This window comes from Methanogenium sp. S4BF, assembly GCF_029633965.1.
Taxonomy (GTDB): Archaea; Halobacteriota; Methanomicrobia; order Methanomicrobiales; family Methanomicrobiaceae; genus Methanogenium.
The window spans coordinates 2012547-2243232 of the sequence record NZ_CP091277.1 but is presented as its reverse complement, the minus strand read 5'-3'; the positions used below and the strand labels follow the sequence as shown (position 1 = coordinate 2243232).

The 230686-nt window shown below is 53.5% G+C and carries 210 protein-coding genes, 4 tRNA genes, 6 rRNA genes, 1 other RNA gene and 1 pseudogene (1 of these 222 running past the window's edge); 90 read left to right on the top strand and 132 right to left on the bottom strand.

The annotated features are described in order from the left end of the window. A protein-coding gene (locus tag L1S32_RS10785) for an AI-2E family transporter (RefSeq protein WP_278155102.1) crosses the window boundary here: on the bottom strand, nt 1-487 show its beginning. Its footprint begins 548 nt before the window's first position; 487 of the gene's 1035 nt are visible here — the first part of the coding sequence; it begins with the start codon at nt 485-487; its stop codon lies off the left edge, out of view. A gap of 604 nt (nt 488-1091) precedes the next feature. On the opposite strand from L1S32_RS10785, the gene L1S32_RS10780 reads away from it, so the two are divergent. Further along, entirely contained in the window at nt 1092-1289 is a 198-nt protein-coding gene (locus tag L1S32_RS10780) for a hypothetical protein (protein ID WP_278155101.1), read from the top strand. A gap of 32 nt (nt 1290-1321) precedes the next feature. Here the strand turns inward: L1S32_RS10780 and L1S32_RS10775 are convergent, their stop codons facing one another. Beyond that, nucleotides 1322-1996 carry a hypothetical protein gene (locus L1S32_RS10775; RefSeq protein ID WP_278155100.1) on the bottom strand — a complete coding sequence of 225 codons (675 nt, stop codon included), beginning with the start codon at nt 1994-1996 and terminating at the stop codon, nt 1322-1324. A gap of 22 nt (nt 1997-2018) precedes the next feature. Here L1S32_RS10775 and L1S32_RS10770 point away from each other — a divergent pair, with 22 nt between their 5' ends. Further along, nucleotides 2019-2543 (top strand): DUF2124 family protein, encoded by a 525-nt coding sequence (locus tag L1S32_RS10770; protein WP_347403350.1) that lies wholly within the window; start codon nt 2019-2021, stop codon nt 2541-2543. A gap of 19 nt (nt 2544-2562) precedes the next feature. Here L1S32_RS10770 and L1S32_RS10765 read toward each other — a convergent pair whose 3' ends face one another. Next, nucleotides 2563-3615, bottom strand: a complete 1053-nt coding sequence (locus tag L1S32_RS10765) for a zinc ribbon domain-containing protein (RefSeq protein ID WP_278155098.1) — start codon at nt 3613-3615, stop codon at nt 2563-2565. Nucleotides 3616-4002: 387 nt separating this feature from the next. On the opposite strand from L1S32_RS10765, the gene L1S32_RS10760 reads away from it, so the two are divergent. After that, complete coding sequence (locus L1S32_RS10760) at nt 4003-4278, top strand: hypothetical protein (RefSeq protein ID WP_278155097.1); 276 nt, start codon at nt 4003-4005, stop codon at nt 4276-4278. Between the two features lie 220 nt (nt 4279-4498). Here the strand turns inward: L1S32_RS10760 and frhB are convergent, their stop codons facing one another. From frhB to mptA, 5 genes are all read right to left on the bottom strand, one after another. After that, complete coding sequence (gene frhB, locus L1S32_RS10755) at nt 4499-5362, bottom strand: coenzyme F420 hydrogenase subunit beta (RefSeq protein ID WP_278157086.1); 864 nt, start codon at nt 5360-5362, stop codon at nt 4499-4501. A 1-nt stretch (nt 5363) separates the two neighbouring features. Next, nucleotides 5364-6350 carry a coenzyme F420 hydrogenase subunit gamma gene (frhG, locus tag L1S32_RS10750; protein ID WP_347403349.1) on the bottom strand — a complete coding sequence of 329 codons (987 nt, stop codon included), beginning with the start codon at nt 6348-6350 and terminating at the stop codon, nt 5364-5366. Further along, nucleotides 6292-6855: a coenzyme F420-reducing hydrogenase, FrhD protein gene (gene frhD, locus L1S32_RS10745; RefSeq protein WP_278155096.1), complete on the bottom strand. Its 564-nt coding sequence runs from the start codon at nt 6853-6855 to the stop codon at nt 6292-6294. The genes frhG and frhD overlap by 59 nt, the downstream gene beginning before the upstream one ends. 9 nt (nt 6856-6864) lie before the next feature. Next, the gene (gene frhA, locus L1S32_RS10740; protein ID WP_278155095.1) at nt 6865-8235 is read right to left on the bottom strand and encodes a coenzyme F420 hydrogenase subunit alpha; all 1371 of its coding nucleotides are present in this window, start codon (nt 8233-8235) and stop codon (nt 6865-6867) included. 273 nt (nt 8236-8508) lie between these two features. Next, a complete protein-coding gene (gene mptA, locus L1S32_RS10735) occupies nt 8509-9444 on the bottom strand; it encodes a GTP cyclohydrolase MptA (protein ID WP_278155094.1) in 936 nt (311 codons plus the stop codon). A gap of 127 nt (nt 9445-9571) precedes the next feature. Here mptA and ilvC point away from each other — a divergent pair, with 127 nt between their 5' ends. Continuing rightward, complete coding sequence (ilvC, locus tag L1S32_RS10730) at nt 9572-10570, top strand: ketol-acid reductoisomerase (protein WP_278155093.1); 999 nt, start codon at nt 9572-9574, stop codon at nt 10568-10570. A gap of 211 nt (nt 10571-10781) precedes the next feature. Here ilvC and L1S32_RS10725 read toward each other — a convergent pair whose 3' ends face one another. Next, nucleotides 10782-12089, bottom strand: a complete 1308-nt coding sequence (locus L1S32_RS10725; protein ID WP_278155092.1) for a PAS domain S-box protein — start codon at nt 12087-12089, stop codon at nt 10782-10784. Between the two features lie 55 nt (nt 12090-12144). After that, on the bottom strand, nt 12145-14256 hold the full coding sequence (gene purL, locus L1S32_RS10720) for a phosphoribosylformylglycinamidine synthase subunit PurL (protein ID WP_347403348.1): 2112 nt from the start codon (nt 14254-14256) through the stop codon (nt 12145-12147). A gap of 108 nt (nt 14257-14364) precedes the next feature. Between purL and L1S32_RS10715 the strand changes: the two genes are divergently transcribed. After that, entirely contained in the window at nt 14365-14976 is a 612-nt protein-coding gene (locus L1S32_RS10715; RefSeq protein WP_278155091.1) for a translation initiation factor IF-2 subunit beta, read from the top strand. Between the two features lie 168 nt (nt 14977-15144). Here L1S32_RS10715 and L1S32_RS10710 read toward each other — a convergent pair whose 3' ends face one another. The 5 genes from L1S32_RS10710 to L1S32_RS10690 form a co-directional block, all read right to left on the bottom strand. Then, nucleotides 15145-15414, bottom strand: coding sequence for a DNA-directed RNA polymerase subunit L (locus tag L1S32_RS10710; protein ID WP_278155090.1), 270 nt, complete (start codon nt 15412-15414; stop codon nt 15145-15147). A 104-nt stretch (nt 15415-15518) separates the two neighbouring features. Beyond that, nucleotides 15519-16244, bottom strand: coding sequence for an MBL fold metallo-hydrolase (locus tag L1S32_RS10705; RefSeq protein WP_278155089.1), 726 nt, complete (start codon nt 16242-16244; stop codon nt 15519-15521). A 19-nt stretch (nt 16245-16263) separates the two neighbouring features. After that, entirely contained in the window at nt 16264-17541 is a 1278-nt protein-coding gene (locus L1S32_RS10700; protein ID WP_278155088.1) for an ATP-binding protein, read from the bottom strand. A gap of 42 nt (nt 17542-17583) precedes the next feature. Next, complete coding sequence (gene map / locus L1S32_RS10695; RefSeq protein ID WP_278155087.1) at nt 17584-18459, bottom strand: type II methionyl aminopeptidase; 876 nt, start codon at nt 18457-18459, stop codon at nt 17584-17586. Continuing rightward, nucleotides 18456-19586: a Xaa-Pro peptidase family protein gene (locus tag L1S32_RS10690; RefSeq protein WP_278155086.1), complete on the bottom strand. Its 1131-nt coding sequence runs from the start codon at nt 19584-19586 to the stop codon at nt 18456-18458. Before L1S32_RS10690 ends, map begins: the two co-directional genes overlap by 4 nt. 60 nt (nt 19587-19646) lie before the next feature. Here L1S32_RS10690 and L1S32_RS10685 point away from each other — a divergent pair, with 60 nt between their 5' ends. From L1S32_RS10685 to fhcD, 5 genes are all read left to right on the top strand, one after another. Further along, nucleotides 19647-19952, top strand: coding sequence for a hypothetical protein (locus L1S32_RS10685; protein ID WP_278155085.1), 306 nt, complete (start codon nt 19647-19649; stop codon nt 19950-19952). Continuing rightward, nucleotides 19930-20244 (top strand): hypothetical protein, encoded by a 315-nt coding sequence (locus tag L1S32_RS10680; protein ID WP_347403347.1) that lies wholly within the window; start codon nt 19930-19932, stop codon nt 20242-20244. Before L1S32_RS10685 ends, L1S32_RS10680 begins: the two co-directional genes overlap by 23 nt. A gap of 48 nt (nt 20245-20292) precedes the next feature. After that, nucleotides 20293-20365, top strand: a tRNA-Asn gene (locus tag L1S32_RS10675). A 395-nt stretch (nt 20366-20760) separates the two neighbouring features. Beyond that, entirely contained in the window at nt 20761-21354 is a 594-nt protein-coding gene (locus tag L1S32_RS10670) for a 5-formyltetrahydrofolate cyclo-ligase (RefSeq protein ID WP_278155084.1), read from the top strand. A 4-nt stretch (nt 21355-21358) separates the two neighbouring features. Beyond that, the gene (fhcD, locus tag L1S32_RS10665) at nt 21359-22258 is read left to right on the top strand and encodes a formylmethanofuran--tetrahydromethanopterin N-formyltransferase (protein ID WP_278155083.1); all 900 of its coding nucleotides are present in this window, start codon (nt 21359-21361) and stop codon (nt 22256-22258) included. Nucleotides 22259-23104: 846 nt separating this feature from the next. On the opposite strand, the gene L1S32_RS10660 is transcribed toward fhcD, so the two are convergent. Beyond that, on the bottom strand, nt 23105-23332 hold the full coding sequence (locus tag L1S32_RS10660) for a dodecin family protein (RefSeq protein WP_278155082.1): 228 nt from the start codon (nt 23330-23332) through the stop codon (nt 23105-23107). A gap of 169 nt (nt 23333-23501) precedes the next feature. On the opposite strand from L1S32_RS10660, the gene L1S32_RS10655 reads away from it, so the two are divergent. Continuing rightward, nucleotides 23502-24578 (top strand): TIM barrel protein, encoded by a 1077-nt coding sequence (locus L1S32_RS10655; protein ID WP_278155081.1) that lies wholly within the window; start codon nt 23502-23504, stop codon nt 24576-24578. Between the two features lie 42 nt (nt 24579-24620). On the opposite strand, the gene L1S32_RS10650 is transcribed toward L1S32_RS10655, so the two are convergent. Then, nucleotides 24621-25046: a hypothetical protein gene (locus L1S32_RS10650; protein ID WP_278155080.1), complete on the bottom strand. Its 426-nt coding sequence runs from the start codon at nt 25044-25046 to the stop codon at nt 24621-24623. Between the two features lie 277 nt (nt 25047-25323). Here L1S32_RS10650 and L1S32_RS10645 point away from each other — a divergent pair, with 277 nt between their 5' ends. Continuing rightward, a complete protein-coding gene (locus tag L1S32_RS10645) occupies nt 25324-26205 on the top strand; it encodes an Mrp/NBP35 family ATP-binding protein (protein WP_278155079.1) in 882 nt (293 codons plus the stop codon). 320 nt (nt 26206-26525) lie between these two features. Here the strand turns inward: L1S32_RS10645 and L1S32_RS10640 are convergent, their stop codons facing one another. From L1S32_RS10640 to L1S32_RS10625, 4 genes are all read right to left on the bottom strand, one after another. After that, nucleotides 26526-27356 (bottom strand): hypothetical protein, encoded by an 831-nt coding sequence (locus L1S32_RS10640; protein ID WP_278155078.1) that lies wholly within the window; start codon nt 27354-27356, stop codon nt 26526-26528. Nucleotides 27357-27468: 112 nt separating this feature from the next. Beyond that, a complete protein-coding gene (locus tag L1S32_RS10635) occupies nt 27469-28851 on the bottom strand; it encodes a serine/threonine-protein kinase (protein ID WP_278155077.1) in 1383 nt (460 codons plus the stop codon). Nucleotides 28852-28857: 6 nt separating this feature from the next. Continuing rightward, nucleotides 28858-29631 (bottom strand): FHA domain-containing protein, encoded by a 774-nt coding sequence (locus L1S32_RS10630; RefSeq protein ID WP_278155076.1) that lies wholly within the window; start codon nt 29629-29631, stop codon nt 28858-28860. 34 nt (nt 29632-29665) lie between these two features. Continuing rightward, nucleotides 29666-29968: a hypothetical protein gene (locus tag L1S32_RS10625; protein WP_278155075.1), complete on the bottom strand. Its 303-nt coding sequence runs from the start codon at nt 29966-29968 to the stop codon at nt 29666-29668. Between the two features lie 142 nt (nt 29969-30110). On the opposite strand from L1S32_RS10625, the gene L1S32_RS10620 reads away from it, so the two are divergent. The 4 genes from L1S32_RS10620 to L1S32_RS10605 all read left to right on the top strand — a co-directional run bounded on the left by L1S32_RS10620 (nt 30111) and on the right by L1S32_RS10605 (nt 33160). Then, nucleotides 30111-30308 (top strand): hypothetical protein, encoded by a 198-nt coding sequence (locus L1S32_RS10620; protein ID WP_278155074.1) that lies wholly within the window; start codon nt 30111-30113, stop codon nt 30306-30308. A gap of 211 nt (nt 30309-30519) precedes the next feature. Next, nucleotides 30520-31335: a transcriptional regulator FilR1 domain-containing protein gene (locus tag L1S32_RS10615; RefSeq protein WP_278155073.1), complete on the top strand. Its 816-nt coding sequence runs from the start codon at nt 30520-30522 to the stop codon at nt 31333-31335. A gap of 118 nt (nt 31336-31453) precedes the next feature. Continuing rightward, on the top strand, nt 31454-32353 hold the full coding sequence (locus tag L1S32_RS10610; RefSeq protein ID WP_278155072.1) for a UbiA family prenyltransferase: 900 nt from the start codon (nt 31454-31456) through the stop codon (nt 32351-32353). A 219-nt stretch (nt 32354-32572) separates the two neighbouring features. Beyond that, nucleotides 32573-33160, top strand: a complete 588-nt coding sequence (locus tag L1S32_RS10605) for a hypothetical protein (protein WP_278155071.1) — start codon at nt 32573-32575, stop codon at nt 33158-33160. Nucleotides 33161-33349: 189 nt separating this feature from the next. Here the strand turns inward: L1S32_RS10605 and L1S32_RS10600 are convergent, their stop codons facing one another. The 7 genes from L1S32_RS10600 to L1S32_RS10570 all read right to left on the bottom strand — a co-directional run bounded on the left by L1S32_RS10600 (nt 33350) and on the right by L1S32_RS10570 (nt 37467). Then, the gene (locus L1S32_RS10600) at nt 33350-33517 is read right to left on the bottom strand and encodes a hypothetical protein (RefSeq protein ID WP_278155070.1); all 168 of its coding nucleotides are present in this window, start codon (nt 33515-33517) and stop codon (nt 33350-33352) included. An 87-nt stretch (nt 33518-33604) separates the two neighbouring features. Then, the gene (locus tag L1S32_RS10595; RefSeq protein WP_278155069.1) at nt 33605-33946 is read right to left on the bottom strand and encodes a DUF1673 family protein; all 342 of its coding nucleotides are present in this window, start codon (nt 33944-33946) and stop codon (nt 33605-33607) included. After that, nucleotides 33943-34416, bottom strand: a complete 474-nt coding sequence (locus L1S32_RS10590; protein ID WP_278155068.1) for a hypothetical protein — start codon at nt 34414-34416, stop codon at nt 33943-33945. The genes L1S32_RS10595 and L1S32_RS10590 overlap by 4 nt, the downstream gene beginning before the upstream one ends. A 28-nt stretch (nt 34417-34444) precedes the next feature. Next, entirely contained in the window at nt 34445-35044 is a 600-nt protein-coding gene (locus tag L1S32_RS10585) for a DUF1673 family protein (protein ID WP_278155067.1), read from the bottom strand. A gap of 2 nt (nt 35045-35046) precedes the next feature. Next, a complete protein-coding gene (locus L1S32_RS10580; protein ID WP_278155066.1) occupies nt 35047-35493 on the bottom strand; it encodes a hypothetical protein in 447 nt (148 codons plus the stop codon). Nucleotides 35494-35592: 99 nt separating this feature from the next. After that, nucleotides 35593-36450: a class I SAM-dependent methyltransferase gene (locus tag L1S32_RS10575; protein ID WP_278155065.1), complete on the bottom strand. Its 858-nt coding sequence runs from the start codon at nt 36448-36450 to the stop codon at nt 35593-35595. 36 nt (nt 36451-36486) lie between these two features. After that, nucleotides 36487-37467, bottom strand: a complete 981-nt coding sequence (locus tag L1S32_RS10570; RefSeq protein ID WP_278155064.1) for a hypothetical protein — start codon at nt 37465-37467, stop codon at nt 36487-36489. 331 nt (nt 37468-37798) lie between these two features. Here L1S32_RS10570 and L1S32_RS10565 point away from each other — a divergent pair, with 331 nt between their 5' ends. The 5 genes from L1S32_RS10565 (at nt 37799) to L1S32_RS10545 (ending at nt 42069) form a co-directional block, all read left to right on the top strand. Further along, a complete protein-coding gene (locus L1S32_RS10565) occupies nt 37799-38530 on the top strand; it encodes an SIMPL domain-containing protein (RefSeq protein WP_278155063.1) in 732 nt (243 codons plus the stop codon). A 213-nt stretch (nt 38531-38743) separates the two neighbouring features. After that, nucleotides 38744-39547, top strand: a complete 804-nt coding sequence (locus L1S32_RS10560; protein ID WP_278155062.1) for a hypothetical protein — start codon at nt 38744-38746, stop codon at nt 39545-39547. 193 nt (nt 39548-39740) lie between these two features. Continuing rightward, on the top strand, nt 39741-40247 hold the full coding sequence (locus L1S32_RS10555) for a hypothetical protein (protein WP_278155061.1): 507 nt from the start codon (nt 39741-39743) through the stop codon (nt 40245-40247). After that, a complete protein-coding gene (locus L1S32_RS10550) occupies nt 40237-41112 on the top strand; it encodes a type II CAAX endopeptidase family protein (RefSeq protein WP_278155060.1) in 876 nt (291 codons plus the stop codon). Before L1S32_RS10555 ends, L1S32_RS10550 begins: the two co-directional genes overlap by 11 nt. 318 nt (nt 41113-41430) lie before the next feature. Further along, the gene (locus L1S32_RS10545; protein WP_278155059.1) at nt 41431-42069 is read left to right on the top strand and encodes a TRIC cation channel family protein; all 639 of its coding nucleotides are present in this window, start codon (nt 41431-41433) and stop codon (nt 42067-42069) included. A 192-nt stretch (nt 42070-42261) separates the two neighbouring features. Here the strand turns inward: L1S32_RS10545 and L1S32_RS10540 are convergent, their stop codons facing one another. After that, nucleotides 42262-42627 carry a putative zinc-binding protein gene (locus L1S32_RS10540; RefSeq protein ID WP_278155058.1) on the bottom strand — a complete coding sequence of 122 codons (366 nt, stop codon included), beginning with the start codon at nt 42625-42627 and terminating at the stop codon, nt 42262-42264. After that, complete coding sequence (locus L1S32_RS10535) at nt 42624-43016, bottom strand: metalloregulator ArsR/SmtB family transcription factor (protein ID WP_278155057.1); 393 nt, start codon at nt 43014-43016, stop codon at nt 42624-42626. The genes L1S32_RS10540 and L1S32_RS10535 overlap by 4 nt, the downstream gene beginning before the upstream one ends. Before the next feature lie 160 nt (nt 43017-43176). On the opposite strand from L1S32_RS10535, the gene L1S32_RS10530 reads away from it, so the two are divergent. The 4 genes from L1S32_RS10530 to L1S32_RS10515 are packed head-to-tail and all read left to right on the top strand — an operon-like array spanning nt 43177 to nt 45188. Continuing rightward, entirely contained in the window at nt 43177-44250 is a 1074-nt protein-coding gene (locus L1S32_RS10530; protein WP_278155056.1) for a permease, read from the top strand. Between the two features lie 16 nt (nt 44251-44266). Further along, nucleotides 44267-44524, top strand: a complete 258-nt coding sequence (locus tag L1S32_RS10525) for a hypothetical protein (RefSeq protein ID WP_278155055.1) — start codon at nt 44267-44269, stop codon at nt 44522-44524. After that, nucleotides 44524-44760: a thioredoxin family protein gene (locus tag L1S32_RS10520; protein WP_278155054.1), complete on the top strand. Its 237-nt coding sequence runs from the start codon at nt 44524-44526 to the stop codon at nt 44758-44760. Before L1S32_RS10525 ends, L1S32_RS10520 begins: the two co-directional genes overlap by 1 nt. Before the next feature lie 8 nt (nt 44761-44768). Then, a complete protein-coding gene (locus L1S32_RS10515) occupies nt 44769-45188 on the top strand; it encodes a putative zinc-binding protein (protein ID WP_278155053.1) in 420 nt (139 codons plus the stop codon). Between the two features lie 195 nt (nt 45189-45383). Here L1S32_RS10515 and L1S32_RS10510 read toward each other — a convergent pair whose 3' ends face one another. The 3 genes from L1S32_RS10510 to wtpA (L1S32_RS10500) are packed head-to-tail and all read right to left on the bottom strand — an operon-like array spanning nt 45384 to nt 48372. Then, a complete protein-coding gene (locus L1S32_RS10510; RefSeq protein ID WP_278155052.1) occupies nt 45384-46472 on the bottom strand; it encodes an ATP-binding cassette domain-containing protein in 1089 nt (362 codons plus the stop codon). Beyond that, nucleotides 46459-47271: an ABC transporter permease gene (locus tag L1S32_RS10505; protein WP_278155051.1), complete on the bottom strand. Its 813-nt coding sequence runs from the start codon at nt 47269-47271 to the stop codon at nt 46459-46461. The genes L1S32_RS10510 and L1S32_RS10505 overlap by 14 nt, the downstream gene beginning before the upstream one ends. A 33-nt stretch (nt 47272-47304) precedes the next feature. After that, nucleotides 47305-48372, bottom strand: a complete 1068-nt coding sequence (wtpA, locus tag L1S32_RS10500; protein WP_278155050.1) for a tungstate ABC transporter substrate-binding protein WtpA — start codon at nt 48370-48372, stop codon at nt 47305-47307. A 291-nt stretch (nt 48373-48663) separates the two neighbouring features. On the opposite strand from wtpA (L1S32_RS10500), the gene larE reads away from it, so the two are divergent. Next, the gene (gene larE, locus L1S32_RS10495) at nt 48664-49458 is read left to right on the top strand and encodes an ATP-dependent sacrificial sulfur transferase LarE (RefSeq protein ID WP_278155049.1); all 795 of its coding nucleotides are present in this window, start codon (nt 48664-48666) and stop codon (nt 49456-49458) included. Between the two features lie 713 nt (nt 49459-50171). Here the strand turns inward: larE and L1S32_RS10490 are convergent. Beyond that, nucleotides 50172-50771: a TetR/AcrR family transcriptional regulator gene (locus L1S32_RS10490; RefSeq protein WP_278155048.1), complete on the bottom strand. Its 600-nt coding sequence runs from the start codon at nt 50769-50771 to the stop codon at nt 50172-50174. 86 nt (nt 50772-50857) lie between these two features. On the opposite strand from L1S32_RS10490, the gene L1S32_RS10485 reads away from it, so the two are divergent. Next, nucleotides 50858-51163 carry a hypothetical protein gene (locus L1S32_RS10485; protein ID WP_278155047.1) on the top strand — a complete coding sequence of 102 codons (306 nt, stop codon included), beginning with the start codon at nt 50858-50860 and terminating at the stop codon, nt 51161-51163. Nucleotides 51164-51285: 122 nt separating this feature from the next. On the opposite strand, the gene L1S32_RS10480 is transcribed toward L1S32_RS10485, so the two are convergent. Together L1S32_RS10480 and L1S32_RS10475 are read right to left on the bottom strand one after the other, a co-directional pair. Beyond that, a complete protein-coding gene (locus L1S32_RS10480; RefSeq protein ID WP_278155046.1) occupies nt 51286-51690 on the bottom strand; it encodes a pyridoxamine 5'-phosphate oxidase family protein in 405 nt (134 codons plus the stop codon). 134 nt (nt 51691-51824) lie between these two features. Continuing rightward, nucleotides 51825-57014, bottom strand: a complete 5190-nt coding sequence (locus L1S32_RS10475) for a PAS domain S-box protein (RefSeq protein WP_278155045.1) — start codon at nt 57012-57014, stop codon at nt 51825-51827. On the opposite strand from L1S32_RS10475, the gene L1S32_RS10470 reads away from it, so the two are divergent. Beyond that, nucleotides 57013-57402, top strand: coding sequence for a hypothetical protein (locus L1S32_RS10470; RefSeq protein WP_278155044.1), 390 nt, complete (start codon nt 57013-57015; stop codon nt 57400-57402). The two genes, L1S32_RS10475 and L1S32_RS10470, sit on opposite strands and share 2 nt — an antisense overlap. A gap of 240 nt (nt 57403-57642) precedes the next feature. After that, nucleotides 57643-59733, top strand: a complete 2091-nt coding sequence (locus L1S32_RS10465) for a CHASE4 domain-containing protein (RefSeq protein WP_278155043.1) — start codon at nt 57643-57645, stop codon at nt 59731-59733. A gap of 10 nt (nt 59734-59743) precedes the next feature. On the opposite strand, the gene L1S32_RS10460 is transcribed toward L1S32_RS10465, so the two are convergent. The 6 genes from L1S32_RS10460 to L1S32_RS10435 all read right to left on the bottom strand — a co-directional run bounded on the left by L1S32_RS10460 (nt 59744) and on the right by L1S32_RS10435 (nt 68106). Beyond that, on the bottom strand, nt 59744-60484 hold the full coding sequence (locus L1S32_RS10460) for a hypothetical protein (protein ID WP_278155042.1): 741 nt from the start codon (nt 60482-60484) through the stop codon (nt 59744-59746). Nucleotides 60485-60590: 106 nt separating this feature from the next. Beyond that, nucleotides 60591-63494, bottom strand: a complete 2904-nt coding sequence (locus L1S32_RS10455; protein WP_278155041.1) for a PAS domain-containing sensor histidine kinase — start codon at nt 63492-63494, stop codon at nt 60591-60593. A 344-nt stretch (nt 63495-63838) separates the two neighbouring features. Continuing rightward, a complete protein-coding gene (gene phoU / locus L1S32_RS10450) occupies nt 63839-64492 on the bottom strand; it encodes a phosphate signaling complex protein PhoU (protein WP_278155040.1) in 654 nt (217 codons plus the stop codon). Between the two features lies 1 nt (nt 64493). Further along, complete coding sequence (gene pstB / locus L1S32_RS10445) at nt 64494-65255, bottom strand: phosphate ABC transporter ATP-binding protein PstB (protein WP_278155039.1); 762 nt, start codon at nt 65253-65255, stop codon at nt 64494-64496. Nucleotides 65256-65257: 2 nt separating this feature from the next. After that, nucleotides 65258-67219, bottom strand: coding sequence for a phosphate ABC transporter permease PstA (pstA, locus tag L1S32_RS10440; protein WP_278155038.1), 1962 nt, complete (start codon nt 67217-67219; stop codon nt 65258-65260). A 35-nt stretch (nt 67220-67254) separates the two neighbouring features. Beyond that, nucleotides 67255-68106 (bottom strand): phosphate ABC transporter substrate-binding protein PstS family protein, encoded by an 852-nt coding sequence (locus L1S32_RS10435; RefSeq protein ID WP_278155037.1) that lies wholly within the window; start codon nt 68104-68106, stop codon nt 67255-67257. Between the two features lie 159 nt (nt 68107-68265). On the opposite strand from L1S32_RS10435, the gene L1S32_RS10430 reads away from it, so the two are divergent. Further along, entirely contained in the window at nt 68266-69282 is a 1017-nt protein-coding gene (locus L1S32_RS10430; protein WP_278155036.1) for a phosphate uptake regulator PhoU, read from the top strand. Between the two features lie 195 nt (nt 69283-69477). Beyond that, nucleotides 69478-69549: transfer RNA gene (locus L1S32_RS10425), tRNA-Ile, on the top strand. A 251-nt stretch (nt 69550-69800) separates the two neighbouring features. On the opposite strand, the gene L1S32_RS10420 is transcribed toward L1S32_RS10425, so the two are convergent. Beyond that, complete coding sequence (locus L1S32_RS10420) at nt 69801-70448, bottom strand: hypothetical protein (protein WP_278155035.1); 648 nt, start codon at nt 70446-70448, stop codon at nt 69801-69803. A gap of 144 nt (nt 70449-70592) precedes the next feature. On the opposite strand from L1S32_RS10420, the gene L1S32_RS10415 reads away from it, so the two are divergent. The 3 genes from L1S32_RS10415 (at nt 70593) to L1S32_RS10405 (ending at nt 73949) form a co-directional block, all read left to right on the top strand. Next, nucleotides 70593-71525 carry a bile acid:sodium symporter gene (locus tag L1S32_RS10415; RefSeq protein WP_278155034.1) on the top strand — a complete coding sequence of 311 codons (933 nt, stop codon included), beginning with the start codon at nt 70593-70595 and terminating at the stop codon, nt 71523-71525. Between the two features lie 156 nt (nt 71526-71681). Then, nucleotides 71682-72272 (top strand): GNAT family protein, encoded by a 591-nt coding sequence (locus tag L1S32_RS10410; RefSeq protein ID WP_278155033.1) that lies wholly within the window; start codon nt 71682-71684, stop codon nt 72270-72272. 114 nt (nt 72273-72386) lie between these two features. Beyond that, a complete protein-coding gene (locus tag L1S32_RS10405; protein WP_278155032.1) occupies nt 72387-73949 on the top strand; it encodes an MFS transporter in 1563 nt (520 codons plus the stop codon). Nucleotides 73950-74171: 222 nt separating this feature from the next. Here the strand turns inward: L1S32_RS10405 and L1S32_RS10400 are convergent, their stop codons facing one another. Next, nucleotides 74172-74813, bottom strand: a complete 642-nt coding sequence (locus L1S32_RS10400; protein WP_278155031.1) for an NAD(P)H-dependent oxidoreductase — start codon at nt 74811-74813, stop codon at nt 74172-74174. 118 nt (nt 74814-74931) lie between these two features. Here L1S32_RS10400 and L1S32_RS10395 point away from each other — a divergent pair, with 118 nt between their 5' ends. Continuing rightward, entirely contained in the window at nt 74932-75501 is a 570-nt protein-coding gene (locus L1S32_RS10395; protein WP_278155030.1) for a YIP1 family protein, read from the top strand. A gap of 76 nt (nt 75502-75577) precedes the next feature. On the opposite strand, the gene recQ (L1S32_RS10390) is transcribed toward L1S32_RS10395, so the two are convergent. Further along, the gene (recQ, locus tag L1S32_RS10390) at nt 75578-77413 is read right to left on the bottom strand and encodes a DNA helicase RecQ (protein WP_278155029.1); all 1836 of its coding nucleotides are present in this window, start codon (nt 77411-77413) and stop codon (nt 75578-75580) included. 340 nt (nt 77414-77753) lie between these two features. Between recQ (L1S32_RS10390) and L1S32_RS10385 the strand changes: the two genes are divergently transcribed. Further along, the gene (locus L1S32_RS10385) at nt 77754-78359 is read left to right on the top strand and encodes a YIP1 family protein (RefSeq protein ID WP_278155028.1); all 606 of its coding nucleotides are present in this window, start codon (nt 77754-77756) and stop codon (nt 78357-78359) included. Nucleotides 78360-78487: 128 nt separating this feature from the next. Here L1S32_RS10385 and L1S32_RS10380 read toward each other — a convergent pair whose 3' ends face one another. Further along, nucleotides 78488-78748 carry a hypothetical protein gene (locus L1S32_RS10380; protein WP_278155027.1) on the bottom strand — a complete coding sequence of 87 codons (261 nt, stop codon included), beginning with the start codon at nt 78746-78748 and terminating at the stop codon, nt 78488-78490. Between the two features lie 99 nt (nt 78749-78847). Here L1S32_RS10380 and L1S32_RS10375 point away from each other — a divergent pair, with 99 nt between their 5' ends. Next, on the top strand, nt 78848-79465 hold the full coding sequence (locus L1S32_RS10375) for a TetR/AcrR family transcriptional regulator (protein WP_278155026.1): 618 nt from the start codon (nt 78848-78850) through the stop codon (nt 79463-79465). A gap of 55 nt (nt 79466-79520) precedes the next feature. On the opposite strand, the gene L1S32_RS10370 is transcribed toward L1S32_RS10375, so the two are convergent. Then, nucleotides 79521-79925 (bottom strand): hypothetical protein, encoded by a 405-nt coding sequence (locus L1S32_RS10370; RefSeq protein WP_278155025.1) that lies wholly within the window; start codon nt 79923-79925, stop codon nt 79521-79523. Nucleotides 79926-79970: 45 nt separating this feature from the next. Further along, nucleotides 79971-80192, bottom strand: coding sequence for a class I SAM-dependent methyltransferase (locus L1S32_RS10365; protein ID WP_278155024.1), 222 nt, complete (start codon nt 80190-80192; stop codon nt 79971-79973). A 307-nt stretch (nt 80193-80499) separates the two neighbouring features. Here L1S32_RS10365 and cooS point away from each other — a divergent pair, with 307 nt between their 5' ends. The 5 genes from cooS (at nt 80500) to L1S32_RS10340 (ending at nt 85989) form a co-directional block, all read left to right on the top strand. Next, nucleotides 80500-82401 (top strand): anaerobic carbon-monoxide dehydrogenase catalytic subunit, encoded by a 1902-nt coding sequence (gene cooS, locus L1S32_RS10360; RefSeq protein ID WP_278155023.1) that lies wholly within the window; start codon nt 80500-80502, stop codon nt 82399-82401. Nucleotides 82402-82497: 96 nt separating this feature from the next. Then, on the top strand, nt 82498-83427 hold the full coding sequence (locus L1S32_RS10355; RefSeq protein WP_278155022.1) for a hypothetical protein: 930 nt from the start codon (nt 82498-82500) through the stop codon (nt 83425-83427). Between the two features lie 73 nt (nt 83428-83500). Continuing rightward, on the top strand, nt 83501-84973 hold the full coding sequence (locus L1S32_RS10350) for an ATP-binding protein (protein WP_278155021.1): 1473 nt from the start codon (nt 83501-83503) through the stop codon (nt 84971-84973). Continuing rightward, on the top strand, nt 84970-85275 hold the full coding sequence (locus L1S32_RS10345; RefSeq protein WP_278155020.1) for a hypothetical protein: 306 nt from the start codon (nt 84970-84972) through the stop codon (nt 85273-85275). Before L1S32_RS10350 ends, L1S32_RS10345 begins: the two co-directional genes overlap by 4 nt. Before the next feature lie 201 nt (nt 85276-85476). Further along, a complete protein-coding gene (locus tag L1S32_RS10340) occupies nt 85477-85989 on the top strand; it encodes a hypothetical protein (RefSeq protein ID WP_278155019.1) in 513 nt (170 codons plus the stop codon). A gap of 803 nt (nt 85990-86792) precedes the next feature. On the opposite strand, the gene L1S32_RS10335 is transcribed toward L1S32_RS10340, so the two are convergent. Next, nucleotides 86793-87722, bottom strand: coding sequence for a metallophosphoesterase (locus tag L1S32_RS10335; RefSeq protein ID WP_278155018.1), 930 nt, complete (start codon nt 87720-87722; stop codon nt 86793-86795). Between the two features lie 105 nt (nt 87723-87827). On the opposite strand from L1S32_RS10335, the gene L1S32_RS10330 reads away from it, so the two are divergent. The 9 genes and pseudogenes from L1S32_RS10330 to L1S32_RS10290 all read left to right on the top strand — a co-directional run bounded on the left by L1S32_RS10330 (nt 87828) and on the right by L1S32_RS10290 (nt 96116). Then, nucleotides 87828-88862 carry a hypothetical protein gene (locus L1S32_RS10330; protein ID WP_278155017.1) on the top strand — a complete coding sequence of 345 codons (1035 nt, stop codon included), beginning with the start codon at nt 87828-87830 and terminating at the stop codon, nt 88860-88862. 12 nt (nt 88863-88874) lie between these two features. Further along, nucleotides 88875-89188, top strand: an RNA gene (gene ffs / locus L1S32_RS10325) — signal recognition particle sRNA. A 13-nt stretch (nt 89189-89201) separates the two neighbouring features. Next, the gene (locus tag L1S32_RS10320; protein ID WP_278155016.1) at nt 89202-90155 is read left to right on the top strand and encodes a malate dehydrogenase; all 954 of its coding nucleotides are present in this window, start codon (nt 89202-89204) and stop codon (nt 90153-90155) included. A 290-nt stretch (nt 90156-90445) separates the two neighbouring features. Further along, nucleotides 90446-91224: pseudogene (locus tag L1S32_RS10315) on the top strand (ATP-binding cassette domain-containing protein). Then, nucleotides 91221-91928 carry a GTP-binding protein gene (locus L1S32_RS10310; protein ID WP_278155015.1) on the top strand — a complete coding sequence of 236 codons (708 nt, stop codon included), beginning with the start codon at nt 91221-91223 and terminating at the stop codon, nt 91926-91928. The pseudogene L1S32_RS10315 and the gene L1S32_RS10310 overlap by 4 nt, the downstream one beginning before the upstream one ends. A 3-nt stretch (nt 91929-91931) precedes the next feature. Then, complete coding sequence (locus L1S32_RS10305; RefSeq protein WP_278155014.1) at nt 91932-92549, top strand: (Fe-S)-binding protein; 618 nt, start codon at nt 91932-91934, stop codon at nt 92547-92549. A gap of 137 nt (nt 92550-92686) precedes the next feature. Beyond that, on the top strand, nt 92687-93976 hold the full coding sequence (locus L1S32_RS10300) for a cysteate synthase (RefSeq protein WP_278155013.1): 1290 nt from the start codon (nt 92687-92689) through the stop codon (nt 93974-93976). Then, complete coding sequence (gene comE / locus L1S32_RS10295; protein WP_347403346.1) at nt 93969-95135, top strand: sulfopyruvate decarboxylase subunit beta; 1167 nt, start codon at nt 93969-93971, stop codon at nt 95133-95135. Before L1S32_RS10300 ends, comE begins: the two co-directional genes overlap by 8 nt. 198 nt (nt 95136-95333) lie before the next feature. Continuing rightward, nucleotides 95334-96116 (top strand): TIGR01458 family HAD-type hydrolase, encoded by a 783-nt coding sequence (locus tag L1S32_RS10290; RefSeq protein WP_278155012.1) that lies wholly within the window; start codon nt 95334-95336, stop codon nt 96114-96116. 169 nt (nt 96117-96285) lie between these two features. On the opposite strand, the gene L1S32_RS10285 is transcribed toward L1S32_RS10290, so the two are convergent. Then, entirely contained in the window at nt 96286-96702 is a 417-nt protein-coding gene (locus L1S32_RS10285) for a hypothetical protein (protein WP_278155011.1), read from the bottom strand. A 262-nt stretch (nt 96703-96964) separates the two neighbouring features. Between L1S32_RS10285 and L1S32_RS10280 the strand changes: the two genes are divergently transcribed. Further along, entirely contained in the window at nt 96965-97585 is a 621-nt protein-coding gene (locus tag L1S32_RS10280) for a VOC family protein (protein ID WP_278155010.1), read from the top strand. A gap of 171 nt (nt 97586-97756) precedes the next feature. Here the strand turns inward: L1S32_RS10280 and L1S32_RS10275 are convergent, their stop codons facing one another. From L1S32_RS10275 to L1S32_RS10265, 3 genes are read right to left on the bottom strand one after another with little or no spacing between them, the layout of a single operon-like run. Beyond that, the gene (locus L1S32_RS10275; protein WP_278155009.1) at nt 97757-98014 is read right to left on the bottom strand and encodes an elongation factor 1-beta; all 258 of its coding nucleotides are present in this window, start codon (nt 98012-98014) and stop codon (nt 97757-97759) included. Between the two features lie 3 nt (nt 98015-98017). Then, nucleotides 98018-98179 (bottom strand): zinc finger domain-containing protein, encoded by a 162-nt coding sequence (locus L1S32_RS10270; protein ID WP_278155008.1) that lies wholly within the window; start codon nt 98177-98179, stop codon nt 98018-98020. A 30-nt stretch (nt 98180-98209) separates the two neighbouring features. Continuing rightward, the gene (locus L1S32_RS10265; protein ID WP_278155007.1) at nt 98210-98839 is read right to left on the bottom strand and encodes a uridylate kinase; all 630 of its coding nucleotides are present in this window, start codon (nt 98837-98839) and stop codon (nt 98210-98212) included. Nucleotides 98840-98948: 109 nt separating this feature from the next. On the opposite strand from L1S32_RS10265, the gene L1S32_RS10260 reads away from it, so the two are divergent. Continuing rightward, on the top strand, nt 98949-100634 hold the full coding sequence (locus L1S32_RS10260) for a phospholipase D-like domain-containing protein (protein WP_278155006.1): 1686 nt from the start codon (nt 98949-98951) through the stop codon (nt 100632-100634). A 36-nt stretch (nt 100635-100670) separates the two neighbouring features. After that, nucleotides 100671-101300: a hypothetical protein gene (locus L1S32_RS10255; protein ID WP_278155005.1), complete on the top strand. Its 630-nt coding sequence runs from the start codon at nt 100671-100673 to the stop codon at nt 101298-101300. A 320-nt stretch (nt 101301-101620) separates the two neighbouring features. On the opposite strand, the gene wtpA (L1S32_RS10250) is transcribed toward L1S32_RS10255, so the two are convergent. The 4 genes from wtpA (L1S32_RS10250) to L1S32_RS10235 are packed head-to-tail and all read right to left on the bottom strand — an operon-like array spanning nt 101621 to nt 107141. Next, entirely contained in the window at nt 101621-102655 is a 1035-nt protein-coding gene (wtpA, locus tag L1S32_RS10250) for a tungstate ABC transporter substrate-binding protein WtpA (RefSeq protein ID WP_278155004.1), read from the bottom strand. Further along, nucleotides 102642-103205 carry a molybdopterin-dependent oxidoreductase gene (locus L1S32_RS10245; protein ID WP_278155003.1) on the bottom strand — a complete coding sequence of 188 codons (564 nt, stop codon included), beginning with the start codon at nt 103203-103205 and terminating at the stop codon, nt 102642-102644. Before L1S32_RS10245 ends, wtpA (L1S32_RS10250) begins: the two co-directional genes overlap by 14 nt. After that, the gene (locus L1S32_RS10240) at nt 103205-104083 is read right to left on the bottom strand and encodes an argininosuccinate synthase (RefSeq protein ID WP_278155002.1); all 879 of its coding nucleotides are present in this window, start codon (nt 104081-104083) and stop codon (nt 103205-103207) included. Before L1S32_RS10240 ends, L1S32_RS10245 begins: the two co-directional genes overlap by 1 nt. A 34-nt stretch (nt 104084-104117) precedes the next feature. Beyond that, complete coding sequence (locus tag L1S32_RS10235; protein WP_278155001.1) at nt 104118-107141, bottom strand: PEGA domain-containing protein; 3024 nt, start codon at nt 107139-107141, stop codon at nt 104118-104120. A 114-nt stretch (nt 107142-107255) separates the two neighbouring features. Here L1S32_RS10235 and L1S32_RS10230 point away from each other — a divergent pair, with 114 nt between their 5' ends. Continuing rightward, nucleotides 107256-107669, top strand: a complete 414-nt coding sequence (locus L1S32_RS10230; protein WP_278155000.1) for a hypothetical protein — start codon at nt 107256-107258, stop codon at nt 107667-107669. A gap of 11 nt (nt 107670-107680) precedes the next feature. Here L1S32_RS10230 and L1S32_RS10225 read toward each other — a convergent pair whose 3' ends face one another. After that, nucleotides 107681-107908, bottom strand: coding sequence for a hypothetical protein (locus L1S32_RS10225; RefSeq protein WP_278154999.1), 228 nt, complete (start codon nt 107906-107908; stop codon nt 107681-107683). Between the two features lie 156 nt (nt 107909-108064). Continuing rightward, a complete protein-coding gene (locus L1S32_RS10220) occupies nt 108065-109585 on the bottom strand; it encodes an SLC13 family permease (protein ID WP_278154998.1) in 1521 nt (506 codons plus the stop codon). Between the two features lie 280 nt (nt 109586-109865). Here L1S32_RS10220 and L1S32_RS10215 point away from each other — a divergent pair, with 280 nt between their 5' ends. From L1S32_RS10215 to L1S32_RS10200, 4 genes are all read left to right on the top strand, one after another. After that, nucleotides 109866-110441: a hypothetical protein gene (locus L1S32_RS10215; RefSeq protein ID WP_278154997.1), complete on the top strand. Its 576-nt coding sequence runs from the start codon at nt 109866-109868 to the stop codon at nt 110439-110441. Nucleotides 110442-110516: 75 nt separating this feature from the next. Then, the gene (locus L1S32_RS10210) at nt 110517-111248 is read left to right on the top strand and encodes a class I SAM-dependent methyltransferase (protein WP_278154996.1); all 732 of its coding nucleotides are present in this window, start codon (nt 110517-110519) and stop codon (nt 111246-111248) included. A gap of 35 nt (nt 111249-111283) precedes the next feature. Then, entirely contained in the window at nt 111284-112816 is a 1533-nt protein-coding gene (locus L1S32_RS10205; RefSeq protein WP_278154995.1) for an MBL fold metallo-hydrolase, read from the top strand. Then, nucleotides 112816-113418, top strand: coding sequence for a DUF2115 domain-containing protein (locus tag L1S32_RS10200; RefSeq protein ID WP_278154994.1), 603 nt, complete (start codon nt 112816-112818; stop codon nt 113416-113418). The genes L1S32_RS10205 and L1S32_RS10200 overlap by 1 nt, the downstream gene beginning before the upstream one ends. 65 nt (nt 113419-113483) lie before the next feature. Here L1S32_RS10200 and L1S32_RS10195 read toward each other — a convergent pair whose 3' ends face one another. Then, a complete protein-coding gene (locus L1S32_RS10195; protein WP_278157081.1) occupies nt 113484-114158 on the bottom strand; it encodes a MarC family protein in 675 nt (224 codons plus the stop codon). Nucleotides 114159-114306: 148 nt separating this feature from the next. On the opposite strand from L1S32_RS10195, the gene L1S32_RS10190 reads away from it, so the two are divergent. From L1S32_RS10190 to L1S32_RS10180, 3 genes are read left to right on the top strand one after another with little or no spacing between them, the layout of a single operon-like run. Continuing rightward, entirely contained in the window at nt 114307-114762 is a 456-nt protein-coding gene (locus tag L1S32_RS10190) for a spore germination protein GerW family protein (RefSeq protein ID WP_278154993.1), read from the top strand. A 25-nt stretch (nt 114763-114787) separates the two neighbouring features. Further along, nucleotides 114788-115450, top strand: coding sequence for a DUF2953 domain-containing protein (locus tag L1S32_RS10185; protein ID WP_278154992.1), 663 nt, complete (start codon nt 114788-114790; stop codon nt 115448-115450). Then, nucleotides 115447-115701, top strand: coding sequence for a hypothetical protein (locus tag L1S32_RS10180; RefSeq protein ID WP_278154991.1), 255 nt, complete (start codon nt 115447-115449; stop codon nt 115699-115701). Before L1S32_RS10185 ends, L1S32_RS10180 begins: the two co-directional genes overlap by 4 nt. 28 nt (nt 115702-115729) lie before the next feature. Here the strand turns inward: L1S32_RS10180 and L1S32_RS10175 are convergent, their stop codons facing one another. Genes L1S32_RS10175 through L1S32_RS10160 form a run of 4 tightly spaced genes read right to left on the bottom strand, consistent with a single transcriptional unit; the run spans nt 115730 to nt 119395 of the window. Next, entirely contained in the window at nt 115730-116884 is a 1155-nt protein-coding gene (locus L1S32_RS10175; RefSeq protein WP_278154990.1) for an ABC transporter permease, read from the bottom strand. Next, nucleotides 116881-117585, bottom strand: coding sequence for an ABC transporter ATP-binding protein (locus tag L1S32_RS10170; RefSeq protein ID WP_278154989.1), 705 nt, complete (start codon nt 117583-117585; stop codon nt 116881-116883). Before L1S32_RS10170 ends, L1S32_RS10175 begins: the two co-directional genes overlap by 4 nt. Further along, nucleotides 117582-118742, bottom strand: coding sequence for a hypothetical protein (locus L1S32_RS10165; RefSeq protein WP_278154988.1), 1161 nt, complete (start codon nt 118740-118742; stop codon nt 117582-117584). Before L1S32_RS10165 ends, L1S32_RS10170 begins: the two co-directional genes overlap by 4 nt. Nucleotides 118743-118747: 5 nt before the next feature. Continuing rightward, nucleotides 118748-119395, bottom strand: coding sequence for a YIP1 family protein (locus L1S32_RS10160; protein ID WP_278154987.1), 648 nt, complete (start codon nt 119393-119395; stop codon nt 118748-118750). 45 nt (nt 119396-119440) lie between these two features. Here L1S32_RS10160 and L1S32_RS10155 point away from each other — a divergent pair, with 45 nt between their 5' ends. Then, nucleotides 119441-119653: a hypothetical protein gene (locus tag L1S32_RS10155; protein WP_278154986.1), complete on the top strand. Its 213-nt coding sequence runs from the start codon at nt 119441-119443 to the stop codon at nt 119651-119653. A 13-nt stretch (nt 119654-119666) separates the two neighbouring features. Here the strand turns inward: L1S32_RS10155 and L1S32_RS10150 are convergent, their stop codons facing one another. The 11 genes from L1S32_RS10150 to L1S32_RS10100 all read right to left on the bottom strand — a co-directional run bounded on the left by L1S32_RS10150 (nt 119667) and on the right by L1S32_RS10100 (nt 129822). After that, nucleotides 119667-119870 (bottom strand): helix-turn-helix transcriptional regulator, encoded by a 204-nt coding sequence (locus tag L1S32_RS10150; protein ID WP_278154985.1) that lies wholly within the window; start codon nt 119868-119870, stop codon nt 119667-119669. A 22-nt stretch (nt 119871-119892) separates the two neighbouring features. Continuing rightward, a complete protein-coding gene (locus L1S32_RS10145) occupies nt 119893-120474 on the bottom strand; it encodes a hypothetical protein (RefSeq protein WP_278154984.1) in 582 nt (193 codons plus the stop codon). Nucleotides 120475-120854: 380 nt separating this feature from the next. Beyond that, nucleotides 120855-121607 carry a hypothetical protein gene (locus tag L1S32_RS10140; protein WP_278154983.1) on the bottom strand — a complete coding sequence of 251 codons (753 nt, stop codon included), beginning with the start codon at nt 121605-121607 and terminating at the stop codon, nt 120855-120857. Continuing rightward, nucleotides 121604-122539, bottom strand: coding sequence for a cation diffusion facilitator family transporter (locus L1S32_RS10135; RefSeq protein WP_278154982.1), 936 nt, complete (start codon nt 122537-122539; stop codon nt 121604-121606). The genes L1S32_RS10140 and L1S32_RS10135 overlap by 4 nt, the downstream gene beginning before the upstream one ends. 97 nt (nt 122540-122636) lie before the next feature. Further along, nucleotides 122637-123551: a cation diffusion facilitator family transporter gene (locus tag L1S32_RS10130; protein ID WP_278154981.1), complete on the bottom strand. Its 915-nt coding sequence runs from the start codon at nt 123549-123551 to the stop codon at nt 122637-122639. Between the two features lie 16 nt (nt 123552-123567). Further along, nucleotides 123568-125919: a PAS domain S-box protein gene (locus L1S32_RS10125; RefSeq protein WP_278154980.1), complete on the bottom strand. Its 2352-nt coding sequence runs from the start codon at nt 125917-125919 to the stop codon at nt 123568-123570. Between the two features lie 64 nt (nt 125920-125983). Continuing rightward, the gene (locus L1S32_RS10120; protein ID WP_278154979.1) at nt 125984-126430 is read right to left on the bottom strand and encodes an arsenate reductase ArsC; all 447 of its coding nucleotides are present in this window, start codon (nt 126428-126430) and stop codon (nt 125984-125986) included. Nucleotides 126431-126452: 22 nt separating this feature from the next. Next, a complete protein-coding gene (locus tag L1S32_RS10115; protein WP_278154978.1) occupies nt 126453-127589 on the bottom strand; it encodes a pyridoxal phosphate-dependent aminotransferase in 1137 nt (378 codons plus the stop codon). Continuing rightward, the gene (gene ribH / locus L1S32_RS10110; protein ID WP_278154977.1) at nt 127586-127993 is read right to left on the bottom strand and encodes a 6,7-dimethyl-8-ribityllumazine synthase; all 408 of its coding nucleotides are present in this window, start codon (nt 127991-127993) and stop codon (nt 127586-127588) included. Before ribH ends, L1S32_RS10115 begins: the two co-directional genes overlap by 4 nt. Before the next feature lie 243 nt (nt 127994-128236). Then, nucleotides 128237-128698, bottom strand: a complete 462-nt coding sequence (gene ribC, locus L1S32_RS10105; RefSeq protein ID WP_278154976.1) for a riboflavin synthase — start codon at nt 128696-128698, stop codon at nt 128237-128239. Next, the gene (locus tag L1S32_RS10100) at nt 128695-129822 is read right to left on the bottom strand and encodes an alanine--glyoxylate aminotransferase family protein (protein WP_278154975.1); all 1128 of its coding nucleotides are present in this window, start codon (nt 129820-129822) and stop codon (nt 128695-128697) included. Before L1S32_RS10100 ends, ribC begins: the two co-directional genes overlap by 4 nt. A 552-nt stretch (nt 129823-130374) precedes the next feature. On the opposite strand from L1S32_RS10100, the gene L1S32_RS10095 reads away from it, so the two are divergent. The 3 genes from L1S32_RS10095 (at nt 130375) to L1S32_RS10085 (ending at nt 133425) form a co-directional block, all read left to right on the top strand. Beyond that, nucleotides 130375-130761, top strand: a complete 387-nt coding sequence (locus tag L1S32_RS10095) for an AIR carboxylase family protein (RefSeq protein WP_278154974.1) — start codon at nt 130375-130377, stop codon at nt 130759-130761. A gap of 90 nt (nt 130762-130851) precedes the next feature. Then, nucleotides 130852-133014, top strand: a complete 2163-nt coding sequence (locus L1S32_RS10090) for a histidine kinase dimerization/phosphoacceptor domain -containing protein (protein ID WP_278154973.1) — start codon at nt 130852-130854, stop codon at nt 133012-133014. A gap of 33 nt (nt 133015-133047) precedes the next feature. Continuing rightward, the gene (locus L1S32_RS10085; RefSeq protein ID WP_278154972.1) at nt 133048-133425 is read left to right on the top strand and encodes a response regulator; all 378 of its coding nucleotides are present in this window, start codon (nt 133048-133050) and stop codon (nt 133423-133425) included. A gap of 109 nt (nt 133426-133534) precedes the next feature. Here the strand turns inward: L1S32_RS10085 and L1S32_RS10080 are convergent, their stop codons facing one another. From L1S32_RS10080 to thiC, 6 genes are all read right to left on the bottom strand, one after another. Further along, a complete protein-coding gene (locus L1S32_RS10080; protein ID WP_278154971.1) occupies nt 133535-133717 on the bottom strand; it encodes a hypothetical protein in 183 nt (60 codons plus the stop codon). A gap of 235 nt (nt 133718-133952) precedes the next feature. Further along, complete coding sequence (locus L1S32_RS10075) at nt 133953-134792, bottom strand: MBL fold metallo-hydrolase (RefSeq protein ID WP_278154970.1); 840 nt, start codon at nt 134790-134792, stop codon at nt 133953-133955. 209 nt (nt 134793-135001) lie between these two features. Continuing rightward, on the bottom strand, nt 135002-135424 hold the full coding sequence (locus L1S32_RS10070) for a DUF5683 domain-containing protein (protein WP_278154969.1): 423 nt from the start codon (nt 135422-135424) through the stop codon (nt 135002-135004). A gap of 83 nt (nt 135425-135507) precedes the next feature. Further along, nucleotides 135508-137331, bottom strand: coding sequence for a CBS domain-containing protein (locus tag L1S32_RS10065; RefSeq protein ID WP_278154968.1), 1824 nt, complete (start codon nt 137329-137331; stop codon nt 135508-135510). A 103-nt stretch (nt 137332-137434) separates the two neighbouring features. Then, the gene (locus tag L1S32_RS10060) at nt 137435-138862 is read right to left on the bottom strand and encodes a glutamate synthase-related protein (RefSeq protein ID WP_278154967.1); all 1428 of its coding nucleotides are present in this window, start codon (nt 138860-138862) and stop codon (nt 137435-137437) included. Between the two features lie 243 nt (nt 138863-139105). After that, nucleotides 139106-140392, bottom strand: coding sequence for a phosphomethylpyrimidine synthase ThiC (gene thiC, locus L1S32_RS10055; protein ID WP_278154966.1), 1287 nt, complete (start codon nt 140390-140392; stop codon nt 139106-139108). Between the two features lie 26 nt (nt 140393-140418). Between thiC and L1S32_RS10050 the strand changes: the two genes are divergently transcribed. From L1S32_RS10050 to L1S32_RS09990, 13 genes are all read left to right on the top strand, one after another. Further along, nucleotides 140419-141021, top strand: coding sequence for an MBL fold metallo-hydrolase (locus L1S32_RS10050; protein WP_278154965.1), 603 nt, complete (start codon nt 140419-140421; stop codon nt 141019-141021). 56 nt (nt 141022-141077) lie between these two features. Continuing rightward, a complete protein-coding gene (locus L1S32_RS10045; protein ID WP_278154964.1) occupies nt 141078-141545 on the top strand; it encodes a GIY-YIG nuclease family protein in 468 nt (155 codons plus the stop codon). Between the two features lie 31 nt (nt 141546-141576). Next, complete coding sequence (locus L1S32_RS10040; protein ID WP_278154963.1) at nt 141577-142122, top strand: flavodoxin family protein; 546 nt, start codon at nt 141577-141579, stop codon at nt 142120-142122. A gap of 103 nt (nt 142123-142225) precedes the next feature. Then, entirely contained in the window at nt 142226-145318 is a 3093-nt protein-coding gene (locus tag L1S32_RS10035; protein WP_278154962.1) for a PD-(D/E)XK nuclease family protein, read from the top strand. Continuing rightward, nucleotides 145319-148693, top strand: a complete 3375-nt coding sequence (locus tag L1S32_RS10030; RefSeq protein WP_278154961.1) for a UvrD-helicase domain-containing protein — start codon at nt 145319-145321, stop codon at nt 148691-148693. Between the two features lie 312 nt (nt 148694-149005). Next, the gene (locus L1S32_RS10025) at nt 149006-149170 is read left to right on the top strand and encodes a hypothetical protein (protein WP_278154960.1); all 165 of its coding nucleotides are present in this window, start codon (nt 149006-149008) and stop codon (nt 149168-149170) included. A gap of 143 nt (nt 149171-149313) precedes the next feature. Then, nucleotides 149314-150045, top strand: a complete 732-nt coding sequence (locus tag L1S32_RS10020) for a protein phosphatase 2C domain-containing protein (protein ID WP_278154959.1) — start codon at nt 149314-149316, stop codon at nt 150043-150045. An 85-nt stretch (nt 150046-150130) separates the two neighbouring features. Then, nucleotides 150131-150928: an EFR1 family ferrodoxin gene (locus L1S32_RS10015; RefSeq protein WP_278154958.1), complete on the top strand. Its 798-nt coding sequence runs from the start codon at nt 150131-150133 to the stop codon at nt 150926-150928. Nucleotides 150929-150997: 69 nt separating this feature from the next. Next, on the top strand, nt 150998-151390 hold the full coding sequence (locus L1S32_RS10010; protein ID WP_278154957.1) for a thioredoxin family protein: 393 nt from the start codon (nt 150998-151000) through the stop codon (nt 151388-151390). Between the two features lie 67 nt (nt 151391-151457). Then, a complete protein-coding gene (locus tag L1S32_RS10005; protein ID WP_278154956.1) occupies nt 151458-151727 on the top strand; it encodes a hypothetical protein in 270 nt (89 codons plus the stop codon). Nucleotides 151728-151811: 84 nt separating this feature from the next. Then, entirely contained in the window at nt 151812-152192 is a 381-nt protein-coding gene (locus L1S32_RS10000; RefSeq protein WP_278154955.1) for a NifB/NifX family molybdenum-iron cluster-binding protein, read from the top strand. 144 nt (nt 152193-152336) lie between these two features. Beyond that, the gene (recQ, locus tag L1S32_RS09995) at nt 152337-154424 is read left to right on the top strand and encodes a DNA helicase RecQ (RefSeq protein ID WP_278154954.1); all 2088 of its coding nucleotides are present in this window, start codon (nt 152337-152339) and stop codon (nt 154422-154424) included. Nucleotides 154425-154533: 109 nt separating this feature from the next. Then, nucleotides 154534-154839: a YunC family protein gene (locus L1S32_RS09990; protein ID WP_278154953.1), complete on the top strand. Its 306-nt coding sequence runs from the start codon at nt 154534-154536 to the stop codon at nt 154837-154839. A gap of 50 nt (nt 154840-154889) precedes the next feature. Here L1S32_RS09990 and L1S32_RS09985 read toward each other — a convergent pair whose 3' ends face one another. The 4 genes from L1S32_RS09985 to L1S32_RS09970 form a co-directional block, all read right to left on the bottom strand. Continuing rightward, nucleotides 154890-156524 carry a PocR ligand-binding domain-containing protein gene (locus L1S32_RS09985; RefSeq protein WP_278154952.1) on the bottom strand — a complete coding sequence of 545 codons (1635 nt, stop codon included), beginning with the start codon at nt 156522-156524 and terminating at the stop codon, nt 154890-154892. Nucleotides 156525-156666: 142 nt separating this feature from the next. Then, nucleotides 156667-158274: a PocR ligand-binding domain-containing protein gene (locus L1S32_RS09980; protein ID WP_278154951.1), complete on the bottom strand. Its 1608-nt coding sequence runs from the start codon at nt 158272-158274 to the stop codon at nt 156667-156669. Nucleotides 158275-158904: 630 nt separating this feature from the next. After that, the gene (locus L1S32_RS09975) at nt 158905-159138 is read right to left on the bottom strand and encodes a hypothetical protein (RefSeq protein ID WP_278154950.1); all 234 of its coding nucleotides are present in this window, start codon (nt 159136-159138) and stop codon (nt 158905-158907) included. 88 nt (nt 159139-159226) lie between these two features. After that, on the bottom strand, nt 159227-160459 hold the full coding sequence (locus L1S32_RS09970; protein WP_278154949.1) for a TM1812 family CRISPR-associated protein: 1233 nt from the start codon (nt 160457-160459) through the stop codon (nt 159227-159229). Between the two features lie 243 nt (nt 160460-160702). Between L1S32_RS09970 and L1S32_RS09965 the strand changes: the two genes are divergently transcribed. Further along, a complete protein-coding gene (locus tag L1S32_RS09965; RefSeq protein ID WP_278154948.1) occupies nt 160703-161551 on the top strand; it encodes a hypothetical protein in 849 nt (282 codons plus the stop codon). Between the two features lie 428 nt (nt 161552-161979). On the opposite strand, the gene rrf (L1S32_RS09960) is transcribed toward L1S32_RS09965, so the two are convergent. The 8 genes from rrf (L1S32_RS09960) to L1S32_RS09925 form a co-directional block, all read right to left on the bottom strand. Beyond that, nucleotides 161980-162101: ribosomal RNA gene (rrf, locus tag L1S32_RS09960) — 5S ribosomal RNA — on the bottom strand. 65 nt (nt 162102-162166) lie between these two features. Continuing rightward, a 23S ribosomal RNA gene (locus L1S32_RS09955) occupies nt 162167-165086 on the bottom strand. Nucleotides 165087-165259: 173 nt separating this feature from the next. Next, a tRNA-Ala gene (locus L1S32_RS09950) sits at nt 165260-165332 on the bottom strand. Nucleotides 165333-165391: 59 nt separating this feature from the next. Beyond that, nucleotides 165392-166859, bottom strand: a 16S ribosomal RNA gene (locus L1S32_RS09945). The 16S, 23S and 5S rRNA genes sit together here with 1 tRNA gene alongside, the layout of an rRNA operon. A 2541-nt stretch (nt 166860-169400) precedes the next feature. Further along, nucleotides 169401-169522 (bottom strand): 5S ribosomal RNA (gene rrf / locus L1S32_RS09940). 65 nt (nt 169523-169587) lie between these two features. After that, nucleotides 169588-172507 (bottom strand): 23S ribosomal RNA (locus L1S32_RS09935). A gap of 173 nt (nt 172508-172680) precedes the next feature. Then, nucleotides 172681-172753: transfer RNA gene (locus tag L1S32_RS09930), tRNA-Ala, on the bottom strand. Nucleotides 172754-172812: 59 nt separating this feature from the next. After that, nucleotides 172813-174280 (bottom strand): 16S ribosomal RNA (locus tag L1S32_RS09925). 1046 nt (nt 174281-175326) lie between these two features. Here L1S32_RS09925 and L1S32_RS09920 point away from each other — a divergent pair. After that, nucleotides 175327-175989 carry a tetratricopeptide repeat protein gene (locus tag L1S32_RS09920; RefSeq protein ID WP_278154947.1) on the top strand — a complete coding sequence of 221 codons (663 nt, stop codon included), beginning with the start codon at nt 175327-175329 and terminating at the stop codon, nt 175987-175989. A 140-nt stretch (nt 175990-176129) separates the two neighbouring features. On the opposite strand, the gene thiE is transcribed toward L1S32_RS09920, so the two are convergent. Together thiE and thiM are read right to left on the bottom strand one after the other, a co-directional pair. Then, the gene (gene thiE, locus L1S32_RS09915; protein ID WP_278154946.1) at nt 176130-176843 is read right to left on the bottom strand and encodes a thiamine phosphate synthase; all 714 of its coding nucleotides are present in this window, start codon (nt 176841-176843) and stop codon (nt 176130-176132) included. An 86-nt stretch (nt 176844-176929) separates the two neighbouring features. Beyond that, nucleotides 176930-177745 carry a hydroxyethylthiazole kinase gene (gene thiM, locus L1S32_RS09910; RefSeq protein ID WP_278154945.1) on the bottom strand — a complete coding sequence of 272 codons (816 nt, stop codon included), beginning with the start codon at nt 177743-177745 and terminating at the stop codon, nt 176930-176932. 287 nt (nt 177746-178032) lie between these two features. Between thiM and L1S32_RS09905 the strand changes: the two genes are divergently transcribed. Beyond that, nucleotides 178033-178638 (top strand): hypothetical protein, encoded by a 606-nt coding sequence (locus tag L1S32_RS09905; RefSeq protein ID WP_278154944.1) that lies wholly within the window; start codon nt 178033-178035, stop codon nt 178636-178638. Between the two features lie 51 nt (nt 178639-178689). Here L1S32_RS09905 and nifU read toward each other — a convergent pair whose 3' ends face one another. From nifU to L1S32_RS09880, 5 genes are all read right to left on the bottom strand, one after another. Next, nucleotides 178690-179106 (bottom strand): Fe-S cluster assembly scaffold protein NifU, encoded by a 417-nt coding sequence (gene nifU, locus L1S32_RS09900; RefSeq protein ID WP_278154943.1) that lies wholly within the window; start codon nt 179104-179106, stop codon nt 178690-178692. Between the two features lie 13 nt (nt 179107-179119). Then, the gene (gene nifS / locus L1S32_RS09895) at nt 179120-180307 is read right to left on the bottom strand and encodes a cysteine desulfurase NifS (RefSeq protein ID WP_278154942.1); all 1188 of its coding nucleotides are present in this window, start codon (nt 180305-180307) and stop codon (nt 179120-179122) included. Nucleotides 180308-180412: 105 nt separating this feature from the next. Next, entirely contained in the window at nt 180413-181492 is a 1080-nt protein-coding gene (gene cofH, locus L1S32_RS09890) for a 5-amino-6-(D-ribitylamino)uracil--L-tyrosine 4-hydroxyphenyl transferase CofH (protein WP_278154941.1), read from the bottom strand. An 87-nt stretch (nt 181493-181579) separates the two neighbouring features. Next, nucleotides 181580-182332: a S26 family signal peptidase gene (locus tag L1S32_RS09885; protein WP_278154940.1), complete on the bottom strand. Its 753-nt coding sequence runs from the start codon at nt 182330-182332 to the stop codon at nt 181580-181582. A gap of 51 nt (nt 182333-182383) precedes the next feature. Then, on the bottom strand, nt 182384-182977 hold the full coding sequence (locus L1S32_RS09880) for a S26 family signal peptidase (RefSeq protein ID WP_278154939.1): 594 nt from the start codon (nt 182975-182977) through the stop codon (nt 182384-182386). A gap of 91 nt (nt 182978-183068) precedes the next feature. Between L1S32_RS09880 and L1S32_RS09875 the strand changes: the two genes are divergently transcribed. Continuing rightward, nucleotides 183069-184481: a DNA-directed DNA polymerase II small subunit gene (locus L1S32_RS09875; protein ID WP_278154938.1), complete on the top strand. Its 1413-nt coding sequence runs from the start codon at nt 183069-183071 to the stop codon at nt 184479-184481. 13 nt (nt 184482-184494) lie between these two features. On the opposite strand, the gene L1S32_RS09870 is transcribed toward L1S32_RS09875, so the two are convergent. Next, nucleotides 184495-185865 carry a PAS domain S-box protein gene (locus L1S32_RS09870; protein ID WP_278154937.1) on the bottom strand — a complete coding sequence of 457 codons (1371 nt, stop codon included), beginning with the start codon at nt 185863-185865 and terminating at the stop codon, nt 184495-184497. Between the two features lie 148 nt (nt 185866-186013). Here L1S32_RS09870 and L1S32_RS09865 point away from each other — a divergent pair, with 148 nt between their 5' ends. Next, nucleotides 186014-186328, top strand: a complete 315-nt coding sequence (locus tag L1S32_RS09865; RefSeq protein WP_278154936.1) for a hypothetical protein — start codon at nt 186014-186016, stop codon at nt 186326-186328. Here L1S32_RS09865 and L1S32_RS09860 read toward each other — a convergent pair. The 6 genes from L1S32_RS09860 to L1S32_RS09835 form a co-directional block, all read right to left on the bottom strand. Next, the gene (locus L1S32_RS09860) at nt 186319-186963 is read right to left on the bottom strand and encodes a hypothetical protein (protein WP_278154935.1); all 645 of its coding nucleotides are present in this window, start codon (nt 186961-186963) and stop codon (nt 186319-186321) included. The two genes, L1S32_RS09865 and L1S32_RS09860, sit on opposite strands and share 10 nt — an antisense overlap. Beyond that, a complete protein-coding gene (locus L1S32_RS09855; protein WP_278154934.1) occupies nt 186960-187469 on the bottom strand; it encodes a hypothetical protein in 510 nt (169 codons plus the stop codon). Before L1S32_RS09855 ends, L1S32_RS09860 begins: the two co-directional genes overlap by 4 nt. A gap of 169 nt (nt 187470-187638) precedes the next feature. Further along, complete coding sequence (locus L1S32_RS09850) at nt 187639-188730, bottom strand: ATP-NAD kinase family protein (protein ID WP_278154933.1); 1092 nt, start codon at nt 188728-188730, stop codon at nt 187639-187641. Next, entirely contained in the window at nt 188730-190091 is a 1362-nt protein-coding gene (locus tag L1S32_RS09845; RefSeq protein WP_278154932.1) for a TrpB-like pyridoxal phosphate-dependent enzyme, read from the bottom strand. The genes L1S32_RS09850 and L1S32_RS09845 overlap by 1 nt, the downstream gene beginning before the upstream one ends. A gap of 79 nt (nt 190092-190170) precedes the next feature. Continuing rightward, the gene (locus tag L1S32_RS09840) at nt 190171-190806 is read right to left on the bottom strand and encodes a hypothetical protein (RefSeq protein ID WP_278154931.1); all 636 of its coding nucleotides are present in this window, start codon (nt 190804-190806) and stop codon (nt 190171-190173) included. Continuing rightward, nucleotides 190782-191357 (bottom strand): hypothetical protein, encoded by a 576-nt coding sequence (locus L1S32_RS09835; protein ID WP_278154930.1) that lies wholly within the window; start codon nt 191355-191357, stop codon nt 190782-190784. The genes L1S32_RS09840 and L1S32_RS09835 overlap by 25 nt, the downstream gene beginning before the upstream one ends. 228 nt (nt 191358-191585) lie before the next feature. Between L1S32_RS09835 and L1S32_RS09830 the strand changes: the two genes are divergently transcribed. After that, a complete protein-coding gene (locus tag L1S32_RS09830) occupies nt 191586-192458 on the top strand; it encodes a PHP domain-containing protein (RefSeq protein ID WP_278154929.1) in 873 nt (290 codons plus the stop codon). Between the two features lie 70 nt (nt 192459-192528). Here L1S32_RS09830 and cls read toward each other — a convergent pair whose 3' ends face one another. From cls to L1S32_RS09800, 6 genes are all read right to left on the bottom strand, one after another. Further along, nucleotides 192529-193992: a cardiolipin synthase gene (gene cls, locus L1S32_RS09825; protein WP_278154928.1), complete on the bottom strand. Its 1464-nt coding sequence runs from the start codon at nt 193990-193992 to the stop codon at nt 192529-192531. A gap of 109 nt (nt 193993-194101) precedes the next feature. Continuing rightward, nucleotides 194102-194710 carry a hypothetical protein gene (locus L1S32_RS09820; protein WP_278154927.1) on the bottom strand — a complete coding sequence of 203 codons (609 nt, stop codon included), beginning with the start codon at nt 194708-194710 and terminating at the stop codon, nt 194102-194104. 71 nt (nt 194711-194781) lie between these two features. Then, nucleotides 194782-196482: a PAS domain S-box protein gene (locus L1S32_RS09815; RefSeq protein ID WP_278154926.1), complete on the bottom strand. Its 1701-nt coding sequence runs from the start codon at nt 196480-196482 to the stop codon at nt 194782-194784. 748 nt (nt 196483-197230) lie between these two features. Further along, the gene (locus tag L1S32_RS09810; RefSeq protein ID WP_278154925.1) at nt 197231-197572 is read right to left on the bottom strand and encodes a hypothetical protein; all 342 of its coding nucleotides are present in this window, start codon (nt 197570-197572) and stop codon (nt 197231-197233) included. 186 nt (nt 197573-197758) lie between these two features. Further along, complete coding sequence (locus L1S32_RS09805) at nt 197759-199135, bottom strand: response regulator (protein ID WP_278154924.1); 1377 nt, start codon at nt 199133-199135, stop codon at nt 197759-197761. Nucleotides 199136-199195: 60 nt separating this feature from the next. After that, nucleotides 199196-200083 (bottom strand): nucleoside 2-deoxyribosyltransferase, encoded by an 888-nt coding sequence (locus L1S32_RS09800; RefSeq protein ID WP_278154923.1) that lies wholly within the window; start codon nt 200081-200083, stop codon nt 199196-199198. A gap of 36 nt (nt 200084-200119) precedes the next feature. Here L1S32_RS09800 and L1S32_RS09795 point away from each other — a divergent pair, with 36 nt between their 5' ends. Further along, complete coding sequence (locus L1S32_RS09795) at nt 200120-200611, top strand: DUF367 family protein (RefSeq protein ID WP_278154922.1); 492 nt, start codon at nt 200120-200122, stop codon at nt 200609-200611. On the opposite strand, the gene L1S32_RS09790 is transcribed toward L1S32_RS09795, so the two are convergent. Continuing rightward, nucleotides 200602-200874 (bottom strand): 2TM domain-containing protein, encoded by a 273-nt coding sequence (locus L1S32_RS09790; RefSeq protein ID WP_278154921.1) that lies wholly within the window; start codon nt 200872-200874, stop codon nt 200602-200604. The genes L1S32_RS09795 and L1S32_RS09790 overlap by 10 nt on opposite strands. A 184-nt stretch (nt 200875-201058) precedes the next feature. Between L1S32_RS09790 and L1S32_RS09785 the strand changes: the two genes are divergently transcribed. Then, nucleotides 201059-201670 (top strand): class I SAM-dependent methyltransferase, encoded by a 612-nt coding sequence (locus L1S32_RS09785; RefSeq protein ID WP_278154920.1) that lies wholly within the window; start codon nt 201059-201061, stop codon nt 201668-201670. Between the two features lie 16 nt (nt 201671-201686). Here the strand turns inward: L1S32_RS09785 and L1S32_RS09780 are convergent, their stop codons facing one another. The 10 genes from L1S32_RS09780 to L1S32_RS09735 all read right to left on the bottom strand — a co-directional run bounded on the left by L1S32_RS09780 (nt 201687) and on the right by L1S32_RS09735 (nt 215431). Further along, nucleotides 201687-203594: an Nramp family divalent metal transporter gene (locus L1S32_RS09780; RefSeq protein ID WP_278154919.1), complete on the bottom strand. Its 1908-nt coding sequence runs from the start codon at nt 203592-203594 to the stop codon at nt 201687-201689. 59 nt (nt 203595-203653) lie between these two features. Further along, the gene (locus L1S32_RS09775) at nt 203654-204736 is read right to left on the bottom strand and encodes a histidine kinase dimerization/phosphoacceptor domain -containing protein (RefSeq protein ID WP_278154918.1); all 1083 of its coding nucleotides are present in this window, start codon (nt 204734-204736) and stop codon (nt 203654-203656) included. Nucleotides 204737-204911: 175 nt separating this feature from the next. After that, nucleotides 204912-205421: a peptide-methionine (S)-S-oxide reductase MsrA gene (gene msrA, locus L1S32_RS09770; RefSeq protein ID WP_278154917.1), complete on the bottom strand. Its 510-nt coding sequence runs from the start codon at nt 205419-205421 to the stop codon at nt 204912-204914. A 66-nt stretch (nt 205422-205487) separates the two neighbouring features. Beyond that, complete coding sequence (locus tag L1S32_RS09765; protein ID WP_278154916.1) at nt 205488-208394, bottom strand: PAS domain S-box protein; 2907 nt, start codon at nt 208392-208394, stop codon at nt 205488-205490. Nucleotides 208395-208499: 105 nt separating this feature from the next. Beyond that, entirely contained in the window at nt 208500-208961 is a 462-nt protein-coding gene (locus tag L1S32_RS09760) for a chemotaxis protein CheW (protein WP_278154915.1), read from the bottom strand. A 13-nt stretch (nt 208962-208974) separates the two neighbouring features. Further along, nucleotides 208975-211980 carry a methyl-accepting chemotaxis protein gene (locus L1S32_RS09755; protein WP_278154914.1) on the bottom strand — a complete coding sequence of 1002 codons (3006 nt, stop codon included), beginning with the start codon at nt 211978-211980 and terminating at the stop codon, nt 208975-208977. 282 nt (nt 211981-212262) lie between these two features. Continuing rightward, nucleotides 212263-213405, bottom strand: coding sequence for a PQQ-binding-like beta-propeller repeat protein (locus tag L1S32_RS09750; RefSeq protein ID WP_278154913.1), 1143 nt, complete (start codon nt 213403-213405; stop codon nt 212263-212265). A gap of 232 nt (nt 213406-213637) precedes the next feature. Then, complete coding sequence (locus tag L1S32_RS09745) at nt 213638-214267, bottom strand: PH domain-containing protein (protein WP_278154912.1); 630 nt, start codon at nt 214265-214267, stop codon at nt 213638-213640. A gap of 181 nt (nt 214268-214448) precedes the next feature. Beyond that, a complete protein-coding gene (locus tag L1S32_RS09740; RefSeq protein WP_278154911.1) occupies nt 214449-214964 on the bottom strand; it encodes a hypothetical protein in 516 nt (171 codons plus the stop codon). Between the two features lie 35 nt (nt 214965-214999). After that, nucleotides 215000-215431 carry a hypothetical protein gene (locus tag L1S32_RS09735; RefSeq protein ID WP_278154910.1) on the bottom strand — a complete coding sequence of 144 codons (432 nt, stop codon included), beginning with the start codon at nt 215429-215431 and terminating at the stop codon, nt 215000-215002. Between the two features lie 258 nt (nt 215432-215689). On the opposite strand from L1S32_RS09735, the gene L1S32_RS09730 reads away from it, so the two are divergent. Next, a complete protein-coding gene (locus L1S32_RS09730; RefSeq protein WP_278154909.1) occupies nt 215690-216712 on the top strand; it encodes a type II glyceraldehyde-3-phosphate dehydrogenase in 1023 nt (340 codons plus the stop codon). A gap of 163 nt (nt 216713-216875) precedes the next feature. Here the strand turns inward: L1S32_RS09730 and L1S32_RS09725 are convergent, their stop codons facing one another. From L1S32_RS09725 to L1S32_RS09695, 7 genes are all read right to left on the bottom strand, one after another. After that, nucleotides 216876-217373: a VOC family protein gene (locus L1S32_RS09725; protein ID WP_278154908.1), complete on the bottom strand. Its 498-nt coding sequence runs from the start codon at nt 217371-217373 to the stop codon at nt 216876-216878. Nucleotides 217374-217533: 160 nt separating this feature from the next. Beyond that, nucleotides 217534-219162, bottom strand: a complete 1629-nt coding sequence (locus L1S32_RS09720; protein ID WP_278154907.1) for a PEGA domain-containing protein — start codon at nt 219160-219162, stop codon at nt 217534-217536. Nucleotides 219163-219204: 42 nt separating this feature from the next. Then, a complete protein-coding gene (locus L1S32_RS09715; RefSeq protein WP_278154906.1) occupies nt 219205-220641 on the bottom strand; it encodes a hypothetical protein in 1437 nt (478 codons plus the stop codon). A 27-nt stretch (nt 220642-220668) separates the two neighbouring features. After that, nucleotides 220669-222183 (bottom strand): hypothetical protein, encoded by a 1515-nt coding sequence (locus L1S32_RS09710; RefSeq protein WP_278154905.1) that lies wholly within the window; start codon nt 222181-222183, stop codon nt 220669-220671. A 47-nt stretch (nt 222184-222230) separates the two neighbouring features. Next, nucleotides 222231-225491 (bottom strand): tubulin-like doman-containing protein, encoded by a 3261-nt coding sequence (locus L1S32_RS09705; protein ID WP_278154904.1) that lies wholly within the window; start codon nt 225489-225491, stop codon nt 222231-222233. Between the two features lie 6 nt (nt 225492-225497). Then, entirely contained in the window at nt 225498-226283 is a 786-nt protein-coding gene (locus L1S32_RS09700; RefSeq protein WP_278154903.1) for a hypothetical protein, read from the bottom strand. A 262-nt stretch (nt 226284-226545) separates the two neighbouring features. Further along, entirely contained in the window at nt 226546-227805 is a 1260-nt protein-coding gene (locus L1S32_RS09695; protein WP_278154902.1) for a hypothetical protein, read from the bottom strand. 174 nt (nt 227806-227979) lie between these two features. Here L1S32_RS09695 and L1S32_RS09690 point away from each other — a divergent pair, with 174 nt between their 5' ends. Both L1S32_RS09690 and L1S32_RS09685 read left to right on the top strand, forming a co-directional pair. Beyond that, nucleotides 227980-228927, top strand: a complete 948-nt coding sequence (locus tag L1S32_RS09690; protein ID WP_278157080.1) for a tyrosine--tRNA ligase — start codon at nt 227980-227982, stop codon at nt 228925-228927. A 41-nt stretch (nt 228928-228968) separates the two neighbouring features. After that, nucleotides 228969-229751: a serine protein kinase RIO gene (locus tag L1S32_RS09685; RefSeq protein WP_278154901.1), complete on the top strand. Its 783-nt coding sequence runs from the start codon at nt 228969-228971 to the stop codon at nt 229749-229751. A 116-nt stretch (nt 229752-229867) separates the two neighbouring features. On the opposite strand, the gene L1S32_RS09680 is transcribed toward L1S32_RS09685, so the two are convergent. After that, nucleotides 229868-230671: a tetratricopeptide repeat protein gene (locus L1S32_RS09680; RefSeq protein WP_278154900.1), complete on the bottom strand. Its 804-nt coding sequence runs from the start codon at nt 230669-230671 to the stop codon at nt 229868-229870. Nucleotides 230672-230686 lie beyond the last annotated feature (15 nt).

The window sequence follows — 230686 nt, the reverse complement described above, 5'->3', positions numbered from 1 at the left end:
CCCCGTACAGAATAAAAAGATACAGGGTGAGGAACAGAATCATGAAAATAATCGAGTAATAGGCAGTTGCACCGAGTATTTCACCGATTGAACCTGTCACTGCTGCAATGATGCCATTGACAATGGACTGAATGTCAAAGACAACCGGATTGAGATCCATGCCAAAAATTCCTCCCCCTAAAGAAAGCCAGGCAAAGATACTGTTAACGACTTCCTGAATATACTCACCGTTTGCAACGATGACAACGAAAGAGACCATCAGCATGACAACAATAAATATCACCACAGCAGTTGTGATGAGAATGGATGAAAGGGACGGGCGGATGTGTTTCTTCAAACCGTTATGAAAAGGTATGAGAACCGCTGCAAGTGCTCCTGCAATGAGAACCGGATTTATAAGCTCGCGAAACATCATCGTGATCAGGAGAACCAGAAACAACGATATGCCAATGATAAACCAGTCTCGTTTCTTTCCGTGGGGATACATCGCGGAACTATACCATATACTCCGATATAAAGCAACCGTAACCGTGATTCGGGTGCGCAGACGGGTAAAACGCTATCGGAGTAAATGTCCGGAATCAGGATGAGCGGGACCATTATCTGAGAAAAATAATGTACGCCAGATGGGCCGGAACGAATTTTTACGAAGTGATGATTCAACATGGCAACCAGCGTATATCCCTGCACTCTGTAGTAATTACACAGACACGGATGTCCGTATGAACACGTCCGTACCTGCATTGCAGGAAAGGCGAACCGGATTTTCCTGCCAACAATGTCCCTTCCGTCTCTTCGACATCCACCATTTCAGCATAGAGAAAGGATGGACAAACCTCTGCCAGACATACCGGTATGCCTTGTTCTCTTCTGTAGTCATATCCCCTGATTTTTTGATATTCATCACGGATATTTTCGAAAAATAACAAACAGAAGGCCTATTTCAGTCCCAATATGACTGAATACAAAAAATCAGGCATTTTTTCATAGTGAAAAGGATTTAGTCAGCGGAAAGACGAAAAATTCAGGTCTGACCTGCCATATCTTTATTGCCCGAACCGGCTATTGGATGCTACAAGCAGGACAGACATATGAAAGACGGATGGATGATCACACTGAGCGTCCAGATGCGGGTTCGGGGGGCCGGGTCCAGACGTGAGGCCGTCTGGAGCGCGACAGAACATCTTGAACAAGCAATCCGAAACCGTGTTGATGTTACATACTCCGCAGACGCTAAACGGATCAGCCGGTTCGACGAAGAACCGATATTCGGAAAACAATGGGAATAACGACAGTATAGAACCGTCCGGAAAATTGAGCGTTATACGAGAATGGTAACGTCGCTCACCTTTCCGGGGACTGTTCGGATGACGGTGACGGCTGTACCGGAAGGGGGAATCAAGGTGACACTGATTCGTTCTCCGGGGGATGCTGCATCCGATTCAGGCACACGGATCATGATCGTCACCTGTTCATTAAACTGAATGATTGATCCATCCCCAAAGGGAGATACATCATATATCGTCCATCTGCCAGGCAGAGGCGGCATGCCTGAGATCAGCGTGCTGTTTGGCTGGAGGGAAAGAATGCGATCAGATGTCACATAGGTCACCGTACTGCCGCTGAGATCTACGGCCCTCCCTCCTCCGGCAGACGTCTTGACCGTGAACCGCAGCATGTCCACACCATCACGGCCGGATGCACGGTAGCCATATACATCACCAATGAGCATGAGCGATGAAGCTGACTGGTCTACGCCGGTATAGACGACTTCCTTCGCCCTATCCGTTGCAAAAAATCCGGTACCCAGTATCGTGAAGGAAAAGGCTGAGGCCACCATTACAAACGCAATCAGGATTATGGCACCCTCAAGCCCGGTAAGCCCGGCATCATTATCCCTGCCCCCCTGCATCCCTGCCTGTTTTTCGCCTTTCACCAGCAGAATCCCTCTCTCACCCGTATCTACCAGAGAGTGGGTATTGCCTCCGTATAGCATATTGCATAACCGCCACCCTGAAATGAGAAGCAAGGTTTTTCTCGTCCGCACGCAAGAGGAAAGCATGGAATTACAGGAATCAGGATCAGGAATTGCAGGAATCCTTCGTCCATTTAAGAAATATATGGTAGAATCCGGTATTATGGACACAGACCAGGTAGTGTTTTACGGCTGCCCCGGAACATGCACACCATTTGTTGAACTTCTCACCTATGCCATCCGTGACCTCCCATTTGAGTATGTCTTTGTGCCCAGACTGGACGAGTCGTCAGCAAAAGTTCTCAAACCGGTTCCTCATGTAGGCATGCAGGTTACCTCCCACGCACCGGAGTCCTTTGATCCAAAGGTCGTTGTGATCATGGGAGGCCTTGCGATGCCGAATGAACCGGTAACAGCTGAAATGGTGCAGGAGACGATTGCAGGATACGATGCAAGGGTAGTGGGCATCTGCTTTATGGATATGTTCAGACGTGCAGGATGGCTGGACAAATTATCCTTTGAAATGGTCATCAATGCCCAGATGGACCCGGTTGAAATCTGGAAATAAATTTTATCCTGGTTACTCCTCAGAGATCACCGGAGAATACCACCTCTTTTTTTCCATCGGTAAACGTCGCAGTGGCAGTTACATGTTCGGTTGCTGACGCCGTGCCATTATACGCATCTCTTGCCATGAAGAATGATTCCCGGCGTGAAGGATAGACCCATTCCATGGTATGAAGACCACCACTGTCTTCAACGGTCAACGCAATCTTTGCCACCTCATTTGCTTTGATGCCACCATCGATCTCAACCTTATACCCCCCACCATATGCAGATACCGAGAGAACCAGATTGTCTGAAGGAGTCCATGGGGGCGCAGTCTCAGTAACAGGCACAGGAGTTTCGTCTGAAAGGGGAGTCGGCAGGGGTGTCGGAACCGGCAGCCCTCCGTTTGCGGACCCCTGTCCCGGCAGGCCGTATACAAGGAGGGAAAGGGCCAGCACCACGAGAATAATCACAGCCAGCCCGGCAACTAAAGGACGTTTCCGAGACTTTGAAGGTTTTTCTGCCCAGGGATAGGATTCAGCAGAACGGGGTTTCTGTCCTGCGCCATCAGATGTTTTGGTACCCGGCAGATCCGTTGACGGTCCTGAGAGAGGAATATCACTATCTGAGGATGTACTGTACCGTGGAGCCTGTCCCCTGCCATTTTCAGAATATTTAGCATCCGGAGAAAGGCCAGCATCACCACCTCCATCCCCTCCCGGACTCCCCGTCCTTCTGTCAGACCCTGAGACACCCTCCGAGATATTCCTGCCTGCCGAATCAGTGGAAGACAGGGTGGGAAAACGGTCCATCACTTTCTTTTGCAGGTTATCTTCCACTGGCAGTTCATCAAATTCCGGTATTTCATCTTCTTCTGCCTCAATGATCGCATCCCGATTCGTATTCTCTGCATCCCCCGACACCGATAGGGACGGACCGGCTGGTGCGTGCATTTCACCTTCATCCTCTGCCACGATGAACGGCTCATTCCCCCCACCCCCGTGGCTTCGTCTCGCTGAGATATCAGTACCACATTCCGGACAGATATCAAACCCACCCGGGACATTTGCACCGCAGTTCGGACAGAACATATATTTCTCCAAATTTAATATAATCACTCCAATGATAATATCTTTTGTTCCTGCTGCCACAGGGCATCTGACACAATGGAAAACGGAAAAGAAAACCCTGCCAGGTCTGGATCTCTCATCCACCGTGAAGATGAGATTTAATAAACTGCTCAAAATGCAGATATGGAAAAAAGCCATTCGTATTTGCAGAAAAAAACAACAGGTATATCAGAACTCTCCTGGGGGATATGACCGTCGAGGCAGTTGCTATGAATGCAGAAGGAATGGCAGGCATCCTCCGGCATATGATCTCAACCTCAGTATGGTTGCACTGGCAGTCAATGACAGTCAGCCGTTTTCGTGGATCTTTCCAATGATGACCGCCACTGTGGGATCGGTTATCGGAAGTTGCGGAGTACCTTTGATTACCGGAACAAAACGTGGAAACGGGCCCGCCGGTATGGCAGAGTAGGACTTACCATCGGAATATGTGCAGGGATTATCCCGGAAGTCATAATACTTGCATACGCATCACTTGCACCCCCGGAAGCCTTTGCAGGGACTGCCGGATCACAGTATGTAGTTTTTATCGGGCTTCCCTACATGATTCAGCCGGTAATTGGCAGGTTTTTCGGCGGGCAAATTCAGGGAAGTATACGCGGATACATAGCCCGGACTACCTGAAATAATCCCGGGCACGTCAATTAACCCAATGATTCAGCGCAGCCAAACCATCAGGATAACCTGTACGAACCTTTCCATCCGTTCAAAATTATCAGAGAGACAGAATCACCTTTTCTTCTTTTTCATCCAGGCAATATATACATCCCCACAGACCGGCTTCCGAAGTCCGGACTGAATATCTCGCTTTTCAAACCAGAATAGGACGCAAAAAAAGATAAGTTTAGATGTATGGGTTGCGCAGGCCTTTGTCAACGCCAAAGGTTGCACGCCCTTCAAGGGTCTTCTGGTTCTTTGTGATCTTCTCGGTAGCGAGTTTGGTCACAAGGTCCAGGCCCGGCTTGACATCTGCAATTGGCTTGGTCTCGAAGTATCCTGCTTCGATGGCCTTACCCCAGATGGTCTCACCAGCTTTTGTGCGGGTAAAGACGGTCGACCAGCCGTCGGGGCTTCCGACAGATCCGGTTGAGACGTCAGCGAGGTTTGCAACGTAGTCCAGACAGACATGGCAGCCACCCTGTTCGAACTTGTGGGTGAGCTTGAGCGGAATCTGTGAGACTGCACCGCGCTCGGTGTAGACAGAGAATTTACCCTTGCCGATGTCCATCTTGACAGCGTTCTCCATCTTCACATTACAGAGGTCTTCCACCATGGTCTCAAGACCCTGGTAGGGGAAGTTCTCCATACAGAAGATACCGATTGCAAGTGCAATCTTGTCAGGGACAGACCGCATGCCCATTGGATAGAGCTGGGCCTTCCTGACAGCCTGAATCTGGCACGGTGTGCCGACGATTCCGACCTTGTCAAGACCGTATGAACGGGTTGCCTCTTTGATCATAGAGACGTTGGGGCAGATGGTGTAGCGGGTACCGCGTGCTTCCATCAGTTCTGCAACAGTGGTAGCAACGACGGGCTCTGGCTTGAATGGTTCATCGCCCTGTCCTGCAACGATTGCACCATCAATGATGCCCTCTTCAAGTGCAAATGCAAAGAGCTGGGTGACAATTCCGCCGTCCTGGGATGCGGTAAGAATTGCCGGGTCAGCTGCACGTGCTGATACACAGTTCTTGTAGTTTCCGAGAACCATTTTACTCATCTCCCTTGCCCATAGCAGCATTAATTGCTTCGCCGATTGCCTCAAACTGGTTCATCACATCAAAGTTGAAGAAGCTGCGTGGACACTGTGCGTAGCACACACCACATTTGATGCACATATCGCGCTCAATATTCGGTTTGCCGTATTCCATTGTGATTGCACGAACCGGACAGGCTGCGACACAGGTGCCGCATCCCATACAGAGGCTCTGGTTGATGACATCGACCATCAGGTCGCATCCACAGGCCTCTACACCACGCTGTGCGAGGTCCATGAGAGGCTTCAGGTATGCTGCTGCCAGTTCCTTCTGTTCGTCGCTTCCTCTCAGGAGCAGGTATGCCATAACAGCGACATTCCTGATTGCTTCCTTTGATGGCGGGCATCCGGGAAGGTAGACGTCAACGTTAATCAGGTCACCAATGGGCACGTATGACTCATGCTGGGGCTGGTTCCACTGGCCACCACGGCAGAACCGTGTGATGTTGCCATATGCCGCACAGCCACCGAGTGCAACAACAACCGTTGCGTTCTCACGTGCTTTCTTGATATCCTCCACAGAGTGGTGGTCGTTTAAACAGACTGAACCCTCGACAAGTGCGACATCCATCTTCGGAATGTCACGCACATCGGCGAGAGTCAGACAGTAGTTGAGATCTGCATAGTTGTCAAGCAACGTAAACAGACCTTCGTAGTTGTCTGCGAGAGACACGAGACATCCGGTACATCCGGACATGTGCACGTGTCCAATCGTAATTTTTTCAGCCACAGGCTTTTCCTCCGTTTCTTCTATTTCAGGCTTTTTTTCAACCTTCACGTCGCCGGGTTTCACAGCTGGTTTTGCTTCAGGTCGTGCATCCGGAACAGTCACCGGTTCAGGAGCCTTTGCAGGTTCGGGAACCGTGGTTGGTCCGGGCGCCGCCTCAGGTTCTTCCGGCTTGTTCCCCGTGAAGATTTCCTTCAGACGTGATAGTAGTCCCATATTCCACTCCTACTTCAGCAAGTGCCATCTGCACTGCTTTCGGAATGGCCATTTGAACCTGTTCAGTGAGCCAGTATTCGACATCCTCAGATTCATTATCGATATCGGATATCGCGATGCTCTCAGGCTGGCACCCAAGGATTATCACTTCAGTCCGTTTGGAGAGCTCAGTCAGCGGGTCCTTAAAACCGCCCCATGAGTGCGGGTCAAGATATCTGCCCGTCGTATCACTGGCAAGGAAGTCCGGGGACACTTTTGTGATCTGACCAGGGCTGCCACCGAAATCGAGGATGTCAACGATGACCATCTTCTCGACCGGCTGCTCAGCCTCCGAGATCAGCGTGAACAGGAAATGCGGCCCTGCAAGGCCCGCATCCAGGACTTTCAGACCATCCGGCAGGGACAGCTTCTTGAGTTCTGAGATCACTGCGGGTCCGAATCCGTCATCTGTATAGAGCGGATTGCCGACACCCACAATCATCTGTCTTGCGTACCAGTCTAGCATCTGACGATCTCACTGGAACAGTTTCTGGGCCACTACCTTCTTCGAGTCGTCGACCACCATCATGTGGGTTGCACAGGACACACATGGGTCGTAGGCACGCATGATGACTTCAGTGAGCTGCCACGGTGCACCCTCGAGTGCCCGGCTGACAGTCGGGAAGTTCCAGGTGGTCGGGACAAGGAGCGAGTACCACTGTACTTTGCCGTTCAGAACCTTTGCAAGGTGAACGTCAGCGCCACGTGGTGCCTCATTTGCTGCCCAGCCGAGTGAACCGTCACCCTGTGGGATCTCGTCTGCCACAACCTTTCCATTGGTGTCGAGTGCTTCAACTGCATCCATCATGCTGTACAGACAGTCCATATATTCCATCTGCCGTGCAATCTGGAGGCCCATTGCGCCCTTGCGGTCATAGTTCCTGAACATTGCAAGACGTGCACGGGGACCGACTTCAACGGGGGCTCCGTCGTAGAGTGGTACACCGGTGCATGCCTCCATTGCAGGCCAGACCTTGGTGCCGACTGCAGTGGTGCCGCCGATTGGGTAGTCAGGGTCTTCGAGGGATACTTCGAGTTCTCCCTGGTACCAGTCCCACGGGCGGACCTCTGTCCAACGCTCAGGGAACCACTTTGGATCGACATCAAGTGATGAGGAACCATAGAGGGGGTCTACTGCCATGTAGCCCTGGTCGTGGAAACCGAACTTCTCGGTCTTCTCGACTTCCTTGCCGCCGGCAACTGATGCCATGGGGCGTGCATCCCAGTCCTTGAAGACGGTGATCATGAACTCCATCTGGTCACGGACAAGGGGCATTGCCTCTTTTGCAAGGTCATAGATCTTTGTTCTTGCACGTGGGGAGATGTTCTTGTACATACCACCGATACGGGGGTTGGACGGGTGAATGGGTTCTCCACCGACGATCTCTCCGACAGTCTGACCGACTTCACGGATCTTCTGGAGTCTGAGTGCCACACTGCGGACAGGCTCTTCGGGAGTGAACGGGTTGATATGGGTGTCCGTTCCCGGGATGTACATGTCAGGCAGTGACAGGATGTTATGCAGTGCATGGCTGTGCAGACGGTTTGCACACTGAAGGATGACCCTCAGAAGGTATGCATCGTCCGGAATGAAACAGCCGATTGAGGCCTCCATTGCTTCAATACCGGCAATGGTGTGGGCAATCGGACAGATACCACAGACACGGGAAGAAATCTTCGGTGCCTGGTGCATGCTCTTTCCGATGGCGAGTTTCTCAATACCCCGTACTGGTGTAAGACTGAGCCAGTCACCACGGGTAACGACACCATTGTCGTCAACCTGCATGGTAAGCTTGGTGTGGCCCTCATGTCTTGTGGTTGGGGAAATCTCTACAACTTTCGACATAAATTATCGCCTAATTATTAAATTCTGTTCTTCTGGCTATCCAAACACACGCGTATGCATAAAATCACGTACGATGTGTAGCAACACACGTACCCGCTAAGAAGTACGTATGAGATATGTGAATAAGCAGTTAAAAATAAGTTTCGTTACTATCACGCATCCGGTCAAAAAGGTTATGTTGATCAATTACTCTTTTCGGAAAGAATTCTCTGCTATTCAGGACATCATTTCCGAAAAAAGCACAATTTCAGGTAAAAAATGAGAATGGACGAATTAATTCGCCCTGATTTCAGCTTTAAGCTCTGCAATGGTTGCCTTGCGCTCCGCATAGGCATCATGCTGATGGATACTTTCCTCATTTGTCTGCTTAATCGTGATGACAGAATCACCCGGCAGATACGAGAATTTGGCAACCACATGTTTGGCCATTTCACGGACACAGTCTTCCACAAACCGGGCATTGCTGTGTGCCGAGAAGACCACATGACTCTCATCACCGCGTTTCAGGAGTTCAAAGATCCGGGCGCTCATGGAGTCTTTCAGGATGGTGATAATGGTATCAAGTTCAACACGCTGGTCATCATCAGTCTCAATCAAAAGGAATCCTTTCCCACGCTGGTTATGAGTGGCCATCGGGATCTCGTTCAGGAATTCCTGAATTTTATCCTCAGTGATCTCAAGGTTGCGCAGTTTTGCCGAGGCAAGCTCCTTCATGATATTCTGGGCACAGGGGCAGGCAGTGATACCGGTTACTTCCGCACCGATCATCTTCCGGACGATGGGTGTACCATTGTTTCTGTCAGCAACCGCACTGGCATGCACCTCAACGACCTCGTGGCACTCCGTCTTGGAGACCGGCGTTTCACGCTTCACCATGTAGAGACTCTTCATCTTGACTTCTGTACGGTCTGCATACTCATGGTGGTCAAGGAGTTTGCGGGCAACAGCATTGCATACTTCTTCAATACCGTTTACTTCACCCTCAATGGCCTGCTGAAGCACCTCATCAATCACCTCAAAGTTTCTGGAGAGATTCGCACCCTTCAGGCTGCTGGGGAGATCCACATATACATTGAATGTTGATATGAAAATTACCGGGCGCTTTCCCGGACGGGCAACTTCAACAAGTTTCTTGACATTTTTGACACCGACCCGGGTAAGGTTTATTCTGACTTCAGGTTGGGTTGATTGTGTATCAGGCAGTTCCATGTTAACCTCGAATGAAAAAAGCAGATTTCAGGTACGAATTCTGCAGATATTATATTCCTGATGTTAGGTTTTTTATCCTATGCTATAATAGTTATGAAGGAAACCAGCAACCGTTGGGGACGAAAAAATGATAGAGAAATACTACGAATCCGATGCAAAGCTCGGAGATCTGGGGAATTCCCGGATCGCCGTCATCGGGTATGGGTCTCAGGGACGGGGCCAGGCACTCAATCTGCGCGATTCCGGACTGGATGTCATCATCGGTCTGCGCCCCGGGAAAAGTTGGGAGAAAGCATCTGAAGACGGCTTTGAGGTCTTCGATGTAGCTACCGCTGCTGGTATGGCAGATGTCATTATGATTCTTCTTCCGGATGAACTTCAGGGCAGTGTTTACCGTGCCCAGATTATGCCAAACCTCAAGGAAGGGGACTGTGTAATGTTCTCCCACGGATTCAACATCCACTACGGACAGATTGTCCCGCCACCCACGGTTGATGTCATTATGGTTGCACCAAAAGGACCGGGCCACATGGTCCGGCGGGTGTACACCGAAGGAGGCGGCGTCCCTGCACTCATTGCCATCCATCAGGATGCAACCGGCAATGCGCGAAAGATCGCCCTTGCATATGCAAAGGGTATCGGCGCCACACGGGCAGTTGTCCTTGAGACAACATTCCAGGAAGAGACCGAGACTGACCTCTTCGGTGAGCAGGCAGTTCTTTGTGGTGGAATGACCTCACTTATCCTGGCAGGATTTGAGACGCTTGTGGATGCAGGATATGCACCTGAGATGGCATACCTCGAGGTGCTGCACGAGTGCAAACTCATCATTGACCTCATCTATGAGGGCGGATTCACCAAGATGCGTGACTCCATCTCAAACACTGCTGAGTATGGCGACCTCACCCGCGGTCCCCGGGTTATCGGCCCCGAGGCATACGCCGCAATGGAAGAGATACTCACTGAAATCCAGAACGGCGAATTCACCCGTGAATGGATGCTTGAAAACCAGGTCAACCGGCCGGTCTTCACCTCACTGAAACGGCAGGGTGAAGAGCACCTGATTGAGTCGGTTGGCCGTGAGGTTCGTGGCCTTATGCCGCAGTTCAGAGATCTCTCGGACTAATTTTTTTACTACCCACCGCTTTTTTTCTCTGACGGTATCAGTATTTATCACCGGATCCTGTTGACATTTCGAATCGGGCAACCATCATGAGAGTTTTTTCTCAAAAGGTCCTTTCGTGATTCCAATAGAACACAGTGCCTGAACCATTCGTTCCATGCACCGCTAAAAAAAAAGTGACCGGATTCGCCTCTCCGGCGTCATGCCCACCCGGTTATTCAGCAGATGTTGACGGGAAAAATCCCGATCCGACCTCTGCTTTTGCAAGCATCTCTTCTACCCATATACGGGCGATAGCATTGCCTACCTGATAGGCGATGACTTCCAGGGACATCAGACTTGAATCCGGAATAATTTCAGTATAATTCGAACCCAGCAGAATGAAACCGACAGAGGCATTGTTATAGATGATCGGAATGATCAGAATGACCTGTATCCGCTCCTTTCCGGGCGTAAAACCGAGCATATCAGGAAGATCAGAAAAGTGCCCATAGATATAGTCACCAGCTAACACCTGACGGGCCAGAGGAGTATCTTTTCCTATCACCTCCATCGAGGAGAGGAATGCATCCGAAAACCCGGTGGCGCACGACAGGGTAAAACTCTCCGTATGTGCATCCTCCAGATAGAGTGCCCCAAATCCCATCTCTGCCACCCGTGATGCGGTATCCAGGCAGAGAGATACCGCTTCGTCCAGGGAACGGGCAGCTGCAAGGGAGAGACCCAGATCACGCTGGGCGATGAGTTGCTCCTCCATCTGTTTCCGATCGGTGATATCATAGAGAGTGCCGTGCACCGAGGCAATCTTACCGCTCTTTTTACGGACATAATTGCATGACTCCTGCACCCACCGGACATCCCCTTCCCGGGTTATGATACGATATTCACTCACGCTGACAACCGAGGGATCGGCCCGTGCATCCTCTATTGTGCGGGAGAGAATCGACAGATCATCCGGATGGACGATTGTATCCCATCCAAAGTCACCGGACATGAGCATCTCAGCCGGATATCCGGTGATACTCTCCACCGCACCGTTTGCATAAATAACGCGGTTATCCGCACGGCGCTGGAGGATGATGCCGGTGAAGTTCTCGATGATAAGCCGGTAACGCTCCTCACTCTCATTGAGATCCCGTTCAAGGTTTTTGTTCTTCACCATCCGCCTGACCTGCAGGGCCAGTTCGGCAAACTCAGCCTTCGGATCCTCGCCTTTGGGCAGATAATAATCACACCCGTTTCTCAGGGCTGAGATCACTACATCCTCCTGCCCTTTGCCGGTATACATCATAAAGGGCATATCAGGATACCGGATACGCACCTTCTGCAGAAACGCAATACCGTCCATTCCCGGCATCTGATAGTCTGAAATAATACCATCGATCTTTGTGGTCCTGAGGATCTCCATAGCTTCCTCTGCACCCAGTGCGGTGATCACCTTCAGATCGCCTGTACGCTCGAGAAAGACCTTGCCCAGTTCAAGAAGACTGGGCTCATCATCTGCGAGAAGAATTGTCATCATATTCCGGTTTCCCCCCGTTGTTACGGATAAATATTGTGTGGGATTCTGCCCCTACTTACTCAGCATACATCACTGATGTCAGGGCTCCCAGTGCTGCTTCAGTCTCCTGAGGAGTGAACCTAATAATATTTCCACTTACAGATATGATAAGTTCATCGCCGCCGACGGTGCCAATTTCAACTGCGTCAAGCCCCTCTGCAATCGATTTATCCGTGTATGCTATCAGGAACCGACCCGGTGATTCGTCAAAGAGAGCAGGTATTGCCTCGCCTGCAAGGGTGACAGCGGCAGCAGGTGTACACTCCGCCAGGGCCGCGATTAACCCACCTGCAGAGATATCAGCAGCAAAACCACCGTTTTGTACGAAGGAACGGATCTTTTCCAGAATGGAGGGGTCAGCCTTATCCGGAGCCGGACCACCGCATCCGGTCACTGCATCCAGCACGGAGCCTCCGAGCGCAGAGACAGAACTGCCGGCGATGGCAAGCGTGGCCCCCTCTGCAGGAAGGGTGTACCGGAGCACCGGCCCCTTCCCTGCCATCCCGATAGACGGAGTGGGAAGAATACGTGTTCCAAACTCATCACTCTCATTGTAGAGCGAGACATTGCCGCCCACCACCGGAGCACCGACGGCCGTTGCCATGTCCCCCATGCCGCGGACTGCCTCACCCAGCTGCCAGTAGATATCCGGGTGTACCGGGCTTGCGAAGTTCAGGCAGTTTACCACACAGAGAGGCATACTGCCTACACAGGCAAGGTTGGCGGCATTTTCATAGACAGTGTTTGCTGTGCCTTCATACGGTTTGAGTTCAATCTGCCGCGGGGAGCAGCCGCAGGAGAGGGACAGGGCAGCATCCCCCAGCCGGAGAAGGCCGGCCCCGCCTGCAATCGAGACGGTCCGAAGCTGCACATCGTGGTCATACTGGCGGGAGATCCAGTCCTTTCGGGCCACATCAGGATGGGAGAGCACCGCAAGACAGAGCTCTTTGATATCCCCTTCCGGAGCCTGATAGGGACGTTCGCGCGAATAGGAAAGAGAAGCCCATGCCTCACCGGGCGCCCCTTCCACAAGCAGATCAATCGGCAGATCACAGACGACATTCCCTTCAAAGGTGACAATGTAGCGCCTCTCTTCGATTACTTCACCAATATCGCGCCACTGAAGACTGTACTTCTCCATAATGGCCGCAAGTGCCGGAATGTCGCTTTCTGCGACCTCCATGAGCATCCGCTCCTGCGACTCGGCAAGCATAATCTCCACCTCATTCATGCCGGTCTCCCGCAGGTGAACAGCGTCCGCCTCAATCCGGGCACCGTAACTGGAGGACATCTCAGACGATGCGCCCGCGAGTCCTGCCGCACCCAGGTCACGGCATGACACAATCTTTCCGGTGGCTGCCATCTCCATTGTTGCGTCAATGAGCAGTTTCTCAGTATACGGGTCGCCGACCTGGACACAGGGCCGGTCTTCAGCCTCCGCATCCTCCGAGAGGTCGCGGGAGGCAAACGATGCCCCGCCAAGGCCGTCTCTCCCGGTGGATGCACCATAGAGCACCAGCCGGTTGCCGGGCTTCTTTACCCGGGCGGTGAGATATTTTTCCGGATCTACAATTCCCACAGAGACAACATTGACGAGAGGATTGCCGGAGTACCCCTCGTCGAATGCCACTTCTCCCCGCACGACCGGAACACCGATACAGTTGCCGTAGTCACCAATTCCCTGCACCACATGTTCAAGGAGATAGCGGTTCTTCTCTTCCGTTATTGGCCCAAAGTAGAGGAGGTCCATAAGCGCAATCGGTTTGGCGCCCATCGAGATGATGTCCCGCACAATGCCGCCGACTCCGGTCGCAGCCCCGTCGAAGGGGTCCACATAACTCGGATGGTTATGGGATTCCATGCCGATTGCAAGCGCAATATCATCTGAATATTTCACAATGGCCGCATCATCACCAGGCCCCAAAAGGACATTCTCACCCGTAGTCGGGAGTGTCCTCAGGAATGCCTTTGTTGAACGATAGCTACAGTGTTCACTCCAGAGATTTTCGAAGCAGGCGTATTCAAGCGGAGTTATGGGCCGCTTTAGTTGTTCTTCCAGATAAGCAAGGTCTCCGGCAGATACCATGATGCAGAAGGGTTGGACACCTGCGCTATTAATGGTGCGCATATAGCATCCTGCATGCACCTGCAGGCACAAGGGACAAAGGAATCGGCCCTGAGTACCCCGGAGGCGCAAAAAGCACTATTAAGTCAGTAGAATACTAAAGGTACCTGCATGACCGACCCATATGAAGCGCTGCTTGACCATGCCTATGAGAATATCACCGAGACCTCAGGTGATGAGGGACGGTTTGCTGTACCTCCGGCAAAGGTGTTTATTGAGGGGAAGACGACTGTCCTTGAAAACTTTGGAGAGATTGCATCAATTCTCCGCCGTGAACCTGACCACCTGATGAAGTTTCTGCTGGGTGAACTGGGAACATCCGGGAAGTTAGACGGAAACCGGGCGGTCTTTAACGGTAAGTTTGAAATTGACCTGATCAAGAGCCTTGTGAACAAATATACAGAAGATTATGTCATGTGTTCTGAATGCGGCAAGCCCGACACCCGCCTCGTAAAAGACGGGCGCATCACTCTCCTCCGGTGTGATGCCTGCGGTAGTCACAGGCCGGTCAGAAAACGCCGTGCCCGCCCTGAATCAGTGGCGAATCAGGTGGAAGAAGGCAAAGAGATGACAGTGGAAATCCAGTCCATATCAAAACGTGGCGATGGTGTGGTCAGAATCGGCAAATACACAATGTATGTAAGCGGTGGAAAACCCGGCCAGAAACTGCAGGTACGTGTCACCCGTGTAGCGGGCTCAATTGTCTTCACCGAACGGCTATAATAATCCCAAACCCGTTTTTTTCCCGCCATTGTGAGGTATTATCCTCCGGCGGCAGATCCAATGCACCGACCAGCGAAGCTTTCGTTTCTGCCCGGCCGGATTTCAGAATCAGCTGGCACTGCAGGGATGCCGATCACAAAAAGAGGTCTGAAAAAAGATATATGGTATCTAGGATTGCTGAATTGCGTCCAGCAGTTCAGCGCAGTCTGCACTGATCTTGCGGGCTGCATCGATGATGACCACAATGGGGTCTGCACCGTCTTTGGTTGAGACATACAACTCCGGGTCAGTAAAATCAAACCTTGGGTTATAGGATGACACGTCCACACGGGGATCTGTGAGGATCTGCTGATTCAGGGCGTTCATATATGTGTGGCTCTCACCGACAAAGAGGATCTTTACACTGGCGGGATTGAGCTCAAGAATTTTGATCTCCATACGTACCGTATATGTCTGTGAACGACCGGGTAAATATATATGGGTTGCCCCCTCCTGAGGAGAGGAGAACTGCATTTCAGGAATAACTAAATGACCACCCGGTCTCAGAGCACAAACACATCCCCGTCATATCCGATATGTGGGGCCTCCAAACCGATTTTATGGGAGAGGTGGACGAGACGGAAATCCTTTGCGTGCAGTTCACGTGCGAGGGATACTGCTTCTGAATAATTCATATGTTTTGGATGCTCAATCCCGTTCGGGAAAAGCGCATCAGCAAAGAAAAGATCACACCCGTCCAGAAGCTCTTTCGTCCGCTGCGGGATGTCAGGGTTGGTGTCTGCCGTATACCCGATACGGGTATTCCCGTCTTCTATGAGAAGGCCATACGTCGGCGCAGGCGGGTGGTTCACCTCCCCGAGGGTGATCTGCAGGCCGCCCAGGGTGAAAGGCACATAGGGCTCCTGCGGGTGGGCAGCAAAGTGAATGAAATGGAACTGCTCCTGCATATATGCCACCACCTCCGGGGCGCCATACCCGGGAGGATATTTCTGCACGCGGTAAAAATCATTAAATCCCGCAAAATGGTCATAGTGCCCGTGGGTCCAGAGTACAGCATCGATATGGGGTGACCCCACGCGCAGCAGCTGCTGACGGAGGTCAGGTGAGGTGTCAATGAGGAGGGCGAACCCCTCATGCTCCACCAGAAGAGAGGTCCGGAGGCGTTCCCTTCCGGATGCAGCGGCTTCGGTACAGTTCGGACAGGTGCATCCGACAAGAGGGGTGCCGGTGGTGTCACCGGTTCCAAGCAGTGTGATTGTAACAGTCATCCAAAAAGGCACCTGGTCGTCAGATATTGCTCCGGATGACGTGACGGTTCTTGAGGTTCTGCATGCCGATTTCAATATCTTCAGCCGTTACTTTGTGGCGGTTATCCATAAGGGCCGCAATTATCGCTTCTTTGATCATCATCCGCAGGTCTGCACCGGAGAACCCTTCCGTCTGTTCAGCAACGGAATCAAAGTCGCATTCACACTCAATCAGGGAGGTGACCGCACGCAGGATGTCCCGCCGCATTGTGCGATCCGGCATCGGGAACTCAACAACATCATCAAAGCGCCGCCATGCCGCTTCATCCAGCAGAGCAGGATGGTTGGTTGCCCCGATGAGGAGGACACCGTTTTTGACAAAACTGACCATATCGATGTTTTTGAGGAGCATGTTTACCGCACGCTTCATCGCCGCGTTGTCATCGGTGAGACGGGACTTTGCTACAAAGTCAAACTCGTCAATGAAGAGTATACAGGGGGAGAGACGCCGCGCCAGTTCAAATATGCGGTCAATATTCTTGGATGTCTCACCCAGGTACTGGGAGGTGATCATCGCAAGACGGACTTCAAGGAGGGGCATATGGAGTTCGCGGGACATCGCAAGCGCAAGAGATGTCTTTCCGGTTCCGGGAGGACCCACAAAGAGCAGTTTTCCAAACTCATATATCCGGTGATCACGCAGGAAATCCCGGTTTTTCAGCGCCACATCGATCTTTTTAATCGCATCCAGCTGCCCTTCCGTGCAGACAAGATCATCCATACTGAACTCCATCTCATCCGGCGCGTAGATGATTATCAGGTCACGGGCATTGCGCATCTCCTCGGACTCGGCTACGATGGGGGCAAGCTTTGCCTCAATAAACTCAACCGAGTCCTCAAACCGCCCGTTCTTCTTCAGTGCGTCCTGATAGGAGAAGGTACCGATCTTATTTTTCTCCGCATAGAGTGCAAGTGCAGGATTCTGTTCTATCCACCGTTTTCCCCCCTTCTTCACAAACCACTGCACCGCAGGTCCAAGCGCGGTGATAGAGAGGCGCTGCCCGAACTCGTCATAGTCAACGAAAGGATTTGCGCGCAGGTGCTCATACGCCCCTTTCACCCCTATCTCACGGTCGAGAACCCCTTCGCTGATCACCAGCGGCCGTTTAAATTCTGACGCTGCTCCGGACATTCCGGTTATTTTCCGTAATTTCTGCGGCAGATCATTCTTCGTGATCCCGGGGATTTCATTTGCGACTGCGGCCGTCAGAAGAATCTCCATGAGATCAAGAACCATTGAATCAGCATCATCAGACATGCGTAACAGGAGATGTACTACGCAGAGAACAAAAAAGGTTGGCTAAAGGGTGGTTGCCACACAGCCATCTTCCGTGACAATGAGGGTATGTTCTGCCTGGGAGACGAGTGACCCGGAAATGTCATGAAGGACCGGATAGCCCCGCACCACCCCGTTCTTCTTCAGCGTGGAGAGTGCCAGATCAATCTTATCACCCGTCAGCCAGCGTTTGGAGAACGGCAGGGAGCGCCGATCACGGATCTGGTCCATTACCCGTTTTGCGGAGGCAAGCCTGACACCCCGGTTTGCTATCTGGCTGTAGATCACGGTACGGTTACTATCGGAGACCATACCTGTGCCGCTTGATGCGAAAGGCTCCACCGCAAAGACCATGCCCTCTTCGAGGACGGCACCGCCGGTCATGGCGACGTTGGGGATCATCGGCTCTCCGTGGAGTGAATACTGTGAAAGCCCGTGTCCGGTGAGATTTACAACCGGGCGGAAGCCCCGTGACTCGATCTCATGCTGGATAACAGTGCCCATTTCACCCGTGGTAACCCCCGGGCGGACCAGTGCAATGGCCGCATTCAGGGCCGCGCGTGACGCTTCGACCAGGAGAGCGTTGTCGCCGATATCCACGGTTGTTGCGGTGTCTGCGACATATCCGTCGATATGGACACCAAGATCAACTTTTACCACATCCCCTTCTGAAAAGAGGCGTTCATCCCCCGGCCCCGCAGTATCATGGGCCGCATCCTCGTTTATCGAGATATTGAGGGGGAAGGCAATCCCGACACCTTCATCGCGGATTGCCTGCTCGATGGTGTCGACAAGCTCCAGGATTGACGCGCCCGGAAGCACCATGGCGGCTGCTTCTTCACGGAACCGCTTCGCAAGCGCCCCGGCTTCCATATATTTAGTAAAAATATCGTCGTTCATACGATCAGTCTTCTCTCATATTTCGTGTAACAGACGAAACCATCTTTGGTGATAACACCGAGGTCCTCCAGCCGGACACCCCCTGTCTTCCGGTAATAGAGGCCGGGTTCAACGGTGACCACATGCCCTGCCTCAAGCGGGGTGTCACCCCGCGGGGAAAGAGAGGGGCCTTCATGAATCTGCAGACCAACCCCGTGGCCGAGGCTGTGGATGAACCCTTCATCCCCGGTGGCATAGCCACGTTCGGTAAAAAGGTCAAGGACGGCATTGTGCACCTCTGCACCGGTGATGCCCGGCCGGAGCATCTCTTCTGCGAGTGTCTGCCCGTCACGGACGGTTTCATAGATCTCCTGTATCTCAGGGGACGGTTCCCCTTTGACAAACGTCCGGGTCATATCGGCATAGTATCCTGTCCTCTCGTCCTGCGGGAAGACATCAATGAGAATGGGTTCATCTGCAAGCAGGGTGCCTGAGCCGGTGTTGTGAGGCTGGGCTGTTTCTCTCCCGCATGAGACAATCGTGTCACGTGCCGTATAGCCGTGCCGGAGAAGCCAGCAGTGCATCTCCCGCCGGAGGATGTCTGAGGTGAGGGGAGCCCCCTCATACCAGAGCTCTCCGCCCTGCACGATGGCATGCCGGATGATATCTTCAGCAAACGACATCACCTCGTTGGTGCGTTCCTGCGCTGCGCGGATTGCGTCACGCTCGCGGCGGCTCTTCACCGCCCGCATGCCCTCAACCGTGTCCGTGTCAACGGTGACCCGGCAGAATGACCGAAGATCTTCAGCCATGCCAAGCGGGAATGAACCCGGCACTATGATCTCCCCGCCTGCATATTCGTATACCATACGGGCAGCGGCCCGGCGGGGACTGACCTCCTCTTCGAGGAATTCAAAAAATCTTGCGTCACCCCGGGAAATTACTCCACAGGCCGCTTCATCCTGCGCCCGGTCAAGTTCCATCTGCGGGACGATGAGGATTCCTTCTTCCCCCCGTTTTTGGACATAAAAAAGGGGGTCAGATGTGACAAACTGCGTCAGGTACCGCATGTCAGGGTCCTGGGAGGAGGCATAGATGACATAGGCTGCCGCCCCAGCCTTCTCCATGGCCTCATCGAGCGTCTCCATGCCTGAATATTGCCGAGCAAAGCACAAGTACTTTTATCCTGACGGGTTGATGTATGGATAATGGACGAGTCAGCGAAGCAGATATTCAAGATGAAATTTGCAAAGCTCACCATGGTTCTGAATGCAATTTTCCTTCTCGCAGCACTGTCAATCCTTGCTGCATTCAGGGTAATCCCTGTCTACAGCTACCAGATCGCAGCCATCTGCGGTGTGGGGGCAATTGTGCTGGCACTGTATTTCAGGAATGCCTATAAGAGCGACAGGGAATGGCTGATGGCCCAGGACGATACATCCGGGAAACCGGCAGCAAATCAGGCGGAACCATCCGCCCCTGCCGGAGAACATGCAGGCGACACCGATGCTTGAGAAGATCCTTTCTGAAGTGGAACTGGTGGGACGACACCTCAGGGTGGTGCGCATCGTAGCAGAGAATCAGCCGATTGGAATAATGAAACTGGCTGAACTCACCGGGCTGCCTGCCCATCGTGTGCGCTACTCCCTGAAGGTGCTTGAAGGTCAGGGGTATATTCAGGCATCCCCCGCAGGCGCTATGGTGACCGAAGCGGCAAAAGAACGGATGAAAACGCTTGATTCAGAGATTGATGCAATCATCGCTCTTCTCGAAACAATGCGCGAAGAGAACGGAACAAATCAATAATATTTATTATCCCTCACTGCGACCTTGTATGGCACACAGGTTGTGCATGCCTCCATAACTCAGTTGGTAGAGTGTCTGGCTGTTAACCAGAATGTCACAGGTTCGAGTCCTGTTGGGGGCGTAATTTTTGTACGCTTTCGTTCTTCACGGTTTCAAGTGATTCTATTGATTTCAAAAATTTATGTTTACCACATAAGTGGACATTTATTACTGTTTTTTCTATTAATTGCAAAAGATATGACGGCATTCTGTTGACATTACATTTAAACAGTGCATCATACCACAACGCCTGAGAAAGGGCAATACAGCAGTTCTGTGAAGGTTTTTTTCAAAAAGGGCTTTGGTATATACTTTGGTTTATAGATTATCGATACAATGGATAAGATTTTCCTACTAAACCGCCTTCCACCCACCCAAAAAAATCGGAGAATTTCCATAAACCTCCCCAAACCACAAGTACTTTTTTAGTCGGATCCTTCACCAATTCATAAATACCTTAACCAGAAAGTAATGCCTATGTCTCGCGAATATTCCAATTTACGTGAAGAGAAGAACAAAATCCGCGATATTATGAGAAAAAGGCGTGATTCGCTAACTCCTGAGGAGAAAAAAACAAAAGGCGAAGCCATCTGCAGACACTTTTTCACACTTATTAGCCCCGGCCAGACAGTTATGGGTTTTTCATCAAAGGATATTGAAGTTAATACAGCTCCTATCCTGCAGAGACTTCTTGATGAGAAATATGATCTGGTTGTTCCTATCATTGTAAAGGAGGATTATAGCCTCAGACTTTCATATTTAAGGGATCTTTCGCATCTTGTTCCCAGCACATTTAATGTCCCTGAACCTATTGGAAACGAGATCCCCGTTCCTGAAGGTGCAGTGGATGTTGTAATGCTGCCAATGCTTGGTTTTGACAGGCGTGGCGGAAGAATCGGATATGGATCGGGCTACTATGACAGGTTCCTTGAGAAAAATCCTGATGTAATTAAAATTGCACTTGCATTTGCCTGCCAGGAGACAGATGAACTGCCGCTTGAGGAGAATGATGTCTTAATGGATTATGTTGTAACTGAAGACGGTGTAATCAAAACCGGAAAACAGAGGTGAACCAATGCAGATAAACGGCACTGAAATTGTCGATACATATGCAGAGGCATTTCCGATCTGGCTCTCAAGAGTAATAATAACAGCCGATACATATGAACTTGCAATGATTGCAGCGACGGAGGCCACCGGCTTTGCAACCTCAACTATTATGTGCCCGTGCGAAGCGGGAATTGAGAGATATTACTCCCCGGAAGAGACACCGGACAAACGTCCCGGAGTATCAATATTTGTCTGTACTGCCAGAAAGAGTATGAAGGAAAATGTCTCTGCAAGAATCTCCCAGTGTGTTCTTACAGCTGCAACCGCATCAGCATTTGACGGATTTCCGGATGCGAGAACAAGGTTCCATATCAGGATGCACTATTTCGGTGACTCATACGAGAGCCGCTGCACTGTCGGGGGCAGAAAATGCTGGAAGATTCCTGTGATGGAAGGGGATTATATCGGAGAAGAGTCCTTTGGTGCAGTCAAAGGAATTGCAGGCGGAAATTTTCTTATCATGGGTAAGGATAAGCAGTCTGCACTCTCAGCTGCACAGGCGGCAATTGAGGCAATCAGGAACCGGGAGGGAATTATAACAGGATTTCCGGGTGGGATTGTTGCAAGCGGGTCAAAGGTTGCAAGTAAGAATTACCGGTTCCCTATGTCTGCAAGCACAAACCACAGGTTCTGCCCGACACTAAAGGATAAGATCGAAGATTCCCTCGTCCCTGATGGCGTGAATTCAATCTATGAGATTGTGATAAACGGAACCGATACAGGAGTTATTGAAGCTGCCATGAGAGACGGAATACTTGCCGCGACAGAAAAAGATGGTATCCTGTACATCGATGCCGGAAATTACGATGGGAAACTCGGCACAAATAATTTTTATCTTCATGAAATCCTTAAAAATTCAGTATAATTATTGTCCGGATGTATCTCTGAAATTCTAATAATCTCCGGATACAATTTTTATCAGGTTATTCCAGCTCTGTAGAAAACGTATCTCTTTTTTAGAGAGTCATGTTATGAAGAACAATTCTGATTTTGATCTCATTCGAAGAATGTATACTTCAACTGCGGCAGTTCTTGCATCTGTCATATTATTAACCTCTTTTTTTATTTTAACGGACATGCGCCCGTATCGATGCCCTCATCGGAAAGGTGGAAACCTCCATTTGGATGCTTCGGGAATACCGGACGGCGCTCATCTCTCCGCCGTGACGGGGAAGATTGATGTGAGTGACAGCATATAGTCTCATTTTTCCATCTTTCGAAGACAAACCCTGTCTTTTGTCTGATACTTATTTCCGACAGCCTCGTCACAAGCCGGTTCGTTCCGATGATTATATGCACCCCTGCCACAGGTGTGTCTCCGGCAGTTCCTCCGACCCGTATGATAGCCACCCCCCAATCACGTTCCCCGTTGAACACCGGCGCAACACTCCGCGGACAGGAAAGATACCCGACAACCATGCAGGTGACAGGATGGACGACCTCGGAACCGTTGTTCTTCATCACCCGAGGCCCGAGAAAATTATTGATCTGCGAGTGATTCCCAAAGACCCGTCAGAGGAAGATTACCTGCGGGATAACCCATATTGAAGAGAAACGGAGAGAAGATACGGATCTGATGGCGGGGGGTGACAAGTCCGGATACCCCAGTATATGTGACGAGTAGTAACCCACCATCCCCAGGGCCGATACCTCCGGTAAAGAAGAAATTACCTCACGACTGATGGTCTCCCGGGGGGGTCATGTGGACGGGTCAGCTCTCCCTTTCCACGACGAACGAGACCTTAACCACGGCGCGATACTCGACGATTTTGTTCCCGTCCACCTTTGCGGTGCACTCCTTCAGGTAGACACCTTTTATGTCGTGGACGGATTTTGCTGCCTCCCTCACAGCATTCCCAACGGCATCCTCCCATCCGTTCGGGGAACTGCCAATGAGCTCAAGAACCTTTGCCACATGGGGCACATCTGCTTCATACATGTTTCCTTCCTCCAAGCACTCCCTTAGGGTTTCCCTCCCACATGAAAGTTGCGGAGACCGTACACCCGGATTACGGGGTACGGCGTTCCCGCCGCCCCAACACCGGATCTCTATTCCACGCTTTTTTTCTTATCGGACGGCCAATCTTCCTGACAGAGGAGAATACCCCATGCAGCTACGCCGGAAAGAACTTATCAGCCTCCCCGTCTACCCGTGGGGCCGCAGCCTCTTCGGGGGTGAATGGGCAGATGTGGCCGCATTTTGCCTGAGAGAGGGGCTGGACGGTGTGGAGCTCTATACCGGCTATGAGGATGTTGATCCCTCAGAAATCCCCCCGGACCTGGTGCGGGGCGTCCACCTCCCGTTCCATTCCGGGTGGCTGGAGATGATGGAGGAAGAGCATAAAGAATGGAAAAACAGGGAAAAAGGCGTGGACCCTGAGCGACCAGGAAATGGCAAAATCCCCGAAAGTGAAGGGGCAGTCCGGTTTGAACCGCCATTCTTTGCCTGCAGCACGCACCAGGATTTCGTTGCCGCCCTGCGCCTCCAGCTCGAGCGGGCCGCCCGGCTTCAGGCAGGCTATGCAGTCTACCACCTCGGCTACTACCACACGGCAGAGATGTTCACCCTCACCTATGCACGGGATGACCGTGAGGTGCTCGAACGGGCGGCAGTCTTTCTCAATGAGCTGGTGGCTGACTTCCCCGACGGGGAACCTCCCGTTCGCCTCCAGTTTGAGAATCTCTGGTATCCGGGCCTCACCTACACAGACCCGGATGCCTGTCTCGCCTTCATGGACATGCTGGAGTTCTCAGACTACGGGTTCCTCCTCGACACGGGACACCTCATGAACCGCATCACCTCCTCTGATCCAGAAAAGGACTGCATTAGCGCCGTTTGCAGCTTTATCGAAACCCTGCCGCCGGAAATACTCAACCGGATTGATGTCGTCCACCTCCACTGGAGCGGCTCACACTCCCTCCGGCAGGAACGCATCCGGAGGGGAATCCCGAACGGATTTACCACGATGCAGCGCCATGATCAGGAGGCGCTTGCATTCCAGCATGCCGTCCTCACCGACCAGCACCGGCCGCTCTCTCTTCCGGAGGCACGGGAGATGGTGGATATGATCGCCCCCTCAATGGTCGTCCATGAGTGCATCCCGAAGACGCTGGATGATCTGACCGCGTTTCTGGCGATGCAGCGTGGGGCGCTGGAGCGGGACCCGGAGAAGGCAGAACAATGAGCGCCTTTACTGAGAAAAAGAGAAAAAGAGGGAAATTAGGATTTACGCAGGGCAGGCGTTTTCATTATAGACATACCAGATATCTGCATAGGATGCCAGTTCCGGATCATACATCGAGGCATTTGCAAAGCACGGAAGTGACTCGCAATGCCGGTTCATGTTCATCAGGACAATTCCCTTCACGAGCCAGGCCAGGCCATAATCCGGGTTCAGTTCCAGCGCCTTTTCACAGCTCTCCATGGCTGCCGCGTATTGACCGCAATTATTGGAGCTCATGGCCCGATAGCACCATGCCCCGGGGTTCTCCGGATCGGTTGCGACCAGTGCATCATAATATTCCTGACTTTCATTCACTTTTCCCATAAACTCCTGCGTCGGCATTCCATCCGGGTTTTTCGTATCCGCGATACAGCCGACAGAGAGACAAAACAGGAATATCAGTGAAAAAACTCCCGCCATTTTCAGCATTCAGATACCCCGGACAGCATAGCAGTATGTGTAAGAGAGATGCTATATACCAATTTTCCTCTGGTATGTCCGGCCGAACGGAAATCGTCAGGGTTATACAATCTGCCCCGGAAATTCGCCATAGATCTTCATCTCCGGTATGCATCCAAAACCGGCGGAGAACACACACGTACTGTTCGCACAGCAGGTCAGGAAAAAAGGGACGCAGAATCCCAGCCGGCATCGAATGGAAATCCCACACAAACCTTTATCGACTGCCCCCCTGAGTAAGGGGCATATGCCAGAAGATACATCATCACGTCCCCCGCCGACAACACCGAAAAAAGCAGATATCTCCGTCCGCCATGTCGTGCTGGTCCTCTCAGGCAAAGGGGGCGTGGGAAAGACTACCGTTGCCGCGAACCTAGCCGTTGCCTTTGCCAACCACGGCTTTAAAACAGGACTTCTGGACCTCGACATACACGGCCCCGATATTCCCAAGATGCTGGGGGTTGAAGAGCGCCGAATGACATCATACGATCAGAAACATATGGAACCGGTACCCGTGACAGGCAATCTGGGAGTGGTTTCGATGGCATTTCTGCTCCCGGAAGCAAGTTCTCCGGTCATCTGGAGGGGGCCGATGAAGGCTGGCGTCATCCGGCAGTTCCTTGAAAATGTCCACTGGGGCGAACTCGACTATCTTGTCGTCGATCTCCCGCCGGGGACCGGAGACGAAGCCCTGACGATCGCCCAGCTGGCCCCGAACATCGCAGGGGCGGTTATTGTCACCACCCCGCAGGATGTCGCAATCCTTGATATCAGAAAGGCCGTGAATTTCGTCAGGACCATCGGGCTGCCGGTGATCGGCATCATCGAGAACATGAGCGGCATGGTATGTCCCCACTGCGGAAAAGCGATCGACCTTTTCGGGAAAGGCGGCGGGAAACGTGCCGCAAAGGAGATGGACGTCCCGTTCCTCGGCGCCATCCCGCTGGACCCTGCGATGCGCAAGGCGGCCGATCAAGGAAGGCCGTTTCTCATCCGCAGCCCCGGAATGGCACCGGACAATCCGACATGGAAACAGGTTGACGCCATGATGGAGAACCTTGTCCGGATTGTCGAAGAAGGTAAGATGGCAGGCATCCCTGCGGAAAAAATGATTCTCACCCCTGTGTGAAAGGGGATGGGACCGGAACATCCGTGCCCGTCCGGGCGTACAGAAATTCACAGATCAACCTGCCATCCTGATACTAACGGAAATACTACCGGCCATTCTTATCAGCTGACCCCCTCATCCGACTGTTGGACTCCGGTGAAGATATCGGATTACAGGGTAACAGGAGATTTTCATGGATAAATGACGGTGTTCTCCAGACGCATGAGGGAGGAAAAAAATATTGAAAAGGGTTATAGTATTTCTATGAAGGACAGACTGCCTCTGTCCGATGCGGATTGATGTGTATCAGGATTTGTTATTAGGTGCGTTTTTTGGAATGGTCAGGCTCCTTCGCCGGTTCCGGGATCATCGGACGGGGCGGATGCGTCTTCAGGTGCCGCTTCACCAAAGAAGAGGTAACGGATCTGCTCCCAGAGAGAACGTTTGCCGGTGTTCCAGGCTTTTTTGTTCTCGTTCAAAACGGTGTTGACGGCCGGACGGTCACCATCTTCTGTGGCATTCATGAATGTCCGGTTATTCGCCCCGATGATCCCGAGCTGTTCTCCTGCGGTTGTTGTGTCATACCCTGACGCATTGAAGGTATCAATGATCTCCTGTCCGTACATCAGACGTTCATTGTACCGCAGTTCAAGGTATTGCGCATCGACGGCGGTGCAGTTCTCACGGAGCTGGTTCATCTCCATGGTTCCGTTTTCGGTGCCGTTAATCCGGACGCAATTGTTCAGTGACATACGGAGCTGTTTTGTCAGCGCATCGTTTTTGGCCATCACCGAAGAAATCTGCCCCTGATTGCAGGATTCAAGCGCCCCCCTGAGGCTGTCCTCCTGTCCAATCAGCTGGGCAAGGACTGCTTCTGCCTTTGCAGTGTCATATCCTGAAGAACTGACCGTTGCAATCATCTCCTCCCCCCAGGAGACGCTGTCGTTGAACTGCTGCATCCTGAATGCATTCGTCGCTGCACAGGTGCTATTGATCAGCTGCTCGTCAGCATTTTTGAGCGCCCCCTTCCCGGACACCCCCGTGTCCAGCTTGTGGTCGGAAAGCTTGTCTGCCTGAGGACTGATGACGTTCTTTGCCATGGCAGGCGTCACTGCAAACGCACAGAGGCAGAGGCAGATCACACATCCGATGACCAGTGTTGTTCGTTGCATTACTGATATGCTCCCGGGAACGACATCTCCGTTCCTCGCATTCCTGTTGGTCCGGTTCGAATATATATTAAGGAAATACCCCGGTTCCCGGTATGGAACTCCCAGGTTCTCCTTATCCGTTTTCGTGAGGTCTGACATCCCCGGATGCATCCCGCAGGGCTTCGCAGAACCTTTCTGCCGAAGAGAACCGCTTCTCCTTCTCTTTTTCAAGGCACCTGAGGATGACGGCATCATAGGCACCGGTCGGGGCCCCGGACTCTGAAGGAAGGGGTGCAGGCTCGTTGAGAACGGCGAGTGTCACCTCACCAATCCCGGCACCCCAAAAGGGTGTGGTGCCTGTCAGCAGTTCAAAGAAGAGTACGCCCAGCTGGTACAGGTCGGTGCGGACGTCTTCTCCTCCGTACACGGACGGCCTCAGCTGTTCCGGGGCCGCATATCCGGGTGAGAACCCGCCGACCTGCGTCCGGTGTCCCCCGTCGGTCACCGATCCCAGTCCCCAGTCGGTAATCTTCGGGATCCGGCCCTCTGCACAGAGGATGTTTTCGGGTTTGATATCCCGGTGAATCACTCCGTTTTCATGGGCGAATGAGAGGCCGGCGGCGATGCCCCGGATCACGCGAACGGCCGCTTCCGGCGAAAGGGGCAGCGGGCAGTCCTTCAGGGAATGATGGGCATACTCCATCTCCACATAGGGGACAGGGAGGATGTTTGCCGCATAAATCGCAAGGATATTCGGGTGGTGCAGACGTTCCCAGAACCGGATCTCCCGCATGAAATGGGTGCCCGTCTGCTCATCGGGAACGATAGGGATCTTTACCGCAACCGCCCCGCCATCGGAGATCCTTTCCGCCCTGTATACACAGGCAATCCCTCCCTGACCAAGATATTCAATATTCCGGTATTTTGATGCGAGCTGTTCGGGAAACCCGGAATATGATGGTTGGACACGGGGGGAGGAAATATTCCCGGCCCCCTTCACCACAGTCCTGATCGAGACAGGAATGTCTGCTTCGCCTCCCGCCGGAGGTTCAGGCATGCCATCACCTGCCGTTCCCCGCCCCCGGGTTGCGATGATCACACCGGCGGCAACAACGGCCGCAGTCGGGATGAGAAGAAAGAGCAGGCCGTTTCCATCTTCCCCGTCAGCAGAAGGGGCCTCGCCTGCATCCACGCCATCCGCTGCTTCGGCCGTTTCGTTCTGAAGGTCTTGCGCATATGGTTCCACAGGATTTTCCGTGGATGTTGCTGCGGGAGTTGGTTCGGGAGTTGCTCCCGGAGTGTTCACGGGCGTTTGTTCCGTGAACGGTTCTGTGGTAGGTACCGGCGTGTTGATCTTTGCCGGGCCGACACCCTGTCCGGGCCAGATCTTCCCGGATTTGGTATCATTTGTCTTTGCCATGGCCGGGGCGGCCGCCAGAAAGAGCAGGACAAGGGTGATACAGAGTACACGGCAGAACGGACTCTGGAGGCCGGGCACCCGGCGGGTATCATTCATCGTTCCTCATCCCTCATCACTATCAGGGCCAATCACGACAAACCGGGCACTTCCGACCCCGTTTGCGAGATCGATTATGTCGCCCCCGATGACCGGCCTCTTCTCGCCTCTCCCCAGGGGGACACCGTTCACCATGGTCTGGCCGGTACTTCCGCAGTCTTCCAGCCGCCATTGTTCTCCCGTACGGCTCAGCCGTGCATGGGGCCGGGACACCCGGGAAACGGCGGCATACGAAGCGGGAAGGATAATGTCTGTTGCCGGGGTATACCTGGCCTCATTCGGCAGGTCTTCCCTGCCAAGGGCAATGGTGTCGGAATTCAGGGGGAATACCCTCCCGTCCTCCTCCCCCAGTGTCAGGAGGAGCATGGGCAGGGCCTCACCCCCGGTCAGGATCGATTTGACGGTCCTGACGCGGGATGCAACATCCCCAAACCCGGCCGGAACCGCACCGGAGGAGAACACCCCCAGACTCGTGATGACCGATTCAAGCCCTCCCGGCTGCAGCGAAAACTTCCAGACCGGGTGAACCCCTTTGGCCGTCTCACGTCCGAGACCTGCCTCCTTTTTGATGATGCCCGTTGCGGTAAGTTTGTTCAGGTGCTTTTTTGTATTCTCGTAGCTGGTTTCAATCTCTGATGCGATTTCACGGATCTCCATCGGACGGCGCTCGATAGCCCGGAGGATCTTCAGGCGTGTCGGACTGGAAAGAACCTCAAGGTACTCGGAGAGTTCAGCGAGAAATTCCGGGTCTTCCGAGAGTACAACTGTTCGGGTCATCATACCATCTCATGCGATCGTGCACCCGGGAACGGGTTCACACGAGTATTCCTTTCAATTGCATCGGCATCATCAAAAAAATGGTGGTAGTGCTCTTTGCGGGAACTATTTCACCGGAAACCCATCTGAAACCCTTGTATTTCATTTTTGCGAAGGCATTTTTCGGAGGAGACGGGCAGAAGAAAACCTTAGCAATCCCTTCCCCCGTGCCATACAGCTCATCTCTGTAATGTAGCTCATCTCTGTAATGTATGGCGGCCACTGGTGGACGCTGTTTTGTATCCGCAGTCCCGCACCTGATATTTGCTGCGTTGAGGATGCAAAATAGATCGTCCATCATGCAGAGGGAAACAAGTGGCGGAATAAAAGCGCAGATTCCCCCTGAAATTCACATTCCAGAGCAAATTCAACAGATAACAAAACCACGAGGCTTATTACCATGCGCACATATCCCTCATCAGGGACTTTCAAAGGAGTTTTTTATGAAAGAAGTTGCGTATCAGTGCCCAAAATGCGGAAAAGACGAACTGCATGCAGAACAGCCTGATGAATACGAGATCTGGCTCAAATGCCGCTCATGCAATTTTTTTATGGGCATGAGCAAAGACGACTGGCACCGGATGGAAAACAGCCCCAACGTCAATCAGAAGATCAAAAAGGCGGCTGAAGAGTACATCTGAACCCGGCATGTAAGAGAGATCTTGCGGAAATCAGGCAGGCGCACATTAACAGCCATCCTGATATTCAAGGATGATTCACGAGATGTGACGGACAGATTGAGACCCATTTTATGGATTTTCCATACTAAATGACAGACAAACAGGTTTCAGCACATTATAAAAATAAACGAGTATATATGGGTTAAAATAACGAGTACTATTGGAGGACAGCATGGAGACCCTTGAGATTTTCAATACCTATCAGGATGGTATCCAGAAGCTGTTTCGGTCACGGCTGCTGCTGCAGATCATGATCTCACTGGGCGAAGGGGAAAAAACCCTTGGGGAGCTCCGTGAGGTGACCAGCACTACTTCACAGACACTCCTCCCGAAGATCCGGTTTCTGGAGGAAGTGCATTATATCCACCACCATGACGACGCCTATCATCTGACCCCCCAGGGAAATGTCATTTCATCACAAGTGCAGGGTCATATCAGAACGGGATACCTTTTCAGCAAAAATCCGTCATTCTGGTCGTCACACTATCTGGAAGCACTTCCGGCTCCTTTCCTGCGTGATATCGGAGACCTCTGCAATGCCACGGTGGTTGAAACCAGCAATACGGATATTTTCTCTGTTCTCGAGTGTTTTTTTGAGATGATTGAAAACGCCGAACGGATATGTGTCGTCTCCTCTTTCATGAGCCACGCCCATGCCGATGCTCTCATTGCAAAGGTGAAGGAAGGCGTGCCTGTGGAGATGGTGGTGAACACTGAGATCGCTGAAGAGCTCAGGAAGGAACCGTTCCTGAGTAAAATCAAACAGATTGAAAAGTATAATCACTTCAGGGTATATGTGGCACCCACACCCCTTTATATCGGGTTGACGGTGACCAATGCAACCCTCTCTTTCGGCCTGTGCAGGAATGACGATCTCAAATACGACATATCAAGCGACCTCATTGGCACCGACAGTCTGGCCCTTGCCTGGGGTGAGCGCCTCTTTTCGTATTACCGGGAAATATCAGAAGAATTTACCCTCATATGAACCCGTCCCCTGCCTGGACCGACATTTCCTGAACCTTCTGAGAGTTGCTTTATATTCATCAGATAACTGAATATTCGGCGAACGAACTAATGTCAAATACCAATATCCACGGTATTGTATGTTCAAATATGAGCATACCCCCGGAAACATTGACCTGAAACTTCGGGTAGTGTTTGACAACTTTTTGTACAGCTCGTTGTATCTCTGCATTGCCGCCGTGTCAATGGTATATCTGTCATCTGTATTTCAGGACATACCGCTGTCATTGCCGGCATGCCTCATCATATTCCTCGTGACCTTTTCGGTGTACAACCTGAACCGGAAAACAGACGAAGATGAAGATGCAATCAACCATTCCAGACGCTATGCATTCACGAAAAAATATGCAAAGATTCTCATGGATTTATCCATTGCGACATACGTTGTTGCATTTCTGATTGCGGGAATATACGGAATTGCAGCGGTGGCGATCACAGCCATACCCCTCATAAACGGAGTTCTGTACAGCATTCCGTTTCTGCCCCATGGATTCAGGTATCGTCGCCTGAAGGACATCCCTTTTGTGAAAAACTTCATTGTGGGACTTGCATGGGCTCTTCCGATTGCACTTCTGCCGGTTGCCTGCAGCGGATGTCCCCCTGGCGAGATGACAATTGCGGTTGGGTTCTTGTTCTTTCTCCTTTCATTTATCGATTCGACGGTTTTTGACATACGGGATGTAAAGGGGGATGCCGAAACAGGTGTTCAGACCATCCCCGTTATCCTTGGGATACAGAGAACCAGAATCCTCCTGTCGGTGATGAACGGCATGGGTATCGGGATTATTCTCGTCCTTTGCAGCGGCTGGCTAACACCAGTTGAAACGGCAATCCTCGCCGGTATCGCGATTTATATCCAGGGATACATTCTTTTCTTTAACGGAGCCGATCTCAGCAGGATACTCTATGATCTCATTGCAGACGGCCAGTATCTGCTCCTTGGAGGACTGATGTACATCTCTACAGTATGTATTGCATAAGAAACAGGGTTTAACCCGTTTCTTATTTCACAAGATTACGCTTTTTGTTCTGAAAATAATACGGTGAGCGACAACAGAGCGCGGCCCTTCATGTCAGTATACCTTCATCGGCACACGCCATGTTCATCTGATCACTGAATATTCGGCGAACGTACTAACGTATACCAGAAGAGACGAACGTTTTGTATCTGCCGGAAAAAACAGGACGGGGATACCAGGATGGAAATAAAACGGGTTTTAAAAAATATTGATGTTTTCCTGAAATATGTCCTCATCGCCATCCTTCTCCTGTCTTTTCTGATGTATATGGTTGTCTTTCTGATCAACTGGGAAGGATTTATTTTCGGAGTGAGACTCGCCGGGACGTCAGCAGGGATTTACTTATTTTTAAAAGCAATCGGTGCCGGTCTGCTTGCATTTCTTTTGATAAGATACCGTCAGTACACGCTTGCGGTTGCCGCTCTCGCCGCTCTCTATTTCGGATACACGTTTGCTGATTCGGCGGTAACAATCCAGACCCTAACGGATAAGCTCTACTCTCCATTCCTGTTGGTGTTGTTCGTCATATCACTTGTTTTTTTGATGTTCCATGTCCTGGCAGGCAAATACAACAAAGGTGATGACCGGCCCACGATGATTGAATCGGCAATTCATTCGGTTTTCACCATCATTGAGAAACAGGAAACAGATGGGGATAAGATATTACTTGGATCTCTGCTGGTACTTGCGGCATTTATTGCGGTAATATTCATTTTTCCCCTTACCGTGGCGTTCCTGCATTGGCTTATTGAGATATTGTCAGGATAGAGCTGCAACTTTTCACAAATCCTGCTGATCTGATGTATCCGGGATCATTCCGCCATTTTGATATGTGTACCATAATTCACGGGTTTGTCCGTTCATCGGCTAAGGATATTATGGGATTATTCTTGTGCCGATTAGTGAGAAACAGACAGCCCCGCTACAATCACGGATGAAAAAGCACAACCAGCGTGCTCAATCCCTGTCAATGGCGTACATTGACCGATTCTCTGCGATGACCACCTTGTGACGTCGCCTCTCCCAGACAAACACAGTGAAGTACACAACCCAGATGACGATACAGAGACCTGCCTCTGCCGCAAGAATCAGATGAGTGGCCCCATTGAACATCTGGAGTACCATCCAGACAATAACCGCGACGGAAAGAATAAGTATTCCACCATAGCGAATCATCCGCTGGTGTGTCGTTTCATGAACGGCAATGAATTCTCAGGCATCAATTCTGTCATACCGATTCCAGGAATGCCATAAGGTCACAATACCCGCCGAGATTCCAATGATACTACCAAGGACAATCCCTTTCCAGGTATTACCCGATGCATCACCGAACAGAAGGGACAGGGCAATGGTTGCAGCCGTCAGACTGACAGCCATCACCAGCACCCGGTTGCGGTATTGGTTCCACCAGCTGAGAGCCGTGCTCCGCAATCCACCACGAGCGGACGGCACTGTGTCTGCGTATCTCTCCGGGGTTATCCCGGCACTCGCCACACCCTGGCATTCGTTCGGACACCAGCCGGCACGTTTCTCAAGCCATGATCTGATATTCATGAAGACGCCTTTTCCGTGTTCGCGGTGTAGATCTCTTTCCGGTGGAAGAGATAGATGGCCATGATGATGATTCCGCCGACAAACGTGGCCGCCCCCCACGTCAGCGGACGCCATGCGACGATATCGCCAAAGAGCGTCTCCTTCTCGAACTTCTCCCCCGCATGAATGTTCTGGGCGTCGCAGTACACGGCAACAGCACTGATGACCATGAAAAGAAACAGGAACTCCTGCTGGTAGACGACAGGAAAGAGCCAGCCCACCGCGATGAGAATCAGGAGGATGTTTTCCCGGTATCCATGAGGGGTCGCTGCAGGCGTATCCGATTCCGGGGACGGCCCCGGGTCAGGCCCACCCCGCTTCCATGCATGCTCACAATCCTGCTCCTTCCCGCTGTATCGGGACCCGCCGAAGGCATCCGCATTGGGACACCAGCCCAGACGTTTCCGCACAATATCAGTATATTTCGTCATATTTTCCCCTTTATTATCTCTCAATCAGTTATCCATCATCAGTTGCCGCCGAATTCACGGCATCCCACGATCCCCACTCCTTAATCAGGACTGCCCCGTGCCGCCGTTCCCAGCGAATCGTAATCGCAAGAGAAGACCAGTAGATGAGAGCAGAGCCAACAGCAACCATCCCAAGGGTGTCAAACATCCCCTCGTGGATAAACCATCCCAGACAGATGAGAGAAATCACGATGAGAGCGAGCATCACCATACTCCAGAAGAGGCGCTTTTTCGCGGGCACTTTTCCCCGCCGCCATTTTCCTGCGGCAATCTCTCCATACCGCTTTGAATGATTCAGCGAGAGGCCAATCGTGGCACCTGCTGCGATGGCAAGTGCCGTCCATACGGAACCCGGAGGACTTCCCACCAGAGAGACGAGGAGCATTGCAACAGCCGAAGCGAGGAGCGCTGCAACGAGGAGCTGGTTGTGATAGCGATGCCACCAGCAATATTCAGCGGGAACCTTCCGGTTTCCTCCACCGTCGGCATCACCGATCCCGGTGACCGGCATCTTCAGCATCTTTCCGGGCATCTGCTGCTCGCACGGGCACCATCCCATGCATTCCTGCTGCGTATCTTTACAGGACATCGTCAGACCATCTCCCTGAGTTTAGTAAACAACTCATCCGCAAGCCGTGTCGGGTCATCCGTCTTTGAAAGAGAGAGATGCAGTTCATCCGCAAAATCCCAGAGCAGCTCGACACACTCCCGGTAGCGGGGACAGGAACCGCACTCACCCTCGTGCTCATACCATACCTGCACGCCGTGTTTTGCCGATATGAATACAATGGCTCCCGCATTGAACGGGACAGACCGCCCGAAAAGGACACCCTTCTCTGCGTTATACCGCTCCGCCTCAATCCGGTTTGCGCGGGCCATCTCCAGAAGCGTCGTCTCCACCTTGTCTTCCATGGAGAGAAGCGCCTTTGAGACCGCCTGCCGGGAGATCCGGAACTGTTGTGCAATGTGAATATTTGCGAGGCCGTCACGGCGCAGCTTCCAGAACTCAAACTGGCGGTCAGACAGGGGGAGTGACATGCGTCAACATATGCAGGTTGACCATTTTAATATAACGGCAATTCAACGGATCAGCATCCGGGTACCACAGTGTCCAGACGGAACAGGATTCATCTGCACTCACTCCAGCCGATAGTGCACCGTCCACTGGACATAACGAAACAGCCGGAACCGGGAAAAAATCTTCAGCCAGCCGAGCTTCTTCTCACCGGAGTCGAAATACGACCAGTCATCCAGCAGCCGAATGCCGGGGTGCCACCCCTCCATCTCGTCGCTGCGGCTGATGCCGGAACGAAAGACCGCATCCTTTCCGAAGTGCAGGCGGCGTCGCATCTTGTATTCCACCAGTTTGTTGAGAGGTTTTTTAAGCCAGAACGCATTCACCACCTCACATACCAGTTCTGACCCGGGGAAGTGTTCCCGGAGCCTGAGCACGAGGGATTTCACCGCCTCACTCCCGAGGTACATGAACACCCCCTCTGCAAGAAAGAGAAACGGGCCGGAATGTGCAGAAACAACAGAGAGCCAGGCATCGTCCAGCACAGACGACGCAATCAGATGATAACGCCCGGTTTCGGTGAAAAACAGTTTTTTAAGGGCGATGACTTCGGGAAGATCGAGATCATAGAAGTGCATAGCACCGTTGTCTGTCCGCAAAAAACGGGAGTCAAGCCCGCACCCGATGTTCACAACCACCCCGTCCGGATACTGTGCCAGAAAATCCAAGACATAATGGTCGTATTTTTTTGCACGAATGGCAATATGCACCACCAGCATCGGGTCCAGGGCGCCTTTTGCCAGTGTCTGCTCCAACAGGTCACCGGAGCGTGACAAAACAGGATCAAGCACCGTCGTGATTTCGACGGATTTCGGGTCAGACAGGATCGGGCTCTCTGACCGGGTCTCGATGGCATGGCAGTACAGAGTAACAAGCGCAGTCGCAGCCACATCCCCCAATGAAAACCCCTCTTCCATCATTCTCTCAAAAGAGGAATGCGTCCGCCCCTTCACCCATTATACCTGCAGCACCTCCGCTTCACCGATCTCATCTTTCACATCGCTGATATGCCGCATGATATCAACCTGTGACCCCTTCCCCGCACCTCGGATCTGCCCACGGTCAATCAGATAATAAAATCCATCTCCGATGAGGTAATAACGGGAAAATCCCTTAATCTCTGCCTTGTCGATCGCAATCTCCAGCCTGTCCTGCACACTCCGTGAGTGGCCCAGGTCGTCCACGAGAAACCTCCGGACACTTTCCGGCATTCGCTTCCGGGACTGTTTCGTCTGCTCTGCTGTCATGGCCACCGATTCGGCGGATGCCACCGCCACGGCAGGAGAGGTGTCAGCTTTTCCAGCAGATGGCTCTTTGGCCATCGTCTTTGTTTTCGCAGGCGGTTTCTCTTCGCCTACCAGCCTGCCGCCGAGGTACCCCGTCTGCGAGAGCCCCATCAGGTAGACGAGGGTCGGATCGATGTCGGGAAGGGAGAGCAGGGCGGCGTCACCACCATCAGTCACCGTCCCCACGACGACTGAGAGGTAGAGAACAACACCAACAATTGTCCACAGAAACATCTGAAACCGGTTGAGGGCAATTTTCCCCTTGGTTTTCAGCATCATGCCGAAGGGAGGAAGATTTTCTGGCGGTTTTGCAGGCGTATCCGGTTTGTAGGTCGATTTTGTGTAGCCGACACTGATCAGGGGCACCACGACGCTGATGCCGAGAAGCAGATAGAGATTCGGCGGAATTGCGGTCGAAAACAAGAAATTCCCCTCGAATATCCTGATGGCGGTAATCCAGATATATGAAAACGAGATGACTAACGTCCAGAGCAGAAACTGGAAGAGTGACAGACTCGGCACCCAGTAATCAGCACGGATGATGTTGAGAATATTTCCCCCGTCGGTTCTCACCAGGGCATGAGCCAGAAGGAGTATCACACCAATGACAGCAGCTGAGATAAGAAATCCGAGAATGACACTATCTGCCATAACCCCCCTCTTCGCCATTCGCAATAATATAGTTTCGCCGGATACTCCACCGCCCGGCCGAACCACGCGGATAATAGCCAGCGCTGTGGATCAGGTTCAAAACATGATGTATGGCCGATACAGCCATTTAAGTCCGTTAAGAACCGGAAATATACATTTCCGGAGATTCAGGACAAGAATGCGGCCCTCATCGCTATCACAACGGACAGGCAATGCATCGCACGAGACAATCACCCTCTCAGGGATTCAGAAAAGCTTTCAGGAAGATGTATGTGCGAACAAATTCGAAGTCAAAGACAAAGTTATATTTAAATCATGCCTATTAGTGCATATGACAATGAAGATGAAGTGGATTACCCTCTGCCTGATTATGGCATGCTGCCTCGTGATCCCGGTGGCCGCCGCAGACAGTGGAGACATCCCCTCAATTACGGTTTCAGGCACCGGATCGGTGACCACCGCTCCGGATGAAGTTATTATCTCTGTCGGTGTGCAGACGACCCACACCGATCCGGTAACCGCCCAGCAGGAGAATGCACAGAAGACCTCTGCTGTCATCAGTGCCCTGAAAAAACTTGGTATCGCATCAGAGGATATTCAGACATCCGGATACCGGATGTACTCCCAGACACCGGATGACAACAGCCCGTTCTACGGCAAAAAAGAGGTATATGTGGTCTCAAATACGGTAACTGTCACCTATAACGATGTCAGCCGTGCCGGTGAAATCATCGATACCGCGGTGATGAGCGGCGCAAACAACGTGAACTCCATCCGGTTTACCATCAGTGATGAGAAGGCGCAGTCCCTGCGTGCACAGGCACTGATTGCAGCGGTTGCACAGGCCCGCGGCGATGCTGATACGCTGGCAGGTGCCCTTGGCGTGACCATCACCGGCGTGCAGGACGTCACGACATACGGCAGTTCAACCCCGATGACCTATGCAGATACGATGTCATACGCTGGTGGGGAGTCGGCAAAGCTCTATGCACCAACACCCATCGAGGCAGGCACCCTTGATGTGACAGCAACGGTAAACATCGTCTACGCCATCCACAACTGATCCAAAATGAACCTGAGGGATATCATTATTCCCTTTTTTTGCGGCAGATAGCGGTTTTCTCCTCCGGGAGGCCGCTTTCCGGTTCATGTCCGCTATAGTGTGTCAGCGATTTTGTTTTCAGGGTATCAGATGTAATCAGCATCCCTGCCGGCAGGACGGATTCCGGTTTCATCCTTCGATAGGCAGATATGTACACAGGATAACGAATGCGGCATGAACAGCAACGGTTCCGGATATTTTTCACTGCAGGATTTTGATCTGTTCTGCCATCTGCCGGAGATGAATGAGCATGAAAAAACGCTCCTCACAGAGCAATCCGAGCGTTTTCTGAAAGAAAAAATAAAACCCATCTATACGATGCTGCGGGATGGTCTGGGATGCCGCACATCCCGAATAGGATATGATGACCGGGACTTCAGCTATGTACATCTCGCATTCTTTGATACCCCGGCAGAGGAGAAGGATACATTCCTGAACCTGTTTATCGGAAAGCGAAATATCCAGATCATTACCAATACCGAGTATCCGTCCAGCATCGGGAGATTTTATCAGAACCTGAAGAACGATCCCGAAGGATTTGACGCCCTGCTGGCCGCCCTTCCTCCTGATCAGCGGTTTACCTCCCGCCTGTATACCAAAATACCCCTCGGACCGGTCGGATGGGATGAATACTACTTTCAGCTTGTGGTGAAGTTCAGCCAGAACCAGACATCTGCTGCCTCCATCATGAGACGCATTGACGGTGTGCGGGCCGGGTTTGAAAAGGCGATGCGAAAAGGGCTGACCACGATGGAGATCGACCCGCGGTATGGGGAAGAGGCAACCGCCTATTACAAGTCATTCTATCAGGGCAGAAATGCGAAAAAATCACCTGAACCGGATGCCTTCATGGCACTCCGGTTTGAGTACCTGATTCCCTTATCTGATATACTGAGCCCTGACAGGGATGCAGTCGCTGCAGTTTGGATGCAGTGCGCCAGACGGCTTCAGCCAATCATGACATTTGGAAACCGATAACAGGCCCTAACCCCTTCTTTTTTGCATCAACTGCCCCTCCGTTCACGGAAGAATGATCATGTCCCGGGTGCTTCCCCATGCGAATGCGTCCGGGGAGAACACATAGTAACTCCCGGTTATCGGATGAAATTGATCGAAACTTCTTTATTCCAATGTTTCATTATTTTTAATAAATAGTGAATGTGGTGAATATATGGAGGAAGCAAAAACACTTGAGGATGATTTCATCCGGATGTTCCAGACAGGTATCGGGGGTGCAAATGGTATGGATGCCCTTTCCTCATGGCTCCTGGCACGCCTGTATATCGAGCCGGGGGAGATGGCGATGGCCACTCTTGCTGAAGAGGCGGGGTATTCACTCGCATCCGTGAGCAACAAGTGCCAGATGCTTGAACATGCCGGGTGCATCGTGAAGCGTACGCGGCCCGGGACGCGGAAGGTCTATGTGTATGCGCACAAGGATCTCATCGCAACGTTTATGCGCCAGCTTGAGCAGATACGGCATACGCAGACACTGGTGATGATGAAGGAAATTCCACCGATGATCGAACGGTATCAGACGGATAACCCACCGAAAGAACTGGCAGAAAAGATTGCCCTTCTCCGGGGCCTGCATGATGACATGAGAGGAATCGACCAAATTATCACTGAGGTGCTGGAGCGCCTCGCCGCTGGCGGAGATGCCCGGAATGCAGAGTGAACACCGGAACCTCCTGTTGATGATGGGGGGGCTCCTTCTCATCTCGTTCATCTGGGAGGGACTGGTTCTTCTCTTTGGCGGAGTTGCTGGGCCGTATTTTACCCTGATGGCCACGCTCCTGATGTTCTTCCCCACCATCGCGGGATTAGTGTACCTGCGCCGGACGAAACGAAGCGCAAAACCGATCCTCACTGCAGTGGGCAAAAAACGCTACCTGCTGGCGGCAGTGCTCGTCCCGGTCGTGGGGACCATCCTTGTGATTTGGGCAGCTGTCGCAACGGGCGTGATAACACAGACGCTGTATGACAGCGCAACAGGTTTGATCAACCTCCCGGGAATGGACGGGCAGCAGATCTCTGTTGACTCCTTCGTTCTTCAGTTCATCGCCACCATGATGATAGGAATTGCGATCACCTCAATTGCCACATTCGGTGAAGAGTTCGGATGGCGGGGTGTGATGCAGAACCGGCTGATTGCGCAGTATGGTGTTGTGGCAGGGCTTGTGTTCCTCGGGCTGTTCTGGGGCATCTGGCATGCTCCCATCATTTACGCCGGATATAACTTTCCCGGTTATCCACTCCTGGGAAGCCTGGTATTAATGCCGCTCTTTACCCTCGGCACCTCCGGGGTGTTTGCATGGCTGACGCTTCGTTCCGGAAGTTTCTGGCCGGCGGTGCTCGCTCACGCCTCGTTCAACAGCACCGCAGGCCCCATCATCTACCTTCCGGTCTTTGAGGCGGCTCCGCTGACACGGTACCTGCTCTTCGTCATTCCGTGGACGGTGATCGGCATTGCCGCCATCATCCACCTGAAAATGACCGAAAATCGTGGAGTATGGCACCTCTATCCTGAAAATGACCTCTGAGGGAGACAGAAAGTTCCCTCACCACCGACATTCCGTTTTTTGCCTGCCAAAGGGGCTTTACCAGTCCTCACACCCCCCTTCGTATCCCTGTCCCCACGCGCAACGAAGACTCTCATTGGGAGTCATCCCTCATATCTGCGGCAGATATTCCTGCTCGGCTCCCGGAGGACGGGAACATCAGAAATGGTGCAGGTCAACACATTTTGCATCAGGCCCACGTTCACCGGTGCTTTCCGGCAGAAGCAAAAAACATGAAACATCTGGCCGGGCAGCTCCACATACGTCTTAATATCTCTGACATCCCATCACGTATCTGGAATGACAGATCCCCCCATATTCATCGTCGTCGTCGGCGTCGCCGCCTTTGCCATATCCGGGGTAATAGCGGGTGCCCGGCAGGACGCAAACATTCTCACGGTTTTCGTACTCGGCGTAGTGACAGCCATCGGCGGTGGCACATTGCGCGATATCATTCTCAACATCCCGGTATTCTGGGTTAGGGATTTTACCGTCGTGTGGCTTGCCATCCTTGCATGCCTCGTGGCGTTCCTCTTTTCATCCATCTTCCGGGAGAAGATGTGGAAAGTGCTGCTCTATGCAGATGCCATCGGCGTCGCCTTCTTCTCGGTTGCTGCCATCGACAAGACACTGGCACTCGGCCATTCGGGGGAGGTGGCGGTGATCATGGGATTTGTCACAGCATGCACAGGCGGTATCATCCGGGATCTCCTCACCGGCAGGCCACCGATGATGATTGCCTCTGAAGAGCTCTTTGTCACCCCGGTGCTGATTGGCGCAATCCTCTACGTACTCCTGCTTGATATTGCCCCGCAGTATACCACGCAATGGTCGATCGTTGCGATCTGCTTCATGACAGGATTCCGGGGCATTGCTATCGAGACCGGGCTTCAGTTCCCCAAGTGGCTTCGGATGCGCCCCGGGAAACGTGCAGAATAACGCTGACGAAAGAACGGGATGGAAACACCATCCCCCTCCCGTATCCGGCCGCGTACCCCATCCAGTCTCCACAGAGAGGGGGGCCGTCCGTTTCTGCTGCTCAAGCCCCTTTACCAAAATTTCTGATACTGCCGGCTCTTTGGATCAGAGTGGGAGAAAACCCGGGTTCCCGCCCCCCACAGGTTCAACAGCTCAGTGGCGGATCTCCCGTTCTGCAGCACGGCATACCGCCTCAATATCAGAAAAACCCGGCTCATCCATACCGGATTTTATCACACCGCATGTGGTTGCCACTACATGACAGTCAGGGATAAGACCGCATTGTTCTGCTTTGTTTCTCCCGCAGTAATCGTCACACCCGTCAATGACAATGACCCGCAGCGAACCGGCATCCAGTCCATCCGGCACCATGAACGGGTCTGATCCTGATGCGGCGATATGGTAGTCAATCATCTCCGGGCAGCGCTGGCGCAGCATTATCGCCGCCCGCGTTGTGCATTTGCCGGTATTGGACAAACCCGAACAGGTAATCAGAACGAGTAATTTCTCTGGCTTCATTTATTTTCTCCGATATACCCCGTGCACGCAGCGGCCCGCTGATTGATGGAAGAGCAGAATGAACCGTATTCAGTCAGTTCATAGACGATCCAGGTTCCTTTTGCCGTACCTGTGATCATCCCCCCCTCCTGGAGGATCTTCAGGTGATAGGAGAGTTTTGATTTGGTAATTCCCAGTGCTTCCCTGATGATGCAGGCACAGAGGGGCTGAACCCGGAGCATCTCAATTATTTTGACACGATACACATCTGCACAGGCGTGGTGAAAAGCCCGTACACGTGCAATGGTCACATCGTCCGGAATGGCCGAGAGAAGCCCTTCGAGACCCCCCTGTGCGGCAATCGTCTCCAGAGCCTCAGCCGGTATTTCACTGCAGCATGATGGTTTCATTGTACTCCCAGACATATGGTTGGTGGTAAGACAGGCGGGGCATGTGCAGGCAGTGCACTTCCTTTGCCTGCGCCCCATTGTTCAAGAATTTTTGAATTACTTTTATATATGTTCATCGCCCAGATTAGTTCAACAAAAATTGAACAAGTAGGAATATACCATGACAGACTATATCACCGGAGCACTGGTCTCCGGTCTGGACGCAGTTATCGAGTATCTCGCCGCACATACGGTGACCTGCCTGGTTCCGGCATTCTTTATTGCAGGTGCAATTGCTGCATTTGTAAAAAAAGACGCCATACTGAAGTATTTCAGTCCGGATGCAAAGAAATCGGTATCATACGGCATCGCATCGGTTTCAGGCATTGTCCTTGCCGTATGCTCCTGCACCATCCTCCCGATGTTTGCAGGAATAATGAAGAAGGGCAGCGGTATAGGGCCTGCCATCGCCTTCCTCTATGCCGGCCCCGCGATCAACATACTCGCCATCATCTACACGGCAAAGGTACTGGGACTGGAGATCGGTATTGCGCGTGCAGTCTTTGCCATCCTTATGGCCATCGTCATCGGCCTCATTATGGCAGCCCTCTTCAAAGAGCACGACGCAGAAGCACGAAGTGCAGCCGCAGCGATGCCGCCCACACCGGCGGGAGGGGGAGAAGAGCGCCCACGCTGGGTGAACCCGGCATTCTTTGTGATGCTCGTCCTTGTCCTGATCATCGGCGCCTCACAGCTTGACATGGTGCTGCGTCTTGCGGTGGTTTATCTCCTGACACTCGCAATTGCGGTTCTCCTCATCTACTTCTTTGAACGCGATGAAGTGACCGAATGGGGATATGAAATATGGGATCTCGTGAAGAAGATTTTCCCAATCCTCGTCGGCGGCACCTTCATCGTCGGGGTGATCGCATTCTTCCTCCCGCCCGAGACTTTCCAGCCCTTCTTCGGAACAAATTCCGTCGGCTCGGTCTTTTTAGGTGCAGTTGTAGGTGCCATTCTCTACATGCCGACCCTGCTTGAAGTGCCAATCATCGGCGGGACATTCGGCTATACTCAGGGGTTGATGGCAGGCGGCCCGGCTCTCGCCCTGCTGCTCGCAGGACCGACGATCAGTCTGCCCTCCATCCTCGTTCTCACCCGGATCATGGGTGCGAAAAAGACGGCTGCCTACGTCGCACTGGTGATTGTATTTTCAACGGCAGCAGGACTTGTCTACGGGACATTCTTTGGATGAGGGAGAGAAAGAGAAGATGAAGAGACACATACCATGTTGTGCGGCCGATGCGATGAGAAGAATCCGGCAGATATCTGTCGGGGACAGCGTTGTCGGCCTCTCGATGCTGGAACAGATCTTTGAAGACGTGGCAGGCGCAGACATCACCGGTGAAACGGATATACGCCGTGAACTCATACGCCAGGTGAAAATCTACAACTATGTGCCGGCACCTGCCGAAGAAACGTATGCAGATGCAGTATTTGCAGAATATCAAAAAGAGATGATGAAATAATGGTAACAATTGAAGTGCTGGGAACCGGCTGCATGAAGTGCAAACGCCTCCTGAAAAATGTTGAAAAAGCTGTGAAAGAGACCGGAACAGAAGCGGAGATCGTCAAGGTTGATGACATCAGTGCGATCATGGATCGTGGTGTGATGCTCACACCGGCCCTCATCATAGACGGTGAACTGAAGGTCTCGGGCCGTGTGGCAGACGTGAAGGAAATCTCTGCCCTCCTTCAGGGGTGATGAGTAAAATGGCAGATAAACCCGTATGCTCCTGCGGCTGCTCATGCAGTGAGGCGGAACAGGCAGAAGAAGTCACCAAACGCCTGATCTTCCCCTGTGCAGGCGTGGCAAACACCGGACAGCTCACCAACTGTGCTGCAATACAGCTGACTGAAGAAGGCTATGGCGGCGCTGCCTGCATCGCCCTCCTCGCAGCAGGCGCAGAAGGCATTGTTGCGGCAGCACGTGATGCGGATGAAGTCATCATCCTTGACGGATGCCCCGCCCGGTGTGCAGGAAAGATTGCAGAGGCAAAGGGTATCTGTGCGGCACAGACCGTCATAGTGACAGAACTCGGCATTAAGAAGAGCGGATCACGGGAATACACGGACGAAGATGTGGAAACCGTGGTCTCCGCCATCTGGGAAGGGAAAGGGCGGAAGAAATAATCGGCTTTTCCTTTTTCTCTTAATTAGCCGCGAACAGGCAGACCCTGCACCCCATATCACGCTAAATCCCGTACGGATTCCCAATTATCCTGTCAGAACAGATCCCAGAGGAGAGAAAAATCCCGTGAAACCTATTCATTCCTGACACATGGGAATATCTGAAAAAAAGAGGAAAATTCCCCAAGACGGGATATCTCAGAGATCCAGGAGAGGGGATTGCACCTCATCCCGCGTAACATGAACCGATGCAGGACTGAACGAAACCGAAACAGCCTGCCCCGGTGCGAGGTCTTTTTCTTTGATCTCCTGTTCTGAGGCAAGCGAGTACAGGCTGATGCCACACGCTATTTTCAGCAGATAATAGGATTCACGGGGAATTATCTCCTCGACCGTTGCCGGGAAACAATTGTATTCGTCATCCGCGGGTATTCCCGCACGCCGTACCGCCACATCAGCGGCCCGGATAAAGACACAGACCCGGCATCCTTCAGGCACCGGATCCGTGGTCCTGATACTGCATCCATCAATCCGGATCACAGAACCCCCGGCACCGGTGCCTGCCACCATGCCTTCAAAGACATTTTCAATGCCCACAAACCTGCCGACTCTCCGGTTCGGAGGCTTTCGGAAGACCTCATCACGCTCACCCTCCTGCTCCAGGGTACCGTCAATGATGACCGCCACCCGGGTGGCAAGCGAGAGAGCCTCCTCACGGGAATGGGTGACATGCACAATGGTAAGGTTGTGTTCCTTGTGAATGGCACGCAAATCTGCGACAAACTTGTCCCGGTTTACCTGATCCATCGCAGAGAGCGGTTCATCAAGCAGCAGGATATCCGGTTCTGTCACCAGAGCACGGGCGAGGGCCACCCGCTGCTGTTCGCCCCCGCTCATCGTATACGGGGCACGGTTCCTGAGATGCGCAATGCCAAACCGGCTGATAACCGCAACAACACGCCTCTCAACCTCTGCTTTCGGCAGTTTCTGCAGCTTTAGCCCGAAAGCGATGTTGTCATAGACCGTCATATGCGGGAAGAGGGAATAATCCTGATAGACCAGCGCAACCTTTCGTTTCTCAGGAGGCACCCTGCTTACATCCTCCCCATCGATGAGCACCCTCCCGGAATTCGGGTGGTGAAGACCTGCCATCGCCTCAAGGATGATAGTCTTTCCCGCACCCGACGGACCGATGATGAAGTAATAATCACCGCTTTCTACCCTGATGCTCACTTCATTCAGCCGAAAATCACCCAGTGTCACCGAGACATTCTCAAACTCTATCATCGTATACCCCCACCCTCTTCATCAAACCACGCAGAATGGCAAAGACCACAAGACAGACCAGAATCATTGCAAATGCCACCGCTGTACTCTCTTTGAGCCCTGCGGTGGTGAACTTGTAGTAGATCAGTGTCGATATGACCATTGGATAGTAGGCGATCATGATGATTGCCGCAAATTCACCGATACTGCGCCCCCAAGCGAGAATGCTGCCACTGAAGATATGCCGCAGGGAAAGCGGCAGCACAACCAGACGAAAGGCCTGAAACCGCGACGCTCCCAGAGTCCGGGCCGCATTCTCCAGATGCACCGGAACCTTCTCGAACCCGTCACGCACTGCGTTTACAAAATACGGGGAGGAGACAAAGAACATCGCCGCAACAATTCCGGGGTACGCATTCTCAAAGATGATGCCTATCTGTGAGAACGGTTCCCCAATAATTCCCCGGCGCATAAAGAGAATATAGACCATGATGCCCGCAATAGTATGCGGCAGCATCACCGGGATGTCAACGATGCTCTCCACCAGCCCTTTTCCCCTGAAATCCGTCCGTGCCAGAATATAGGCGAGGGGAATACCAAAGATAAGGAGCAGAATCACAGCATTCAGGCCTGCTGCCATCGTCAGCAGGATGGCATCCACGACCTTTGACTCCGTTGCAACGGAGATGAAGTACGGAAGATCCGTGACCTGACCGAGGGTAATCGTGAGAAGGCCCATGACGGTCAGGATTACAATCATGCTGCCAATCAGGGCAAACGACAGCAGACAGGAATCAGGAAACGTAGCTGGCTTCTTCATTCATCTGCTCCGGAATAAAAAAAGGGGAGATATTCAGACACTCAGCTCAACCATGCTCTCCAGTGCTGCGGGAATGTCAACAAACCCGACCGGAGGATTGATTGGCGGCTGACCTGCATCTGCCATGATCTGCTGACCGGTCGGACCGATAAGCATGGACACAAACTCTACACCCATCCCGGGGTCATCTGCGGTCTTCGGGACCGTGACACCATAGACAATCGGTTTGCCCTTCATCATGCCGCCCGCGGTGTCAATCAGCACCTTTGCATAGATATCCTTGTATGCGATGGCAGAAAGATCGATCGCTTCAGGCATTTCGATGTATTTGACACCGGATGCCGCATTCTGTTCAGCCACACTGCGGTACTCCCATGCATAGTCCAGGTTTCCGGACTCAAGACCGGCGATTAACTCCACACTCTTGGGGGTAATCGTGACCGGGTAGACAGCTGCGGTTTCGTTGGCATGAATGGTGACAACACCGTCTGCAACAGTCGGGTAGATCTGTGAGTACTGGCCAACGAGATTGTCAAAGATCATCTCGTCATTGTAATTGAACTCAGCGAGTGCAATCACCATGAGGGACCGGTAGCCGCAGGGGTCGAGATTCGGGTCGGAAAAGCCCCAGGTGACTTCGTCACGACCAAGGATCTCGTACCAGTTGTCTGCGGTCACTTCATCTGCAAACATACTCTTGTCCGTGTAGCAGAGTACCATCTGGTTCTTTGCAAAGGTCACGTACCATGATGCATAGTCAGGGATCAAAAGGCCAGGGATCAGTGAATAGTCAGCGGATGCATAGACATCAGCAACTGCACCGAGCTCGGTTATCTCCTTTGCCAGTGCAGTACTGCCCGCCGGATGAAGCTGGACATCTACGTTCTGGTGTTCTGCCTCAAATGCAGCCTCCATCTCCTCCATCGGACTGGTAAGGCTGCCAGCCTGGTAGACTGTCAGGACTATTTTTTCTTCCGCTGCTGCGGTCGGCACAGGTGTCTGATCAGCTGCGGGTGTTTCACCACTTCCCGTACAGCCACAGATGAACACAGTCGCACACACCACTGCGACTGCCATGAGAATTACCAGATTCTTTTTCATCACATAACAGATTTTATTCAGAAATGTTTAACTCTTTATACTCAAAACGGACATAAATCTGTGGAATCAACCTATTTCTATTTATTTGTTAAGTACATTTGTCCTTTCAAATAATTTCTGAATTTTTCCGACAGTATGGGTATGAATGAGATAAGATCAGAATACTTCAGCCGAATACATCAGAGAAAAATACCACTGCCGGATCACTCCTGAAGGAGTCTGCGGCAGGTTTTATCTGGACAGGGACAAAGACTACCATACCATCCGGGCAAACCGGGGGATAGGAACGCCATGACAGAACGACGACAGGAACGCTACACTCACCTGCGGGCGGCAATCAGGGACAAAAAATCACTGCTGGTATCATACTCAGGCGGCATCGACAGCACTGTTCTCGCCGTTGTCGCACGTGATGTTCTGGGCAACAATGCTGCCTGCTGTCTGATAGTGAGTCCTCTTCTCCCTTTGCGTGAGGAAAAAGCTGCCCGTGCCATCGCCGCACGGGAAGAACTGCAGCTCTTTGTCAGGGAGTCAGCTATCCTGGAAAAACCCGAATTCAGGATGAACCCAAAGAACCGGTGCGCTGTGTGCAAACAGGAGAGTGCCCGGATCCTCCGTGAGGTAGCGGATGAACATGCATTTGCATCCATCGCAGACGGGACGAATGCCGATGACATCGCCGGATACCGCCCCGGCTACCAGACCGGCCTTGCGGCGGGCATTACTCACCCCTTTGTCGAGGCAGGTATTACCAAAGATGACATCCGGGCCATCGCAAAGATGCATTCGATACCGGAATATGCAAAGCCATCTGCGTCCTGCCTCGCCACACGAATCACCTATGGCGAGTGTCTTGACCCACAGCTTCTCGCCCGCATCTCCCGGGCAGAAGAGGTGATCGTTGCTGCCGGGGCCCGGCAGGTGCGGGTCCGGGTCCACGCCGATGTGGCACGTATCGAGACTGATCCCGAATCCGCAGAACGGATCTTTGTTCTCCGGGACGCCATCAGCAGGGCATTCCATACCCTGGGATTTCGACATGTGACACTTGATCTGGATGGATTTAAAAGTGGCAGCATGGACTGAAATAGGATAATTCCCTGAAATAATCCAATTTTTAGGAGTCAGCGCTCCCCTGTCATGGAGCACATGTCATTACTGCCACGTACAGCCTCATCGGGACGTGGGATGCATCCGGGGAAGAGACAAACAAGACGATGACACGAGTGTCAGTAAAAAATAAATATAAATGACGCAGATGTCATATTGGTGACATAATTGTCATCAATGAATGGCACCCGGAATATCGGGATGAGCAACCAATCAGACTGTTTCAGGGAACACGCCTGTAAACACAAAACCACCAACCTACAGACCACAGAAGCCGGATTATATCAGGCGGCACATTATTCTGAATGAGAATAATATCCGGGTCTTTTCTGTAATCCCCTAACCACACACATATCACAGAAACGATCCCTGCTGCCCGGAATCCCCGCGTATGAACCTCCAGACGCCATAAACAGAATGGAGAAAAAATCTCCATCGTTCCATACCGGTACATGATGAGTCTCACCAGTCCCATAAATCCCCCGGTTGCTTTCACGTCCGGGATGCTCATTCACCATTTTTGAGTATTTCCCCCTTTTGTGCAGAATTACTTCCCCCGAATAGTATACAGGGTACAACAACGGCACATTACATGCGGAAAAGATGGATACAAATCAGAATTTGCAGGAAAAAGGCTGATGAAAAAAAGAGAGGGGAAAAGGAGAGGGAAACAGAGAGGGAAAAACCTTTCAGTCGCCCGGTTTTTCTTCGGTAAAAAAAAGCAGCTCCGTCATGGCATTCCAGCGCGTCTTCAGAACAGCGGTATCAGATCCAAAGATGATCGCATGCTTCAGCCCCCCGAGCGTGTACATCACGATCTCAGCAAGACAGCGGGGATCACCGGCAGATACAATCTCCCCGCCCTTCTGTCCTTCCTCAATAAGTCCGGAGAGTTTCAGAAGTCCGTCTTCAAAGGTAGAATGCATTAAACACTGAATCTTCGGAGTACGGGAGGCGATGCTGAAGAGTTCGGCTTCAACCCCGGGCATCTCCTGTGCGGAGAGGACCATCAGTTCAAAGATAAAGGAGAGGGCGTCCTTAAAAGATTTCTCCTGGAAGGTGTCCTCAAGAACAGACATCCCTTCTTCCTGCATCTCATGAATAATTGCGCCAAGAAGGGCTTCTTTGTCACTGAAATAATTATAGAGCGCAGCACGGGAGATACCAACGCGTGCAGCCACATCCTCCATTCGAAGCGCCTGCAGGCCACAGGCATTGACTTCTTCCAGTGCCGCCCTCATAATGCGGCGGCGTACATCCTCTTTATATCCGGGAGCAACACGTGGCATAGTATATGAACAGATATGTCGTCCACCCAAATAAATGACACTCACGTCAGTAATTGATAAATATAGGTGACGCCAATGTCAATATAATGACACAAACGTCATTTACAAATAGCACAGAATCCACAGGATACCGCATCACGAATCCGAAACGGTTCCGTGCGGCAGCCCGTGTATCCGGGAATTCTCCCCCGGATGAGCCGGATGAGATGATCGCAGTCCGTCTGACAGCAGAGATCATCCGGGAATACACGGGAGACAGGGCAGACACCCTCATGAAAACATCCGGCCAGCCTTTGGAGACCGCAGCACTCTGGGACGAGGCCGGTTATGAACCCCCACGTGACGTGCAGATGCTCGTCGAAATTCTGCACCGCATTCATGCAGGCACCTGAAACACACAACCCATTTCTTTCACCCATCCCCACATACCCGGCCCTGAAAGGGAACGACCGCCATTCATACGGAAAGTGCATTCTGCTGCGCAAAAAAAGATTTTACGGGAAATTCGCCGGTTTCAGATGATCTTATTACCGGCGCCGGGCCCTGCTGCACAGGTGAAGACATCAGTAATTTTAATGACAAGCATCCCTTTTGCCGGCACGTTCGGCATCCGGGCAAGAGTCTCACTGCGAAACGCCTCAAACTGCTCACCCTCATTTACATACGTAACATCGCCGTGAATCTGGAAACAGCCCTTCACGCCTTCTCCCCAGAGATAAATGGCAGCCTTTGGATTTTCACGGATATTTGCCACCGTCTTCTGCATGAAATTGTCCATCACAAGAATCGTCTCCGGGTCAGCAAGTGCCTTTGCACCCATGGGTGCGACATTGGGAACGCCATCTTTGTCTGCGGTTGCAAGAGGAATGATGCGTAGTGCATTGAACGCCTCGATCAGGTCATCGGTCAGTTGTACCATAGAATTACTCCATCTGAGTATTTGCAGGAGAGAACGTAAAATGTGCGGAATAATCATTCCCGGGATTCAGGTAAAGAGCTACTCCGCAGAAGCATTCGAATCATCTCATCGGAACAGTACCTCGGGAATTTCTTTCATACCCCTTTTATCGGAAATGTCAAAATCCACGTAGTTCCCTCACCACGGAGAAGCTCAATCGTTCCGCCCAGCTGATCGGCGACCACACTGTGGACAATATTCATCCCCAGGGACGGACTCCGGAAGGGGTCGACATCCTCCGGTATCCCCACCCCGTCATCGGTGATGGAGAGCACCTTCTCTGTGCTGCTGCACTTCATCGTAATGGTAATTTTGCCTGCATCCCGCCCATCAAATGCATATTTGATGGAGTTCGTGATGAGTTCATTGACAATGAGAGAGTAGAGAATCCCGGTATTCAGATCAAGGGTGCAGCCATATGCATCCACATCCACCTCGATTATTTTTCCGACAGAGAAGTTCGGAACGATCTCATTGACCAGCGCTGTGAGGTGCTCGTGTGCATCAATGGTGGTGATATTTCGTGAGCGATAGATGCTCTCGTGGACCATCGCCATCGAGATGATGCGGTTTGCCGTCTCGGTCAGTGATGCTACCGCCTGCTCATCATCCAGGGTCCGCATCTGCATCTGGATCATCGATGAGATGAGGGCAAGATTGTTCTTCACCCGGTGATGGACCTCCTGCAGGAGCGTCGTCTTCTCAACAAGCGACTGCTGGAGGGCGGCCTCTGCCTCCCTGCGCCGGGAGATATCAGTCGCAAATACGCAGGCAAACTCCATGTCACCAAGATGCACATAGTCGACCATAATGTCAGCCGGGAAGGAGGTGCCGTCTTTTCGGACGTAAATGGTCTCAAACTGCTGATTCTCCCCTGCAGTGATGAGGCTCCAGAACTTCTCCCACGAAGAAGAGTCATCTGACGGGTAGATCTCCCGGATATTCATCCCAAGAACGGTTGCAATCGGGATCTGCAGCATCTCCACCGCCTTGGTATTGGCATAGATGATTTCGCCGGTGCGGTTGACCCAGCCAATGCCGATCGTTGCCTGATCCACGGTCAGCCGGGTGATGGTGAGCATCTCCTCATATGCCTTGCGCTCAGTGATATCGATGATGGTTCCGATGACCGCCGGACGACCGCCATACTCGCCGGACGACCCGAATATTTCAACCGGGAATGTGATCCCGCTCCGGGTAATCCCCTGTGCCTCAAGATGGATCTCATCACGTTCCCCTGCTGTGCACTCGCTGAAGAGATCAAGCATCTCACTGCGCATTTCGGGTGCAATTATTGACGCTGCCTGCAGCCCCATCATCACGTCAATCGAATAGCCGAAGAACCGGGCACAGGTATCATTGACGTAGACAAACATGCTGTCCTGAATGATGTAGGTACCAATGCTGGGGTTCTCTGCCACCAGCCAAAACTTTCTCTCACTCTCCTGCAGGGCATTCAGGGTCTGAACCCGTTCGGTGATATCGATGATGGTGCCGAGGGACCGGATATATGTGCCATTGGTGCGGTAGTAATGGCTCCCCCTGCAATAGAGAGAGAGAATATCCCCGCTGTCTTCCAGAACAGCGCGGAACTCTTCTGAAAATTCACCGTGTTCTTCAACAGATTTGCGGAAATGGGCAGCCAGCCAATCGCTGTCGTCCGGGTGTATCCGGAGGCCGGGGCGTTCAAGGAATGTGAGCTGGTTGAAGGGTGCACCGATATCCGTCCGTGAGAATGTCATGCACGAGCCATCGCACTCCCAGTACCGGATATGGGCTATACGCTGCGCCTCATTCACTTTCCATTCGCGCTCGATAAGTTCGTTCTCCGCCTCCTTGATCTCGGTGACATCCTGAATAATGCCCACGCTCTTCTGCGGCGCACCCCGATTGTCAAAGATCGTCTGGCACCGGCTGTGGAGATAGCGCACCCTCCCATCCGGAAGCATGACACGATATACCAGATCAAACGGCACATACTCCTCCAGGTGACGGAAATACGCCTCTTTAACCGCTGCACTGTCTTCAGGATAGACAAACGTATGCAGAAATTCCTCCAGTGTTGCCGGTGCAGGTGTCTCCCCGAACCCGATCGTCTGCATGGTATCACGGTCAAAGGTATGCCGGTCTTCGGGAATCTCATAGGTCCACCCCCCGACACGGGCAATGTCCTGTGTCTCCCGGAGCTGCTCTTCCCGCTCCGCCAGCGCCTCCATTGCTTCACGCTGTTCGGTGACATCCATAATGGTGCCGATCATCCGGCGCCCGCTGCCTGAGGTATCCTGTGAAACGATGACGCCCCGACCCCTTACCCATCTCCAGGTGCCGTCTCTGTGCAGTATCCTGAACTCACAGAGGAAGGGGGATCCTTTTTCAGCAATATAATCCTCCAGCACCTTTCGGAATAACGGACGTTCATGCGGGTGTACCAGTGCCATCAGATCATTGAATGTACCTGCATCCATCTCCTTCGGACCAGCCCCCAGGATTTCTGCAAACCGTGCATCAAAGACCAGGTGATCCGATGACATATCCCAGTCCCATATACCCAGATCAGCCCCCACAACCGCAAGGGAGAACCGCTGTTCACTTTCACGGAGGGCATTCTCCACGGCTCGGCGGTCGGTGATATCACGGGAATACGCACAACAAAACGCCTGGGACCCCACCTTTACATAGTTTTCTGCGACTTCAACGGGGAAGAAAGAACCATCGTTCTTCCGGTGCAGGGATTCACTGAGCTGGATTTTTTTCTCCCTGAGTGCTGCCCAGTGGCGCTGCCACTTCCCGGATGGATATGCCGGATCGATATCACCAATCATGAGCCCCGTGAGTGACCCGTCTTTTCCATAGGCATTCACTGCCTGCTGGTTGCCGTACAGGACTTCACCGTCCGGGGAGATGTAGAGCACCTCGTCACGGGATGTCTCTACCGCAATCTGGGTCCGGAGAAGTTCCTCCTCTGTCTGGCGAACATCAGTGATGTCCTGTATCGCGCCAAATACCGGTGATAAATCCCCATCCTTCCAAACACCCGGTTCAATCCATGCCCTCACCCACAGTTCTGGCCCTCCACGGGCAATAATACGAAATATATGACTATATGACCGATTTTCCTGGGCAGCAGCTCCAATTTCAGCCTCCACCTGTTCACGTTCATCCGGATGGATAAACCCGCAGAATTCATGAAGTGTATAAACCGGCTCTTCATCTGAAATATTCAGGATCTCATAAATGCCGGCATCCGGAAGAATCAGATCATTTTCCACATCATATTCATAATATCCAAGGCGGGCTATCTTCTGGGCATCCCGGAGAAGTCGGGTTGTCCTCCTGAACGCCATCTCAGCACGTCTTCTGCGGGTTATATCAGAATGCGTCCCAATCAACCGCCCGGCGCTGCCATCCGGCAGCCAGCTTATTACCTTTCCGTGGCTCTTGATCCACCGCCAGGTTCCATCTGCTGCCCGCATCCTGTACTCATTGAAATACTCCTCCCCGGTTCCCAGAGTATCATCCATGATCTTCAGAACATTCTCCTTCTCATCGGGATGGAGGTGCCCCTCCCAGAAGGCGAAGGCGTCACCCGGCGTGTCACCATCATATCCCAGCATCGTATACCATTCCGGTGAAACAGTCATGCTGACCTCCGGAAGACGAATGTCAAACACGCCGAGATTCAGCGCCTCAATAACCAGACGGTATCTGCGTTCCGCCTCAAGAAGTGCCTCTTCCGCCTCTTTCAGGGGCGATATGTCAGTGGAGAGCATGCCGACTGCCCGGACATTGCCCTCGGAGTCCCGAACAGGGTACAGGATGCTGTCATAGAAATGGCCCTCACCCCGGTCCTCAAAACGAACCGGCAGCCCGTTATTCAGCACAGCAGCAAATTTTTCCTGCAGAAACATCTGAAATTCATCTGACCTTCCGGTGGCCTCAAAGATGCTCTTCCCGAAAAGATCATCAGGCCTCATCCCTGATGCGGCTGCAAACGAACGATTTGCCGTGATTATCGTCCCATCCGGCCCTGTAAGGGCCTGATATGCATCAAGGGAGTCCACAAGTGAACGAAGATCCTGTCTGCTCCGGCGCAGGGCATGGACGACATTCAGACGATCGATGGCGGCACCCGCCTGCGCAACCAGTGCTTCAATAAGACGCCGTTCAGTATCAGATATCCCGGCTGTGCCATAGGACGAGAGCAGGAAAAGGCCCAGTACTCCATTGCTGCCCATGACCGGCAGAACCACGATCATCTTCTGATTTTCACCCGAACCGCTTATTATTCCGCTACGGACAAGGTCCTCCACAGAGCCGTATATTGGCCGTCTCCCATGATTTGCCACAATGCTTCCGGGTGTTGACCGGATTGTTTTATTCAGCCGGATAAATTTGTCGGAGAAACCGGAACTGTAGAAAAGGGAAAATAAGGTGCGGCCCTCATCAGCATAATAAAATGCCCCCGCATCAAGGCTGCTGTTCTCAAGAGCAAACCCGATGACCAGACGAACCGCCTCCTCGCTGTCTCTGGCATGATTCAGTGAGACCGCCACATCGCGCTGGGCCTTCAGAATTCTGTCCCGGTGGTAGCGTTCAGTCATGTCGGTTACGGTTGCAAGAATAATTGGTCCTGCTTCAATCGCAAAGAGATGAATCCTGACTTCGACGGGAATCTCCCTGCCGTCTTTTGCGTGATGAAATGACTCAAACTCCGCATATGTATCCATATTCTTACCATTTGCCCTGACAGCCAGCTCATGTGCATACGCATCAGGCACGATCTCAGCAGGCTTCATCGAGAGCAGTTCATCCCGTGTATATCCAACCGCTGCACACATCATGTCATTGACATCCATAAACCGTCCGGGAGTGCCGTCAGGATTGATCTTTACCGTATACGCAGCATTGGAAAGGTTGTCGAAGAGATTACGATACGTATTCTCGCTATTTCGGAGGCGGAAGGAAAGGTAGGAGACAACAGCCCCAATAACAAGAAAGATCATCACCCGCCCGAACGCCTCGGAAAGCCCTGATATGCCGGGTGAGAGGACAATCATATAGGCAATAAGGTACAGGGCTGAGGCAATCCCTGCAAACCAGATTCCACGGCGGGGGTAACGGTAGGCGTAGATAATTATGGGAATATCTATGAGGTGGGGAAAAACTGATTCATAGCCGTTGTAGAGTGTCACCGTGACGATAAGCCCTATTGCCAGTGAACTGGTGACGATGAGTACATCCCAGACATGAGAGTCTTCCGGTAGCTGCACACGGGTAAACGCCATGAAACTCCTCTGGCTGTCGTATATCATGCAACAGACACCCGGTATTCCGGTGAGCGTGGGGATGCAGATACAGTACAGTCGGTATGAGGTTGTTTATAGCAGGAATATGTTATTCCTTTGGATTAAGATAAAACGGGTAATTACCAGTAATTTAAAGAATAAACCAATAATTCGTGCTTTTCCGGCAGGACCGGAAAATATCAGTCACAACGATTCATTCATGCAGGCCGGAAACCAGTTACTATACGGCGGACCGAAAAAAACCCGCTTTCCCGGAAATTCCATATTGGAGGAAATTATGACTTTTGTTACTGATTTACCGGCAGATGCGCCACTACCTGCACAGTTCCGAAAGATTAACATGGCAGCCCTGTCTGACAGGTTTTAATAGAGAGAATCCTCAGATATAAACCAGATTCACATACGTATCATGGAAATGATCCTCCTTCCTCTTTGAACAGGTGAAGCGCAGGCACCGGCGCCAACACCATGATGCGGGAAAAGATATATTCAGGTTCATTCTGCAAAAAGAGCATGATATAAAGGAATATATACACTGTACAGTGACTATTCATGAGAGGGTTGTATCATTTCCGGAACCGGAATTACAGCTCACCTTGGTGACTAAGTGCGGGTAAATACCAGAAATGTCCTCGTCATTTGTGCCGTAATACTGGCAATCGGCGTTGCATTCATCATCAGCTCCCAGTATTTCCTCATTGCAGGAATACAGGAGATAGAAACAGAAGAGATCACCGGTGATCTCATTACAGCACAGCATGCTATTGACCGGCAGGGAGAGAATCTTGCAGTCCTTGCGTCAGACTATGCCGGATGGGACGACACATACACTTTTATCTCTGACCTGAATCCGGCTTATATCAAGAGTAATCTGGTTCCTGAAACATTCTCCGGCATCGATATCGAATCAATACTCTACTTCGACACGGTGGGAAATCTCATCTATGCAGACTCTTATGATCCGGAAACAGGTGAAATTCTCCCTGTCTCCACCCTGCTGGCAGATGCTCTGCAGTCCCTCCCTCTGATCTCTTCTCCCGCATCTGCCGGGGATGAGCTTTCCGGTATACTGAACACACCCGGAGAGATATGGATCTTTGCGGCTCAACCCATCCGTACATCAGATCGCCAAAGCCCGTCACGAGGCCACCTGGTAATGGTCTCCCCCTTTACATCCGGGACGGTAACAAAGATTGCCAAAGATACGAATATGGATATCAGGATGGCTCCCCTGCCGACGGGAGACGACAGGGCCCCCGGTCTGACAGGAGCAGACGATACTGCAGATACCGGGATACAGATAGTAAGATCACAAAAAGAGATCGCAGCAAGCACGCTGGTGTATGATGTGACAGGAAAAACCAGCCTTCTTCTCACGATAACAAGTCCCCGTGACACATACCTCCTGGGACAAAAGGCAGTCCTCAATTCTGTCATCCTGTTTATCATCGTCGTACTCATCGGTTCAGTGTTTGTCTACCTGTATCTGGGACGCCACCTCACCAGAAGAATAGAGAATATTTCCCGGGGGGTCCGCAAAATATCCGGATCTGCAAGCTACCATGTGCGACTCATCGATGGTGGGAATGATGAACTCACCGCCATTGTGCGGTCGGTAAACAGCCTGCTTGACACCATTCAGACAAGTCTTGTACAGATTGAGGGAGCTGGGAGGGCACGTGAGGAGTCAGAACGCAAATACCGTCACCTCTTTGAAGCAGCCAATGAGGCGATCTTCATTCTGGATGGCGTGGTAATTTGTGAATGCAACCGGGCTGCTGAAGAGATGACCGGGTGCGGCCGGAATGACCTGACCGGGAAACGGCTCAGTGAGATCATGGGCACCTGTTCAATAGACCCGGATGGAAATGTTCTCAGGGAACACACAGAAGCCGCATACGCTGGTGAACCCCAGCACTTCACGTGCGAACGACATCAGGATAATGAGCCGGTCAGGCATTTCAGTGTCTCCCTGTCCCGGTTCACCGGGACAAAAACGGTGTACCTGCTAGCCGTTGTACGTGACATTACCACTTTTGTAAAGAACAAAGAGCACCTGCGTATCACCCAGTTCTCTGTGGACAACGCTGATGATGCCATATACTGGGTGAAAAGAGACGGATCTGTCACCTACGGAAACATCGCAGCATGCCGATCCCTTGGCTACACTCCTGAAGAACTCACCAGCCTGAAGACATGGGATATTAACCCAACCCTCAGCCCGGATACCTGGCCGTCTGTGTGGAACCGGATTGCAGATGGCAGCCGGGTTCATGAGGAATCAATCCTGAAACGATCTGACAATACTGCCTTCCCCATCGCACAGACCAACAGTCACCTCTCTACACAGGGTGAGGAGTTCACCTGCATCTTTGCCCGTGATATGACAGAGACCGTTGAGATGCGGGAGCGTGAGAAAGAGGCACTCCGTCAGATAGAGGAGAACCTGCTCTCTCTGGCCATTCTCAACGATCATATCAGAAATCCCCTGACCGTTATATCCGCCACCGCAGATCTGCATGATACTGAATCGCGGGAGATTATCCTGTCACAGGTAGATCAGATTGATGAGATCGTCCGGAAACTAGACCAGGGATGGCTCGAATCTGCAAAGATACGTGAATTCCTGATTAAACATTATGACTTTGAAGAGGACACGGACAGAGAAGAGAGAGAAAACGACCCGGAAGAAAAATAACGGGGAATGGTCAGGTGACCATCACAGATGAATCCGGGTCAAAGGGATTCGTGCGCAGGGCAAGTGAGAAGAGGTACGGATAATTTTTCTTCAGGTAGTGCATGTATGCAACCCACTCATGAATGAGGAGCCCATAGACACGTTTGACATCACCGCCGAGATGGGAGATATCAGAGAGCGGGCACTCGGCAATGGCACCACGGCGGCTCAGTTCTTCGGTGAGATGGAAGGTGGCCCGCAGGAGTTCGGTGAACTCCTCGTGCTCCAGCAGCACCGGGTTTTCCAGCATTCTCATGAGGAAATCCTCACGCTCCAGAAGGAATCCACGGAGACGCTCGAGGTCCAGGGTGCAGGCATCAATATCATATTGATAGGTCTTCATCCGGGCTGCCAGAGTACTGAAGTTCTCTTCACTCCACGTATCGGTCACCACCAGTTCAGAACGGACGGATTCGAGATTTGGATCATGGCTGGCAAAACAGGTGATCAGTGTCGTTCCCACCCGTGAGAAGAAGGTGCCGATGACCATATTCAGTTTCTCCAGTTTCTGCTTCTTTTCGCGTTCATCGAGCAGGCGGTGAATGACAAGGGTGACAATCAGCACCTCAACGGGGAGAAAAGCCAGTTCATGCAGGCCAAAAACAGCGATATGATGCAGGTCATGGAACACCAGGTAATGAATGGAATAGAGCAGTGCCGAGGTAACGATGAGTGTGCAGGCGATGACGATGATCCAGTTTTTGTCTTTCATACCAATCAACCAACAGATACCCGGAGATATCCGGTATGATCTGTTCTGGTAAAGAGTGGCAATAAATGATTCGAGAGTGGAGAGCGGGAGGGAGCAGAATCGCAGATTATAGCTCATCTCTCTCTTCCGTTCCCACGAACCGGTATCCGGACTTTGGAATACGGAGCGCAAACCGGGCGCCGGAGCCTGCTTCACCATCCTCATAGAGTTCAATACCGGTCACCCCCGCAATTTCACGGGCGATGAACAGTCTTCCGCCTGTTCCTTTGGAAAATCCATGGGAAAAGATCTTTTCTTTGTATTTGAGGGGGATGCCGCACCCATTATCCTCAATAGTGAGAACACCGCCGTTATCGCTCTCTGCAAACCGTACATTCAGTGTTGTTGCACCCTCTGCATGCCGGGATGCATTCTCAAAAACGGTTCTGAGGACATCTGCAAAGAGATAATCAGCATAGACTTCCACCATCGGGGATTCATTCCGGTAGACAAGCCCCATGGTATCCATCCCTGTTATAATTTCATCGGCCAGGTAATGGATGTTCTGCCAGACCGGCGGCTCTGTGCCGAGCATATCATAATTCCGTGTCAGGACAATCTGGCGGTTGATTGTTTCTGTCATCTCATAGATCTTACCGGCCATCACCACCATCTCGTCCACCGTGTATTCACCGGTCTTCATCTCTTCGGAATAGAAGAGCAGACCCTGTATCTGGTTCAGGATGTCATGCCGGGTAATACCTGCCAAAAGACTCAGTTTCCGGTTTGCCTCCCGGATGGCAGATTCAGCCTGTTTTTTGTCCTGTATATCACGGATGATGCCGACCACCCGCTGGGGCCGCCCGGTAGTGTCATACTCGACTACCTTTCCTTCCAGGGCAAACCAGTTCCATGTGCCGCCGGCGGTTCGCAGTCTCTGTTCAGACTCAAAATCAGTGATGCTTCCGCTCATGAGTGCGAGGCTGATGCTTTCAGCAGTCAGGAGATCATCCGGATGCAGAATCGTACGCCAGACATCCGAAGAAACACGGGATGCAGAAGAATGCTGCCGGTTAAGGGAGAGCATTGCATAGACATCCTCACTCATGGTGAAGAAGTCCTCTTCAATGTCATAATCCCAGATGCCCACCCGGGCAGCATCAATTGCAAACCGGAGAAACTCCTCGCTTTCCGTGAGCGATTCGATAAACCGGTAGCGTTCTGTATTGTCCCGTATGATGAGCAGGAAATAGGGATGTCCCTGATGAGTGAACCGGGACACCGATGCTTCTGTATGAACGGCACCCCCCTCTTTGGTGCTGAGGGAGAGTTCCGCCGGGGTGCATCCGGAAGAGGTGGCATCCGGTTCAAGGAACCGCTGGAATATACGCTGTCCTTCTTCCGGACCACGGGAGAAGAGCAGAGGAAAGATATTCCGTCCCATGACTTCATCCGCACCGTATCCAAACATCTCTTCTGCAGCAGTATTCCACATCCGGATCTCGTAGGTATCATCCAGCAGAATGAACGCCTCACAGCCCGATGAGAAGAGTTTCTCAAACATCTCCCGGTGGGAAGAGAGGGCACCTATCATCTCACGCTGCAGGGAGATATCCTGCACGGATGCAATGTACAGGGATGTCCCCGGAATATCGCGGACCGAGATCACCGCAGGGATTTCAGAGCCATTGATATTTCTGAACGTTATTTCATGATTTTTGATGCGGAATGCCCCATCTCCTTCTGAAACATCTGCGTCCTCTGCGATCGCAGGGTCCACGGAGTCTTCCACAAAGTCTGCCCATGGCTGTCCCCTCATTTCATCCGCAGATGCGCCGAGGATACGTTCAACCTCGGGATTTGCATGGACAACACGGTCATTCCGGTCGATGATCATCAGACCCGTGCCCGACACATCAAAGGCGGACAGGTAAAGGCTGGAGGAAGGACTGAACTCATCTTCCGGGGAGCGCCCCACAGAAGGAATTTCACGGGCGATTACCTGAATACACTGCTCACCCTGGAGCGTAATCGGACAGCATTCCAGTGCCAGACCACCGCTGGTGCCGGATATCACCCCCGCCTCAAACCGGACAGAGCCATTTTCAATGGCTGACCGGATCAAAGATTCCGGTTCATATGCTCCTTCAACCGCGAGAAATGAAAAGAGACTATGCCCCATCACCAGACGTTTGGGCTGATCAAGGAGGGCAGCGAACCGCTCATTGATATCAAGCACCACCCCATCACAGTCAGTGACAATGAATCCCTCACTTGCCGCCTCAAAGAATGAACGGTATTTCTTTTCCATTTCAGAGAGCGCATCTGACGCACATTCTGTTCGTCGGATCTCTGTGATGGGCCGTGACAGGGAGAGCAGGGCAGGTTTTCCGCGATAATCGATCACCATGGCATGCACCTCCACCGGAAATACCCTGCCATCCCGGGTGACATGCAGATTTTCAAATAAACCGCCCCCTTTTTCCAGAAGACAGGCATGGAGGCCGGGTGTTGATTCACGGCATACCGGTGCAACAATATCATCAATCCCGAGTCTGAGCATCTCTTTTCTGGTGTATCCAAGCCATTGACAGGCCAGTTCATTTACGTCCAGAATCCTGCGGTCCACATCAGCGATTAAGACCGCTTCATCTCCTGCCGGAAAGGGCAGATTCGATGTCAGCGTCACAGGTGCACCCGCACCATCATCAAAGCTATCCGGAACCGCAACGGCCAGTGCAAACGGACCATATTTATCCGAGGATGAAAACAGGGAAAAGCGGGTCCTGATTCCGGACGGCGCCAGCTCTGCCTGCAGGGAACATGCAGTCCCGCTGCATGCCTTCCGGACTGCAGAAAGAAACTCCTCCCGATCTCCTGCTGCCAGACCCGCAGGCACGTCTGTTTCCTCCCCGGTTCCTGCGATTTTCCGGTAGGCGCGATTTGAAAAGATCAGGCTGCCCTCACAGGAAAAGCCTGCTACCGGTATCGTTTCACCCCCTGTTATCTGCCCAGAATATTCAGGCTCCATTTACTGATAAACCCCTGCCAGTCAGTTAATAAGATCCGTATTCAGGAGGGCATAAACATTCTGTTTGAAAAGGCAACCGATTATCGTAAATAATCCCGGATATTAAGTGCATCAATAAAATGTAATTACATTTATTCCTTTAAAATGAGGGAACGGTGATTTCCATACCTGAACAAAGCAGGATTGAATCTTTCATCATTCACCGGAGCCAGTACCGGACACCACGTCCCTCTTCTGCGGACGGCTGAACCGTGCATGGAATTGTTCAAAGAAGAGACAGAATAGACCATTCGCACTCAATTCATCAAAGAATCTGCCATCCCGGCATGCATCTCCTGATGTCTTTACCGAATTTCCACGCGTGTCCCTTTCACCATGAAGTACACTTTCTCTGCCATAATGCAGGCATGATCAGCGGCTCGTTCCAGGTGGCGCGAGGCGGTGACGCATTCAATGCCGCTGGGGATATTCCGCGGGTCTTCCATCATATACGTGAGGCATTCACGGAAGATACCTGCCCTCATCGCATCCACCTGATCGTCGCGCCGCCCCAGCGAGACGGGATCTACCACCGTTGATGTCCGGAAAGCGGTGATGACATCCTCAAGCATGCCAACAACCATATCACCCATGACGATGAGGCTGTCCCGTGGGACACCCTGTATCTCTTTATTCACCGTCAGTACATTTTTTGCGAGACCTTTCCCCATTCTTCCGACCCGGTACAGGGAGTAGTTCATCACATTATAACAGACGACTCTCCGGAGGTCTGCTGCCACCGGGTGATAGAGCACATGGAGACGCATAATGCGGTCTTCAATCTCTTCATGCATTTCGGAAAGGAGAGTTTTACGATCCATGACATCATTTGCCAGTTGTTCGTCCAATGAATCCAGAGACCGCATGCCATCAGTAAGCATCCCCATTGAAAGCTCTGCCATTGCCAGGACACGTGCCTGGATGGCGTCCAGTTCCTGATGAAACGATTCAAACGTCATGTTATCCAAACCTCCCGGTGATGTAATTATTTGTCAGTTCTTTTTCCGGGTTCTCAAAGATCTTTGCGGTCTCCCCAAACTCAATGAGTTCCCCCATGTACATGAATCCGGTATAGTCACTCACCCGTGCCGCCTGCTGCATGGAATGCGTCACAATGATTACGGTGTACTGACTCCTGAGCTCCTCCATCAGCGACTCAATCTTTGCAGTCGCAATCGGATCAAGTGCCGAGCACGGTTCATCCATTAAGATGACATCCGGATTTACGGCAAGGGTCCTGGCGATACAGAGGCGCTGCTGCTGTCCACCGGAGAGGCCAAGTGCAGACGCATTGAGGCGATCTTTCACTTCATCCCAGAGTGCGGCCTTTTTCAGGCTCTCTTCGGTAATGTGATCAAGCGTTGCACGATCACGGATGCCGTGCATCCGCGGCCCGTAGGTGATGTTGTCATAGATTGACTTCGGGAACGGGTTGGGGCGCTGGAATACCATGCCAACCCGTTTCCTGAGATGCACCGGGTCGACGGAAGGGTCATACATGTCAGTTCCATGATATGAGATCCCGCCATCGATTCTGCAGGACGGGATGAGGTCATTCATACGGTTAAAACACCGCAGAAGGGTTGATTTCCCGCACCCTGAAGGCCCGATGAGGGCGGTGATGGTCAATTCCTGAAACCTGACCGAGACATCCTTCAATGCCTGGGTGTCCCCGTACCAGAGATTTACTCCCTGTGTTTCGATTACTGCTGATGTGTCCATTGTTACCACCGGATACTTTTCTGATAATGTGTTCTGACTGCGATTGCACCGAGATAGATGACTGCCACCAGTGCAACGAGCACCAGTGCGGTCCCATACTGGTTTGCCTCTGCACCCGGGACATTTGTCGCGAGGATGTAGAGATGATAGGGCAGGGCCATGACCGGATCAGAGAGAGACGACGGAAGGAACCGGGATGAGAAGACAACTGCGGTGAACATGACAGGGGCCGTCTCACCTGCCGCACGCCCGATGGAAAGAATCGCTCCGGTGATGATACCGGGCATGGCGGGAGGGAGAACTACCCGCGAGATGGTCTGCCATTGGGTGGCACCCAGGGCAAGGCTTCCCTCCCTGAGGGATGCGGGGACGCTCCGGAGCGCCTCTTCTGTCGTCCGGATGACCGTCGGAAGGACCATCAGGGCGAGGGTGATTTGCCCTGCAACGAGGCTGATGCCAAGGTTGAGGTATAAGACCAGAAAGGAGAAGCCAAAAAGGCCGAATACAATGGACGGTGTGCCATTCAGGAGGTCCACACCTGACCGGATGATTCTGGTGATCACATTCTCACGGGTGTACTCGATGAGATAGATTGCTGCGCCGACTCCGATTGGAAGTGCAATCACGATTGCTCCGGCGACAAGGTATAGTGTGCCGACGATAGCCGGGAAGATGCCGCCTTCCCGCCCGAGGGCCCGTGGTGCAGTGGTTAAAAATTCCCAGCTGATTGCCGGAAGGCCGTTTATGACAATATATCCAAGGATGATGCCAAGCGCAGCAAGCACTACGCCGATGGCAGCATACAGAAGGACAAATGCCACATGCTGCTGGTGCCGGGGCTGAATGCGTGAAGGAAGATACCACCAGAGGGCACCGGCAAGAACGAACGCACCAGCCGCCAGTGGTGAGACGAACACTGCCACCACACACAGGATAAGAGCTGCCACAAGGATCCGGATCTCCCGACCATACCGGGCGAAGAGTGCGGCAATCATACCGGACTCCCTGCCGGTCCCGGTCTGTCTGGCCCGGATATGGCTGAGAATTCTGGTTGCCGAGAGATTGACAATAAGGGTTATAAGGAGAAGAAGCAGGGCGACGCCGAAGAGGGCGTGGTAATGGGCACTGCCGATGGCTGTCTCCCCTACCTCAATACCCAGTGTGCCGGTCAGGGTCCGTATTGGGGAGAGGACATTATAGAGCGGGTCAGGGATGAGGGGGGCATTGCCGGTGACCATCAGGACCGCCATCGTCTCGCCGACCGCCCGGCCGATGCCGAGGATGAGCGCTGCGGTGATGCCGGAGAGGGCGGAGGGGACGACCACCTGCGAGATGGTCTGCCACCGGGTGGTTCCAAGAGCGAGTGACCCTTCCCGGTACTCCTTCGGCACCGCTGATATGGCATCTTCCGAGACGCTGATAATCGTGGGGAGGGCCATGATGCCCAGGAGGATGGAGCCGGCGAGCCAGGTTTCACCGGTGGGGACGGAAAAATTCACCCGGATAACATCAGTGAGGACAATCAGGCCAAAAAACCCATAAACGACCGATGGGATGCCTGCCAGAAGCTCAATGGCAGGCTTAAATATCGCCTTCATACGGGGTGATGCAAGTTCTGCAATGACAATCGCACATGCAACGCCCAGGGGTGCTGCGATGACCATCGCACCGATGGTCACAAGGATGGTGCCAACCCATAGCGGAAGAGTCCCGTATGCCGGTACCGTGCCGGTCGGATTCCAGGTAGCGCCGAAGAGAAACTCCCATGGCGTTGCGGTGGCAAAGATCCCAAGGGCGTCTTTGACCAGAAATGCAAGGATAAAGAATACCGTGAGCACGCCGAAGGCGGCGGTTGCAAACCAGACGGAACGGATGATACGTTCTTTCCAGTAGGCTCTTTGTCCTGAGGTCAGTTCAGCGGATACTGCGGGAGTACCAGTCGTCTGTTGTTCCTGTTCCATCATAATTCAAAAAGGGGGGGAGAGGGTGCCGGAAGGAATCAGGCAATCGGAACAAATCCTTCTTCTGCCACGAGTGCCTGACCGTCAGGGCTCATGATGAAGGCAAGGTAATCGGCGGCAAGACCGGCCGGCTGCCCCACGGTATACATGTTCAGCCCACGGGCAATCGGGTATTCGCCGGAGAGGACGGTTGCAACGCTTGCATCAACCGTAGCGCTGCCGTTGTTGACCGGAACTGCCTTCACGGTACCATCCAGGTAGCCAAGTCCCACATAGCCAATGGCGCCCGGCGTCTGTGCAACAGTCTGCCGGACAGCGCCGTTCGAGTTCTTCTCAAGCTGACTGGTGGTGAAGTCTTCCTTGTCCATCACCGATTCAAGGAAGTATTCACGGGTACCGGAGGCACTGTCACGGCCGACAACGACGATGGTCTCATCCGGGCCGCCGACATCCTTCCAGTTGGTGACGTCACCGCGATAGATGGATTTTATCTGTGCCACGCTAAGGTCAGAAACCGTGTTGGACGGATTGACGATGATCGCAATGGCGTCCTTTGCAACAACGTGCCGGACCAGACCCGGGTAGGCCTCAGATTCTGATGACTTCAGTTCACGGGATGCCATGCCTATTTCTGCCGTGCCTTCACCGACTGCCTTCACACCCACAGACGAACCACCGCCGGAGACCTGAATATCGGCTTCCCGGTGAGCATCCATGTATGCCTCAGCAGCCAGCTGCGCAAGCGGAAGGACGGTGGTTGAACCGGTCACAGAGATGGTCCCGGTCTCTGCCGGGGCAGGACCGGAGTCGGTACATCCGCAGACAAACGCCGTTGCCAGCAGAATGACTCCCAGTGAAAATGCAATGAATGGTTTAGAACGCATGTTCATGATGGAATTCTCCATACCAAAAAGGAAAAGCAGTATATATAGTTTTGACCGATATTCAACACATTCAGAATGTACGAGTACTTACTAAATATTACTGAATATACTTGTACCACCCAAACACCACAAGCAATATACTCATCACAATTAAATACTGTTACAATGGCAAACATGGAGATCCGGAAGGTGCAGCGGAGCGGCGGCTCCTCATTGATTGTATCCCTCCCGAAAAAATGGGTGGATGCAACCAACATTCAGAAAAATGACGCGGTGGGCCTGATTATCCAGAGCGACGGGACACTGCTTCTGACACCGAATACCACCGGTGTGCAGCTACAGAGAAAAAAGATTTTCATGGTTGATGCAGGAACAGACCGTTCCCTCATTCTCCGTGAAATGGTCGGAGCCTACATTACCGGCTATACGGAGATTGTGATCCGTTCCCGGCACCGGCTGCCTGCAGATATTATTGAGCAGGTGCGGAATTTCACCGTGATGTCCATCGGGCAGGAGATTGTGATGGAGACGGACACGGAGATCACGGTAAAGGATCTCCTTAATCCGACAGAGATGCCGATTGAAAACACCCTGCGCAGGATGGCCGTTATTGCGACAAAGATGAGTGAGGATGCAACCACTGCCCTGCGGGACCATAACAGCTCTCTTGCAGCCTCAGTCATTGAACGTGATGGTGATGTGGACCGCCTCCAGTGGCTGGTCGCCCGGCAGGTTAACCTGATCTTCTCAGATGTGAACCTCTCCCGCCGGATGGACATCCCGGTCGCAACCGCCTCCGGTTATATCCAGATCGCAAAGATTATCGAGCGGATTGCAGATCACGCCACAAAGATTGCCCGAAACGCTATTGAACTGACGGACATCGGGATTGAAAACGGCATCTGTGAATCAATCCAACGGGCAGAACGTGACGCGATGGCCATATTCCGGGCTGCAATGGAGGCATTTCACTCCGGCGATCTGGAAAAGGCAAACACGACCATCGGACATACCGATAATCTGGAGGAACGCTGTCGGGAGGTGAGCAGCCTTGCCCTCTCGTTTGACGCGGCACATGCGATTCACTTCGTCTATATCGCAGATTCCCTCCGGCGCATGGGGGACTATTCAGCTGACATCTGTGAGCACACCATTAACCATATCGTGGGCTCACATCCCTGACACCGGCCATTCTGCCGGATACCTTCATCTAACGGCCCACTGGGAGCTCCGTCAAAACCGAACCGGAAAATATCCACCACCCAAACACCGGGACCGAAAAACCGCTCTCCCGCAATGCCACCGGATGCCAAAAGGGCAGGCATTCTCAATACATTTTTAGCCATTCATGACATAGTGAATATGCACAATTCATCAGGGCCTGTAGCTTAGTGGTGGAGCGTCCGGCTCATAACCGGACGGTCATGCGTTCGAATCGCATCAGGCCCATTCATTTTTAGGGGATATATCCATGAGAGGTATACCATTCTCAGGGCAGTTCCAAATATGTGCCGACACGGAAGATACAGGGAACCATTTCTGGATGTGTCACAACCACAGAGCAAATCCGCATCACCCGGAGTGTGCACTACTGCACAGTGAAAGGCGGGAATATTTTGAGACTCCGGTTTTTGAAATCAAAATCAAAAAGGATTTTTCCTCGTACCATAGCAGAGATAGCACGTCGCAGAGAAAGCACGTCACTCTTTTTTGACATCCCCTTTCAGTGAACCAAGAAGTTCATCTCCATTCATCGACCCCACGATGTCCTCTTTGTGGTGATGGCGGAAGTAGAAGACGCCCATAATGGCGACAATGATGGAGCCTGCAAGGACAAACATCATGTCAAGCATGGTGTCATTCAGGCCGTTCTGCATCGGGCCGGCAAGGGATCCGCCAAGGAAGGTGTCCACCAGAAACTCATACATCTCCCAGAATGCCCCGAGGGCCACCCCGAATATAATCGTAAATCCTACGATGAAGGGGGTTGTGAGGGTCATATTCCAGTACCGGTCAAGGAAGATGACCCCTAAAAATCCGAGAAGGGCCACCGTCGTGCCGGAGACCAGGTGGGCGATTTTGTCATAATACGGGTAGAACATCTCATAGTAGCCCTGAATATAGCCAGCCGTGTGGAACCAGAGAGCAAGGGCAATCAAAAAGAAGACGAACCAGGGAAAACGGATGTTCATCCGATGGGCGATGAAGAAGGGAATCAGGGTTGCGATAAACATGATGAGGGCCGAGAAAAAACCCACAAGGTTTCCGGATATAAAGGCATAGATACAGTTCAGGCCGATGAGGGTCTGAAAAAAGTATGCCAGGTACATACCGTACTTCGTTTCCATGACTTCATATTGCCACCAATGGCTATAAATCCATCCTCTCAGATAAAATTGAGCTTTTTTTCAGAGAAAGCCCAATTTCACATCTGTTCATCAAAAATCAGTAAACAGCAGTAATTATAGGGATGACCGACTATCTCTGTGCAGATGCTTCCGACCATAGGTCTTACCCTGCCCCTTGAACTTTCCATCTACCTCTTTCTGGTGGCAACGATGTTCTCGATGGGGCTTGGCCTGACGATGCGTGAGATTGCAGCACCTCTCCGGCATCGCTGGCTGATAGGGGTTGCCCTTTTCATCAATCTCATCCTCATTCCCCTGGCCGGCATCTCTGTGGTCCGGATGCTTCCCATGGACATCGGGGTCGCAGCAGGCCTGCTCATCGTCGCCTGTGCCCCGGGTTCGACCATCGGTCCGAAACTCGCGGAGTTCTCCAAAGGCGATGTATCTCTTGCCATCAGCATCATGTTCTTTTTAAGTGTGCTTGCGATATTCACCACTCCCGTCACTCTCACCCTCATTCTCCCCGGGGCCATCACGGAGCAGATTGACTTTTTCTCTGTGATGACCACCCTTATCATCCTCATATTTCTGCCCATGGTCGCAGGTATGGCCATCAACTCCCGATGCAGGGCATGTGCCGACAGAATACGGAGGCCGGTGTTTATCTTCTCGAATCTCACGATCGTCATCTTCGGCATCATCTTCATCTGGGTACAGGTGACAGGCGAGGTCAGGTTCATCGATTCGTTCTACAGTGTTGGCATCGCCGCTACGGCGGCCGTCTTTATTCTGGTGGCATTCTCGATGGTCATCGGCTATCTTCTGGGCGGCCCGGAGAAACACAACCGGCAGGTGATTGCCACCAGTTCTGCCAACAGGAATCTCGGCGTATCCCTCCTCGTGGGGGCAAGCGCCCTCGCAGGCCACGGGGAGGCATTTCTTATCATCATTGTCTATGCAATCGTCCAGACGCTGGTATCCGGACTGACTGCCGTGAAATGGGGCCAGAAGGTGAGACGGGAGGAGAAGCGGAAGAGGAGAGAACGGATGCGAAATGAGGATGTGAATCAGGATTGAGCAATTTTAGCGCAATCATTCAGAATATTCAGGTTCAATAGCCCTGTTTTACCGCCCGCTCTCACCCGTCCGGCATACATATGACTCCTCCCCCCGACTCTGGGAATACGAAACCACCCAACCCTTATTTCCCCATCCCCACAAACACCATAGCAGATGCAGACCACCTGGACGTCGCCCACCCTCACCTTTTCATATATCAGGCTCGAAGACCTGGCCCCGATATCAGAGATGCTTGCAAAGGAGACGGTCTGCCGCTGGCTCTTCTTTGGCCCGAACACCCCGGAAGTGACCCAGGCCTATTTCCTCCCCTTTGTGGATGAGAACACTCTCGCACTCGCTGAGAACAGGATGCCCGGCCACTTTGTCTTCACGATCCGGAACCGGGAAACCGGGAGCTTCATCGGCCAGTGTGCGCTCCTTGCAGAGGATTTTTCTCCCGGGGCATACCTTGTCGGATACCAGATCGACGATCCCTTCTGGAACAGGGGCATCGGTTCGGAGGCGGTCACCTTCCTTGTCTGGTTTGCATTCCGTGTTGCAGGAGCCTACCGCCTTAACGCCGATACTGCCGCAGGAAACAGGGGCTCGGTGAGGGTCCTGGAGAAGGGGGGGTTTGTCCCTGAAGGATGCCAGCGAAAATACTGGTATGCAAGGGGAGGCTACCATGACCGCCTCCTCTTCGGCCTTCTCGCAGAAGAGATCGAAGAGGAGGTGCTTTGCACCCTCGACCGGCTCTTTTCCTGAAATCCACAAGGCATCGGATTTCCCTGAAAGACCGAATGGCGGACAGTATCCTGATTCGCGGGAGTCTGGCACACGCTTAAATATCACAACAGATACTACTCCGCAGGAGCGCGAATGATGAAATCCGGGGGGAATTTCAAATGGGGTGTGCTCACCATCATCTGCATGGCGGTCTTCATCATGGTCATCGACACGACCATCATGAATGTCTCAATCACAGCGCTTGTCCAGGATCTGAACACGACCGTGCCCATCATTCAGGCAATCATCGCGATATATGCTCTCGTGATGGCGTCGTTCATGCTCATCGGCGGCAAACTGCAGGACGTCCTCGGGCGGAAGAAGGCGTTTCTCATTGGTACTGGCATCTACGGTATCGGCACGTTCACCGCCTCAATGAGCTGGAACGCAACCATTCTTCTCATCGGCTGGGCCATCCTCGAGGGTCTGGGTGCGATTCTGATGATGCCTGCAACCACCACGTTTCTGACCAGCACCTACAGCGGGAGGGATCTTGCCTTCGCCTTCGGGATGTGGGGGGGCATCGGCGCCGCTGGTGCCGCGTTCGGGCCAATTCTCGGCGGATATCTCACCACATTCTACAGCTGGCGCTGGGCCTTCCGAATCGAGCTCGTGGTCGTCATCCTCATCCTCGTCTTATCATACCTCCTCACGGAGTCACGTCCCACCCTGAAGTGGCGTGATCTTGATGTCGTCGGCACTCTCCTCTCCTTTGCCGGACTCTTTGCCATTGTAATGGGCATCCTGCTCATGCGAAACTACGAGCTCTGGCAATACATCTCCACGCTGATCGGCGGGGGTCTGCTTATCATGGGTGTATTCTTTCTCTGGCAGAAACGGCGCAAAACCACAGGGCGCATACCCCTTGTAGACATCAGCATATTCCGCAACCGGAGCTTTGTCCTCGGCAACACCATTGGCGTTGTCCAGAACATCGCGTTCGCGGGCTTTCTCTTCATCATCCCGGTATTCTACCAGCAGGTGACCGGCATCAGCGCCTTTGAAACGGGCCTCCTCCTCCTCCCGATGTCGATTGCGGTCTTCATCTTCTCGATTGGCGGAGCCCGCCTTTCCGCATTCATCAGCCCGAAACATCTCCTCATTGCAGGCCTCCTATTGGGCATGGCAGGCTCGTTCATGCTCAGGGGCATCTTCGGGCTCGGGACCGGCACCACCGATTTCATACCCGGCTCCGTTGTCCTGGGAGTAGGCCTCGGAATTGTACTCTCGCAGGTCACAAACCTCACCCTTTCATCGGTACCGGACGAACACGCCACCGATGCCGCAGGCGTACTGAATACGCTTCGCCAGCTGGGCACCTCACTTGGCACCGCCATTATCGGAGTGATTCTGATCATCTTCATCTACGCGGGGATTGTTGACGAGGTCGAACAGCAGGCTGCGGTGGCCGGCATCCCCGCCGGGCAGCTGGCAACGGGGCTCCAGGGATGGGTAGATAAAATGCAGACCGGCAGTCCTGAAATCGCTGTCCCGGACACAGTTCTTGCACAGCTGGCTGATATCGCTGACACCGCCATCGGTGCAGGGATGCTCCACTGCTTTGATGCCATCACGCTCTTCTTCGGCATTGCACTTATTGCGAGCCTCTTTTTACCCCGGAAAACTCCTCCGCCAGAACATGACAAAAAGGTCTGAGAATGCAGGGCTGCAGAAAGCTCACATTCAGATGTAGGTGATGACGGGGCCGACAACCATTTCTCTGAACTTCTCCGTGAGTTACCCGCCCTCTGCACTGTCTCCATCAGACCATGCATGCTGAGGCATGAGCACGGGACTCTCATCACCGAAACGTTCGCTCAATCAGAATAAAAATGAAAAATAGCAGGATTCATCATTTGGCCAATACACTGACATCCATCACAGCAGGCGCAGATACTCCTCCCACCGTTCCAGTTCGGCACTAACCTGCAGATTATCCATCACACCCGCATTAAACACATAGAAGGTTGGCACAACCTCCATGCCGCAAAACTCAAACGTATTGTGCCAGAGGCTCATCAGATGATGATTAATATCGCCATGCGGCCCGTCCTCAGTGTAGAATTCCGGCGGAGACCCGGCCGTTGTTGATATCAGCGCCTTTTTACCGGCAAGCAGACCTTCACGGTAGAGTTTACCCTCTGCAAGATTCACCGCAAATCCCTGTGCAAAGACCCGGTCAATCCACCCCTTCAGGATGGCGGGCGTCGAACTCCACCAGATAGGAAACTGAAAGATCAGCAGATCCGCCCACTCAACCTTTTTCATCTCCGCCTGAATGTCGGGAGCCAGTGTGCCGTTTCTGACCCCTGCCACCTGTTCCCCCGGAACCGAGAAGAAATCCCTGTTGCAGGGGTGGAGAAAGTCATCCTGATCAAGGGCCGCCTTGAACTTCATCGCATACAGATCTGATACCTTCACCATGTGACCCATATCCTGCAGGACCGAAACTGCCTGGTCCTTCATGGCCGCATTAAACGATGCAGGATACGGATGGGCATAAATTATGAGAACATTCATTCACAACACCTCCATGTTCGGTATGTCCCCTTAACGAAACACAGGATGATGAAGGTTTCGCACGCAAAAACGCCATTTCATCACAAGAATTATTGCCGCATTCAATGCAGATACAGGTATGACTTCATCGTTCAGCGATCATATCCGTACCTGCCTCTTCTCCTTTGATCAGGGATTTGGCGAGTACAGGGACGAGTCCTTCAGGGACGCCTTTGGCTTCTACCTGACGCTTCTCTGTGCCTTCTCCCTGCTTCTTACCGTCGTGATTGCCGCCGGTCTTGCGGCGTTCGGCCCGGAGCTGGATATACCCAATGCCGCCCTCATCTTCATTATTCCGGGAGTGTTTTTGTTCTCTCTGGCGGGCGGAGTCATCTCTCTGTTTATCGGTGCCGCAATCACCCATATCTTCGTCCTCTTCTTCAAAGGAAGCGGCGGATACCTGGAAACCGTCCGGGCGTCATGCTACTCCATGGTTCCGACACTTCTCATCGGCTGGACCATTATCGGGGCGTTTGTCACCCCGTACTGGGGCATGGCGATTCAGGTCTTTGCCCTCCATGAATTCCATGGCATATCAAAGCTGGAGGCAGTTCTCGCCGTATTCATCCCGGTTGTGGTCTTTGTCGTACTCTATTATATGTTCATCATTGCTATGGTGTTCAGCTCAATGGTATTCATCCCGGGATAACCTTTTTCCCCAAAACCACTGCAGACCGATAGATTCTGATAACCCATGAGCAGGGCCCCCCACCATTCCTCCCCCCCTACCGGGCATCATCCACACCGGAAATGTCATTAGCAGCACAGAATTTGGAGATGACCATCGTGAAGAGATCGCCATATGCATCCCATTTAGCGAGACCAACGCCTTTTATCTTCAGGAACTCCTCCTTTGTCCGGGGATAGTGGACTGCCATCTCAATTAGCGACGGGTCGGTGAAGATCATATATTTCGGAATTCCGGCACGCCGTGCAACGTCATCCCTTTGTATCCTGAGGAGGGAAAAGAGGGACTGATTGAACCTGACGCCCGAGAGGTCCCGTTTCTGTGCACCATGCAATATTTTCCCGCTCAATTTTGGTTTACTGAGGAAAACCGGGGAATCCTTCTGCGCACGAAGATACTTCCACCCATCTTCCGTCAGGGAGAGAACAGGATATTTCCGGCCGGATCGTTTGATATACCCCTGAAAAATGAGGTCCTCAACCCACTCATTCGCCTGATTCTCTGAGACTTCCATAAGAGAACCAAATGATCCTGGTTTTTGCGAATGCGGACCTTCAAACTCTCTGCTCTTCTTACCACAGAGAATATTCACAATCCGTCTCTGCCCTATTTGTCCGTTGAATTCCCTGACACAGAGGAATATTTTTCGTGCATATGCCCCTGCATCAACTTTCCCGGTATCCTTTCGGCAGTTGTCGCACATTCCGCAGTTTGTTTCGGTGAATTTCTCACCAAAATAGTTCAGGAGAGTATGCCTCCTGCATACCGGGGATTCACAAAAACGGGTCAGAGTATAGATTTTCTGCTTCTGAACTTCTTTATACTCTTCACCGGCATCAGATTTGTTGATGAGCCAGAGTTGTTTTGCCAGATCGTCCCGGTCATAGAACAGAATACACTCACCGGGCATGCCATCCCTCCCCGCCCGTCCGGTCTCCTGATAGTATGATTCAATGTCTTTGGGCAGTTCATAATGCAGAACAAACCGGATATCGGGTTTATCGATACCCATCCCAAAGGCAACCGTCGCACAGATTACCCGTGTCTCATCCCTTACAAACGATTCCTGGGTTTTCCTCCGGATATCTTCCGGCAGGCCTGCATGGTACGGAAGAGATGAGTATCCTTCTCCCTGCAGATGAAGGGCGAGCTCCTCCGTGCTCTTCCGGGAAAAGCAGTAGATGATGCCTGACTCATCACGGTGGGCATCCAGATATTTTGTAATAGCCCGTTTCGGATTCCCGGATTCACGAATCTCATAAGAGAGATTTGTCCGGTTAAATGAGCCGACAAGCACACACGGGTTCTTCAGGTGCAGCTGCCGGACGATATCGTCTTTTACCTCACGGGTGGCGGTGGCCGTCACTGCGATGACCGGCACATCCGGCCAGGTATCTTTTATCATCCGGAGTTTCCGGTATTCCGGCCGGAAATCATGCCCCCAACGGGAGATGCAGTGGGCTTCATCCACCGCAACGAGGGAGAGCGGAAGGTCTTTGAGAAGTCTGATAAAGCGATCGCTGACAAACCGTTCGGGGGAGACATAGAGCAAATTGACCCTCCCGTCCCGGAGGGCCTGTTCGGTCGCCCTATTCTCATCGGGTGTGGATTCACTGTTTAATGTTGCTGCACGGATGCCTTTCTGCCTGAGATCATCGACCTGATCCTTCATCAGGGAGATTAAGGGAGAGACCACAACTCCCAGTTTTTTTTCGTGAACCGGGAGGATCTGGTAGCAGAGGGACTTCCCTCCCCCCGTCGCCTTCAATAAAAGGACATCCTGATTCAGATGAATAGCTGATATCGCCTCAGCCTGCTGGGGAAGAAACGAGGTGTATCCCCAGTAATCCCTGAGGGTATCATACAATGACATCGCAGTACCTGAATAGTGTTTTAGTGCCGGGAATTATATCAGATCGGATCCGATCTAATTTTAATCACGACCGAATCCTGAAAAATACTCCCCGAATACGCCATTTTGGTGCTCACCGGGGGGAAAGTCCCCTTCAGAACACAGGGATAAAATGCTGAATACCCAATCCAGTAAACCGACTCTTTTGTGAAAGGGCTGTCTGCCCAAAACATTCTTTTCATCCGGACGGTCATACAGGAACCCGAAGCACCCCGCGATCCGGTCTGGTGCGGCCGGAAGCCGGTGGGAGAAATAGCTTTTTGCCCCTCAAACCAAAACAGAACAGCAGGTGAAAAATTCCATGTCAACCGGATTTATTGATAACGTAAAAGGATTTCTTCTCGACCCTACACAGACACTGATTGCCCACCGGGATGAGAGCCTTGGGGACGCACTGCAATATTTCATCATCTTCCTCGTCATCTACGGGGTACTGACCGGACTTATGCTTGGACTTTTCATGGGCATGGTCGGAGGACTGGCAGGTGCCGAAGCCGGAATGGGGCCCATTGGGATAAGCGGACTCGCTGCATTGGGCACCCTCTGGATGGTCATTGCATCCATCGTATTCATCATCATCTTCGGCGTCATCGCGCTCTTCATCGGAGGCATCCTTCTCCATATCTTCGTCTGGATTGCCGGCGGGAGGAAGGGGCTCACCACCACCGTACGGGCCGTCATCTACTCTGTCACCCCGAACCTGCTTTTTGGCTGGATTCCCTTCATCGGCATCCTCGCCGGGTTCTGGTCACTTGCACTCGAAATTCTCGCAATAAAAGAACTGCACGAAATCTCCACTACACGGGCTTTTGTCGCAGTATTTCTGCCGGCAATCCTCATTGCGGTTCTTGCCTTCTTCTTCCTTGCGGCACTCGTGGCTGTCACTCCGGTCACCGCATATTATTAAAACAGAAATAAGCTGAGGAAAAACCTCAGCCCGGTTTTCCCGCCAGATGGAACGTTAACCTGATTTCCCTCTCATCTGAGGCATACACAATCCTGAATTATCCCTCTCCACCCACCGTTGCTGAACTCTTACCCGTCTCCCGCCCGCAGGGAGGCGCGGTGGAGCAGTTCAATCAGCAGGGCAATCTCCTGAGGGGGAGAAATCCCGGCGTCCTCCCAGAGGGGGGCCGTGCCAAACGTCTCCGGAGACTGGAATATCATAAGAGATGCCCCCTCGCCACAATACTCATCAATGCATCCGGCCACCATTTTTCGGATTTCATCGCTCAGATATCCGGGACATCCATTCTGATATGAGGGTTGTCCGGCACATAATGAATTGTCGTTCATTTTTATGAATACCCATTCATTATCCTACCTGATAAATATAACTGAACCTCAGTTCATTATTTCCATTCTAAGGGACAATACTTACTTCAGGAAGTCCAGATGCCGAAAGTGATGCCGGAATACAAAGATGAAGTGCGCCAGAAGATTCTCCGGGCTGCCTATCACGAGGCAACGGAGAACGGATATCTGTCTGTCAGAATGGAGGACATCGCCGCCCGTCTGGGCATCTCGAAGGGGACACTATACCTGTACTTCAAAAACAAGCATGAAATCACCCATGAAGTTCTGCAGTGCATCATCCGGCAGTTCAGTGAGGCCACCGCCCATGCACCGGATGAAGATCTCCAGACCTCAATCAGCAACATATACGAGAGAACCGTAAAGATCGTCATCATCGGAAGAAGAAATGTAATGATTGAATTCTTCTCACTTGCCAGCCAAAACCCGGAGATCGCAGATATGGTAACCGCCATGCGGACAGAACTTGGCAATGCCATTGAAGCATTTATTCGCGACCAGCAGAAGCGGGGAATCATCGACCCGTCACGTGATCCGGTCAGGTGCACACGGATGATTCAGGCAGTCTGCATGGGCGTGCAGAATCTTGCCACAACCGGTATCGAAGAACCGGAGATCCGGGAGATCTGGACAGAAGCAGTCCTTCGCATTCTCGGCATTGCGGATGCCGAAGAAAGCACCGAAGCAGAAAATACCTGAACGCATTCTCTTTGACAGGAGCGAAACGCACAGAGGAGGATCGGTCCCCATTATTTTAGCGTCGTTTTTTTATCGCATTCGCCTTAAAGAAGGAATAATACAACGTGCCGTCCGGCTCCTTTGTACGCCGGAGTGCGGCGATCCCCGCTTTCCAGCGAACAGGATCTGAAAGGCCGGCCCGGAACGCCGCCTCACGGGAGGCCTCCACCATTGCGATGAATATTTTTTCCGTGAACCCTTCCACCAGTTCGGGGTGGCCCGCATCCACGGATACGGGTGCGGGTGTCACGGTGACGCGGGAAAACCCGGCATCCGTGAGCATGGGGTAGAGGCGCCGCCCGATATTTCCGTCACCTCCGCTCTGGTGCTGGAGTTCGATCAGGCAGTCCACCACATGCCGGGCGGCCGGGCTTTCGGGATGGAAGATAACAGACCCGTGATCCCCCTCGATGACCGTCACCGACCCGCCCGGCCGCAGGGCACGATAAAGGTTTTTCAGCGCCGCCTACGGTTCGGGGATATGCTCGAGCACAAAACAGACAAAGATATGGTCCGCACTCTCCGGCGGCAGGTCGGTTGCTGCAAGATCGGCGTGGCGGAAGGTGACATTCGTGTAGCCGCAGGCCCGCACGCGCTCCTCGGCCTGCGCAAGATAGGTCTCTGAAATATCCACCGAGAGAATCTCTGCCTCCGAAAAACCGGTGGGCGAGGAACACTGTCTGCGCACCGACACCACATCCCGCCTCAAGAATCTGTGTGCCTGCCGGGAAATCCTCATCAGCATGAAGTATCTCTTCCAGTGCCTCTGACTGCTTCACGAGTCGTTCAGAGTCCTCTTTGCCATATCCATGGACATACTGGTGCTTTGTCATTCCAGCCCTGCTCCTGATTCACGTGTAGGAAAGTACTTTTGGATACTACTCTGTTCCCCCGGCATCCTTTCAATCTTCCTCCGGGTGCCACCAGATAGTGCACTATCTATTTACCATACCAGGATGATTAGGCCTCATACCACTCTTGGGGGAGTGGACCATATGGAGAAGAACAGGATATCATATCACGAGTCCGTCGTGCAGATGTACAAACGCCTGCAGGAAGACGGGATGAGCAATGTCTGGGACCGCTATGAAGCACAGGGATTCGGGAGTCCTGACACCCGATGCGCCTTCTGCACGGCTGGCGCACGCTGTGACCTCTGCTCAAACGGGCCCTGCCGGGCGGATGCAACGAAGGACAAACGGGGGGTCTGCGGTATCAGTGCAGATGCAATGGCGATGCGCATGATGCTTTTGCGCAATGTGATGGGGACCGCCACGTATCATTACCACACCGATAAAACGGTGAAAACACTCAGGGAAACTGCCAAAGGAAATACCTCATTTACCATTGCATCCCCGGAAAAACTCAGGAATTTCGCGGGACGCCTCGGGCTGTCGCCGGACGGGACCGAAGAAGAGGTGGCACTCCGGATCTGTGACATGGTGGAGAAAGACTTCTCCCGCCCGGTCACCGAACCCAGCGAAATTGTCCGCCTCCTGGCCCCGCCGGAACGGCAGGAGACTTGGGCAAAGCTCGGGATCTTTCCGGGCGGCGTCCATCCGGAGATCATGAATGCCACCGGTTCATGCCTCACGAATGTGGACAGTTCCTATGTGAGCCTCGCCCTCAAGGCGATGCGCCTCTCCGTTGCAATGGCATATCAGAGCCAGATCGTCTGCGAATACCTGCAGGATGTGCTCTTCGGGATTCCCGAACCTCACACCGTGAAGGTTGATCTGGGGGTGCTTGACCCGGATTACGTGAACATTCTCCCGAACGGCCATGAACCCTTCCTCGGGTTCGCTCTCATCGAGGCGGCACGCAATCCGGCATGGCAGAAGAAGGCACAGGATGCGGGGGCAAAAGGGATCCGCATCATCGCCAACATCGAGACCGGGCAGGAGATGATCCAGCGCTGGAAGACCGATGAGGTCTTCTGGGGCTATACCGGCAACTGGATCATGCAGGAGGCAGTCCTTGCAACAGGCACGGTGGATGTCTTTGTCGCGGATATGAACTGTTCCCTGCCCCTGGACCCGGTGTATGCCGAAAAATACCGGTTCCGCCTGCTGCCGGTCTCTGATCTGGTGGCCTTTGAGGGAATTGACGAACGCCTGAACTATGTGCCCGCAGAGGCACGGGAACAGGCGGAGAAGATTCTCGCCATGGGGATTGAAAACTATCCCGTCCGGCGGCGGGAGGTGACACCGGTCACCGGCCTTCCCACCCGCGAGGCGGTGGTCGGATTCTCCCCGGAGAGTATCACAGCAGCCCTCGGGGGGTCGCTTGACCCGCTCCTCAGTCTCATCAAAGACGGCACCATCCGGGGGATTGTGGGGCTGGTCTCCTGCACCACCCTGCGTGACTCCGGTCAGGATGTCCACTCGGTCGCAGTCGCGGAGGCGCTTATCAAACGGAACCTGCTCGTCCTCTCGATGGGCTGCGGCAACGCTGCGATGCAGGTTGCGGGACTCTGCTCTCCTGAGGCTGCGGCAAAGGCAGGCGGCGGGCTCCGGGGTGTCTGCGAGTCGCTGGGCATCCCGCCGGTCCTCTCATACGGGACCTGCACGGACACGGGCAGGTGTGCTGACCTGATTGCAACGGTATCTGACGCTCTCGGCGGGGTGCCGGTGGCCGACCTGCCCGTCGCTGCGGCGGCCCCTGAGTATATGGAGCAGAAGGCCACCATCGATGCCATCTTTGCACTGGCATTCGGCCTGTATACCTACGTCAACCCGATTCCCACGGTCACCGGCGGGCCGAACCTCGTGAAACTCCTGACAGAGGATCTGAAAGATGTCACAGGAGGCCTCCTCAGTGTCGAACCGGACGCAGAGAAGGCAGCTGACGGCATTCTTGCACATATCGAAGCGAACCGGACAAAACTGGGCATATAACCCGAACATATTCACTCACATACTCAAAATCCGCACTTTTTTTCTGTTGGTCCCCCATCAGAAGCATTATGCATCCCGGCCCCACAGGAAAAACCAATGGAGATTACGGTCATCGGCACCGAATCCCTCGGGGTACGGGGCCTCTCCTGCATGGTGACAGCAGGCGACCGGCGAATTCTTATCGACCCGGGGGTAGCACTCGGCTATCTCCGCCACGGCCATCTGCCCCACCCCTGCCAGGTGGCGGTGGGCGCCGTTGTGCGGAAGAAGATCCTCGCCGCCATGCCTGAGGCGACCGACATTATTTTCAGCCACTATCACGGCGATCACGTGCCGCTCGCAGACGCCAACCCCTACCAGATTTCCCTGAACCACATTCCCTCCCTTGAAGGCACCCGTTTCTGGTGCCGTGGGACGGCATCCCTCTCATTCCATTCCCTCCACCGCAGGGAGGCAATCGAAAACCACCTCGGCCACCCGCTTCCGGATGCAGACGGCACCAGTGAAGGCATCCTTTCATTCTCTGTCCCCGTGCCCCATGGTTCACCACGATCCCACCTGAGAAAGGTGATGATGACCTGCATCCGGGACGAAGGGCGGACGTTTGTCCATGCCTCTGACATCCAGATGCTCAACCGGGAGGCAGTGACTATCATCCGTGCATGGAAACCGGACGTGGTGATCGCATCCGGCCCGCCGCTCTACCTCCTGCGTCTGACGGAAAAGGAACGCACCGAGGCCTGGACAAATGCCCTCAATGCTGCCGAAGGGTGTGGCACCCTCATCCTCGACCATCACGTTTTGCGATCGCACGCCGGATGCCGGTGGGCAGAGAAGCTCTCAGAAGAGGCAGGGGGGAATGTGGTTTCTGCCGCTGAGTTCATGGGAAAAGAGCCGCTTCTCCTTGAGGCACGACGGGAGGAGCTGTATCGGGATTATCCGGTCCCGGAACGGTGGCATGATGCGTATGCACGCGGGGATGTGGGGGTTGAGGGATTTTTGGATTTTATAGGGTTGGTGAAGTGATGGGATTCCTGTGGTTTCGTACACCGGCACCCGCACAACGAATACCCCTCGGTAGAAAATAATTATATTCATAATGATTATAACTATAATCATTATGGTCTTCTATGGCAGGGAAAAGGAAATCCAACTCCTGCAGAAATTATATAAGAAACTGCCCGGCATGGTTGTGATCACTGGAAGACGGCGGGTTGGCAAGACGTCGCTTATCCGGGAATTTATCAAAGATAAGAAGTCGCTGTACTTCTTTGTTGACAACAATAAGACGATTGATATCCTGATTCAGGACTTTTATCATCAAATCACTGATACCCTTGACCTTCCCGGCTACGTAAAAATAACCACGCCCGAAGACCTTCTTGATTTTCTGTTCTCCTGTCGTGAGGACCTCATAATTGTCTTCGATGAATTCCAGAGATTCAATGACATCTATCCTGCCTTTATTACGCAATTACAGAACAAATGGGATATGATGGGAGAGTCCTCCAGACTGTTTATTATCACCTCCGGATCTTCGGTGGGAATGATGAACAAAATATTCCTTGAGGGGGGCGCACCACTCTTTAAGCGGGCCGACACCATTTTGACCCTGAAACCGTTTTCACCGGCCGGGATCTGGACATATCTTGAGAATATTGGTATACATGACAGGGAAGAGAAGCTAAAGCTGTATCTTCTTTTTGGGGGGATGATCTATTATTACCGGCTTGCTGAAAAATATGGGTGCAATAGTTTTGATTCAGCCCTGAAAAGTCTCGTTTTTGATGAATTCGGGCCCCTCAAAGATGAAGTAAAAGATGTACTTGTTGAGGAATTCGGCCGCCTCCACCCGACATACTACGAGATAATATCCGCACTTGCACGGGGCAGATCAACCCAGAAAGAGATCGCAGATATGACCCATATCGCACCGGGATCTCTCACAGTCTATCTCAACAATCTTATTCATCTCTTAGGAATCGTTGAGTACCGGATTCCTGCAACTGAGAAACATGGACACTCCAAGAAAGGCAGATATGTGCTGAAAGACAATTTTTTCGGATTTTATGCATATTTCATCTATCCGAATATGAGCAGTTTCATAAGCGGCAGGGATAACAGCACCATTGAACATCTTGTACATAAAGAGTGGCAGTCCTATTCCGGCCGTGTATTTGAGGACCTGTCGAGAATTCTGCTTCTAAACCGTTTTTCCAGGGGATATGAGATGACCGGAGGGTGGTGGAACAGAAGAGGAGATGAGATTGATTTTATCGCAACTGGCACATCAAAGATTCCCGTTGCAATTGAGGTTAAAAGCAGGACTCTGAGTGCAGAAGATGCCCTTTTGGTTCTCAGGAAACTTGAGAATAAGCTCAGCCTTATTCCGGGTTTCTTTGATACAGCCTGCCCTGAAACGACCATTTCCGGTGACGAGAAAACCCGCGACGTGATTACCGGAATTGTGGCGAAGGATATGAGTGCCACTGACAGGGCAGTTCTTTCGGAAAAAGGGCACATTTTTTATGATATTTTTGAACTGATCGAAGAGAGTGATGGAAACCAATGATACAGCAGTCCATTCCTCTCGCCAGAATTCCCTCCGACACAGATGAAGACCCGATTGACCTCGCAGAACCACTCGTAATCGATGCCCTCTGGGATGCAGAGGAAAACGAATTCATCCTCTCAAATGAAAAATACCATCTCCTCGGGACGGCAGAGACTCTGTATGATGCGATGCGGGAAATCGAACATGGCGTCCTCTTTCTCCGTGACGAGTATCTGAGAGAAGATGATGAGAACCTGACAAAGGGTGGCAGGGAGCTCAAATCACGGTTACATGCGCTATTTTCCTGTGGTGACGAATGACGACGAGAAAGACCAAAACGATCGCGGCAGCCTTCACAGGAAGTGATTTTCGAAAGAGCAGTCATCAACGGATGCAAACAGTCATCCATGCGCCATACCGGGAAAAACCCTGATTTCGCCTGATACGCATACGTTTTTTGTGCATGAACACCCACACCGAAACCATACCACCGAATACCATACCAGTCGCGGATACCTCCCATGAATTCTGAGAATACCGACGAATGGCTCTACAGCACCACTCACCAGTCCCCCTGCAGACTCCTTGAAGAGCAGGAGCTATGGGGGAGCGTCACCTGCCGGATCTGGCTCCAGACAAACGATACCGTCGTCACCGTGCCCAAAGAGACCATCATACCCATTGAAGCCACCAGAGCAGACGAAGTCACATCTTATCACATCCGCTACCTCGCAACCGCCGCCCGCATCGCAGACCTCCTCGCAGAACCCGCAGCACCGGACGGTATGCTCCTCGCCCCGCTCGCATCCCGGGTCATCCCCCTCCCCCACCAGATCACCGCCCTGACCCGTGCTCTGGAAAATGAGAGTATCCGTTACCTGCTCGCCGATGAGGTCGGGCTGGGAAAGACCATCGAAGCCGGACTGATACTCAAGGAGCTCAAACTCCGGGGCCGTATTACTGCAAAACGACCCTGCGCTCTTTCCCTTCGATATCCCCTATATATCCGGGACCACGGTCACCCGCCATCATGAGCGACTTGACCTCATGCAGAACGGATTTTCCGATGATCTGGTGATGCTTAAATCCTGATACATACAAACGGGCAAAGAATACGACTGGTAGATCTATCATATGCAGTGCCCCAGAGAGACGGATGAACGCTCACAGTCCCGGGAGGTCGGGAATGCAGGGAGGAGGGGGGTTTCCTGCCTTCTTTGTTTCCACTTTTCCACTCATTCCCACTTTGTTTTCCACTCATTTAGAGCCATATATGCTAATGAAACAGACATCTTATGGCGGAGAGGCGATTTCTCAATTTCATTTCCACTTTCCACAGGATCACACATACCCCCACTACCATCCGCACAGGAAACCAAATCGCTGAATGATATCTGATTTGGGTGGAAAACTCCTGTAACATCTGTACATATATCTATACAAAACCCTCTTTACAAGAATAAACCCCAATATGCTCATTGTTTTGTTTCCACTTTTTGCCCAATTTAGGTGGAAACGAGGTGGAAGAGTGGAACTTGACACATCGCACCCATCTCCCGTATGCCTGTTTTCATCTGCATAGTCATCCAAATCGTCGGGTTTCAGCCAGACATCTCACCCGGCCGGCCATGCATGATACATGATACGATCAAAGGAGAAGTACTGTTGCTGCCGGCAGATCTCCGTCCCGCAGAGCTGTAAATGCTTTTTTTAGAGAGATTTTGGAATCAATAAAAAATGCTTTGCTGCAGAACCCGGAACTCTGCCAAAAAAGAAAGAGAATGATATGACATACCGCAGCTGCCGGAGAAAGAGCAACCCGCATATTCGGTGACCTTTAAGCTCGCATTACATCCGCCCCGTCAATCGGGACAGACGGATTGATCACCACAATCTCCGGCGGCGTGCCGAACCGGAGGTCCTGTTCAATCATGCTGGACGACCCGATGCCACGGGTGATGAACGCAGGTGTTTCACCCTGTGTACAGAATCCCTGAATATCAAATATTCCTGCGTCCTTAATGAGCTCCAGTCCTGGTGCACTGAACTGTCCGCCGTGCAGGTGACCGGAGAGGATGAGGTCCGCGTCCCAGTCCGCCCGTGCTCCGGGCTCATGAATCATATATATTGTGAAGACATCCGTCTCCGGGACTGCGGGCGGGTCGGCCCTGCCTGCCCAGGCATCATCCACACCGACAAGCATCAGCTCTGTTCCCCCGAGGCTCAGCAGTTCATACTCATTCTGCATCACATGAACACCGGCGTCTTCGAGGGCTGCGGCGACATCCGCTCCATATGCCAGGTCAATAAGCGGGTCATCCTGCAGCATGGAGACATCATACCCGTCCACCGACAGGTCTGCCTCCTGCATCGCAAGCATCTTTGCAGGCCCGTTCAGCCCGTGGACGCCTGCCTTGTAATCATGATTGCCAAGCACTGCATAGACCGGCGCATCAATTTCGGCCCATACGTTCTGGTATGTGAGATCATCCTCGTCACTGGTGACAAAATCCCCCCCGATGAGGACCAGTGAGGCATTCAGGGCATTGATCTCCTCCGCCACCGAATGCATAAATGCCAGATTTCCGCTCTTCAGATGGGGATCGGCGATAAAGACGATATCATTGGGTGCGCCCTCCATCTCAATGACCGTAATTTCGGCCGATTGTCCTTCATATACCATGTAGCCCCCCATACCAGTCAGGAGGACGAGGCCAAACACCGTGGCGTACAGATGCGGTGTATACGTTTTGAGCCGGTCTTTCATGAAATCTGTACCCTTGTTTGAGAGCCAGATATAAAGAATTCGGTTTTGTACCACGAATCCCGTTCCGCCAACCATTATCAGGAACGGCAGACAAATACCTGAATAATGAAATGCCCGGTTTGTGGCGGCCCCTGCCTTGAAAAAGCAGCAGAAATTATCCGCCAGCGCGAAGGAAGCTTTCTCCCCTGTCCTTCATGCAGGGACACCATTCTCGATAAACGCTCACCCCCGTCATTTCGCAGAAGAGCGCCATGTACGGCATGCGGGAGAAGGCCGCTGGACGAGGTGGTGGCAGACTGCTGGACCATCATGGCAGAACAAGGCGATCTCCCTGCCACTGCTCCCGTTATGGCAGCAGGCATCCCGCTCATCCACCCGGGAGTGGCACTCACCGAACCGCCCCATCTCGGCCTCTCCTCCATGGTATTTCTCTCCCGTTCGGTTATGCAGGAGGCAGCAGACCGTATTGCAGCAGAGATCCCGGAAGTCAAAGGAGTGGTGCACGACAGCGGAGCAGTCCCCGGGATCGCTGAAATGGACGGCACCATCCCGGAATACCACACCAACACCCTGCGTGCCGGGTGCGACGTCAGGGCCAATATCTTTGAGACCGGGGAGACGCCGGTCACCGTCTTTATGCAGCAGTCCTGTGCCCACATTGAATATCCCCGGGGGTTTGACCCAAAACTGGTTGCAACGGCGACAGAAGTAATACGCCATGAACCTGGGGTCTTCGTTGATGCGGCCTGCGGCGTGGGCACACTCAGCATCACCGCAGGTCAGTACGGCATTCCCCGGGTCATCATGAACGATGCATGGGGATATGCGGCATACTGGGCGGCCGTCAACCTGGACATCAACCAGGAGGCACTCGGTCTGGAGAGAGTGGATATGCATATCGCCTACAAAGACCTGCAGGAGGCGCCCGTCAGAACAGAGCCCCTGAAAGTGGCCGATGCCTTCGGAGACGGCACGCACTATGAAGTCTGGTGGGGAGACCTGCACCGCCTCTTTGCAGTCCTCCCGGAGAAAGTCGACCTCACGGTAATCGACCTCTTTGGCAAGGAAAACCGGGCCCGTATGGCAGATGTCGTCCGCCAGTGGAAGAACGAAATCGGCGGCGAGGTTTTTATTCCATAAGATCAACACTATACGGGGACTAGCCCGGGTGGTTAGGCGTCACCTGTTACCTGAAACCGCCGATATGCGGGGGGTGATAGTCCGGGGACGGCTTTGGCGATCTGTCTGAAGCTGCCATTCCTGACTGCGAAGCCTTGTCCTATGAGGTCAATGGCGGGGATTGGGGTATTCCGGAGGGAATATTCTGCCCCTTGTCGCGGAGACCGGCCGAGGCCCGGAAGGGAGCAGGCTTACCGTGAACATTTGGCGCCCATGGGGGTGCGGGGTGGAGGATGGGATGTCAGAATACGGCAGGCACGTATTGTCTACCCTGGATATGTCCCTATTCTGGTATATTTTATGGCAAAAGTCGCAATCATCGGAGCAAGCGGCAATGTCGGCCGTTATACTGCACATGCAGTCTCGAATATTCCCTATGTCAGTGATCTGCTGCTTTTTGGACGGCCGGGCAAGGAAGAAGTGCTGCACGGCCTCGCCTGTGATCTGCATGACTCGTTTGCCGCACGCGGCAGCCAGGCAGACGTAAAATTTTCCTGTATCCCAAAAGACCTTGAGGGGTCTGATATCATCATCGTGACATCCGGTGTTCCGCGAAAGGAAGGCCAGGACAGAATTGACCTTGCCCACGAGAATGCACGGATGATCTCTGAAATTGCGGCCATGGTCGGGTGGTACGCACCAAAGGCGATTTTATTCATCATCTCAAACCCGGTTGACGTAATGACCGCTGTGGCACTGAAATACTCAGGAATGAAGCCAAACCAGGTCATCGGCCTCGGGACGCATCTGGACTCAATGCGCCTCAAATGGAATATTGCCAAATACTTCGATGTGCATGTAAGTGAAGTTCATACCCGTATCATCGGTGAACATGGCGACTCGATGGTACCGTTATGGTCGGCGACCACCATCGGTGGCATCTCCATCCAGAATCTCCCTGAATTTAAAGACCTCCCCGAAGAGCGTATCATGTACAACGTGATGAACGCCGGTTCGGCCATCATCCGCCGTATTGGTGCAACAGTCTACGGGCCGGGAGACGCAATCGCAACCATCGTAGGCACCATTCTCGGAGATGAAAAGAGAATCCTCACGGTTTCCACCTTCATCAGCAGCGAGATCCACAATATCGGCGATGTCTGCATCGGCACCCCTGTCCGGCTGGACAGAAACGGCGCAAAAACCCTTGCCATTACCATCAGTGATTCAGAGGTGGAGGGATTCCGGAAATCGGTGGATAAAATCCGTGCCATCACCCAGGACGTCCTTGAACGGCTGGAAGGGAACTGCTGAAGGCTGTTTCATTTAATTTTATTTTATTTTGATACGATTCCCACAGGAACGTGCAGCTCTTCTCTGGCCCGGGCCATCTGACGCATGAAAACCGGATACAGGCAGCTCAAATAACATATATATCACAGTTTGGCGGTATCAATGGCAATTAGAGATACGGGAGATTACCCGGCACAATCGACATAATTTCTCCACATGTGGAAATTTCCCACACCTGTTTTGACGTTTTTGGCAACATTTCTGCACAATATTGGATAATTATAATACCTGCGCTGCACGTAATGAATGATATGAACTCTGAGGCTATTGAGGAGATCACCATCCTGCCCGGGAAGAACAGGTCCGGAGAACCGGAAAACTTTGATGAAATAATCATTCGCCCGGGTGATACCCTGTCAATTGTCGGACCGACCGGCTCGGGAAAGAGTGCGTTCATAACGGACATTGAAATTTTTCCGGAAACGATACGGTTACCGGGAGAACCGTACTGGTAAACGGAACACATCCGCCGGAAGACTACATACGCGATCCTGCAAAAAAACCGGTGGCACTGATAACCCAGAATACAAAATGCCTTGCAGACCTGAAGGTGCATGAATTTCTGGAAATGCACATCAGGTCACGGGGAATTGCTGAAACCGAACGTATCGGGAAGACCATTGACCTTGCCAATGAGTTCACCGGCGAAAAAATCCATCCTGACGTGAAGATGACTGCACTCTCAGGAGGGCAGACCAGATCCCTCATGGTGGCAGATGCGATAATAATCAGTAATACCCCGATAATCCTTCTGGATGAGGTCGAAAATGCAGGGATATTCAAAGACCGGGTCATTGAGACACTCAAAGCATATCACAAAGCACTCATTTTTGTCACCCATGACCCGATGGTATCCCTTATGTCCGATCGGCGTATCGTCATGAAAAACGGTGCGGTCACGAACGTTCTTGAACCGAACGGAAGAGAAAATATGGCACTTCAACAGGTGATCGAACTTGACAGGGTCCTGTACCGGATGCGTGAACAGATTCGTGCAGGAGAAATGATCTCTGACCAGGGATTCACATGAAACTGATCATCATTGCCGGGCCGCCATCCTGCGGCAAGACTGCCGTTGTAAAACAGATCATCAGAAATACCGGCAATCTGCACACCATCGCGTATCTGAAGATTGATGTCACACGGGCATTTGAGGATGAGGAGCTGAACCGGGAGTTTGGCATCCCGACAAAGAAGGTCTACTCAGGAGACCTCTGTCCGGATCATGCAGGTGTCATGGTCATGAACGACGCTATTGAATGGGCAGAGGAGGAAGCAGCAGACATCCTTATTGTCGAGAGTGCCGGACTCTGCCTGAGGTGTTCACCCTATACCACCCAGTCACTGGGCATCGTCGTGACCAGTGCGGTCAACGGCATCAACACCCCGCTCAAGATGGCGCCCATGATAGCCCTTGCCGACATGGCGGTCGTAACCCGGACAGATCTCGTATCACAGGCAGAAAAAGAGGTGTTCCGTGAACGGATACGGGAGGTGAACAGGGACATTGACATCATCGAAACAAATGCCGTGCAGGGGACCGGGATGCGGTATCTGCTCCGTGCAATTGAAGAGTGCCCCGATATCACCAGCCCTGAAGCAATCACCCTCAGGGGGGCACCGCCGCTGGGTGTGTGCACAATCTGTATCGGCAAGACCGATATCGGGTGGCAGAAGCATTTCGGTGTGGTCAGAAAACTGGACGGGGCGGATTACCTCTACCGGGGGGATTAGCATATGGACTGGACCCCCCCGGGAAAAGACTGCGCCGCATGCGGTGCGAAGACCTGTGCGGACTTTCTGAAACAGGTCGAAGAGGGAACAAAATTCAATGAGGACTGCCCGTTTTTCAGGCAGAGTTTCGCTGGAAAGAGCCACCCCCATGAAACGGTGTACAACGGTTCTGATATTCATGGTGAACCGTATGATTTCATCCTTGAACCCCTGCCGGGTGAGATATCCGCACGGAAAATAATTGTCCCGTTTCGGCCGGATCTTGTCGAAAGATGGGAAATAGCAGAAGGGGACATCGTGGTTGGCAGACCGATGGGGGCCGGGTGTCCGGTGCAGCATGTATTAAGAGTGATTGACGCGTCCCCCGTCAGCGGTGTCATCACCACCCATGTGGTTGGCCCGCAGTTCTCGCGTGGGCGGGAATACCGGGATCTCGAGGCATACCACATCGCCGGTTTTGAGGGGATTGCAAAAACGGTAAACCACGAACCGGTGTTCGGCAAAAGACATAAATTTCTGCCGGGGTTCTGTATGATGTATCTGGGGCACACAGGTGTCGTAAATATGATCCTGAACAAGGCATCGGGGATGCACATCAGGGTGGAGGACATACGCCTGTGAGAGCGGCAGCAGGAGCCAGGACAAAGCAAAGGAATCCGGGAGTTTTTGAACGATGCAGGCAGAAATGAGGCGAGCGGATGACGAATGCTCTGAACAAAAGCCAGAATGTGAAACGGAAATATTAAGAGGCGAGTAATATGACGGAAAAATATGTCCTTAAATGCCCGGACTGCGGAAGAATCATCCCTGACCGGTATACGAATAACTGCCCTGCCGGGTGCACCGGGCTTATCAGGGCATACTACCAGAAAAGGCACCTGCAGATCCAGAGTTATCTGGGGATATTCAGATACTCCGAGTGGCTTCCGGTAGAGAGTCATCTGCCGTCTGATGCGGGCCCCGTCACATACAAAAGCGAAGCACTGGCGCGTGAACTGGGGCTCTCCAATCTGTATATCGGTTTTTCCGGCTACTGGCCGGAGCGGGGTGCACACATCGAGTCCTGTTCGTTCAAGGAGCTGGAGGCACTGCCCACCACCGTCCGGATGAGAGAGAAGGGACACGGGATCCTCCAGATCTCCTCGGCAGGAAACACCGGACGGGCGTTCTGTCAGGTATCAGCGCTCAGCGGCGCCCCGGTGGTTGTCGTAGTGCCGGAGTCATCGGCAGAAAGGCTCTGGACAACCGCACCCACCGAACATGTCTGCCTGATTACGGTGGAAGGTGACTATACCGATTCAATCAATTTCGGCAATGCAGTCTGCCACCTTCCCGGGGTTGTCGCAGAGGGCGGTGCACGGAATGTCGCCCGCCGGGATGGCATGGGGACCGTGATGCTTGACGGCGCTGTGACGGCAGGGCGGCTGCCGGATGTCTATTTCCAGGCGGTCGGGAGTGGAACAGGCGGCATTGCCGCATGGGAAGCGGCGATGCGCCTGATTGGCGACGGACGGTTTGGAACGACCCTGCCGCGCCTGCAGCTGTCTCAGAACGAACCATTTGTACCGATGACCCACGCATGGCAGGACGGGAGACGGGACATCATCCCTGAAAGAGATATGCCGGATGCCCGCCATGCTGTCAGTCAGGTCTATGCCGATGTCCTGACCAACCGGGAGCCGCCGTACTCCGTCAAAGGCGGCGTCTATGATGCCCTCTTTGCAACGAACGGGACAATGGACGCGATTACCAATGCCGCAGCCAGAGAGGCGGAGAAGATATTCGTTGACACAGAGGAGATTGACCTCGACCCGGCGGCGTCTGTCTGCGTGGCCTCCCTCATCCGGGCCGTAGAGGCAGGCACTGTCGGAAAGGACGACTGTGTTCTGCTCAACATCACCGGCGGCGGGTACCGCCGCGTGCGTGAAGATAAACAGCAGTTCCCGGTGGAACCCCTGTTCCGGGTGAAGACGGGAGAGACAATGGACGCGATCAGAGGCGACCTTGAAGCCTGGGTGAACACCCATCTGCGGAGAATCCATGCCTGAAATACCACGGGATAAAAAAAACAGGCATGGTAACCCTCTGCCTGAAGAGCGGGTGCTTGAAATCCTCTCGGATGAGGGAATTGACATGACAGTCGTCCTCCCGTGTGACCGGACAAAGGAGCTCTGCTCCCTCCTGGAGCAGTCTGCAAAGACGATTACAATTCTCCGGGAGGAGGACGCGGTCGGGCTGTGTGCAGGCCTCTGCCTCACCGGGAAAAAGCCGGTGGTGCACATCCAGAGTTCAGGTCTGGGGAATATGCTCAATGCCATGATGTCCCTGACCATGTTCTACCGCCTTCCGCTGCCCATCCTCGCCAGCTGGCGGGGGGTTTACCAGGAGCAGATCGCAGCACAGGTGCCCTTTAACAGCCACATCCCGGGTCTGCTCGACGTGCTGGGCATTCCATACACTATCATCTCCCACCCATCTGAACTCGACCGAATCAGGGATGTGATCCGGGATGCATATACCCGGTCCCGCCCGCATGTGGCATTGCTCTCACCCCGGGTCTGGGAATGCGACCGCTGTTCACTGAACAAATCAGAGTTTCCTGCCCGCACGCGGGATGTGGCATTCCGGTACACCCGCACGATACCGGAGCCGGTGATGGCACGGGCGGACGCCATCAGGGCCGTTGCGGGCCTCCTGGATGATGAACTGGTCGTATCAAACATCGGTGTGCCGGGAAAGGAGCTCTACGCCGCATCGGACAGGCCAAAAAACTTCTACATGCTCGGAAGCTACACGCAGGCATCACCGCTCGGGTTCGGCATCAGCCTTGGCACCGAACGCGATGTTGTTGTTCTTGACGGAGACGGAAGCCTCCTCGGGACAGCGATTCTTCCGGTAATAGCTGCAGAAAAACCCGCAAACCTGACCATCATATGCCTTGACAACGGGGCATTCGGGAGCACCGGCAACCAGATGACCCATGCCTGGAGCGGCGTTGATATGGAACTGTATGCCATTGCAGCAGGGCTTACCACCACCTGCAAGGTGCACACCGCAGATGAACTGACACGTGCATTCCAAACCAGAGGAAGGGGCCCATGCTTCATTCATGTCCTCCTGAAGCCCGGCAATGCCGACGTAAAGAACATCCCCCTCTCACCGGCTGAGATTAAGGAGCGGTTCATGGGTTCGGTGGATGGGGTTTGAGATCCGTCTGTGGGGAGACAGGAAGGCATTTCGGCTTCAGAAGGAGTCTGAGGGATGAATTCCACTGGAGACATACGGCTTTCTGTCACAGCGAAAAAGGGATGGCTGTCCCACCGTCATTGAAGTAGTATAGAGGCAAAGTCCATACATCGCATACGGATTCTTCCGGAGTCAGGTTTCAGGAAGGGAGGGATATAAATGACGAGCATAAAAGGAGTGCTTCTTGATATTGACGGCGTCCTGTATACCGGCGATTCTCCGATTCCCGGGGCCGGGGATACACTAAGGTTTCTGAACGAGAATGAGATCCCGTTCCGGTGCATCTCAAATACCACACGGAAATCCCGTGCATCCATCTCTGACAAACTGAACCGGTACGGACTCGACATACCCGAAGAGTTCATATTCACCCCGGCAGCGGCCCTTGTTTCCATATTAAAGGAAAAGAAGATGCAGCAATGCTTCTTCCTGACAGAGAGCGATGTAAAAAGGGATTTACTGGTTGATGGAATCACACATACGATTTCCGGTGCCGATGCCGTTGTGGTGGGTGATGCAGGGAATTATTTTGACTATGCCTCCCTCAATACCGCATTCAGGCTACTTGTAAACGGCGCATCGTTTTTTGCTCTCGAAAAGGATCGCTACTGGATGGATACCGACGGACTGTCCCTCTCTGCAGGGCCGTTTGTATACGGACTTGAATATGCAGGCGGAGTATCGGCCCGCCTTATCGGAAAACCTTCGCCGGCATTTTTTGAAAAGGCACTTGAATCGATGAAGATTACCCCTTCTGAGGCATTGATGGTCGGAGATGACATTCAAACCGATATCGGAGGGGCACAGAGAACGGGTATAAAAGGAATCCTTGTCCAAACCGGGAAATACGATCGTCACCGGGTTGAACAAAGCGGCATTGTACCCTACAGGACAATCGGTTCGGTGCGGGAGCTGCCTGAGATTATCAGTTCGATTCTGTGACAGAGACACATATCACAATTCTTCGGCACAAGGTTCGATTCTGAAATCCGGATGAAACTGAAAAAACCCTCCCGGAGGATGCAGCAGCATCCGGTTCATCCACAAAAACCTTCATCCGTGTTTAAACGGTCAGATTTACAGGAGTAAGGGACACCGTGCACTCAAACGATTATTGCACAGTCTTCATTTCATTCCGGTGCTTCAGCTTATACGTCAGCAGATCCATCAGCTCCTCCAGATTCTTACATAATACGATCTCTCCTGCACCCATTACCAGGTTCAGGGATGGACCGGATTTTATGAACACAGCCGGAAGCCGGATCCCTGCAGCAGGATATTTTTTAGCCATCTCGTCACGGTGCAGAAGTTCAACGCTGATATCCAGGCCCTTCAGAAATTTCTTCCAGTCCGGACTTATGCCCGTGCTTCCATAGGTTAGTCCGCACAGCACGCACCGATGGGTTGACGGTGAAACAGCTTTATGGACATAATTCTTTAACTCTCTCAAAAATCCGCTGTCTGCATCGTAGACAACCAACAGGACTTCCTCTTTCCCGCCTGCCCCTTCCATGACATAGGGTGGCATAAACAGAATATAAAGTGATCCCAAATAATCATTCGCGGTCAGATGCCGGGAATACGGTTCAAAACAAGTCAAAACCCGTGCAATGATCCGTACAATGATACCGGTACAGGCGACAAACACCTCCTTCCTGCCCCCTCATGCCAGCACCGGACAATCATCCTGCACGGGCTTCCCGCATTTCTGCCGGACAGAAGCAGCAGGCAAAACCGTATAAATACCAGGCATCTTATTCTCTGCCATACCCGAAAGGAGGAAATAAAAAATGGGTGATCTCTCTCCCCTGCTTGCTGTACGTGACATGAAGAAAACAATTGAATTCTATACTCGCTCACTCGGATTCCACTGCGGAATGGTCTTCCCTAATGCAGAAAATCCCGAATATGCCGACCTGTCAAAAGACGGAATGGTTCTGATGGTCATCCCGGCGAAAGATCACGGCATCCGTGCCGAAGAAACATTCGGCATCGGCGTAATGCTGTATCTGCACATTGACGGGGATATCGACGAATATTATTGGGAACTGAAAGAAAACGGCGTCCGGGTCGCAGAAGATATAAAAGACGAGCCATATGGCGTCAGGGATTTTACCGTCACAGACCCCGACGGATACCAGCTTACGTTCACACAGGCGACAGCCAGGCAATGCATGAGCTGTGGGATGCCGATGAGTAAACCGGATGATTTCGGCGGCGGGAATCCGGCGAATCCCTGTTGCGCTCACTGCACCCACGAAGACGGCAGCCTGAAGAGCTACGATGACATTTTTGAGGGCATGGTGCAGTTCATGATGACATCATACCATCTGGAGAGGGATGCTGCAGAGGAGAAGGTGCGGGCATATCTCGCGGGAATGCCGGCATGGGAAAATAGGCATAAGCAATGACAATTTCAACTACGGACTGAATGATGCAATGCACCGATATGTCGCCCTATGGAGAGACTATTGTATGAGCGGATAATTTTCAATATCCCACAATTCCCTCGTAATACCGTTCTTCCAAACAGGCGAATACAGCACGGGGAAAAAAATTGATAAGAACAATAACTGCTGTTCTCAGGTCAGGGTAACAGAGACAATCTCTGCAGACTCAACACCCTCAAGGCCGCGGAGTGTCTGCTCAGCCTCTTCGGTGGTCCCTTCGCCGTCCGGGACGACGATGGCAACTTTCAGGCTGGAGAGGCCAAAGCCGATAGGCTCGACAACCATGTCCTGTGTTCCGGGAAGCTTTTCTTTGATTAATGCCTGCAGTGCAACGAGGTCGACTTCAGGTGACTCGGGCATAATCTTAATGATTACTGCTACGTCTCCCATGCTTCAGGGCCCCATAAATCCGCATTTCTTGCATTCGTATGGAATACTCTGGTGCCGGCAGTCATGACACCGGTATATGATCTGCCCGCATTTGGGGCAGGAGAACTTTGTCCAGCCCTCAGATGCGAGCGGGACATTACAGGAGGTACACTTCTCTGTTGCCATAATTAACTCATTAATTCGACATCAAAACTATTAAAGATGTGGATTGGAATAGGTGCCGGAGGGCCTGCCGCCCCCGAGGAACGAACGGATACGATCCGGCCTGCGTCCGTTGACGATGCCCCATCTGATGCCGGATCCACGGGCAACGGAGAAAAATGCCGGGTCCACCACATCTGTCGGTGTGATGCCTGCCTCCACGCCCTCCGGAACCGTTTCACAGAGCACACCTGCAGAAAAGATGCCGTCCACTGATTTCAGGAGCAGCAGTGGCGCATCCCGTTTCGACGCCACCCACGCAGCGATGGAATCAGACGTCACGTCCCATGAATGGGGCAGGGGATCGGCCTCCCGCATCACACGGTACGGCAGCAGCACTGCCACACCCTGCACCGGGTCCTGCACCCCGTCCACCGGGCAGGCGCCTGCAGCCACCCACAGCCATGCGGTCTGTTCCATGGCACAGACCGCCATCCAGTGCGCCGGCGTCCCTTCAGCACCGCTCTGCCGGACGGTATCGGCGAAGAGCCCACCCCCCGGAACGATCAGGATGTCACGGCCGGATGATGCAAGAAGCGCATACAATGCCGGAATCTCTCCTGTCAGGCTGCCGCCTGCCTTGACGACCAGACAATCTGGCCTCTTATCTGCTGCCGGTTCCATCAGTACTCAGATAAACCATCACCATTCTGAGGCATAAGCAGTTCGCCAATCGAAGCGCCGGCTGATTCAATTCGCAACACGTATCTGCCGCCCCGCGCATCTCTCAGATATGCGCATCCTCCCCCTCTTTCTGGCGCTCGGCCTCCTCTGCTGCGGCGCCGTGACCGCCGCATTCACGATAACGGAGGTCTGCCCGGACACCTGGTTCAAAGGAGAGGCCGATGAATACATCGTCATCACAGGGAGCGGCAGTCTTACCGGCGTCTCGGTCTCAGACGGGGAGGGGAGCGCCCGGTTTCCGGACGGGGACCGGGCATCAGGCGATGTGATCCTGGCACAGCAGGCAGAAGCCTACCGCATGGTGCACGGGGCATACCCGGATTATGAATGGTATGACTCCGCACCCGGCGTGCCGGACCTGATCCGCACCGGTACCCTGAAACTGGGGAATGGGGGTGATGAGGTCATCCTCCGGGAGAACGGGCGGGAGACCTGCCGGGTCACCTGGCCGGGAGATGTCGTCTGCCGGGAGGGGCAGGTGCACTTCCTTGAAGACGGCGTCTGGGACCCCCGCCCGCTGATGATCGGGCAGTCCCGGTTTGTCCCGGTCTCTTTTACCGGCGTTTCCGGGACGGTGTTTGCATCACCGGACACATCGCGGGAGATACTCGATAGCGCCATAGCCCTCGCCGAGACCGAACTGCTCATCAATGTCTATGAATTCACATCACCAGGCATCGCCGCTGACGTTGCCGCCGCACTGAATGACGGCGCCAGTGTCACCATCCTTTTGGAGGGCGGGCCGGTCGGAGGCATCAGCGCTGAAGAGAAAGGAGTAGCCGGATACCTCCGTGACAGAGGTGCCGCAGTATACACGATGGAGACGACAGATACCGCCCACGCCCGCTACCGCTACAACCACGCCAAGTATCTCATCGCCGACCGAAAAACAGTCCTCGTGACATCAGAGAACTTCGGGGAGACCGGATTTCCGGAGAGAGGCACAACAGGCAACCGTGGATGGGGGATCCTGATTACCGACCCGCGGGTGGCAGGCTACTTCGCAGATATCTTCACAGCTGACACGGCGGGAAGTGACATTGCAGCATATACCAGCACCGGCACCCTTCCGGATGATGAGGGAGGAGAGGGATACAAGGCCGTATTCGGCACACAGTCATTCGACGGCGCCACGGTGACGCCTGTCCTCGCCCCGGATACCGCTTATCTCATCCCGGCACTCATCGAAGGGGCAAAAAAGAGTGTTGACATCCAGCAGGCATACATCAGCAACTGGACAGGCGGGGCCCCCAACCCGTATCTCGAAGCGGCGGTAGAGGGCGCCCGAAGGGGGGTGCATGTACGTATCATTCTCGACAGCTACTGGTTCAACACCGAAGGGGAGAACGACAATGACGAGATGGCCGCACGCATCAATGCCGCTGCTGCAGCAGAGGGGCTGCCGATGGAGGCACGCCTCGCCCGCCTCGGCCCCGGATACCCGGAGAAGGTGCACAACAAGGGGGTCATCGTGGACGGCAATGCAGTGCTCATCTCATCGGTCAACTGGAACGAAAACTCCCCCTCATTCAACCGGGAGGCAGGGATCATCATTGAAAACCCGGACGCAGGAGCCTATTTCAGCGCAGTATTCAATGCAGACTGGGAGGATGCTGGGCCACTGCAGGACAATCTGTCAGCGCCGACCGATGATACATTCCTCAGGCAGGAGATTGCCGCAGGCGTGGTCATGCTGCTCTTTATCGGCTACTTTATCCGGCGCCGGCGATGGTAAAACATGGTTTTAACACCAGAAGAGAACAGAAGAGATATGATGAACCCTTCCCGTTCAGATGCCGTCACTGGTGCTGACATTGTCGTTGGCATCATTGCTGTCATCGGTCTTTTAATCGTCGTCCACTACCTGCTTGGCTCACCCATGACCGCAAATCACGACGAGGGCATCATTCCCGATGCCATTCAAGCGTCCGCTGACGCACTCATATCAGACGGTGACGTATACGGATTTGCCGACAACGGCGGCCCGTACGAAGGCATCACCGTCGCAGACGGGCCCACCAGTCCGGAGACAATGGGGGCAGTCTCCCTCTCCCTGCGCCTGATGGAAGGGGAGACGGGAGGGGTCGACATGGAGAATGCTGACGTCCGGATATCTGCAGAAGAGCACATCGAAGGGCTCCGGTATTCTGCCAATATGCCGCTTCAGCGCCCGAACTGGACGGTTGCATCCCGGACCCATGTCACTGCAGGAGATCAGGCGGACAATGACCTCATCATCGAGCCGGGCGAGATCTTCACGATTCTCGTCTACCCCTCTGAAGGTCTCCCCCCGGATACGGCATTCTCCATTCAGGTGCAGACCGGGAAGGGTGAGCCCTATACCATCACCCGGAAGGTCCCGGGGAGCATAAAACCGGTGATGGACCTAAACGCCCTTTGAATCTCCTCTTTTTCCCTCTGCACTGCACCGAAGCCTGCAAAATCATTTTCCGGCATCCCGGGAACGGTGCCATACAGAAGAGAGACAGCACCGTCAAAGACGAGGAGACGGGCACAGGATTGTGGGGCGCCCAGATGCAGCTCCATCCGTAAACCATATGATGATTTCAGCCCCCTCATGCCGCAAATGCCTGTATAGCCCCGGCAGACAGAGAAAAACAGCTCGTATCCACTCCCAATGGATGCTCCGGACAGGGGAATTGAACTGAGAGAGAGACCTTACCGGACGGCCCACTGGCCTCCCGAAAAAAAGAGACCAGATCAGGATATGAGGTTTGTCTCATAATATGGCCGCGGCCATTCGTCATATCCTGTATCCATTGAAGCAATCACAAACAGCGCGAACTGCTCGCCCTCTTCCGGATGGGTGGCAGTCGTCGGCACCGTAATGCCGTATACTATCGGCCGCCCGGTCCGCTCACTCCCGATTGAACTGAAACGCTGGTAGCCGAGGGTTACGCTGACATCATCGTACCGGTCGGCATATGTTGGTGAACTGAGGTCAATCTCTGCCGGGAGAGGGAGATATCGCAGCCCGTGCTCCTCTGCCACACTCCGGTACTCAAAGGCGTAATCGATACCGCCCGCCTCCAAAAGGGAGAGCAGATACACACTCCCGTCCCGGATCACAAGACCGGGCCCTGATGTCTTCATCGTCTCCGGGAGTATTACCTCTGCTGCTGTGCCATTGCGCATCACCACCGGCTGCTGTGCAAGATTTTGGGAGATGAGCGTGTCAAAAAGATCATCGGTTCCATAGTAGTTCTCTGCTAAAAGGAGCACCATCAGGCCGCGGTAGCCGGCTGCGTCCAGCATCGGATTGGATAGGCCGGTCCGCACATCCGGACGGCAAAGAATCTCGATCCAGTTATCTGCGGAAAATTCGTCTGCGTACCGGCTCAGATTCGTATAGGCAATGACCATCTCGTTGCGGGCCAGAGGCGTGTATGTCGTGGCATAGGCGCCATTTCCGTCCGCACGGGGAATATACATCATATCCGGGATGAGAGACTCGTCTGCGACAATGACCACATCAAAGTCACGATGGAGGTCGGTCACCTGCCGGATGCACTGGATACTGCCGTGCCCCTCACTCCGGATGTCAATCTCCGGGTGCAGGGCTTCGTACTCTGCCTCCATCGTCTCCATCGGACCCAGGAGACTGCCTGCGGGGACCACATTGACGATCGTCTTCTCCGGGGCGTCACTGCACCCTGCAGCGAGGATGAGGGCTGCCACTCCGATGCAGAGCAGCAGAGACAAAAATGGAGAGGGGCCGGAGTTACCTGACTTCAATGGTATCAACCCATTTCACCCAGGAGCTGCCTTCCGTAATAATATCAGGAGTGGCAGTTGCCACCACCATCCGGAAGGGACCCCCATACTCATAGGTAACAGGCAGGCCGTCCTGTTCGTACATGATGATGATCGTCAGGGGAGGCGCCGGCACTTCTTTCAGGTTGTCATCAAAGGTAATGAAGCCCTCCCCATCAACCTGATCAGCATCAAAGACCCAGAGATATCCGTCTGTTGCCGAGACCCAGACCCGGTTCTCCGGGCCAAAATCTCCGGCAAGTGCAATGAGATCGGTGAGAGGCACACCCTTTACGGCGAAGGGGCCCGATTTGATGCCCACGGTGGAGACAGAGTACCCATACCCTTCAAATGCAGGCATCGCCGTGATGTCATCCCAGTCCAAAACGACCTCAGTTCCGCCATGTAGGATTGTGAGATTCCCCGGCAGTGGTTCAGGAGCAGCCACAGCCGTCTCACCGGCCCCGGTGCATCCGCAGATGCACGCGACTGCCAGGAGGCAGATGCAAAGAGCCGGCATCAGCCGTTTCATCAGCGCCTCCTGCCAAACGGCACAAGGGCAAGGGCGAGTCCCGCGGCAATCAGCACCAGCGGAGCAGGGGTCGGAGTGGCGTCCGGCACTCCGGCGCCCCCGGTTTCTGCGGCTTCAGACTGCAGGGATTTGACCGGTGCAGATGTGTCACCGGTAAACCCGCCTTCATAGATACGGACTTCATCCACCCACTTTGCGGTGAACCCGTTGGTCGACGGCATCAGATCAAAGAAGTGCTGCGCAGACCCGGGCATCGTCTCATGCATATCCCAGTTTCCATAGACATGTTTTCCCTCCGCATTGGTGGAGGCGTCTGCAAAGAAGACGAGGCGCATCCCGCTGTAGTAATCCTCCGGCGGGTATCCGACCCCGGCGCGGACGCCGGTCTCTGCCTCTTCACCATTGTACCAGCAGACCACCATCGGACCCTGGCGGGGGTCCGGCGTAAAGACGTTTTCATACGGGAACTCCACGTGGTATCCGTCTGAGGCCCTCACCATGATCTCGTCCCCCGGAGCGGCACCGCCAACAAGGCTGCAGAGATCTGCAATATCGGTCCCCATCACCGCACCATGATCCTTAAAGTTCTTCGTCTCATTGCGGTCCCAGGCCACCTCTTTATCATCAGAGAATACCGGCCCCTGATGGTAGTAATGGGTAACCCCGTCACCCTGCACCGGCAGGTTCGCCTGCATCCAGAGATAATCCACGGTATTCTCAGAAATGACATCTCCGGTGGCGGATATTTTGGTCACCGTGAGGTTCGTCGTCGGTCCTGCGGCAGCTCCTGCACAGAGAAGGAGTGCTGCCACCAGTACTGCCACAGCAATGCGGCAGAGAAACATGCGCCCGGAGGGGCGGACATATGCTGAATTCATTGAAATCATACTCACGTTCATGATTTTCATCCTGTCATTCCTCTTTGAACCGGAATTCGTAGGTCACAACGGTTTCGGGCAGGACGGTTGCCTCCCGCACAATGGTCTCATCGTCTGAGGAGAGCCCTATTTCATACGTACCGATAGGAAGACCTGAAATCGTTGCCGGCGTGACAAGGCCGGTGTAACGGTCATGGAGGTATATTTTTGCACCCGCAGGGACCGAGGTCACACACAGGGCGCCATTGGAGTAAGGCGTAAGGGAAAAGACCACCTTTGCATCCGGTTTTCCGGATATGTCAGTCACCGCAATTATCCGGGCATCCGGTTGATATCCCGGCAGGGAACAGGCAATCCGGTGGAACCCGGTGGAGAGGCAGGAGATCTCAGAAGGAGTTGTCTTTCCGGTTCGTACGCCATCGATAAAGACTTCAGCGCCGGACGGGTCGGATGTGACAGCAACCACACAGGTTCCGCACGATGAGGGAACCAGCGTGAGCGTCCCGTCACCCCGCTGGTAAGTGAGGGGATAGCTCTGATATCCCCCGCCTGACGTGACGGCAACGAATGAGTCGGTGTCCGTGATAGTCACCTGTGCAGGCGTCGTCTGCTCCGGCAGCTTTCCGTTCACCATAAAGACCACCGGGTCATCCGTTCCGCTTTCCACCTGTACAGACGCCTCCGGCAGGGTGCCGGAGAAGTCAAAGAAGACCGAAACAAGGGCTCCCGGATAGACCCAGGCGGTGTCAGACTGTGAGTCCCCGGTGAGAGTGGATGAGACGCCGATCCGGTGAGTACCCTCCTTAAGGCCGCCAAAGAGGGAGGGGGTTTTTTTCCCCGTCAATTTTCCGTCCAGACTGATCCATGCCCCCGACGGCACAGACTCCACAAAGATTCCGCCGGTGAGTGCAGACGGACTGCTCTCTCCTGCGGGCAGTATTGGTGTTGGAGGTGCTGACATCATCTCCGGTGACGGAGTGTCGTCTGCCGGAGCGGCATCAGCAGGCAAACTGCCCGCCGCGGGGACCGAAGCGCTGCCACCCGGGGGGGTGAATTCCGGGCCACGGGAAGGGAAGAAGGACAAAAAGAACCGGAATATTCCCTCAATAATGCCGCTATCGCTATCAGCAAAAACATCTGCTGTACCCGGTGTTTCTGCCGCATCCGAAACGGGCGAGAGACCCTCCGCAGTTGCCACTGCAACCCTGACCATGCATCCGGGGGAGGCATCCGCTGCCGTGACCATATATTCACCGGTACCGGGAGGCAGGACTACCATAACCTGCATCAGACCGGGTACCAAAACAGACGTTTTTGTCTTCAGCTGCATCCCGTTCACAGCAATTGACGGAGCATCCGTCCCCGCGCTGCTGCAGATCAGTATCAGGGAATTAGTCCCGTTTTCCGGCAGGGTATCTGCGGGAATCCTGCAGATTTCTCCGTCTGCCGGGACACACCCTTCATACACCGCATAGGAAAAACGGTCCGCACCGGGTCTTTCGCACAGGGATACGACGGCACAGAGGGAGAAGACATCCTCCGTCCCTCCGGCACCGGTAAGTGTGATGCCCGGAGATACGGATGGGAAGAGAGCGCAGGTCTGATCGACAGTGCCTGCAGAGGTGCGCGCATTTGCAAGGCGCCGGGGAATCAGGAGTACGCCATCGGACGATAGCGTGGTTTGCGGCTCTGCCGGAAGGCCGGATGCTGTGTCAAATCCGTGGGAAAAGAGCAGGTATGACGTGATCTCCTCTTTGTCCCGGCCAGGCAGGCTCACCGGAACAGACTCCCCTCCGGCAATAAAACCGGGATATCCCGGTGCCGCTTCCACCGACAGAGAACCGGAACAAATACCCCGTGGCCCTGCAGAAAGAGACGATTGCTCACTGTCCCTGCAGAGAGGAACGAGCACACCTTCCACACGATTTTCACCATCCCGTATAATACGGACCGGTATTTCAAGTGGTACATATCCATCCATCGTGAGGGTCAGTGTATGATTCCCCGTGATGAGTGTCAGGGGTTCACCATCCGCTGTGGTTGCGGTATCCACACCGTCCACCGCAATTGTGGCACCAGACGGGTGAGAAACCACGGTGCAGGGGGAGGTGATGCCCGTCAGGGAAAAGGAGGCCGTGACATTGGAGCCATCCGCCACCCAGACCCATTCCTCTCCCGGGGTTTCGTATCCCTCCCGCTGTACGGTGACGCCGTAATATCCCTCCGGCATATCCGGGATGGAGACATTGGTCACGAATTCACTCACCGCACCGTCGATGACCACTGCTGCATCTGCCGGGGCAGAGAGCACCGTCAGCGTGCCGGTTGCGGGCGTCCAGACATTTGCGTCCCCCTCACTCCCGCCGGCCGGGACCACCGGTGGCTGTCCGCCGGCTGATGTATAAATTTCGATGCGTGAAACAGACTGCACGGAAAGTCCGGTGCTTGAAGGCAAATCCGGCTGGAAGAAGTGCCAGTATTCCTCCGGGAGAGCAGAACGCATATCACTGTTGCCGAAGATGTGCTCGCCCCAGGGATTCACCGATGTATCGGCAAAAAACTGGAGCCGCATCCCGTCATAGTATCCGGCACCCGCTTTCTGCCCGTCCTTCTCCCAGGCAAGCACCATTCTGCCCTGGCAGGAGGGAGGAGTGTAGACATTTTCATACGCGAATGCCTTTCGGAATCCGTCTTCAGCACGGATGAGAATCACATCGCCGCTGTGTGCACCACCTATGCTTTCGCAAAGGGCCATCACGTCCGTTCCCCGAACAGCACCCATGTCCTTATTCGGATAACAGTTGATGTCCTCATCAGGATTCCACGGGTCCACAGATTCATCAAAGACCGGGCCCTGGAGATAATAATGGATACCACCATCTCCCATTATGGGGAATTTTGTCTCCATATCTGCAATGGTGTATGATTCTTCAAATTCCGGCACGCTCTCCCCGGACGCGTATCGTGCCACCGTAACCATATCAGTGGCCATGACGGGAAGTATGAACAGCCCAGGGAGCAGCACAAACAGAAGGCCGAAACGACATATTCGTGACACCACAATACCACCGGATTCGGAAATGTTCGTGTCTTCAGCCTAAATTAGTTATGTTATTTTTATTGAATGTTAACTAAACATGATGTACATTTTTCTACCCACCCCACGCTGGCGATGCCTGCCGCCACATTTACCATGCATGACACAAACAGTACTCATATGCTCCATCCGCAGGAACGGACAGCCATCCTCATCCTCACGGGGATTCTCATCGTACTTGCAGGAATGTCCTTTGTGATTGAATCAACGGGGAAAGAACCTTTTGCAGCACCCTTTTCAGACACACTGGAGGATGGCACCCTTGCTGTCCTCACCGGCACCGTAACAGCAGCAGCAAATACCCGGACCGGCGGCCACCTCATGCTCAGCGTAGACAATACCTCCGTCTTTGTCCCGGATGGTGCTCTGGAGGATCCCGACACAGTCAAGGGAGAGGTTGTCAGCGTAATCGGCATTGTTCAGACATATCGGGGGAAAAAAGAGATTGTAGCTGAGCGCCCGGATGATATTGTCATCCAACCGCAGTGATTCCAGCGCTTTTACCGGAAGATATCAGTATCATCCTCTTCTTTTATCGAGAGGCGATCGAATGATTTTCCTTTTTTCACCTTTGTATCCTGATCCCGTTCATCAGCGGCAGGACGACTCTTTGGTGCAGAAGGGCTGCCGGCCTTTTCATCAATATCAGCCTTTGCATCGCGGGAGCGCTTCCCCTCAACACCCAGGCCCTCATCAAGATCGGATTTTATGAACCGTTCCCGTGCCATAATGAACACGTTGACCCGGGAGTAAATAATCTTACTACCTTCGGCATGTGAATGATACCCGGAAAACGTCTGTGGTGACAGATAATCCATAGTTAGGAAAGATCCGTATACCGGAAAAACCACACAGGCAAAAAAGAAAAGAGAATACTGTCAGATTCAGGGGCCCAGGACCGGTTCCAGTGCCCAGGCCGGAATTTCAGGAGTCATCCCAAGGGCCCAGGTGATGACGGTAAACATCATGAATGTCAGAATACCGATACCAATGAAGTTGAGCACCCACCCGGTGCGCATCATATCCTGCATGGATATGTAGCCGGAGCCATACGCGACCGCATTTGGAGGGGTCGCGACAGGCAGCATGAATGCCATCGAAGCGGCAAAGGTCGCAGCGAGCATCAGATACCACGGATGGATGCCCATCGAAAGGGATGTTACCGCCATGATGGGAATCATCACCGATGCCATCGCCGTATTTGACGTCACCTCGGTCAAAAAGGAGACGATGATTGCCACCGCAACAACGGCCACCACAATCGGGAGACCATGGAATATGGTGAAGCTCTCAATGATCACCTGCGCAAGGCCGGATGCGATGAACGCCTTCGAGAGGGCAATGCCGCCGCCGAAGAGGATGAGAATTCCCCAGGGAATTTTCTTTGCCCATTCCCAGTTCATCGTATAGAGGCCCTGCTTCCGGTCAACCGGCAGCAGGAAGAGCAGGAGAGCACCCGCAATTGCAATGGTGGAGTCATCCACCCACGGCATATAGGTATTGATGCCGGGAACGATGAATCCGCCAATATCCTTTTCTGAACGCATAATCCAGGCAACAGCGGTCATCACGAATACAATCAGGGTCCAGCGTTCGCCCTTGCTCATCGGGCCCAGTTCCTTGATTCTCTGCTGAATAATATTATGCCCGTGGGAGATCTTCTTCGGCATATGCCGGTAGGGCCCATAGGTCAGCCACAGCCAGGCAATCGGGAGGAAGACAATGACCAGCGGCAGCCCGAACTTCATCCAGGTGAAGAAATCGATGGTGGGCGCCGTGGGGAAGATTGTCTCCATCTGTGCAAGAAAGATCCCGTTTGGCGGGGTGCCGATGATCGTCGCAAGACCGCCGATACTGGCAGCATAGGCAATGGAAATGACAATGCACTCAGCAAAATCACGTTGTGATTTGTCCATCTCTTCCAGTTTCAGATCATTTCTCGGCAGAATGGTTGCGATGATTGCAATCGCAATGGGGACCATCATCATTGCAGTCGCCGTATTGGATATCCACATCGAGAGAAACGCTGTTGCGACCATGAACCCGAAAATAAGCATTCGTGAACTTGAACCTGCCTTATTGAGAATCGCAAGTGCAATCCGTTCATGCAGACCCCAGCGCTGCATGGACATCGCAATGATAAAACCACCCATAAAAAGGAAGATGACCTTATCAGCATACGGGGCAGTCGCCTCAGTGGCTTTCAGCACTCCCAGGGCGGGAAAGAGCACGATTGGCAAAAGAGCAGTCGCCTGAATCGGGATTGCCTCGGTGATCCACCAGATCACCATCAGGGCAGTAGACGCTGCGGTCGCCTGCACCGGGAAAAAGGCGGGGTCCATCGGCCATAGGAGGATGACAAAAAATACCAGAACCCCGACGATTTTTCCGATTGTCTTCTTCATACGTGAACTGGTACGGTCGTATGATATAAATTACATATCTTTTTCAAATAACGGACAATTCGACGTATTTTTGAGAAATAACGATTTTTTCTGTAAATAAGAATAATTACACGAATTCACTCAATTATAATTCCTAATACCTGTTTTATTTACCGGAAATCATGATAAACACAGGAATATTGGATAAAACGATCATTTTGTACTTCTGTCGCGAAGAAGGAGCGTAAACCCAAAGGCATTTTTCTTCGCGCGGACATATGCACATTCAGGAAGTGATCTGGTGGTGCCTGCCTTTGAATGGAAACGGTATGAAACAGCAAAACCTGTCATATGGGTCGCCCTTGTTGTCATCGCCGTACTGATGGAGTTTTACTGTCACCTGATCCTGGGCATCTCCATTGTCTACACCTCATTTTCCTACCTCGTAATCGCCATCGGCGGCCTCTGGTACAGGAAAGGAGTCGTCTATATGGGTGCTGCTCTGGGGCTTCTGCACATCATCGACGGGTATCTGCTCACAGGCACCTTTGAGGCGGCCATTGTCATGCGTGGGCTGATGTACTTTGTGGTGGCGGTTGTCATATGGGTCATCTCCGGGATGGCGGAGAAGGAGCACTATGCTCTGGTCGGATATATTACCGAGACCGCCATGCGACTGAAGGGCCCAATGAATGACATCAGCAAAAATCTCGAGGAAATAGCAGGTGAAATCGCCGATGAGGAGATCCGCGCACAGATTCTGGTACAGGCATCCCACGCAGCACAGGCATCCGAGACCATCCGGGAACTGAACCATGACATTGTAAGCCATGCAACCGACATCCCTGATGCATACCGTGAGTATCTCTTAAAATAACGTGATACTCTGCCAACCCTTTTTTCAGATACCGCACATATCTTTCATAACGGCCGGGACCGGCCACCGATACCCATGAACGAACATACACTCATTCATATCACCCAGGGCAGTCTCCGGCACATGAACCCGGTGACAGACGAAGCAGTCCTGGAGGCAGGACGGACCGCAGGCATCGGAGAAGGGAGTCTTGTGATCGATGTCGGAGCGGGCAACGGAACAGCACTCATCCTGCTTGCAGACGCATACGGATGCGGCGGGTATGGCATTGACATCCGCGAAGACGCGTGCCGGGCGGCATCGGATGCAGCAGCCAACGCCGGCCTTTCAAAACAGCTGGAGTTTGTCTGCGACGATGCGACAACAGCACTGCTCCCGGGGGGTGCGGATCTCGTCATCTCACTCGGCTCTGCTGACTGCTGGGGGGGGCCTGATGAGGCCATCCGAGCCTGTGCAGAACGTGCCGGGGAAAACGGCTCCATCCTCTTCGGGGACCGTGTATGGGAGGGATCACGCGCGCCTCCCGAATTTGCCCGTGAGTGGCCGGAGATCAGAACCCTCTATGAACTGATCTCCGCCGGACGGCAGGAGGGGTATGTGCCGGTATGGGTCTGGCATGCCACACCGGCAGACTGGGACCGCTATGAGTCCGGCATCTGGACGCACACAGCTGCATGGCTGCGGGAACACTCCGGCACCCCGGAGGCAGAGGAGCTTGCCGCCTATCTTGAGGCAATTCAGGATGAATACATCCTCTTTGGGCGTGAGACCATCGGATGGACGATGATTCTCTTCAGTCCTGTCTGAATATCGGGAATATACGACTACATCGGAATAAAACCATGAATCGATACGCATTTGTCACCACCATCCCCATACGGACCGGGGCCCTTCAGCGCGGTGTCGCCATCATCACGGCGCATAACGGGAATATCAACCGGATTCATTTCGATCGCGGCATCGACCCCCACACGGTCTTCTTTGAAGTGACCGCCACTGCTGAACAGTATGAGAGTATCCGCCGGGGGCTTGCGGATATCGGCTATCTGCAGACCACCCTTGAGACCTTTGCATCGCTGAAGATCCACATCCACCTGCCGCATGAGTCCGGAGCGCTCAATGACTTCCTGACGATGACCACAGGTGCAGGGGCAGAGATCACCTCCATCACCTTTGATGACGCAGGCATTCACCCGGACCGGGTCACGATTGCGATGAGCGTCCGTGAAAGCAGTCCCGCCGAAGAGCTCCTTGATGCGCTCAAGTCACGCTACCCGATTGAGGTGCTGGAGTTCGACAGCACCGGACAAACCCTCGATGACACGGTATTCTACCTGCGGTTTGCCCAGAAGATGCGCACGCTCATCGACACCCGGGACGACGATTTTCTGCTGCGGTTTTTGGGTGACATAAACCACACGGCACAGGACCTGACTGCCCGTGGGGAGGATCCCAAGACCGTCTTCCGGAATGTGCTGGGGGCAGGCGAGTATATCGCAGCCACCTGCGGAGACGGATTTTATGCAGACGTGCAGATACTGAGCCTCTCCGAAGAAGTGACACTCTATGCCATCCAGCTCCCCGGCGGCGGAAACATCTACCTCTTCCGGACACTGGACGGAATACAGATGCTGGATACCGGATACGGTGTCTATCATCAGGATGTGATGCAGCTCTTTGCCGCATACGGCCTGCCGGTTACAGAAGAGCTGACCCGCATCATCACCTCGCACGGGGATGCGGATCACTGCGGAGCAGGCGGGTTCTTTGACGTGCCTGCCCTGATGCACCCGGCAACCCGGGAGATCATCCGGACGGGCAACCGGGCATGGGGATCCCGGAGTGAGGGGATGGTGCTCGAAGAGATCTATACCACCATGATCGCCCTCTACTCCCGGTGGAATCCCCCGGCAGAGGAAAATATCCGCCTCATCAGACCGGAGACCGAAGAGAAACGCTCCATCTTTCCCGTGGTATGCCACCTCACCATCGGCGACCTCGCCTTTGAAATACTGGAGACACCCGGGGGCCACCAAGTGGGCGAACTCGTTCTCTACTGCCCGGAGGAAGGATACCTCTTCACCGCAGACAGCCTCATGAACTTTACGAGCCTCACCGAGGAGCGGCGGCGCTACAACTCCTATGCCGACTACCTCGTTACCTCAGTAAACGTGGATTCAGACCTTGCACGAACCGAACGGCGTGCACTCATGGGGCTTGCACAGGAGTTCACTGAGGAGACCGGGCGGGCCTGCACCATCTTTGGAGGACATGGCGCAGTCTCCGAGTACCGGGACGGCGCACTCACGGTCATTGGCACCGTCGAGCATTACACCCATGCAGGAGGCAGGGAACTCCCGGAGGAGAATCCCTGATGCGCACCGTCGCCTGCGCGGATACGGAGATTCGCCGAATTGCAGCAGATCTGGCGGCGGTTCGGACAAAAGGTGACCTTGGAGCCATTCTTGCCCATGAGGTGAAACGGTTCGGCCGGTACGACCTGACCGTGATCAGTGCACGGGTCAGGCAGGAGGTTGACCTTCTGCCGATGCCCTATCGTGAGAAGTTTCGCCCGTACGCGGAGAAATGGTTCTTTGGCCGGTACCATGAGCTCCTGAAATCTGACCGGGATGGGGCATGGGCACAGATGAAGGACCCGATTACCGACCGGGAAACATTTGAAGAGTTCTGCCGCATGATCCCTGAGGCCTGCCTCCGGAACGAACCGGATGCACCGTATCCCGGGGATAACAGCGAAATGGTCCCGTTTTACCAGCTTTTTTATTACCTGCTCTGTGCGTTTGCGATCTTTGTCCGTGACGAGCCCGGCCACCCGGTGGGAACCCCGTTCCCAGGCGGATTTACGGTGCACACAAAAAAGGGTGTCTGTTATTGTGCCATCCGGGACAAGGAAGAAGAGATATGGCACTCCATATGCAACTTCTGCCCGGCTCTTCAGGATCCGGAAAACCTCTGAACAAAAAAGATGAGCATCAAAACGGCGGCCGGGGAGAGGCCGTCAGTCCGGGCCATCTCAGCTGTTCAGGCAGGTACGGTTCCATTCAGGACAGCAGGAAGGCTCGTGGAAAGCCAGGTGCCCGCCGCACTGCCGGTCCCGTCCAGGATAAACTGGATGGCAATCGCAAGCAGCAGAAGCCCCATGATTCGCGTCATAATCTCAAGGCCATTCTTCCCCAGGCGCCGGCGGATGGGATCGGAGAAGAGGAGAACGGTGCCGGTGATCACCGTTCCCGCCAGCATAAGCAGATGGAAGAGCAGCAGGTCCCCCAAACCGGTCACAATATCCGAATAGAGGATGACCGTCGTGATGGTCCCCGGGCCGACGATGAGAGGGATGCCCAGGGGAACGATGATCTCACCGAGATTACGCTCTGCTCCGTCCAGATCGTATGCAAACCCATCCTCCTCCTCATTCTGCATCTCCGGGATGACCGTCTTCTCAAGTGTCATGCGCAGGCCATAGACGATGATCACGAGACCCCCTGCAATCTGGAAAGCCGGCAGTGAGATTGAGAAGACCTGCAGGATGAGGCGCCCGGCAAAAAATGAGATGACAAGCATCACAAAGACCGCGAAAGAGAGGGTGACCGCCAGTCCGCGGCGCAGGCTGGGAGAAAACTGCTTTGTCTCCGCAAGGAAGACCGGAATCTTGTTCAGAGGATTTAACATTGCCATCAGGGCAAAAAAGAATGTGATATAGAGGTCAGCTGCGATAGTCCATCACTCCGGTAAAAGCAGTCTGGCAGCAGACCATATATCTGTCGTGATCTGCCCGTACGGACGATCCGGCAGGGATACGGTAACCTTAAACCATATCGGAATGTATCTAAGGCTGGTGACAGACATGTCAGGAGAAGACTTCTTTAAACTGGCAACCGATGAACTCGACAGCCTCATCAATGCGAATACCATAATGGGCGATGCAATTGATGCAGGAGACAAGGTAATCATTCCCATCGCATCATTCGGATTCGGGTTTGGCGGCGGGATGCTGAAGGGTGCGGGAAAAGATCCGGCAAAAGGTGAAGGGAACGGCGAAGGGGCCGGAGCCGGGGCCGGTGGCGGCGTATCACCTGTGGCACTCATCATCCTGCACAAGAAACTGACGGGAATTGAGAGTGTGCAGGTGATCTCCCTCAAGAAACACACCGCCATATCTGAGGCTATTGCCACTATCGGCGAGAACGTCCTGCCGCAGGTGACAGAGACCCTGAAAGCGATGACTAAAAAGAAAGAGCCGGAACAGCCCATGCCATCCGAACCGGCCGCTGAAGTTCCGGAAGAGACAGACACCGCATAACAGGGATATCCCTCAACCTCTTTTTATGCTATACGGGATTCTTCTCATCGCAGTGGCGCTTCTCATCGTCTTCGTTGCAGCCCTGCTTATCATTCTCTGGGCGGTGCCGGTGACCTTTACCGGCCGGGCTGAACTCTGCAGGGACGCACCCACAATGCTCATTGCATTCTGTGCAGAATGGGGGATTGTCGCCCTGCATGCAGATATCCCGGATGGAACCGCCATCGAGGTATCTCTCTTCGGGCGGACATTCCGGAGAGTTTTGCCGGAGACAGGCCAAACGGAACCTCTCCCCAAAGAAGAGCCGGAGCCGCCGCAGAAAGAAGAGGCAAAGGCGGAGAAAGGAACACCGGCACCCGATATTATCGGTATCGCAGATGCGATATTGCCGCAGGCTGGCCCCCTCCTGCACCGGATCGCAATCGACCACCTGTGTGCCTCTGTCAGAATAGGGCTGGGTGACGCGGCACTGACCGGGCAGGTATTCGGCATCCTGATGGCCCTCCGGGGCATGCTGATGGCAACAGGGGGACGTGTCTCCCTTGCCGCCGCTGCAGAATTCCATGACCACGTAGTGGAAGGTGAGGCGGAGGGCGCCATCCGGATTGCCCACCCCCTCTCTCTGGTCCCGCCGGTAGTCAGAATCATACGCCACCCGGCGGTATGGAAGATGGTGAAAAGCAGATGAAGAAGGATATCGGGGCTGAGAGTCCATATAGCTGTGACGGCGTAACCATCATTCCCTTGTACCGGAGCCGGAAAACAACGTTTCCGGGAGGAGCCGCGGGAGAGAAAGAACCGCTGGGTGTCCTGATACACAGCGGCACCTCTCTTTCCATCGTATCGTTTACCGGGTCATATGCGTGGTGGGAAGGCCTTACGGATGAATATCCGGGGCTGCGGGCGATAAAACCTGTTTTCCCGGACACAACGTCTTGATTACAAAAAAGGTATTATTTCTCTTATTTTACTCAAACCTGAGCGCCTCAATCGGATTGAGATTTGCCGCCTTCCATGCCGGGTAGAGACCCGAAACGAGGGTGACAAGGAGGCCTATACCCATCCCGTAGGGGATATAGAAGAGCGTCTGCGGATAGAAGAGATAGGACGCGTCCTGCAGCATAATGGAGACCGCAATGTAGCCGCCTGCAAAGGAGAGGACGCCGCCGATCCCCGATCCGATCAGGCCGAGGATGAACGCCTCATACAGAAACATCCGCAGCACCTCAAACCGTTTGGTTCCAATACTCCGGATGATGCCAATCTCCTTGATCCGTTCAGTGACCGACATCATCTGGACATTAAAGATGGAGACACCGGCGACCACGAGAGAGATCCCACCGATTGCTGTGGTAAAGACAGAGATCTGGTTGAAGGTCTCCACGATCATCTCGAGGATCATCCGGGTATCGTAGACGGTGACCTCATCGTCCCGACGGTTGAGTGTCCGCTCTATCGCAAGTTTGACCGCGTCGATGTCATTGATATCACGCACCTTGACGATCACCTGGTCATAGTCATCCTGATCATAAGTCGTGGAATACCACCGGTCGGATACGATGAGCGCATTGTCCGGGTTGATGTCGAAGCCCATACCCTGTTCTTCCAGAATGCCGGTGATGCGTACGGTCTCGTTGCCGACCTTTACCCGGCTGCCGGTCTTCAGATCATACTCCTCTGCAAGTGTAGCGCCGGCAAGGGCGCCGCTGGTGCTGCGCGGGACAATACCCTCAGCAATATCGACCATCAAAGGAATTTGGTCCGGCCTGATGCCATACAGGGCAGCCACTGCCTTATCCGGGCCGATCTCAATTCGGTCCGCACCGGCGTAGATGGGAACCGCCTCATTCGGGGCGACCACCCGGACGATCTGCTGGAGTTGCCGGTCAGTAATGAGAGCCTCCGTCGTCACCATATTCTGACCGGGCTGCCCCACAACAGGAATAATAATGACCGAATCACCCACTGTCGAGAGGGAGTCGGTAACCGAGAGGGTCAGGGAACTGCCGAGAATGCCCATGGAGGAGATCGCAACCACGCCGATCACAATGCCTGCAGCCGCTAAAAACGAACGCAGCCAGTTGAGGCGTATGTTGCGTTTGGAGAGTTCAAAGAATATCATGCAACCTTCCCGTCCACGATGGTGATGGTCCTGCTCGCATAGGCCGCGACGTCGGCATCATGCGTGACCATGATGATCGTCTTCCCCCGGCGGTTCACTTCAGAGAGCATGTCCATGATCAGCTTTCCGGTCGCCTGATCCAGATTGCCCGTTGGTTCGTCGCATAGCAGAATTGCCGGGTCGTTGATCAGGGCACGGGCGATGGCCACCCGCTGCTGCTGCCCGCCGGAGAGCTCTTTGGGCTTGTGGGCGAGCATCTGCTCAGTGAGGCCGACCTTCAGCAGGAGGTCTCTCGCACGGGAGTTGCCCTTCACTGCCTGCCGGCTCTTGAGAATCAGGGGATACTCCACGTTCTCAAGCACGGTCAAAAGCGGAATCAGGTTGAACTGCTGGAAGATGAACCCGATACGGTCCCGCCGCAGCTCCGTGAGTTCATCATCCGAAAGCGTACGGGTGTTGCGGCCGTCAATATAGATATCTCCTGATGTCGGAACATCCAGGCTGCCGATAAGGTTGAGAAGGGTGGATTTCCCGGAACCGGAGGGGCCCATGATAGCGATAAACTCCCCGGGCATCACCGCAATGCAGACCCTGTCCAGTGCCACAACATCACCGAAGGGGAGAGAGTAGATCTTTGTCGCCTCCTCCAGCCGGATGACTGCGTCCGGTGAAAGCTCCTCAGCACAGACCGGTCTCTTCACTTCTTCTTCCATGAGTAGTAGATGACGCCGGCAACAACCGCGGCACAGATGACAAAGACCACAATCCAGACAACAGGCAGATCCCCTCCTGCCCCCGGGCTGCCCTTATCGGGGACTGCAGCAGAGGAGAGCGGGACACTGATCTGGTCTGAGTAGAGGTTGCCGTCCTTATCCTTGTAGCTCGTTATAAGCATTATTTCCGTGGTGCCCGGTTCAGCCGAGAAGGTCACCTCATAGCTTGCAAAGTCATCCGGTTCAAGGGCACCGACCACATAGGAGCGGTACGGATCTACCGGAGTCGCCGGAGAACCGGTGGTGACTACCACTGACTTCGCGTCTTCCAGACCGGCATTGGTGACGTCACCGGTGATGATATAGTGGTCTCCTTCCGATGTGATCACGATATTGTTGAGAACCGTCTCCGCCTGTTTCCGGTCGATACCGAAGGTGACCGGCACTGATGTGGTCACCTCATGGTCATTCATCCCGTTGCGATAGTGGACCGTAAACTCCATGGGGGTTTCCATGTATGGCGTGACGGAAAAGGTCGCATCAGCCGCCTGATCAGGAGTCAGGGTTCCGATAAAGTGCGAGGTCTCGGTTGTTTCATAGCCGTTTGTCACCGGGGTGATAACGACTCCGTTCACCGTGTTCTCCCGTGGGTTTCCGACCATAATGGTGACATCCTCCTTTTTTCCGGAGGTGAAGGCATCCGGCCGGTCGGTCACCGAGACAGAGAGCCCCGTGTTCTCCACTTTGACCGGTACCCGGTAACGCAGACTGGAAGCATCCCGCAGGTCAAGATAGAAGAGCGGATAATAGATCCCATCTGCTGCGTCTGCCGTTATGGTAAAGGTGAACTCCAGGCTATTGCCCGGCCCGATGGATCCGACAGATCCATAGTTCTCATCACCCATGACATCAAGTTCATTGGAGTAGAGTTTGGCCCGTGCTATTGCGACCGGCGTTGTGCCGGTGTTTGTCACCGTGACCTTGACGGTCCCGCTGTCGCCATACATAAACACACCGGGGTCAATAGCCACATTGGTCACACCAAGCTGACCCTCAATGGCTGTTGAAGAATCAGCTGCCATTGCCGGGATGATACAGATTCCCAGCAGAATACAAAAGACGGTTATCAGATTTTGATATTTCATGTGGATCACCCGATATAGGGAAGGAACGTAATCAGACAATAGATAATAACCGGAATGCCGACTGTAATCAGGGCGTCTTTTCCGGAAAGACCCCTCGCCTGCTGCATCCCGAATACCCAGATATTTGCACTCCAGAGGACAAAGACAAGCGATATAACCCCTGCCATCATCATGGATGGTCCTGACATGAGGTCAGTCACCGCAGCACTGATCTGCATCGGATCAGATACCGGCCGGATGGTTGCGCCGGAGAGAGAGAAGTAGATGATAATCGAGGAGATGATGCTCCCGAATACCATCGGCAGACTGCCATAGCCGGCTACCGCAAGGGTGCGCTGGAAATCTCCTTTTCCGCCCCGGAGAGCCGAGATGCCGTGGAAGACTGCGGCAATAATGACCCAGAAAATAAGAGCCCCGATAAATGCCGCGACAGCACCGATGCCAAGGAGCATCGTCCCCATCTCCGATACCTCTGAAGGCATCATTGCCATCGTCACCGAAGATACATAGGCGGCAGATATGGCACCCACAATTCCTGAAAGCAGAACAATTGCAAGAGGCATCTTCATGTCCGGTTTATCCCCCTCAAGGTGGCCGGAAAAGAAGGCCGCCGGCCGGAGTAAAAGATCGGCAATATTCATCATAATACCCATTAATACTCCCCTCTGACTAATATATCCGCAGGGTGGGGCATGGGCATGAAAAGAACACAAATAGCAGGGATCGCAGGCATTGGGATATGCATATTCGTTATTCTCGCCCTCTTTGCCCCGATTTTTCTGGTGCTCACCGCAGGCTGCCTCGCTGGTGCTGCCCTCGTATATGCGATGCTTTTGGCAGCACCCGCGCAGTATGATGAAGAGGAGCAGGATATCACAGAAGACGAGATCCTTTTTGTGTACGATGACTGAACGCCTGCAATGCTCATTCATCCTCCTCCCCGAATATAAAGAGTTCATCGATGGATGTTTCAAGGGTGCGGGCCACCTGCCAGGCAAGCCGGAGGGAGGGATTGTATTTCCCCTTCTCGAGAAATACGATGGTCTCACGCCGGACACCGACCGCCTCCGCAAGCGCCGCCTGGGTCATGTCCCTGCGTGCACGAAACTCCTTCATGCGTGTCTGCATACACATATCCTCCACTGGCTCGTCAATAGACGTCCCCCTTCCGGTTGTAATACCACTGGAAGAAGAGGGCGGACGCGATCATGAGAAACATCAGCCCGCCGAGGATGCCGGATGTCTGCAGTGCAAAAACACCAAGCATATCAAGCCAGTACAGGATCACAACAGCCATGAAGGTGAGATACCACGAGAAGGCGGTGCCATAGGTGCCGATCTTCTGCGAGCGCTCGTCAACAATCTTCTTTTCTTTCGAACGAAGAAGCCAGATGGCACCGCAGAAGGCCATTATCAGGCCGCATGTGATGAGGGATTCACCGTTTTCCGTGACAGCGCCGGCATATCCAAGGGTGCCCGCCACAACCATACCAGCACCGATCACCGTCATTCCGACGCCAAGCACGGCTATTACCAGATAATACCGGGGGTCATCCTGTATCTTTACCACCGTCAGTGCAATCATCAGGATACCGATGAGGAAGAGGACGAAAAGGCCCACCGGTGAGGCGCTCCCACCAGAGAACACCCATGCGGCGGCCGCGACTGCGATAAAGAGCAGTCCGAAAGCGATGCCCCACACCATTTTTTTCTGCATGTCTTTCTTGTTCATATGGTACATTCCTCACATTTTGTTATTTTTTTCTAACATAGTGTTTGCTATTTCTCACATATATATTATTCCGGAGGAGAGAAGGAGAGCGTAAGAAGGTTGTACGGGCGAAGGAGTAACGAATTCCCATAGCCACATCTACATTCCATAATTTCAACAGTCAGGGGGTTTCACCCCCCCGACGGTCCCCCGCATGGGATATGCCCTGTACGAACAGACGCAGGAAAAGATACTCCAGGAAATAAGGGGGCGTGCCCTGGCGTGACTTCCAGAATATGTCTGGTGCTTCCATACACCACCCATCCTATGGACTTATCCTCCATGGGATGAAGGAAAACATTGCAGAGAAATGAATTGTCAGAAGGGGGGCCGCCCAATCCCTATTTCAGGCCCGCCGCCCGCAGCGCCGCAAGCCGGATTACCGATTCCGGAATCCCCTCATAGCGCCGTTCTCCGGTGCACTCACCTTCCGAACCTTCGCAGGAGCTGCACATCGAGCAGGTCTTCGGCACATAGATGGGGACGATCTTCTCAAAGGGCCTCTCGTTGAAGGAGAGCTGCATAGGGCCGTCCTTCTCGGCGAAGGTGCAGGGGATTCCCCGTAATTCAAGCTGGCGGCAGATGTCATGGATGACGTCAACGATCGGCCGCCCGGTGTCGGAACAGAGCACCACCGGCGGCACGGGCCCCCCGGGGCGCCACCAGACGATGGAAACGCCTGCTGCCGGACCAAAAGTCTCGTCCACCCATGCAAAGACAAGGTCACGCACCCTGCGAAACCCCTCCACGATATCGCCGTCGCTCCCGGTGAACACAGAAGGGTCGGGGAAGACATGGTCAATCACCCGCCGGGCAGGCGGTAGAAGCGGGCAGGTGTCCGAACAATCGCAGAGGCGGGCGATGGTATCGAACTCACGGTCCATGAACGCCCCCAGTGACTTCGGGGCATGCCCCGTCATATCGATCCCCGCCTCCTCCATCACCCTGACCGTGTACGTATTCATGGATGAGCTGGGATAGTTGCCTGCCGATACTGCCGTATAACGGTCACCATAGCGGGCATTCAGGTATGCCTCCGCCATCTGTGACCTGCCTGCATTGTGATTGCAGATAAAAAGAATGTCCTGTGTCATAGCTGTGTCACTCGCTCCGGTGAACGTTTGCTGTCAGTTTCTGAATCTGTTTCTGCATCCGTTGGTCCGGCAATGCCAAAGAACGGGTCGATATGCACCAGCACATCCACCACACCCTCCACCTCCGTTTTCATCCGATCGCGGACACGGTTGCCGATGAGATGGCCCTCACGCACGGTTATATCCGGGTCGACCACCACATGCAGATCACAGAATATCTCACCCGGTTTTCCCCGGCAGCGAAAATCATGGTAGCTGTGAACGCCTTCCGTTGTCTTCATAATCGCATCGACTCTGTCGTAATCCATAGGAGCAGAGGCGTCCGCGAGGACTTCCAGCGCACTATAGAGAATTTTCACTCCCATCCGTGCAATGAGAGCGGCAATCAGGAGTGCGATGATGGCGTCTGCAATCGGGTACCCCAGCCAGATGAAGACAAAACCGCCAAGGACAGAGAGGGAAACCAGGATGTCACTTGCGGTATGCTGTGAATCTGCCAGCAGAAACGAACTCCCTTCTTCTTTGCCCACGTGACGCTCATAGAGGGATACCGAAATATTCACGCAGATCGTTCCAGCCATCACTGCAACCGTGAGCAGCGTTATCTCCGGTACCGTCCCGGAGAAGAACCGTCCGAAACCCTCATATCCGACGAAAGTTGCGGTGATGAGCAGGAGAGTCCCTACCACCATCGTCCCTATCGTCTCAAACTTGCCATGGCCATACTGGTGCCGGGGATCCGGGGGAGTATCGGCGATGTAGATGCTGATGAGGCCCACGATGTTTGAGACCGAATCAAAGAGGGAATGGGCCGCATCAGCGACCATACTGACAGAACCGGCAAGAGCTCCGACTATCCCCTTTGCAAGAGACACACAGAGGTTCAGGAAAAAGGTCAGAATAAGAGTCTTACGTACACGCCGGTAATTCACAGATAATCAGAATAAATCTGAATCAGCATCAGATAAGACTTTCTTACGGTGCATTTCACAGAGAACGTTACAGCCGGGAAGGAGGTATTTACCGGTTTCACCCATTTTTGCCCCCGGAACGCCGGTGCGGCGGAAGGTCTGCCGGTACACATGAACCGTCCGCCGGATCAGTATGGATGAGCACATCGGTGATGCCAGCATACTCATCCATCAGACGGTCACGTACCCGGTCGACAATATCATGCCCTTCCCGCACGGTGATGCCGGAGTCAACCATAACGTGAAGATCACAGTATACTTCTCCCGGCTTCCCGCGGCACCGGAGGTCATGATAGCCGACAACGCCGGGAGTGCTCAGGACAATCGCAGAGAACGCATTATCATCGATATCCGGCGGGGTGTCGATGAGAACTCCTGCCGCATCCCTCACCACTTCGAGGCCCATCCTCCCGATCAGGACTGCAATCAGGAGACCGACCACAGTGTCCGCTGCCGGATACCCCAGCCGGATACAGAGAAAACCAGCCAGAACCGAGGCCGATACGGCCACATCGCTGAAGGTATGCTTCGCGTCAGCGAGAAGAAAGGCGCTCCCCTCTTTTTTCCCGACCCGGCGTTCATACCAGGTAACACCGAGATTAATCCCGATGGTGGCAAGCATCACAGCGACCGTCAGGCGGGTGATCTCCGGCACTGCTCCCGACAGGAACCGTTCGTATGCCTCCCAGGCAACGATGCCTGCTGTGAGAAAGAGAAGCCCCCCGACAAACAGCGCCCCCATCGTCTCATACTTTCCGTGGCCATAGGGATGCTCCCGATCAGGAGCCATACCTGAGTAGCCCACGGCAATCAGGCCGACGATGTTGGAGACCGAATCAAAGAATGAATGGACCGCATCTGCGACCATACTCACCGAACCGGCCCATGCACCCACCACCCCCTTTGCACCGGAAACCACGATATTCAGGATAAGAGTGATGACGAGTGTTTTTCGTACGTTCCGGTAGTCCACTGAGAATCAGGAAACCTTACGCATCCATGATCCCATAATGCTTTCGTAAAAATCCCCTGACCTTCTCAGACTCGATATACCCGATATCCAGGCGTTTGATCAGTTTGTCTATCTCTTCCACCTGACTGCGGATGAGGGGCAGATGGTTCATCCCCTCCAGTTCACAGATACCAAGAATACCCTGCAGGGGGTTTCGGATATGATCATTGAGAATGGCGAGTTGCTCCATATTCTTCTCGATCTGCTCAAAAGCCTCTTTTTTCAGGATTTCAACATCATATTCGGCGGTGATGTCCCGCAGCAGGATCACCACCTGCATCACAACCCCCCGGCAAAAGACCGGGACCAGCGTGACCTCTGCACGTATCAGTACGCTCCCGAGCATCAGCAGTTCGGTACTCTTTATCAGTTTCCCTTTTTCAAACACACGCTGAATAGCAGCAGTGTCCCGGTCACTCAGGGGCGGATAGAGAGCACGGAGATTTTGTCCGGTGACATAGGCCGGGAACCCAAGCCCTTCATAGACCATCCGGAAGGCCCGGTTTGCAAGAAGCACTGTGAGATCAGGATCCAGAGTGAGCATAGGTTCACCGATGGCATCCGTCATGTTCCGGTAGCGCTCCTCAGACTCAGTGATTTCTGCTTCATAGCGTACCCGCTGTGTCTCATCCCGCACAATAAGCATGACATAGGCCCCTTCACCACGGGGGTCTGCAATCGGTGCGGAGTTCAGCTTCAGAATTCTGGATTCTCCACCGAAAAGCCGGAACTCCGTGCGAATGGTCTGCGGTGCACCGGAGGACTGTGTCCGTGCGATCAGTTCGGCAACTGCTTCCATCGGTACATCATCCGGTGAGACAACCTCCAGCACAGCGCCAATTACATCCTTTTTTTTCAATCCGGAGACCCGTTCCAGTGCCGCATTCCACTCCACAATCCGCGTCCCTCCGGCGGAGAGATACAGAAGAGCCATCCCAAGAGGATTATTTTCAAAACCTGCCGAAAAGAGATAATTCCTGAATTGCACCTCATTTTCAGCCTCACGGGCCCGATAGGAGTCTGAGATATCCTGAACGATTGCCATCGCCCCGATAATCCCCCCGTTTCCATACAGGCGATTGGCATTGATACTGAGATGAAGAGGCTCACCATGCAGCCCCGTGAAGACAAACTGACGCCCGTTTATCACCTCACCCTCCAGAACAGACGTGAGCAGGGACATCGCCTGTTCCCCGTGATCCGGGTCTGCATAGAGAGACGAAAATACCGTACCGGTTATCTCTGTCGGCAATAACCCCAGCACCCGACCAACAGACGGGGAGGCATAGGTGATGACACCCCGCGTGTCACAGGTGATGATCGCATTGAAACTTGACTCCGCCACCTGACGAAAGCGCTCTTCTGATGCAAGGATTGCAGCATCCGAGCGTTTTTTCTCGGATATGTCACGGACAACGGCATAGAGATGCACCACACCTGCGATCTCTACGCGGGAGAGCGAGACCTCTGCATCAAAAAACCGGCCGTCCAGTCCCCGGAAGGCCCATTCAAACGGGAAGATATTCCCCTCCTCCGCCTCACGTAAGAGCTTTCCTGCAAGGAGATGGGAATCGATTCCGCCGGTTTTATCCGGCTGATGAAGGGGGCTGAGGTGGCCGGGCCGCAGACCCATGAGTTTTTCGACAGAACCGGCGCCAAATAATTTAACCGCTCTCGGGTTGGCATCAACGATCTGCCCGTCATTAATGAAGAGGACAGCATCACCCGAGGCGGTAAAGAGAGCCCGATATTTGGCTTCATTCTCCGTAAGCGCCTCTTCTGCGGTATGCCTCCGGAGTGTCCCTGCCGAAAGGCGGCCAAATGCAATGAGCACCTCATCCGGGGGCAGGACAGCACCTTCGGGGCAGAGCACCGGACTTGCACCGTAACAGACATCACCCCACAGGTACGGCACAATCGCAATCTCTGCAATACTCATCCCTTCTGAGATGCAGGTGCGGAAAACGGCCTTGCCGGTACAGGCCAGGATTTTCGTGATGTCACCCGGAAGATGAAGAACTTCAGCTGAACGAAGACGGGCGAGGCAATCTGCATCAAGAGGCATCTGAAACGGAAGACCAATGTGCAACATTCTCATGAGTGCAGCCGTTTTTTCATCGGCATTCCCCACATCTTCGAGGATGAGGTACTTCTGAGCGGAATCAGTGCGGGAATACAGCGGATAGCATCCGGGACAGAGGAGAGAAAGGCTTTCTGTGATCACCGGGCCTGGTGATTCAGCAGACGAAATGTCCATAAATCGGGCGGCAATATCTGAGAACAGGGAAAAATATCCCCCCGGTTCCGGACTGCGGCGGTCGTCTTTCATATATTCATCCGTGCCGGGGTCCGTCGATACACGCGGCCACCTCCACAAAAATGGATGCATGGGCTTAAAAATGCCCCGAATTATGCAGACCCGCAATCCCGGCATCCGGGAAACATTCGGCAATGGCACCCTTCAGTGTCTGACAGAGCATGCGGTATCCGTCCCGTCCGTCTGCACCTGCTGCGCCGGGAACGGGGATATTCAGAGTGATGTACTCCCCTGCAGAGGGGATATGGTACGCACTCTCCCTGACTGAAGGGGAGAGAAAGATAATGGTCCCATATATGGTGTCCGAGCAGGCACCGAGGGACCGGGGGTGATGCGAGGAGAGGTCAATGCCCCTCTCACGCATTACGGCCACCACATCCGGGTCCACCGCGGACGGGAAGAGACCTGCGCTCTCTGCCCGGTACAGATTGCCTGCCGCTGCATTCAGGATTGCAGCCGCCATCGGGGAGCGGACCGAGTTATACGTGCAGACAAAGAGGACACGGTGCAGGTCAGGAGACATTACAGACACCAAAAAGAGAGTATTATTCTGTGAGAGCAGCGATGCGCTGCATCGCCTCTCTCAGCCGGTCCATCGATGCGGCGTAGGAGAGGCGAACCCATCCCGGTGTGCCGAATGCAGTGCCCGGCGTTACTGCCACATGGGCATTGGAAAGCCACTCCCCGGATACCGCCATATCGTCCCCGCCTGTCTTCACGTAGGCATAGAAAGCGCCCTCTGCGGGTGCAGTCTCATAGCCCATCGCCTGCAGGGCGCCGATGAGATACCGCCGGCGGATGTCAAACTCACGCCGCATATCCTCCACGCACTGCTGGTCACCGGTGAGGGCGGCCACCGCCCCGTGCATCGCAAACGTGGCCGGATGGCTGATCGTGTGCTGCTGCACTTTGATCATCTGTTTTGCCACCGGTTCGGGCGCTGCCGCATACCCGATGCGCCAGCCGGTCATCGCATAGGCCTTGGAGAAGCCGTTCACCGTTATTGTCCGGTCTGCCATGCCGTCAAACGACCCGATAGAGACATGCGTCTTTCCATAGATGAGTTTCTCGTATATCTCATCTGACAGGACATAGCAGTCATTGTCCATGGCCGCGTCGGCAATCAGCCGGAGCGAGGCATCGTTCATCACGGCACCGGACGGATTGGACGGGCTGTTGCAGACGATCATCTTCGTATTCGGGCTGAGGGCCTCAAGGAGACGGTCGTCCACCTGGAAATCGGTCTCGCGAACGCTGCAGTGGACCGCTGTCCCGCCCGCAAGCTGCACGCAGGGCTCATAACTGACCCAGGAGGGGTCAATTATGAGAACCTCATCACCGGGGTTGAGAACAGCCTCCATCGTTTCATATATGGAGTCCTTCGCCCCGCAGGCGACGACAACCTGGCCCGCAGTGCAGGGAATGTTGTTTTCCCTCTGCAGTTTGTCTGCGATGGCCTCCCGAAGTGCCGGAATGCCGGGGGACGGGGCATAGTGGGTCTCCCCGCGTTCGAGGGCGTCGATGCATGCCCGGGTGATATGGGCGGGGGTAGGGAAGTCAGGCTCCCCGATGGAGAGGCCGATGACATCGATGCCTGCCGCCCGCATCTGTGCTGCCCGGTCAGAGATCTCTATCGTTGCAGACGGTGCGATGTCTGCCACTTTCCGGGAGAGTGTTTTCATGCTAACCGCTGGACGAGCTTGATGGCCGATTCAACCGCACGGCGGGCGTAATCGATTCTCTGGTGTGCCTCAAGGCGGGTCATGCCTGGCCCGGAGATGCCGAGGGTGACCGGCTTGTTGTACTCGAGGGAGAGATCAATGATCTTACGGGCAGCGTGCTGGACGACTATTTCGTCGTGCTGCGTGGCTCCCTCAATCACACAGCCGATGGTGACAACCGCATCGACATTTCCGTCTTCAAGCAGCTTCTTGATGGCAAGCGGCATGTCATAGGCACCGGGGACATAGAACTTCTCGGTCACTTCTGCACCGAGGAACTTTGCATGCTCCTCGCCTTCAATCTCCATCATATAGGTCAGGTCGCGATTGAATTCTGCGACAACAAATCCGAGTTTAATTACCATTTTCTCATCAGCTCCGTATCGAATATTTCAGGTAGATAGAGATTGGCAGTTATCCCATAAAAGTGATGCTTCCCGGAAGTGGGGCCAGGCGGGACTACAGACGGGAAAGCGAATACCCCCTGAATCAAAGCAGACGTAGGGCTTCCGCCCAATTTCATGGCACCGCCTCCGGACATCTGATAATGCGGTGACCCGAAGCCGGATATACTGACCAGTGGTGCGAGCCCGGAACACAAAAAAGTATTAGTGCCGGGCAGGACCTGCGTCCTCAAATCCCTGGCGCTGACCGGTGCCGGCCTCTTTGATGAGCGCATCGGGTCGGAGAATCAGTTTCACCGTATTCTCCGCATGCTCCCGGGCCCGGCGTTCGGCAAGCCAGGCAAGCTCTTTGTCATCTTTTGCCTCATCCTCGTGGACAAAGACCTCGATGATGTGATGATTGGTCATCAGCTGGCACTGGATGAGTCCCTGGGACGCCTCGTGGGCGCAGAGACGATCCTTCTCCTTGCCGCCCGGCATCCCGAGGGCCATGACAATGTCACAGCCCCGCTCCTCGATAAGGATCTTTGCAGCGACCGGGAGGTCCTTGACACCGGGGACGGTGTAGCGCTCGATAGCAACTGAGGCATGGCGCCTGAGCTCATCCACCGCGGCAGCGCCCATGTTTACGCGGGCGAATGTGGTGTCACAGACCCCGACTTTCATGCAAACAGCACCTCGCAGGCGGCAGAGACTCCGTCGCCCTTGAGGGAGTATCCTGCTGCTTTGAATGCGCCCTGCACCATCGCAAGGACAGCAAGCACTTCAGGAGCACCGGTGGCGCCCATGGTACCGATCCGGAAGATCTTCCCTTTTATGTGATCCTGCCCGCCGGAGACCTCAATACCAAGGTCTTTGATTTTTCCTCGGATGGCTGCATCGGTGATGCCCTCAGGATAGCAGATCGCGGTTGCGGTATTGGAGTAGGCGTGGAGCGCATCGGGCTGTGCAAAGAGGGAGAGACCCCACACATCTGCTGCCGTCCGGACGGCATCTGCCATCTGCCGGTGGCGCGCAATACGGGCCTCCATACCCTCCTCGAGTGCAATCGCACATGCCTCACGCAGGGCAAGATAGAGCGGCACGGCCGGAGTGAACGGCGTCTGGTTCTTGGCCGCGTTCTTCCGGTATGCCGGAAGGTCAAAATAGAACGGCGGGTTCTCACACTGTGCATCCCATGCCTTCTGTGAGACTGAGAGTGCCGCAAGGCCTGCTGGTGCGGCAAGGCACTTCTGTGAACCGGTGATGGCCACATCCACGCCCCACTTGTCCGGATATACCTCATCCGCACCGATGGAGGTGATGCCGTCCATAATAAAGAGCGCCCCGTGCTTCTTAGCAAGGCGCCCGACCTCTTCTGCCGGGTTCAGAATGGCGGCCGAGGTCTCGTTGTGGACGAGGGTAACCGCTTCTGCACCTTCCTCAAGCTCCTTCTCCAGTGCCTCCAGCGGCAGGGGGGTGCCCCAGTCGGAGGTGAGTGCCACGGGATCACCGTAGCGCTGGCTCACCTTATAGAGGCGTTCACCAAATTTGCCGTTCACGAGACAGGCAACCCGTCTGCCCTGACAGAAATTTGAGATGGCGGCCTCCATGCCGGCTGTCCCTGAACCGCTGATGGTCAGGAGATCGTTTTGGGTGCAGAAGATCTCTTTGAGCATCGCCGTGGTCTCTTCAATGACCTGACCGAACTCTGCACCACGGTGATTCATCGCCTGGCGGGCCATCGCAAACCGCACGCGTTCCGGCATCGGGACCGGGCCCGGCATCATAAGAAGTGATTCATTTTGCATATTGATCAGTGTGATAATTTTTAGCGGTTATGCCATATGGAGGTTATGCAGGGCGTCCCATCCGCAGGCTGAAACCGGGCACCACAGGGCCGGGGAGAATCGAGGCATCACTCCATATTTCAACCCCCATAACCACATCGTTATGCAGAGAGTTCAGCCATCTGAAAGGAATGGGTATACATGCTCTCAGACCTGTCATACCCATAGCAGCAGCCGGCAAGTCCCCAACAAAAATCCCAGGGAGACGCGATGCAAACGAGTACTACTGCATTCATCACATCTATTTAATGATCCGATGGACAACATAACCCTCCTCGGCGGCACGGGTGTGCAACACTATATACCGCACCTCCGGGCTGTCAGGCAGACGGGATGGAATACACGTCTCAGGGCACCTCACAACACACAACTCAACCCCTGGATATACTGCAGGACCGGTATATCCCGGAAACGGTGCCCTGACGTCTCCCGGCGCTCTTTCTTCTCCCTTGCTCCGTCTTCTCCGATCCTAAAGTCAATCTCTTTATGCAGAGACCTCGATATACTCTCGCAATGGCAGATGTGGCTGTAATTGCCGGTTCGGCATCAGACGAAGATATTGTGAGCAAGGCAACAAGTGTACTCGAAGAGGAGGGCGTATCCTATGACTTTCAGGTGCTCTCCGCGCACCGGAACCCGGAGGAGCTGGCTGCATATGTGAAGGGTTCGGAGGCACGGGTCTTCATCACCATCGCCGGGCTGTCCGCCGCACTCCCCGGCGTGGTTGCATCCCTGACCGAAAAGCCGGTCATTGGCGTGCCGGTTGCGGCAGGCACCCTTGGAGGCCTGGACGCACTCCTTGCAATCGCACAGATGCCACGCGGCGTTCCGGTGGCCTGTGTCGGCATCGGGAACGGAGCCAATGCCGCCCATCTTGCGGTGCGTATCCTGAAGGTCTGAACGGCAGATCCTGCCCATAAAGACTGTTTTTTAGCAACCCATGTAAAAAGAAATCCATTTATACCTATTAACCGCTTCATCCATCTATAGATGCGACCGACACCCCCCCGGATCCTGGCAACAGGAGCTCTGCTGATTCTTTTGCTTCTCCTCCCCGGAGCAGCAGCTGAAACCGCCGGGCATGACCAGATAATCTATATCAGTTCATACGGGCCGGGTTACATCTGGAATCAGGAGATGGAAGCAGGCATCGAGGCGGCCATCGCAGATTCCGAACGCACCCGCATTCAGCTCTCCATCGAATATCTGGATGCAAAAGCCATCAATGACGCGACCCATTTTGAAAACCTCTATCAGACCTTTGCCCACAAATACCGGACGGCGAGTCCGGATGTGATAATCATCTCTGATGATGCTGCCCTCCTCTTTATGAATGACTATGGTGATCGGCTCTTTCCGGGTGTACCGGTCGTCTTCACGGGGATAAATAACGCATCCAACCTTCCGGATGCAGGCGATGAGACGGCATTTTATATCGGAACACTGGAGATTCTGCCCGTACAGGAGACCATCGATGTTATCCGGAACATAAACCCGGAGACTGACACCATCTATGTCATCCTTGACAATTCCTACACCGGCCGTGCCATCCGCACCCAGATAAATGAACAGACCGCCGGGCGTACCGGCGCCATCACCTATCTCTACCCGGAAGTGGGTGCTGACATCAATGCCATCAGTGCAGATCTGGCAGACCTGCCGGATACCGCGGCTGTTTTGATTATCACATATTACCTCGCGGACCAGGACCTCACCCCCTACCATATCGATGAGATCTCTGCTGAACTCTCTGCGGCAAGCCCCGTCCCTCTCTATTCTGCAGTGAGTGTGTACAACAACAGGGGGGTGGTCGGGGGTGTACAGATTTCACCCTATGATCTGGGATATCACGCCGGAACGCATGCCCTGTGGGTGCTGGATGAAAAACCACTCACGGGCACCGGCCCGGTCATCCACACCCCGGAAACCATATCTCTCTTCGACTATACTGAGATGCAGCGATATGGGATTTCAGAGTCGGACCTGCCGGAAGGAGCGACCATCATCAACCAGCCATCTGACTCAATCACCGTCGACCGGACAGTGGCGTTTGGCGTCTCAACGGTTGCACTCATCCTCGGCATCCTTGTGGTAATTCTCATATTCCAGAACGTGGCACTCACAAATACACGGGTACTCCTTACAAAGAGTGAGCATCTGTACCGCTCCGTCGTGGAGGGACAGACCGAGATGATCACCCGGTTCCGGACCGATGGCGCCATCATCTTCATCAACCGTGCCTATGCGCGCTACTTCGGTCTGGACCCGGAGACGATAGAAGGAAAGAAATTCCGTCCCTGTATTCATGAGGATGACCGGGAGCGGGTTGCGGCACACTTTGCCGCCCTGCGTGCCGGTAATGCACACCAGACGATTGAACAGCGTATCCTTCTTGACGACGGCACCGTCCGCTGGCAGCGATGGGATGACCACGCCATCTTTGATGAAAACGGAGCGGTGGCCGAATACCAGTCTGTCGGCATGGATATCACAGAGCAGAAAGAGGCAGAGCAGAAGATACGGGATTCCCTCCAGGAGAAGACCGTGCTTCTGCAGGAGGTTCACCACCGGGTGAAAAACAACCTCGCGGTTATCTCCTCCATGCTTGAGATGCAGGCAGCCAAGGAAGAGGAGCGGGATCCCTATGTAGCAACCGAGATCCGCGAGGCAGAGGGACGCATCCGTTCGATGGCCGCAGTCCATGAGGAACTCTACCGCTCAGACTCTTTCGGAGCGATTGACGTCCAGTCCCACTTTGAACGTCTGGCACATGAGATCATCAGCACCTTCCCGGATGCGGCAAAGGTCACCCTGAACGTGAAGGCAGACGACTGCAGACTCTCACTGGAGACGGCGATTCCGGTGAGCCTCATCCTCAATGAACTTCTCACCAATGCAATGAAGTACGCCTTTGTCGGAACACCAGAATATATAATAACCATACAGATGAAATATGATCGCGCAAATACGACACTCACCGTCAGCGACTCCGGGGTCGGTTTTCCGGATAAATATGACCCGGAACAGGCAACAACTCTTGGGATTCGGATGGTGAAAACGTTTGTTGAGTACCAGCTTGACGGCAGCTATGAGATTGCAACCGGTCCCGGCGGGACAACATGGACAATACGATTCCCGTCGGATAACGAATGAATTCATGGATACGCAGAGGATAAGCGACAGATAATGGAAGAGAATGAGAGGCGATCCGTCGGCATTGTAGAAGACGAGGGAATGATTGCAATGCTGCTGCGTGAACTGCTGACGCGCGAGGGATTTGAGGTGGTCTGCACCGTTAAGACCGGCAGGGAGGCAGTCGACTGTGTCAGGGACAGGTCCCCGCAGGTCATGCTGATGGATATTAACCTGAAAGAAGATATGGACGGCATTGAAGCTGCAACACGCATCCGGGAGTTCTCTGATATTCCGATCATATTTCTTACGGCCTACACCGACTCACGGACAAAGGAGCGGGCCGAGGGAGTCAGACCATATGCCTTCCTCCCGAAGCCGATAAACAAAAAGCTGCTCCTCACTGCCCTGACACAGGGCATTCCTGTATGAACGGGCAGTCTAAGCCCCCGTATAGTGCCGCCAGATCACAATGATAAATCTGCAGGGCAGGCATATCACGCATTAAGAATGCCTCTTGTCAGAGGCAACCCAATAGTTTCTATTTATTGCTTTTATACACATTCAGGCCAACCTTAACGTGCTCAGCGCCGGGGACGGAGACATTGCCTTCGGTTGATCCAATCGTGATGGACTTCCCTGATTTTGAAGGCCCAAAATCTTTTGAAATATCAACTTTCATCGTAAGAATCGTGCCTTCAAGAGTCATCTCAACATTTTTCATGCTAGTGGAGTATGGGCCTTTACCGCATGACCTTTTCTGTCGGCAGGGCCTGAGGCAAAACGAGGTGTATCAGGCTGTGGACGAAACCTGAGGATATTCCCATGAAATGGATCTCAATAACGGTGAGAAGTATCTCATTATTCTAAACAGAGCGGCTCGTAATTACCCGATCCATAACCACTAAAAAAGTGCCGGGACATTTGGCTGCCCAATGTCACATTCGATTCATTTGAATTTACCACACCGTCTTCAGCCCGGTGCCGGTCTCCTTCAGGGGAAGAGTCCGGGAAAACGTGTGCAGGGCTGCAAACCCGGTGCAGTGGCAGGCATGCAGGGATTCCAGGTTCAATTTCGCCAGGAAACGGGCTGTCTGTTCAATCCGTTCCTGATCGGCATGCATCAGGTGCAGGCCGCCGATAACCGACCGGATGCGGTCATCGCTGCAGACCCCCCGGGCATGGTCGATGATATTTGCGATACCGGAGTGCGAACAGCCGCTGATAATCACGAGGCCAGCGTCACTTTGGTAGGCAAGCGCCGAGTCATCGGTCAGGTGATCCGGTGCTGTGGTGCCATCCCGGAGTGTCACCTCTGCATTCGGGGCAAAAGCCTCCCATGCATGCACACGGGGAATCTCACCCAGAAAGACCAGACGGTCGGTGATCCAGACCGGTTCTTTTGCAAGCTGTACAGTTCCAAACCGGGCCAGGATATCAGCACTATAGAGCGTGCCGATCTCTGAATTGCCGGGACGCCTCCGGGGCAGATAGGCCCCCGGGTGGGAAAGAAAAACCGGTGGCCGGTGCCCAGTGCCCTCGGTCGTCTCATTCCCGAGTTCAGGCAGCAGCGCCTGCAGGCCCCAGGTATGGTCCAGGTGGCCGTGGGAGAATACCACATGCGTGGCCTCCGCCGGTTCGATGTCCATCCGGCGTGCATTATCCAGAAAAACCCCGGAGAATCCTGTATCAAAGAGCACCCGTGCATCCCCGTCCCGGATATATGCAGAGAAACCGGATTCCGAGAGGAGATAGCGATCGGTAAGGGCTGTATTGTCAGCCAGCAGTGTGCATTCCATCGCCATTGCTCTGATATTTGCCGGTCAGCACCTTAAAAGAGGGGTTTGGGCTAAACAACAATGGCCCCCGGGACAAACAAAACTCCGAAAGATAGCCGACTCCGTCAATATGAACAGAGGGAAGGCCACCATGTTCAGCGTATCTCCCGGTGGAAAATGGATCCTGAACCATCCCTGCATTTACCAAACCAGGAGCCATACGGCCCCGTTCACGGCATCATAAAGACCGAAGAGACTGACATCGCCCCAAAGCAGACGAGGATGAAGATGATAATATACAGGAGGACGTGGTACAGGTGCATCTCACGAAACGGGACGGCGCCGGCGTTCTGCCGCTGGGCAGTCCGATAGGCATCATATACACCGGCCCCGAGGATGACAATCCCGGGGACCAGAAAGAAGAAGAGGCCAAAAATCGTAGCCACCAGTACAAGGAGCCCTTTCCTGTACTGACCGTTATAGACCTGCCCGAAGCCGGGGAAGAAGAATGAGAGAACAACTGCTGCATGCACATTCTTCTGCGGCGGAAGAGGGGCAGAATCCTTCCATTCCCTGCAGGACGGGCATAGCCCGGTCATTCCTTCGGGAAGAGGGTGCCCACATTCGGGGCATACCGGTATATTCTCTGGCATCTCTTCTCCACCCCATATCTCTGATATCCTCCTATCGCCCTCACAGCAGGTATATCTTTCTCCAAAAAACGCCCCTCTGCGCCTCAGACAACCCGATACCCGGAATGAGGAATCAGCATCTCAAAGCGTGCCCCATCACCAGGCTCTCCGCATTCACGGATTGAGATGCCGGTTATTTCCAGAATCTCGCGTGAAAGAAAGAGGCCAAAACCCGTGTTTTTTCCATAACCACGGGAAAATATCACCTCCTTGAGCTCAGCGGGAACACCGCAGCCATCATCTTCGAGCGTGAGTATCCCGCCGTCCCGACTATCCATAAAGCCGATTGAAACAGTCGTGGTCCCATCCCCGTGGCGGATCGCATTGTCGATGAGGTTAAAGATAACATGCCCGAACATGGGATCTGCATACACCTTCAGCCCCTCACATTCACAGGAAAGCGTCAGCGTGCCGGCCCCGGATCCAAGCTCGCGAGCTGCCGAACCGGCAAGAGGGCAGACTGCCTGCCATTCCGGATCTGCCTCACCGAGCCCCTGATATTCCTTCGTGAAAAGAATCTGCCGTCCAATAGTTTCCGCAGACGATATCATCCGCCCGATAGTCTCCGCAAGCCCGGAGTCTTTGTCCAGATACCCATCCAGCTCCAGCAGTTCACCGGCAAGCATAATGGCACTAACCTGATTGAGGACATCGTGGCGGGTAACCGAAGCGAGCAGATTCAGTTTCCTGCTTGCCCGTTGAATGGCGGCCCGGTAATTGGTGAGATCGGTGATATCAATATTGACCCCCCCAATCGCTTCAGCGGTTCCGTCAGGAGCAATATCACCCACCCCGCACATCGTCCGTATCCATCGCCATCCGCCTCCGGGAACACTCATACGAAACCGCCCCTCTCCTACGGGTTCGCTCCCTGACAACAGAGACTCAACCATACCACGGAAGACCGGCAGATCATCAGGATGCATCCTCATCTGCAGGTACCTGAACATATCTTCCGTGCCGGAAAAACGGGTATCCGGGGCAAATAAAACCCCTCCATCGGATCCAATCACCATTCCGCCCGGTCCCGAACGACAGTACCAGGTCTCAATATCCGCACCCTCCACTGCCATATGCAGGTGGTTCCGGTGCTCCCGGAGTGCCTGTTCCAGTTCACGTTCACGGGTGACCTCAATTGCGGACTCAATCACACCGAGGACTTTTCCATCCCCCCAGCTGACCGGATGACACTGCACCTGCCAGATACGGCGTTCGTTGTCAACGATCTCTGATGTTCGCACTGTTCTTTCGGGAGCAGTCCCGGAGAGCGTCAGAGGACAGCCATGGCAAGGGGTGGCATTGCCGTGCAGGAACTCATAGCAGTGCACCGGGCCGGAAACATATGTGACCTCGGCATCTTCCGGCTGCCTGTTGACCCAGAGAACATGCATATCAGGATCAAGAAACATCATGGTCCCGTACATCCCCGACAGGTCCTGCAAAATGGCGTTCATATCACTTGCGAAGCCGAGCACATCACGTGCGGTCACAATGCCCACCGGAATGCCCTCCTCTTCCACCACAATGCGCCGGACAGTATGCCGGATCATCAGGTCAGCGGCCTCACCAACCGTTCCTTCACTGCCAAGGGTGACGACCGGTGACGACATGATTGCAGAGACCGGAGTCGTCCCCGGGTCTTTTCCGGCTGCGACGACCTTGCGGGTGAGGTCCTGTTCCGTGATGACTCCCCGGAGTGCTCCATCGGCCATGACAAGACAGCTCCCGCACAGGCGTTCTGCCATACTGGCCGCCGCCGTGGCGGCCACGGTCTCCGGGGAGACACAGACCAGATCCTTCGTCATGAGGGTCGTTATCCGTACGCAGGAGGCAATGGTGATTGGCCGGGATTGATCTTCAGGTGACATAACAGAGTTCGCTCGTATATATTCAACCATTAGCCCGTGTCCTCATATATACCGTTCTGTAACGGAAAGCCGTCCATCCATCCAAAAAAGTGAGGCTTTTTTCTCAGGCATGCCTGATACGGGTATGATCTGATATCTCAGAACTGATGGTGCAGAGATCACGCACCGAAAAGTCATGCACATCATGATGGCCGCAGAGCCGGGCAAAATCCTCAACTTCCGTTCGTGTGGCGGCAAAGAACCGGGCAACACCCTCCGCTGCACGCTCAGGATCCACCCGTGCACGGAGGTCAGGATTCTGGGTGGTCACCCCCGTGGGACAGTCACCGGTGTGGCAGATGCGATACTGATCACACCCGGCAGCGATCAGGGAGGCAGTGCCCAGTGCTACTGCATCTGCACCAAGTGAAAGACCTTTTACGATATCTGATGAGATACGGAATCCACCGGTCATGACAAGAGAGATGCCCTTCACCCCGTGGTCGTCCATATATCTGCGGGCACGGTCCAGGGCATAGATCGTCGGGACGGCGGTCGCATCCTTTACAGCCTTCGGTGCCGCCGCCGTTGAACCCGGCCGCCCGTCAATAGTGATGAAATCCGGCTCCGCAGCAATCGCCACCTCCAGATCTCCTTCAATATCACCTGCAGCAAACTTGATGCCGATGGGCCTGCCGCCCGAGACATCCCGCAGATAATCCACCTTCGTCTTCAGGTCTTCCGGAGAGCGGATATCTTCAAACCGGGCGGGACTCAGGATGTCATGCCCTTTGGGAAATCCCCGGATGGCGGCGATCTCTTCTGTCACCTTCGCACCGGGCAAAAAGCCCCCCATCCCCGGTTTAGCCGACTGGCTTATTTTGATCTCAATTGCGTCTGCTGTCTGCATATATTCCGGGGTGGCACTATAGCGATTCGGGATGTACTCAAAGATATACCGGTGGGCCTGCTCGAACTCGGCCGGAAGAATGCCACCTTCCCCGGAGGAGCATGCAGTCCCCGCACGGGCGCTCCCCCTTGCAAGTGCGATCTTTATTTCGCGGGAGAGGGCCCCGAATGACATGTGGGTGACATAAAAGGGAACTGAGAGGACCATCGGCTGCCGTGCGTTTGGGCCGATGACCGTCTCCAATGCCACCGGTTCGTCCGGGTTCAGGGGCAGGCGGCGGAGGGCCGCTGCAATGATGAGAATTTCATCCCATGAGACCATCATACGGGCGGTCCGCATCGGTTCGATGACCGGCTGTCCGGTCTGTGCCATTGTCTTAATTTGGACAAAGTGGGGTTCAATATAATCAGGCGACCGGCAGATATGGGCCGCAGGATCTGCCTCCACCGGTTCGGTCCGGTCAGCCTTTGTTGCAGCACCTGGTTTCTTCTTCAGATGGGTTTTATCGGATACACAGACCGGACAGGTCCAGTCGTCCGGCAGGTCCTCCGGCGCTACCCCGGCTGGTATCCCCCCCTCAACAGATCCCACTTCATCATCATACTCAAACGAATGACAGACATCACACATATACCACGACATATCCACCCTCCTTACCCGCATGGCGGGTTTTTGAATACTCTTTTTCCCTGCCATGATTAGTCTTGCGGCCCCGGGCCCTCCGGGAGTGCACCCAATCAGGCCGGAAAAATGATGAAAATTGCCAAAAGACCGGATGAAGCCTGTCAAAGCTGAGATACTCCAGAACGTACAGGACACCGTCAGAGTTCCGGCAAATGGCTACAAGAATCGAAAAATATGGTGTGGGTGACCCGGGTATCCGGATCATCCGATGGTCTTTTTATCGCTCAGGATATCGCTGACCAGCTTCACGGCACAGAGATCCCCGCACATCGAACAGGTTTCGATCTCTCCGTCCCGTTCATGAATACGCTTCGCATGCTCCGGGAACATTGCAATAGAAAACTGCCGTTCCCAGTCAAGGGCACGCCGGGCATCGGCCATCTGCCTTTCCCCTTCGGTGAACCATTTTTCCGGGCGCCGGGTGGTGTCACCGATGTGTGCGGCAAGTTTTGCCACCCGTGTCCCTTCCTCGATATCTGCCAGGTCCGGCAGGGCGAGGTGTTCTGCCGGTGATACCATGCAGAGGAAGTCAGCACCGGCCATCGCGGCAATCGACCCGCCGATGGCGGCAGAAACATGGTCATATCCCGGGGCAATATCTGTGACCAGTGGTCCCAGAAGGTATAACGGAGCATGTTCTGTGAGTTCTTTTATCATCTTCACATTGTAGGTGATCTGGTCAACCGGCATGTGGCCCGGCCCCTCGATCATCCGCTGGACACCCTGTTCCTGTGCCCGGGCCGCAAGAGTGCCGAGGGTGAGATACTCCACCGTCTTTGCCTGCCGGCCGGCATCGACAACCGCACCGGGGCGCATCCCGTCTCCGAGGGAGATGCAGACATCCTCCTCTTTCAGCATCTCCATCAGGTAGTCATACTCTGCATAGAGGGGATTCTCCTCACCGGTCGCGTCCATCATCGCCAGATGAAAGGAACCGCCCCGTGAGACAACACCCATCACCCGCGGGTCACGCCGCAGAGAGGCGAATGCATCACGATTGACACCGCAGTGGAGGGTGAGAAAGTCCACCCCGTCACGGCAATGGTCACGGATGGTATTGAAGAGGATGTCTGCGGTGATATCAGAGGCACTGCCGGCACGGCGCACCGCATCGTAAATAGGCACGGTGCCGACGGTGGTATCAAGCCCCAGAATACTCCGGCGTATCGCCTGAAGATCTCCCCCCGTGGAGAGGTCCATCAGGGCGTCTGCACCGTTTGCCAGCGCCGCCTCTCCTTTCTTCAGTTCAAGTGCCGGGTCACACCGGACACCGGAGGTCCCGATGTTCACATTTACTTTTACCCGGCAACCGGACCCGATGGCACAGAGACGGTGTTCACGCTGTGGATTTGCCGGGACGACAATACGTCCCCGCACAACATCACGTGCCATCTTTCGCCCATCGAGTCCCTCTCTTCGGGCCAGTGCCTCAATTTCATCCGGTACTCCGGAGAGGCACTCCCTGATAAGGGTCTGCATAACAGACATTTGGTAGTGCATCCTTATTATCTTGCATGCAGGTGAGATGGATTCCGGGAGAAGGCTACTGGGCAAACGCCTATCTCTGCGGAGAAGTGCTTGTAGACGCGGGCGTAACCCCGATGCAGGTTGAGGCCTATGCCTCAGAAATATCAACGATTGTACTGACCCACTGCCATTATGACCATATCGCCCACGCCCACCATATCGCATATATGTGTGATGCAGAGGTCTTCATCCACGAGGCAGACGAACCCGCCCTGACCTATGGGCGTGCAGAGACGACGCTCTCGTTGATGTTCGGGGAACGCTCTCCCGCCGTGCCGCTGACAGGCACCCTCGAGGACGGCGATACAATCGGCGGCCTGAAGGTGATACATACACCCGGCCATACACCGGGTTCCATCTGCCTCTGGGACCCGGAGGGTGAGAACCTCATCTCCGGCGACACGGTCTTTGCCGACGGCGGGGTTGGGCGCACCGACTTTCCCGGCGGGTCACAGGAGGAACTGGTCCGCTCCCTCGACCGGCTGGCGGCATATGATGTGCAGGGACTCTGGCCGGGCCACGGGATGCCGGCAAAAGAGAACGGATTCCGGCATATCGAAGCGGCACGCCGGATGATCGGCTATTACTGAAAGAGAACGCAGAAAACATCCAAAAAGAGACGGGAGAGTAAAAGAAGGCGGCAGCAATGGCGGAAAAAGGCATTTACTGCCTCATCCTGAAGACCAGTGGGGCAGCGCTTCCGGTGGGTGCACTGGGTGAGACCAGATTCCCCGCCGGATGGTACATCTATGTGGGTTCGGCCCTCGGTCCGGGCGGGCTTGCACGGGTGGACCGCCATATTCGTGTGCATCAGGGGGATGCAGACCACCGGCCGCGGTGGCACATCGACCGCCTGCTCACAGACACCCGGTTTGTGCTCACGGCAGCGGTCTGCGGCGAGACCACAGAACGGCTGGAATGCACCCTTGCCCACCTGCTCGGAGGAGAAGGGGTCCGGGGATTCGGGTGCAGCGACTGCCGGTGCACCACACATCTTCTGTATCGGGATACTGAGCCGCAGGCAGAATGCTGCCGTGCCCTCAGCGCCTGTGGGTGCAGGCCGGTGGTGATTACTGTCGCCCCTGAAACAAACGATCATTTAGTACGGACATAACGCTGAAATAAGTTGAATTCGACCTACCAGTATGAAAGTTCTGGGAATCTCAGGGAGCATGCAGCCAAACGGAAATACCGCCTATCTTGTCAGGAAGATCCTTGAAGCAGTAACTGAAGCAAACGCAGAAGCGACCTGTGAATTTATCTCACTCGGGGGCCACCACATCACCCCGTGCACCGGGTGCCTCCAGTGCAGGGAGAAGAAGGAGTGCGTCATCACGAATGACGACTGGGGAGCTGTCGCAGAGAAGATGGTGGAGTGTGATGTGCTTGTCATCGGCACTCCGGTATACTACTACGATGTCAGCGGACAGCTGAAGAACTTCATTGACCGGACATACTCCCTCTGGCACGACCGCAGGCTCTCCGGCAAATATGTGGTCACCGTAGCCGTGAACGGTGACTGCGGGGCAGACCGTGCCCTTGAGACACTCGAGGGATTCGCGAATGCCCACGAGTTCGTCTATGCGGGATCTGTTACCGGCAGGGCATCTCTGCCGGGTGATATCATCGGTGACACAGCCGCATGTGAGGCCGCAGTTAAAGTCGGACAGAAGATTGCCACGCTGGGATAGCATCATGCCGGCGGCATCTGCCCATCTTTTTTTCAACACATATCGCGAGATGTAAACCTACAGAGCGCTCAGATACTGTCATGTATTACCGGAGGCCCTGAGCATGACCGCAGAGAGACTGACTGAAATACCAGTTCTGCCGGGTGAAAAACAGGAGGAATGCCTCCGGTTCTTTGCCGCACGCGCAGCGGAGGATCCGTTCTCTGCGGTCCTGTGTCTGCCGACAATACGCCTCGCCTCCACCCTGCGTGACCGGATGAACAAAGAAGGCATCCCCCATATCCCTGCCCTTGCAGGAACACCAACTGACGTGGCAAAAGCCATCCTCTCCCGGACTGCACCAGACCTGCGCATCATTCCCGCAGAAGAGGCGCGGGTCATCCTGCACCAGGCCATCCGGGCCCATCCGGGCCGGGGCATCCTTACCCCGGGCGGAAAGGAGGGAGGACAGCGCCTTGTTCAGGACCTCTCCCGCCTCTTTGGGGTGCTGGCCGAACGGGGCATTGACTATCCCGCCTGCCTCGGCACCGGGGCAGGAAAGAAGAGCCGGGTCATCGGCGATATCTTTGCAGACTACCGGGCACGTCTGGAGGCGGAAGGGGCGGTGGACACGCCTTCGGCCTGCAGCGCCGCAGCTGACGCCCTTGCCCGCTCTCCGGTACGGTTCTCCGGATGCATCTATGGCATCCACGCACCCCTGCCGGAGACGGAACGGTTCCTCCGGATGCTCACCGGGTGCGGCGGTTATTGGGCCGTCTTCACTCCAGCCGGGGCAAACCCGGCTATATTCGGGCCGGAAATACGCCCGCCGTCAGGAGCAGGAGACGGGCCCGAATGGCTCTTCTCCGAAACCGCCGCCCTCACCCCCCCGGTGCCGTTCTCCTGCGGCACATTTCCTGACCGGCGGAGTGAATTCCGGGCAGTAGCCCAGCAGATCACCGGGCTCATCCATGCCGGCACCCCTCCGGGGGATATCGCGGTCGCCCTGCCCGACATCCGGGCGGAGGAGGCGCGTCTTTCAGCGATATTTGCCGACTTTGGCATCCCTGCGGCTTCTTCTGCCACCCTGCCGCTTGCACAGGAGCCGCTTGTCCAGGCCCTCCTGCTGCCCCTTCGCATAGCCGCAGAAGGCTATGAACGCCAGGCTGTCGTGCAGCTCTTCTCCCAGCCGTTCTTCCGGTTCAGTGACGCAGACAACCGGATCGTCTCCGGCAGCGAAATAAACCACATGGCCTGTCAGGCCGGCATCAGGGCCAGTGCAGCCCGCTGGGAGGAAGGGTTTGCCCGCCTGAAGGAGCGTCTGAGAGAAGAGACGAAAAAACCGGATAATCCCCCGTACAGGCAGGAAGCCGCCGCTCGTGATCTTGAGGCAACAGAACGGGCAGAGTATGCGGTTGTTGCCCTCATCCGTGACCTGCGGACACTGGAGAGGCCCAAGCCGATGGCAGAGCATATTCAGGCACTCAGGAACCTCTACGCCCGGTGGGATGCCCCCCGCCTTCCGCCGGCACCTGATGCAGCCACAGAAGAACGCGAGAGAACAGCTCTCCGTGAATTTCACCGCCTGCTTGACCGGATGGCGGGCACTCCAGGACGGGAGGGCCCACAGGTGACCATCCGCGAGGCGGCAGCCGTCCTTCTGTCAGCCGCAGCAGAGGCACGCCCCGAACATGAACCGGAGCCGGATGCCGTCCAGGTCTGCGGTATCCGTGAACTTCAGGGGCTGCATGTGCCGGTGGTCTTCATAGCCGATCTCACCGACGGACGTCTGCCTGATATTCCCCCTCTTCTGCCCTATACCACCGAACAGGAGGAGCGGGCGATGGGCACGATGCGGCGTCGGGAGAAACTGCGGGAGGAGCGCTACTACTTCCTCGCTGCCCTCCTCTCTGCCGGTGAGGCCCTCTGGCTCAGCCACGCAGAGAGTGACGGAGGAGTGCTCATCCCCTCCCCCTTCTATGCCACCGCAGCTGACACGTTCCCGCACGCAGACTGGCAGTGCACGGTCATGCCTGCATCAGGTGAGAGCAGGACGGAACGGGCCGGGCGTGCGGTGAGAGACGGCTTTTTGCCCCCGTCAGGATGGCTCCCTGACGGTATCACTGCTGAGTCCGTGGCCGCCCGCATCACCGCGGAGGAGTATCACCGCCACGGCACCTGTGACTCAGCCTTTGACGGCATGCTTCACACTGATCCGGATATCCCCGGCATGCTTGCCGAACGCTACCCCGAAGAGACCGTCTGGTCGGCAACCACGCTGGAGGACTATGTCACCTGCCCCTTCCGGTTCTACCTCCGTCATGTGCTGGGCACAGAGCCACTCCCGGAGGAGGAGAGGGATATATCAGCCACCGCATACGGTACCATTGTTCATGAGGTCTGCCAGCTCTTCTACCGGGAATGGATGGCGGGCCACCCCGCCGGCCCGGGACCGGGAGAGAGGGAGGAGGCGACGGTTCATATCCTCGCACAGGCAGAGACCGTGCTGGCCCGGTACACCCGCCCCGGTGCCGCATGGGAGGCGGGAATGGAGGCCTTCCTCGGCACGGACGGGGCAGGGCCGGGGCTCTTTGAGGAGTTCATCCTGCAGGAGACAGAGACACGGGCGTCCCCCTTTGTGCCGTCCCTCTTTGAGGCAGGATTCGGCACGCAAAACCGCCCGAACAGTATCCACGATGCGCCGGTGGCACTGGATGTGCCGGAAGAGGAGATACCCCTTCTCCTCCGGGGATTCATCGACCGGGTGGACCGCATGGCGGACGGGACCTTTCTGGTAACAGACTATAAAACGGGAAACCACCCAAAACAGACCGATATTATCGCAGGAAACGCACTCCAGCTGGCACTCTATGTGCGGGCCCTTGAGGTGATCTCCGGTGCTGCCGGGGCAGGAGCGTCCTATTATGTGATGAAGCGGCGGGAGGTGGCAAACAGTGTGGTGGTGCATGACGAATGCTATGCAGACCTCCTCGCACCCTACCATCCAAAACGGATGAAAAAAGACGCACCTTCCTTCCCTGAGATCATCAGCCATGCGGTGGCTGCAGCCGGACAGGCCACAGCAGGCATTCGTGCCGGGAGGTTTCCGCTTGCAGAGGATGCGGAGAAATGTCCCGGCTACTGTGAATATTCCCGGATCTGCCGCAATGGCATCCTCAGAAGCCTTGAAGCGCACCGCACGGGAGAGGAGGCATAAATGCCGCCCCAGCGCACGCCGATCCAGGAGACTGCCATCACCTGCACGGGCAGCCTTTGTGTAACGGCCGGAGCGGGGACGGGGAAGACCTATGTCCTCGTCAGCCGGTATCTGGACCTCCTCGAACGGGAGGGGGATGAGCAGGCAGGTGTACAGGAGATTTTAGCCCTCACCTTCACCGAGAAGGCGGCAGCCGAGATGAAGGACCGTGTCCGGCAGGCACTTTCAGCGGCAGAGGGGGAGGAGGCCGCCCGCTTCCGCGATGAACTGATGTGGGCCGGCATCTCCACCATCCATTCCTTCTGTGCACGGATTCTGCGGGAATATGCCCTTGAGGCTGGACTTGAGCCCGGATTTGCCGTCATTGAGGACTATGAACTCACGGAGATGATGGACGAGGCACTCTACCGCCTTCTCTACACGCCCCTGCCCGATCCGGTCAGAACAGCAGTCCTCACCTGCCTCCGAACCTTCGGCATATGGCAGGTGCAGGAGACCCTCACAGCCCTTTATGGCCAGCGCTGGGATGCAGAGCAATTCTTTGCCCGCGTCAGAGATGCACCCGAGGCACTGACTGCTCTCTGGAGGGAGGCTGTAGAGGCCGAACAGGCAGATATCTGTACACAGTTCTTCGCCTCACCTGCGGGAGAGGCCGCAGCTGTCCTCGGGGAGCTTGCCACCGCCTTTGCAGGAGAAGAGGATGCCGGTACCCGCTACCTCGCTGAGGCTGCCCCCAGCCTCAGGGCACTCGACCCAAACCAGCCCGCACAGACCTGCCGGGCCCTTGCCACCCTCCTCTCCTGCAAGGGAAGCCGCAGTATGGGGAGTGCGAAGATCTTCGGGAGGGATGGGAAGAGACAGCTGGTTACCGCATACGGTGCCCTGAAGGAATGGGGGGACGGCATTGCAGAGGGGCTGCTGACGCTAACCGTATCCCCGGACGACCCGGAGACAGCAGAGACCATCCGCACGCTACAGGCGCTCGGGACAGTCTTTTCCTGGTTCTCGCATTCAATCGGGCGTCAGAAGGCGCAGCGAGGGGCGATTGACTTTGGCGACATGCTCATATCCACACGGACCCTGCTTGCCGCAAACCCGGCGGCACGGGACGGCATCGCCGCCAAGTACCGTGCGATCATGGTGGACGAATTTCAGGACACCGATCCCCTGCAGGCCGCCATCATCTCTGATATCCTCACGGCCGCGGGGAAAGAACGGTCCCTCTTTGTGGTCGGCGACCCGAAGCAGTCCATCTACCTCTTCAGAAACGCTGATGTGACGCAGTTCAAGGCAACACGCGACCGCATTCTTGCAGAGCGGGGGGGACGTGAGGTGGCGCTGGACACCAGTTTCCGCAGTGCACCGGAGATTATCGGCCTCGTGAACACCCTCTTCTCCGCAATCCTCGGCGCCGACCGACTCCCATGGGAGTTCGGCTATGACCTTTTGGGCGTGACCGAGAGCAGAAAGGACCATACCGGCTCTGCTGAAATTCTCATTACCCCTTCCGCGAAGACCAGCACAGAACGCCATCTTGCCGAGGCAGAGGCAGTCGCGGCGTGGCTCGCGGATATGGTCAGAAAGCAGCGAAAGATGGTCTACGAAAAGGACACCGAAGGAGAATGGCATGAGAGACCGGCCGGATTCGGTGACTGTGCGGTTCTCATCGAGACACGGAGCCGCCTCCACCTCATCGAGGATGCCTTCCGGCGGGCCGGGGTGCCCTACCAGGTCCACGGCGGCACCGCCTTCTATGAACGGCAGGAGGTACGGGACTGTGCGGCAGTGATCGCCTTCCTTGCCGATAATGACGATGACATTGCCCTGTACGGGGCCCTCCGATCTCCTTTCTTCGGTATCTCTGACGCAGAACTCTTCCGTGCCGCAGGCGGACGGGCCAGGGGACTCTTCTCCCGCCTGAAAGCGCATGCGAACGGCCCTGCCGCAGATGCCTGCCGGATGCTTGACCGCTGGCAGGCGTATGCACGCCGGGAGCCTCCGTCAGCACTTGTCACCCGCATCCTCCGCGAGTCCGGCATGTATGCTGTCTGCGCCGGACAGGACAATGGCGACCAGAAGACCGCCAACCTCCGGAAAATAACAGAGATCGCCCGGTCCCGTGAATCTGCCGGCTGCTACGGATTCGACGACTTTGCCACAGACCTCGGACAGGCGGTGCGGGACGCTCCGAAAGAAGAGGACGCACCCCTGCCAACAGCAGATAAGGACGCAGTCGCCGTGATGACCGTGCATGCCTCAAAGGGGCTGGAGTTCCCGGTGGTTGTTCTGCCCTTTGCCAATGCAGACAGTGGCGGCCGGAAGAACGGAATGGTCTTTGAGGAGGGGCTGGGCCTTGCCACAAAGATTTCAGGACCAAACGGCCCGGTGGATGCCCCGGTCTCCCTTCTGATCCGTCACCGGCGCAGGCAGAAGGAAGCGGCAGAGGCACGCCGCCTCTTCTATGTGGCGGTCACCAGGGCCCGTGACCATATCCTCTTCTCCGGGACCATGCCGGATATGGAGATGGTCGCCCTCGGCCCGGATGCCGGGAAGACACGGATGCACCGGATCTTTGCCGCCCTCGGCATCACTCCGGGCAACGTCTCTGCAGGGAGCACCGTCTGCACCACACCTGACAAGCGGGAGTGGCTGATTCCCATTATTACAACAGAGGAAAGGGGCATGACCATGGCTGCATCACCGCCGCCGGTGCCGGTAACGGCCACCAGTCCCCTCCCCGCAGACAGGACCGATGCCACATGGATGACCCCCCCGCTTCCTGACGCCGCACGGTCACGCCCCCCTTTGCCCGTGACCGCCATCCACCGGTATGCCTCCGGGAAGGGTGAAGAGGGACCGGATCCTGTACACCTCCTGCAGTCCGGAAAGAGGGATAATGGTGCCGCACGGGAAGGGGACCTGCTGCACGCCGTCTTTGCCGGGATGGCTCCCGCCCGTGCCTGCATCCTCCACGGGTTCCCGGCGGATGCGGCACGGGTAGCTGCCTGTGAGGAGGCATACCGGCGGTTCTGCTCCCACCCGGTCATCCGTGAGAGCACCTGGCACCAGTGTGAGGTTCCCTTTGTCCACCGCTTTGGAGATGTGATGGTCCGGGGCACAATCGACCGGATCATCCGCAGAGCGGACGGGCAGTATGTGGTGATTGATTACAAGACCGGCCCGGACCCGGGAGAGAGGTCCTGCCGGGAGGAGTATCTCATCCAGCTCGCCGTCTATGCCGATGCCGTTCGTGCCCTGACCGGTGCAGTACCGGAGACCTGCCTTTACTATACCCGGACCGGAAGAATGATCCACGTGACTCCCGATCCGGCAGCGGCACAGGCGGCGGCAGTTGAGGCAGAGAGGTACCGATGAAAAAGAGGTAATTTGGGCCAGATACAGGCAGTTACACCCATATTTCATTTTATAACCGTGAATACAGAGAAATCAACCCAAATCACCATTTTTCGTTTTATTCAGAGAAATAATCTGCATTTTTTATCAGAAGAATCCCGTTTTCTTCATAAATAAGAGAGTTGCAGACTGGCATAAACAAAAATATCGCATATATACCTTCGCCAGACACACCCAATACTTTTTTATTGTGAATACCACCAACATATATTTATTTGCATTCCACACAGAAGATATATAATATTTCCACCCTGATGTAAGGGCAGAGTTCACATGTCAACAAATCCCGATCTCTTTGCTGACCGCATCCATCATTCCGTCAACCGCTACAGTGAGGATGAATATGATGTCCTCCGGTGCCGCCTTTCAAAAGAGTGTGATGCCGTCTTCGCTGACCGAAAGTTCGTCCAGAAACTCAACTCATTGTTTCAGGAATAAACCCGCAAACAGTGACCCCCCCTTTCTGTACTGTAATGATCTGTTTTTCAGCGGGTAGCTATTTTCATCCTGAAGCACCGCCCTTAATCTCTTCTCTCGTGCATACTGATATCATAACGGCTACAACGGCAGGAGGAAAGAGAGTGCATACCCGGTTTGCATACAATGCGATATCTGTGGCAGGGAGACGCCCCAACAATGAGGATGCGTGGGGAGCACACTGGTTTGGTGAAGTTCTCTTCTGTGCAGTGGCAGACGGCATCGGCGGCCAGCCGGCGGCGGATGTGGCATCATCCTGTGCTGTGCAGGCATCAGAAAATGTGGTCACCCGGGCCCTTGCCGCAGGCGGCTCTTTCAACGGCCCGGCAATTCTTATGGAGGCGCATGCCCGTGCGGATGCTGTGGTGAAGGCAGAGGCCACGGGCCCGCGGAGTGGCATGGGTACGACTCTCACGACCGCACTCTTCTCAGAGGGCCGCCTCACCGCCTGCAATACCGGCGACTCACGATGTTTTGTCGTGCGAAGCGGCCGCCTCATCCCGGTAACGCGGGATCATTCCCTTGTGCAGGAGCAGATTGATGCAGGCATCATCCGTCCGGACGAGGCATTCGGCCACCCGCAGAAACATATCATCACCCGGTCCATCGGTGCCACCTTTGCTGCCGATGTGACAGAGACTCCGCTTTTTCCCGGGGACTGTGTGATCCTCTCGACAGACGGCATGCATGATGCCCTGACCCCGGACCGCATCGTCCATGAGGTGCAGGGAAAGACGGCCCGTGCGGCAGCAGTAGCACTGCTCACTGCAGCGGCTCCCGTGTCTGATGACAATATTACTGTCTGTGTGGTCACCGTCTCCGCCGAGTCAACATGAGATATTTGATTCAGGAGAGTGATTCATCTGTTTTCCAACATTGTTATCACCAAAGAAAGAGTATTCTTCTTCCGGAGGTACGGCCATGAAGACAACACTGTATTACTTTACCGGGACCGGCAATTCCCTCTGGGCGGCGCGGGAACTTGCCCGCCACATCCCGGACACAAAGCTGGTGCCCATGGCACGGCTGATACATGACGGGGGGGAGATTACCGCACCGGAAGGGAGAATTGGATTCATATTTCCGGTCTATATCGGAGGCCCCCCACTTCTTGTCGCTGAATTTGCCGAAAAAATAGATCTGACCGCCGCAGATGGGATCTTTAGCCTTGTGACGATGGCAGGGGCGGGCGACGGGGCATGGAAACGGCTGAACAATATCCTTAAAAAGCGCTCACACCCGATGAACGCAGCATACAGTGTGAAGACGCCTACCAATTACATGCTGCTCGGGGACGTGCTTCCCGAAGATCAGGAGATCGATGTAATCGCAACCGCACGGTCCGATATTGAGCGGATTGCAGGGAAGATTAACCGCGGAGAGAGCGTATTCGAGAAGGGGCCTTTCCTGATGAATGTTTTCAACGGCGCCCTCTATCCGTTTCTGAAGGGCCAGCTGCGGGCGCAGGGCGCACGGTTCAGAGCTGATGAGAAATGCAATAACTGCGGCACCTGTGAACTGGTCTGCCCTGCCTACAACATCACCGTAGCCGGAGTAAACCCTCCTGATTGGGGAAATGCATGTGAATCATGCTTTGCCTGCATCAACTACTGTCCCCGGAGTGCCATCCAGTCAGGAAAGAAGACGGCATCACGGGGCAGGTATCACCACCCGAATGTGAGCATCAAAGATCTCATGGTGCAGAATGGACGGGAATAACCGGGCACCCCCCGGTAGTCTTTTTGTGGATGCCTGCAATACTCCCGATATACGTAAGAGGATGAGCATATGCCGGAGACACCTGTTCGTGAATTACAAGGAACCGACTGGGAGGAGACTGTAGAGAAGAGCAGCCTCCCCGTTGCGGTGATGTTTTACAGCCCGACCTGCCCTCACTGCAGAACAATGGAGCCGTATTTCCGTGATTATGCACGGGAGTATGCGGGAAAGATGCTCTTTGTCCGGCTGAACCTGGCGGAGAACCCATGGATCGGAGAACGCTACGGCGTAATGGCAACTCCCACCTTCGGGTTCTTCTGCGCCGGAAAACCGGTGCAGAGCTTTTCCGGTGCGGTATACCCGACAATCCTCAAACAAAGGGCTGAAGACGTGCTTCTGCATGGCGCAGAGTGTGCTGAGAAATCATCAGCGGTGGATTACGAGATCAGCGGATATGCATAACACCCCCCATCCGCGACCTCAGGCACAGACAATAATCCATTTGTAACGGACAGGAGAACAGGTATATATGGAGGAGTGCCCGTGCCAGTGCAGATTCTCAGCCGGTACAGCCTGGCTGCATACCCACTGGCAGTATGGAACTCCATTCCTTGCCGTAGATACGATATTTTTTCTGCTGCTCTTTGTATACCCGGAAGATACACCAATATTCCGGATATGGATCTGCCTGCCGGTCTATTTTGCCCATCAGTGTGAGGAGTATCTCTGGCCGGGAGGGTTTATGGCATTCATTGCAGCATATACGCTGCACCGCAGCCGTACCCCCTGCCATGAGTAAGATCACCTATGCCGGAACCGCTACAATTATGCGCACATGAGTAAAATAACACTTATTGCATTTACAGGAGATAGTGTAACAGTTATGAAACTCTGCATACCAATCAGTGAAGATAAAGGGCTTGAGAGTATCCCATATGGCCATTTTGGGTCTGCGCCGGCATTTCTTCTGGTCGAGACCGAGACCGGAGAATGCGCACAGGTACCACCTACAAGCTCTACCCACGGCCAGGGAGGCTGCGCACCGGCAGGGGAACTGGCAGAACATTCTGTTGATGCAGTTCTTGTCGGCGGAATCGGCAGGGGGGCCATTATGAGCCTCAACGGTGCAGGAATAAAAGTATACTGCGCCATACCCGGCACAGTCGGAGATAATGTTCAGGCACTGAAAGACGGAAGACTCGGGGAGATGGATCCCTCAGGCGCCTGTGCCGGCCACAGCCACGACGGTGGCGGCTGCTGTTAAGGGAAGCTTCACAAAGTCCCGAACACGTTCAAACTGCACATCCCTTCATCAGGATGAGGGTTCCCTCATCCTGTCTCCCGGGCATCCGACCTGCATCACAACCCATAACCCGCTCTTCTGCCATACTTGATCTGAATATATTCCATGCCGCTTTCTGATGCCACCACAGTCCTGAGGCAGTACTTCGGATACAACTCCCTGTACCCATATCAGGAGGAGATCATCCGTGCCCTTGCAGACGGGGAGGACGTCTTGGGCGTGATTGCAACCGGCGGGGGAAAATCCCTCTGCTACCAGATACCGGCACTGCTCTCCGGCGGTATGACAGTCGTCATATCACCGCTGATCGCCCTGATGAAGGATCAGGTGGACACGCTCCGGGAATGCGGGGTGACTGCAGCCTGCATCACCTCACTGCAGGACTACGCCGAACGGCGGGAGACTGAGGCGGCAATCGCACGGGGGGAGGTGCGGGTGCTCTATGTATCCCCCGAACGGGCGGTAAAGACAGAATTCTTCTCCCTTCTGAGGAAGGGGCAGGTCACCCTTATTGCGGTGGACGAGGCACACTGCATATCCCAGTGGGGCCATGAGTTCCGGCCGGAATACCGGGAACTGGCCCGCCTCATCCGTGAATTTCCCCAGGCACCTGTGGTGGCGCTGACGGCAACCGCCACCCCTGCCGTGCAGACAGATATCATCGCACAACTCCACCTCCGCCGTCCCCGACAGGTAACCGGAAGCTTCTACCGCAAAAATCTCCGGTATGAGGTCAGGCCGAAGAAGGACACCAGGGGAGCAATTCTCTCCTATCTCCGGGACCACCGGGATCAGGCAGGAATCATATATTGCCTTTCCCGCAAAGGCGTGGAAGATCTGGCGGCCACCCTCCACCGGTCCGGGATCCGTGTCCTGCCCTACCACGCCGGACTCACCCGGCAGGCACGGGAGGCAGCACAGGAAGCATTTGTTCGCGACCGGGTGCAGGTCATCGTTGCAACGGTCGCCTTCGGTATGGGAATCGACAAGCCGGACGTGCGCTTTGTCATCCATCACGACCTTCCCCGGTCGCTTGAGCATTACTATCAGGAAACAGGGAGGGCCGGGAGGGACGGTGACCCGGCGGACTGCATTCTCTTCTATTCGCCCGGCGACCTGCACCGGCAGGCATTCTTTATCCGGCAGGAGTCATCTGCCGCCCGGCAGCGGGCGGAATATACGAAGCTTGAGGATATGGCCGCGTACTGCGAGGAGCACCGTTGCCGTCAGGCGATGATTCTGCAGTATTTCGGCGAGGAGCTCCCGCCGGGCGGATGCGGTGCCTGTGATGTCTGCTGCTCTCCGCGGGAACGGTTCGACGGCACGGTAGTTGCCCGGGCAGCCATCACCTGTGTGCAAAATCTGGAGGTCCCCTGCGGGAGCAGCCACCTCACCGATCTGCTCCGCGGGGCGAATACAAAGAAGATCCGTGAACTGGGACAGGAGGATACCCCCGGATACGGGGCAGGAAAGAGATATTCAAAGGATGAATGGCGTTCCTTTATCCGTGAACTCATCCGTCTCGGCTATTTGGAACGTGAGAGCGGCACCTATCCGGTGCTCAGGGTGGGGGAGGCAGGCAGGGAGCTTTTGGCCATGGGAAATAGTGCGGAAAGCGTCATTCTAACCCGGAAAAAAGAGGTTCAGACCCGGCAGGAAGAGCCTCAAGACCCGGTCTTCCTCCGGCTGAAGGGGCTGAGGCGGGAGATTGCAGACAGGGAGGGGATTGCCCCGTATATGATCTTCTCTGATGCGACACTCCGGGCGATGGCCACGTTACGGCCGGACAGCGATGCGGCATTTCTTTCCATCAAAGGGGTGGGCGCCGCCAAACTGAAGCGGTTTGGCCCGGAATTCATGGCGGCGCTGAAACCCGCAGATACCGGAGCTGACGGGTCGGTGTCAGAGACGCTGCGCCTCTTCCGTGCCGGGTGCACGATGGCAGAGATTGCAGAGAGGCGATCGCTCACCCCGGATATCTGTGGCGCCCATCTTGCTGAGGCAATCGAGAACGGGGAGCCCGTGGAGATAGACGACCTCGTGCCCCCCCACCGGCAGGCAGCCATCCGGGAGGCAGCGGCACAGGAGGGAACAGCAGATCTCCGGCGGCTGAAGGCTGTGCTTGGCGAGCGGTTCACCTATACCGATATCCGGCTCACCTGTGCCATGGACCGCCGATATGCCGGGCGATAGGGAGAAGGGCCGCCTGCAACAGGCAGACAAACCGGATACTGCGGCCTCACTGACAGGAAAATGAAAGGGAACGCCATATTTTTACCGGAGTGAAGGCATAGTGTCTTTCATGACAGACGAGAATATCATCGTTGGAGGAACAGCATTTGTCTGCTCCGTCATCCCCGCAGGCCCGGTCAATATTGTATTTGCCGCAAACGAACACGGCCTTGTTGGTTGTGGTGCTATTGATGTGGCGGCTTTGGGAGGTTTCGGATACGCAGCGGCCCGTATCCGTCCGCCTGAGGGGCAGACATCAGTCGCAACCGCAGACGACCTTCTCCGTGGAATTGTCAAAGAGGCAAATGCCGCCGCAGAACAGAGAGGTGTCCGGGTTGGGATGACCGGCGAAGAGGCACTCGCCCTGCTGGGATAAAAACCGCCGGGATTCCCACAGCCCAGTCCCATATTTTCCCCGTCCGGGGATTATTTTCCCTCATCCCTGCAGACCGGGTGTTCAGACCGTGCCTGCAGGGCATCCTTTGCAAGCCGAAGATTGGTGTATGCAAGTGTTGACAGTTGTCCTGCCACAAGCCAGAGCAGATAAAGAATCTTTTCGAATGTGTCAAGAGGCATTGTCTCCATCCGGTTAAAAGCGGCGACGAGAGCATCTTCATCGGCACCGATTTCCCGGGCATATTGGGCCACCTGATCCGGTGTGACATCCATCGGATTGCTCTGCCCGATGAACCAGTTGGCAATATGCCTCCCGCCGACGACGATTGGCGCACTCGCATCGATGAACCCAATGCCATGGCATGCGGCACAGGTGGGTTTCATCAGGTCGTGTGCCTCTTTTCCAAGCGTCCGATCTGAGATTCTGCAGTTATGTGCGCCTTTTTCGGTACTGCGAATTATGGTACAGACCTCACAACCATTGCTCAGCCGCGTAATGGGATGGCCTTCCGTATCGGTGATCACGGATGCCACATTGCAGGCGTCTGCAAAGGCATCCTGAATTCGCTGGAGAACATCGGGGGGAATAAGTTCAGTCAGCTCCGGTTCCGGGACATCTGAGGTGGGGGTGAGAAGATAATCAACCTGTACCTGCAGGCGTTTTTTGCTTGCTTCCAGTTCATGATGCGTACTCACAAGCTCATCCTGACTCGCCAGAAGCTCCTCATATGCCGCCTCCATCTCCCCATAGGCAGCCTTCAGTTCATCCTCGGTATTTTTCCGTTTGACAATTTCCCACAGACCATTCATGAGCAGGGTTATCTGCCGGACATCAGCATCGTCATACCCGGTTTTTTTATTGGCAGCACCGGCAAGAATGACAATCTTTTCTTTGTCAAAGATTGGGACACCCAGATACCGGGTCAGATGCACGTGCCCTTCCGGGAGTTTTTTCCGATTCCTGACAGCAGCCTCAAAATCATTGACAATGGTGACCTGCCTCGTGCGAACCGCATCCCCCCAGATGCCGGTCTCTTCCAGCGGGTATTCTTTCTGCTGCTCTTTGATCCTGCAGTCCTTCAACGACTGCTGTGACCAGCTGTATATCGAAAGGCAATCCTCATTCTCACTGACAAAGGCGATGTAGCCATACTGGCTCCCGGTGATCCGGGTGATCTCCTCAATCGCATAGTCCATAAACTCATGAAACGGGAGGATGGACTTCTCGTAAAAATCCACCAGGGCCTCCAGACGCTGCTCATCGAGCCAAAGCTGTTCATCGGTCTTTTGCTTCTCAATGGCGAGATTTAGCTTGTGTATGAGTTCAGCAAATTGTGCCTTTGGGTTTCCCCCTTTCTGGAGATAATAACTGGCACCACTGTTTAATGCCTCAATCACGACATCTTCCCTACCCCTGCCGGTAAAGATGATGAACGGAAGATCAGGAGAGTACGTGCGTACCGCCTTTAAAAACTCAATCCCGTTCATCCCGGGCATCTCATAGTCCGAGACGATTGCACTGTATGCATGGCTCTGGATCAACCCAAGTGCTTCTGATGCAGAACCGGCAGTATCGACAGAAAAGGCGCCGGATCGTTCCAGAAATATTTTTGTTATCTCGAGGAGCGCGTCTTCATCATCGACATACAGGATTGAATTGGTCACACTATCCCCCAAAGAGCGGTAAATGTGAATTGCTGTTCACAATGTAAATAATATTCGATTATTTCCAGCCAAAAACCAATTTTTGAGAGATTCACGGAATTCATTCAGACAAAATTCGATTATCGAAACGCCTGCATTCAGCTCACTTCCCGCAGGTCACCCCTGAACACGGGTATTTTTTGTACTCCCCACCTGTAGGCTCCCCCCCACACGGTTCAACCTGAAGGGCACCCGTTGCCAGCCGGACATTGACGTAAACAAAGGTAGAGAGTGATGCTGCCGCGATCCAGAGCAAATGCAGAATTTTTTCGAACTGATCAAGTGACATCACCTCCATCTGTTCGAAGGCGCCGAGAAGTACATCCTCATCCGCCCCAATCTCGCGAGCATATGCCGCAACGCGGTCCTCCGTCACCCCCATCGGATTACTCTGCCCAATGAGCCAGTTGGCAATATGTCTCCCGCCGATACAGACAGGTGCACTGGCGTCAACAAACCCGATCCCGTAGCATGCCGCATAGGTGGGTTTCATCATCTCACGCGCCTTTTTCCCGAGCATACAATCAGAACGTCGGCAATTTTCTGCACCCATCTCTGTACTGCGGATGTGCTGGCAGACTGTACAGCCATTGCTCAGTCGGGTGATGGGGGTACCATTGGTATCAGTGATCATGGATGACACATTGCAGGCATCTGCAAAGGCATCCTGAATCATCTGGAGATCATCAGCACTGATAAGATCGGTCAATAACAGGTCGGGGGCATCTGATGAAGGGCTCAGCAGAGAGTGTATCTGCCCCTGCAGGCGATTCCTGCTCTCCTCCATCTTAGTATAGGCATCCCTGAGTTTATCCTCGGTTATTTTCTGTACGACTATCTTCCACAGGCCGGAGATGAGCAGGGTTATTTGCCGGACATCAGCTTCGTCAAAGGGGGTTTGTTTGTTAGCGACACCGGCAAGGAGAACAGCCTTATCGCTATCAAGGAGAGGGACACCCAGGTAACGGGTGAGGGGGATATGCCCGTCCGGGACCCGTGGCGATCCACCGGGAGTGGCGGCAAAATCATTGATGATGACGGGGCGTCGCTCCCGGACAGCATCGGCCCAGAGCCCGGTATGATGCAGTGGAAAGTCTTTGTTCAGTACTGGAATCCGGTTGTCCTTCAATGACTGCTGTGACCAGCCGTACATCAAAAGCCCGTCCTCCGTATCGTTCACGGAGGCGATGAAACCATACTGGCTGCCGGTAATCCGGGTGACCGCTTCAATTGCATACTCCATAAACTCAGGAAACGGCATATCAGACATTTCATGGAAATCAACCAGTGCCTCCAGACGCTGTTCATCGAGGCGCAACTGCTCCTCAGTCTTTCGCTTCTCTACCGCGAGAACGATTTTATGCGCAAGTTCTGCGAACTGTGATACCGGATCCCCGCCTTTCTGGAGATAATAGCTGGCCCCATGGTTCAATGCCTCAATCACGACATCTTCACGCCCCTTGCCGGTAAAGATGATGAAGGGCAGGTCGGGGTACACGTTTCGAACTTCCTGCAGGAATTCGATACCGTTCATCCCCGGCATCTCATAGTCCGAGACAACGACGGAGTATGTACCGTTACAGAGCATGTTCAGCCCATCAGCTGCACAACAGGCAGTGTCAACCGTGAAGGGACCTGCCTGTTCCAGAAAGAGTTTTGAGATCTCCAGCAATGCTGCTTCGTCATCGACATACAATATTGAATAGGCCACGTAATCCCCCAATAGGCATTCATTGTGAAAATCCGTCAAAATAGTATATAATAATTCTTAATTTGAAGAATAAAACAAATAATCGAGGGTTATTTTGAATGCCAGCACATAAATTTTGTGTAGCACCATGAGGACACAATATGACCGGCAAAAAAAAATAGTTCATATTTCCAGCAGATAAACCCCGTTCCGCTTCATATTACACGAACATGAGGGGTTTTTCGTTTGATACGTTTCAAAGCAATTTTTCACCGGATTGCCCGGTTCAATTCTGCCTCAATGCTCTCCCAGTCATTTTCTGTCAGCACCCGGGATACATTCTGCAGGAAATCCCGGTCTGGCAAACGCATATCATCCCCCCTGATTGGCAAAACGGTTCGAATATCTGCTCCTGTGACATCCATGTACTCTTCCTCCCGTACGATGATTCAGAACGGTTATGCTTTAAGTAGGTTGGTACCGGGGATCTGAATTCCTGAGCGTTTTAGTCAATTTAACTGGTAGAATCCCCGGTATTCAGGTTTATTTTCTGGCAGAGGATAATCCATCAGGATGAACGGAATACAAGAGACAAAAAGAGGAATGAAGAACACCCCACAGAATATCGGGATATTCTAAATTACATATCAGTTACTGTACCACCAATTCCTTCGGCTGTTCAGTGCAGAACCAGACATTCTCGGGATGGGTTTTCTGGTCACCCGCATCATTCTTTGCCCGGCCGCTTTCCTCTGCACCCGGCCCATTGACCTCCTGTTCCGGATGCCTATGAAGGGATCGTTGTACACGAACCCCGGATTTTTTCTTAGAAAACATGAGTCGGATCACCATTTGGGTTTCATCATCATTGGCAGTTTTATTCATACCATATCCTCCCACACTGACGAAACAACAAATACCGTGGTTGACAGAATCTTCAGATTGCAGGCCCATCTGCCAAATGGTTAGCAGGTTATCTCTGCACCATCCCAAAAAAAACGCAGAGATGACCATAGAGTTCTTTTGCCTTATCATCCATACGTGTAATCCGCGGTGGGAATTCCCGCATACCACAGTGGGCGAAGTCATTTCTGATGCTGGAGAGTTCTCCCCAGAGATGGGTTGCCTGCTCTTCCCAGGGGAGCTGCATATACCAGTCAGTGAGGCCGGTCGGATTGTAGGGAGATTGTTTCAGATCCAGGAGGGCAGCCCCGAAGGTCTGAGACATCTCATACCGTATTTCAGGGTTCAGCCATTCGGTATAGCCATCTCGATAACGGATGAGGAGCATGACATTCACCATCCACTCGCGGGAGAAGGTCACCCCCTGGAGCAGGAGACCGCGTTCGATCATGAATCCAATCAGGCCGAGCTCTTTTTCCACATGAGCCCAGGTGAGGCCTTCATCCGGATTCGGTTTGCGGATCCCGAGGTCGCCCACAGTTCGGATCTCATCAAGCACCTCCACAAGGGGCGGGGTGAATACCTCCATCTCGCCGGTGACCTCATCGATATCACGGGCGATACCGGAGGCAAAGTTCAGGGCCTCAACCGGGCGTGCCATTCGTGTCGCAAGCGCAAATCCGTCCAGGGTTTCTGCAAATCGCGAGAGTTTCTCCGGTGCATCCAGACGCCCGGAGAGGTAGGCCTCTTTTGCGGTCCGGTTTGCAAGGCAATTGATGCCGGCCCCATCCATCGACCGGAGAAAGGCGTGCACACTGGTGGTCCAGTCCAGTATCGAGAGAAATGGTGTCAAATCCAGAAGAGGGGACGGCTGGCCTTCACCCCGGTCCGGGCTATAAAATACATGCGAAATCTCTGCCTTGCCGGTTGTTCGCAGAAATGCTGCGGAGAGAAAACCGACCAGAAGAAGAGAGCGGAACCCGTGGGTGATATCAAAGACAATTTTTTCACCGTCATCGATGCTGTTTTCAAGTGCCCTGAAGATCTCCCATAGTTCGTCTTCGGTCTCCCCGTCGGGAATAATCTCCAGCTCCGGATGAACGCCACATCCAACAAGTGCCGCTGAAACCGGTTCCCATGCGGCATTTCGGTCACCTTCCGGTGCAAAGATTACGGCAGTGTCCACTGTTCCAAGGAGGCGACATATTGCCTCCTGTACAAACCGTGTTTCGCAGGACGTACCTGCACAGGTATACACACCCGCCCCGCCCTCCTGCCCGCCCAGAAATGAGATCAGTTTCAATGATGGCACCTTCTTGCCCTGAAAGGAATAATTCTGCTGCCAAAACGGGAGTGCCGATTAGTCACCAGAAAGAACGTCTCCCGTATCTTTCTTTTGGTTCAACTGTTATGTACGTTCGTCTGGAAAGTGCATCTGACAGAAGAAGTCATGTACCTGAACCAGATCTTTACCGACGCAAAAACGTTCATCCACAGGCACACACAGATACGAGCAATAATTCCCGGTGTGAAATATGTGCATACCATGAACCGGCATGAAATCCTGCCTGTACTGATACTGTTTGTAATTGCTGTAACAGCCTGCATCCTTCTTGCAGCACCATCAATTTTTCATTCAGAAACGGAGAACAATGAAGACAACGGCATACATGACCTTGACTACCTTAAAACCAATATTAAGACCGTGCTGCGCTCTATTGGAGGATCAACAGAGCGTGCCGCCCAGACACTATCTTCTGCCGAATCAATATCTGCACCGGAGGTACAGCCTGTGCTGGATGAACTGCTCTCCGGGGCAGGCTATGCCCTCTCATATGCTACCATAGTCCCGAACGGCACCATTACTGCCGTCGCACCCGAAGCGTATTCAGGATCTGTCGGAATAAACATCACCGGAAGTGAGCCGGGAGAGACCATCATTAAGACACGAGAACCATTTCTCTCGGATGCATTCATCGCAAAAGAGGGATTTACGGGAATAGAAATTGCATGGCCGGTATTTTCAGAGGATGCTGAATACAAAGGCAGTGTACTTGCTATGGCAGACCCTTCCGTATTGGTCAGGGAAATTGTCGCCCCGGTTGAGGAGGAAAGGGGCATAACGGTAACCATCATGCAGCCGGACGGATTTATCCTTTACGACCGGGATACAGCCCAGGTAGGGAAGAATCTCTTTGAAGACCTTCCGTTTACCAATTATCAGAGCCTGCAGGTATTGGGAGAAGAGATTTCTGCGAAGTCTGCAGGAAGCGGGGAGTACACATTCTATCACTCTTCGAAAGATACCCATTATTTGGTACAAAAACATGCTGAATGGGATACTGCGTCATATCTGGGTAAACAATGGAGAATAATTCTGTTTACAAAAAAATAGTTCAGCATACATTCCCAATAACATCCGGATATTTACTACGTAATGAAAAGAATACTCAAAACCTCTGTTTTCTTATTCAGACAATAGATTCCCGTCAATTGATGCAGTCTGAATGAAACCGGGAAACCCGTTACGTTGCGGATATGCAGGAATTCCCCACCACATACTATTGCCTACGGTATACGATGGTATATCCTATGAAATTGAATTTACAGGCGCTCACGCTCACTGGTTAACCAGTATCGGAACAGAATAATCACATGCAGTCATCTGCGGTACAGGAATCCTTTCCGGGCACTCACGCTCTTTTGTATCGTATATACAGAACAGAATAACCCCTTAGAACCAGTTTACAGATAAGAATCAACCGCAGAGCCTCGGCTCTCAGGTATAACAGTTATAGAACAGATTTTCATTTCTTTGCAGAGCATTTGCAGCGAAGTATGGTTCCCGAGCACTCGCGTAACTCAGTACAGCATACTACGTGAACGGGCTTAACTTCCGGGTTCGGTATGGGTCCGGGTGTTGCCCCGCTGCTATGGCCGCAAATACAGAAGCTGTGTATCGTGTGTGCACACTGGATTTCGTCTGAGTTTTAACGGAGCACGTAAATCAGTGTTAGCTGATTCGGGCGTTAGTACTCGTGGACTGAACACGTCGTTACCTTCGTGCGTACATCCCGAGCCTATCAAACGGATCTTTTATCCATGCCCTCAGACGAGGTCTCTTTTTAGGTCTGGTTTCAAGCTTAGATGCTTTCAGCTTTTATCCATTATCGCGTAGCCACTCGGCACTGCCCTGTCGGACAACCGATCTACCAGTGGCGACGACGGAAAGTTCCTCTCGTACTATTTCCGTCTTACCCTCAGACCTCTAACACTCCAAATAGATAGTAACCGACCTGTCTCACGACGGTCTAAACCCAGCTCACGATCCCCTTTAATAGGCGAACAACCTCACCCTTGGCTGCTGCTGCACAGCCAGGATGGAAAGAACCGACATCGAGGTAGCAAGCCGCCGGGTCGATATGTGCTCTTGCCGGCGACGACTCAATTATCCCCGGGGTAGCTTTTCTGTCGTCAATAGCACTCATCAAAAGCGCGTATTGGTTCGTTAGACCCGAGTTTCCTCTCGTGAACACTTGCTATGCGTGTTCACGTCAGGCCAACTTTTGCTCTTGACACTCTTCTGTGAGTTTCTGACTCACATGAGTTGACCTTGGGGCACCCTTGATATCTTTTCGAGGGTGTGGCGCCCCACCCAAACTGCCTACCTACCGATGTCCTCACAAGGAGTTAGTGTTACAGTATACAAAGGATGGTGTCTCATTGGTGACTAACCAGCCCCCACGAGGGCTGGATCGACATCTCCCATCTACTCTGCGCAATGAATACCGTAACACAACGACAGGCTGCAGTAAAGCTCCACGGGGTCTTCACTTCCCATTTGGAGTCCCTAGCCTTTGCACTAGGATAAAATGTTCAACGGACTTGTGTTTGGGACAGTAGGGCTCTCGTTAATCCATTCATGCAAGTCGCCAATTAAGCGACAAGGTACTACGCTACCTTAAGAGGGTCATAGTTACCCCCGCCGTTTACAGGTCCTTCGTCCGGTTGAACCCGGTTTTCAGATACCTGCACTGGGCAGGAATCACAGACTATACTAGTCCTTACGGAGTTGCAGTCTGCTATGTTGTTATTAGACAGTCGGAGCCCCCTGGTCACTGCGACCTGCCCGATCTCCGGGCAGGCACCCCTTATTCCAAAGTTACGGGGCCATTTTGCCGAATTCCCTAAACACAATTAAACCGACACGCCTTAGCCTACTCAGCTAGGGGCACCTGTGTCAGATCTCGGTACGGACATCTGATTCCCTTTTCACGGGTTCCAGGAATTTGCTTTATTACTCCATCACGCTTTCACTCAATTCTCACCATTACGGTTCTCCGAGAGCTTATACGATTAGACAGGGCGACAGCCCTGCAAAGCATATCCAGAAACGTCGGGGTCCGAAGACTACAATCAGATGGTACAGGAATATTAACCTGTTTCCCTTTCGCTATACTCGAGTTACGGTATAACTTAGGACCGACTAACCCTCGGCTGACGAACATTGCCGAGGAAACCTAGCCCCTTCGGCGGTTAGGATTCTCACCTAACTATGCTTCTACTAATGCCAGAATTCTCAATTCTACACGGTCCACAGGAACTTACGCCCCTGCTTCCGCCCATGCAGAGCGCCTCTCTACGCCATCACCTTGCGGTGGTCTGTGGTATCTGTGGTAGGTTTTAGCCCCGTCCATTTTCAGCGCCCTAAACCTCGACTGGTAAGCTGTTACGCACTTTTTAAAGGGTAGCTGCTTCTAAGCTCACCTTCCAGTTGTCTTTGGCCTAGGACATCTTTTAGTGTTGACACTTAACCTACACTGAGGGACATTAACCACAGTCTGGGTTGTCTCCCTTACGCATTACAAGCTTACCCCGTAATGCGGACTTCCAGCCTTCTACGACGACGGGGAATTCGGAGTTTGACAGGAAGGTGAGGAATTTCTTCCCCAACTCCTCCAATCAGTGCTCTACCTCACCGTCTATCTCCAGCCAGGTCATGCTACGGCATGTTTCGAGAGGAACCAGCTGATGCCCAGTTCGATTGGCCTTTCACCCCTATACGCAGGTCACACGAATGATTTGCATATCAATACCGCTACGGCCCTCCACGCAACTTTCGTCACCCTTCAGCCTGCCCACGCATAGATCACTGGGCTTCGGGTCTTATCCTGTCGACTACACGCACTATTAATACGTCGTCCCATGTCGAAACTACGGACTTGTCGCTTTCGCTTCGGCTTCCCTTACCGGTTAACCTCGCCAACAGAATAAACTCTCTGGCCCGTTCTTCAAAACGTACGTTATGACACCGGCAGTACACCTCATACAACCGCCTCGCGACGGGTTCTTTCGATGTAAAGATCCTTGCATGCCATAACACACTATCACCTATCAGTTTCAGGCACTTTTAACCACCTTTCCAGGGTTACTTTTCAGCTTTCGCTCACGCTACTAATGCGCTATCGGTTTCGAGGAGTATTTAGTTTTGGAGGTTGATGACCCCCAGGTTCATGCGAGAATTCCAACCCGCACTACTCGAGACACTTCCTCATCAAACATCGGTATGCGTACGGGGCTATCACCCTCTGTGGCAAACCGTTCCAGAAATATTTCCGCTTCGGATGTTTGATTAAACGGAAGGCTCACAACACCACATGTCCCCGAAGGGATTCGGTTTGAACTCTGTCGTTTTCGATCGCTTTTACTCACGACATCTCGTTTGATTTCTCTTCCTCCCCCTACTGAGATGTTTCAATTCGGGGGGTTCCCAATCCTTACGGATCGCTTCTTAAAGAAGCAGGAGGTCCCATTAGGGAATCTCCGGATCATAGGTTCCATGCGCCTACCCGGAGCTTATCGCAGCTTGGCACGCCCTTCATCGGCACTCGAACCGAGCCATCCACTGACAGGTTTGTATCAGCTTGTCTTTTTTGATTGTGTCCGTTAAAACTCATTTAACGTCCAATGTGCACACCTTTACACAGCCTCAAAGAGTCGGTTAGACTCTCGGCCCTTCCCCGATGACTCACGTCTCCGGGTGCATGGGAGCCTGGTGTTTCAGATTAAATGGTTATTACTAACCACTCTGATTACCAGGCAATGGACTTAAGGGGATTTGAACCCCTGGCCTCGGCGTTGCAAACGCCGCGCTCTTCCAGCTGAGCTATAAGCCCATATCCTGTTGACACCGACAATTTTACGTTTTGTTTAATAACCGCTTACCCAGTTCTTTAGGAGGTGATCCAGCCGCAGATTCCCCTACGGCTACCTTGTTACGACTTAACCCTCCTTGCGAAACCTAGATTCGACTGCGGCAAAAACCACAGGCTCATCCAAACCTCACTCGGATGGTTTGACGGGCGGTGTGTGCAAGGAGCAGGGACGCATTCACCGCGCTATGTTGAAACGCGATTACTACGGATTCCAGCTTCATGTGGGCGAGTTACAGCCCACAATCCGAACTTAGGACAGGTTTAAGAGATTGCCTTCACCTTTCGGTGTCGATACCCATTGTCCTGCCCATTGTAGCCCGCGTGTAGCCCGGATAATTCGGGGCATGCTGACCTACCGTTGCCCATTCCTTCCTCCTCTTTAGCAGAGGCGGTCCCAACAGTGTCCTCTTCGTTCCGGAGAACAAGCTAGCAACTGTTGGCGTGGGTCTCGCTCGTTGCCTGACTTAACAGGATGCTTCACAGTACGAACTGACGACGGCCATGCACCTCCTCTCAGCTGGTCAAACAGAGTCTTCAGCCCGGTTATCATTCCGCTGTCCTATCCGGTGAGCTTTCCGGCGTTGAGTCCAATTAAACCGCAGGCTCCACCCGTTGTGGTGCTCCCCCGCCAATTCCTTTAAGTTTCAGCCTTGCGACCGTACTTCCCAGGCGGCACGTTTCACGGTTTCCCTTCGGCACCCCGGTGACTCGTGGTCACCAGTACACCTAACGCGCATAGTTTACGGCTGGGACTACCCGGGTATCTAATCCGGTTCGCTCCCCCAGCTTTCGTCCCTCACTGTCGGAGCCGTTCTGGTGAGATGCCTTCGCCATCGGTGGTCCCCCGGGGATTACAGGATTTCACTCCTACCCCCGGAGTACCTCTCACCTCTCCCGGTCCCTAGACCAACAGTATCTCTTAGACGCCCGCCGGTTAAGCCGGCGGATTTCCCAAGAGACTTATCGGTCCAGCTACGGACGCTTTAAGCCCAATAATAGTGGCCACCACTCGAGCCGCCGGTATTACCGCGGCGGCTGGCACCGGTCTTGCCCGGCCCTTTCTTCAGATGCTTTTTAGACACCTGGACAGCCCGCGTATACGGGCACTCGGGGTTCCCTTATCACAGTTTCCTGCATTGTAAAGTTTTCGCGCCTGCTGCGCCCCGTAGGGCCTGGAATCGTGTCTCAGATTCCATCTCCGGGCTCTTGCTCCCACAACCCGTATCGATTACAGGCTTGTTGGGCCGTTACCCCAACAACAACCTAATCGACCGCAGATCCATCCTAAGGCGCCGGAACTTTCGACTAAAGAACATTCCAGTATCTCTAATCTATGGAGTATTATCCCCAGTTTCCCGGGGTTATCCTCCACCTTAGGGCAGGTTATCCACGTGTTACTGAGCAGTCCGCCGAGGGTCTGAACCCTCTCGACTCGCATGGCTTAATCGAACCCCGATAGCAGTGACCTCTGGCAGGATCAACCAGAATTAATTTCTTGAAGTAGGCAAACTGATACCTCAGTTTTACTCATCAAAGCACACTTACTTTCGGCTTATTTTTTAAAGGATATTAGCGGTTACTAAACAAATTTCCGCATTGCCAGTGCCAACGTCAGAACCAACACTCCCATTCGAGCGATTTTGGTTCTCCATCAAAATCTCGGACTACAATATAGGAATTGAAGGATTATAAACCCTTGCATTTCCGATTGGAATCCTGTGTTAAATCCCTGCAGCAGCCGGCGGATTGCCGGACGACTCCAGAGATTTGTATTCCTTGGATATTTTTATTGTCAGCAGATCAAACAAAGGCAGTTCAGCCCTCGAATGTCTCAAACAATCGACCTAACAACATGGCACTCGCAGAGATATAAAGGTTGCCAAAAAAATAGACATTCACCACCAGATCAACATCCGAAAAGCAACGAATATGCCAAAAACATAGACCGTTTTGCAGAAAATACCAAAACGCGCAGAACTACCTAATGAAAGTAGAATAATCATTCAAAACGGTGACATTTATCGCACAATTTATGAATGCAACAATGGCGCCGCCGGGAATGTGCAGCAAATCATCACTTCACACTTCACCTAAAACATGCACAACCAGAATTATCCGGAATAATCCATTTTGAAAGCCACATCAGCCCTTCATTCAGACAGAGTATTCTTCGAAGTTACAAAAAGATTCAACCCGCCTTTTTGGCACACGAAAACGGAATCACACACATACTCCCGGATATGCAAATGTGATCAGAATCTTTTCAGTCGGCCCCGTGACACAGACCGGAGATGCTTCATTTGGGCCAGATAGGCCATCATTTGGAAAGACATGTCACAGGAGAACAGAATTATGGATCTGAAAACGAATAATCCGGTTTTTTGAGATGATACGCCCACGAATAATCTGAAATCAGGGCACGGACAAACCCAATCAAACCCAATCAGAGCAGATTCACCAGATAAGAATACTTATCCGGCACGAATATCTTGTTTACACGGAATTTTCGGCATCTAATGAACCCATGTTTTTCTGAAGAACGCCCAACGCTGTTCCAATTGAAAGTAATCCCCACTAACTACCACCATACGTGTAACCGCATGGAAGTACCCATACCAATACTTACCAAACAGAATGCAGCGATAATTCCTTTCGCCAATTGCAGATCCCATCTGCCCCCTAGATATGAGAAAAAGGATGATAGTCCACGTCAACTCAATCATGGAATCACACTATCACGAGCGCAATTACCTGATACCCCGAGCCTCTCAGGATATCATCCAGGCCACTTCCCTTCACAGGAATCAGCCCACAAGCACTATTACTCCCTGACAACACGGACAAAGTTCAGAACATCCGATGTAAATCCAAAAGCGAAGATACAGCAATTTCGGAAAAAGACATTTCGAACAGTATTTTTCTTAGCAAATGGTGAAAAACAGTATGATCTCGTACATTCGAATAACAAATCACAACGCGATTTTCATACCATCGGAATGTCTGCAGCAGTTGAAAATGGATAGACGGACTGTCGAAAAGAAGAAGGCTGCAGAGGTGGCATACTTGCATTGCCAGTTTATTCAAACTCCACCGGCGCTTTTTTCAAACCAACTGGAGCGAAACAGAGATTGCCGTACCGACAACCAACCGAAGGGATTGATTCGCAGGCACAAAAGAGGAAAGTGAACAGAAATCTCAAAATACATTTCATGCATGCGTATCCATTCAAACGTTGCCACTCCCCGGTGAGCAAAGTAAGGAACGAATACTGATGCAGGAAAGGAGTGATGGCTTCAGCAAATACACGCACCGTAAACAGGCCCAAAAGACATGCATTCCTGCAAGGAATCCACTACTATCCTCTTTGCACAAAATGATATCACCATCCCCGTCTATGGCATTTCACCACACACGCTTAAGAAATCAACAATAGATGTGCCTTTCAGACCCTCACCCGGAAATCACCTCACAGACGGGATGCAAATCAGGAGTACCCTCCCAATCAGATGCAGATATATTTTAACCAATATACAGCAATTTCGGAAAAATGTACAACATCACATATCCTCAGCCACGAACACATCCATCTCAAATGTCAATACCAACGGCCCCTGCATCCAGCGAACACAGGAAATCCAGAGATGCCGGTCACCTATGAAAACAGATTTTGCAGAACCAGCTCATTTCACATGAAGCATCGGGATAAACATATCCGGAATCATCATAAAAACAGGCAAAGACAAGCATACTCCTTAGCTGTCTTATGCAGCACAAAATAATTCCTGCAGACGCCTCCGACAGAACAATAAAACCCCGGGGCTCACGCTCCTTTGTATACCCATTCCCGAACAGAATAATCACATGCAGTCATCTGCGGTACAGCAATCCTTTCCGGGCACTCACGCTCTTTTGTATCGTATATACAGAACAGAATAACCCCTTAGAACCAGTTTACAGATAAGAATCAACCGCAGAGCCTCGGCTCTCAGGTATAACAGTTACAGAACAGATTTTCATTTCTTTGCAGAGCATTTGCAGCGAAGTATGGTTCCCGAGCACTCGCGTAACTCAGTACAGCATACTACGTGAACGGGCTTAACTTCCGGGTTCGGTATGGGTCCGGGTGTTGCCCCGCTGCTATGGCCGCAAATACAGAAGCTGTGTATCGTGTGTGCACACTGGATTTCGTCTGAGTTTTAACGGAGCACGTAAATCAGTGTTAGCTGATTCGGGCGTTAGTACTCGTGGACTGAACACGTCGTTACCTTCGTGCGTACATCCCGAGCCTATCAAACGGATCTTTTATCCATGCCCTCAGACGAGGTCTCTTTTTAGGTCTGGTTTCAAGCTTAGATGCTTTCAGCTTTTATCCATTATCGCGTAGCCACTCGGCACTGCCCTGTCGGACAACCGATCTACCAGTGGCGACGACGGAAAGTTCCTCTCGTACTATTTCCGTCTTACCCTCAGACCTCTAACACTCCAAATAGATAGTAACCGACCTGTCTCACGACGGTCTAAACCCAGCTCACGATCCCCTTTAATAGGCGAACAACCTCACCCTTGGCTGCTGCTGCACAGCCAGGATGGAAAGAACCGACATCGAGGTAGCAAGCCGCCGGGTCGATATGTGCTCTTGCCGGCGACGACTCAATTATCCCCGGGGTAGCTTTTCTGTCGTCAATAGCACTCATCAAAAGCGCGTATTGGTTCGTTAGACCCGAGTTTCCTCTCGTGAACACTTGCTATGCGTGTTCACGTCAGGCCAACTTTTGCTCTTGACACTCTTCTGTGAGTTTCTGACTCACATGAGTTGACCTTGGGGCACCCTTGATATCTTTTCGAGGGTGTGGCGCCCCACCCAAACTGCCTACCTACCGATGTCCTCACAAGGAGTTAGTGTTACAGTATACAAAGGATGGTGTCTCATTGGTGACTAACCAGCCCCCACGAGGGCTGGATCGACATCTCCCATCTACTCTGCGCAATGAATACCGTAACACAACGACAGGCTGCAGTAAAGCTCCACGGGGTCTTCACTTCCCATTTGGAGTCCCTAGCCTTTGCACTAGGATAAAATGTTCAACGGACTTGTGTTTGGGACAGTAGGGCTCTCGTTAATCCATTCATGCAAGTCGCCAATTAAGCGACAAGGTACTACGCTACCTTAAGAGGGTCATAGTTACCCCCGCCGTTTACAGGTCCTTCGTCCGGTTGAACCCGGTTTTCAGATACCTGCACTGGGCAGGAATCACAGACTATACTAGTCCTTACGGAGTTGCAGTCTGCTATGTTGTTATTAGACAGTCGGAGCCCCCTGGTCACTGCGACCTGCCCGATCTCCGGGCAGGCACCCCTTATTCCAAAGTTACGGGGCCATTTTGCCGAATTCCCTAAACACAATTAAACCGACACGCCTTAGCCTACTCAGCTAGGGGCACCTGTGTCAGATCTCGGTACGGACATCTGATTCCCTTTTCACGGGTTCCAGGAATTTGCTTTATTACTCCATCACGCTTTCACTCAATTCTCACCATTACGGTTCTCCGAGAGCTTATACGATTAGACAGGGCGACAGCCCTGCAAAGCATATCCAGAAACGTCGGGGTCCGAAGACTACAATCAGATGGTACAGGAATATTAACCTGTTTCCCTTTCGCTATACTCGAGTTACGGTATAACTTAGGACCGACTAACCCTCGGCTGACGAACATTGCCGAGGAAACCTAGCCCCTTCGGCGGTTAGGATTCTCACCTAACTATGCTTCTACTAATGCCAGAATTCTCAATTCTACACGGTCCACAGGAACTTACGCCCCTGCTTCCGCCCATGCAGAGCGCCTCTCTACGCCATCACCTTGCGGTGGTCTGTGGTATCTGTGGTAGGTTTTAGCCCCGTCCATTTTCAGCGCCCTAAACCTCGACTGGTAAGCTGTTACGCACTTTTTAAAGGGTAGCTGCTTCTAAGCTCACCTTCCAGTTGTCTTTGGCCTAGGACATCTTTTAGTGTTGACACTTAACCTACACTGAGGGACATTAACCACAGTCTGGGTTGTCTCCCTTACGCATTACAAGCTTACCCCGTAATGCGGACTTCCAGCCTTCTACGACGACGGGGAATTCGGAGTTTGACAGGAAGGTGAGGAATTTCTTCCCCAACTCCTCCAATCAGTGCTCTACCTCACCGTCTATCTCCAGCCAGGTCATGCTACGGCATGTTTCGAGAGGAACCAGCTGATGCCCAGTTCGATTGGCCTTTCACCCCTATACGCAGGTCACACGAATGATTTGCATATCAATACCGCTACGGCCCTCCACGCAACTTTCGTCACCCTTCAGCCTGCCCACGCATAGATCACTGGGCTTCGGGTCTTATCCTGTCGACTACACGCACTATTAATACGTCGTCCCATGTCGAAACTACGGACTTGTCGCTTTCGCTTCGGCTTCCCTTACCGGTTAACCTCGCCAACAGAATAAACTCTCTGGCCCGTTCTTCAAAACGTACGTTATGACACCGGCAGTACACCTCATACAACCGCCTCGCGACGGGTTCTTTCGGTGTAAAGATCCTTGCATGCCATAACACACTATCACCTATCAGTTTCAGGCACTTTTAACCACCTTTCCAGGGTTACTTTTCAGCTTTCGCTCACGCTACTAATGCGCTATCGGTTTCGAGGAGTATTTAGTTTTGGAGGTTGATGACCCCCAGGTTCATGCGAGAATTCCAACCCGCACTACTCGAGACACTTCCTCATCAAACATCGGTATGCGTACGGGGCTATCACCCTCTGTGGCAAACCGTTCCAGAAATATTTCCGCTTCGGATGTTTGATTAAACGGAAGGCTCACAACACCACATGTCCCCGAAGGGATTCGGTTTGAACTCTGTCGTTTTCGATCGCTTTTACTCACGACATCTCGTTTGATTTCTCTTCCTCCCCCTACTGAGATGTTTCAATTCGGGGGGTTCCCAATCCTTACGGATCGCTTCTTAAAGAAGCAGGAGGTCCCATTAGGGAATCTCCGGATCATAGGTTCCATGCGCCTACCCGGAGCTTATCGCAGCTTGGCACGCCCTTCATCGGCACTCGAACCGAGCCATCCACTGACAGGTTTGTATCAGCTTGTCTTTTTTGATTGTGTCCGTTAAAACTCATTTAACGTCCAATGTGCACACCTTTACACAGCCTCAAAGAGTCGGTTAGACTCTCGGCCCTTCCCCGATGACTCACGTCTCCGGGTGCATGGGAGCCTGGTGTTTCAGATTAAATGGTTATTACTAACCACTCTGATTACCAGGCAATGGACTTAAGGGGATTTGAACCCCTGGCCTCGGCGTTGCAAACGCCGCGCTCTTCCAGCTGAGCTATAAGCCCATATCCTGTTGACACCGACAATTTTACGTTTTGTTTAATAACCGCTTACCCAGTTCTTTAGGAGGTGATCCAGCCGCAGATTCCCCTACGGCTACCTTGTTACGACTTAACCCTCCTTGCGAAACCTAGATTCGACTGCGGCAAAAACCACAGGCTCATCCAAACCTCACTCGGATGGTTTGACGGGCGGTGTGTGCAAGGAGCAGGGACGCATTCACCGCGCTATGTTGAAACGCGATTACTACGGATTCCAGCTTCATGTGGGCGAGTTACAGCCCACAATCCGAACTTAGGACAGGTTTAAGAGATTGCCTTCACCTTTCGGTGTCGATACCCATTGTCCTGCCCATTGTAGCCCGCGTGTAGCCCGGATAATTCGGGGCATGCTGACCTACCGTTGCCCATTCCTTCCTCCTCTTTAGCAGAGGCGGTCCCAACAGTGTCCTCTTCGTTCCGGAGAACAAGCTAGCAACTGTTGGCGTGGGTCTCGCTCGTTGCCTGACTTAACAGGATGCTTCACAGTACGAACTGACGACGGCCATGCACCTCCTCTCAGCTGGTCAAACAGAGTCTTCAGCCCGGTTATCATTCCGCTGTCCTATCCGGTGAGCTTTCCGGCGTTGAGTCCAATTAAACCGCAGGCTCCACCCGTTGTGGTGCTCCCCCGCCAATTCCTTTAAGTTTCAGCCTTGCGACCGTACTTCCCAGGCGGCACGTTTCACGGTTTCCCTTCGGCACCCCGGTGACTCGTGGTCACCAGTACACCTAACGCGCATAGTTTACGGCTGGGACTACCCGGGTATCTAATCCGGTTCGCTCCCCCAGCTTTCGTCCCTCACTGTCGGAGCCGTTCTGGTGAGATGCCTTCGCCATCGGTGGTCCCCCGGGGATTACAGGATTTCACTCCTACCCCCGGAGTACCTCTCACCTCTCCCGGTCCCTAGACCAACAGTATCTCTTAGACGCCCGCCGGTTAAGCCGGCGGATTTCCCAAGAGACTTATCGGTCCAGCTACGGACGCTTTAAGCCCAATAATAGTGGCCACCACTCGAGCCGCCGGTATTACCGCGGCGGCTGGCACCGGTCTTGCCCGGCCCTTTCTTCAGATGCTTTTTAGACACCTGGACAGCCCGCGTATACGGGCACTCGGGGTTCCCTTATCACAGTTTCCTGCATTGTAAAGTTTTCGCGCCTGCTGCGCCCCGTAGGGCCTGGAATCGTGTCTCAGATTCCATCTCCGGGCTCTTGCTCCCACAACCCGTATCGATTACAGGCTTGTTGGGCCGTTACCCCAACAACAACCTAATCGACCGCAGATCCATCCTAAGGCGCCGGAACTTTCGACTAAAGAACATTCCAGTATCTCTAATCTATGGAGTATTATCCCCAGTTTCCCGGGGTTATCCTCCACCTTAGGGCAGGTTATCCACGTGTTACTGAGCAGTCCGCCGAGGGTCTGAACCCTCTCGACTCGCATGGCTTAATCGAACCCCGATAGCAGTGACCTCTGGCAGGATCAACCAGAATTAATTTCTTGAAGTAGGCAAACTGATACCTCAGTTTTGCTCATCAAAGCACACTTACTTTCGGCTTATTTTTTAAAGGATATTAGCGGTTACTAAACAAATTTCCGCATTGCCAGTGCCAACGTCAGAACCAACACTCCCATTCGAGCGATTTTGGTTCTCCATCAAAATCTCGGACTACAATATAGGAATTGAAGGATTATAAACCCTTGCATTTCCGATTGAAATCCTGTATTAAATCCCTGCAGCAGCCGGCGGATTGCCGGAGGACTCCAGAGATTGTATTCCTTGGATATTTTTATTGTAAGCAGATCAAACAAAGGCAGTTCAGCCCCCGAATGTCTCAAACAATCGACCTAACAACATGGTACTTACGCCAATATAAACACTCGCATTTCATTCTCCAATTCGCACCAGAAAATCCAAAATTAACCTAATATGACAGAAGGGCTAGTTATTTCAGCACCCATTGAGGGCAGGAAAACCGTCAGAATAATTATTTCACCACCCTGAGAGAGGGGGACGGAGTCCAGAGTTGACAAACGCGCAAAGCGATAAAAAACAGCAAATTGCCAGAAAAAGACCAATATGACAACTTTACGGACATCACTCCACCGCCATGACCCCGCCAAAGGGAGGAAAAACATTAGGCGGAGTATTATCAGGCACTCAACCCCGACACAGCCCCCCTCCCGTACCAAAAACCCGAAGCCACGCGCAAAAAATGAAGAAATTCAGAGGATTTATGACCCCGTGCCGCAGAAAAATCCGGTTCACCAACCCCCCGGCCAAAAAAACTGCCAGACAACACCAATACCTGCGTCCACTATATTGAATACTTCCTCCAAAACGATCCTGTCATGGCAATCCCCTCAAACACGACCAGAACCACCAGGAGGAGCACAGCCGGTATCTTCGGAGGTGGTGCATCGGTGGAGACCGCTCAGTTTATCTGAGTCATCGTTGAGAAGTGCTATCAGAAAAAGAACCATCCCGGATAGCAAGCAGACCAGGGATAGTACAATCAGGTATGGGGAGACAAGGAAGATGGTGGAATTAACAATCAACAAACACTTCGAGACCGATGGATCTGATGATTACGCAGAGCTCCTCATACAGTCCGATGTTATTAACCCGGACCTGATCGCAGATGTCTGTTCGGGAGCGAAATGGAACACGATGATTCCGGCAGATGACAATTGCCTCTGTGTGCGAATATCCCGAACGGCGATTCGGACTCCCGGTGTGCGAAAGGAACTTGAGTGTCTGGTACATTACCTGAAGGAAAAAGAACAGTCAATACATGAAAAACAATCATCAATTCAGGGAAATAACCGGATGCTGGATGAACTGGTTTCATTCCTTAGGGACGGAGCAGATGACGGGATCCTGGAAACGCCTGGAAATAGAGCCTCCTGTGTAGCAGGATGTGAGCAGGGCAATACCGTATTTGAACAGGACAGCATCCTGGTATCTCAGGCAATAAACAGTGAAAAAGAGATCCCGGAAGGGCATAAATGGTATGATACCATGCTTGCAATCCATCCTGATGATGCAATTGCCTGGAATGCAAAAGGGCTGACCCTCGTTGAAGCAGGATCATTTCAGGAAGCACTGGCCTGTTTCACCCGAGCCCTTGAGATTGACCCCGGTTATACCGAGGCCCTGTACAACCGGGACCATATCCCTCCGATGCAGTATATTGACTGAAGGGGGATGGAAAAGGGAATGAATCTGTCAGGAAAGGAAATCAGTGCCGGCCCAAACTCCCCAGCTGTGGAAGTAAAGACAGATTGAGTCCGCCCTGGCAGACATCTGAATTCAGATAGCACCCATTTGTCCCTGCCCTGTTACCTGAGAGTCCCCACACCCGGACCCCTCACCCTCTCAATCAATGCCACCATTCCCCTTGCCGCCGCAGCAACATCATCCTGTCCGACGACAGCCGATATAACCGCCGCCGAGTCAGCACCGGCCCGGAATACGTCCTGTACATTCGCAGGACCAATCCCGCCAATGGCAACGAGGGGCACGGTGGAAAGCGCCTCACGGATCTCCCTGAGGATCAGGAGGCCGCGAGCCGCACCGGCATCCTCCTTCGAGGTGGTGGAGAAGACCGGACCGAGGGCGACATAATCTGCACCCTCATCAACCGCCCGAAAGGCCTCTTCAACACACCCGACAGAGACACCGATGAGAAATCCAACGTGGGCAGCTGCCTCTGCAGCGGCCCGTGCCTCCGTGACGGACCCATCGCTCTGCCCCAAATGCACCCCGTCCGCACAGGATGCAATCGCCACATCCAGAGAATCGTTCACCACAAACAGGGCATCAGAGGAGGACAGCGCCTCACGGACGGCGACTGCCTCACGAAGCAGGGCCTCCGGTGCCAGATGTTTGTCCCGCAGCTGGATGATGCCGGCGCCGCCTGCTGAAGCAGCTGCGGCAATCTCTGCATGGGAACGACCCCGGCCAATAACCGTGTCGGTGACCACATAGAGTTCCGGAATGGTTCTCCGCCCCGGCAGATGGCTCATTCGGTTCAGATTCCTGCCCTCTGTCATATCTTCAGCTCACTCATAATCTTCGTTAAGATTTTTTGTCAGGGGATCCGGCCCGATCCGTGTTCGCATGAGCCGGTTCCCCCGGTTCAGGCAGCATCCATATCCACAGCCCTCACGTCAGCGTGGGCCGCAAGATCTGCTTCGGTAAGGTTCGCCATCTCATCAAAGAGCGCCGTCCGGAACGAATACGGGCCGCGGGCCTGGGCAGCCGCCCGTTCCCCGGCATGGGCAAAGGCGGCGCAGGCGGCCGCACATGACTCAACCAGATCCGTTCCCGCCGCTGCAAAGGCGCCCACCACAGACGCTGTCATGCATCCGGTCCCCGACAGGCGACCCATCATCGGGTTGCCGTTTCCGACCACAAGCGTCCGTTCACCGTCAGATATGTAATCCTCAGGTCCCGTCATCACCACAACCGTGTTATACTTCCGGGCACAGGCGGCAGCGACAGACGCAGGGTCACCGGCACAGCCGCCGGAGTCCACACCGCGCACCTCTCCGCCGATACCTGCAAGGACACCAATCTCACCAGCATTGCCCTTCAGAACGGCAATATCCAGTTCTGCAAGCAGCCTTTCAGACGCCTCTGTCCGCATCGCCGTTGCACCGGCGCCGACAGGGTCAAGAATAACCGGAATACCGCGGGCATTCGCCGCTCTTCCTGCAATGAGCATCGAATCCACCTGATCACAGGAGAGAGTCCCGATATTGAGCACGAGAGCACTGGCCATCGCTGCCATCTCACCGGCCTCCTCCCGTGCTGCCGCCATCACCGGTGCACCCCCGGCACAGAGCGTGATATTGGCACAGTCATTGATGGTCACCGTATTCGTGATGTGGTGTACCAGCGGGTGGCAGGACCGCACCGCCGCCAGTTTGTCTGCGATTTTATGAGAATCCATTGGTATTCACCGAACGTACCTCTCCTATTCGTGCTCTGACCTAAGAAGGGTTTTCACCCCGGCAACAATGCAGGACAAAGACCATGTTTCAGGAAATCCTGCCCCTTCACGTTTCATACCTTCGAAATGGACAAGAACCATAAATGCGGGAACAGTATCGGAAGATATATGCATGCCCCCCCACATCGGATCACAGGGGTAAAACCATATGCTCAGGGGGGATGGATCATCTCAGATAACAGCACACACGTTCACGACCGTTCGGGAATCATCAGGGGAAGATCCGGATGATCGGTGATCTTCTCCCAAAATTAACAATATACTCGCCCATATTGGCGATGATGGGCTACCCCCTTGTCTATACCGTAATTGGGGGTCCATACATCCCGATTGCACTTGCAGCAACGGCCTTTTTGGGTTCAATTCTTTTTCTGGATTATCTCAACGAAAAATGCCGCTTCTGGTGGATTGGAATGCTCTATCCCCTGCTTCTCATCCTGATCATCATCACGGAAATCTTCTCCCTCGCATCCCCGGAGCTATTCCGGATGGTCGCGGATGGGATGACTCCTGCAAGACTGAGAGGGATGCTCTATTACCTCATCATCCCTGTTTCTCTTCTGTTCTTTGCCGCGATGACACCGGAGTTCAGAAAGATGATGAGAATCCCTGTTTTAATTGCGGCATTCATCAGCATACTCCTGCTCGTCCCTATGTATGAGACCATTTCCTATGCATTTTTCCCCACGGTTGGATTGATTACCGATGTAACGAACGGATTTATCATTCTTATTCTCGTTGGGTTCTGCGGGATTCCCCCCCTCGTGGTTTTTGGACTGGTCAATAGTATTCAGATATCCAAAAGTATACGATCTGAACTTTCGGATACATGATACAGCTGAACGAAAGACTCAGGTGGAATTCACGACTGCCTTAAAAAAAGATTAGTGATGGTGTTCAGCGTGGCTGCCTTTCTTCTCTTCCCACGCTTCAAGGCCGTGCTGCACCCGATAGTCATTAATCGCCGCATGAATCGCCTCTTCGGCAAGCACCGAACAATGTAGTTTCTGGGGCGGCAGACCCTCCAGCGCTTCTGCAACCGCCTTATTGGAGAGCTCCCACGCCTCCTCCAGCGTCCTGCCTTTGATCAGTTCAGTCGCCATGCTTGATGATGCGACCGCAGCCCCGCACCCGAAGGTCTGGAATTTCACGTCTGTGATCACATCACCCTCCACCTTCAGGTATATCTTCATGATATCCCCGCACTGGGCATTGCCAACCTCACCGGTGCCGTCAGCATCCTCAATAACACCCTGATTTCTCGGGTGCTCAAAATGGTCCATCACCTTCTCGTTGTACATCTCTCATCTCCTCCTATGACTGACTCCTTAACTCAGGCGGCGTTAAAGGCGACATATTCCTCAGCCGCTGCACGATCTCTTTTACCGCATCAATCGCATAATCCACGTCTGCCTCTGTAGTCTCCTCGCCCAGCGTCAGGCGCAGGGACCCATGCACCACCTCATGGGGCAGGCCGCAGGCGATGAGCACATGAGACGGCTCCAGGGAACGGGAACTGCAGGCGCTGCCGGTAGACGCTGCAATCCCCCGGCGGTTGAGCATCAAAAGAATCGACTCTCCCTCAATAAACGCAAAGACCACGTTCACATTGTTCGGGAGGCGCTGTTCCGGGTGCCCGTTTAAGTAGGTTTCGGGAATCGCAAGCAGTCCTTCCGTGAGCCTGTCACGCAGGGCGGTGATCCGCAGAGCATTCTCTCTCATCTCTCCAACCGCAAGAGAGAGGGCGAGCCCCAGACCGACGATGCCGGGTACATTCTCGGTTCCTGCACGCCGCCCCCGCTCCTGAGCACCACCGTGCATCAGGGGGTCAAGCCGCACCCCCGGCCCGATATAGAGGGCACCAGTCCCCTTCGGCCCGTGGAATTTATGCCCTGAAAGCGAGAGGAGGTCAATATTCTGTGCACCCACGTCAACCGGAATATGCCCCACCGCCTGCACCGCATCGGTGTGGAAGAGAACGCCATGCTTCCGGGCGATAGCACCTATTTCTGCAATCGGCTGGATGGTACCGATCTCATTGTTTGCCATCATCACGGTGATGAGAATCGTCTCCGGAGTGATTGCTGCCTCCACATCTGCGGGGTCGACCAGCCCGAAGCGGTCAACCGGGAGATAGGTCACTGAAAAACCCTGTTTTTCCAGCCACTCACACGTGTGGGAAACAGCATGGTGCTCAATAACAGAGGTAATGATGTGGGTGCCCTTCGCTTTCTTGGCAAAGGCAACCCCCTTTATCGCCCAGTTGTCTGACTCAGTGCCACCGCTGGTGAAGTAGATCTCTTTTGGATCCGCCCCGATGGCATTAGCCACCCGTTCCCGTGCCTCATCCACCGCATTGCGTGAGGCCTTTGCAAGGTCATAGAGGGATGAGGGATTGCCAAATGTGCCGGTCATATAGGGGATCATCGCCGCTGCGACCTCCGGGCGGGTCGCCGTCGTTGCCGCATGGTCCATGTACACCAGTCGCTTCTCAGTATTCATATCGTATTCCTTCCGGGCCAAATATACAGACGGAATTTTCCACTGAGGCACAATAAACATATGCCACCGGTGCGCCGAAAAAAGGGAGTTTGATATCCGACAAGGTCAGTCAAGCAGTTCGTAGACGGTCGAACGCCGCCGCAGCACCCGTCCGAGGTCATCGGTGATCCGCTTCATATCAGCCGGGTCAAAGTAATCAGCCGACGAAGCACCGGCCTCCACCGATACCTCGTCAGTGAACATCGTCCCGCCAAAGTCATTGCCGCCGGCAAGGAGACCCAGCGAGGCCATCCGATCACCGATCTTGCCCCACGATATCTGGATATTTGGGATATTATCAAAAAAGAGCCGGGCGACCGCAAAGAGCAGGATATCCTCCCGCCCGATAGACCCCCCGGTAACAAGGCCCGCCTGCTGCAGGGGAGTATTCTCATGAATGAACGGTAGGGGGATAAACTCCGTAAACCCGCTGGTCTCATCCTGTATGTCGCGTATCACACCGAGATGCTCGGCACGATCATCCGGCGTGTCCACCGAGCCGTACATGATCGTCGCGGTCGACTTCAGCCCCATCATATGAGCTTCTTTGATGATTCGGGACCATTCTGCAGTAGAGATCTTGTTCGGGCAAATTCGGCTCCGCACCGAGTCCACTAAAATCTCCGCTCCCGTGCCCTGCATCGTCCCAAGACCCGCGTCCCGCGTCATTTCAATCACTTCAGCGGTCGTAAGGCCGCTCTTTCTGGCAGCCCAGGTCACTTCATCCGGGCTCATCGTGTGGATGTCGGCCTCCGGTATAATTTCGTGGGCAATGCCAATCATCTCCGCATAGCGCTCGGCGCTGAATGCGGGGTTAACCCCGGAGAGAAAACAGAGTTCTGTGACACCGCGCTCCTTTGCAAGAGTGACCTGCGCACGAATGCCTGCATCCCCCACATCATAGGCGTCCGGGGCACCCGGCGGCCTCCCGAACGCGCAGAACCGACAGAGATTCCGGCAGATATTGGTGATATGAATATTCTGATTGCGCACATAGGTGACAATATCACCCACGGTCTGTTCACGAAGGATGTCTGCTGCTGCTGCAATCTCCCATACATCAGACCCGCGTGCCTTCAGAAGCCCTGCCGCCTCGGCAGGAGTGAGCCGGTGCCCTTCAAGGACATCTTCCAGTAGCTCTTTCATCTGGATCAATTCCGTGTTGATGTGTGAGCCCTGAGGTACAAAAGAGTTGTGAATGGCCCCTGCCAGGCAGGGACCGGATAAATGCGCTCAGCGCTTTTTAGCGGGTTTTTCAGTAGTTTTTTTGACAGCGTCGTTCTTTTTTCCCCCCTTTTTGTCGGAAGGTGCTGTATGTACGGTCTTTTTTCCGTTCTCAGCATTCTCCTCACGCCTCCGGGAATACCACTCCCAGATGATGAGAATCGCAATGATAATTACCGCAAACTCGATGATATGCAGCGGCAGATAACCTACAAGCGGTATCGCAAAGAGCGCCTTCCCGACGATCCACTCCTTTTGTACCGGCTGAATGACACCGATACCCTGGTAGTAGGCGTCCTGATCCATTACTGCATTATTATCACCCTTGGTGGTGTAGCCTGGCAGAGTGCTACTTTCATCCCAATTTATGGCACGGTGGATGATCGGGTGCACCGATGAAATTCCGTTTGGTTTGTAGATGATGACGTCCCCATAAACCTCCTGACCCTGCCGATCGGGGTAATACGCAAACTTTGCATACCCAGTTTGCTGACCTTCAGCCCATGTGGTCAGGGGGCCATACCGGTCTGCCGCTACAACAAAGACAAGGTCTCCCACGTTCATATTCGGGATCATGCTCTCTGACTCCACCGCGACCACCGCAGGCCAGGTGCCGGAGACCAGAAAGAGGAGGAGGGCCACCCCTGCCACTACCCCGACGATCCAAAGAATATCGCGGGCCCATCCTGCCTTCGGGTCATCGCTCTTTAAAAATCGCTGCACCTGGGTTGCCACCCCCAGGCTCCGGCGCTGTTCTTTCATTATAATACAATACCTCTTCAAAACATATGAAGGGTAGGGCGCCAGCGGTCATTAAAAAGAGAGATAACCAAGGTATGGTATGGAAAAGACAGCCTTGCCAATTATCCATTCATCTTTCACCGGCTGTATAGCGCCAACACCTTGATAGTAGGCATCTTGATCAACGGTTGGGTTGTTATCTCCTTTTGTAATATACCCAGGGGTCGTTGTATTGTCATACCAGAACAACGCCCGATGTATGATAGGATGCACTGAGGTATCACCATTAGGATAGTAAAGAATCACATCACCGCAAACCATGTTCCCCTGCAGGTCTGGATACTCTGCAAATCGTGCATACCCTGTCTCATGTCCCTCCTCCCAAGAAGTTATGTCACCATTTCGATCCGGTGCTACCACAAAGACGAGGTCCCCAACATTCATGTTTGGTGCCATGCTCTCCGACTCCATTGCGACTATTGCAGGCCATGTGCCACAAACAATGAATAGAAGGATAAGCGGAAGGACTATAAGAATAAGCGCAACAATAACCAAACCCCCCAACAGCAAAGGATTATCGCGTAATTTGCGTTTTTTGGAATCTTCACAATTAGAATCGGATGCAACTGTGTGACCACCATCAAGACTCCCGCGCTTTTCCTTCATATATTGCAATACCTTTTATGGACATATAAATAATGGGGCAAAACCCGCCGCTTCATATGGGTTTTTACCGCCTGAAGACCAACCTGTTCATATGCAGCGTCCACAGGAGATCGTGCTCGGGTTTTTGGACCGCGGGCTGCAGGTTCACCCTGATGTGGTCTCATATATCGCAGAACAGGGTGATCTCTCGCTCATCCCTGTCATCGCAGATACTGTACCGCCGCATGCAACTGTCGTTATGACCGAACATATTCCCGGATTTACCCGGGAACGGGACGGAATGAGATTTCTCACCGAAGCGCCCGTTGACGTCATCTACGGTGCCGGTTCTCATGAAAATAATGGTGTCGACTTCAGGGACTTCATACACTATTTCCGGGACCGCTACAACCGCCTCTCCGCTATCCTGCGGACGAGGAAGACTTACGCCGGTGCCATGCCCATCGGCGGGATTGCCAAAAACAGCCGGTACTACAATATGGAACTCGTCCTTATCGGCATGGTGATGGACGTCAGGAACACCACCAAAGGGCACCGGATGGCGATGCTGGAAGATCCCACGGGGATGATCAATGTCCTCTTCAATAAAGACCGTGAGGACTTCGCAGAGGCAGAGCGCCTCATCCCGGACGAGGTGATCGCAGTCACCGGTCAGCTCTCCAGCGACGGCAACCTCTTCTTTGCAAACTCACTCGCACGCCCCGACATTCCGGTCAACCACGCCCCCTTCCTGAGTAAAACGCCGGGGAAGGCCGCATTTATCTCTGATGTACACGTCGGCTCTGACACCTTTCTCGGCGAGGCATGGGAAAAGTTCACGGCATGGCTGCACGAACAGCCTGATATCGGCTACCTCCTGATAGCAGGTGATGTGGTGGACGGCATCGGCATCTACCCGGATCAGGACAAGGAACTTACCATCCAGAACATCTACGGACAGTATGCAGCATTCGGCGATATGCTCCGGAAACTCCCCTCTCATCTTCAGGTGGTTGTTTCTCCCGGCAACCACGATGCCGTCCGGGGCGCTGAGCCCCAACCCGTTCTCCCCCCCCAGTTCTGCGAGAACCTCCCGGATAATGTCATCATGGTGGAGAACCCCGCAGTCGTAAAGCTTCAGGGCGTTTCGGTTCTGATGTACCACGGGAGGTCCTTTGACGACATGATCGGTCTCATCCCCGGGGCCTCATACTCCCGGGTGGATGAGGTGATGGTTGAGATGCTCAAACGCCGCCACCTCACCTGCACATACGGGGAACGCACCCCCATCTACGCCTCACGGGAAGACAGGCTCGTCATAGACCCGATCCCCGAGATCTTCCATACCGGGCACGTGCACATCTCAGGCATCACCAAATACCGTGGAGTGCTGGCCATCAATGCCGGCACCTGGCAGTCACAGACCGCATTCCAGAAACAGATGAATATTCAGCCGACACCGGCCCGGGCCATCATCGTTGACCTCCAGACCCTGGAACCGGAAGTTATAGACTTTCAGGAATAACGCCAAAAAAAGATCAGGCAGGAATTTTGATCCGGCGGATATGATTTCGGGGAATTATCAGCCGGAATACCGCGCCTGTGCCGCATGTGCCGCACTCGCTGATGGTAATCCCGGTGATCCCAAGCATCTCACGGGAGAGATACAGTCCCAGACCGGTATTTTTCCCATATCCCCTCTCAAAAATCCGCTCTTTTTTGTCCAGGGGCACACCGCAGCCATCATCGGAGACCGTAAGCACCCCGCCTTCCTCACCATCTGCAAAGGCAATCGTCACCCGGCCCGCCCCTTCACCGTGGCGCCGCACATTCTCCAGCAGATTATAGAGAACTTTCTCAAAGAGCGGGTCTGCAAAGACCTCGATCTCCCCACAGGTGAGGCTGACCGGCACACCGTTCCCATGGAGCATAATTTCTGCATTGCGGACCACCGTCGCAAGGCTCTGCCACCGGGGCAGCTCCATCCCAAGGGCATCATAATCGCGGGTAAACGAAATAAGCCGCTCAATGGTGTGGGCCGCAGCGTTCGCCATATCCCAGTAATGATCAGCCTTCTCCGGGGTCATGGGCGCCCTCCCCGTATTGCCCCTGACCAGTTCATCACACATCAGAATCACCGACACCTGGTTTAAGATGTCATGCCGGGTAACAGACGAGAGCAGGATGATCTTCTTTTTTGCTTCCGCAAGGGCCTCTACAGTCTCATGCTCCTGGGTGATGTCCATATGCATCCCTGCCACCCGTTCAGGAGCGCCATCGGCATCATATGCGACAACCCGGCAGACAGACCGCACCCAGATCCACCTGCCGTCCCGGTGTCGCATCCGAAACTCTGCCCGCCCGGCAGGCGTGGTGCCATCATCGAGGCGTGCGATATATGCCGCTACCACAGCCTTGTCATCCGGATGAATTCGACGCATGAACACCTCATCAAACGACACTCCCAACTCTTCTGCCTCATAGCCGATGAGATGCGCCCAGCCGCTGTCAACCGAAATCGTCTTTCCTTTCACAAAGGAATCCCAGAAGCCGATGCCTGCACCCTCCTCTGCCACCCTGATATGCTCCAGAGCCCTGCGCAATTCAGCAGACTCTGTCGCCTGACTGGTTACATCCACAGCGGCAAGAAGGTGCGCACCTTCTCCCCGCCAGCTGACCGGCACCACATCAGTTGCAACCAGCACCGGTCCCCCGTCTGTACCGGTACCATGAGAAATGCTTCCCCCGCCTGCACCCCAGGAAAAGAGCCAGGATATCTCATCCGGATCAGGCGGTGCACCCCGGAAATAGTCTGTCGCGGCCCGGTTAACGGACCGGAGTCTTCCGTCATCATCTATAATACACATCGGCACAGCATTGTTCAGAAAGGCCGCCCGATAATCCGGCATATGTTCCCCCATGGATATACCTCATATTCTCTGCATGCGCCATACCGACTTTATGACTGGCTTTTCCAAAAACAGAATTCACCTGTCAGCCGCAGGACACGCTGCCACCACCTGATGACCCCCCCGGGTCGGGTCGGGCAGAGGTTAGATGGAGGGCTTCATACATAAACCTTCCACCAACCCAGTCCGGATTCGTGGGATGAACTGCCGTATACCGACAGACAGCCATTCCAAAAAAGAGAGGGACAATCAATCAATCAATCAATCAATCAATCAATCAATCAATCAATCAATCAATCAATCAATCAATCAATCAATCAATCAATCAATCAATCAATCAATCAATCAATCAATCAATCAATCAATCAATCAATCAATCAATCAATCAATCAATCAATCAATCAATCAATCAATCAATCAATCAATCAATCAATCAATCACGATGCGCACCGATCACATCTGACCCGATCCGGTGGATTCATCTGCACCCGCTTTCCCATTCTCTTCAAAACTGCCGGAATACCGCCTTTTCTGATAAATTCCCGCATATACAGCTATAATCGCAAACACCACGGCATACCAGAACGGTGTATTCAGGGAGAGAGAGACCGGAATCTGTACAGTGATGCCGGACGCCGTGATGGTTCCCACCGCATCACCCACAATCACCGGCAGGGAGATCGCAATCCCTGACTCACGGAGGGAATATTCAATGCCAAACCCGCCGATAACGATTGAGATTAGAAAGAGGAGCACCAGCCACAACGGTTTTTTTGCGGCCATCCCGACCAGCCGGTCCGACAGCTCCCTGTACTCCCGGCTGCACCGGAGCACGGACCCGACGAGGAGCAGGGCACCAAAGAAGACGATGCTGATGATAATCGCCAGATTCACCGCTGCCATCAGGGGGGAGAAAAACTCCTGCCCAAATCCGGACATCCCCAGCTCAAACGGTGAGACCTCCAGGGCAAAGGCACCGTTCCCGAACCGTACCGACCACCAGAATCCAAGGAACGGGAGTGCAATCAGGCAGATGCCCGCTACCACGCCGGGGATGTTGCAGTCGGCTGCCGTCCATTCTTTTCCGGTATCAGTCATGCTCCCACCTTCCATGGCCGGGCCATTTCGGTTGTGATCCCGATACCCATGATCTCTACTTCAAACACGAGTACACCTTCCACACTGCCTGATTTTATGGCAGTTACCATGTCTGCTGATGCAGAACCCATCAGAACAACGGCTGCCTGCTCTCCGGGGGCAATTGTCACCGGGGCCATAAGCGAGGCCATAAACCCTCCGTCATCACCGGGAACACGATATTCGATATGCTGTACGGTCAGCGGATACGCCGTCGGATTCGCCACACTTCCCTTCAGCGTGGCCGTGCCTGCAGCAGCGTCCCCCTCCACCGCACTGCCGGTCACAAGCGGTCGGTCCGCCTCTAAAAGTGACCTGAGGGTCTCATTCAAAGGACCTGCAGGATTTTCCGGGAGGGTTGCCGCCTCCACATCAAATCCGGCATTGTAGAGGGCAATCACCAGCGCCAGGACCAGAATCAGCAACGGGAGAGCCATGATAACCATCCCGGTCCGCGAATTCTCCATACCCTCTCCTTGAGAGCAACCCAGATAAACCTGTCTCCGGCAAAAAGGGAAGCATGCCGGGAGAAAGAGAGAAACAGGGCATGCGGTGCAGGCCAAAACGGTACCCAACACAACCTGATTTCTCCCGTGCACCGGAAGAGAATCAACCCATAGAATGGCCCGCCCACTCTTACCGAATCAGGTGCATGCGACGGGCCATCGCATATCCACAGACCACCTGCAGTGAATCCGGAAACCGGCGGTTCAGATCCCGATCCCCGGTATCCAGGTAGAGGGAGGGGGTACGGGAGAGTTTGGCCTCGGTTGCAATGACAATGACATTCTCCGGCCCAATCCGGTCAATCACAGCAGGCGAAAACTGTTGGGTTCCCCTGCCCAGCACAAACCCCTGCGCCCCGATGGGCGAGACAATCGCCTGCACCCGGGGATACTGGTCCAGAATCCGGAGGATGCCTGCCTCATTGAGATCACGGGCAATGACGTCCCCGTCAAAAACCGCATCGATGCCCAGCAGGGTGCCCGCCTCTCCCAATGCCTCCGTAACGGCTGCGGTGGTGCTCCCGGCCCCGATCAGGTACAGGGTGTCCCTCCGCATGATGTCGGTGATGAACCGGGCGATCTCCGCCTGTGAACGACCCTCATGCCTCGCGTCCGTCGCCCATTTGGAAGACGGAAGGTAACCGGTGAGAGCAGGAGACCGGGCGATACCGGTAAGGGTTACTGCCAGGCGACCGTCCCGGTAGGCCGCCTCGTCGATATCCATCACCTCTCCATCCGTCATCACCGCCTCCGAGAGCCGGTTTACACACTCGGCCGCCGTCTCAGGGGTCGCGGCAAAGACTCCGGAGTACATCTTCACACCGGAGGGCACGCCGAGGATCGGTATCGTGTCGCCGACAGCAGCAAAGACATCACGGGCCGTCCCGTCCCCCCCGCAGAAAATAATCAACCCGCACCCCCGGTCCGCAAACACCCGGCAGGCCCGACGGGTATCCGCCCCGGTGGTCTCTGTCTCCTCCGGGACGTATACCGTCTCGGTTGAAAGGCCGGCCTCAGCGAGCAGTGCCTCCCCCATCGGGCCGCCTGCGGTGAGAAACGTATGGACTCCCGAGGTAATGAGGGAGAGCAGCCGGCGGGCACGGATTGGTGCGACGGGCGCCGCCCCCCGCAGCCTTGCCTCCTCCACCGCACCGTCTGTCCCTTTCAGCCCGACCGCACCGCCCATACCGGCGACCGGGTTTACTAAAAAACCAATCAGCATCAGTGAATCTTCGGCAGATCTTTAAGGGAAGCAGCAATAAGCTCTGCGGGATACTCATAGTCCGGCAGCCCGCCAGCGAAGTAGGCCTCATACGAGGTCAGGTCAAAGTGGCCGTGTCCGGAACAGTTGAAGACTATTGTCTTCGCCTCGCCCGTCCGGGTGCACTCTGCTGCCACATCAATCACCGTCTTGATTGCATGGGCAGACTCCGGTGCCACGATGATACCTTCCGAACGGCAGAACGCAACTGCGCCAGCAAAGACCTCATTCTGGTGGCAGGAGACCGAATCAACAATCCCTTCGTGGTGCAGGAGGGAAACCAGTGGCGCCATCCCGTGATAGCGCAGCCCGCCCGCATGGATGGAGGGCGGGACAAACCCATGGCCGAGAGTGTACATCTGCATAATCGGCGTGTATCCTGCCACATCGCCATAGTCATACGCATAGAGACCCTTGGTGAGTGTCGGACAGGCCGCCGGTTCGGTGGCTATGAACTGACATTCAGGCATTTTTCCGGCAATCTTTTCCCGGATGAACGGGAAAGCAAGCCCCGCGAAGTTGGAACCGCCACCTGCACAGCCGATGACGACATCAGCCGTCTCCTCTCCTGCCATCTTCAGCTGTTCCAGTGTCTCCAGCCCAATCACCGACTGATGCAGGCAGACATGGTTTAAGACGGACCCAAGGGAGTAATTGGTATTCGCATGCGAGGCCGCATCCTCGACCGCTTCAGAGATCGCCATCCCGAGGGAACCGGAGGTCTCGGGGTCCAGTCCGAGCATGGCCCGCCCGGCATTGGTGTCCGGTGACGGGGACGGGACGCAGTCGGCCCCCCAGCACTGCATCATCATCTTGCGGTAGGGTTTCTGGTCATAACTGCCCCGGACCATGTATACCTTGCACTCCATGTCAAAGAGCTGGGTTGCAAAGGCAAGGGAGGAACCCCACTGCCCTGCACCGGTCTCGGTGGCAATCCGCTCAATGCCGTCTTTCATATTGTAGTAGGCCTGGGCAATCGCCGTGTTCGGCTTGTGCGATCCGGGGGGGCTGACCCCTTCATACTTGTAGAAGATCTTTGCCGGTGTCTTCAGGAGTTTCTCCAGCCGACGGGCACGATAGAGGGGAGATGGCCTCCAGAGGGTGAGGAGGTCCCGCACCTCTGTCGGAATATCGATGTAGCGTTCGGTTGACACCTCCTGCCGGATGAGCTCCTTTGCAAAGATCGGGGCCAGATCTGTCGGGCCAATCGGCTCCTTTGTCTGGGGATTGTAGGACGGCGAAAGGGGCACCGGCAGATCTGCCTGGATATTATACCATTGTCTCGGCAGGTCATTCTCGTCGAGAATATACTTGGTCTCCATGCAGCACATGTAGATCCCTGTACATATATATACATTGCTGCGCACATGCTATGCCGAGGTAAAAAAAAGATGGAGGTGATCACTGGCGGCGGAGGACCGCGAGGGCACCGAGTATACCCAGTGCGCCAATCACCGGTGCAACACACGCAGGAGTGGTGGTGGGCACCGGGGTGGTGGCAGCGCTGGTTGCGGTGGCCGTCACACCAGGGGCGCCTGCCTGACCGGAAACAGAATCATCGCCGTCCCCGCCGGACTGCTGTGGTGTCCCCGTGTCATCGCCGGAATCGTCCGTCGTATCGTCTCCGGTGCCATCACCAGTAGCATCCACAGTACCTTCTACAGGAATCTTGCCTGGTGCATACGGAACGAAAACGCCATCTGGACCGATATACCCGGCATTCTTATTCTCCGCAAGGGACTTCATGAATACATCATGGCCCGGATCGTCACTGCTTCGCTCCTCAGCCCAGAATGGTGCAAGGAGCATCACATCGGAGAATTCACCACGCTCAACATCTGCAGAGCAGGTTACCGGCACCTGCATAGGCCCAAGGGTCATGGTCACCGGATCATTGGCGACCGCATTGAACCGCCAGGTATCCCACGGGGTCGTGGAATTCACGGCCCACTGTGGATTCAGGCCCTTACCGGTTTCCCAAGGAAAACCATGGCTGTAGTCATACGTGATGTTCACGGTCGTGGTAAACCCGCCCATCCGTTCTCACAGGCCACAATCCCGGTTACAACAGCCTCATCATAGTCAATGATATTTATCCCAAACCAGCCGTTCTCTGCGGCCTCGACATCAGTTACGTGTACTGTCTGTCCAAATTCCGCAGCCCGTACCACGAGACCGTTATTGGAGGCATTTGTCACCGAAAGGCAGGAAACATCGAAGTTGCCGTTGTAGAGGAACATCGAACATTCCCCACAGCCCAGCCAGCCGTCAATCAAACCGGGGAGTTCAATAATGCCGTCCATGCCGTCGATGACCGGCAGATCACCTGTAGGAGAGGGAATACCCGTAATCGTGAGTGCCCCGCCGTCTGCGTTTACCGCAACCGGTTCATTATATACCGCATAGGTGATCTCAATCGTGTCACCGCTTGTCCATTCACTGTCCAGTGCTGCCTGAATGGTGGTAAAATCACCCGTTCCATCGGGGTTTACCACCCACGTGGCCGCCATCGCAGGCGCTGCCATACACAACACCGCGAGGATTACTGTCAGGACAGAAAGTATACCCGCCCGTCGTTTTGTTACCACACAAATAACTCCAAAATATAATGTTTAACATACAATATTTACCATATATTAGTATTTCCGGCAATAAAAACAATTATAAATATTATTTTTCATCTAAACGTGAATTTGCGCATAAATTGGATGCCGATTATAAATATCCAGACAATGTCCACCATCTGTTGCCCCACATCTTCATAAACGCCACAGGTAAGTAGGAATGCGGGCAATGGATAGAATAACTGAAATAGCATGAGCACCCGGACAGGATTCCCCCGGATCATCTTTGGCGAGCCCGACATCACGCAACTCAGCAGACGCGGCCTTGTTGGGGTGGATATGCACTTTCATACCAACCACTCCGACTCCCCCACCCGTGTCCGCGATGCCCTTGCACTTGCAAAAAAGAAGGGGATCGGTCTTGCCATCACCGATCACAACGCCGTCAGTGGCGTCTCCGAGGCAGAGCGCCGGGACGCCCCCGTCCTCCTCATCCCGGGTATCGAGATCAGTGCCTGGGACGGCCCCCATATCCTCCTGTACTTCTTCTCCGTTCGGGAACTCACGGAATTCTACGAGAAGCACATCAAAGATACAAAGAGCAGCAGCCCGTGTCTTGCAACATCACTCACGACACCGGACATTGCCGCACTGGCAGACGAATACAACTGTGTCATGATCGCCGCCCACCCTTATGGCTACCTGCTCTTCAACAAAGGACTCTGCAAGTGTATCGAACGAAAATACCTCCCGGCCCGGATGTACGACACATTCGACGGCCTCGAGGTGATCAGCGGGGGCATGTCACACCTGCTCAACGAAAAGGCAGCAGATGTGGCTGAGATACGGCGCATGTGCATCACTGGTGGCACAGATGGACATATCCTCTCTGATCTCGGGCACGTCCTCACCTGCGCTCCGGCAGAGACCCCCGATGAGTTTCTTGAGGCAGTGCTGCACCACCAGAACAGCGTCATGGGCCGTGAGAAATCTCTCATTGAAAAAGGTATAATGGCCTCTGCCATGCTGCCACAGTACCTCCCCTACACCTGGCCGTCACTGCAGGTGCATTACCAGCAGAATATCCCCCGGCTGAGGCATTTTTTCGGAGTAAAAAGGAGATAGAACCGGTATATCTGAAGGAAAGCATGTCCGATGCCATCTGCGACGTGAGAATAAATTTTCCCCAAAAAATTCATAGAATCCCGGATAAGAGTCGGGAGAACGATTCTTTGAACCGCACCGTGAAGGCCCGGTTTGCATACATCTTCGGGGTCACTTTCGTGCACGATGCAATATCGTCTGCAAAGATCTTTTTCAGGCGGGGCGGCACGTCACCTTTGTAGAGGAAGGCGTTGGCCTCAAAGTTCAGTGCAAAACTCCTGATATCCCAGTTTGCACTCCCGACCGAGGCCGCGATTCCGTCAACGACCACCGTCTTTGCATGGATAAACCCGTTGTCATAGGTATAGACACCCACACCCGAGTCCATCAGTTCCCAAAGATAGGAGAAACCGGCCCAGTAGACAAACGGGTGATCCGGTTTGCAGGGAACCATGATACGCACATCCACCCCTGATTCTGCAGCCATTTTCAGGGCGTCCATGATACTCGCGTCCGGGATGAAGTACGGCGTCTGAATCCAGACACTCTCCCGTGCATTCCCGATTAGACTCAGGTATCCTTTTTTTATCGCCTCGCCACGTGAATCCGGCCCGCTGGAGACGATCTGCACCAGCGCTCCCTCGCGCCCCTCTGCAGGGGGGAAATACCGCTCTTCAAAACCCAGATCGGCCTGTGCGGCATGATTCCAGTCCATAAAGAAACGGACCTGCAGGGAATGCACGGCGGAGCCGGTGATCTTCAGGTGCGTGTCACGCCAGTTCCCGAGGGGGCCTTTTCCGAGATATTCGTCGCCGATATTAAACCCGCCGATAAACCCCGTCTTCCCGTCAATGATGGCAATCTTGCGGTGGTTACGGTAGTTTACCCGCATATTGATGTGAAGATATTTTGACCGGAAAAAGAAGGCGACCTCACCTCCGGCATCAGTAAGTTCACGGAAGAAGTCTTTGGGAAGGCTGTGGCACCCGACAGCATCCCCCAGCACCCGGACAGCGACTCCTTCCCGTGCTTTCCGGGCAAGAGCTGTGACAATCTTCCGGGAAAGGGCATCGTTTCGGATGATGTAGTATTCCAGGTGGATGAAGTCCTCAGCACCGGAAATTGCCTCAAGCAGGGCATCGAACTTCGCATTACCGTCTGTATATACCTCCACCATGTTATCGTTCGACATGACCGCTCCGTCGTTTCTGAGGAGCATCGCAATCATTTTGAGATAATCACCTGCCTTGTCCTCCGGCGGCACATGGAAGTGCTCCAGCTCCTGCTCCTGCCGTGCAATCACCTCTTTTGCAATACGGTCATCCTCTTCTTTGAGCCGGAATATCCGTTCCTTGTAGATTGTCTGCCCGAATACGAGGTACAGCAGAAACCCGAATACAGGCAGAAAGAAGAGTACTGACACCCATAATAAAGCCGCAGAAGGTTTTTTTCGTTCAACAAAAACCACAGAGATGGCAAAGATAACATTTGCCACAACAATGATACTCACCAGACTGAAGCCGAACATCTCAGTAACGGACTGCGGAAAAATCATAGACTGCCACTCTCTTTCGTTCAGGTAAAAATCCCGGCCCCAAACAGATATACCTGCCTGTTTTCAACCGGAATACTATTCAATATCAATAATACCCGACATATCGCTATTAATCTAAAAAATATGCCCTGAATAGATAAATAGCGGCAATTCCTGCCACACCGACAACAGGGGAGAGCGGCACAGCAGTGGGTGACTGAGTGGGTGCCCCCGGTGAGGGAGAGGGCCCTGGTGTATCAGCAGGTGACGGTACCGGGGATGTAAGGGAGGGCGTATCCGGCATATCCTCAACAGCCAGGAGGGAGAATGTCCCTGACTGCATCGTTCCCGTCTTTGGCACTTCAACGGTGAACCGGTACTCCCCGGCCGCCCATCCGGCAGTACCAAAGGAGAATGACCAGAAGGGAGGAGAGCCCGCCTGCACAACCCCCGTCCCTGACAGACCGGAAAACGCCCCCGCATCCGTCTTCTCTATGGGGCGGAATCCCGCCTCTTCTACCGTAATCAGAAAAATGGTACCGGGAGCGAGATTCGTATCGCCCCGAAGCGTGATCTCATCCCCGATGGCATAGACAGCAGACATTCCCGACAGATCAACACCGCTTGTTTCTGCGGACACAGGCCCTGTACAGAGAACAGAAAACAGGAACAGGACAGAGAGGAGCAACGGCAGGCAGCGGAAGTACCTGCTAAATGACCAAAGAGGCAAGAGAGCCATACGTGGTATCCTGCAGGTCAGATACAAAATGGTTACGGCAGGAGCATCATTGCCCTGCGTTTACGGTATCTTCACTGTATATCAGACAACGGTTCAGCAGAAGTGACGACCCCTGCCGCCGCACCCCCCTCACCCGGCAGAATGGCATTCTGCCAGGCCACCGGGATAAGGACACCGTCAGCATGGAGAAGGTGGCCGTTCTCAGACATAGCAGGAAAACTTCCGGTTTTAAGGACGGCAAAGAACCGCTGCCGCAGTACTTCACGGGAGTGCGGCGGCACAACGGCATCAAACCAGTTCCTGCCGATAAGGGCATCCGCAGGATAACCGAGCATCTCACTGCCCCGGCGGTTCATCGTCCGGATGGTGCCATCCGGAGAGATAACAGCAATCAGGACACCGGCCGCATCGAGTGACCGCTGCGCCTGATCACGTTCAGCACGGATGCGCTGTTCATTGCGGACCGTATCCGTCACATCCCGGTATATACCCAGGATGTATCGGAGATCGCCTTTGCCGGAGAATATAGGGATCTTTTTTACCCAGAGGATCCGTTCCCCGGCCCCGGGTACATCCGCAATAACCTGCGGAACATCCACCTCCGTACCGGACTGCAGAATCTCCTCATCCCCGCACAGAAGCATCCGGCAGAGGGCCGGCGTGAAAATTTCTGTGCACTGTTTGCCGGTAACCTCTTCCGATGATATCCCAAACATCTCCTCAAAGGACCGGTTCACAAACGCGACTGACCGGTCTTTTGCATTTGTCACCATCACTTTTGCAGGTATATTCTGGACGATGGAGAAGAGAAATGACTTCCACTGCAGCAGTCTGCGTTCCTGGGCCCGTCGTTCACTCACATTCCTGCAGACCGCGCGGTAACCGGTAAAATCTCCCAGAAGGTCATATTGTGGGGATGCACTCACCTCCACATCAACCGAATATCCATCACTATGGTTCATGGAGATGGGAATCACCGACCCCCCCCGGTGGGATGTATGGCATGCCTCAAGCGCTGTCATCACCTCCGCCTGCTCCCCTTCAGGGATGTATGAAAAGAGCAACTGCCCCTCCATACGTTCCGGCAGATACCCCAAAATCTCTTCTGTACGCGGACTCACATAGGAGAATCTCCCGTCATCCCCGATGATCCATATCGCATCACTGATGTCTTCAACAAGGGTGCGGAACTTCAGTTCACTCTCACGGAGCGCCTCCTCTGCCACCTTCTTTCCCGTGATATCCTCCATGACAACAGCCACGCCCGGTTGACCGGAATTGAGTACAGTGGGAATCGTCTTGACCCGGAAGTAGACATCTCCGTCTACCCGCATATACCTGAGTTCATCTGTTGAACCTTTCCCCTCCATCGCATCACTGATACGTCCTACGATCAAAGGATGGTCAAAGGCACCGAGTGCCGAATCCCGCATGGACTGCCCAACAATCTCATCACGGCTCCCCCCCAGAAAGGTGCAGATGGTATCGTTAGCCTCAACAACCGTACGCGACGGATCCACTACAAAGACCATATCAACCGCACAGTCCATCATTGCAGAGATGGGCATTCGCTGTGAGATGTAGAACACCTTTGCCTTGCCGTAGGTCTTCATCTCCACCTGTCCTGCCACGCGAAGCATGTCAAGATAGCGCGAGGCAGTATTCCGGTTCATCCCGATGGCATCCGCGATGTCACGGACGGCCATCCCTTTGGGATTCTCCTTGAGAACCTCACAAATGCGGGTTAATTCTTCAGGAAAGGCGCCAAGCATGTATGAATAGAGTTTTTCGGGTCATATCATATAGGTTTCGCTAATGCATGATCCAATGCCACAATGTAATGCACGAAGGTGGCGCACAGCTCAACGCTTGGCATTGTGGAAAAACATTATATACCAGGCTGCCGAATATGTAATTAGTACCAGCTTGGCACAAGTTGGGAACCAATATACCACTCCCCGCAGTGGTCTTTCACCAGAGATACACAGCGGCTGCATCCGGCTCTCTCTGACCAGGGATACCGGAGAAGGCACGGATGCACTCACCAGGGAGACCATGAGATACCAGGGAAAAGGGGCGCACCATATCGAAACCATACACACCTCTCAACACACGTACCACGAACAAACCGATACCACACCTCGCGCCCCTGACACCAATCCTCAGGGATCTGCTTTTTAGGCATCCTTCAACGGACGACGGACAATTTCCCGTTTTTTAACATCTTTAGTGCCACAGACGGTTTATGTGCACTCCTGTTTTCACGGATACCAGTATTCTGTGGATACGAAAAATACACAGACCCCTATTCCCGGATAATATCCTGCCGGAAAACGCCGCAGTCATCCGGGCATATTATCTCATATAAAAAAAGGCACAACGTCACCAGCTTCATCCAAAAAGTCAGCTAATCAGCCATATGGCCGTCTGTATGACAGGAGGTCGTCGGGAGATTCACCCGGAAACAGTGAACCAAAAAACAGGATCAGATGGTGTACCCCCGGATTGATAAACCCGGATTTACTTCCACTGCACACGTGTTGGCGGACTCTTTAGAATGGCATTGGACCGTTCCAGCTCGCTCATCGCTTCGCCTATGGCACTGTCCACCCTGCTGCGCAGTGACACCCAATCCTTCTCATCTGCATGCTCAAGGAGGTCGATCTCAACCTCTGCGAGGCTGATATACATCCCCACATCCACATTACAGGACTTCATCTCCTGCTGCACAGAATCCGGTGCATTCAACACAAGCTCACAGTTCTGTGCATCCAGCTGCCGGACTTCATCCAGCCGTGCACGCGCCTGTTCGGTATACGCTTCGCGCGTTGTATCTCTGTGAATTAATTTACTATCTGCCATTTCAGCACCCCCCATGGGTTGCGTGCTCCTTGGACGTCATTCCATAAAGTATTTCCTCAACCCGGGAAAGCAGAATCAAGATAAAAATCAAAATAACCCCATTAAATGTGTAAATTCAGCAAAATATAACGGAGACGTGATATCGATTCATCGTAGTGATTATCCGCCGGCAATGGGATTTTTCATTCAGACGCGACGATTATTTTCTATTTCAATCAGCCTGAAGTCAAGATCCCCCAGAATCCGGTTCACCTCATTGAGTTGTTCATTCGCCGCGTCACGAAATGCGGGCCCCTTCTCATAGGCCCAGGACATCGCAAGAATCGTCTCTTTCAAAGCAGCGCACAGGTTCCCTATCTCCTCAATCGCCCCATCCATCCTTCGGGACTCATTGAGCATGCGCCTACACTGACGCATCGCCTGATTCTCTGCAGTGATTTCACGGATCTGCAGAACCACAGACCGCGATGCACCGTCCGCTCCATCGGGTACCGGAAGATACCGGATGGCATAGATGACACTACCCGTTGAGTATTTCACCACTTTTTCATATGTCACCGGAAGGTTATCTGCAATGACCTCATGAAAGAGTCCAGGCCCACCGATAAATGATTCAGGGAGAACACTGCTGATGTGAGGCATCATACCCCTGATATCATGCCCCAACCGCTCGCAGAGAGAAGAGAATGCCGCATTGAACAGAATCACGTCCCCTCCCTCCGTAACACAGGCAAAAGGATCAGGCATTGCCTCCAGCAATGTTGCTGCATCCGGATGATCATTCCCCGCCCCCTCTGTTTCAGGGGTACACGGTTCAATCAGAAAGGCGATCTTCTGGATCCGCGAACTCCCCTTCTCCTGAATAAGTGCCGTGCTCAGGTGGGCAAGAAAAGAACCGCCGGATTTCATTCCGACCCGTATCGTGGAGGGAAAGGAGATCATGGAGCCTGCGGCGTACTCTGAGGAGACCAGCAGTTTCTCCATCAGGAGGTCACGGCCGGGTACAGAGACACCAAATGCCGCGAAAAACGGCACACCCTCCACATCAGAGAGAGGGAAGCCGGTCACCCGTTCGGCCTCAAGATTGAGGCGTTCGATCCGCCCCTGCGGATCTGTGATGACCACTGCACCTGCAATCATATTGAGGGCGGAATCCACCATCTCAGGGCTGCCCTCCAGCCGGCTCTTCACCCGGTGTTTGTGCAGGGCCATCTCAATATTGGAGTAGAGATCCCGCTCACTGAATGGTTTTATGATATACCCATAGGGCTGAGTGCGGATGGCACGGGAGAGGGTCTCCCTGTCAGAATGGGCAGTCGTGAAGATGACCGGGATGTCATAGCGGCGTGCAATGCGATCCGATGCCTCAATACCGTCCATCTGTCCCTTCAGGTGGATATCCATCAGCACAACGTCAGGCCGGAGTTTTCCGGCGGCACGGATGGCATCCTCACCGCGGAGTTCATTCCCGACGACCGTATACCCCAGGTGCTCGAGCGTCTCCCTGAGCTCCATTGCTATAATCGCCTCATCTTCCACAATCAGAATCCGCCGCTGAGCCATGACATGTCCCCGGGACCGGCGCAGTGTGCTTGCCGGTGTCGTATCTACCTGAACTGTCGGTCAGCGGGGAAATAATGATTGGCATTCAATGCGGCCAATGGCCGTATCGCCCCGTGGCGGGCAGAGACGGGGGGAAGCGAGAAGGCGGGGCAGATGCGCTGCTGTGTCGGTGACAACGGCCGCCTCCTCGAGCATCAGGTTCACCCGTTCAGAGACACCTGCCTGCCGGAAATCGGTGCGCACGGCGATGACAGGAATGCCCTGTGCATAGGCATACCCCATCTCCCAGGCGGTGCCGGAGTCCGCATCTGCCCCGTCAATGACCGCCACCACCAGATCTGCCTGACTGAGCGCTGCCAGATTTTCTGTAAAGATGCATGCCGTGTGTTCAGCGGAGCGTTCGGCAGAGGAATCCCCACATTCCTGCGGGAGGTGGACAGAAAAGAGGTGCTCCCGGAGAAGAGCGGCAACTGAGCGATTATAGGCCCGTTCGGCCTCTGAAAAGAGTGGGGCCGCGAGATATACCCTGTACCGGGCAAAATCAATGACATCCAGTGCAGGAATCTCCGGGAACCGTGAGAGAAAGACGCCCCGGCCCGGCTGGCGGTCATCGGTTCGGTACCACCGGTTCACCCCGCAGACAGGGGAGGAGTCCACTCCCACGATACAGAGGGGTGCGCCACGCTCCCGGATGACGCCACGAACCGCCTCCTCCGAGCGGTCCATGACAGCCAGAAATGCCGGTGTGTCGAGCCGTCCCTCATACGGCCCGGGCGGGTGATCCGGCCCCAGATAGACTGTTTCAGAACAGGGCATCATCACGCTCTCAATACCAAACGCACGGCAGCGCTCCTGCGCCTGGGAAAAGGCCCGGAGGTCAGCATCGTTCGTTATCCCCACCGCACGGAGGGACGGCGCTGCAATGCAGGGGCACATCAGTACATACATTGATTACTCACTATGGGGACATCCATTAGATAAAGGATGATTCCCCTCTTTGCCTACCGAGACAATTCCTGCGATCCACGGCGTTGTTCTGTCAAAAAACTCGAGCGGCGCGGATGCGTGCGAGTCTTCTCACAGGTGGACAGGATCCCCCGTTCAAGCATGATTCTCGACCCCTCGGCACCTCAGGCGCTCTCGCCTGCCGACCGGACGCCAAAATCCCTCACTGCCCTCGACTGTTCCTGGGAGGTCTTTGAACAGATCCAGGTATCCCGCTGGCCCCTGCGCCGGGCACTGCCGTTTCTTGTTGCTGCAAACCCGGGACACTTCGGGCGGCCGTTTATGCTCAACTCAGTCGAGGCGTTTGCCGCGGCCCTCGTCATCCTGGGTGGGCCTGAGCAGGCGGAGCAGATTCTCTCGGCCTTCAGCTGGGGCATGCGATTTTTAGAGGTGAACCATGACCCCCTCACCGAATATGCGGCCGCAAAGGACTCCGCAGAGGTCGTTGAGATACAGTCCTGTTATCTCTGAATTCTGCCACCGGGCCGAAAAACCTGCCACGCGTTCCATATGAGAAGAACACCCCAGAGCAGAGCGATCCAGAGCACCCAGAGAGAGTCCGGTGCAATTCTGAGGTTCACAGCAATAAGGATGAGCACTACACCCATATAGAGCGCGGCATGGTAGACAAGTCCCCGCACGGGTGGATCTGCCAGCATTCCTTTGCCCCTGCCGTCATCACAACCGCCGTTCGGCTCATCCGGCTGAACCCCATCCTGCCTCTCCTGCTGCATAGATACTCCCTGTTTGGGAGTCCGTATGCAAAAAGCCTGTGGAATCGATACATATTGCCTCCTCCGCAGGAAAGGGTGAAAAACCCCGCAACACGGATATGGGGTGCCCGATAAACCAATTATAAAACACGAGCAGAATGCAGGTGTGCTTCGGTACACAGCATACAGGAGAGAGGAGAGCGAAATGGAGGCATGGGAAAGCAATTACCGACAGAGGGGCGCCCTCTGGCAGGGGGCTGCGACAGGCATTCCGTCATTCCCGCCCGGTGCACGGGTGCTGGAGGCAGGATGCGGGAACGGCAAGAGCCTTGCCTCCCTCTGCCGGGGCGGATGCGACGCAATCGGCTGTGACATCGCTGCATCCGCACTCCGACTTGCGCAGAGAACCGGACCAGCTGCCCTCCTCGTGCAGGCAGATGTCCGGCGTCTCCCCTTCCGGACAGCCACATTTGACGCTGTTGTTGCCGTCCATATCATTAGTGCGCTCACTGAGCCCGAACGCCGCCGGGCCGCAGCAGAGCTGCACCGGGTGCTCGTGCCCGGCGGTACGCTCCTCTTCCGCGAATTCTCGGTCTCCGATTTTCGCTGCGGAAATGGGAGGCTTGCAGAGGAGAACAGCTATCTTCGCGGAGATGGTGTGATGACCCACTATTTTACCCCATCCGAGGTAAGCTCGCTTTTCTCAGTGGATAAATGGAAAGGAGGGGTCATGGCCGAACGGTGGGAAATGCGGGTACGCGGCACCCGCTACCCACGGGAAGTGCTCACCGGCACCTTTCAGAAAATCGATCCGTAAGAATTCCGGCAGCCATTCACCGGCACTCTTCCGGCTCTTCTGACATCTCTTCTCTCTTCCGTCTCTTCAGTGAGAGGTACTCCGTATGCTCCAGCATTTCATAACCACGTTCCCGGAGGATGGAAAGAAAGAGCACCAGCCCGAGGGCATTGGCAAAGGCCATCGGCAGGTAGGTTTCCCTGATTATCTGCCACATTGCAAGCGTGTCCCACCCACCGGCAAAGAGGGGAATGAGAATGATGACATGCAGGAATTCCACTGCACATGCAAGAAGAATCATCCGCCAGTATGTCAGATGGTTGTGGAACCTGCGGGCGGCGTACGCAGCGATGACACCGGCACATATGGCAGACACCGCACTGCCCACCGCCCCAAGCCCTCCTTCGCTCAGCCGGAAGAGAGCAGCAATGATACCGACACATCCACCGACGACCGGCCCCCCAAGGATGCCTGCGACCATCGGCCCGAGATCAGCGAAATCAATGATGACCCCGTTATAGAGAATCCCTCGGTAGATCCCGTAGAGAGAGAGAAGACCGAAGGTAAGGATCATCCATCCACGGTCCTCCAGCGTTGCCCGGCCCGTGACGAGCCGTTCAAAAAGACCGGTCTTCGTGAAGGCATAGAGGATAATTGCGACCACAGCCACATGTTCCATGAGCGGCAGGCCGAAGGTGATGAGCGACTGTTCGGTGATGAGGGCTATCGCAAGAAAGAGGAGACTCCCGCAGCCCACCGTGAGCATCCAGAGAGACGAACCCCGGGCATAGGCCGGGAGACGGCGGTCGATGTAGATGAGCATAAAACCAAGGAGGCCGAACATCACCGATGATACGGCCGCAACAATCCGGATCAGAGACGTTGTCTCACCAGAGAGAATACCTGCCGCGATGACGCCAGCAAAGACCAGGAGCACAATCCTGTACAAGGTCCGTTCGTCAAACCGGATGGGCGATGCGCGGGAAACCACCAAAGATACTGCTCGTGCACGACCGTCCATCCCCGAGATGAGGGATCCGGTGAGGATGACGAAGGCAAGGAAGAGAACAGTATCCAACCCGCCCGGCACCTTCCCGAACGTTGCAGTGATGGCTTCGGTTAACGATACTGCACCGACATCCGTGAGATGCTCATGCACAAGCCCCCAGAATCCAAGTGTCATGAAGATGAGCGCAACCACCCCGACGAGCAGGAAGGCAAGAACGAGATCAATGTTAACGCTCTTCATGTGACTTTTAAAGTAGGCCTCGCCATGACGGTCGCCCACCTTCTCATGCAGCCAGACCGAATAGAGCAGCAGGTTCAGGCCCGACCCGACAACCCCAAGCAGCGCCATCGTTTCGATGAGGGCACCATCCGGAATGGACGGGATACAGCCCTGTGCGATGGCGCCAATGGGAAACGGCAGCGCGAGTATGAGCGCTGCAAGCCCAACAAACATCACTACAGAGATGGTGATGATCACATGTTCGAGGCGTTCATAGGAGTTCTTCCAGAGCACAAGGAGGATAAAGATCAGGAGTGCAAAGGCATAGGCTGCAGGTGCTGCGGCCGGGACTACCTTTGCGAGCATACTGCCTGCAAAAAGAGCGATACCCCCGAATCCCACCATCTCGAACAGGTATATGACAGCAATAAAGCTCACCTCCCAGTTCTTCGGGCCCGGAATGGTGCGGAGACCGTCAAATATAGAGGTGCCGGTCGCAACCGTGTAGCGGGCAATCCCGTTTGTGAATGCAAACTTGAAGATAAGGGCTGCACAAATGACCCATAAGAGGGCGAATCCATACTCAAACCCTGCCTCAATGAGCTCTGTGATGCCGCTTTCACCGGACGCCTCAATGGCAAGGATCAGTCCGGGGCCGATGAAAAAGAAGGTTTCTGCGATGCCTGGCGGAATGCGGCGCTTCAGTCCGGAGATCATGGTATTTCTCAGATAATCTGTAAAAGAAGTGCAGGAGAGAACCAATATCTCTTTTGAATTTATTCTGTGAACGGAAAGACGATGCTGAAGGTGAGGCCACCTTCGTGTGATACCGTGAGCGTGCCGTCAATCTGGGTGGTCAGATTTTTCACCAGCTGCATCCCCAGTGTCTCTTTGCTCTCCATATCAACATTGGATTTTGTCGAAGACCCACTCTCTGATACCCGCAGACGGGCAAGCCCCCTCCGGTACTTATCCATGGAGACAACAATTTCACCGCTTTCACCCGGGGAAAATCCATATTTCAGGGCATTGGTGATGAGTTCATTGATGATGATGCCACAGGGTATGCAGGTATCTATGTCCAGACTGATGTCAGGATCACAGCGGGTAATTATTTCCACCCGATCCATCCCGTGCGGCTTCTGGGCAGAGAGGTTCCGGGCAATACGGGGCACATATTCAGCCATCCGTATCGTCGCGAGATTGTCAGACCGATAGAGGTACTCATGGATTAAGGCCATCGACGCGATACGATTTCTGCAGTCCTCAAGGATTTCCCGTGTATCCGGGTCTGTGGTACGGTAACTGTGCATCTTAAGAATGCTTGAGATCAGCTGGAGATTATTTTTTACCCGGTGGTGCACTTCCTGGATGAGGATATCTTTTTCATCAGGTACCCCTTCTGGGGACCGGACAAACGCCGAGTGCGAACGCCGCTGCCCCTCTTCCTGCTGCCGGCGTGCAGAGATATCATACTTTCGGGCGGCCCTCTTTATCGTGAGACTGAGTTCAACATAGAACTGAAACCGGTTCTCCCCGCGGTTGAGGAAGAAATCGGCACCCCGGTTGATGGCTTCAATGACGACCCCTTCAGTATCATCCCCTACAATAATGAATGGAATCCGCTCTCCCTGCGAGCGGAGATCATCCAGAAACGAGAGGCCGTCCGTCCCCTTCAGATGATATTCACAGACGACAACATGATACTCATTTTTATAAAGCAGATCTGCGGCCTCCTCTGTGGAAAACGCAAAATCAAGGGATATCTCACCAGACTTCTGCAGAAAGTGACAGGCCCCTTCACATGCCCTGAGATCATCAGCAACATAGAGCACCGGAACAGGACTTTTCACCATCATTTGCAAACACCCGGGCACACCTCTTCGGGGCCGACTATCGCATACTTATGTAGTCCCATTGGATAAACATATGGAAATCTGATGTCACGCAGACATCTGCCTTACCCGACAAAAGAAATAGAGAAATAATACAGAATATTAAAAATACAGCAACATTCTATCGATTTTCAGATATTCAGAAGAGAGGTTTCCTGTAACGGGTTCCCAGTTTCTCATAATACTGCTGGTGGTAATCTTCAGCAGGCCAGAACACTCCCGCCGGCAATACGGGAGTCACAATTGGACGGGAATAATTCCCGGACGCCACCTCTTCCCGGATGAACACCCGTGCCATCCGGCAGTCCTCTTCGGTATGGCAGAAAATACCCGACCGATACTGGGAACCGTCAGAACCGGCAGGTGCCTCCTCTGCCATGGGATCAAACTGACTGAAAAAAAAGCTGAGAATGCCAGACAGGCCGATGACAGCCGGGTCATAGGCAATACGGACTGCCTCCACATGCCCGGTCGTCCCGGTGCTGACCCGGGTATAGTCCGGATGCTCCTCATCCCCTCCGGTATATCCAACCACGGTGGCAAGGATGCCGGGCACTCTCCGGAAGCCTGCCTCAATATCCCAGAAACAGCCGCCTGCAAGGGTTATTTGGCAGACCTTCCGAACGCTCTCATCGTTCGTATATTCCATGTGCTGTACGGTAGGCGCTATTCACCATAAAAAATGGTGCACACCGGACTCTGTCAGGAAACCAGCCTAGTCATTGGAAATGGTCTCAACATCATGGTGTTTACGCAGAAACTCCCTGATCTTTTCTGATTCCAGAAATCCCCGGTCCAACATATTGATGATACCATCAATCTCCTGTATCTGGTCCATAACGACCTTAGCATGCTCGGTTGCGTCCATCTCAGTGTAGGCGCTGATGACCATCAGTGGATTTCTGATATGATCGTTTAAAGTGGCAAGATTTGCCAGGTTGTTTTCAATCTGATCCAGTGCCTCCCGCTGGCGCCGTTTCAGGTTAAGGAGCTCAGTGACATTGCGCCCGACAAGCACCACCATCACCTTTCCAAGGTAATTTACAAGGCCCCCCCTGATCTCAAAGCGGACCAGCAGGCCATCCCGGGAAATGGCATCCCACTGTATGCTTATTCGTCTGCCACCCATAATCTCTCTCAGAATCTCAATCCTCCGGTGGGATGAACGGACACCGTCTTCCTGAAATTCCGGGGCAAAATCCAGAACCGAACGTCCTTTCATCTCTTCCGGCAGGTAACCAAGTGCTGTTGCAAACGCCGGATTCACCTCACTGATGAGTTCCGTATCCGTGATGAGAATTCCATCCGGCGATGTCTCAAAAACCATCCGGTAGCGTTCTTCAGCTATGTTAAGCGCATCCTCTGCCGCTTTTATCTTTCGCAGATCAACGATCATCTCAATGAGGCATTTTCTGCCCTGATACACCACCTGCCTGACAGACTTTAAAACAGGAATCCGGTCACCATCTGCCGTCAGAAGGATCCGCTCTGACATATGAACCTCCTCCCCAAGGTCTGTCACCGGGCAGAACCCGTCTTTCGCCGGACAGATGACATCCCGACAGAGACAGCCTATGATCTCATCCCTTCCTGCCCCGATGAGGTCACACGCCGTCGCGTTTGCATCCAGAATGGTGTGCATCTCCGCATCGATGACAAGAATGCCCTCAATGGTTGCAGGGAAGATGATCTTGAGGAATTCATCGTTTTCCTGCAGCACCCGGAGCGCCTCGCATTCATGGGAGACATCAATGAATGAACAGCCATACGACGTCCGTGAACCCCCGAGAGGGAAGATGTGCCCGGAAAAGGTTTTTCCTCGCTGAGAACAGGTCCACTCAGCGGTATATGAACCACCCTCCATGACGGCATCATGAAAGAGAGATACCCATTCCCGCGCATCATCCGGGAAGAGATCATCAACATTCTTCCCGATGACCGTCCCCTGGTCCACACCCATCATTCTGCCAAATGACTGGTTCGCCGCCAGAAACCGGAAACTGGAAAAATCTCCTTCATCATTGTAGAGCGGTTCGATGATCATCGAGCCTGCCATCTTGCTGTTGAAGTATAACCGGAACCGCTCCTCACTCTGAGCACGTGCCTTCTCAGCCTTCACCCTGTCGGTGATGTCCTGAATAGTACCTACCGTACCTTTGATGCCATCTGTCCGGTTGCGTGCCCGAAATGCCGCATACATCACCTCGCCATCCGTGTTCTTTAGAGAGACCGTCAGTTCGTGCAGGACGTCAACCGAACGATCCGACACCGCCTGCCGCACCCGTGCGGCATCCTGTGGCGGAAGGGAGCGGAGAAATACCTCTAAAGGCATAGAGAGAGGCGTATCCGAAAGGAAAAGATCCCCGGGGGATAGTCCCCGGAAGGTGATGCTGCCTGTTTCATCGTCATATTGCCAGCTTCCCATGCGTGCTGCCTTCTGTGCCTCAAAGAGTGTGGCAGCAAGTGCTGCACGTTGCTTCTCATTCTTTCGCTCCTCGGTCTGGTCAACAGCGATGGCACCGATAAGGGGGGGGCAGCCCGAGCGGGAAATGGAGAAGAAGGTGAGCTGATATATCAGGTCATGCTTCTCCGGTTCGGTATGCCTGCGTTCAGTAGAGACACTTCCCTTCTTCAGGACCTCGGGGAAAAGGGCAGTAACAGTCCGGATCATCTCCGGCGGGAAAGTATATCCACCCTGTCCATCTGCATATCCGTTTCTGCAGAAGAACTGGTCCATCTGAGGATTGCAGTACCGAACCCTCCCATTGAGATCCAGTATAGCCGCAGCGGAGGGAAGATTCTCCATGAATGCCGCAAACATATGCTCTATATCACTGAGTTTCACACGCCGGGCCATCCATTCTGTCATCTCCACTGCGGTCTGGATATACCCGGTAAAGGAGTCCGCTGAATCTCCCAGAAGACCGGTGCGAATCCGCCAGGATCTCTCCAGGGTGTCCTCCACGAATATATCCACAGAGGCTTTTTCCATGGAAGCAGGGATAAATTCCGAGAGCGGACATGTGCCATCCTCCCACATGACCCTTTTCCAGAAGGCAGATACCGGAGCACCCTCCTCCATACCTGCCGAAGAAAGTTCTCTTCTGCCCACACGATTTGACCAGTGCACCCGTGCATCCGGGGACAGGATGATGACTGCCTCATTCATGGAATCCAGACATGACCAGTCAGGTGCAGTCAGGTCAGCAGGAGCATTTCTCTGAGCAGCAGGGAACCTGATGATACAGAGGGAGGGGGATTGGGGCGGAGTGGCGTGAAAGGACAATCCATAGAGTCCGGACGCGGCTGTTTCCTCACGTTCACTCCGGAAAATAATGGGGGGAGTTGAGAAGGTATGCCCTTCCCGTGCCGTGCAGACCAGATCACAGGCCTCTTCGATCCGCTGTCGATCCTCCGGATTGCAGGTCAGACCCTCCAGCCAGAACAAAAAGGGGAGAGGAGTTCTGCCACGGCAGAAGGGAAATATCCGGAGGAAGACATCATCAGGAATCAGCTCACGGGCAGGAGATATCCGGGCAAACGAACGGGCCCCAAGATAATCACATCCCGTACACTGCTCAGTTCGGTAGATGAGCCGCCCATTCTGCCCCGCCGCCATCATAAATAAATCATCCGATTAATGCCCGATTAATGGCCATTATTTGCGTATGGCCATATAATAGTATCCATCTGAGAATTAAACCAAAAATAACGATTCAAAAAAAAATCAGGAGATTATCTGGGAGAGCACGCGCTGCATGTCTACCCAGATGATCAGGCGCATGGTGTCCGAGGCATCATCTTTCATCTTGATGATGCCCTTCACATACTCGGTTACATCGCTGGAGAGACCCTCTCCAAGCGCCTCTACATCCTTCTCATCCACCTGCATCACACTGCACACATCATCAACAATGATGCCAACATTTGATCCCTGTGCTGCATCCGGCATGAGGACGATGAACTTCTGCGTCTCAGATGCAACCGACTCAGGGAGCCCTATCAGTTTGCTGAGATTGATGATATTGGTGACCTCTCCCCTGAGATTGGTGACACCAGTGATATAATCCGGTGCCCGTGGGATAGGAGTGATCGTCATCATCTCGACTATCTCCCGGGCAATCTGGACATCGATTGCATAATACCCGTCTGCAATCCTGAATTCCACAACATCAGTGAGTTTTGACATTCACTGCCCCCTCTCACTCTGTCCGGAATACGCTGACCATCGCCCGCAGTTTCTCGGTCATCCGTGTCACTTCATAGGTGCCGCTGCCAACCTCTTCGGTTGAAGCTGCCACCTCCTCAGTCACCGCTGCGACATCATCAATGCGGGACATATTCTCCTTGGTAAGGGTCGTCGTCTCCTCCATCTTCTCCATCACCCGGTTTGTCGCACTTGCCTGATCATCTGTCGCACGGGCAATCTCATGGATGCCCTCGGATGCCTCCTGGGCGCCGGTGACGATCTCATTTAAGGACGCAATGGCCTGATGGACACTCTCCAGACTTGCCTGGATCTCTTTGTAGGCAGACTTCATGGAGACCGCTGTGGTATTGGAGTCACGCTGGATGCCTTCAATAAGCTCTTCAATGGAGTCTGTCGCAGCCTTTGACTCAGCAGCGAGATTTCTCACCTCACCTGCCACGACAGCAAATCCACGGCCGTGTTCACCGGCCCGTGCAGCCTCAATCGCGGCATTCAGGGCAAGGAGATTTGTCTGGCTGGAGATGTCATTGATGAGCTTGACGATCTTTGAGATCTCAGTCATCTTCTTGTTGAGCTGCTCAATCTGAGTGACGCTCTCTTCTGCTATTTTCTCCACCGCATTCATCTTACTATTGGCTTCTCTGCCCAGCCCGGATGCCTCATTGCCCATGCGGGAAACATGGTCTGCCTGGGCCATCACTTCCTGTGACGTGGAGGCGATCTCCTCAATCGAGGCTGAGAGATCAGATATCTCGCGCGCAACGACCTCAACTGTCTCAAGCTGGCGCCGGAATGCCTCAGATGACTGCTGGCTGGATACTGCCACATCTTCCATCGCCTTTGCAATCTCCTCAACACCGCGGGAGGCATCGGCCATGTTTGCGTCGACATTGTCAACAGCAGTTTTCACATCGCTGAGGGCACTGCCTACATTGATGCCCACATTGTTGATGGCAGTCTTCAGTTTCAGGAAGTCCCCTTCAACCAGAAGGTCCTCATTGAACCGTCTGGAGAAGTCCTTATCTGCATACTCCTTCAGGACACGGTATGACTCATTGAGCGGAACCATCACCGTTTCAAGGACATTATTTAATCCCTCGGTGATGACTGCATAGACACCTTCAAACTGGTCAGGGTGTGCCCGTGCCTTGCTGTTTCCTCCCTGCATCGCCTTCATGGTCCCGACGAAGTCCTCCACCATCTCTTCAATGGCCTTTTGTGCGGCGGTGAGGCTTGCATTCATATCTGAGAAGAGGACACCTGCCTCAGCAGTGTACTCATTGGTTTCGCCGACCGTCAGGTCAAACCCACTGATATCGCCATGGGCGAGGAGAGTCAGGTTTGCCTCCTGCCGGGTGATCTCGCGGTCAAGGAACTGTGAGAGAGAACGTTCCGGTGTGAGATCCTGATAGATGTAGTAGTTGACGTCAATATCGCCGTTTTCATCGAGAATAGGTGTCTGGAAGAGACGCAGGTACGACTTCTCCCCATTATTCCACTTAATCTCCATATCCGTAACGGCCTTCCTCTTCGTCTCATACGAGGCATAGAAGTCATCACCACCGACGATATTGATGTTAAAGTCGTAGAGCTTCTTTGCCATCAGCTCGTTGTAGCCCCCGCGCCAGATACGCTGGTATTCCTGGTTCAGGTCGAGGCGGTGCTTGTCAGGGGCAAGCACGGTGATTCCCTGCGGGTTCTGCTGGAGGAAGGCGTCTGCACGCCTCTGAAGCGTTTTTATTTCCTCCATCTCCTCGTGCTGCTGTGTGAGGTCCTGGTAGATGTAATAGTTGACGTCAATATCGCCGTTTTCATCGAGAATAGGTGTCTGGAAGAGACGCAGGTACGACTTCTCTCCATTGTCCCATGCAATCTCCATATCCGTAACGGCCTTCTTCTTTGTCTCGTATGAGGCGTAGAAGTCATCGCCGCCGACAATGTTGATGTTAAAGTCGTAGAGCTTCTTTGCCATCAGTTCATCGTAGCTACCACGCCAGATACGCTGGTACTCCTGGTTCAGGTCGAGACGGTGCTTGTCTGCTGCAAGGACCGTAATGCCCTGCGGATTCTCCAGAAGGAAGGCATCAGCACGCCTCTGCAATCTCTCGATCTCCGCCATCTCCTCATGCTGCTTGGTGAGGTCCTGGTAGATGTAGTAGTTGACATCAATTTCGCCGTTGTCATCGAGAATAGGTGTCTGGAAGAGACGCAGATATGACTTCTCTCCATTGTCCCATGCAATCTCCATATCCGTAACAGCCTTCTTTTTCGTCTCATATGAGGCGTAGAAGTCATCACCGCCGACGATAGTGATGTTAAAGTCGTAGAGCTTCTTTGCCATCAGCTCATCGTAGCCGCCGCGCCAGATACGCTGGTACTCCTGGTTCAGGTCGAGGCGGTGCTTGTCTGCCGCAAGAACGGTAATCCCCTGCGGATTCTCCAGGAGGAAGGCATCAGCACGCCTCTGGAACTTTTTCAGTTCTTCCTGCTCCCTGATGGCCTCGGTCTGGTCCAGATAGATGTGGTAGACTACACTGATGTCCCCTGCTCCGTCACTGACAGGCACCTGGTAGAGTTTCAGGTAGTTTTTGCTCCCGTCATTCCATGTGACCGACAGGTCGGTCTCAGAGTTCTTCTTGGTGTCATGGGATGCAAACAGGCTGTCACCACCAAGAATGGTGATATCAAAGTCTGAGAATGACTTTTTCATCAGCGCCTCACACGAATCGCGGAAGAGGGCGCAGTAATGATCATTAAGCATCAGACAGGCACCGTCAGCGCCATAGATAGCCAGAGGATACGGATAGTTGGCAATGAACTCGTCAACCCTGCGGAGCATCTCCTGATACTCAGCAGACTTCTGCATCTTTCCAATGGCTTTTTCCACGAGCCCGACAAGGTTTTGTGTCTCGGGGTCTGCGGCCGCCTGACTGAGTGGGGCCGTAAAATCCCCGTCCAGTGCACGCCGCAGTGCATCTTCAATAATTTGTAACGACATGGAAATCACTTAGATCACTGGCACCTGCATGAAACACGGAGCAGAGAAATATCCGCCGGCCCATACAGATACGATAGAGTATATGTAACCTCTCCTTCAATCCCTCAAATACCCTTCCATTGGAACCGAGAGAAATACAGATGATGAACAGAAGGAATTCAGAGAATTTCAATATATATCGCCATTCAGTCAATACTGGCCAGAGAGCATACCGGATAAAATCCCGGATAGTGCCTACCAATAGCCTGCCGGGAGAAAAAAAGAGGGGGATAAAGGAAGTTCTCAGTGTTGCCGGTAAATAAGATATCCGGCGATTATTCCTGCGAGAATAACAAAGATAAACATCCATGCATTCGAGAGATCAGTCTCCTTTCCGGCCTTGTGGAAGGTAAAAAAAGAGATCTCCCCGTTCTCTCCTCCGGTCACAAACCCGTCACCGAGGGGGACGAATGCCCGGATGCCGGTATCTCCGAACCACTGCATCCATTCCTCCTCACCATCCGGGGATACACCCATTACGAGATACTGCGGCTCACCATTTACCAGGCTGGCGTCATATCCCACCAGATAGTACCCGCCGCCGGGGGCCGCATCTGCATAGTAGATCAGTTCCATCCGTTTGGGATAGAAGAATAGCTGATCTGCTGCGCCGGTTTCATTGAGAATGAGGACAGCTGCCTCATCCTCCGTAGTGAGAGCAGGGGCGATATACCCGCCGCCGGGAAGGGGACTGATGTTTACCACGTAGCCAATGCCCTCCTCACCAAAGCGCTCTTCCCAGACCACGGTGCCATCCTCACTGAGGTACATCACCAGTCCCACCGCATCTCCGGAGGCAATCACCGGTGTGGCATAGCCGGCCACGATATAGCCGCCTTCTACTGCCTTCACCGACTGGATCCGCCCGAGACCGGCGCCCGAGGTGTCAGCATAGGTCTTGTTCCAGAGCGGTGTTCCGTCTGCATCCAGCCGGTAGAGGGTCGGGTGCAGGTAGTTTGCGGCAGCAATGATACCACCTTCAGGGACTGCATCCACTGAAGAGACTTCTCCGAGAGGCACATGCCACGTCCACAGGATTTCACCGTCAGGAGTGACTCCTGCAAAGTCGTGGGTATCGCTGAAGACCAGGTACGCGTCCCCCTCCTCCTGGATGTACCGGATAACAGAAGCGTTATCCACAGCAACAGTCATATTTCCGGTGACTGTCCCGTTTTCTGCAACAAACCAGATCGCAGGGCTGTCCTTTGCAGCACCCGCCGCGACAAAACCGCCTGCAGCAGGCGATTCGATGAAGGCTGCCACCTCAGCGGCACCATTTATTGTGACCGTCCGGTTCAGGTCCGGCGGCTGAATGGCCACAGCAGCCCCGCAGACAAGGAACAGGGCCATGCAGACCAGCAACGCCACTCTCATATATACTCTCATTATGAGAATGGTTGTCCGCCGGTGCTAATAGCATTCTCCTTTCCCCGGTGCATTCTGCACCTCATCTCCTGCACCTTTCTCTTTCTCCTGCCGATGCCAGCCTGCGAAGGTTGGAGGTCTTAGTGAGACAAAAGACGGATGCAGAAGGAGAGATGACATCAGAGGAGAGAGGGGAGATGATAACACGGCGGGCGGCAAAAGAAGAGAGGGGAGGCAGAAATATATTTTCTGTTCACTGCATCTTCTCTTCGATTCTCTTCAGAACGGCTGTAATCTCCCGGAGTTCCCGGAGCACGGAAGCATCGGCCGCCTGCCCGGACGGTGATGCGGCTGAGACAAACGCAGGGGTCGCGGTGTTCTCCGCACCGGTGACGGCTGCGACCGGATGCCCGGACCGTACAAAGTCCATAATGACGGCACGGAGGGGTTCAGGATCACGAATACCCTGGAGTTTAATCTCCGCCATCTGATTTGCCGAGTAGCCCGCGGTCTGGATACGCAGATTTGATATCCCGAAGACCCGCATCACAGGACCCTGGATGATGTCGACGTTTGTGATACGATTGTAGGGGACAATGCCCGTCTGTTTCCAGAGGATTCCACGGCCCCAGGTCATCTCAGTCGGCGTGAGAAGGTAGCAGACGGTATCATAATACAGAAAGGCCCAGAGACCGCCTGTAAAAGCAAGCACGGCAAAAATGCCCGCCATCACTGCAAGCGCACTGCCCGCCCCCTCTGTTATCGCAAATACCATGAATGCGAAGAAGAAGACGGGGATCAGCATGCCAAACGCGGTCACAAGGATCAGATACGACCGGAATGAGGGATCAGGGATGAATGCGGTATCAATCTGAACAGACATACTACCCTTTCTGATACCAGATCTTATCACCATTTGCCTGGGACGGGAGCGAACAGCTCCCGGGGCGACAATTCAAAACATCACTTAAAACCTGTGTGCATGAAACGAACACTCATCTTCGGCAGGGGGAAACAGGAATATATTGATACCGAATTCACCAATTTCAGGGGATAAAATCCAATCAGGCAAAAAAGGCGAGGATGATGCCTGCCGCAACAATGACAGCTCCTGCCCATGCGGATACAGGCAGAATACCCAGATATCCTCCTGATACCAGCACCAGACCGGAACCGGCGATCAGAAACCCTGCCCGCCTCTGCTGCATAGGGTCGTTCACCGCCTTTTTTGGCGTGAAGGGAGCACCCGTTTCATGCCGCCCGTCCTGAGCCGGTGAGGGATTCATCCACGGGAACCGTCCAAATCCACCACCGGAGGATGAACGCTGCCGGCTGCCGCGGAAGGATGACCACTCCGACCCGCGGTTCTCTTCCATAAGATTAATCCGGACAAGCAGATTGCCGTTCTCTGACCCGTTCCGGTAGCCAAGCCCTTTCAGGCGCAGCACTGCGTGCCCATCAATCTGTTCAGGAATTCTGAAGGTGATCATCTTCCCTTCGAGGTGGATCTCCTTTTTCTTCCCGAGCTCATCCCGGGTCACCCAGATTGCATATTCATGGTCTGTACCCCCTGCCACCATGTCCTGTCTCCTTCACCATACATCTCACCATTCCTTCAGATGGGAATGGTATTACTAGTTTCCGTACCATCGGCATAGACAGCAACATAATAGACACCAACCGGCCTTCCCGTGGTGCCGGTCTCTACCGGACCAAGCACCGTGTCAGGTTGTGGATTTTTAAAGGAGAAAATCTGCGACGACCTGCCCCCTTCTGCAAGCAGCGCAATCTGCAGCTCTGCCACATCCCTGCCGTCCTCTGTCCCTCCGTACTCAACGGACAGACTCCCGTCTGCAAGGGTCACAACAAAACTGACATTTCCGGTGCTTGTCACGACTGTTGCACCAAAGAAAACAGGAAACAGCAGATATGCCAGTATAATCGCAGCCACTCCAAGAATAGCAACCAGAATCACTTCCCTTGGCAGCGTCGAACGCTTCTTCAGGGACTGACCGCAGACCATGCAGATGGTACCCCCCTCCGGCACCGGTTCACCGCATCGCGGACATACGCTCTTTTTTATTCCAAACCCCCCAGCTGTTGAATCAAAGGAGTAATATGAGCACAGATCTCTTCAATATTTTTATTGCTCAGGCACCAGTCGGTCTCATTCAAAGAGAACCTTTTTTTTGTATTCCCGCTGTATCAATTGAATAATCAGGTGAGAGGGACAACGGGTGCGAGGGATACCCCGCTGAAGGGCGGACATGCCTGCACCGGGAGTATCATCTGAAGGTGTGCAGCTATGATCAGAGTCGCAATTAACGGATACGGAACAATTGGCAAACGGGTGGCCGACGCGGTGGCCGCCCAGCCGGATATGGAAGTGGTCGGAGTCTCCAAAACACGACCCTCGGGTGAGGCATATATCGCAAACGAGCGGGGATACCCCCTTTATATCGCAGATATTGAGAAGAAGCCGGCCTTTGAGCGGGCAGGCATTGCAGTCGCAGGCGATGTGGAGGAGATGCTCAAGAAGTGCGACGTCGTTGTGGACGCAACGCCGGGCGGTGTGGGCAAGGAGAACCGGAAAATCTACGAGCTCTTCAATGTCAAGGCCATCTGGCAGGGCGGCGAAAAGCATGAGATCGCAGGGATCTCGTTTAATTCATCCTGCAATTACCGCGATGCCTACGGTGCTGACTTTGTGCGGGTGGTATCCTGCAATACGACCGGCCTGTGCCGCATCATCCAGCTTGCAGATGAGGCATATGGGGTAAAATCGGTCTTTGCGACGATGGTGCGGCGCGGGTCTGACCCCGGCGGCATCAAAAAGGGGCCTATTGATGCCATCGTCTTAAACCCGGTCACCATCCCGTCCCACCACGGCCCGGATGTGAACACCGTCCTCCCGTCCATCGATATCGTGACGACAGCGATGATCGTGCCGACGACCTTCATGCACATGCATGTGATCAGGATGGAGCTCGCTCAGGAGGCTACCCGTGAGGGCGTCCTCGATTTGATTCGCAAACACCCGAGAATCGGCATTGTGAAGGGCGCCTCAGGCATCACATCCACGGCAGAACTCCGGGAACTGGCCTCCGACATGGGCCGCCCACGTGGTGACCTCTGGGAGTCCTGTGTCTACGAGGACTCAGTCTCGGTCGGTAAAAACAATGAGCTCTATCTCTTCCAGGCCATCCACCAGGAGGCAGATGTTGTCGTCGAAAACATCGACGCCATCCGTGCGATGATGAAGGCGGCAGACACCGCAGAAGAGTCGGTTCGGATCACCAATGAGGCGCTCGGCCTGAAGGCGATCTGAGCATATTTCCTCATTCCTCAGATAAAAACACCCAAAAGGATGTGGCAGCAGGCGCCGTCACATCCTGAAAACAGCGGTGAAGGGAGTGCATCCCTTCCAAACCGGACTAAATACATTTTTCCCGGTTATATTTCCATGTTCAGCCTGGGGAACCGGGGTTCAATCATCCATTCTTCAGCATATGCTTCACGATATCAGCAGGCATGGTGGTTGATTCTGCAATCTTTTCGCCTGACATGCCGGACGCGGCCAGCCGTTTCACACAGACATCCATTCGTTCGCCCACCTCGATCATATGTCCGTCAGGGTCAAGAAACCGAACCGTGAGCTGGCACCATGGCTGAGCGACGACATCATGCACGAATACAACACCGGCAGCTTTCAGCAGTTCAGATGTCCGGTCCATGTCATCCGTTTCATAATAGAGTTCGAGCATCCGCTTTGAGGAAAAATCGTCATCTCCGGCACCGGCATCCCCGAATATCACGTTCCTGCCGTAACTCCCGTCCCAGATACCAATTCCACTTTTAAAACCGATATTTTTGCCGAGATCGAGTTCAATTTCCTCTCCCATCACCTCAGTGTAGAATTTCTTTGAAGCGGCCACATCGCGTACAAACAGAACGGTTGAATGATAGGAGAAAATACTGTTGTCTGCCATCGTCTAAGGATTCCTGCAGACGGTGATAATTCTGCCTAAGCATATGGACCCATCAGGTCCTGACTCCCCGGAACCCGAAGGTTTTTTCACAAGAATGCTGTTTCGGGAGGATGCCCCGGTGAACAGATACGGAACTCTCCATACCCATTGTTCAGGAACATCACTCTTTCCCCTCCTCAAACAGATCCTCAGGCCCGAAGTCCTCATCTTCCGGAATAATAATCCCGCCACCTTTCTCATCCGTAACAGGATGTGCCGGTTCTGGAGGTTCAACGATAAAGTTCTCCTTCACCTTCTTCTCCGCTTTACCGTACCGCTCCTTTGCAACCTGAAGATGCACCATCAGACTGTGGACACCCGGGCTTCGTCCTGAGAGCATCACATCATATTTTCCGGGGTCCGTGAAGTGGTCAACGGAGATGCCGTCAATGTACACCGTGCAGACAAAACCCCGGTATGGCCCTCCGGGAGCATTTGCCGTCACCTCAGCCCGTGCAAGCATATCATCCTCCCGTATGGTCACCGGCAGATGGACCGTGATCTCAGGCTTTATCCGATGCCGTAGCATGTCCTTTGCAATCAATCCGGCTACAAGAAACACAACAAGAAACGGCGTTATATATATCACAGCATTGTGAAGATGCGGGCTGATGTCGAGCGGATTTATCACCCCGTCCCCGTCAACGTCCCGGGCAAGGGCGATTGCAGACGCTGCGTAGGTTATTGCACTTTCAGAGTCTCCCGCCGCATAGCTTTTCTGTGCATTCTCAAGCGCCTCCCGTGCTTTCTCCGGCTGGTAGTCGACATTATCGAATACCACCCGTTGTGCCTCTGCTATTGCCTGCGGCGCCATTGATACAAGGTTCACAGAAATTGAGGCCCCTTCAGCACCGACATCCGCCTCCTCTTCACGACTCTCATAGCCAAACTTTTCCAGAAGAACCGTATGCAATCCCTGTTCAACCGGTATTTCAAGAGGAGTGGTGCCTGAGAATACGCCGTCGATGACAATACCGGCGCCTTTCGGAACCGTTGTAACGGACAAAATGACCTTTGCAGGCGTCAGCTCCGCAATTATTTCAGATATTTTTCCTGCCGCAACGTCAACCGTGCCCGTCCAGTTGTCGTATCCGGTTTTCATGATGACAATGGCATACGTCCCCGGCACGACCTCATCAAGCGTCTTTCGGGTGGTGCCCTGATACTCTCCGTTCAGATAAATCCCGGCATTCGACGGGACAGATGCAACAGTTATCCGTCCGGTGTCAGGTATTGGCTCAAACGTATGCACAAGTGACTGCGACATCCCTTCGCTGATGGTTACCGTTGCCGCATAATCTGAATAGTTGTCAAGCAGCAGGAGCACACGGTGCTGCCCCGTGGGAAGTTCATAAAAAACGGTATTTGATATGCCGTAAAAGTCCCCGTCGATATAGATCTGTGCACCCTCGGGCTTTGTCGTTACAGAGAAGGCATCGCCCACCAACGGCTCCATCTCATGGCTGATGTAGGTAATCTCCCCTTCCCTTACCTCAAAGATCTTCTCCCATGTCCGGTAGCCCGGCAACTCAAGCCGCACATAGTGAATGCCCGGAAAAACATTCTGAATCACCGTATTTGTCTGAAGGCCGAGATCTTCATCATTCAGGTAAATATTCGCTCCCTGCGGCACTGATGAGACAGATATCGTGCCTTTCTGTATCTGTGCATCTGCAGGTGAGATGACCGCCTGTATGAGCAGGCACAAAATGAGGACGGGAATGATTCTCAGTGCTGAGGGTTTTTTCATAGAGAATACCTGTCTGTGCTGTACGGACGCACAACTCAACTTTTAACTCTCATTAAAGGTGCTTTCCCTGTCCGTGAAGAGGCGATATATGCCTGAATCCATAATGAAGGCTGTCACCGACCCGTTTGTGAAAACAAATGTGGTCTCAACCGGCTCCCATGATGACGCCGACTGGTTGTAGAGCAGCAGGTAATACGACAGATCCGGGTTATAATCAGCGTTCAGGTCAAGTGTCACATTCTGCGGTCCGGAGAGCGTGATATCATATGCACTTCCGAATCCGGACAGGTTTTCAGGGATATTTCCCGGCGTGGTGTTCAGCCGTGTGACAATACGTGACGCATCAACGGGTGGAATCGTTGCCGAAGGGGTGATGTGCGGAATTTCAGTCAGATTCAGGCCACCATGCATAAATCCCGGATAGACGACAAAGAGCACCAGTACGGCTGCAAGCAGGATGACAAACACGCCCAGGACGGCCAGCAGACGCACCCTCCCCTTCCGTTTCGCCTCCATGTGCTTCTCATACTCACGTTTGAGGTCCTCCCTGTCAGACTCGGTGATCGTCCACTTTCCGTAGTCTGACTCCTTCGGCCGTTTCACTCCCTCTTTTGCCGGTGCTTCATACGCAGATGAAGAGAATTTCTCCTGTGATTTCTCAAAGGCACCAATCTTCTCCTCTGAAAGAAAATCCCTGAACCGTTCTGCACTGACAGGCGGGACATTGCTGCCGGTGTACGCAGAAACAAGCCGCTCCTCCAGTTTTTTCCGGGACAGTTCCGCGGAGATTTTCTGCCGGACTACGGGATTCCGGGCAAATATACCGAGGTTTGTATAGAGCTCACCCCACTTCGGATCATTTGTACGTTCAGTGTCAAGGTCAATATGAACTGTCCCGGCATATTTCTCTGTCACCAGCAGATCGGCATCCCTAAAAGAACGTTTTGCAACAACGATGGTAAACCCGGCGGAGAGGAAAAAATGAAGCTTTTCGGTGACGGCGACAACAAAATCGACAGACTTTGAGAGGTTGCCTGATACGCACACCACCTCCTTTCCCAGAAGCAGCCTTCCGACAGAGTAGTCTGCGGCATGGGAACTCAGGAGACTGGTGACTACTTTTTTATGCCGTTCGTCAAAGAAATCAACGTCTGATGCGAGATCACGCACCTCATACTCTATTTCTGCGAGCCTTCCTTCGATGCGGCCGTAAAACGCATGGATGAATGCGAGATCAATGTCCGGCGGAAGTTCCCGGTTCCATCCGACCTTTTCAAGATAGATGAACGTATCAGGCCGTCTTCCCTTCTTCTGCACGTTTACCGCGGTTCCGAGCAGAAAAACACCATTTTTTGTGCTGATATACAATGACGCCGTGCTCTCGTCAAGTCGCTCAGCAAGACGGAGTGCATACTCATCATTCAGGGTGCCTGCGACCGTCTCGCCGTCCGTGGTAAATATTCCGTATGCATCATCCATTCCTAAAACCCTCCCTGAAATGACCCCTCACAGGCCGAATTTGAATATCTCCGTAAACCTCCACGGTGCAAGGGCGGTCGGGGCAATCTCCTCTTCAAATCCTTCCTCTGTGGGAAAAGGCTCGGCTGACGCATCAACAGAGACAGCGACAAAATACATCGAGATGTCGTTCATCATGTTTACCAGGTTTTTAAAAACCTTGTTTGAACTGAGGATCTCAAAGAGGCTGTTCTCGATATTCAGGGCTTCTCTGGACATTTCCGGGATATCGGATAATTTTTCGGCATTCATTGACTGGATTAGATTTCGTATCTCCCGGTTCTTCCAGAATACCAGATCAGTTTTGGTGACAACAAGGGCGTATTTTTTGTTGGGCCGGAAAAATCCGAGATAATTTTTTCCTTCCAGATCAATCAGGGTCTTCATATACCCCCCGAACTCCCGTGCCAGCTGTGCATGGCCCTTCCTGTCGTCGGTTATTTTTTCGCCGTCGATAAGAAAGATGACCTTTCCTGCCCGGATAAAATTACCGTACATCGTCGACAGGATGACACTTTTGGTGAATTCCGGGTCGATGAGTTCTTCCGGGTGGTGCAGTTTAATGTACTTCACAAAATCGATCGTCCCTGCACCCTTTCTGACCTCCCCCTCGGGCATTCCAAGACGGTCACTTAACAGGGAGACGGCCTTTGTAAAGTTGATTTCATTTAGCTCATCGTAATACTCTCCTGCATAGTCTACAACCGTCCATTTGACCGGAATCAGCCCGTACTTCTTTCCGGTAAGCTGATACATCACCATCTGGTAGCGGTACGTCCGTGAGAGAATTTTTCCATCGAGAATGCTTGCATACAGGCTTGATATCCTCAGTTCGTCGCCTTCGTCATTGGGGTCGCCCGTTAATACCACACCCTCATTTGAGTGACCCTTCTCGAAATGCTCGGATATGTAGCTCCACAGGCCAAGGACAAAATACGTCTTCCCGGATGAACGCGGCCCGAATATAAATATCTCAGATGCCCGTACGCCGATGGTGATTTTTATCGCAAGCCAGTAGAGAATCAGTGAGAGAACAATCCCCGCACCAAAAAAGAAGATATTTTGCGTCACATATGCCTCACTCACTGCTGTATCGGGCGCAAAGGAAGTAAGATACATCTCGTATGCAAGAAAGCCGATGATGATTGCAAAGAACAGGGTAAAGAGCACCTTGGCGAATTTTGCAAGATTGTCATAGCGGTTTGTGATTACCACCTGTGCAACAAACACCGCACCACACAGGACTCCCGCTGAGAAGGTGAGAGTCAGGAGGCCGATGTCTGCCCACGGGGAGGAATACACATAAAAAACAGGTATTGCAGCAAATATTCCGGTGTAGATAACGCCGTTTATCCGGGAGTCCTCGTTAAAAAGCATACCCACCGCAATGGCAAAGAAGAGTCCGCATAAAAATTCAACACAGACGGTCAATACAAACGACGGCGGGTGAAGCTTAAAGACAGGCGCTATGGATGTGAAGATATAGGCAACAACAATGCTCAAAGGAAGAGCAAAAAGAAGGTATGTTCTTCTTTTTTTATTGTTGATGATCATTCCCCGGCTGCCTCTTTGATGTCCTTTACCGTGTATAAGTCCAGAATCCTGTCCTTTGCCTCCTGAATCTGTGCCTTGTCGCCGGATTCAAGATCTGCAGTCTCTGCCGCATCGGTTAAAAGCAGGGTTTTCTCACGGACAACATACTTCCCCTCGTGAAGATACAGGGCATGATGGAGGATATTGTTCTTTGCCTTCTCGTACTTCTCCCAGTATCCTCCGCCGGTTGTCAAAGGGGATATATTGTCCAGGAAACTTGCCGCTGCAAAGAACGTGAGCGATATCTCCCAGGGTTTGGTGTAGTTGTGGGAGTTCACCTTCGCACTGTCGACGCCCTTTAAATCCAGGGATTTTACCAGATTGCGCCTGAAATCACTGCCTTTGTTGTCTATTAACTGTGAAAGCCACCGTGAGGGGGACGATGCGACAAGGGCGGCCTTGTCAAAGCTCCATCGTTCGGTTCCGGCGCTTCCATACCCGATCGAAATATTGTTTATCCCAAGTTTGTGTGCATCAATAAGCTCCTTGTACTTCCACTGCACGATGTTGTAGAGCTTTTCAATCTCACGTTTTCCCTCCGTGTCATAGTCGAGGACCGAGAGGTCAGAGTCATCACGCAGCAGGGAGAGAATGGTCGGGTTAATCTCCCCGAACCACGTCCGGTACATGCCTTCAATGGTTGCATTGCCACTCTTTCTTTTTTCGTCAATGATCCTCAGCCCGGACTCATAGGCATTCACGTCTGCATTGAACTTTTTTCGTGGGTCAAAGGTCGCGTTCACCAGATTGTCCGTCTTCTGCAGGAATTCGACCTGCTGCTGCATCTGCTTCTGCGACTGGATCAGGAAGTCTATCTCTCTGTTTATGGTTCCGGTCTTTGTGGAGTATCCTTCACGGTTGTTTACGATCTCTGTCAGAGTCTCCCTGATGCCGGTGAGAATCGATGCGGTGTCCCTTCCGGAGAAGGACCGGACAAGGGCTGCCTTCTCTTCGGATTCAAGGTTGAACTGTGATGAAACCGGCGCTAAGGTCGCTTCCCGCAGGGAGACGAGCCGTGTGTCAAACTCCCGTGTCAGGAACTTGTCCTGTATGAAGACCTCGAAGGGATCGCGTATCGATATCTTTCCGGGATGCATCTGGGATATCTTGCGTATTCTCTCTTCCTTTGTCGCCTTTTCGCTTCTGTACATCTCGGAATTGAGTTTTCTCCCCAGAAGACTGTCAGTAAAGCCCTGTTTTTTGGAGAGCCTGAGCATATAGTCGTTGTAGAAGTAAAGAGAGACCGACTCCGCAAGATCCCTCAGGTAGGAGAAGTCTGCTGATGTCGCCTTCTCCAACCTCTCGATATCTCCCTGAAGGTCCCCGAGCGGAAGTGAGGAGAGCCATTCATCACGCCGGATCAGTTTTGCCTTCTTCTTCTCCGACTCATTGAGCTTTTCCCTGAGGACAAAGAGAAGTGCCGCGAACTTCTCCAGAAATGCCTGTTCAAGACCTTCTATTGAACCCTGTCCGGCAGCAGCGGCCGTTCCGTGGCCGAGCGCAACGTAATCATCAACCGGTTTGGCAAGTGCGTTAACCTCGGATCTGATCCGGTCAAGCATTCTGTTCTGCTCAGCGGTGATCTCCTCAAGGTCATCACGCTTCTTTTTGATCCTGACATCCGCTTCACTGATCTCCGCCCTGAGTGTCGACTGGCGCGATGAGAGGTCGCCTGAAATCTTGCCGAAGTTTTCTTCGCCGCGAATGATGTTTAAAAGTGCAATCCGTGCTGATTTTTCACTAATGGAGAATGTCTTCTTCTGGAGATGTGACATCTCCTCAAGGAAATGAAGATTCTTTTTTATCAGTTCGTATAATTCCTGATCCTTTGCATTTTCATGCGGTTTGCTCTCGTTTTCAAGGGACTTTTTGAGCCTTTCGACGTACTCTGTGAGTTTGTCATAGTCCTGCACAGAAGAGATGTCCTTGAGCTCGGCAGGCATGTTGTTTGTGACCGCCGATTCGATAATGGACTGCGTTTTGAAGTTTAAAAGATCGGTGATCTCATTCTCCCAGACTTTTTTGACTTTCTCGATCTCCTTTCGGTACAGGTTCACATCGTTGTGGGTTATCTCCGTGTCCGTCTTTGAAAATTCCTCGGGGTAGAGGCTTTCATTGGTTGCGATAAATTCAGAGACCTCTTTTAAGATCTTTCCCCGGTTCTGTCCGAAACCGGAGAGGCTTTCGATGACATCCTCAAACCCTTTCTTTAATGACCGGAGATTTTCCACCGGGTACTCGATTACATGCGAATCTGCAAAGATAAAGCCGGAGTAATCTTTTTTGGCGTCTACGATGGCTGAGATGTCTGCTGTCGGGAGGTAGAAGGAATTGATGAACATATAGGGGAAGGACGCGTCAAACTCGACCACTTCCTGCTTTCTGTCCCCTCCGTCGACATATCCGGTGGGGCTCAGGGATGAGACGATGATGTAGTTGAAGAGCTTGTCTTCAATCATGTTCAGATATTCAATCTCGGAGAGTGCGATCGCAGCATTCAACTGCTCCTTTTCCCCTTCGCTTGCCGCCGGAAGCACCACAAAGAGCCAGATTTTTGACTCCTGCCCGCGTTTCTCCTTGATGTAGCGGGCCAGATCAATAAACATCCCGGATCCTGTACCGCCTCCGAGACCAACAATGAGCGCCACCGGGCCGTGCCCCTGAAATGAGGGGAACTGCTCTCCGCCCTGGGTGATCGCCTTGTAGAATACCGCCTTGGATATCGCACGCCTCCGGTGGACCCCTCCGCCGAAATCGTCGACGATATTTTTGTCCACCTTTTTCAGCATCTGGTAGTCGAATCCGTATTCGGGATCATTCATCCACCATACATCGACAAGCGGGCGTTCCCGCCTCTTTTTCATCTGTTCGGTCACCTCCCGCGATGTCAGGGAAGAGACACGTTCGACGTTCGCCAGGTCGGGGAGGTGGTAATGGAAGCTTTTTACACTTCCGCCCATCTGGCTGTTTGTTCGCTGGATATCCCCCAGCCGTGCCATCACCTGTTCTGATCGTTTGATATCATCCTTTCTCTGGTTGGTATCAGTGTCTATGGTGAACAGTGACAGCCGTTTCCCGTCCGAAAGATAATGTCTCAGGAACCATTCATGCTCATAGAGGTTTGATATGAGCTTTTTTCCGCACCCACCGATGGCTACAACGGTTAATTCATCCGGCATCTGGAAGGGCTTCCCTTCGATTATATCATCATGAGGCATTATTTTTCAGTCCCCCTTGTATTCTTTCTGAAATTCCTGCATGTTCTTCGCCCGCATCTGACCGAATACCATTCCGGCCCCAAATCCCCCCACGAGCAACACTACGGACACCAGAATCGCCATGGTCACCGGCAGCGTTGACTCTTTCGGTGCTTCGGCATATTCCAGAAGGTCGTTTGCCTCATCCCGGAGCCCCCTTGAGTAGAGGTCGTCTATCAGGGCTCTCAAATCCGGGTCGGTGACCGCGTTCAGCCGTGCCGTGAACTGTTCGTCATCCGGGATCTTCACCGAAAAAGTCTCGGTTGTGCCTGATCCAAGGATATCACGGTTCTCATCAAGTGCCTGAATGCGGTAGTAGACATACCCTGTTGTCTGTGTGATCCGTTTCGTTACCACAACTCCGTCAACGATCTCTACCGATGTCAGCACGGGCACCCTGCCTGATACGGTTACGTTGATTGCATCCGGAAATTCACCGTCCTCTGTCAGCTCAATTTTGTGGTCGTTTAATGCCGCATCCCCCCCGGATACCATGAAGCCACTCACTTCCGGCTGCCAGAGGCTGGTGCCCGGCACAGGCATGAGATCTGTTGTCATCTCAATAATCCGCGTCTGCTTGGGGATGCCGCTCACTTCCATGGTATATTGTATTAATTCACCCTCATTCCGGGATTCCAGAAGGGTTCCGTTCGTAACTTCTGCAATGACAGCAGCAGACGGCACACATATCAGCAGAAACAAAAGGAGCAGTGCCAGTGATATGCACAATGATGATCGATACCTTACACCCATGGCGAGAAGATTTATTTAAAAACATTTAAATATATCTCAAAAGAAAACCGGCACAGAAATGTGCCCGAAGGCAATATTTTTCCGTGTTGCATGGCGGCACAAGCACGGTATTCTCACATCCTTTACCGTATCCTGAAATATTTCACAGACCAGATACCCCATTTTTGCTCTGCCGGCTCAAATGTACCCGATAAACCTTTCCGCTCAGAATCTCTGAGCGAACGGCGTTTCAATTCAATTCTGATGCCACGATAAAAATGATTTATTCTTTCGTATATGGTTCAAGAAGAGTAAGATTATTTTTTACAATGAGACAATACCCGCGTTCTTCGAGTGATTCATACGCCAGTTTAAAATCAAGCGGATCCAGAGAGGAGGTCTTCACTGCATCTTTAAACGGAATCGGACAATCGGCCCCATAGACATCAGACAGCCGGTAATAAAGGGTCTTCGCATCCCCGGTAAGGGCAAAGGCATCCCGCACTTTCAGGGCCGAGGACTGGATTTTTTCGGTCTTATGCGACATGGACGACCACAGGTCCATGACATATTTGATATCATCTTTCCGGATGTCAGAACTTGACTGCAATCTGGCATACGAAGACGCGAGTTTCGGAATGGCACCCGAGATATTCTGCCGGAACGGCCGCTGGCCTGAGGAAAGATACTCTTCACGCAGTTCGTATACTGCCTCTGTCATCACTTTTTCAATCGCTGCTGTTGATTCTGGTCTGATAAAGAGGCCGTCCAGGAGTTGTCCGGTGATAATGCCCGACTCTTCTTTGAGGACATCACGATATTCCGGGGACAGTTTTTTGCCGGATTCATTGTCGATGGCAACCGGAATATCGGCAATTAATTTCTGCGGTTTGAGAACTGCCTGATTAATCTCTCCCTCTGATTTCCGGACAGCAGTCTCGGTATTCGAGAAGAGATAATAATAGTAGGAGTTGACCCGCCTGAATTCTTTCGGAATTATTTCAAACGGGCGCCTGAACACATCCCATTGATGCTTTTTCCCGAATACCGCTGAGCGTATGCCGCCCGTTTCATCATGCATTGGGGGTGCGGAGAATGCAAATAATGCAGAACACCCTGCAATCTCTTCAATGCAGTCCGCTTCGCCGTCATAGGGATACGCAAAAAATTCGATCACTTCATGGAAATCCATTATTTTGCGCTGCCGTGCAAGAGAGGAGACATCAAACTCCTCCCACCCTCCGATATCACGGAACGTCAGCCAATCATTTCCCATGGCATCCAGAGGCTGTCTCTCCTCGTCAATGACATGCACCCGGATAAACCGGTGCTCCGGCGGCGGCCCCTGCGGGACCACGGACGGATCGGCAACGTACAGCACAGACGGTCTGGTCTTCAGAAACGGAGACGGATGCAGATAGAAATACCGCGGGTCATTCCGGTAATATTCAACATACCCGACGTTCTCATATTTTGTATTGCAGGCAAGCTCCCTCTCAACACCGGATAACTCTGCACCGATCCATCGGTCATTGAGAGACATACATCATCGTTGTCACACATTTCCTGATAAACATTCGGTATAGAGAATGTGCAGCAGAGACTCCGGGGAAACGGATACCCCACCACATCATCCGGGAAATACGGAACCGTTTCCCCCCTTATCCTCCCTGTGCCCGAAGCAACCATTAATGCGCTGCACACCACAGTATTAATAATGGAGTCATACGCGCTTGCAACGCGAAATACGGTTGAAGTCGTCACGGATGAAGAACTCCGCTCTGTCCTTTCCCAGGACAAAAAACGGGTATACGCCGGATATGAACCGTCCGGCGAGATTCATCTCGGCCACCTCGTCACCATCAATAAACTCATCGACCTGCAGAATGCAGGGTTTGAGGTCGTTGTCCTCTTAGCAGACCTTCACGCATACCTGAACCGCAAGGGCACCATGGACGAAGTCCGGGAGCTCGCGGACTATAACCGCCGCTGTTTCGAGGCAGTCGGCCTGAAAGATGCAGAATTTGTGCTGGGCAGTGATTTCCAGCTCTCCCCGGAGTATCAGCTCGACGTGCTGATGCTCTCACAGCGCATCACCCTCAACCGGGCCACCCGGTCCATGAACGAGGTCGGACGCCAGATGGACAACCCCACCGTCTCCCAGATGGTCTACCCTATCATGCAGATGGTGGACATCGCTCACCTCAATGTGGACGCGGCAGTCGGCGGCATCGACCAGCGCAAGATTCACATGCTCGCCCGTGAACACCTCCCGTCCATCGGCATTAAGGCACCGCTCTGCATCCACACCCCCATCCTGAACGGCCTTGACGGCAAGAAGATGGCCTCGTCTTCCGGGAACTATATCTCGGTTGCCGACTCAGAGGAGACCATCGCAAAGAAGATGAAGAAGGCCTTCTGCCCGCCGGAGATAGAAGAGAATCCGGTGCTTCAGACCCTGAAGTACCACGTATTTCCCCGCCTCGGTACCGTCACGATACACCGCCCGGAGAAGTTCGGCGGTGACGCCACCTTCTCCTCCTATGAAGAGATGGAGACCGCATACGGTGCAGGCAGCGTCCACCCGGCAGATTTGAAGGCCGCTGTTTCCAATGGACTTATTGAGGCACTGGCAGACGCCCGTGCATTCATGAACGGCGAGTGAAAACAGATTCATACACAAAAACACCGGAGAACACATACACCATGGGAAAAAGAGACGAACTCATCGAACGCTTTGACCGCGAAACTGAACGGATGGGAGTCCGGATACGGGATGCCGACCAGTTTAAGGTCTCTGAAAACGTCTTTGACGACGTAACCCTTCTCTCCCTCTACCGTCTGGTGCACAAGAAGCTGATTAAGGAAATCGGAGGCTCCATCTCCACCGGAAAGGAGGCAAACGTCTTCTACGGTGAAGGCGAGGAGATGCCTATTGCCATTAAAATATACCGTATCCAGTCGGCCAATTTCCGGTCAATTAGCGAGTATATTGTCGGCGATCCCCGCTTCTCCTCGGTGAAAAAGTCCAAAAAGGATCTGATCTTTGCATGGACCAAGAAGGAGTATTCCAACCTGGCCCGTGCCCACGACGCAGGTATCCGGGTGCCCCTCCCGATTCACTTTGACCGCAACATTCTCATTATGGAGTTTATGGGCAAAGATGAAGTCGCCTATCCCCAGCTGCGGCTTGCCCGGCCGGATGACTACCAGGCAGTCTATGATGAGATCACCGCTACGATGAAGACCCTCTTTAATGAGGCAGAACTCGTCCACGCCGACCTTTCAGAGTTTAATATTCTCTGGGACGGCGAGCACCCAATAATCATCGACATCGGCCAGGCGGTGACCCCCAACCACCCGTTGGCCATCAAATTCCTCGTACGAGATATCAAAAATATCAACCGCTACTTTGAGAACCGATGTACAATAAGAGACGAGGAAGAACTCTTCAGTGACATCGTCGGCGAGCACCGGATGCAGATCTGACGAAGTTGAATAGATCCGTAGATGGTGCCGGATTTCCCCTGGAAAGGTCAGAACTGAGTTACAGTCCTTCCTATTTATTCGATTATTTCGATAATTTTTTAAAACAACGAATTACATCACAATTGTTGGTTTATTTTGTCTATCCATTCGAGGCAACTGACGATTAATTTACTCTGTCCCAGTGGTTTGATTTCGATTATCTTTTCAAAGCAATGAAGTGCCTCTTTTTCGCGATTGAGGTTATTGAGGAGAACACCTTTCTTCATCCAGGCATCTACACCATCTGGATCAAGTTCTATTGACCGATCGTAGCAGATAATTGCATCCTGGTAACGATTGAGGTTCTGAAAAGTAACGCCTTTATTGCGCCATGCATTCCCATCATTAGGATGTAATTCTAATACCCGATCATAGCAGGTCATTTCCTCTTCGTAGCGTTTGAGGGTGCGAAGGCACAACGCTTTCATGTAAAATGGATATGCATCATTGGGATAGATTCCATTCAACATTTCAAAGCAATTGATTGCCTCTTCATCCCGATTGATGTCATGAAGACACATGCCTTTATTGAACCACGCATAGGCATCTTCAGGACGTATTGCGATTGCCTGACCATAGCAGGTAATTGCCTCTTCATATCTATATAAGAGGAAAAGGGTAAGCGCCTTTAAATTCCATGCATCTGCATTATCTGGATCGATTTCGATTGACCGCTCGTAACAGGAGAGTGCCTTTTCATCCTCATTGTGTTTACGGAGGTTGTCGCCTTTCCATAACCATTCATATGCAGCAACAGAACTCAGTTCGAGTAGTCGTTCGTACCAATACGTCGGCTCAACAGAGTTGCCCGGTTCATAGTATTGTTGAACAGCAGAAATCCATTCGTCATAGGTTTTTAATTTCCTGCTATCAGGAGTCATAATTCTCCATGGTTT

Bases quoted from the DNA above. Each gene is read 5' to 3' on its own strand.
- L1S32_RS10780 (WP_278155101.1), top strand. From the start codon at position 1,092: ATGAAAGACGGATGGATGATCACACTGAGCGTCCAGATGCGGGTTCGG.
- L1S32_RS10775 (WP_278155100.1), bottom strand. From the start codon at position 1,996: ATGCTATACGGAGGCAATACCCACTCTCTGGTAGATACGGGTGAGAGA.
- L1S32_RS10770 (WP_347403350.1), top strand. From the start codon at position 2,019: ATGAGAAGCAAGGTTTTTCTCGTCCGCACGCAAGAGGAAAGCATGGAA.
- L1S32_RS10765 (WP_278155098.1), bottom strand. From the start codon at position 3,615: ATGTTCTGTCCGAACTGCGGTGCAAATGTCCCGGGTGGGTTTGATATC.
- frhB (WP_278157086.1), bottom strand. From the start codon at position 5,362: ATGGTTCTCGGAAACTACAAGAACTGTGTATCAGCACGTGCAGCTGAC.
- frhG (WP_347403349.1), bottom strand. From the start codon at position 6,350: ATGGGACTACTATCACGTCTGAAGGAAATCTTCACGGGGAACAAGCCG.
- frhD (WP_278155096.1), bottom strand. From the start codon at position 6,855: ATGCTAGACTGGTACGCAAGACAGATGATTGTGGGTGTCGGCAATCCG.
- frhA (WP_278155095.1), bottom strand. From the start codon at position 8,235: ATGTCGAAAGTTGTAGAGATTTCCCCAACCACAAGACATGAGGGCCAC.
- mptA (WP_278155094.1), bottom strand. From the start codon at position 9,444: ATGGAACTGCCTGATACACAATCAACCCAACCTGAAGTCAGAATAAAC.
- ilvC (WP_278155093.1), top strand. From the start codon at position 9,572: ATGATAGAGAAATACTACGAATCCGATGCAAAGCTCGGAGATCTGGGG.
- L1S32_RS10725 (WP_278155092.1), bottom strand. From the start codon at position 12,089: ATGATGACAATTCTTCTCGCAGATGATGAGCCCAGTCTTCTTGAACTG.
- purL (WP_347403348.1), bottom strand. From the start codon at position 14,256: ATGCGCACCATTAATAGCGCAGGTGTCCAACCCTTCTGCATCATGGTA.
- L1S32_RS10715 (WP_278155091.1), top strand. From the start codon at position 14,365: ATGACCGACCCATATGAAGCGCTGCTTGACCATGCCTATGAGAATATC.
- L1S32_RS10710 (WP_278155090.1), bottom strand. From the start codon at position 15,414: ATGGAGATCAAAATTCTTGAGCTCAATCCCGCCAGTGTAAAGATCCTC.
- L1S32_RS10705 (WP_278155089.1), bottom strand. From the start codon at position 16,244: ATGACTGTTACAATCACACTGCTTGGAACCGGTGACACCACCGGCACC.
- L1S32_RS10700 (WP_278155088.1), bottom strand. From the start codon at position 17,541: ATGTCTGATGATGCTGATTCAATGGTTCTTGATCTCATGGAGATTCTT.
- map (WP_278155087.1), bottom strand. From the start codon at position 18,459: ATGAACGACGATATTTTTACTAAATATATGGAAGCCGGGGCGCTTGCG.
- L1S32_RS10690 (WP_278155086.1), bottom strand. From the start codon at position 19,586: ATGGAGACGCTCGATGAGGCCATGGAGAAGGCTGGGGCGGCAGCCTAT.
- L1S32_RS10685 (WP_278155085.1), top strand. From the start codon at position 19,647: ATGGACGAGTCAGCGAAGCAGATATTCAAGATGAAATTTGCAAAGCTC.
- L1S32_RS10680 (WP_347403347.1), top strand. From the start codon at position 19,930: ATGCAGGCGACACCGATGCTTGAGAAGATCCTTTCTGAAGTGGAACTG.
- L1S32_RS10670 (WP_278155084.1), top strand. From the start codon at position 20,761: ATGTCTCGCGAATATTCCAATTTACGTGAAGAGAAGAACAAAATCCGC.
- fhcD (WP_278155083.1), top strand. From the start codon at position 21,359: ATGCAGATAAACGGCACTGAAATTGTCGATACATATGCAGAGGCATTT.
- L1S32_RS10660 (WP_278155082.1), bottom strand. From the start codon at position 23,332: ATGTATGAAGCAGATGTGCCCCATGTGGCAAAGGTTCTTGAGCTCATT.
- L1S32_RS10655 (WP_278155081.1), top strand. From the start codon at position 23,502: ATGCAGCTACGCCGGAAAGAACTTATCAGCCTCCCCGTCTACCCGTGG.
- L1S32_RS10650 (WP_278155080.1), bottom strand. From the start codon at position 25,046: ATGCTGAAAATGGCGGGAGTTTTTTCACTGATATTCCTGTTTTGTCTC.
- L1S32_RS10645 (WP_278155079.1), top strand. From the start codon at position 25,324: ATGCCAGAAGATACATCATCACGTCCCCCGCCGACAACACCGAAAAAA.
- L1S32_RS10640 (WP_278155078.1), bottom strand. From the start codon at position 27,356: ATGCAACGAACAACACTGGTCATCGGATGTGTGATCTGCCTCTGCCTC.
- L1S32_RS10635 (WP_278155077.1), bottom strand. From the start codon at position 28,851: ATGAATGATACCCGCCGGGTGCCCGGCCTCCAGAGTCCGTTCTGCCGT.
- L1S32_RS10630 (WP_278155076.1), bottom strand. From the start codon at position 29,631: ATGATGACCCGAACAGTTGTACTCTCGGAAGACCCGGAATTTCTCGCT.
- L1S32_RS10625 (WP_278155075.1), bottom strand. From the start codon at position 29,968: ATGATGGACGATCTATTTTGCATCCTCAACGCAGCAAATATCAGGTGC.
- L1S32_RS10620 (WP_278155074.1), top strand. From the start codon at position 30,111: ATGAAAGAAGTTGCGTATCAGTGCCCAAAATGCGGAAAAGACGAACTG.
- L1S32_RS10615 (WP_278155073.1), top strand. From the start codon at position 30,520: ATGGAGACCCTTGAGATTTTCAATACCTATCAGGATGGTATCCAGAAG.
- L1S32_RS10610 (WP_278155072.1), top strand. From the start codon at position 31,454: ATGTTCAAATATGAGCATACCCCCGGAAACATTGACCTGAAACTTCGG.
- L1S32_RS10605 (WP_278155071.1), top strand. From the start codon at position 32,573: ATGGAAATAAAACGGGTTTTAAAAAATATTGATGTTTTCCTGAAATAT.
- L1S32_RS10600 (WP_278155070.1), bottom strand. From the start codon at position 33,517: ATGGTACTCCAGATGTTCAATGGGGCCACTCATCTGATTCTTGCGGCA.
- L1S32_RS10595 (WP_278155069.1), bottom strand. From the start codon at position 33,946: ATGAATATCAGATCATGGCTTGAGAAACGTGCCGGCTGGTGTCCGAAC.
- L1S32_RS10590 (WP_278155068.1), bottom strand. From the start codon at position 34,416: ATGACGAAATATACTGATATTGTGCGGAAACGTCTGGGCTGGTGTCCC.
- L1S32_RS10585 (WP_278155067.1), bottom strand. From the start codon at position 35,044: ATGTCCTGTAAAGATACGCAGCAGGAATGCATGGGATGGTGCCCGTGC.
- L1S32_RS10580 (WP_278155066.1), bottom strand. From the start codon at position 35,493: ATGTCACTCCCCCTGTCTGACCGCCAGTTTGAGTTCTGGAAGCTGCGC.
- L1S32_RS10575 (WP_278155065.1), bottom strand. From the start codon at position 36,450: ATGATGGAAGAGGGGTTTTCATTGGGGGATGTGGCTGCGACTGCGCTT.
- L1S32_RS10570 (WP_278155064.1), bottom strand. From the start codon at position 37,467: ATGGCAGATAGTGTCATTCTCGGATTTCTTATCTCAGCTGCTGTCATT.
- L1S32_RS10565 (WP_278155063.1), top strand. From the start codon at position 37,799: ATGACAATGAAGATGAAGTGGATTACCCTCTGCCTGATTATGGCATGC.
- L1S32_RS10560 (WP_278155062.1), top strand. From the start codon at position 38,744: ATGAACAGCAACGGTTCCGGATATTTTTCACTGCAGGATTTTGATCTG.
- L1S32_RS10555 (WP_278155061.1), top strand. From the start codon at position 39,741: ATGGAGGAAGCAAAAACACTTGAGGATGATTTCATCCGGATGTTCCAG.
- L1S32_RS10550 (WP_278155060.1), top strand. From the start codon at position 40,237: ATGCAGAGTGAACACCGGAACCTCCTGTTGATGATGGGGGGGCTCCTT.
- L1S32_RS10545 (WP_278155059.1), top strand. From the start codon at position 41,431: ATGACAGATCCCCCCATATTCATCGTCGTCGTCGGCGTCGCCGCCTTT.
- L1S32_RS10540 (WP_278155058.1), bottom strand. From the start codon at position 42,627: ATGAAGCCAGAGAAATTACTCGTTCTGATTACCTGTTCGGGTTTGTCC.
- L1S32_RS10535 (WP_278155057.1), bottom strand. From the start codon at position 43,016: ATGAAACCATCATGCTGCAGTGAAATACCGGCTGAGGCTCTGGAGACG.
- L1S32_RS10530 (WP_278155056.1), top strand. From the start codon at position 43,177: ATGACAGACTATATCACCGGAGCACTGGTCTCCGGTCTGGACGCAGTT.
- L1S32_RS10525 (WP_278155055.1), top strand. From the start codon at position 44,267: ATGAAGAGACACATACCATGTTGTGCGGCCGATGCGATGAGAAGAATC.
- L1S32_RS10520 (WP_278155054.1), top strand. From the start codon at position 44,524: ATGGTAACAATTGAAGTGCTGGGAACCGGCTGCATGAAGTGCAAACGC.
- L1S32_RS10515 (WP_278155053.1), top strand. From the start codon at position 44,769: ATGGCAGATAAACCCGTATGCTCCTGCGGCTGCTCATGCAGTGAGGCG.
- L1S32_RS10510 (WP_278155052.1), bottom strand. From the start codon at position 46,472: ATGATAGAGTTTGAGAATGTCTCGGTGACACTGGGTGATTTTCGGCTG.
- L1S32_RS10505 (WP_278155051.1), bottom strand. From the start codon at position 47,271: ATGAAGAAGCCAGCTACGTTTCCTGATTCCTGTCTGCTGTCGTTTGCC.
- wtpA (WP_278155050.1), bottom strand. From the start codon at position 48,372: ATGAAAAAGAATCTGGTAATTCTCATGGCAGTCGCAGTGGTGTGTGCG.
- larE (WP_278155049.1), top strand. From the start codon at position 48,664: ATGACAGAACGACGACAGGAACGCTACACTCACCTGCGGGCGGCAATC.
- L1S32_RS10490 (WP_278155048.1), bottom strand. From the start codon at position 50,771: ATGCCACGTGTTGCTCCCGGATATAAAGAGGATGTACGCCGCCGCATT.
- L1S32_RS10485 (WP_278155047.1), top strand. From the start codon at position 50,858: ATGACACAAACGTCATTTACAAATAGCACAGAATCCACAGGATACCGC.
- L1S32_RS10480 (WP_278155046.1), bottom strand. From the start codon at position 51,690: ATGGTACAACTGACCGATGACCTGATCGAGGCGTTCAATGCACTACGC.
- L1S32_RS10470 (WP_278155044.1), top strand. From the start codon at position 57,013: ATGAAACTCCTCTGGCTGTCGTATATCATGCAACAGACACCCGGTATT.
- L1S32_RS10475 (WP_278155045.1), bottom strand. From the start codon at position 57,014: ATGGCGTTTACCCGTGTGCAGCTACCGGAAGACTCTCATGTCTGGGAT.
- L1S32_RS10460 (WP_278155042.1), bottom strand. From the start codon at position 60,484: ATGAAAGACAAAAACTGGATCATCGTCATCGCCTGCACACTCATCGTT.
- L1S32_RS10455 (WP_278155041.1), bottom strand. From the start codon at position 63,494: ATGGAGCCTGAATATTCTGGGCAGATAACAGGGGGTGAAACGATACCG.
- phoU (WP_278155040.1), bottom strand. From the start codon at position 64,492: ATGACGTTTGAATCGTTTCATCAGGAACTGGACGCCATCCAGGCACGT.
- pstB (WP_278155039.1), bottom strand. From the start codon at position 65,255: ATGGACACATCAGCAGTAATCGAAACACAGGGAGTAAATCTCTGGTAC.
- pstA (WP_278155038.1), bottom strand. From the start codon at position 67,219: ATGATGGAACAGGAACAACAGACGACTGGTACTCCCGCAGTATCCGCT.
- L1S32_RS10435 (WP_278155037.1), bottom strand. From the start codon at position 68,106: ATGAACATGCGTTCTAAACCATTCATTGCATTTTCACTGGGAGTCATT.
- L1S32_RS10430 (WP_278155036.1), top strand. From the start codon at position 68,266: ATGGCAAACATGGAGATCCGGAAGGTGCAGCGGAGCGGCGGCTCCTCA.
- L1S32_RS10420 (WP_278155035.1), bottom strand. From the start codon at position 70,448: ATGGAAACGAAGTACGGTATGTACCTGGCATACTTTTTTCAGACCCTC.
- L1S32_RS10415 (WP_278155034.1), top strand. From the start codon at position 70,593: ATGCTTCCGACCATAGGTCTTACCCTGCCCCTTGAACTTTCCATCTAC.
- L1S32_RS10410 (WP_278155033.1), top strand. From the start codon at position 71,682: ATGCAGACCACCTGGACGTCGCCCACCCTCACCTTTTCATATATCAGG.
- L1S32_RS10405 (WP_278155032.1), top strand. From the start codon at position 72,387: ATGATGAAATCCGGGGGGAATTTCAAATGGGGTGTGCTCACCATCATC.
- L1S32_RS10400 (WP_278155031.1), bottom strand. From the start codon at position 74,813: ATGAATGTTCTCATAATTTATGCCCATCCGTATCCTGCATCGTTTAAT.
- L1S32_RS10395 (WP_278155030.1), top strand. From the start codon at position 74,932: ATGACTTCATCGTTCAGCGATCATATCCGTACCTGCCTCTTCTCCTTT.
- recQ (WP_278155029.1), bottom strand. From the start codon at position 77,413: ATGTCATTGTATGATACCCTCAGGGATTACTGGGGATACACCTCGTTT.
- L1S32_RS10385 (WP_278155028.1), top strand. From the start codon at position 77,754: ATGTCAACCGGATTTATTGATAACGTAAAAGGATTTCTTCTCGACCCT.
- L1S32_RS10380 (WP_278155027.1), bottom strand. From the start codon at position 78,748: ATGAACGACAATTCATTATGTGCCGGACAACCCTCATATCAGAATGGA.
- L1S32_RS10375 (WP_278155026.1), top strand. From the start codon at position 78,848: ATGCCGAAAGTGATGCCGGAATACAAAGATGAAGTGCGCCAGAAGATT.
- cooS (WP_278155023.1), top strand. From the start codon at position 80,500: ATGGAGAAGAACAGGATATCATATCACGAGTCCGTCGTGCAGATGTAC.
- L1S32_RS10355 (WP_278155022.1), top strand. From the start codon at position 82,498: ATGGAGATTACGGTCATCGGCACCGAATCCCTCGGGGTACGGGGCCTC.
- L1S32_RS10350 (WP_278155021.1), top strand. From the start codon at position 83,501: ATGATTATAACTATAATCATTATGGTCTTCTATGGCAGGGAAAAGGAA.
- L1S32_RS10345 (WP_278155020.1), top strand. From the start codon at position 84,970: ATGATACAGCAGTCCATTCCTCTCGCCAGAATTCCCTCCGACACAGAT.
- L1S32_RS10340 (WP_278155019.1), top strand. From the start codon at position 85,477: ATGAATTCTGAGAATACCGACGAATGGCTCTACAGCACCACTCACCAG.
- L1S32_RS10335 (WP_278155018.1), bottom strand. From the start codon at position 87,722: ATGAAAGACCGGCTCAAAACGTATACACCGCATCTGTACGCCACGGTG.
- L1S32_RS10330 (WP_278155017.1), top strand. From the start codon at position 87,828: ATGAAATGCCCGGTTTGTGGCGGCCCCTGCCTTGAAAAAGCAGCAGAA.
- L1S32_RS10320 (WP_278155016.1), top strand. From the start codon at position 89,202: ATGGCAAAAGTCGCAATCATCGGAGCAAGCGGCAATGTCGGCCGTTAT.
- L1S32_RS10310 (WP_278155015.1), top strand. From the start codon at position 91,221: ATGAAACTGATCATCATTGCCGGGCCGCCATCCTGCGGCAAGACTGCC.
- L1S32_RS10305 (WP_278155014.1), top strand. From the start codon at position 91,932: ATGGACTGGACCCCCCCGGGAAAAGACTGCGCCGCATGCGGTGCGAAG.
- L1S32_RS10300 (WP_278155013.1), top strand. From the start codon at position 92,687: ATGACGGAAAAATATGTCCTTAAATGCCCGGACTGCGGAAGAATCATC.
- comE (WP_347403346.1), top strand. From the start codon at position 93,969: ATGCCTGAAATACCACGGGATAAAAAAAACAGGCATGGTAACCCTCTG.
- L1S32_RS10290 (WP_278155012.1), top strand. From the start codon at position 95,334: ATGACGAGCATAAAAGGAGTGCTTCTTGATATTGACGGCGTCCTGTAT.
- L1S32_RS10285 (WP_278155011.1), bottom strand. From the start codon at position 96,702: ATGCCACCCTATGTCATGGAAGGGGCAGGCGGGAAAGAGGAAGTCCTG.
- L1S32_RS10280 (WP_278155010.1), top strand. From the start codon at position 96,965: ATGGGTGATCTCTCTCCCCTGCTTGCTGTACGTGACATGAAGAAAACA.
- L1S32_RS10275 (WP_278155009.1), bottom strand. From the start codon at position 98,014: ATGGGAGACGTAGCAGTAATCATTAAGATTATGCCCGAGTCACCTGAA.
- L1S32_RS10270 (WP_278155008.1), bottom strand. From the start codon at position 98,179: ATGGCAACAGAGAAGTGTACCTCCTGTAATGTCCCGCTCGCATCTGAG.
- L1S32_RS10265 (WP_278155007.1), bottom strand. From the start codon at position 98,839: ATGGAACCGGCAGCAGATAAGAGGCCAGATTGTCTGGTCGTCAAGGCA.
- L1S32_RS10260 (WP_278155006.1), top strand. From the start codon at position 98,949: ATGCGCATCCTCCCCCTCTTTCTGGCGCTCGGCCTCCTCTGCTGCGGC.
- L1S32_RS10255 (WP_278155005.1), top strand. From the start codon at position 100,671: ATGATGAACCCTTCCCGTTCAGATGCCGTCACTGGTGCTGACATTGTC.
- L1S32_RS10245 (WP_278155003.1), bottom strand. From the start codon at position 103,205: ATGAAACGGCTGATGCCGGCTCTTTGCATCTGCCTCCTGGCAGTCGCG.
- L1S32_RS10240 (WP_278155002.1), bottom strand. From the start codon at position 104,083: ATGAATTCAGCATATGTCCGCCCCTCCGGGCGCATGTTTCTCTGCCGC.
- L1S32_RS10230 (WP_278155000.1), top strand. From the start codon at position 107,256: ATGCCTGCCGCCACATTTACCATGCATGACACAAACAGTACTCATATG.
- L1S32_RS10225 (WP_278154999.1), bottom strand. From the start codon at position 107,908: ATGGCACGGGAACGGTTCATAAAATCCGATCTTGATGAGGGCCTGGGT.
- L1S32_RS10220 (WP_278154998.1), bottom strand. From the start codon at position 109,585: ATGAAGAAGACAATCGGAAAAATCGTCGGGGTTCTGGTATTTTTTGTC.
- L1S32_RS10210 (WP_278154996.1), top strand. From the start codon at position 110,517: ATGAACGAACATACACTCATTCATATCACCCAGGGCAGTCTCCGGCAC.
- L1S32_RS10205 (WP_278154995.1), top strand. From the start codon at position 111,284: ATGAATCGATACGCATTTGTCACCACCATCCCCATACGGACCGGGGCC.
- L1S32_RS10200 (WP_278154994.1), top strand. From the start codon at position 112,816: ATGCGCACCGTCGCCTGCGCGGATACGGAGATTCGCCGAATTGCAGCA.
- L1S32_RS10190 (WP_278154993.1), top strand. From the start codon at position 114,307: ATGTCAGGAGAAGACTTCTTTAAACTGGCAACCGATGAACTCGACAGC.
- L1S32_RS10185 (WP_278154992.1), top strand. From the start codon at position 114,788: ATGCTATACGGGATTCTTCTCATCGCAGTGGCGCTTCTCATCGTCTTC.
- L1S32_RS10180 (WP_278154991.1), top strand. From the start codon at position 115,447: ATGAAGAAGGATATCGGGGCTGAGAGTCCATATAGCTGTGACGGCGTA.
- L1S32_RS10175 (WP_278154990.1), bottom strand. From the start codon at position 116,884: ATGATATTCTTTGAACTCTCCAAACGCAACATACGCCTCAACTGGCTG.
- L1S32_RS10165 (WP_278154988.1), bottom strand. From the start codon at position 118,742: ATGAAATATCAAAATCTGATAACCGTCTTTTGTATTCTGCTGGGAATC.
- L1S32_RS10160 (WP_278154987.1), bottom strand. From the start codon at position 119,395: ATGGGTATTATGATGAATATTGCCGATCTTTTACTCCGGCCGGCGGCC.
- L1S32_RS10155 (WP_278154986.1), top strand. From the start codon at position 119,441: ATGAAAAGAACACAAATAGCAGGGATCGCAGGCATTGGGATATGCATA.
- L1S32_RS10150 (WP_278154985.1), bottom strand. From the start codon at position 119,870: ATGCAGACACGCATGAAGGAGTTTCGTGCACGCAGGGACATGACCCAG.
- L1S32_RS10145 (WP_278154984.1), bottom strand. From the start codon at position 120,474: ATGAACAAGAAAGACATGCAGAAAAAAATGGTGTGGGGCATCGCTTTC.
- L1S32_RS10140 (WP_278154983.1), bottom strand. From the start codon at position 121,607: ATGACACAGGACATTCTTTTTATCTGCAATCACAATGCAGGCAGGTCA.
- L1S32_RS10125 (WP_278154980.1), bottom strand. From the start codon at position 125,919: ATGAAAGACGACCGCCGCAGTCCGGAACCGGGGGGATATTTTTCCCTG.
- L1S32_RS10120 (WP_278154979.1), bottom strand. From the start codon at position 126,430: ATGTCTCCTGACCTGCACCGTGTCCTCTTTGTCTGCACGTATAACTCG.
- L1S32_RS10115 (WP_278154978.1), bottom strand. From the start codon at position 127,589: ATGAAAACACTCTCCCGGAAAGTGGCAGACATCGCACCGTCTGCAACG.
- ribH (WP_278154977.1), bottom strand. From the start codon at position 127,993: ATGGTAATTAAACTCGGATTTGTTGTCGCAGAATTCAATCGCGACCTG.
- ribC (WP_278154976.1), bottom strand. From the start codon at position 128,698: ATGAAAGTCGGGGTCTGTGACACCACATTCGCCCGCGTAAACATGGGC.
- L1S32_RS10100 (WP_278154975.1), bottom strand. From the start codon at position 129,822: ATGCAAAATGAATCACTTCTTATGATGCCGGGCCCGGTCCCGATGCCG.
- L1S32_RS10095 (WP_278154974.1), top strand. From the start codon at position 130,375: ATGGCAGATGTGGCTGTAATTGCCGGTTCGGCATCAGACGAAGATATT.
- L1S32_RS10090 (WP_278154973.1), top strand. From the start codon at position 130,852: ATGCGACCGACACCCCCCCGGATCCTGGCAACAGGAGCTCTGCTGATT.
- L1S32_RS10085 (WP_278154972.1), top strand. From the start codon at position 133,048: ATGGAAGAGAATGAGAGGCGATCCGTCGGCATTGTAGAAGACGAGGGA.
- L1S32_RS10080 (WP_278154971.1), bottom strand. From the start codon at position 133,717: ATGAAAAATGTTGAGATGACTCTTGAAGGCACGATTCTTACGATGAAA.
- L1S32_RS10075 (WP_278154970.1), bottom strand. From the start codon at position 134,792: ATGGAATGCACACTGCTGGCTGACAATACAGCCCTTACCGATCGCTAT.
- L1S32_RS10070 (WP_278154969.1), bottom strand. From the start codon at position 135,424: ATGCCAGAGAATATACCGGTATGCCCCGAATGTGGGCACCCTCTTCCC.
- L1S32_RS10065 (WP_278154968.1), bottom strand. From the start codon at position 137,331: ATGTCACCTGAAGATCAATCCCGGCCAATCACCATTGCCTCCTGCGTA.
- L1S32_RS10060 (WP_278154967.1), bottom strand. From the start codon at position 138,862: ATGTCGTGGTATATGTGTGATGTCTGTCATTCGTTTGAGTATGATGAT.
- thiC (WP_278154966.1), bottom strand. From the start codon at position 140,392: ATGTCTGTTATGCAGACCCTTATCAGGGAGTGCCTCTCCGGAGTACCG.
- L1S32_RS10050 (WP_278154965.1), top strand. From the start codon at position 140,419: ATGCAGGTGAGATGGATTCCGGGAGAAGGCTACTGGGCAAACGCCTAT.
- L1S32_RS10045 (WP_278154964.1), top strand. From the start codon at position 141,078: ATGGCGGAAAAAGGCATTTACTGCCTCATCCTGAAGACCAGTGGGGCA.
- L1S32_RS10040 (WP_278154963.1), top strand. From the start codon at position 141,577: ATGAAAGTTCTGGGAATCTCAGGGAGCATGCAGCCAAACGGAAATACC.
- L1S32_RS10035 (WP_278154962.1), top strand. From the start codon at position 142,226: ATGACCGCAGAGAGACTGACTGAAATACCAGTTCTGCCGGGTGAAAAA.
- L1S32_RS10030 (WP_278154961.1), top strand. From the start codon at position 145,319: ATGCCGCCCCAGCGCACGCCGATCCAGGAGACTGCCATCACCTGCACG.
- L1S32_RS10025 (WP_278154960.1), top strand. From the start codon at position 149,006: ATGTCAACAAATCCCGATCTCTTTGCTGACCGCATCCATCATTCCGTC.
- L1S32_RS10015 (WP_278154958.1), top strand. From the start codon at position 150,131: ATGAAGACAACACTGTATTACTTTACCGGGACCGGCAATTCCCTCTGG.
- L1S32_RS10010 (WP_278154957.1), top strand. From the start codon at position 150,998: ATGCCGGAGACACCTGTTCGTGAATTACAAGGAACCGACTGGGAGGAG.
- L1S32_RS10005 (WP_278154956.1), top strand. From the start codon at position 151,458: ATGGAGGAGTGCCCGTGCCAGTGCAGATTCTCAGCCGGTACAGCCTGG.
- L1S32_RS10000 (WP_278154955.1), top strand. From the start codon at position 151,812: ATGAAACTCTGCATACCAATCAGTGAAGATAAAGGGCTTGAGAGTATC.
- recQ (WP_278154954.1), top strand. From the start codon at position 152,337: ATGCCGCTTTCTGATGCCACCACAGTCCTGAGGCAGTACTTCGGATAC.
- L1S32_RS09990 (WP_278154953.1), top strand. From the start codon at position 154,534: ATGACAGACGAGAATATCATCGTTGGAGGAACAGCATTTGTCTGCTCC.
- L1S32_RS09975 (WP_278154950.1), bottom strand. From the start codon at position 159,138: ATGAATAAAACTGCCAATGATGATGAAACCCAAATGGTGATCCGACTC.
- L1S32_RS09965 (WP_278154948.1), top strand. From the start codon at position 160,703: ATGAACCGGCATGAAATCCTGCCTGTACTGATACTGTTTGTAATTGCT.
- L1S32_RS09920 (WP_278154947.1), top strand. From the start codon at position 175,327: ATGGTGGAATTAACAATCAACAAACACTTCGAGACCGATGGATCTGAT.
- thiE (WP_278154946.1), bottom strand. From the start codon at position 176,843: ATGACAGAGGGCAGGAATCTGAACCGAATGAGCCATCTGCCGGGGCGG.
- thiM (WP_278154945.1), bottom strand. From the start codon at position 177,745: ATGGATTCTCATAAAATCGCAGACAAACTGGCGGCGGTGCGGTCCTGC.
- L1S32_RS09905 (WP_278154944.1), top strand. From the start codon at position 178,033: ATGATCGGTGATCTTCTCCCAAAATTAACAATATACTCGCCCATATTG.
- nifU (WP_278154943.1), bottom strand. From the start codon at position 179,106: ATGTACAACGAGAAGGTGATGGACCATTTTGAGCACCCGAGAAATCAG.
- nifS (WP_278154942.1), bottom strand. From the start codon at position 180,307: ATGAATACTGAGAAGCGACTGGTGTACATGGACCATGCGGCAACGACG.
- cofH (WP_278154941.1), bottom strand. From the start codon at position 181,492: ATGAAAGAGCTACTGGAAGATGTCCTTGAAGGGCACCGGCTCACTCCT.
- L1S32_RS09885 (WP_278154940.1), bottom strand. From the start codon at position 182,332: ATGAAAGAACAGCGCCGGAGCCTGGGGGTGGCAACCCAGGTGCAGCGA.
- L1S32_RS09880 (WP_278154939.1), bottom strand. From the start codon at position 182,977: ATGAAGGAAAAGCGCGGGAGTCTTGATGGTGGTCACACAGTTGCATCC.
- L1S32_RS09875 (WP_278154938.1), top strand. From the start codon at position 183,069: ATGCAGCGTCCACAGGAGATCGTGCTCGGGTTTTTGGACCGCGGGCTG.
- L1S32_RS09870 (WP_278154937.1), bottom strand. From the start codon at position 185,865: ATGCCGGATTATCGGGCGGCCTTTCTGAACAATGCTGTGCCGATGTGT.
- L1S32_RS09865 (WP_278154936.1), top strand. From the start codon at position 186,014: ATGGAGGGCTTCATACATAAACCTTCCACCAACCCAGTCCGGATTCGT.
- L1S32_RS09860 (WP_278154935.1), bottom strand. From the start codon at position 186,963: ATGACTGATACCGGAAAAGAATGGACGGCAGCCGACTGCAACATCCCC.
- L1S32_RS09855 (WP_278154934.1), bottom strand. From the start codon at position 187,469: ATGGAGAATTCGCGGACCGGGATGGTTATCATGGCTCTCCCGTTGCTG.
- L1S32_RS09850 (WP_278154933.1), bottom strand. From the start codon at position 188,730: ATGCTGATTGGTTTTTTAGTAAACCCGGTCGCCGGTATGGGCGGTGCG.
- L1S32_RS09845 (WP_278154932.1), bottom strand. From the start codon at position 190,091: ATGGAGACCAAGTATATTCTCGACGAGAATGACCTGCCGAGACAATGG.
- L1S32_RS09840 (WP_278154931.1), bottom strand. From the start codon at position 190,806: ATGGGCGGGTTTACCACGACCGTGAACATCACGTATGACTACAGCCAT.
- L1S32_RS09830 (WP_278154929.1), top strand. From the start codon at position 191,586: ATGAGCACCCGGACAGGATTCCCCCGGATCATCTTTGGCGAGCCCGAC.
- cls (WP_278154928.1), bottom strand. From the start codon at position 193,992: ATGATTTTTCCGCAGTCCGTTACTGAGATGTTCGGCTTCAGTCTGGTG.
- L1S32_RS09820 (WP_278154927.1), bottom strand. From the start codon at position 194,710: ATGGCTCTCTTGCCTCTTTGGTCATTTAGCAGGTACTTCCGCTGCCTG.
- L1S32_RS09815 (WP_278154926.1), bottom strand. From the start codon at position 196,482: ATGCTTGGCGCCTTTCCTGAAGAATTAACCCGCATTTGTGAGGTTCTC.
- L1S32_RS09810 (WP_278154925.1), bottom strand. From the start codon at position 197,572: ATGGCAGATAGTAAATTAATTCACAGAGATACAACGCGCGAAGCGTAT.
- L1S32_RS09805 (WP_278154924.1), bottom strand. From the start codon at position 199,135: ATGGCTCAGCGGCGGATTCTGATTGTGGAAGATGAGGCGATTATAGCA.
- L1S32_RS09800 (WP_278154923.1), bottom strand. From the start codon at position 200,083: ATGTATGTACTGATGTGCCCCTGCATTGCAGCGCCGTCCCTCCGTGCG.
- L1S32_RS09795 (WP_278154922.1), top strand. From the start codon at position 200,120: ATGATTCCCCTCTTTGCCTACCGAGACAATTCCTGCGATCCACGGCGT.
- L1S32_RS09790 (WP_278154921.1), bottom strand. From the start codon at position 200,874: ATGCAGCAGGAGAGGCAGGATGGGGTTCAGCCGGATGAGCCGAACGGC.
- L1S32_RS09785 (WP_278154920.1), top strand. From the start codon at position 201,059: ATGGAGGCATGGGAAAGCAATTACCGACAGAGGGGCGCCCTCTGGCAG.
- L1S32_RS09780 (WP_278154919.1), bottom strand. From the start codon at position 203,594: ATGATCTCCGGACTGAAGCGCCGCATTCCGCCAGGCATCGCAGAAACC.
- L1S32_RS09775 (WP_278154918.1), bottom strand. From the start codon at position 204,736: ATGATGGTGAAAAGTCCTGTTCCGGTGCTCTATGTTGCTGATGATCTC.
- msrA (WP_278154917.1), bottom strand. From the start codon at position 205,421: ATGGAATATACGAACGATGAGAGCGTTCGGAAGGTCTGCCAAATAACC.
- L1S32_RS09765 (WP_278154916.1), bottom strand. From the start codon at position 208,394: ATGATGGCGGCGGGGCAGAATGGGCGGCTCATCTACCGAACTGAGCAG.
- L1S32_RS09760 (WP_278154915.1), bottom strand. From the start codon at position 208,961: ATGTCAAAACTCACTGATGTTGTGGAATTCAGGATTGCAGACGGGTAT.
- L1S32_RS09755 (WP_278154914.1), bottom strand. From the start codon at position 211,980: ATGTCGTTACAAATTATTGAAGATGCACTGCGGCGTGCACTGGACGGG.
- L1S32_RS09750 (WP_278154913.1), bottom strand. From the start codon at position 213,405: ATGAGAGTATATATGAGAGTGGCGTTGCTGGTCTGCATGGCCCTGTTC.
- L1S32_RS09745 (WP_278154912.1), bottom strand. From the start codon at position 214,267: ATGTCTGTTCAGATTGATACCGCATTCATCCCTGATCCCTCATTCCGG.
- L1S32_RS09740 (WP_278154911.1), bottom strand. From the start codon at position 214,964: ATGGTGGCAGGGGGTACAGACCATGAATATGCAATCTGGGTGACCCGG.
- L1S32_RS09730 (WP_278154909.1), top strand. From the start codon at position 215,690: ATGATCAGAGTCGCAATTAACGGATACGGAACAATTGGCAAACGGGTG.
- L1S32_RS09725 (WP_278154908.1), bottom strand. From the start codon at position 217,373: ATGGCAGACAACAGTATTTTCTCCTATCATTCAACCGTTCTGTTTGTA.
- L1S32_RS09720 (WP_278154907.1), bottom strand. From the start codon at position 219,162: ATGAAAAAACCCTCAGCACTGAGAATCATTCCCGTCCTCATTTTGTGC.
- L1S32_RS09715 (WP_278154906.1), bottom strand. From the start codon at position 220,641: ATGGATGATGCATACGGAATATTTACCACGGACGGCGAGACGGTCGCA.
- L1S32_RS09705 (WP_278154904.1), bottom strand. From the start codon at position 225,491: ATGCCTCATGATGATATAATCGAAGGGAAGCCCTTCCAGATGCCGGAT.
- L1S32_RS09700 (WP_278154903.1), bottom strand. From the start codon at position 226,283: ATGGGTGTAAGGTATCGATCATCATTGTGCATATCACTGGCACTGCTC.
- L1S32_RS09695 (WP_278154902.1), bottom strand. From the start codon at position 227,805: ATGTCTCTCAATGACCGATGGATCGGTGCAGAGTTATCCGGTGTTGAG.
- L1S32_RS09690 (WP_278157080.1), top strand. From the start codon at position 227,980: ATGGAGTCATACGCGCTTGCAACGCGAAATACGGTTGAAGTCGTCACG.
- L1S32_RS09685 (WP_278154901.1), top strand. From the start codon at position 228,969: ATGGGAAAAAGAGACGAACTCATCGAACGCTTTGACCGCGAAACTGAA.
- L1S32_RS09680 (WP_278154900.1), bottom strand. From the start codon at position 230,671: ATGACTCCTGATAGCAGGAAATTAAAAACCTATGACGAATGGATTTCT.